This window comes from Streptomyces sp. NPDC093089, from assembly GCF_044754405.1.
Classification (GTDB): Bacteria; Actinomycetota; Actinomycetes; order Streptomycetales; family Streptomycetaceae; genus Streptomyces.
The window spans coordinates 170,448-395,898 of the sequence record NZ_JBIVPA010000007.1; the positions used below are offsets into that span (position 1 = coordinate 170,448).

Annotated in this window: 203 protein-coding genes, 7 tRNA genes and 4 pseudogenes (1 of these 214 running past the window's edge); 84 read left to right on the forward strand and 130 right to left on the reverse strand. The window is 73.0% G+C overall.

Translation table 11 applies throughout. The features are described 5' to 3' along the window. The first annotated feature begins 104 nt into the window (after positions 1-104). A complete protein-coding gene (locus ACIQFX_RS17990) occupies positions 105-518 on the forward strand; it encodes an SsgA family sporulation/cell division regulator (protein WP_015032345.1) in 414 nt (137 codons plus the stop codon). 191 nt (positions 519-709) lie between these two features. Further along, the gene (locus ACIQFX_RS17995; RefSeq protein ID WP_376488816.1) at positions 710-1,267 is read left to right on the forward strand and encodes a CGNR zinc finger domain-containing protein; all 558 of its coding nucleotides are present in this window, start codon (positions 710-712) and stop codon (positions 1,265-1,267) included. A 22-nt stretch (positions 1,268-1,289) separates the two neighbouring features. On the opposite strand, the gene ACIQFX_RS18000 is transcribed toward ACIQFX_RS17995, so the two are convergent. Further along, a complete protein-coding gene (locus ACIQFX_RS18000; RefSeq protein WP_402464129.1) occupies positions 1,290-1,454 on the reverse strand; it encodes a hypothetical protein in 165 nt (54 codons plus the stop codon). A 111-nt stretch (positions 1,455-1,565) separates the two neighbouring features. Next, positions 1,566-1,982 (reverse strand): hypothetical protein, encoded by a 417-nt coding sequence (locus ACIQFX_RS18005; RefSeq protein ID WP_402464131.1) that lies wholly within the window; start codon positions 1,980-1,982, stop codon positions 1,566-1,568. 148 nt (positions 1,983-2,130) lie between these two features. Here ACIQFX_RS18005 and ACIQFX_RS18010 point away from each other — a divergent pair, with 148 nt between their 5' ends. After that, a complete protein-coding gene (locus ACIQFX_RS18010; protein ID WP_402464133.1) occupies positions 2,131-2,646 on the forward strand; it encodes a DsbA family protein in 516 nt (171 codons plus the stop codon). 180 nt (positions 2,647-2,826) lie between these two features. Here ACIQFX_RS18010 and ACIQFX_RS18015 read toward each other — a convergent pair whose 3' ends face one another. The 3 genes from ACIQFX_RS18015 to ACIQFX_RS18025 all read right to left on the reverse strand — a co-directional run bounded on the left by ACIQFX_RS18015 (position 2,827) and on the right by ACIQFX_RS18025 (position 5,661). Then, the gene (locus ACIQFX_RS18015; protein ID WP_402464135.1) at positions 2,827-3,666 is read right to left on the reverse strand and encodes a GNAT family N-acetyltransferase; all 840 of its coding nucleotides are present in this window, start codon (positions 3,664-3,666) and stop codon (positions 2,827-2,829) included. Positions 3,667-3,766: 100 nt separating this feature from the next. Further along, entirely contained in the window at positions 3,767-4,597 is an 831-nt protein-coding gene (locus ACIQFX_RS18020) for an aminotransferase class IV (RefSeq protein WP_402464137.1), read from the reverse strand. Continuing rightward, on the reverse strand, positions 4,594-5,661 hold the full coding sequence (locus tag ACIQFX_RS18025) for a chorismate-binding protein (RefSeq protein ID WP_402464139.1): 1,068 nt from the start codon (positions 5,659-5,661) through the stop codon (positions 4,594-4,596). The genes ACIQFX_RS18020 and ACIQFX_RS18025 overlap by 4 nt, the downstream gene beginning before the upstream one ends. 233 nt (positions 5,662-5,894) lie before the next feature. Here ACIQFX_RS18025 and ACIQFX_RS18030 point away from each other — a divergent pair. The 6 genes from ACIQFX_RS18030 (at position 5,895) to ACIQFX_RS18055 (ending at position 6,464) form a co-directional block, all read left to right on the forward strand. Beyond that, a tRNA-Gly gene (locus ACIQFX_RS18030) sits at positions 5,895-5,967 on the forward strand. A gap of 39 nt (positions 5,968-6,006) precedes the next feature. Further along, positions 6,007-6,080, forward strand: a tRNA-Cys gene (locus ACIQFX_RS18035). 1 nt (position 6,081) lies between these two features. Beyond that, a tRNA-Val gene (locus tag ACIQFX_RS18040) sits at positions 6,082-6,153 on the forward strand. A 34-nt stretch (positions 6,154-6,187) separates the two neighbouring features. After that, positions 6,188-6,259: transfer RNA gene (locus tag ACIQFX_RS18045), tRNA-Val, on the forward strand. Between the two features lie 29 nt (positions 6,260-6,288). Next, a tRNA-Val gene (locus ACIQFX_RS18050) sits at positions 6,289-6,360 on the forward strand. Positions 6,361-6,389: 29 nt separating this feature from the next. Continuing rightward, positions 6,390-6,464, forward strand: a tRNA-Val gene (locus ACIQFX_RS18055). Between the two features lie 111 nt (positions 6,465-6,575). On the opposite strand, the gene ACIQFX_RS18060 is transcribed toward ACIQFX_RS18055, so the two are convergent. The 3 genes from ACIQFX_RS18060 to ACIQFX_RS18070 all read right to left on the reverse strand — a co-directional run bounded on the left by ACIQFX_RS18060 (position 6,576) and on the right by ACIQFX_RS18070 (position 8,428). After that, on the reverse strand, positions 6,576-6,860 hold the full coding sequence (locus ACIQFX_RS18060; protein ID WP_376488809.1) for a zf-TFIIB domain-containing protein: 285 nt from the start codon (positions 6,858-6,860) through the stop codon (positions 6,576-6,578). A 46-nt stretch (positions 6,861-6,906) separates the two neighbouring features. Further along, complete coding sequence (locus ACIQFX_RS18065; RefSeq protein WP_402464627.1) at positions 6,907-7,932, reverse strand: phosphotransferase; 1,026 nt, start codon at positions 7,930-7,932, stop codon at positions 6,907-6,909. A gap of 328 nt (positions 7,933-8,260) precedes the next feature. Next, on the reverse strand, positions 8,261-8,428 hold the full coding sequence (locus tag ACIQFX_RS18070; protein ID WP_362564892.1) for a hypothetical protein: 168 nt from the start codon (positions 8,426-8,428) through the stop codon (positions 8,261-8,263). Positions 8,429-8,921: 493 nt separating this feature from the next. Between ACIQFX_RS18070 and ACIQFX_RS18075 the strand changes: the two genes are divergently transcribed. Next, positions 8,922-10,154, forward strand: coding sequence for a protein kinase (locus ACIQFX_RS18075; protein ID WP_402464142.1), 1,233 nt, complete (start codon positions 8,922-8,924; stop codon positions 10,152-10,154). A gap of 155 nt (positions 10,155-10,309) precedes the next feature. On the opposite strand, the gene ACIQFX_RS18080 is transcribed toward ACIQFX_RS18075, so the two are convergent. The 8 genes from ACIQFX_RS18080 to ACIQFX_RS18115 all read right to left on the reverse strand — a co-directional run bounded on the left by ACIQFX_RS18080 (position 10,310) and on the right by ACIQFX_RS18115 (position 21,584). After that, positions 10,310-11,128, reverse strand: coding sequence for a TrmH family RNA methyltransferase (locus ACIQFX_RS18080; protein ID WP_376488807.1), 819 nt, complete (start codon positions 11,126-11,128; stop codon positions 10,310-10,312). 88 nt (positions 11,129-11,216) lie between these two features. Beyond that, positions 11,217-12,458, reverse strand: coding sequence for a uroporphyrinogen-III C-methyltransferase (cobA, locus tag ACIQFX_RS18085; RefSeq protein ID WP_402464144.1), 1,242 nt, complete (start codon positions 12,456-12,458; stop codon positions 11,217-11,219). Between the two features lie 302 nt (positions 12,459-12,760). After that, positions 12,761-16,360, reverse strand: coding sequence for a nicotinate-nucleotide--dimethylbenzimidazole phosphoribosyltransferase (gene cobT, locus ACIQFX_RS18090; RefSeq protein WP_402464146.1), 3,600 nt, complete (start codon positions 16,358-16,360; stop codon positions 12,761-12,763). Between the two features lie 331 nt (positions 16,361-16,691). Next, positions 16,692-17,960, reverse strand: a complete 1,269-nt coding sequence (cbiE, locus tag ACIQFX_RS18095) for a precorrin-6y C5,15-methyltransferase (decarboxylating) subunit CbiE (RefSeq protein ID WP_402464148.1) — start codon at positions 17,958-17,960, stop codon at positions 16,692-16,694. Between the two features lie 72 nt (positions 17,961-18,032). Then, the gene (locus ACIQFX_RS18100) at positions 18,033-18,668 is read right to left on the reverse strand and encodes a GNAT family N-acetyltransferase (RefSeq protein ID WP_402464150.1); all 636 of its coding nucleotides are present in this window, start codon (positions 18,666-18,668) and stop codon (positions 18,033-18,035) included. A 196-nt stretch (positions 18,669-18,864) separates the two neighbouring features. Next, positions 18,865-19,725: a MetQ/NlpA family ABC transporter substrate-binding protein gene (locus tag ACIQFX_RS18105; protein ID WP_402464152.1), complete on the reverse strand. Its 861-nt coding sequence runs from the start codon at positions 19,723-19,725 to the stop codon at positions 18,865-18,867. 93 nt (positions 19,726-19,818) lie between these two features. Next, positions 19,819-20,487 carry a methionine ABC transporter permease gene (locus tag ACIQFX_RS18110; RefSeq protein WP_402464154.1) on the reverse strand — a complete coding sequence of 223 codons (669 nt, stop codon included), beginning with the start codon at positions 20,485-20,487 and terminating at the stop codon, positions 19,819-19,821. After that, entirely contained in the window at positions 20,484-21,584 is a 1,101-nt protein-coding gene (locus tag ACIQFX_RS18115) for a methionine ABC transporter ATP-binding protein (protein WP_402464156.1), read from the reverse strand. Before ACIQFX_RS18115 ends, ACIQFX_RS18110 begins: the two co-directional genes overlap by 4 nt. 518 nt (positions 21,585-22,102) lie before the next feature. Here ACIQFX_RS18115 and ACIQFX_RS18120 point away from each other — a divergent pair. Then, complete coding sequence (locus ACIQFX_RS18120) at positions 22,103-22,465, forward strand: hypothetical protein (RefSeq protein ID WP_402464158.1); 363 nt, start codon at positions 22,103-22,105, stop codon at positions 22,463-22,465. Between the two features lie 2 nt (positions 22,466-22,467). Continuing rightward, complete coding sequence (locus ACIQFX_RS18125; RefSeq protein WP_402464160.1) at positions 22,468-22,902, forward strand: hypothetical protein; 435 nt, start codon at positions 22,468-22,470, stop codon at positions 22,900-22,902. A gap of 1 nt (position 22,903) precedes the next feature. On the opposite strand, the gene ACIQFX_RS18130 is transcribed toward ACIQFX_RS18125, so the two are convergent. The 3 genes from ACIQFX_RS18130 to ACIQFX_RS18140 form a co-directional block, all read right to left on the reverse strand. Further along, the gene (locus tag ACIQFX_RS18130) at positions 22,904-23,398 is read right to left on the reverse strand and encodes a GNAT family N-acetyltransferase (RefSeq protein ID WP_402464162.1); all 495 of its coding nucleotides are present in this window, start codon (positions 23,396-23,398) and stop codon (positions 22,904-22,906) included. A 36-nt stretch (positions 23,399-23,434) separates the two neighbouring features. Continuing rightward, a complete protein-coding gene (locus ACIQFX_RS18135) occupies positions 23,435-24,025 on the reverse strand; it encodes a sigma-70 family RNA polymerase sigma factor (RefSeq protein WP_402464164.1) in 591 nt (196 codons plus the stop codon). A 139-nt stretch (positions 24,026-24,164) separates the two neighbouring features. Further along, positions 24,165-25,343: a glycerophosphodiester phosphodiesterase gene (locus tag ACIQFX_RS18140; RefSeq protein ID WP_402464166.1), complete on the reverse strand. Its 1,179-nt coding sequence runs from the start codon at positions 25,341-25,343 to the stop codon at positions 24,165-24,167. Positions 25,344-25,588: 245 nt separating this feature from the next. On the opposite strand from ACIQFX_RS18140, the gene ACIQFX_RS18145 reads away from it, so the two are divergent. Then, entirely contained in the window at positions 25,589-26,260 is a 672-nt protein-coding gene (locus ACIQFX_RS18145) for a lysophospholipid acyltransferase family protein (RefSeq protein ID WP_402464168.1), read from the forward strand. Between the two features lie 71 nt (positions 26,261-26,331). Here the strand turns inward: ACIQFX_RS18145 and ACIQFX_RS18150 are convergent, their stop codons facing one another. The 3 genes from ACIQFX_RS18150 to argH all read right to left on the reverse strand — a co-directional run bounded on the left by ACIQFX_RS18150 (position 26,332) and on the right by argH (position 30,126). Then, on the reverse strand, positions 26,332-27,876 hold the full coding sequence (locus tag ACIQFX_RS18150; protein WP_402464170.1) for an MFS transporter: 1,545 nt from the start codon (positions 27,874-27,876) through the stop codon (positions 26,332-26,334). After that, on the reverse strand, positions 27,873-28,424 hold the full coding sequence (locus ACIQFX_RS18155; RefSeq protein ID WP_402464172.1) for a TetR/AcrR family transcriptional regulator: 552 nt from the start codon (positions 28,422-28,424) through the stop codon (positions 27,873-27,875). The genes ACIQFX_RS18150 and ACIQFX_RS18155 overlap by 4 nt, the downstream gene beginning before the upstream one ends. Positions 28,425-28,695: 271 nt before the next feature. After that, positions 28,696-30,126: an argininosuccinate lyase gene (gene argH, locus ACIQFX_RS18160; protein WP_402464174.1), complete on the reverse strand. Its 1,431-nt coding sequence runs from the start codon at positions 30,124-30,126 to the stop codon at positions 28,696-28,698. Between the two features lie 225 nt (positions 30,127-30,351). Here argH and ACIQFX_RS18165 point away from each other — a divergent pair, with 225 nt between their 5' ends. Together ACIQFX_RS18165 and ACIQFX_RS18170 are read left to right on the forward strand one after the other, a co-directional pair. Continuing rightward, positions 30,352-31,674, forward strand: coding sequence for a hypothetical protein (locus ACIQFX_RS18165; protein ID WP_402464176.1), 1,323 nt, complete (start codon positions 30,352-30,354; stop codon positions 31,672-31,674). Between the two features lie 10 nt (positions 31,675-31,684). After that, on the forward strand, positions 31,685-32,377 hold the full coding sequence (locus tag ACIQFX_RS18170; protein ID WP_402464178.1) for a L,D-transpeptidase: 693 nt from the start codon (positions 31,685-31,687) through the stop codon (positions 32,375-32,377). A gap of 19 nt (positions 32,378-32,396) precedes the next feature. Here ACIQFX_RS18170 and ACIQFX_RS18175 read toward each other — a convergent pair whose 3' ends face one another. From ACIQFX_RS18175 to ACIQFX_RS18200, 6 genes are all read right to left on the reverse strand, one after another. Further along, positions 32,397-32,927 carry an arginine repressor gene (locus ACIQFX_RS18175; protein ID WP_402464180.1) on the reverse strand — a complete coding sequence of 177 codons (531 nt, stop codon included), beginning with the start codon at positions 32,925-32,927 and terminating at the stop codon, positions 32,397-32,399. Between the two features lie 7 nt (positions 32,928-32,934). Further along, positions 32,935-34,134 carry an acetylornithine transaminase gene (locus ACIQFX_RS18180; protein WP_402464182.1) on the reverse strand — a complete coding sequence of 400 codons (1,200 nt, stop codon included), beginning with the start codon at positions 34,132-34,134 and terminating at the stop codon, positions 32,935-32,937. Continuing rightward, the gene (gene argB, locus ACIQFX_RS18185) at positions 34,131-35,036 is read right to left on the reverse strand and encodes an acetylglutamate kinase (RefSeq protein ID WP_402464184.1); all 906 of its coding nucleotides are present in this window, start codon (positions 35,034-35,036) and stop codon (positions 34,131-34,133) included. Before argB ends, ACIQFX_RS18180 begins: the two co-directional genes overlap by 4 nt. Next, on the reverse strand, positions 35,033-36,199 hold the full coding sequence (gene argJ, locus ACIQFX_RS18190; protein WP_402464186.1) for a bifunctional glutamate N-acetyltransferase/amino-acid acetyltransferase ArgJ: 1,167 nt from the start codon (positions 36,197-36,199) through the stop codon (positions 35,033-35,035). Before argJ ends, argB begins: the two co-directional genes overlap by 4 nt. Beyond that, entirely contained in the window at positions 36,196-37,224 is a 1,029-nt protein-coding gene (argC, locus tag ACIQFX_RS18195) for an N-acetyl-gamma-glutamyl-phosphate reductase (protein ID WP_402464188.1), read from the reverse strand. Before argC ends, argJ begins: the two co-directional genes overlap by 4 nt. A gap of 130 nt (positions 37,225-37,354) precedes the next feature. After that, positions 37,355-38,920 (reverse strand): FAD-dependent monooxygenase, encoded by a 1,566-nt coding sequence (locus tag ACIQFX_RS18200; protein WP_402464190.1) that lies wholly within the window; start codon positions 38,918-38,920, stop codon positions 37,355-37,357. A 290-nt stretch (positions 38,921-39,210) separates the two neighbouring features. On the opposite strand from ACIQFX_RS18200, the gene argG reads away from it, so the two are divergent. The 4 genes from argG to ACIQFX_RS18220 all read left to right on the forward strand — a co-directional run bounded on the left by argG (position 39,211) and on the right by ACIQFX_RS18220 (position 44,098). Further along, positions 39,211-40,656 carry an argininosuccinate synthase gene (gene argG / locus ACIQFX_RS18205; RefSeq protein WP_376490471.1) on the forward strand — a complete coding sequence of 482 codons (1,446 nt, stop codon included), beginning with the start codon at positions 39,211-39,213 and terminating at the stop codon, positions 40,654-40,656. A gap of 262 nt (positions 40,657-40,918) precedes the next feature. Continuing rightward, positions 40,919-42,322 carry a M48 family metalloprotease gene (locus tag ACIQFX_RS18210; protein ID WP_402464192.1) on the forward strand — a complete coding sequence of 468 codons (1,404 nt, stop codon included), beginning with the start codon at positions 40,919-40,921 and terminating at the stop codon, positions 42,320-42,322. A 99-nt stretch (positions 42,323-42,421) separates the two neighbouring features. After that, positions 42,422-43,426: a sigma factor-like helix-turn-helix DNA-binding protein gene (locus ACIQFX_RS18215; protein ID WP_402464194.1), complete on the forward strand. Its 1,005-nt coding sequence runs from the start codon at positions 42,422-42,424 to the stop codon at positions 43,424-43,426. A 267-nt stretch (positions 43,427-43,693) separates the two neighbouring features. After that, complete coding sequence (locus tag ACIQFX_RS18220; RefSeq protein WP_402464196.1) at positions 43,694-44,098, forward strand: VOC family protein; 405 nt, start codon at positions 43,694-43,696, stop codon at positions 44,096-44,098. Positions 44,099-44,161: 63 nt separating this feature from the next. Here ACIQFX_RS18220 and ACIQFX_RS18225 read toward each other — a convergent pair whose 3' ends face one another. The 4 genes from ACIQFX_RS18225 to ACIQFX_RS18240 form a co-directional block, all read right to left on the reverse strand. After that, positions 44,162-45,325, reverse strand: a complete 1,164-nt coding sequence (locus ACIQFX_RS18225) for a methyltransferase (protein WP_402464199.1) — start codon at positions 45,323-45,325, stop codon at positions 44,162-44,164. A gap of 54 nt (positions 45,326-45,379) precedes the next feature. Next, positions 45,380-45,955 (reverse strand): histidine phosphatase family protein, encoded by a 576-nt coding sequence (locus ACIQFX_RS18230; RefSeq protein WP_376490117.1) that lies wholly within the window; start codon positions 45,953-45,955, stop codon positions 45,380-45,382. A 69-nt stretch (positions 45,956-46,024) separates the two neighbouring features. Further along, positions 46,025-46,486: a GNAT family N-acetyltransferase gene (locus ACIQFX_RS18235; protein ID WP_402464201.1), complete on the reverse strand. Its 462-nt coding sequence runs from the start codon at positions 46,484-46,486 to the stop codon at positions 46,025-46,027. Positions 46,487-46,589: 103 nt separating this feature from the next. Further along, positions 46,590-48,191 (reverse strand): PLP-dependent aminotransferase family protein, encoded by a 1,602-nt coding sequence (locus ACIQFX_RS18240; RefSeq protein WP_402464629.1) that lies wholly within the window; start codon positions 48,189-48,191, stop codon positions 46,590-46,592. A 22-nt stretch (positions 48,192-48,213) separates the two neighbouring features. Here ACIQFX_RS18240 and ACIQFX_RS18245 point away from each other — a divergent pair, with 22 nt between their 5' ends. Together ACIQFX_RS18245 and ACIQFX_RS18250 are read left to right on the forward strand one after the other, a co-directional pair. After that, the gene (locus tag ACIQFX_RS18245) at positions 48,214-49,032 is read left to right on the forward strand and encodes a DMT family transporter (protein WP_402464631.1); all 819 of its coding nucleotides are present in this window, start codon (positions 48,214-48,216) and stop codon (positions 49,030-49,032) included. Positions 49,033-49,115: 83 nt separating this feature from the next. Then, positions 49,116-49,319 carry a DUF1918 domain-containing protein gene (locus tag ACIQFX_RS18250; protein ID WP_402464633.1) on the forward strand — a complete coding sequence of 68 codons (204 nt, stop codon included), beginning with the start codon at positions 49,116-49,118 and terminating at the stop codon, positions 49,317-49,319. Between the two features lie 4 nt (positions 49,320-49,323). Here ACIQFX_RS18250 and ACIQFX_RS18255 read toward each other — a convergent pair whose 3' ends face one another. Beyond that, positions 49,324-50,580: a glycoside hydrolase family 10 protein gene (locus tag ACIQFX_RS18255; RefSeq protein ID WP_402464203.1), complete on the reverse strand. Its 1,257-nt coding sequence runs from the start codon at positions 50,578-50,580 to the stop codon at positions 49,324-49,326. A 198-nt stretch (positions 50,581-50,778) separates the two neighbouring features. Between ACIQFX_RS18255 and ACIQFX_RS18260 the strand changes: the two genes are divergently transcribed. After that, positions 50,779-51,639, forward strand: a complete 861-nt coding sequence (locus ACIQFX_RS18260; RefSeq protein WP_402464205.1) for a 3-hydroxybutyryl-CoA dehydrogenase — start codon at positions 50,779-50,781, stop codon at positions 51,637-51,639. Positions 51,640-51,721: 82 nt separating this feature from the next. Here ACIQFX_RS18260 and ACIQFX_RS18265 read toward each other — a convergent pair whose 3' ends face one another. The 10 genes from ACIQFX_RS18265 to infC all read right to left on the reverse strand — a co-directional run bounded on the left by ACIQFX_RS18265 (position 51,722) and on the right by infC (position 63,053). Continuing rightward, complete coding sequence (locus ACIQFX_RS18265) at positions 51,722-52,252, reverse strand: NUDIX hydrolase (RefSeq protein ID WP_376490123.1); 531 nt, start codon at positions 52,250-52,252, stop codon at positions 51,722-51,724. Positions 52,253-52,314: 62 nt separating this feature from the next. Next, a complete protein-coding gene (locus ACIQFX_RS18270; protein WP_402464207.1) occupies positions 52,315-53,658 on the reverse strand; it encodes a transcriptional regulator in 1,344 nt (447 codons plus the stop codon). A 472-nt stretch (positions 53,659-54,130) separates the two neighbouring features. After that, positions 54,131-55,198: a PP2C family protein-serine/threonine phosphatase gene (locus ACIQFX_RS18275; protein ID WP_402464209.1), complete on the reverse strand. Its 1,068-nt coding sequence runs from the start codon at positions 55,196-55,198 to the stop codon at positions 54,131-54,133. Between the two features lie 290 nt (positions 55,199-55,488). Continuing rightward, a complete protein-coding gene (gene pheT / locus ACIQFX_RS18280) occupies positions 55,489-58,017 on the reverse strand; it encodes a phenylalanine--tRNA ligase subunit beta (protein WP_402464211.1) in 2,529 nt (842 codons plus the stop codon). Continuing rightward, on the reverse strand, positions 58,017-59,159 hold the full coding sequence (gene pheS / locus ACIQFX_RS18285; RefSeq protein ID WP_402464213.1) for a phenylalanine--tRNA ligase subunit alpha: 1,143 nt from the start codon (positions 59,157-59,159) through the stop codon (positions 58,017-58,019). The genes pheT and pheS overlap by 1 nt, the downstream gene beginning before the upstream one ends. A gap of 156 nt (positions 59,160-59,315) precedes the next feature. Then, positions 59,316-60,509, reverse strand: coding sequence for an ATP-binding protein (locus tag ACIQFX_RS18290; protein WP_402464215.1), 1,194 nt, complete (start codon positions 60,507-60,509; stop codon positions 59,316-59,318). 79 nt (positions 60,510-60,588) lie between these two features. Next, positions 60,589-61,428 (reverse strand): TrmH family RNA methyltransferase, encoded by an 840-nt coding sequence (locus tag ACIQFX_RS18295; protein WP_402464217.1) that lies wholly within the window; start codon positions 61,426-61,428, stop codon positions 60,589-60,591. Positions 61,429-61,582: 154 nt separating this feature from the next. Further along, positions 61,583-61,969 (reverse strand): 50S ribosomal protein L20, encoded by a 387-nt coding sequence (gene rplT, locus ACIQFX_RS18300; protein ID WP_017241732.1) that lies wholly within the window; start codon positions 61,967-61,969, stop codon positions 61,583-61,585. Positions 61,970-62,074: 105 nt separating this feature from the next. Beyond that, the gene (gene rpmI / locus ACIQFX_RS18305) at positions 62,075-62,269 is read right to left on the reverse strand and encodes a 50S ribosomal protein L35 (protein ID WP_015032399.1); all 195 of its coding nucleotides are present in this window, start codon (positions 62,267-62,269) and stop codon (positions 62,075-62,077) included. A 124-nt stretch (positions 62,270-62,393) separates the two neighbouring features. Beyond that, on the reverse strand, positions 62,394-63,053 hold the full coding sequence (infC, locus tag ACIQFX_RS18310; RefSeq protein ID WP_402464635.1) for a translation initiation factor IF-3: 660 nt from the start codon (positions 63,051-63,053) through the stop codon (positions 62,394-62,396). A 378-nt stretch (positions 63,054-63,431) separates the two neighbouring features. Here infC and ACIQFX_RS18315 point away from each other — a divergent pair, with 378 nt between their 5' ends. Beyond that, the gene (locus ACIQFX_RS18315; RefSeq protein WP_367820516.1) at positions 63,432-63,809 is read left to right on the forward strand and encodes a DUF1844 domain-containing protein; all 378 of its coding nucleotides are present in this window, start codon (positions 63,432-63,434) and stop codon (positions 63,807-63,809) included. 10 nt (positions 63,810-63,819) lie between these two features. On the opposite strand, the gene ACIQFX_RS18320 is transcribed toward ACIQFX_RS18315, so the two are convergent. The 3 genes from ACIQFX_RS18320 to ACIQFX_RS18330 all read right to left on the reverse strand — a co-directional run bounded on the left by ACIQFX_RS18320 (position 63,820) and on the right by ACIQFX_RS18330 (position 66,653). Then, positions 63,820-64,551: an SseB family protein gene (locus ACIQFX_RS18320; RefSeq protein WP_402464220.1), complete on the reverse strand. Its 732-nt coding sequence runs from the start codon at positions 64,549-64,551 to the stop codon at positions 63,820-63,822. A 138-nt stretch (positions 64,552-64,689) separates the two neighbouring features. Next, positions 64,690-65,871 (reverse strand): type VII secretion-associated serine protease mycosin, encoded by a 1,182-nt coding sequence (gene mycP, locus ACIQFX_RS18325; protein ID WP_402464222.1) that lies wholly within the window; start codon positions 65,869-65,871, stop codon positions 64,690-64,692. Next, on the reverse strand, positions 65,868-66,653 hold the full coding sequence (locus ACIQFX_RS18330; RefSeq protein WP_402464224.1) for a hypothetical protein: 786 nt from the start codon (positions 66,651-66,653) through the stop codon (positions 65,868-65,870). Before ACIQFX_RS18330 ends, mycP begins: the two co-directional genes overlap by 4 nt. A 1,032-nt stretch (positions 66,654-67,685) precedes the next feature. Between ACIQFX_RS18330 and ACIQFX_RS18335 the strand changes: the two genes are divergently transcribed. Beyond that, positions 67,686-68,888, forward strand: a complete 1,203-nt coding sequence (locus ACIQFX_RS18335) for an amino acid deaminase/aldolase (RefSeq protein ID WP_402464226.1) — start codon at positions 67,686-67,688, stop codon at positions 68,886-68,888. Positions 68,889-68,949: 61 nt separating this feature from the next. Here the strand turns inward: ACIQFX_RS18335 and ACIQFX_RS18340 are convergent, their stop codons facing one another. From ACIQFX_RS18340 to ACIQFX_RS18355, 4 genes are all read right to left on the reverse strand, one after another. Continuing rightward, entirely contained in the window at positions 68,950-70,209 is a 1,260-nt protein-coding gene (locus ACIQFX_RS18340; RefSeq protein ID WP_402464228.1) for a haloacid dehalogenase-like hydrolase, read from the reverse strand. A 161-nt stretch (positions 70,210-70,370) separates the two neighbouring features. Beyond that, entirely contained in the window at positions 70,371-71,156 is a 786-nt protein-coding gene (locus tag ACIQFX_RS18345; protein ID WP_402464230.1) for a 3-oxoacyl-ACP reductase, read from the reverse strand. Positions 71,157-71,161: 5 nt separating this feature from the next. Further along, on the reverse strand, positions 71,162-72,517 hold the full coding sequence (locus ACIQFX_RS18350) for an aldehyde dehydrogenase family protein (RefSeq protein ID WP_402464232.1): 1,356 nt from the start codon (positions 72,515-72,517) through the stop codon (positions 71,162-71,164). 125 nt (positions 72,518-72,642) lie between these two features. Beyond that, the gene (locus ACIQFX_RS18355) at positions 72,643-74,007 is read right to left on the reverse strand and encodes a glutamine synthetase family protein (RefSeq protein ID WP_402464234.1); all 1,365 of its coding nucleotides are present in this window, start codon (positions 74,005-74,007) and stop codon (positions 72,643-72,645) included. A gap of 89 nt (positions 74,008-74,096) precedes the next feature. On the opposite strand from ACIQFX_RS18355, the gene ACIQFX_RS18360 reads away from it, so the two are divergent. The 3 genes from ACIQFX_RS18360 (at position 74,097) to ACIQFX_RS18370 (ending at position 77,245) form a co-directional block, all read left to right on the forward strand. Then, entirely contained in the window at positions 74,097-74,825 is a 729-nt protein-coding gene (locus ACIQFX_RS18360) for a FadR/GntR family transcriptional regulator (RefSeq protein WP_402464236.1), read from the forward strand. 215 nt (positions 74,826-75,040) lie between these two features. Beyond that, on the forward strand, positions 75,041-76,510 hold the full coding sequence (eat, locus tag ACIQFX_RS18365; protein ID WP_402464238.1) for an ethanolamine permease: 1,470 nt from the start codon (positions 75,041-75,043) through the stop codon (positions 76,508-76,510). Between the two features lie 45 nt (positions 76,511-76,555). Next, positions 76,556-77,245, forward strand: coding sequence for a gamma-glutamyl-gamma-aminobutyrate hydrolase family protein (locus tag ACIQFX_RS18370; RefSeq protein ID WP_402464240.1), 690 nt, complete (start codon positions 76,556-76,558; stop codon positions 77,243-77,245). A 187-nt stretch (positions 77,246-77,432) separates the two neighbouring features. Here the strand turns inward: ACIQFX_RS18370 and ACIQFX_RS18375 are convergent. Beyond that, positions 77,433-77,690, reverse strand: a pseudogene (locus ACIQFX_RS18375) (hypothetical protein); the annotation flags it as partial. A gap of 101 nt (positions 77,691-77,791) precedes the next feature. On the opposite strand from ACIQFX_RS18375, the pseudogene ACIQFX_RS18380 reads away from it, so the two are divergent. Next, positions 77,792-78,184: pseudogene (locus ACIQFX_RS18380) on the forward strand (amidohydrolase family protein); the annotation flags it as partial. Between the two features lie 160 nt (positions 78,185-78,344). Here the strand turns inward: ACIQFX_RS18380 and ACIQFX_RS18385 are convergent. Next, the gene (locus ACIQFX_RS18385) at positions 78,345-79,340 is read right to left on the reverse strand and encodes a LysR family transcriptional regulator (protein WP_402464242.1); all 996 of its coding nucleotides are present in this window, start codon (positions 79,338-79,340) and stop codon (positions 78,345-78,347) included. 70 nt (positions 79,341-79,410) lie between these two features. On the opposite strand from ACIQFX_RS18385, the gene ACIQFX_RS18390 reads away from it, so the two are divergent. Further along, on the forward strand, positions 79,411-80,592 hold the full coding sequence (locus ACIQFX_RS18390; protein WP_402464244.1) for a TDT family transporter: 1,182 nt from the start codon (positions 79,411-79,413) through the stop codon (positions 80,590-80,592). On the opposite strand, the gene ACIQFX_RS18395 is transcribed toward ACIQFX_RS18390, so the two are convergent. From ACIQFX_RS18395 to ACIQFX_RS18410, 4 genes are all read right to left on the reverse strand, one after another. After that, positions 80,519-81,277, reverse strand: a complete 759-nt coding sequence (locus ACIQFX_RS18395; protein WP_402464246.1) for a helical backbone metal receptor — start codon at positions 81,275-81,277, stop codon at positions 80,519-80,521. The two genes, ACIQFX_RS18390 and ACIQFX_RS18395, sit on opposite strands and share 74 nt — an antisense overlap. Beyond that, on the reverse strand, positions 81,274-81,831 hold the full coding sequence (locus ACIQFX_RS18400) for a helix-turn-helix domain-containing protein (RefSeq protein WP_402464248.1): 558 nt from the start codon (positions 81,829-81,831) through the stop codon (positions 81,274-81,276). Before ACIQFX_RS18400 ends, ACIQFX_RS18395 begins: the two co-directional genes overlap by 4 nt. A gap of 184 nt (positions 81,832-82,015) precedes the next feature. Then, complete coding sequence (locus tag ACIQFX_RS18405; protein WP_402464250.1) at positions 82,016-83,830, reverse strand: ABC transporter permease/substrate binding protein; 1,815 nt, start codon at positions 83,828-83,830, stop codon at positions 82,016-82,018. Then, positions 83,823-84,899: a glycine betaine/L-proline ABC transporter ATP-binding protein gene (locus ACIQFX_RS18410; RefSeq protein WP_402464252.1), complete on the reverse strand. Its 1,077-nt coding sequence runs from the start codon at positions 84,897-84,899 to the stop codon at positions 83,823-83,825. Before ACIQFX_RS18410 ends, ACIQFX_RS18405 begins: the two co-directional genes overlap by 8 nt. A gap of 327 nt (positions 84,900-85,226) precedes the next feature. Here ACIQFX_RS18410 and ACIQFX_RS18415 point away from each other — a divergent pair, with 327 nt between their 5' ends. After that, positions 85,227-86,159, forward strand: coding sequence for a 5'-3' exonuclease H3TH domain-containing protein (locus tag ACIQFX_RS18415; protein WP_402464254.1), 933 nt, complete (start codon positions 85,227-85,229; stop codon positions 86,157-86,159). A gap of 89 nt (positions 86,160-86,248) precedes the next feature. After that, entirely contained in the window at positions 86,249-87,085 is an 837-nt protein-coding gene (locus tag ACIQFX_RS18420; protein WP_402464256.1) for a siderophore-interacting protein, read from the forward strand. A gap of 176 nt (positions 87,086-87,261) precedes the next feature. On the opposite strand, the gene ACIQFX_RS18425 is transcribed toward ACIQFX_RS18420, so the two are convergent. Continuing rightward, positions 87,262-87,894: a MerR family transcriptional regulator gene (locus ACIQFX_RS18425; RefSeq protein ID WP_402464258.1), complete on the reverse strand. Its 633-nt coding sequence runs from the start codon at positions 87,892-87,894 to the stop codon at positions 87,262-87,264. A 140-nt stretch (positions 87,895-88,034) separates the two neighbouring features. Here ACIQFX_RS18425 and ACIQFX_RS18430 point away from each other — a divergent pair, with 140 nt between their 5' ends. Together ACIQFX_RS18430 and ACIQFX_RS18435 are read left to right on the forward strand one after the other, a co-directional pair. Continuing rightward, positions 88,035-89,003: a hypothetical protein gene (locus ACIQFX_RS18430; protein WP_402464260.1), complete on the forward strand. Its 969-nt coding sequence runs from the start codon at positions 88,035-88,037 to the stop codon at positions 89,001-89,003. Continuing rightward, positions 89,000-89,449, forward strand: a complete 450-nt coding sequence (locus ACIQFX_RS18435; protein ID WP_402464262.1) for an ABA4-like family protein — start codon at positions 89,000-89,002, stop codon at positions 89,447-89,449. The genes ACIQFX_RS18430 and ACIQFX_RS18435 overlap by 4 nt, the downstream gene beginning before the upstream one ends. Positions 89,450-89,499: 50 nt before the next feature. Here ACIQFX_RS18435 and ACIQFX_RS18440 read toward each other — a convergent pair whose 3' ends face one another. The 14 genes from ACIQFX_RS18440 to ACIQFX_RS18505 form a co-directional block, all read right to left on the reverse strand. Beyond that, positions 89,500-90,303, reverse strand: coding sequence for a class I SAM-dependent methyltransferase (locus ACIQFX_RS18440; RefSeq protein WP_402464264.1), 804 nt, complete (start codon positions 90,301-90,303; stop codon positions 89,500-89,502). A gap of 31 nt (positions 90,304-90,334) precedes the next feature. After that, positions 90,335-91,723 (reverse strand): cytochrome P450, encoded by a 1,389-nt coding sequence (locus ACIQFX_RS18445; RefSeq protein ID WP_402464267.1) that lies wholly within the window; start codon positions 91,721-91,723, stop codon positions 90,335-90,337. A 191-nt stretch (positions 91,724-91,914) separates the two neighbouring features. Further along, a complete protein-coding gene (locus tag ACIQFX_RS18450) occupies positions 91,915-94,740 on the reverse strand; it encodes a DEAD/DEAH box helicase (protein ID WP_402464268.1) in 2,826 nt (941 codons plus the stop codon). Positions 94,741-94,784: 44 nt separating this feature from the next. Next, complete coding sequence (locus tag ACIQFX_RS18455) at positions 94,785-95,732, reverse strand: diacylglycerol kinase (RefSeq protein ID WP_402464270.1); 948 nt, start codon at positions 95,730-95,732, stop codon at positions 94,785-94,787. Between the two features lie 41 nt (positions 95,733-95,773). Beyond that, positions 95,774-96,676: a twin-arginine translocase subunit TatC gene (gene tatC / locus ACIQFX_RS18460; protein ID WP_402464637.1), complete on the reverse strand. Its 903-nt coding sequence runs from the start codon at positions 96,674-96,676 to the stop codon at positions 95,774-95,776. 104 nt (positions 96,677-96,780) lie between these two features. Continuing rightward, positions 96,781-97,068, reverse strand: coding sequence for a Sec-independent protein translocase subunit TatA (gene tatA, locus ACIQFX_RS18465; RefSeq protein ID WP_362560481.1), 288 nt, complete (start codon positions 97,066-97,068; stop codon positions 96,781-96,783). Positions 97,069-97,254: 186 nt separating this feature from the next. After that, entirely contained in the window at positions 97,255-97,452 is a 198-nt protein-coding gene (locus ACIQFX_RS18470) for a hypothetical protein (RefSeq protein WP_402464273.1), read from the reverse strand. A 14-nt stretch (positions 97,453-97,466) separates the two neighbouring features. Next, positions 97,467-97,730: a hypothetical protein gene (locus tag ACIQFX_RS18475; protein ID WP_367820572.1), complete on the reverse strand. Its 264-nt coding sequence runs from the start codon at positions 97,728-97,730 to the stop codon at positions 97,467-97,469. 52 nt (positions 97,731-97,782) lie between these two features. Further along, positions 97,783-98,736, reverse strand: a complete 954-nt coding sequence (locus ACIQFX_RS18480; protein WP_376490198.1) for a helix-turn-helix transcriptional regulator — start codon at positions 98,734-98,736, stop codon at positions 97,783-97,785. Positions 98,737-98,752: 16 nt separating this feature from the next. Next, positions 98,753-99,709, reverse strand: a complete 957-nt coding sequence (locus ACIQFX_RS18485) for a helix-turn-helix transcriptional regulator (RefSeq protein ID WP_376490199.1) — start codon at positions 99,707-99,709, stop codon at positions 98,753-98,755. A gap of 141 nt (positions 99,710-99,850) precedes the next feature. Next, entirely contained in the window at positions 99,851-100,231 is a 381-nt protein-coding gene (locus ACIQFX_RS18490) for an FKBP-type peptidyl-prolyl cis-trans isomerase (protein ID WP_402464276.1), read from the reverse strand. A gap of 43 nt (positions 100,232-100,274) precedes the next feature. Further along, entirely contained in the window at positions 100,275-101,213 is a 939-nt protein-coding gene (locus ACIQFX_RS18495; protein ID WP_402464278.1) for an FKBP-type peptidyl-prolyl cis-trans isomerase, read from the reverse strand. 117 nt (positions 101,214-101,330) lie between these two features. Next, a complete protein-coding gene (gene pafA, locus ACIQFX_RS18500) occupies positions 101,331-102,692 on the reverse strand; it encodes a Pup--protein ligase (RefSeq protein WP_017241694.1) in 1,362 nt (453 codons plus the stop codon). 69 nt (positions 102,693-102,761) lie between these two features. Continuing rightward, positions 102,762-104,033: an MFS transporter gene (locus ACIQFX_RS18505; protein WP_402464280.1), complete on the reverse strand. Its 1,272-nt coding sequence runs from the start codon at positions 104,031-104,033 to the stop codon at positions 102,762-102,764. Positions 104,034-104,157: 124 nt separating this feature from the next. On the opposite strand from ACIQFX_RS18505, the gene ACIQFX_RS18510 reads away from it, so the two are divergent. Continuing rightward, positions 104,158-105,177, forward strand: coding sequence for a LacI family DNA-binding transcriptional regulator (locus ACIQFX_RS18510; RefSeq protein ID WP_402464282.1), 1,020 nt, complete (start codon positions 104,158-104,160; stop codon positions 105,175-105,177). Between the two features lie 61 nt (positions 105,178-105,238). Here ACIQFX_RS18510 and prcA read toward each other — a convergent pair whose 3' ends face one another. The 5 genes from prcA to arc form a co-directional block, all read right to left on the reverse strand. Next, the gene (prcA, locus tag ACIQFX_RS18515) at positions 105,239-105,991 is read right to left on the reverse strand and encodes a proteasome subunit alpha (protein ID WP_402464285.1); all 753 of its coding nucleotides are present in this window, start codon (positions 105,989-105,991) and stop codon (positions 105,239-105,241) included. A gap of 52 nt (positions 105,992-106,043) precedes the next feature. After that, the gene (prcB, locus tag ACIQFX_RS18520) at positions 106,044-106,883 is read right to left on the reverse strand and encodes a proteasome subunit beta (RefSeq protein WP_402464287.1); all 840 of its coding nucleotides are present in this window, start codon (positions 106,881-106,883) and stop codon (positions 106,044-106,046) included. 161 nt (positions 106,884-107,044) lie between these two features. Further along, on the reverse strand, positions 107,045-107,257 hold the full coding sequence (locus tag ACIQFX_RS18525) for a ubiquitin-like protein Pup (protein ID WP_053194491.1): 213 nt from the start codon (positions 107,255-107,257) through the stop codon (positions 107,045-107,047). A 180-nt stretch (positions 107,258-107,437) separates the two neighbouring features. Beyond that, positions 107,438-108,949: a depupylase/deamidase Dop gene (gene dop / locus ACIQFX_RS18530; RefSeq protein ID WP_402464289.1), complete on the reverse strand. Its 1,512-nt coding sequence runs from the start codon at positions 108,947-108,949 to the stop codon at positions 107,438-107,440. A 181-nt stretch (positions 108,950-109,130) separates the two neighbouring features. Further along, entirely contained in the window at positions 109,131-110,897 is a 1,767-nt protein-coding gene (gene arc / locus ACIQFX_RS18535) for a proteasome ATPase (protein ID WP_402464291.1), read from the reverse strand. 241 nt (positions 110,898-111,138) lie between these two features. Between arc and ACIQFX_RS18540 the strand changes: the two genes are divergently transcribed. Further along, positions 111,139-111,450, forward strand: coding sequence for a ferredoxin (locus ACIQFX_RS18540; RefSeq protein ID WP_402464293.1), 312 nt, complete (start codon positions 111,139-111,141; stop codon positions 111,448-111,450). A gap of 4 nt (positions 111,451-111,454) precedes the next feature. On the opposite strand, the gene ACIQFX_RS18545 is transcribed toward ACIQFX_RS18540, so the two are convergent. From ACIQFX_RS18545 to ACIQFX_RS18555, 3 genes are all read right to left on the reverse strand, one after another. Then, positions 111,455-112,078, reverse strand: coding sequence for a hypothetical protein (locus ACIQFX_RS18545; protein ID WP_402464295.1), 624 nt, complete (start codon positions 112,076-112,078; stop codon positions 111,455-111,457). A gap of 203 nt (positions 112,079-112,281) precedes the next feature. Then, positions 112,282-113,169 carry a tRNA (adenine-N1)-methyltransferase gene (locus ACIQFX_RS18550; RefSeq protein ID WP_015032448.1) on the reverse strand — a complete coding sequence of 296 codons (888 nt, stop codon included), beginning with the start codon at positions 113,167-113,169 and terminating at the stop codon, positions 112,282-112,284. 19 nt (positions 113,170-113,188) lie between these two features. Further along, positions 113,189-114,322, reverse strand: coding sequence for a site-2 protease family protein (locus ACIQFX_RS18555; RefSeq protein WP_402464639.1), 1,134 nt, complete (start codon positions 114,320-114,322; stop codon positions 113,189-113,191). A 181-nt stretch (positions 114,323-114,503) separates the two neighbouring features. Between ACIQFX_RS18555 and ACIQFX_RS18560 the strand changes: the two genes are divergently transcribed. Both ACIQFX_RS18560 and ACIQFX_RS18565 read left to right on the forward strand, forming a co-directional pair. Beyond that, positions 114,504-115,406: a RecB family exonuclease gene (locus ACIQFX_RS18560; RefSeq protein ID WP_402464297.1), complete on the forward strand. Its 903-nt coding sequence runs from the start codon at positions 114,504-114,506 to the stop codon at positions 115,404-115,406. Positions 115,407-115,470: 64 nt separating this feature from the next. Next, positions 115,471-116,145 (forward strand): response regulator, encoded by a 675-nt coding sequence (locus ACIQFX_RS18565; protein ID WP_402464299.1) that lies wholly within the window; start codon positions 115,471-115,473, stop codon positions 116,143-116,145. A gap of 90 nt (positions 116,146-116,235) precedes the next feature. Here the strand turns inward: ACIQFX_RS18565 and ACIQFX_RS18570 are convergent, their stop codons facing one another. The 4 genes from ACIQFX_RS18570 to metH form a co-directional block, all read right to left on the reverse strand. Then, complete coding sequence (locus ACIQFX_RS18570) at positions 116,236-117,816, reverse strand: ABC transporter substrate-binding protein (protein WP_402464301.1); 1,581 nt, start codon at positions 117,814-117,816, stop codon at positions 116,236-116,238. A 77-nt stretch (positions 117,817-117,893) separates the two neighbouring features. Continuing rightward, on the reverse strand, positions 117,894-119,486 hold the full coding sequence (locus ACIQFX_RS18575; RefSeq protein WP_402464303.1) for an ABC transporter substrate-binding protein: 1,593 nt from the start codon (positions 119,484-119,486) through the stop codon (positions 117,894-117,896). 464 nt (positions 119,487-119,950) lie between these two features. Then, entirely contained in the window at positions 119,951-120,649 is a 699-nt protein-coding gene (locus ACIQFX_RS18580; protein WP_402464305.1) for an HAD family hydrolase, read from the reverse strand. Positions 120,650-120,810: 161 nt separating this feature from the next. Then, a complete protein-coding gene (metH, locus tag ACIQFX_RS18585) occupies positions 120,811-124,323 on the reverse strand; it encodes a methionine synthase (RefSeq protein WP_402464307.1) in 3,513 nt (1,170 codons plus the stop codon). Positions 124,324-124,567: 244 nt separating this feature from the next. Between metH and ACIQFX_RS18590 the strand changes: the two genes are divergently transcribed. The 6 genes from ACIQFX_RS18590 (at position 124,568) to ACIQFX_RS18615 (ending at position 131,975) form a co-directional block, all read left to right on the forward strand. Continuing rightward, positions 124,568-125,332 (forward strand): IclR family transcriptional regulator, encoded by a 765-nt coding sequence (locus ACIQFX_RS18590; protein ID WP_402464309.1) that lies wholly within the window; start codon positions 124,568-124,570, stop codon positions 125,330-125,332. Positions 125,333-125,610: 278 nt separating this feature from the next. Further along, a complete protein-coding gene (locus ACIQFX_RS18595; protein ID WP_402464311.1) occupies positions 125,611-126,369 on the forward strand; it encodes an MIP/aquaporin family protein in 759 nt (252 codons plus the stop codon). 34 nt (positions 126,370-126,403) lie between these two features. Further along, positions 126,404-127,930 carry a glycerol kinase GlpK gene (gene glpK, locus ACIQFX_RS18600; protein ID WP_402464314.1) on the forward strand — a complete coding sequence of 509 codons (1,527 nt, stop codon included), beginning with the start codon at positions 126,404-126,406 and terminating at the stop codon, positions 127,928-127,930. A 6-nt stretch (positions 127,931-127,936) separates the two neighbouring features. Next, positions 127,937-129,541 carry an FAD-dependent oxidoreductase gene (locus ACIQFX_RS18605; RefSeq protein ID WP_402464317.1) on the forward strand — a complete coding sequence of 535 codons (1,605 nt, stop codon included), beginning with the start codon at positions 127,937-127,939 and terminating at the stop codon, positions 129,539-129,541. A gap of 100 nt (positions 129,542-129,641) precedes the next feature. Further along, positions 129,642-130,703: an LLM class flavin-dependent oxidoreductase gene (locus ACIQFX_RS18610; RefSeq protein WP_402464319.1), complete on the forward strand. Its 1,062-nt coding sequence runs from the start codon at positions 129,642-129,644 to the stop codon at positions 130,701-130,703. 153 nt (positions 130,704-130,856) lie between these two features. Continuing rightward, positions 130,857-131,975 carry a PAC2 family protein gene (locus tag ACIQFX_RS18615; protein ID WP_402464321.1) on the forward strand — a complete coding sequence of 373 codons (1,119 nt, stop codon included), beginning with the start codon at positions 130,857-130,859 and terminating at the stop codon, positions 131,973-131,975. 71 nt (positions 131,976-132,046) lie between these two features. Here ACIQFX_RS18615 and ACIQFX_RS18620 read toward each other — a convergent pair whose 3' ends face one another. The 6 genes from ACIQFX_RS18620 to ACIQFX_RS18645 form a co-directional block, all read right to left on the reverse strand. Continuing rightward, positions 132,047-133,021: a superoxide dismutase gene (locus tag ACIQFX_RS18620; protein ID WP_402464323.1), complete on the reverse strand. Its 975-nt coding sequence runs from the start codon at positions 133,019-133,021 to the stop codon at positions 132,047-132,049. A gap of 102 nt (positions 133,022-133,123) precedes the next feature. Then, positions 133,124-136,180 (reverse strand): NPCBM/NEW2 domain-containing protein, encoded by a 3,057-nt coding sequence (locus ACIQFX_RS18625; protein WP_402464325.1) that lies wholly within the window; start codon positions 136,178-136,180, stop codon positions 133,124-133,126. 114 nt (positions 136,181-136,294) lie between these two features. Next, positions 136,295-137,524: a cysteine--1-D-myo-inosityl 2-amino-2-deoxy-alpha-D-glucopyranoside ligase gene (gene mshC / locus ACIQFX_RS18630; protein ID WP_402464327.1), complete on the reverse strand. Its 1,230-nt coding sequence runs from the start codon at positions 137,522-137,524 to the stop codon at positions 136,295-136,297. A gap of 151 nt (positions 137,525-137,675) precedes the next feature. Continuing rightward, the gene (locus tag ACIQFX_RS18635) at positions 137,676-138,482 is read right to left on the reverse strand and encodes an SCO1664 family protein (RefSeq protein ID WP_402464329.1); all 807 of its coding nucleotides are present in this window, start codon (positions 138,480-138,482) and stop codon (positions 137,676-137,678) included. After that, entirely contained in the window at positions 138,479-139,069 is a 591-nt protein-coding gene (locus tag ACIQFX_RS18640; protein WP_402464331.1) for a DUF3090 domain-containing protein, read from the reverse strand. The genes ACIQFX_RS18635 and ACIQFX_RS18640 overlap by 4 nt, the downstream gene beginning before the upstream one ends. A gap of 67 nt (positions 139,070-139,136) precedes the next feature. After that, on the reverse strand, positions 139,137-139,826 hold the full coding sequence (locus ACIQFX_RS18645; RefSeq protein ID WP_402464333.1) for a histidine phosphatase family protein: 690 nt from the start codon (positions 139,824-139,826) through the stop codon (positions 139,137-139,139). Between the two features lie 95 nt (positions 139,827-139,921). Here ACIQFX_RS18645 and ACIQFX_RS18650 point away from each other — a divergent pair, with 95 nt between their 5' ends. Next, entirely contained in the window at positions 139,922-140,914 is a 993-nt protein-coding gene (locus ACIQFX_RS18650) for a magnesium and cobalt transport protein CorA (protein ID WP_402464335.1), read from the forward strand. A gap of 12 nt (positions 140,915-140,926) precedes the next feature. Here ACIQFX_RS18650 and ACIQFX_RS18655 read toward each other — a convergent pair whose 3' ends face one another. Next, on the reverse strand, positions 140,927-141,712 hold the full coding sequence (locus ACIQFX_RS18655) for a ferritin-like domain-containing protein (protein ID WP_402464337.1): 786 nt from the start codon (positions 141,710-141,712) through the stop codon (positions 140,927-140,929). 362 nt (positions 141,713-142,074) lie between these two features. Beyond that, complete coding sequence (locus ACIQFX_RS18660; RefSeq protein WP_402464340.1) at positions 142,075-143,124, reverse strand: LLM class F420-dependent oxidoreductase; 1,050 nt, start codon at positions 143,122-143,124, stop codon at positions 142,075-142,077. Positions 143,125-143,253: 129 nt separating this feature from the next. Between ACIQFX_RS18660 and ACIQFX_RS18665 the strand changes: the two genes are divergently transcribed. Both ACIQFX_RS18665 and ACIQFX_RS18670 read left to right on the forward strand, forming a co-directional pair. Then, on the forward strand, positions 143,254-144,231 hold the full coding sequence (locus tag ACIQFX_RS18665) for an aldo/keto reductase (RefSeq protein WP_402464342.1): 978 nt from the start codon (positions 143,254-143,256) through the stop codon (positions 144,229-144,231). Next, the gene (locus ACIQFX_RS18670; RefSeq protein ID WP_402464344.1) at positions 144,228-146,492 is read left to right on the forward strand and encodes a helix-hairpin-helix domain-containing protein; all 2,265 of its coding nucleotides are present in this window, start codon (positions 144,228-144,230) and stop codon (positions 146,490-146,492) included. The genes ACIQFX_RS18665 and ACIQFX_RS18670 overlap by 4 nt, the downstream gene beginning before the upstream one ends. A gap of 126 nt (positions 146,493-146,618) precedes the next feature. Here the strand turns inward: ACIQFX_RS18670 and ACIQFX_RS18675 are convergent, their stop codons facing one another. Further along, entirely contained in the window at positions 146,619-147,338 is a 720-nt protein-coding gene (locus tag ACIQFX_RS18675; protein WP_402464346.1) for a hypothetical protein, read from the reverse strand. A 47-nt stretch (positions 147,339-147,385) separates the two neighbouring features. On the opposite strand from ACIQFX_RS18675, the gene ACIQFX_RS18680 reads away from it, so the two are divergent. Further along, positions 147,386-147,574: a DUF5703 family protein gene (locus ACIQFX_RS18680; protein ID WP_017241661.1), complete on the forward strand. Its 189-nt coding sequence runs from the start codon at positions 147,386-147,388 to the stop codon at positions 147,572-147,574. Between the two features lie 70 nt (positions 147,575-147,644). Here ACIQFX_RS18680 and ACIQFX_RS18685 read toward each other — a convergent pair whose 3' ends face one another. The 3 genes from ACIQFX_RS18685 to ACIQFX_RS18695 form a co-directional block, all read right to left on the reverse strand. Continuing rightward, positions 147,645-148,472: a chaplin gene (locus ACIQFX_RS18685; protein ID WP_402464349.1), complete on the reverse strand. Its 828-nt coding sequence runs from the start codon at positions 148,470-148,472 to the stop codon at positions 147,645-147,647. 138 nt (positions 148,473-148,610) lie between these two features. Then, positions 148,611-148,844: a chaplin ChpH gene (gene chpH, locus ACIQFX_RS18690; RefSeq protein ID WP_030218232.1), complete on the reverse strand. Its 234-nt coding sequence runs from the start codon at positions 148,842-148,844 to the stop codon at positions 148,611-148,613. Between the two features lie 140 nt (positions 148,845-148,984). Continuing rightward, positions 148,985-150,310 carry a M20/M25/M40 family metallo-hydrolase gene (locus ACIQFX_RS18695; protein ID WP_402464351.1) on the reverse strand — a complete coding sequence of 442 codons (1,326 nt, stop codon included), beginning with the start codon at positions 150,308-150,310 and terminating at the stop codon, positions 148,985-148,987. Between the two features lie 209 nt (positions 150,311-150,519). Here ACIQFX_RS18695 and ACIQFX_RS18700 point away from each other — a divergent pair. Continuing rightward, positions 150,520-150,607 (forward strand) — tRNA-Leu (locus ACIQFX_RS18700). A gap of 52 nt (positions 150,608-150,659) precedes the next feature. Next, a complete protein-coding gene (locus ACIQFX_RS18705) occupies positions 150,660-151,586 on the forward strand; it encodes a pseudouridine synthase (RefSeq protein ID WP_402464353.1) in 927 nt (308 codons plus the stop codon). On the opposite strand, the gene ACIQFX_RS18710 is transcribed toward ACIQFX_RS18705, so the two are convergent. The 4 genes from ACIQFX_RS18710 to ACIQFX_RS18725 all read right to left on the reverse strand — a co-directional run bounded on the left by ACIQFX_RS18710 (position 151,570) and on the right by ACIQFX_RS18725 (position 155,723). After that, complete coding sequence (locus ACIQFX_RS18710) at positions 151,570-152,199, reverse strand: MBL fold metallo-hydrolase (RefSeq protein WP_402464355.1); 630 nt, start codon at positions 152,197-152,199, stop codon at positions 151,570-151,572. The two genes, ACIQFX_RS18705 and ACIQFX_RS18710, sit on opposite strands and share 17 nt — an antisense overlap. Next, on the reverse strand, positions 152,199-153,284 hold the full coding sequence (locus ACIQFX_RS18715; RefSeq protein ID WP_402464357.1) for an S-(hydroxymethyl)mycothiol dehydrogenase: 1,086 nt from the start codon (positions 153,282-153,284) through the stop codon (positions 152,199-152,201). Before ACIQFX_RS18715 ends, ACIQFX_RS18710 begins: the two co-directional genes overlap by 1 nt. A gap of 121 nt (positions 153,285-153,405) precedes the next feature. Continuing rightward, positions 153,406-154,866 (reverse strand): amino acid permease, encoded by a 1,461-nt coding sequence (locus ACIQFX_RS18720; protein WP_402464359.1) that lies wholly within the window; start codon positions 154,864-154,866, stop codon positions 153,406-153,408. A 155-nt stretch (positions 154,867-155,021) separates the two neighbouring features. Next, positions 155,022-155,723 carry a FadR/GntR family transcriptional regulator gene (locus ACIQFX_RS18725; RefSeq protein WP_402464361.1) on the reverse strand — a complete coding sequence of 234 codons (702 nt, stop codon included), beginning with the start codon at positions 155,721-155,723 and terminating at the stop codon, positions 155,022-155,024. A 157-nt stretch (positions 155,724-155,880) separates the two neighbouring features. Here ACIQFX_RS18725 and ACIQFX_RS18730 point away from each other — a divergent pair, with 157 nt between their 5' ends. Genes ACIQFX_RS18730 through ACIQFX_RS18740 form a run of 3 tightly spaced genes read left to right on the forward strand, consistent with a single transcriptional unit; the run spans position 155,881 to position 158,339 of the window. Next, complete coding sequence (locus ACIQFX_RS18730) at positions 155,881-156,405, forward strand: gluconokinase (RefSeq protein WP_376484774.1); 525 nt, start codon at positions 155,881-155,883, stop codon at positions 156,403-156,405. A gap of 50 nt (positions 156,406-156,455) precedes the next feature. After that, positions 156,456-157,853 (forward strand): gluconate:H+ symporter, encoded by a 1,398-nt coding sequence (locus tag ACIQFX_RS18735; protein WP_402464363.1) that lies wholly within the window; start codon positions 156,456-156,458, stop codon positions 157,851-157,853. A gap of 54 nt (positions 157,854-157,907) precedes the next feature. Next, positions 157,908-158,339 (forward strand): ASCH domain-containing protein, encoded by a 432-nt coding sequence (locus tag ACIQFX_RS18740; protein WP_402464365.1) that lies wholly within the window; start codon positions 157,908-157,910, stop codon positions 158,337-158,339. On the opposite strand, the gene ACIQFX_RS18745 is transcribed toward ACIQFX_RS18740, so the two are convergent. From ACIQFX_RS18745 to ACIQFX_RS18755, 3 genes are read right to left on the reverse strand one after another with little or no spacing between them, the layout of a single operon-like run. Further along, complete coding sequence (locus ACIQFX_RS18745) at positions 158,327-161,686, reverse strand: HEAT repeat domain-containing protein (protein ID WP_402464367.1); 3,360 nt, start codon at positions 161,684-161,686, stop codon at positions 158,327-158,329. The two genes, ACIQFX_RS18740 and ACIQFX_RS18745, sit on opposite strands and share 13 nt — an antisense overlap. Continuing rightward, on the reverse strand, positions 161,683-162,102 hold the full coding sequence (locus tag ACIQFX_RS18750; protein ID WP_402464369.1) for a hypothetical protein: 420 nt from the start codon (positions 162,100-162,102) through the stop codon (positions 161,683-161,685). Before ACIQFX_RS18750 ends, ACIQFX_RS18745 begins: the two co-directional genes overlap by 4 nt. Before the next feature lie 32 nt (positions 162,103-162,134). Then, positions 162,135-163,790, reverse strand: coding sequence for an FAD-binding dehydrogenase (locus ACIQFX_RS18755; protein ID WP_402464371.1), 1,656 nt, complete (start codon positions 163,788-163,790; stop codon positions 162,135-162,137). A 94-nt stretch (positions 163,791-163,884) separates the two neighbouring features. Between ACIQFX_RS18755 and ACIQFX_RS18760 the strand changes: the two genes are divergently transcribed. The 7 genes and pseudogenes from ACIQFX_RS18760 to ACIQFX_RS18790 all read left to right on the forward strand — a co-directional run bounded on the left by ACIQFX_RS18760 (position 163,885) and on the right by ACIQFX_RS18790 (position 167,740). After that, on the forward strand, positions 163,885-164,514 hold the full coding sequence (locus ACIQFX_RS18760) for a TetR/AcrR family transcriptional regulator (RefSeq protein WP_402464373.1): 630 nt from the start codon (positions 163,885-163,887) through the stop codon (positions 164,512-164,514). 21 nt (positions 164,515-164,535) lie between these two features. Beyond that, positions 164,536-165,300 (forward strand): glucose 1-dehydrogenase, encoded by a 765-nt coding sequence (locus ACIQFX_RS18765; protein WP_402464375.1) that lies wholly within the window; start codon positions 164,536-164,538, stop codon positions 165,298-165,300. Positions 165,301-165,449: 149 nt separating this feature from the next. Further along, positions 165,450-165,983: an NUDIX hydrolase gene (locus ACIQFX_RS18770; protein WP_402464377.1), complete on the forward strand. Its 534-nt coding sequence runs from the start codon at positions 165,450-165,452 to the stop codon at positions 165,981-165,983. A 24-nt stretch (positions 165,984-166,007) separates the two neighbouring features. Then, positions 166,008-166,403 carry a YidH family protein gene (locus tag ACIQFX_RS18775; protein WP_402464379.1) on the forward strand — a complete coding sequence of 132 codons (396 nt, stop codon included), beginning with the start codon at positions 166,008-166,010 and terminating at the stop codon, positions 166,401-166,403. Then, positions 166,400-166,717 carry a DUF202 domain-containing protein gene (locus ACIQFX_RS18780; RefSeq protein ID WP_402464381.1) on the forward strand — a complete coding sequence of 106 codons (318 nt, stop codon included), beginning with the start codon at positions 166,400-166,402 and terminating at the stop codon, positions 166,715-166,717. Before ACIQFX_RS18775 ends, ACIQFX_RS18780 begins: the two co-directional genes overlap by 4 nt. A gap of 203 nt (positions 166,718-166,920) precedes the next feature. Further along, positions 166,921-167,388: pseudogene (locus ACIQFX_RS18785) on the forward strand (FAD-binding oxidoreductase); the annotation flags it as partial. A 241-nt stretch (positions 167,389-167,629) separates the two neighbouring features. Next, entirely contained in the window at positions 167,630-167,740 is a 111-nt protein-coding gene (locus ACIQFX_RS18790) for a BBE domain-containing protein (RefSeq protein ID WP_402464641.1), read from the forward strand. Between the two features lie 202 nt (positions 167,741-167,942). Here ACIQFX_RS18790 and ACIQFX_RS18795 read toward each other — a convergent pair whose 3' ends face one another. Further along, positions 167,943-168,872, reverse strand: a complete 930-nt coding sequence (locus ACIQFX_RS18795; protein WP_402464383.1) for an NADP-dependent oxidoreductase — start codon at positions 168,870-168,872, stop codon at positions 167,943-167,945. A gap of 248 nt (positions 168,873-169,120) precedes the next feature. Between ACIQFX_RS18795 and ACIQFX_RS18800 the strand changes: the two genes are divergently transcribed. Beyond that, positions 169,121-170,032, forward strand: coding sequence for an MBL fold metallo-hydrolase (locus ACIQFX_RS18800; RefSeq protein ID WP_402464385.1), 912 nt, complete (start codon positions 169,121-169,123; stop codon positions 170,030-170,032). 233 nt (positions 170,033-170,265) lie between these two features. On the opposite strand, the gene ACIQFX_RS18805 is transcribed toward ACIQFX_RS18800, so the two are convergent. Next, a complete protein-coding gene (locus ACIQFX_RS18805) occupies positions 170,266-171,825 on the reverse strand; it encodes an enolase C-terminal domain-like protein (RefSeq protein WP_402464387.1) in 1,560 nt (519 codons plus the stop codon). Between the two features lie 130 nt (positions 171,826-171,955). Here ACIQFX_RS18805 and ACIQFX_RS18810 point away from each other — a divergent pair, with 130 nt between their 5' ends. Beyond that, on the forward strand, positions 171,956-172,978 hold the full coding sequence (locus tag ACIQFX_RS18810) for a phosphotransferase family protein (protein WP_402464389.1): 1,023 nt from the start codon (positions 171,956-171,958) through the stop codon (positions 172,976-172,978). 6 nt (positions 172,979-172,984) lie between these two features. Continuing rightward, the gene (locus ACIQFX_RS18815; protein WP_402464392.1) at positions 172,985-174,199 is read left to right on the forward strand and encodes an acyl-CoA dehydrogenase family protein; all 1,215 of its coding nucleotides are present in this window, start codon (positions 172,985-172,987) and stop codon (positions 174,197-174,199) included. Between the two features lie 144 nt (positions 174,200-174,343). Here ACIQFX_RS18815 and ACIQFX_RS18820 read toward each other — a convergent pair whose 3' ends face one another. From ACIQFX_RS18820 to ACIQFX_RS18835, 4 genes are all read right to left on the reverse strand, one after another. Beyond that, positions 174,344-178,279: an NACHT and WD repeat domain-containing protein gene (locus tag ACIQFX_RS18820; RefSeq protein ID WP_402464394.1), complete on the reverse strand. Its 3,936-nt coding sequence runs from the start codon at positions 178,277-178,279 to the stop codon at positions 174,344-174,346. Positions 178,280-178,399: 120 nt separating this feature from the next. Then, positions 178,400-179,029 carry a hypothetical protein gene (locus ACIQFX_RS18825; RefSeq protein ID WP_402464396.1) on the reverse strand — a complete coding sequence of 210 codons (630 nt, stop codon included), beginning with the start codon at positions 179,027-179,029 and terminating at the stop codon, positions 178,400-178,402. Positions 179,030-179,054: 25 nt separating this feature from the next. Continuing rightward, positions 179,055-179,648 (reverse strand): TetR/AcrR family transcriptional regulator, encoded by a 594-nt coding sequence (locus ACIQFX_RS18830; RefSeq protein WP_402464398.1) that lies wholly within the window; start codon positions 179,646-179,648, stop codon positions 179,055-179,057. 125 nt (positions 179,649-179,773) lie between these two features. Next, positions 179,774-180,580 (reverse strand): SDR family oxidoreductase, encoded by an 807-nt coding sequence (locus ACIQFX_RS18835; RefSeq protein WP_402464400.1) that lies wholly within the window; start codon positions 180,578-180,580, stop codon positions 179,774-179,776. Between the two features lie 222 nt (positions 180,581-180,802). Here ACIQFX_RS18835 and ACIQFX_RS18840 point away from each other — a divergent pair, with 222 nt between their 5' ends. From ACIQFX_RS18840 to ACIQFX_RS18860, 5 genes are all read left to right on the forward strand, one after another. Continuing rightward, positions 180,803-182,050, forward strand: a complete 1,248-nt coding sequence (locus tag ACIQFX_RS18840) for an exo-beta-N-acetylmuramidase NamZ domain-containing protein (RefSeq protein ID WP_402464402.1) — start codon at positions 180,803-180,805, stop codon at positions 182,048-182,050. Positions 182,051-182,141: 91 nt separating this feature from the next. Further along, entirely contained in the window at positions 182,142-183,485 is a 1,344-nt protein-coding gene (locus ACIQFX_RS18845; protein ID WP_402464404.1) for an erythromycin esterase family protein, read from the forward strand. A gap of 128 nt (positions 183,486-183,613) precedes the next feature. Next, positions 183,614-185,050, forward strand: coding sequence for an alpha/beta hydrolase (locus ACIQFX_RS18850; protein WP_402464643.1), 1,437 nt, complete (start codon positions 183,614-183,616; stop codon positions 185,048-185,050). Positions 185,051-185,331: 281 nt separating this feature from the next. Further along, complete coding sequence (locus ACIQFX_RS18855) at positions 185,332-185,946, forward strand: hypothetical protein (protein WP_402464406.1); 615 nt, start codon at positions 185,332-185,334, stop codon at positions 185,944-185,946. After that, positions 185,943-186,761, forward strand: a complete 819-nt coding sequence (locus tag ACIQFX_RS18860; RefSeq protein WP_402464408.1) for a 3-keto-5-aminohexanoate cleavage protein — start codon at positions 185,943-185,945, stop codon at positions 186,759-186,761. The genes ACIQFX_RS18855 and ACIQFX_RS18860 overlap by 4 nt, the downstream gene beginning before the upstream one ends. 129 nt (positions 186,762-186,890) lie before the next feature. On the opposite strand, the gene soxR is transcribed toward ACIQFX_RS18860, so the two are convergent. Further along, positions 186,891-187,370: a redox-sensitive transcriptional activator SoxR gene (soxR, locus tag ACIQFX_RS18865; protein WP_402464410.1), complete on the reverse strand. Its 480-nt coding sequence runs from the start codon at positions 187,368-187,370 to the stop codon at positions 186,891-186,893. Between the two features lie 118 nt (positions 187,371-187,488). On the opposite strand from soxR, the gene ACIQFX_RS18870 reads away from it, so the two are divergent. Continuing rightward, positions 187,489-187,950, forward strand: a complete 462-nt coding sequence (locus tag ACIQFX_RS18870) for a MaoC family dehydratase (protein ID WP_402464412.1) — start codon at positions 187,489-187,491, stop codon at positions 187,948-187,950. A gap of 58 nt (positions 187,951-188,008) precedes the next feature. Here the strand turns inward: ACIQFX_RS18870 and ACIQFX_RS18875 are convergent, their stop codons facing one another. The 3 genes from ACIQFX_RS18875 to ACIQFX_RS18885 all read right to left on the reverse strand — a co-directional run bounded on the left by ACIQFX_RS18875 (position 188,009) and on the right by ACIQFX_RS18885 (position 190,342). Beyond that, complete coding sequence (locus tag ACIQFX_RS18875; protein ID WP_402464414.1) at positions 188,009-188,638, reverse strand: TetR/AcrR family transcriptional regulator; 630 nt, start codon at positions 188,636-188,638, stop codon at positions 188,009-188,011. Between the two features lie 76 nt (positions 188,639-188,714). Then, entirely contained in the window at positions 188,715-189,002 is a 288-nt protein-coding gene (locus ACIQFX_RS18880; RefSeq protein WP_402464416.1) for a YiaA/YiaB family inner membrane protein, read from the reverse strand. A gap of 182 nt (positions 189,003-189,184) precedes the next feature. Continuing rightward, positions 189,185-190,342: an acyl-CoA dehydrogenase family protein gene (locus ACIQFX_RS18885; protein ID WP_402464418.1), complete on the reverse strand. Its 1,158-nt coding sequence runs from the start codon at positions 190,340-190,342 to the stop codon at positions 189,185-189,187. Positions 190,343-190,411: 69 nt separating this feature from the next. Between ACIQFX_RS18885 and ACIQFX_RS18890 the strand changes: the two genes are divergently transcribed. The 3 genes from ACIQFX_RS18890 to ACIQFX_RS18900 are packed head-to-tail and all read left to right on the forward strand — an operon-like array spanning position 190,412 to position 192,856. Beyond that, positions 190,412-191,098 (forward strand): TetR/AcrR family transcriptional regulator, encoded by a 687-nt coding sequence (locus tag ACIQFX_RS18890; protein ID WP_402464420.1) that lies wholly within the window; start codon positions 190,412-190,414, stop codon positions 191,096-191,098. Positions 191,099-191,116: 18 nt separating this feature from the next. Further along, complete coding sequence (locus ACIQFX_RS18895; protein ID WP_402464422.1) at positions 191,117-191,818, forward strand: ArsR/SmtB family transcription factor; 702 nt, start codon at positions 191,117-191,119, stop codon at positions 191,816-191,818. A 60-nt stretch (positions 191,819-191,878) separates the two neighbouring features. Further along, positions 191,879-192,856 (forward strand): DMT family transporter, encoded by a 978-nt coding sequence (locus ACIQFX_RS18900; RefSeq protein WP_402464424.1) that lies wholly within the window; start codon positions 191,879-191,881, stop codon positions 192,854-192,856. Between the two features lie 293 nt (positions 192,857-193,149). On the opposite strand, the gene ACIQFX_RS18905 is transcribed toward ACIQFX_RS18900, so the two are convergent. Beyond that, entirely contained in the window at positions 193,150-193,866 is a 717-nt protein-coding gene (locus ACIQFX_RS18905) for a TetR/AcrR family transcriptional regulator (RefSeq protein WP_402464426.1), read from the reverse strand. A 122-nt stretch (positions 193,867-193,988) separates the two neighbouring features. Here ACIQFX_RS18905 and ACIQFX_RS18910 point away from each other — a divergent pair, with 122 nt between their 5' ends. The 3 genes and pseudogenes from ACIQFX_RS18910 to ACIQFX_RS18920 form a co-directional block, all read left to right on the forward strand. Then, entirely contained in the window at positions 193,989-194,927 is a 939-nt protein-coding gene (locus ACIQFX_RS18910) for a DMT family transporter (protein WP_402464429.1), read from the forward strand. A 57-nt stretch (positions 194,928-194,984) separates the two neighbouring features. After that, positions 194,985-195,686 (forward strand): DsbA family protein, encoded by a 702-nt coding sequence (locus ACIQFX_RS18915; protein ID WP_402464431.1) that lies wholly within the window; start codon positions 194,985-194,987, stop codon positions 195,684-195,686. After that, positions 195,617-195,910: pseudogene (locus tag ACIQFX_RS18920) on the forward strand (DUF6190 family protein); the annotation flags it as partial. The gene ACIQFX_RS18915 and the pseudogene ACIQFX_RS18920, both read left to right, overlap by 70 nt. Positions 195,911-196,018: 108 nt before the next feature. Here ACIQFX_RS18920 and ACIQFX_RS18925 read toward each other — a convergent pair. The 10 genes from ACIQFX_RS18925 to ACIQFX_RS18970 all read right to left on the reverse strand — a co-directional run bounded on the left by ACIQFX_RS18925 (position 196,019) and on the right by ACIQFX_RS18970 (position 209,924). Beyond that, on the reverse strand, positions 196,019-197,101 hold the full coding sequence (locus tag ACIQFX_RS18925) for a Zn-dependent alcohol dehydrogenase (protein WP_402464433.1): 1,083 nt from the start codon (positions 197,099-197,101) through the stop codon (positions 196,019-196,021). Positions 197,102-197,244: 143 nt separating this feature from the next. Beyond that, positions 197,245-198,636 carry an aldehyde dehydrogenase family protein gene (locus ACIQFX_RS18930; RefSeq protein ID WP_402464435.1) on the reverse strand — a complete coding sequence of 464 codons (1,392 nt, stop codon included), beginning with the start codon at positions 198,634-198,636 and terminating at the stop codon, positions 197,245-197,247. 345 nt (positions 198,637-198,981) lie between these two features. Then, positions 198,982-199,737 (reverse strand): class F sortase, encoded by a 756-nt coding sequence (locus tag ACIQFX_RS18935; RefSeq protein WP_402464437.1) that lies wholly within the window; start codon positions 199,735-199,737, stop codon positions 198,982-198,984. Continuing rightward, on the reverse strand, positions 199,724-200,374 hold the full coding sequence (locus ACIQFX_RS18940; RefSeq protein WP_402464439.1) for a hypothetical protein: 651 nt from the start codon (positions 200,372-200,374) through the stop codon (positions 199,724-199,726). Before ACIQFX_RS18940 ends, ACIQFX_RS18935 begins: the two co-directional genes overlap by 14 nt. Before the next feature lie 324 nt (positions 200,375-200,698). Beyond that, a complete protein-coding gene (locus ACIQFX_RS18945) occupies positions 200,699-202,087 on the reverse strand; it encodes a CitMHS family transporter (protein ID WP_402464441.1) in 1,389 nt (462 codons plus the stop codon). A 235-nt stretch (positions 202,088-202,322) separates the two neighbouring features. Next, positions 202,323-204,524, reverse strand: a complete 2,202-nt coding sequence (locus tag ACIQFX_RS18950; RefSeq protein ID WP_402464443.1) for a molybdopterin oxidoreductase family protein — start codon at positions 204,522-204,524, stop codon at positions 202,323-202,325. Between the two features lie 202 nt (positions 204,525-204,726). Further along, positions 204,727-205,452 carry a TetR family transcriptional regulator gene (locus ACIQFX_RS18955; protein WP_402464445.1) on the reverse strand — a complete coding sequence of 242 codons (726 nt, stop codon included), beginning with the start codon at positions 205,450-205,452 and terminating at the stop codon, positions 204,727-204,729. A gap of 37 nt (positions 205,453-205,489) precedes the next feature. After that, entirely contained in the window at positions 205,490-206,857 is a 1,368-nt protein-coding gene (locus ACIQFX_RS18960) for a hypothetical protein (protein ID WP_402464447.1), read from the reverse strand. Continuing rightward, positions 206,854-207,651, reverse strand: a complete 798-nt coding sequence (locus ACIQFX_RS18965) for a hypothetical protein (protein WP_402464449.1) — start codon at positions 207,649-207,651, stop codon at positions 206,854-206,856. Before ACIQFX_RS18965 ends, ACIQFX_RS18960 begins: the two co-directional genes overlap by 4 nt. Further along, entirely contained in the window at positions 207,648-209,924 is a 2,277-nt protein-coding gene (locus tag ACIQFX_RS18970) for a right-handed parallel beta-helix repeat-containing protein (protein WP_402464451.1), read from the reverse strand. Before ACIQFX_RS18970 ends, ACIQFX_RS18965 begins: the two co-directional genes overlap by 4 nt. Before the next feature lie 189 nt (positions 209,925-210,113). Here ACIQFX_RS18970 and hmgA point away from each other — a divergent pair, with 189 nt between their 5' ends. The 3 genes from hmgA (at position 210,114) to ACIQFX_RS18985 (ending at position 213,524) form a co-directional block, all read left to right on the forward strand. Next, positions 210,114-211,427, forward strand: coding sequence for a homogentisate 1,2-dioxygenase (gene hmgA, locus ACIQFX_RS18975; RefSeq protein WP_402464453.1), 1,314 nt, complete (start codon positions 210,114-210,116; stop codon positions 211,425-211,427). A gap of 40 nt (positions 211,428-211,467) precedes the next feature. Next, complete coding sequence (locus ACIQFX_RS18980) at positions 211,468-212,217, forward strand: GntR family transcriptional regulator (RefSeq protein ID WP_402464456.1); 750 nt, start codon at positions 211,468-211,470, stop codon at positions 212,215-212,217. A 98-nt stretch (positions 212,218-212,315) separates the two neighbouring features. Continuing rightward, complete coding sequence (locus ACIQFX_RS18985; protein ID WP_402464458.1) at positions 212,316-213,524, forward strand: type ISP restriction/modification enzyme; 1,209 nt, start codon at positions 212,316-212,318, stop codon at positions 213,522-213,524. Here ACIQFX_RS18985 and ACIQFX_RS18990 read toward each other — a convergent pair. After that, on the reverse strand, positions 213,511-214,254 hold the full coding sequence (locus ACIQFX_RS18990; protein WP_402464460.1) for a TetR/AcrR family transcriptional regulator: 744 nt from the start codon (positions 214,252-214,254) through the stop codon (positions 213,511-213,513). The genes ACIQFX_RS18985 and ACIQFX_RS18990 overlap by 14 nt on opposite strands. Before the next feature lie 63 nt (positions 214,255-214,317). Here ACIQFX_RS18990 and ACIQFX_RS18995 point away from each other — a divergent pair, with 63 nt between their 5' ends. From ACIQFX_RS18995 to ACIQFX_RS19005, 3 genes are all read left to right on the forward strand, one after another. Then, positions 214,318-215,256: an ATP-binding cassette domain-containing protein gene (locus ACIQFX_RS18995; protein ID WP_402464462.1), complete on the forward strand. Its 939-nt coding sequence runs from the start codon at positions 214,318-214,320 to the stop codon at positions 215,254-215,256. Continuing rightward, positions 215,253-216,029 (forward strand): ABC transporter permease, encoded by a 777-nt coding sequence (locus ACIQFX_RS19000; RefSeq protein WP_402464464.1) that lies wholly within the window; start codon positions 215,253-215,255, stop codon positions 216,027-216,029. The genes ACIQFX_RS18995 and ACIQFX_RS19000 overlap by 4 nt, the downstream gene beginning before the upstream one ends. 105 nt (positions 216,030-216,134) lie before the next feature. After that, positions 216,135-217,331, forward strand: a complete 1,197-nt coding sequence (locus ACIQFX_RS19005; RefSeq protein WP_402464466.1) for a CaiB/BaiF CoA transferase family protein — start codon at positions 216,135-216,137, stop codon at positions 217,329-217,331. A 111-nt stretch (positions 217,332-217,442) separates the two neighbouring features. Here ACIQFX_RS19005 and ACIQFX_RS19010 read toward each other — a convergent pair whose 3' ends face one another. Continuing rightward, the gene (locus ACIQFX_RS19010) at positions 217,443-217,715 is read right to left on the reverse strand and encodes a hypothetical protein (RefSeq protein WP_402464468.1); all 273 of its coding nucleotides are present in this window, start codon (positions 217,713-217,715) and stop codon (positions 217,443-217,445) included. Positions 217,716-218,026: 311 nt separating this feature from the next. On the opposite strand from ACIQFX_RS19010, the gene ACIQFX_RS19015 reads away from it, so the two are divergent. Next, entirely contained in the window at positions 218,027-219,160 is a 1,134-nt protein-coding gene (locus ACIQFX_RS19015; RefSeq protein ID WP_402464470.1) for a protein kinase, read from the forward strand. On the opposite strand, the gene ACIQFX_RS19020 is transcribed toward ACIQFX_RS19015, so the two are convergent. Continuing rightward, positions 219,144-219,950, reverse strand: a complete 807-nt coding sequence (locus tag ACIQFX_RS19020; RefSeq protein WP_402464472.1) for an SGNH/GDSL hydrolase family protein — start codon at positions 219,948-219,950, stop codon at positions 219,144-219,146. The two genes, ACIQFX_RS19015 and ACIQFX_RS19020, sit on opposite strands and share 17 nt — an antisense overlap. 199 nt (positions 219,951-220,149) lie before the next feature. Between ACIQFX_RS19020 and ACIQFX_RS19025 the strand changes: the two genes are divergently transcribed. After that, the gene (locus tag ACIQFX_RS19025) at positions 220,150-221,268 is read left to right on the forward strand and encodes a DUF5925 domain-containing protein (RefSeq protein WP_402464474.1); all 1,119 of its coding nucleotides are present in this window, start codon (positions 220,150-220,152) and stop codon (positions 221,266-221,268) included. Positions 221,269-221,286: 18 nt separating this feature from the next. On the opposite strand, the gene ACIQFX_RS19030 is transcribed toward ACIQFX_RS19025, so the two are convergent. After that, positions 221,287-221,661, reverse strand: a complete 375-nt coding sequence (locus tag ACIQFX_RS19030; RefSeq protein ID WP_367822738.1) for a GntR family transcriptional regulator — start codon at positions 221,659-221,661, stop codon at positions 221,287-221,289. Between the two features lie 74 nt (positions 221,662-221,735). On the opposite strand from ACIQFX_RS19030, the gene ACIQFX_RS19035 reads away from it, so the two are divergent. Beyond that, positions 221,736-222,659, forward strand: coding sequence for a GNAT family N-acetyltransferase (locus ACIQFX_RS19035; RefSeq protein ID WP_402464477.1), 924 nt, complete (start codon positions 221,736-221,738; stop codon positions 222,657-222,659). Next, positions 222,640-223,119: a DUF402 domain-containing protein gene (locus tag ACIQFX_RS19040; protein WP_402464479.1), complete on the forward strand. Its 480-nt coding sequence runs from the start codon at positions 222,640-222,642 to the stop codon at positions 223,117-223,119. The genes ACIQFX_RS19035 and ACIQFX_RS19040 overlap by 20 nt, the downstream gene beginning before the upstream one ends. 34 nt (positions 223,120-223,153) lie before the next feature. Here the strand turns inward: ACIQFX_RS19040 and ACIQFX_RS19045 are convergent, their stop codons facing one another. The 3 genes from ACIQFX_RS19045 to ACIQFX_RS19055 form a co-directional block, all read right to left on the reverse strand. Next, a complete protein-coding gene (locus tag ACIQFX_RS19045) occupies positions 223,154-223,570 on the reverse strand; it encodes a DUF6299 family protein (protein ID WP_402464481.1) in 417 nt (138 codons plus the stop codon). A 129-nt stretch (positions 223,571-223,699) separates the two neighbouring features. Further along, positions 223,700-225,190: a tripartite tricarboxylate transporter permease gene (locus tag ACIQFX_RS19050; RefSeq protein WP_402464483.1), complete on the reverse strand. Its 1,491-nt coding sequence runs from the start codon at positions 225,188-225,190 to the stop codon at positions 223,700-223,702. A gap of 3 nt (positions 225,191-225,193) precedes the next feature. After that, positions 225,194-225,451 carry the 3' portion of a tripartite tricarboxylate transporter TctB family protein gene (locus tag ACIQFX_RS19055; protein WP_402464485.1) on the reverse strand. Its footprint extends 249 nt past the window's final position, so only the last 258 of its 507 coding nucleotides appear in the window; its start codon lies beyond the right edge, outside the window — the gene reads right to left on this strand; the stop codon is at positions 225,194-225,196.

Below are 225,451 nucleotides of genomic sequence, written 5' to 3' on the forward strand. Positions count from 1 at the left end.
TCACAAAACCGACAGAGGGGTTTACAACGCCACCGGAGGTGGCATGTCGATTTCGCCGACGTGCGAATCCCCGAGCGCACACTGAGCGAAAGGCCCTGGCGCTTATGAACACCACGGTCAGCTGCGAGCTGCACCTGCGCCTCGTTGTGTCGAGCGAGTCCTCACTGCCTGTACCCGCGGGCCTGCGGTATGACACGGCCGATCCCTATGCCGTGCACGCCACCTTCCACACCGGAGCCGAGGAGACGGTCGAGTGGGTCTTCGCCCGCGACCTTCTCGCCGAGGGGCTGCACCGGCCCACCGGCACAGGCGACGTCCGCGTCTGGCCATCACGTAGTCACGGCCAGGGAGTCGTCTGCATCGCGCTGAGCTCACCCGAGGGAGAAGCCCTGCTCGAGGCCCCGGCGCGGGCCCTGGAGTCGTTCCTCAAGCGGACCGACGCCGCCGTGCCACCGGGCACCGAGCACCGGCACTTCGACCTCGACACCGAGCTCTCCCACATCCTGGCCGACAGCTGAGCCAGGCCGACAGCCGCACGGCGCCGTCCGACTCGGGGCGACGGCGCCGCGCGGACAGTCACACAGGCACGACATCCGGCGCTCCCACCGTGCAGCCGGCACGGTGGCGGGCGCCGCTGTCGTTTTCCGGGTCGCGCTAAAGTCAGCGCCATTCCGCGGGCGCCCGCCCGCGGCCGGCCAGGGAGCGAATCGTGCTGATCCCCCACGACACCCGGATCGCCCTCGACACCGTCGTCGATCTGATGAACACCGCGCCGCAGGGCGACCGCGCCGACGAGCTCGCGGACATCGCGGGACTGCACGCCTTCGTGCAGGCGCACAAGATCAGCGACGTGGGCGACCTCGGCCCCGACGACCTGCGGGCCGTGCGGGAGGTGCGCGAGAAGTTCGCGGCGGTCTTCTCCGCCCCCGAGGCCCGGATCGCGGCCCCCCTGATCAACCAGCTGGTGGCCGGCGCGGGCACCACCCCGCAGCTCACCGACCACGACGGCTACGACTGGCACGTGCACTACTTCGCGCCGGGCGCCTCGGTGGCGGACCACCTCGCGGCCGACTGCGGCATGGCCCTCGCCTTCATCGTCGTCGGCGGCGAACAGGAGCGACTGCGGCGCTGCGAGGCGCCGGACTGCGGCCGGGCCTTCGTCGACCTCTCCCGCAACCGCTCGCGCCGCTACTGCGACAGCCGCACCTGCGGCAACCGACTGCACGTGGCCGCGTACCGGGCGCGTCGCAAGGAAGCGGCCGGCTGACCTCCCGACGCGGCGCGGGCGGTCACAGCACGAAGAGATCGTGCAGGGCCGCCGTCAGCAGCAGACAGCCGATGACCGCCAGGAAGATCATCAGCGGTGGCTGGGAGAGCGCGAACAGGCAGCCGCGCGGCTCTTCGGCAGGGGCATCGGGGGAGGCGGGCAGGGGTTCCCGCGAGGTATCCAGCATCTCGGGGGGATGATGACGCACGGCGCGCCCGCGAAATCCCGCAACACGCCCCACGGTAGGGGCTGTTCACCCCTTCCCGTGGATCGCGGGAACGGGAACCGCCAGAAGCGATCAGATTCCGTGCTTCTTCAGAATCGCCTCGATGTCGCTGAAGTCCTCTCCCGACGCCTGTCCGGCCCGCGGCTTCGCCGCGGTCACCCCGCGCGAGGACGCCGAGGCGGCCGGCGCGACGGCCTTCGGCTCCGCTCCCCCGGTCGTCTCCCTGCGGCCGCCCCGGCGGCGCTCCACCGCCCTGGTCGACAGGAAGAGCAGGAAGGCGAGGCCCAGCACGCCGAACCCGGCCCACGCCACCGGACTGAACGCCGTGTCCACGATCCACTCGACGGCGCCCGTCATCACCAGGCCGAGCGGCACCAGCGAGTAGGCCGCGATTCGCGCCGCCGACAGGAACCGCTTCCGGTAGGCCGCTATCGCGGCGATGCCCAGGCCCGCCGCGGACACCGCGGAGCAAATGGTCTCGGCGAGCATGCGATCCTCCAGGTCCCGGGTGATACGTCCCTTCCATCCTGCACCGGAGGGACCGCCGCGGGCCACGCCCCGGGCCATGTCTCAGGGAGATCTCCGGGTCGCCCCGGCCGGATCTCCTCCCCAGGTCCCGGTGAGGGAGACTGCTGTCATGAGTGACTCCACCACCGCACCCGCCTCCCCCGTCGTCCTGGAGGCGTGGTTCGACCTCCAGTGCCCCGACTGCTTCGCGGCCCTCGACGACGTCCGCGCGCTCCGCGAGCGGTTCGGCGACCGGCTCGACGTACAGCTGCGCCACTTCCCGCTGGCGAAGCACAAGCACGCGTACGCCGCCGCGCAGGCCGCCGAGGAGGCCGTCGAGCAGGGCAAGGGCTGGCCGTACGTGGAGGCGCTGCTCGCCAGGACCGCGGAACTCGGCGACCGGGGCGAGCCGGTCCTGCTCGAAGTGGCGAAGGAACTCGGCCTGGACGCCGAGGAGTTCGACACCGCCCTGATCGACGGCCGCCACCTGCTGACCGTCGACGCGGACGAGGCCGAGGGCAAGGCCGTCAAGGTCACCGGCACCCCGACCTACGTCATCGACGGCGAGCGCCTGGACGGCGGGAAGAGCCAGGAGGGCCTGCGGGAACGCATCGCCGAGATCGCCGACCGCCTCCTGAACGGCTGAGCAACCGGACCGTCGCGACCTCGGGCGACCGAGCCGGGCCGCCGGGCACGCGGGCGACCGAGCCGGGCCGCCGAGCGCACGGGCGGGTGAGCCGCGCAGGCAGGCGCAACCCGGCCGCCGAACGGGCAGGCCGGCGAGCAGTCCGGGCGCCGGGCAGGCAGGGCGCCGGGCCCGCGGGGCCTAGCGCAGTTCCTTGGCGCTGTTGACGAGCGTCGTGCGGTAGCCGAGGGATTCGTAGAGGCGGATCGCCGGGGTGTTGCCCGCGAAGACGTGGAGTCCGAGCCGGGTGTCCCCGGCTTCCCGCGCGACCCGCTCGGCGAGCAGCATGAGTGCCCGGCCGTAGCCGCGGCCGCGGTGGCCCTCGTCGACCTCGATGTCGTACACGAAGGCGGCCCACTCACCCGGTTCGAGTTCGATGCGGCCGGTCCAGAGGAAGCCGGCGGGCAGGCCGTCCCGGACGACGACGTGGATCGCGACGCCGGGGGTGGCCAGGCCTTCGGGGAGGTACCGGCGGTGGCTGTCCTCGGCCTTGGTGCGGGCCTGGTCCTCGGGGACGCCCCGGTCGATCCAGCTCTGCGCGAAGCCCTCCTTGGCCCGCGCCTCCCACTCGGCGTACTCGCCGTCGTTCATCGGCCGGACCTCGACGCCCTCCGGCAGGGCCGGCGGCTCGGCGGCCAGTTCCTTGACCATGTTGCGGCTGCGCTCGGTGTAGCCGAGCGAGCGGGCCATGCTCAGCGCCGCCTCGGCGTCGGCGGGCACCGATATCTGCACCTCGACGCAACCCCAGCCCCGCAGCACCTCCTCGGAGGCGAGCGCGGCGACGGTGCCCCGGCCCCGCCGGCGGTCCGGCTCGTCGACCCGGATCTCCTCGATCACTCCGGAGGCCGCCCCGAAGCGGGGGTCGGTCGCGAGTCGGACGGAGCCGACCCGGCGGCTGTTCACGCACACGTCGTAGACACGGGAACGGCCGCCGTCGGGCGTCTGCTGAAGCGGCTCGGCCGGCCGCAGGGTGGTGGTCATCAGAGGAGTTCTACCCACCCCGGGGCCGTCCGTCATCCGGATTTACGGGGCCTTCTCCGCGACGCCCGGACCCGCGCACGCGGGTGTCCGGGCATCGGGCTCACGCGAGCCGCGGGTCGCGGTCGCGGGCCGCGCGCTCGTCGAAGATCCGCATCGCCTTGGCCGTGACCGGGCCGGGCGCGGGCGTGAACTCCCGCCCGTCGACGCGGTGGACGCCCTGGACGTCGCGGAGGGTCGAGGTCAGGAAGACCTCCTCGGCGGTCTCCAGGACGTCCATCGGCAGGTCGGTCTCCTCGGCGCCGGTCCACTCCACGGCGAGGGCGCGGGTGATGCCGGCGAGGCAGCCGGAGGAGACCGGCGGGGTGAGGATGCGGCCGTCGACCACGACGAAGACGTTGGAGCCGGTGCCCTCGCACAGCTGCCCGACGGTGTTGGCGAAGAGCGCCTCGGAGGCCCCCTGCTCGCGCGCCCTGGCGAGGGCGACGACGTTCTCGGCGTACGAGGTGGTCTTGAGCCCGGTCAGGGCGCCGCGCTCGTTGCGCGTCCAGGGCACGGTGATCACCGCGGTGGAGTCGGCGCGGCGGCCGGTCCCGCCGACGGCGACGACGAGGCTCGCGCCGGAGTCGCCGCGCTCCGAGCCGAGCGGGGAGAGTCCGCCGGTGTACGTGATGCGGAGCCGGCCGAGTTCCACCGGGTTGGCCTCGAGCACGGCGGCGACGGCCGCGCGGACCTCGTCGAGGTCCGGGTCGGGCAGGCCGAGGCCGCGGGCCGAGCGGGTGAGGCGCTCCAGGTGGAGCGTCAGAGCAAACGTTTCCCCACGCTCGGTCTTGACCGTCTCGAAGATGCCGTCGCCGACGGTCAGCCCGTGGTCCAGTACGGAGACCCGGGCGGTCTCCTCGTCGTGCAGCCCGCCGTTGACCCACAGTTTCATCGAGAAATGGCCTTTCCACTCGCCTCACGGGCGCCCGACTCGTCGCCGCCCGACGCTATCGCGACCAGCCGGGACGCCTTCAGCTCGGTCTCCTCCCACTCGCGCTCCGGGTCGGACCCCCAGGTGATCCCGGCGCCGGTGCCGAAGCGGAGGACGCCCTGGGGGCGGTCGATCCAGAAGGTGCGTATGCCGACGGCCAGCTCCGCGGTGCCCGCGTCGGCGTCGACCCAGCCGACGCCGCCGCAGTACGGGCCCCTGGGCGCGGTCTCCAGCGCCTCGATGATCCGCAGCGCGCTGGACTTGGGCGCCCCGGTGACGGAGCCGGGCGGGAAGGTCGCGCCGAGCAGCTCGGGCCAGCCGGCGTCCTCGCGCAGGACGCCGGTGACGGTGGATACGAGGTGGACGAGGCCGGGGTGCTCCTCGAGCGAGCAGAGCGCGGGGACGGCGACGGAGCCGGTCTCGCTGACGCGTCCGAGGTCGTTGCGGACCAGGTCGACGATCATCACGTTCTCCGCGTGGTCCTTGGGGAGCAGGTCGGCCGCGGTGCGTCCGGTGCCCTTGATGGGGCCGGAGGAGATCCGGGACCCCTCCCTGCGGAGGTAGAGCTCAGGGGACGCGGTCGCGATCTCCACGCCGTGGGCCGGCAGGCGGATCGTTCCGGCGTAGGGGGCGGGGTTGCCCCGGGCGAGCAGCGCGGTGAGGGCGTCCACGTCGGCGGCGGCCGGGTCGGGCAGCGGCGCGGTCAGCACCCTGCAGAGGTTCGCCTGGTAGACCTCGCCGCGCGCGATGTGCTCGCGCACCCGCCGCACGCCCGCGGTGTACGCGGCGCGGTCGAGGGAGGACGTCCAGTCACCGGCCGCGGGACCGCGCCAGGCGCCGGGGACGGGCGCGGGCACCGGGTCGGGCCGCACGTCTCCGAAGCGGGCGCACGTGAGGCGCCCTTCGAAGTCCGCGCAGACGGCCCAGAAGCCGGCGGAGTCCAGGGCCTCGGGGTCGTGGGTGACGTCCCGGAGATCGGTCGCGACGAGGCCGCCGAAGCGGGCCAGAGGAGCAAGGTCGTACACGCATCGAGTCTAGGTCCGCCGACGCCGGGCCACCGGTGGCGCACTTCACGGGGGCTGCGCGCCACCCGGGGAACACGGCGAGTGAACGCCACGGGAACCCTCCGGGGTGCCCGGCCGGGCACCCCGGTCGCCCCGCAGGTCAGCACGCTGCGGAAACGCGTTTTTGTGCTGGCCCAGGAATCCGCTAGAGTTCAACACGTCGCCGGGACGCGCAAGCGGAACGGAAACGACAAGCGGACGTGGCTCAGTTGGTAGAGCATCACCTTGCCAAGGTGAGGGTCGCGAGTTCGAATCTCGTCGTCCGCTCGATGTGGGGGATCTTCCCGAACCCCCGTATTCACTCCTGGTGGAGTGGCCGAGAGGCGAGGCAACGGCCTGCAAAGCCGTCTACACGGGTTCAAATCCCGTCTCCACCTCCAAGGACGATTAGCTCAGCGGGAGAGCGCTTCCCTGACACGGAAGAGGTCACTGGTTCAATCCCAGTATCGTCCACTGGACCTTCGGGTCCTGGGTCTTCGGATCCCCCGCGCGATTAGCTCAGCGGGAGAGCGCTTCCCTGACACGGAAGAGGTCACTGGTTCAATCCCAGTATCGCGCACTCACTTCCCGCACCTTCGGGTGCGTCCCGCGCGATTAGCTCAGCGGGAGAGCGCTTCCCTGACACGGAAGAGGTCACTGGTTCAATCCCAGTATCGCGCACTCACTTCCCGCGCCCTCGGGTGCGTCCCGCGCGATTAGCTCAGCGGGAGAGCGCTTCCCTGACACGGAAGAGGTCACTGGTTCAATCCCAGTATCGCGCACCATTCGACGAAGCCCCCGGCCGCAGCTCGCGGTCGGGGGCTTCGTCGTCTCGCCCGGCAGGCGTGAGCGGCGGTCGGTACCCGTGGGTGCCGACCGGTTCCGCCCGGGAGGGGTCAGGAGGAGAAGAGCATCCGCCCGAAGCCGCGCTGGCGGTAGTGACCGCCGCCGTGGTGGCCGCCGTGGTGCGGGGCGCCCCAGGCGGGGGCGGCGGGGGCGGGCTGCGCCGGGTAGGCCGGCGGGGCGGGCGGGGCCTGCTGGGCCCACTGGGACTCCAGGCGGGTCAGGGCCTCCAGCTCGCCGAAGTCCAGGAATATGCCCCGGCAGCCGCTGCACTGCTCGATCTGGACGCCGTTGCGGTTGTACGTGTGCATGGCCGCATGGCACTTGGGACACTGCATGCTCGGCTCAACTCCCTGACATTGCCGTTCGAATGGTGGCCTCACCTTACGTGGACGCCGGATCGGCCGATACGGTTCGATGTCCCGCGATACGCGCACACGTGTCGACCATCACGGCCTCGACCTCGTCGAGTTCACGGCGCCCGGCCGTCGCCTTGGCCACGGCCAGCGCGGCCGTCTGCACCGTCAGGGCCCGGGCCGGTACGTCGAGGCGCACCCACGGGTCGGCCCCCACCGCCGGACCTCCCGCCTCCTGGTACGCGCCGAGGAACCGCGACCAGACCTCCGGCGGCAGGATGCCCGCGGCGAACCACGCGGCGGGCCGGGCCAGGTCCCACGCGGGATCGCCCCACCCGACGTCGTCGATGTCGATCAGCCGCCACCGCCCCGGCGCCCGCCCCGCCTCGGGCCCTTCGTCGCGGACCAGTTGACCCAGGTGGAAGTCGCCGTGGCAGAGCGTCCGGTGAGCCGGAGCGGCGCCGTCGCCCTCCGCGCCCGGCGCTCCGTCGCGGTCCCGGCCGGGGAGCGTCCCCCAGGCGTCGAGGACGGTGGCGGTCGCCGGGTGGCCCGGCGCCGCCCGGACCATCCGGTCCACGGCGAGCGCGACCTTCACCCGGGCCCGCATCTCCGGCGGACCCGACGCCGATCCGCCCGGCGCCGATCCGCCCGGGGGTGGTGTCCGGTGGAGGGCGGCGAGCAGCCGGGCCGCCTCCTCCCAGGGCGCGGCGTCCGGGTCCGCCGGGTCGACGGGAGACCCGTACGGCCAGACCGTGACGGGTCGGCCGCCGAACCGCTCCGGCGCCTCGGGCCCGGGGTCCGCGAGCGGCGGCAGGAAGACGGCGGCGACGTCCGGGTGCCCGGCGAGCGCGAGCCGGGCCCGGTGCGCCTCCGGGTCGGTGTCCGGGGCGTGCGCCTTGACGACGAGGCCCCCGTGCCGCACGACGGTCCCGTCCTCCCGGTCGGCGAGCACCCCGACGGTTTCGCCCGGGCACCGGCACGGCGCACCCGCCCCGTGGGCGGCGTCCCGCGCGACGGCGGCGAGCCGGTCGAGCGGGACCCGCGGGCCGGGCAGGATCGGCGGGTTCGGGTTCGGGGCGACGGATTCCACGCGGGGAGCGTACGGGGTGGGGCCAGGAGCGCGCGGGGTGGGTCGGGAGCGCGCGGGGTGGGTCGGGAGCGCGCGGGAGGGGCAGGAACGTGCGGGGACGGCGGGAGAGCGCACGGAGGCGGGGGCGTGCGGAGAGGGTCGGGAGCGTGCGTGCCCGGCGCGGGGAAAGCGCGAGGGCCGGTCAGCTCCCCAGCTGACCGGCCCCACGCTGCCGTCCGCCGCACCCCCGTCCCCACGGGGTTGATGGCCGGATGTCCCGACCCGGGCCGCTCTCCCGGGTCCGGGGCGCCGCTCAGCGCCCCAGCATCACGCCCACGGACGACGCCTGTGTGACCACCGCGTCCCAGCCGCCGAAGACGACTACGAGCAGGGCCGCGAGAGGGAGGACCATGGCGGTGGCCACCAGGGGGTGGCGCTGGCCCGAAGGCCGGGTGCTCGTCCGCGGTGCCGTGAAAGCCATGGTTCCTCTCCTGTCGTGTGTCGGCGCGGCGGGTGCGTGACCTCGGGGGACGAGTGCTGCACCCGCCGCTTGACTTCAAGATTAGAGAGCGGGGGGCTCCCGGACGTCATGCCCGCGTACCGACTTGCGGGCCTCCCGGAGGATGAGGCCCGCCCGTGCGGCGTACTCCCCTGGGTGGAGACGGGGGCTCCGATCACGGGGTCTTCCCGGAGGGGACGGGGTGGGAAGCGTGACTTCGCTCACTTCGCGGGGCGGGGTCCGCGGGCTTGCGCCGGCCGGCCCGGCGGACGGGTCGGCGGGCCGTCGCGCCTGGTTCGCGACGTTCCGTCAAGTTGGTTCCGGGCAAGGGGGGTTGGAAAATGCCGCCGTCCCGTGCGGTGCCGTGGTGTTCCCGCCAGCACTGACAATCGATCCCGGCCGAGGGCGCGGCCTATGAGCGCGTGCGGGCGCCACTACGTAAGCTGTGCCACGTCGAACGGACGAGGGGACGGACATGGCGATGATGCGGCTCCGGCGCGAGGATCCGCGGATCGTCGGGTCGTTCCGGCTCCACCGCAGGCTGGGGGCCGGCGGGATGGGCGTCGTGTACCTGGGGTCCGACCGGCGCGGCCAGCGGGTGGCGCTGAAGGTGATCCGGCCGGATCTGGCCGAGGACCAGGAGTTCCGGTCGCGGTTCGCCCGCGAGGTGTCGGCGGCCCGGCGGATCCGCGGCGGTTGCACGGCCCGGCTCGTCGCCGCCGACCTGGAGGCCGAGCGCCCCTGGTTCGCCACGCAGTACGTGCCCGGCCCCTCGCTGCACGACCGGGTCGCCGAGGAGGGCGGGCTGCGCGCCGCCGACGTCGCCTCGATCGGGGCCGCGCTCTCGGAGGGCCTGGTCGCCGTCCACGAGGCCGGTGTGGTGCACCGGGACCTGAAGCCGTCGAACATCCTGCTCTCCCCCAAGGGCCCCCGCATCATCGACTTCGGCATCGCGTGGGCCACCGGGGCCAGCACCCTGACCCACGTGGGCACGGCGGTGGGTTCGCCCGGCTTCCTCGCCCCCGAGCAGGTGCGCGGCGCGGCGGTCACGCCGGCCACCGACGTGTTCTCGCTCGGTGCCACGCTCGCGTACGCGGCGATGGCGGACTCCCCCTTCGGGCACGGCAGTTCCGAGGTCATGCTGTACCGGGTGGTGCACGAGGAGCCGCAGCTGCACGGGGTGCCGGACGCGCTGGCGCCGCTGATCCGCGCCTGTCTCGCGAAGGACCCCGAGGACCGGCCCAGCACGCTCCAGCTGTCGATGCGGCTCAAGGAGATCGCGGCGCGCGAGGCGCAGGGCCTGCCGGTCTCGCGGCCGCCCGTGCAGCGCGAGCGGACCGAGGAGCGGAGCCCCGCGCGGCCGACGGAGCGGTACACCGAGCGTGACACCTACGGGCGGGACCCCGAGCGCGGTGCGGACCGCGACCGCGGTGCCGAGCGTGATCGGGGTGCCGAGCGTGATCGGGGTGCGGACCGCGAGCGGACGGCGGGGCGTGGTGCCGGGCCGTCCTCGCGGCCTTCCGGCGGGTCGCGGACCGGTGGTTCGCGCCCCCAGCCGCGTACGGGCACCCGGCCGGGCGCCCGCTCGACCTCGACGGGCCGCCGCCCCGCCAACCCGCGGCTGCTGCGCCAGCGGCTCTTCGTCTTCGTGGTCGTGACGCTGGTCGTGGCCCTGGGAATCGCCGCGGCCCAGGCCCTCCAGGGCTAGGACCGGCGGGCCGGGACGCACGTCGCCGGGACCGGCGGGCCGAGGCCTGCGGATACAGGCCTGTCAGGGGCCGACGAGGCCGGGGCCCGCAGGCCTGGAGGTCCGGCCGGTCGGCAGGTCGGGGAGATCCGGCGGGTCGGGGAGACCCGCCGGTGTCAGGACTCCGGGCGGCCCGTGGCGACCGCGTAGAAGGCGACCGCCGCCGCCGCGCCCACGTTGAGGGAGTCGACGCCGTGGGCCATGGGGATGCGGACCCATTCGTCGGCGGCGCGCAGGGCCTGGGTGGAGAGGCCGTCGCCTTCGGCGCCGAGCATCAGGGCCACCCGGTCGAGCTTGTGCGGGGCGGCCTCGTCGATGGAGGTCGCCTTCTCCGCCGGAGTGAGGGCGAGGAGCTTGAAGCCCGCCTCCCGTACGGTCTCCAGGCCCCGGGGCCAGGTGTCGAGGCGGGCGTACGGGACGGAGAAGACCGCGCCCATCGAGACCTTGACCGAGCGCCGGTAGAGCGGGTCGGCGCAGTCCGGGGAGAGCAGGACGGCGTCCATGCCGAGGGCCGCGGCGCTGCGGAAGATGGCGCCGATGTTGGTGTGGTCGTTGACCGACTCCATGACGACCACGCGCCGGGCGCCGACGAGCAGTTCGGCGGCGTCCGGGAGCGGCTTGCGCTGCATGGAGGCGAGCGCGCCCCGGTGCACGTGGTAGCCGGTGACGCGTTCCGCAAGGTCGGGCTGGATCGCGTACACCGGCGCGGGGACCTCGTCGATGACGTCCCGCATGACGTCGACCCACTTGGCGGAGAGCAGCATCGACCGCATCTCGTACCCCGCCTGCCTGGCCCGGCGGATGACCTTCTCGCCCTCCGCGATGAACAGGCCCTCGGCCGGCTCGCGTCTGCGGCGGAGTTCGACGTCGGTCAGGCCGGTGTAGTCGCGCAGGCGCGGGTCGTCGGGGTCGTCGATCGTGATGAGTTCGGCCACGAGGTGATACTGCCTTGTCCGGGGTGTGGTGCCAATGTGTACGCGGGGTTCGGTTACCCCTGGTTACGCCGTGCGGGCGCCTCCGCGGTCACTTCACCAGCTTGTCCGGGCCCTCGGTGACGACCTCGCCGATGACGATGACGGCCGGCGGACGGACCTCCTGCGCCGTGACGGTCTCGGCGACCGTCGCGAGCGTGGCGTCGACCCGGCGCTGGGTCGCGGTGGTGCCCTCCTGGACCAGGGCCAGCGGGGTGTCGGGGCTCTTGCCGTGCGCGATCAGCGCCTCGGCGATCTTCCCGATCTTGTCGACGCCCATGAGGATGACGAGGGTGCCGGTGAGCTTCGCGAGGGACGCCCAGTCGACGAGCGAGCGCGGGTCGTCGGGCGCGACGTGACCGCTGACCACCGTGAACTCGTGGGCCACGCCGCGGTGCGTGACCGGGATGCCGGCCGCGCCGGGCACCGAGATCGAGCTGGAGATGCCCGGGACCACCGTGCAGGGGATGCCCTCGACGGCGAGCGCCTGCGCCTCCTCCATGCCCCGGCCGAAGACGAACGGGTCGCCGCCCTTGAGGCGGACGACGGACTTGCCGGCCTTCGCGTACTCGACGAGCGCGTTGTTGATGGCCTCCTGGGCCATGAAGCGGCCGTACGGGATCTTCGCCGCGTCGATCACCTCGACGTGCGGGGGCAGTTCGTCCAGGAGGTCGCGAGGGCCGAGCCGGTCGGCGATGACCACGTCCGCCTCGGCGAGCAGCCGGCGGCCGCGCACCGTGATGAGGTCCGGGTCGCCGGGGCCGCCGCCGACCAGCGCGACGAAGGGCTCGCGGGTGCGGTGCGCGGGCGCGGCGATCGAACCGTCGCGGAGGCCCTCGACGATCGCGTCGCGCACGGCGGCGGAGCGGCGGGGGTCGTGGCCGGTGAGCACGGCGACGGTGACGCCCGCGTCGCGGCCGGTGGCCGGGGTCCAGGCGGTGGCCGCCTCGGCGTCGTCGGCGCGCACGCACCAGGTGCGGGTCCGCTCGGCCTCGGCGGAGGCGGCGGCGTTCGACTCCGGGTCCGTGGTGGCGACCAGCGCGTACCAGGTGTCGGCGAGGTCGCCGTCCTCGTACCGTCGCTTGGTCCAGCGGATCTCGCCCGCCTCGGCCATCGCCTCGACGGAGGGGGTGGCCGACGGGGAGATCAGCGTGATGTCGGCGCCCGCGGCGATCAGCGCGGGGAGCCGGCGCTGGGCGACCTGCCCGCCGCCGAGGACGACGACGCGGCGGCCGGCGAGGCGCAGTCCGACGGGGTAGGCGGGGTGCTCGGGGTGCGCGGCGGGCTCGGCCATGGGTGAGCGGCTCCTCGGAAGGACGTGTACGGGGCCGCTGCTGCGGTGAAGCGGCTGGTGGGGCGCGTTGTGTGACCACGATATCCGTGACCCGCGGGCGGCAGGGTGTGACGGATCTCCCGGTGGACGGGGTGACGGGTCGGCGTTCCGGGACCGCGCCGGGGGCGCGCATGGTCCACGGGCTCGGGGACCCGGGGCGGCGCCTCCCGTGGAGGACGCCGCGGATCACGCCGAGAGGTCCCGGGCGCGGTTCCCGGGCGTCCCCCGCTCGCCGGGGCGGGTGGGGGACGCGTCGGGTGGTGCTACTTCTCGGTGACGCCCGCCGAGTCGAACGTGGCGACCTCGTGCATCGCGCGGGCCGCGCTCTGCACGAGCGGGAGCGCGAGCAGCGCGCCCGTGCCCTCGCCGAGGCGGAGGTCCAGGTCGACAAGCGGGCGCAGGCCCAGCTTGTTGAGGGCCGCCACGTGGCCGGGCTCGGCGCTGCGGTGGCCGGCGATGCAGGCCGCGAGCGACTCGGGTGCGACGGCCCGGGCCACGAGCGCCGCCGCGCCGGTGGAGACGCCGTCGAGGATGACCGGGGTGCGCAGCGAGGCGGCGCCCAGGATCAGGCCGACGAGGGCCGCGTGCTCCAGGCCGCCGATCGCCGAGAGGACGCCGATCGGGTCCGCCGGGTCCGGCTTGTGCAGGTCGAGGGCGCGGCGCACCACGTCGACCTTGCGGGCGTGCGTCTCGTCGTTGATGCCGGTGCCGCGGCCGGTGACCTCGGCGGCGTCGACCCCGGTGTACACCGAGATGAGCGCGGCGGACGCGGTGGTGTTCGCGATGCCCATCTCGCCGGTGAGAATCGCCTTGTTGCCGGCCGCGACCAGGTCACGGGCGGTCTCGATGCCGACCTCGATCGCGGCCAGCACCTCCTCGCGGGTCATCGCGAGGCCGGTGGTGAAGTCGCCGGTGCCGGGGCGGACCTTGCGGGGCAGGAGTCCGGGGGTGGCCGGGAGTTCGGAGGCGACGCCGACGTCGATGACGCAGACCTCGGCACCGACCTGGTTCGCGAAGGCGTTGCAGACCGCTCCCCCGCCGAGGAAGTTGGCCACCATCTGGCCGGTGACCTCCTGCGGCCAGGGGGTCACGCCCTGGGCGTGGACGCCGTGGTCGCCGGCGAAGATCGCGACGGCCGCGGGCTCCGGGATCGGCGGCGGGCACATCCGGGAGAGTCCGGAGAGCTGGGCGGAGATGATCTCCAGCATGCCGAGCGCGCCGGCCGGCTTGGTCATCCGCTTCTGCCGCTCCCAGGCCTCGCCGAGCGCCTTGGCGTCCAGCGGGCGGATGTTGGCGACGGTCTCCTGGAGCAGGTCGTGCGGCTCCTCGCCGGGCAGGGCGCGGCGGCCGTACGTCTCCTCGTGGACGACCCAGGCCAGCGGGCGGCGCTTGGACCAGCCCGCCTGGGCCAGCTCGGGCTCGTCGGGGAACTCGTCGACGTAGCCCACGCAGAGGTACGCGACGACTTCGAGGTGCTCGGGAAGGCCGAGGGCGCGGACCATCTCGCGCTCGTCGAAGAAGCTGACCCAGCCGACGCCCAGGCCCTCGGCGCGGGCGGCGAGCCAGAGGTTCTCGACGGCGAGCGCCGAGGAGTACGGGGCCATCTGCGGCTGCGTGTAGCGGCCGAGGGTGTGGCGGCCGCCCCGGGTGGGGTCGGCGGTGACGACGATGTTGACCGGGGTGTCGAGGATGGCCTCGATCTTCAGTTCCTTGAACTGCTTGGCCCGGGCCTTCGGCAGCGACTTGGCGTAGGCCTCGCGCTGCTTCTGGGCCAGCTCGTGCATCGTCTGGCGGGTCTCCGCGGAGCGGATGACCACGAAGTCCCAGGGCTGCGAGTGGCCGACGCTGGGGGCCGTGTGGGCGGCCTCCAGGACGCGGAGCAGCACCTCGTGCGGGATCGGGTCGGAGCGGAAGCCGTTGCGGATGTCGCGGCGCTCGCGCATCACGCGCAGCACGGCCTCGCGCTCGGCGTCGCCGTACCCCGGGGCGGGCGCGCTCGGCGCGTCCTGCTCGGCGGGAGCGGCGGCCGCGTCGGTGACGGCCTCGACCTCGGCCTCCGGGCCGACGGCGGCCACGGGCTCCGTCTCGGTGTCCGCGGGGGCTTCCACCGGGGTCTGCTCGGTCTCGGCGGCCACGGCCTCGGCCACGGCCGGTGCGGCGGCCACGGGCTCGACGACCTCGACCTCGGGCAGGTCCGTCTCCTCGGCCGGCACGGCCTCGGCGACGACCTCGGCCGGCTCCTCGACCACGGCGGCGACGGCCTGCGGCTCGGGGGCCTGCTCGGGCAGCGTCTCCGGGGTCTCCTCGGGGGCCTGCTCCACCGGGGCCTCCGGCGCGGCGACGACCTCGGGGACAACCTCGACGGCGGGCTCGGCGACGGGCACGCCGACCGCCTCGGGCGCCTCCGCCGGTACGGCGACGGGCTCGGCCTGGGCCGCCGGCTCGGGAGCCTGCTCCGGGGCCTGCTCCGCCTCGGGCGCGGGAGTGGCGGCCTCGGGCTCCACGGCGTCGGCCGGCGCGGGCACGGGTGCCTCGGCGACGGGCTCGCCCTCGCGCGGCGCGGGCACGGCGGCCGGGGCCTCGACGACCGCGGGGGCCTCCACCGGCGTCTCCACCGGCGTCTCGGCCAGCATCTCGGTCTGGGTCTCGACGACCGCTTCGGCGGCGGGCTCCGCGAGGACGGCCTCGGCGACGACTTCGGCAGCGGGCTCCGCGGCGGCTTCGGCGGCGGGCTCCGCGACGACGGCCTCGGCGACGGCCTCGGCAGCGGGCTCCGCGACGGCTTCGGCGGCGGGCGCGACGGCCTCGGCCTGGATCTCGGCGGCCGGCTCGGCGGCCGGGGACGGCTCCTGCGCCTCGGCGACCGGCTCCGCGACCGCGTCGGCGGCCGGGGTCGGGGCGAGGTGCGGGGCGGTCGGGACCGTGCCCTCGACCTGCACGAACTGACCGTTCGGCGGGACGACCGTTTCTGCGGGGAAGACGGCCTGGGGCGCCGGCGCCTCCTGCGGCTGCGCGGCCCACGGCTCGGCGCCCTGCGGGGCGACCTGCTGGTCCTGCGGGACGTCGAAGTACTCGGGGCCGGTCGTCGGCGGTCCCGGGGTCCGTACGGGGACGGGCGCGGGCTCGGTGGCCACGACCGGAATCGGCTGCGGGGCCGGGGCGGGCGCGGCGGCCGGGCCGCGGTCGGCCAGCGAGAGCACGACGCCACCGGTGGCGTCGGGCACGGGCGGGCCCATGTGCAGCGGGCGGCGGGCCGGCGGCGGGACATGGGCCTGGGCGGGCGGCGGCACGCGGACGCCGCCGAGGTCGACGGAGCCGGTGTCGCGGCCCGCGGCCTCGTGGGCGCCGGTGTCGAGGATGCCGGGTTCGTAGCCGTGGTCGGTGACCACGGGCTCGTACGACGCCACGGGGACGCCGTGCGCCGGGGTGCCGACGGGGTGACCGAGCGGGACTCCCTGCGCCGGGGTCTGGCCCTGCGGGGCCGTCAGCACGTCGGCGAGGGCGACCGAGTCGGGCAGCGGACCGGTGAGCGGGTCCGGCAGGGGGCCGGTGAGCGGGTCGCCCGTCGGGGGCGCCAGGTGCACGGCCGGCTGGGGCACGCCCTGGTGCGGCGTCGCCTGGTTCGGGACCACGGGCGCCGCCTGCGGGGCCGGTACGGCGACCGGCGGCGCGGGCACGACGCCCGGCGGGTGCTCGCTCCAGGCGCCCTGCGCGCCCGGCATGAGAAGCAGGTCGTCGTCCTCGGCGGTGTGCTCGGAGGGGTCCAGGAAGGTGTACGCGCCCGGTGCGGGGATGCCCGGCTGCTCCACCATGCCTGCGTTCTCCGGCAGTCCCTCGCCCGGGACCTGGCCGGTGTCCGTCATGCGTACCCCTCGCCCATCGCTTGTGCTCCTTCAGACCTGCGCCCGTCGACTACAACGAGCGCGCGCGCCGCGCGGCACGAAGGACACGCGGACACCCACTCATTGTCGCGGTCCTGTGCCATCGTGGCAGGGAGATCCGCCACGGTGCGCTGTGGACTGCGCCACGTCGCGCGGTCCCCCCTTGTCCCGCACCGCATCAGCGGCACAAAACAGCCACCAATTCAGGACATTGAGGCACAGAGCGCCGAACGTCCGGGTGCGGTACAACAATCGGCCAGCCTACCCTGCCCCGGCGGGGCGGCCGGGTCGCGGGTGGAGAACCCTCCGGTAGCTAGGAGGCGGCCGATCTGCGGCCTGCCAGCAGGAAGACGACCGAGCGCTCGCGTTCGGACCAGTCGGACGGGTCGAGGTCGACGGTCTGGAGCAGGAGGCTCTCGACGGCGTAGCCGCCGTCGGCGAGGGCCGCGCCGACGGCCTCGGCCTCGTCGCGGGTGGAGGCGTGGGTGACGATCCGTTCCGGACGCCGGTCGGCACAGGCCCTGACGACGGGGACACCGCCGCCCGACACCCGTACGACGTCGGGTTCGGGAAGACGTTCGAGGACGTGCGGGGCGCGGCCCTGGACGGTCTGCAGGGGGACGCCGTGGCGGCGGGCGGCGGACTCGGTGCGGGCGCAGGCGACCGGGTCGGCGTCGACGGCGATGACGGCGGCGCCGAAGCGGGCGGCCTCGACGGCGAAGGCTCCGCCCGCGCAGCCGACGTCCCAGACGAGGTCGCCGGTCCGGGGGCCGAGGCGGGCCAGCTGGGCGGCGCGCAGGGCGGGGTCCTCGCCCGCGGTGGTGCGCGCCCCGCCCGGCGCGACGGCGCCGGGGCCGGTCGCGGGGCCGCGGCCCTCGGGGGCGTACTCCTCCGTGGGCAGGCCCCAGCCCCGTACGGGGCGGACGGCCGGGTCCTGGCCCGTCAGCCAGGCGGCGCCGGGGGCGACGGAGCCGGTGCTGCCGCCGCCGATGACGAGGACGACGTTCGGGTCGCGCCAGATGTGGTCGGCGGCCTTGTCGGAGGTGAGGACGGAGACCTGTTCGCGGTCGGTGCCGAGTTCCTCGCAGACGACGAAGGTGCGGTGGACGCCGTCGAGGAGGAGGGCGAGTTCGGCCGGCCCGGCGCCGGGCGAGGTGAGGACGGCGACCTTGGGGTGCGCGCGGCAGACGTTGACGGCGCGCCGGAGGGTGCGCTGGTGGGCGACGACGACGCGGGCGTCCTCCCAGGGCATGCCGGCCCGGGCGAAGGCGGCGGCGACGGCGGAGACGGCGGGCACGACCTCGATCTCCAGGCCGTACTCGGGGGCGCGCAGGGTGCGGACCACGCCGAAGAAGCCGGGGTCGCCGTCGGCGAGGACGACCGCGGTGCCGCGGTGGCCGGCGATGCGGCGGGCGGCGAGGTCGAGGCTGCCGAGGCGGATGCGCTCGGCGTCGCGGGGGATCTCGGGCAGCGCCAGGTGGTGGGCGGCGCCGGCCACGAGGGTGGCGGCGGAGAGTGCGGACCGGGCCGCCGTGGTGAGGGGCGAGCCGTCCCAGCCGATCACCGTGACGCGGTCGGCCATCGTCGTCGGTCTCCTGTGGTGTTGTCGCAGGTGGGGGGCTTGCCGAGCGTACCCCGGGAGGGTCCCGGGGGCTCAGCTCCAGTCGGTGTACGAGGAGTAGCCGGCCTCGGCCATCTGGTCGGCGACGCCGTCGAGGTCCTCGGGGAGGAGGCCCCAGACGATGAAGTCGGTACGCAGGTCGGTCCAGCTGCCGTCCTCGGTGCGGGTGCGCGCTATGCAGGCGTTGCGCAGGACGCCCTCGCTGATGCAGCCGATCTTCTGGGCGACCTGCTGGGAGGCGGTGTTGTCGGCCGCGGTGCGCAGCTCGATCCGTTCGAACCCCTGGTCGCCGAAGAGCCACTGGGCGGTGGCGAGCGCGGCTTCGGAGGCGTAGCCCTCGCCGCGGGCCCAGGGGGCGATGATGTAGGACATCTCGGTGGAGCGGACGCGCCAGTTGGTGCTGCCGAGTTGGACGATGCCCACCAGACGCTGGGTCAGGAACTCGGTGACGGCGAGGTCGAGGCCCCGGCCGGCGGCGCGTTGGGTGGGGGCGTACTCGGTGATCCAGCGGCGTGCGGCGGCCTCGGTGTAGGGCTGGGGCACGGCCGTCCAGGCGGCGACCATCTCGTCGTTCATCATCTCGGCGAGGGCGGGGACGTCCGCCTCTTCGAGCGCGCGCAGCACCAACCGGTCCGTGTTGATGGAGATGTCCGGAAAGGTGGTAGTCATGCGCAGCTCCATGCCGTGGACCGTCCGAATCGAGCGTGAACGCACAGCATGCAGCATGCGACCGTCGGTGCGCATGGCCGGGTGGGGTGTGGCGAAGGCCCCGCGCACCGGACGGGATGCGGGGGGCCTTCTGCACAAGGACTGTACGGGGGAACCGGTCTGACGGTCCCTCGGACTCCGGAGGTCGGGGCGGACCTTACTTCGCGGCGCCGAAGGCCGGGATGACGGAGCCCTTGTAGGTGTCCTCGATGTACTTCTTCACCTCGGGCGAGTTGAGGAGCTCGGCGAGCTTCTGCACGCGGGCGTCCTTCTCGTTGCCCTCCTTGACGGCGAGGAAGTTGGCGTACGGGTTGCCGTCCGCCTTCTCCAGGACGAGGGCGTCCTTCGCCGGCTGGAGCTTGGCCTCGATGGCGTAGTTGCCGTTGATGACGGCGGCGTCGACCTCGTTCAGGGCGCGGGGCACGGTGGCGGCCTCCAGCTCCTTGAACTCCAGGCCCTTCTTGTCGGTGATGTCGGAGATCTTGGCGTTGGTGCCGACGCCCGGCTTGATGGTGATCAGGCCGTTCTCGGCGAGCAGCTGGAGCGCGCGGCCGCCGTTGGTGGTGTCGTTGGGGACGGCGATGGTCTGGCCGGCCTTGATGTCCTTCACCGACGTGAGGTTCTTGGAGTAGAGGCCCAGCGGCTCCAGGTGGACGTTGACCACCGGGACGATGTGGGTGTTGTTCTTCTTGTTGAAGTCGTCGAGGTACGGCTTGTGCTGGAAGAAGTTGGCGTCGACCTGGCCGGACTCGGTGGCGGTGTTCGGCAGGACGTAGTCCGTGAACTCCCGCACCTCCAGCTTCAGGCCGGCCTTCTCGGCCAGGTTGTCCTTGACGTAGTCGAGGATGTCGGCGTGGGGCGTCGGGGACGCGGCGACGACGAGCGCCTTGGAGGTGTCACCGGAGCCGGCCGCGTCCTTGCCGGAGGACGGGTCCGACGAGGTGCCGCAGGCGGTGAGGCCGAGGGCGAGGGCGGCGGTGGCGGCGATACCGGCGGTGAGCTTGATGTTCTTACGCACGAAGAGTGCCTCTTTCCGGTGGTGCGGTGGACGCCTGGACAACAAGTCCGGGCTGTTTCTTCGAAGGACGAAGTCTGGGTGGCCGGGGGGCCGTTACGCGGTGCGGCCCCGGCGGGCGATGAGTCGGACGACACCGTCGCCGATGAGCTGGACGACGGTCACGATCAGGACCAGGACGACGACGGTGACCAGCATGAAGGTGGTGTCGAAGCGCTGGTATCCGTAGGTGACGGCCTTGGAGCCGAGGCCTTCGCCGCCGACCGCGCCGGCCATCGCCGAGTAGCCGATGAGCACGATCACGGTGGTGGTGACGCCCGAGACCAGCGAGGGCAGGGCCTGCGGGAGCAGCACCTTGCGGACGATGGTGGGGATGCCGCCGCCCATGGACTGGACGGCCTCGACGAGTCCGTGGTCGACCTCGCGGATGGAGGTCTCGACGAGCCGCGCGAAGAAGGGGATGGCGCCGATGGCGAGCGGCACGATCATCGCGGTCGGGCCGATGAAGGTGCCGACGACGAAGGTGGTGAAGGGGATCAGGGCAATCAGCAGGATGATGAAGGGCAGCGAACGCCCGACGTTCACGATCGCACCGACGATCTTGTTCACCGGCCGGTTCTGCAGCAGTCCGCCCTTGTCCGTGAGGACGAGGAGGATGCCGAGCGGCAGGCCGCCGAGCACGGTGACGACGGTGGCCCACAGGACCATGTAGAGCGTGTCGACGGTGCCCTGCTCCAGCAGCGGCTGCATCTCGGACCAGGTCACTTGGCACCTTCCTTGACGAGTACGGGCGCGTCGGCGACGTCCTGCGCGCCCTCGGCGATCTCCACCTGGAGGCCCTGCTCGCGCAGGAAGCCGACCGGGACGACGTTGTCCTCGTAGCGTCCGGGCAGCTCGATGCGCATCCGGCCGATCTGCTTCCCGCCGACGGTGTCCATCGCGGCCCCGAGGATCGAGATGTCGATGTTGTACGTGCGGGAGAGCTGGGAGATGACCGGCTGGGTGGCGGCCTCGCCGTGGAAGGTGACGTCGACGACGGTGCGCTCGGGGCCGGTGGCGGCGCCGGAGACCGGGAAGAGCTCGGCGGCCAGCTGGGAGCCGGGGGTGGCGAGCAGTTCGCCGACGGTGCCGGACTCCACGATCCGGCCGTGCTGCATGAGCGCGGCGGAGTCGCAGACCGTCTTGACGACGTCCATCTCGTGCGTGATGAGCAGGACGGTGAGGCCGAGCTGCCGGTTGAGGTCGCGCAGGAGCTGGAGGATGGAGCGGGTGGTCTCCGGGTCGAGGGCGCTGGTGGCCTCGTCGGAGAGGAGGACCTTGGGTTCGCCGGCGAGGGCGCGGGCGATGCCGACGCGCTGCTTCTGACCGCCGGAGAGCTGGCCCGGGTAGGACTTGGCCTTGTCGGCGAGGCCGACGAGGTCGAGGAGTTCGAGCGCGCGGCGGGAGCGTTCGGCGCCGGGGACGCCGAGGATCTCCAGGGGGAGCTCGATGTTGTCCTTGACCGTGCGGGAGGACAGCAGGTTGAAGTGCTGGAAGACCATGCCGATGCTGCTGCGCGCCCGGCGCAGGTCCTTGCCGGCGCGGCGGCCCTTGCCGGCGAGGGCGGTGAGGTCGACGCCGTCGACGGTCACGGTGCCGGAGGTGGGGCGCTCCAGGAGGTTCACGCAGCGGATGAGCGAGGACTTGCCGGCGCCGCTCTGGCCGATCACGCCGAACACCTCGCCCTCGCGGACGTGGAGGTCGACACCGTCGAGAGCGGTGACCTGCCGGCCGCGCGACTCGTAGACCTTGGTCAGGCCCGAAGTGGTGATCACAGGGGTTTCCGTCACTGTCGAGTGCGCGGCGCGGGGTCCGCCGGGCACGGGGCATTCATGATTCGGACAGTCAGGCGCACGGAGGCCGGCCCGGCGGGTGGCCGGGAGGCGGCGGAGTGCGCTGGGGCGGGCACGGTCCACCGCCGGAAGGCGGGAGGATCGGCACGGCCGTCGGGTCTCGCTTCGGGGCGCGAAACTCAGGCGGGGGCCCTCAGAAGGCGCACATTCGACACATACAACGAGCACCGGGCGTCGTGGTCGCCTCGGTCGCAAGGATGCGGCTGCTCGTCGTGGTCATGTCTGCAAGTAAAACATGCGCAGCTGCGAACACCAGGAGCGTGTCCGAATAGCGGACACCGCTGAGACGCCATGCGGACACCGGGGTCGGCGGCGTCCGTCCGCCGTTCCCTTGTGCGGCCTGCGGGGACGGCCCGGTCGGCCGGTGCCGGAAGCGGCGGCGCGGGACCCGGCTCGGGGCGCCGGTTGTGGCCAAGGCCACGCCGGGGCGCGCACGGCGGGGAGGGGCGAGCGCATCGGCCCATTCGGGCCGTAATACCCTCGGGCGCATGCTTGACGCCCTGACGGTCGCGGTCTCCGTGGCCGCGCTCGCCCTCGCCGCCTGGTGCGGCTTCGCCGCCTTCCGGGACCAGTCGACCAAGGACTGGCACTTCATCGGCATGGCCGTGGTGACGTTCCTCGTCCTGGTCCAGCTGGTCGTCGGCATCGTGCAGCTGGTGCGCGGCGAGAAGGCCGAGGAAGGGGCGACGATCTTCGTCGCCTATCTGCTCGGCGCGCTGTGCGCGGTGCCGATCGCCGGCTTCATGTCGCTCGCGGAGCGCAGCCGGTGGGGTTCGGCGACGGTGGCGGCCGGCGCGGTCGTCCTGGCCGTGCTCGAAGTGCGTCTCCACGACATCTGGACGGTGGGCTGACCATGACCGCGACACAGGAGAAGGCGGCGCAGGGCGCGAGGACCCGCCTCGTCTCGGGCCCGGGCATCCTGCTCGTCTGGCTGTACGGCGTGATGTCGGTCGGCGCGGTCTCCCGCTCGATCTACCAGATCGCGACCGAGTTCGACCGGGCGCCGCTCGCGTACGGCCTCTCGGCGGTGGCGGCCGTGGTGTACGCCTTCATCACGTACACGCTGGTGCGGGGCGGGGAGACGGCCCGCAGGGCGGCGCTGGTGTGCTGCGCCGCCGAGCTCACGGGCGTGCTGGTGGTGGGGACGTGGACGCTGGTCGAGCCGTCCGCCTTCCCGGACGCGACGGTCTGGTCGGACTACGGCTACGGCTACCTCTTCATCCCGGTGCTGCTGCCGCTGACCGGCATCTGGTGGCTGCGCAGGTCGCGCACGCCGGCGGCCGCCTGAGTCAGGCGGCCTTCTCCAGGGTCACCAGGGTGATCCTGGGGCCGATCTCGCGGGTGGCGACCTGCTCGTACCCCTTGCTGCGGTAGAGCCGCAGGTTGACCTCGCTGCGGTGGCCGGTGAAGAGCTGGAAGCGCTTGGCCGGCGGTTCGGGGAGCTGCTCGGCGCCGGAGGCGAAGTGGCGCTCGATGCCGTCGAGGAGCCGGCCGCCGAGGCCGTGCCGCCGCATGCGCGGGTGGACGATGAGCTTGGCGATCCGCACCGTGCCGTCCTCGTCGAGGCGGGCCCGCACGGAGGCGACGACCTCGTCGCCGAGCCGGGCCACCAGGCCGTACCCCTCGTGGAGTTCGGCGCGCAGGGCGTCGAGCGACTGGGTGAGCGGTTCGATGGACCAGTCCCCGTAGAGCTCCGCCTCGCTCTGGTAGCAGAGGTACTGCAGCTTCAGGATGTGCTCCGCGTCCCGCTCGTCCGCTGCTGAGATGGTCACACTCAGGCCCATGTGTGCACGCCTCCCGCTCATCTGTCGATCATCGGTTTACCGCACCCTTCCCCGTCGACCGGGGGCGGGAACCTCTGCAGCCAGCATTCTGCGCAGGCATCCCAGGCAACGGGAACGCATCGGCCCCAGACTGCCCTGTGAGATACCCAACTCTCCTGCGATTTCCCGGTAGGTGTGGTCCTCCGGGTCGAGCATCGCGGTGAGCACCCGCGGGCAGCGGCCGGGCGTCCGCGTGACGGCGGCCCGCAGGGTGCGGCGGCCTTCGGCGGCCATCAGGGAGTGCTCCGGGGAGCCGTGGGGCCCGGCGCCGCCCGGCTCGTCGACGGGCTCGTCCCGGTAGGGGCGCTCCCGGTCGGTGGTCCTGCGGGCGCGGCGGGCCTCCGCGCGGACGGCCCTGCGCAGCCATTCGGCGGGCCGCTCGGGGGCCGCGCCGGTCTCCTGGAGCCGCTCCAGGAGCCGCAGCCAGACGGCCTGCTCCAGGTCGCCCGGCTCGACGCCGGCGGCCGGCGCCTCGGCGTCCGACTCGGCGGCGAGCAGCGGGGCGAGGGCGGCGAGCAGGCCGGGCGCCGTGTCGGACGCGGGCGCGGGCGCCGGGGTGGGGAGCGCGTGCGTGGTGGGGGAGGTCATGACCGGCACGATGCCGGGGGGCCGGGCGGCGGTTGCGGCACGGGGCGAAAACCACCCGGGAGGGGGTCGTACGGGTGGGGTGACCACCCGCACGGCCCCCTGCGCGACCCGCGCGGCCGGCCGCGCGGGTCGGTCGCGGTCAGTCGCGGGCGGTGAGGTCCGCGGCGGCGAGCAGGGCGGTGTCCGCGTTGTCGGAGAAGATCCCGTCGATGCCCGTCTCCAGGTACCGCTTCAGGGCCCCGAAGGCGTCGCCGTAGGCGTTCGGGTCCGTGCCGCGGCGGAAGTCGGCGGGCAGGAAGGCGTTCTCGTTGCGGTGCGTGTACGGGTGGAGGATCAGGCCCTCGGCGTGCGCGTCGCGGACCAGGGTCGTCGGGGTGCCGAGCCGGCCGCCCGCGTCCTTGGGGATGACCAGGTCGAGGGTGGGGCCGATGCCCTGCGCGTACGAGGCGATCCAGTTCAGGCCGGCGGGCGTGACCAGGTCGGCGACGGTGCGCGGGTCCCCGGCCCGGACGAAGTCCCAGGGGCGGGTGGCGGCGCCGGAGAGCAGGACCACGCGCGGGGAGTCCACCAGCTTCGCGAGGCGCTGGATGCTGCTGGGCTCGAAGGACTGGAGGAAGACCGGGGAGTTCGCGCGGTGGCGTCCGTACCGGCGCAGGAGCCCGGCGAGCCGCTCCTCCAGGCCGAGGCCGAGGCCGCGGAAGTAGGTGGGGTGCTTGGTCTCGACGTGGAGCCAGATCTCGCGGCCCCGGCGGCGGCCCTCGTCCTCGGCCCAGCGCAGCACCTCCTCGAAGGTGGGGACCGTCCAGCGGCCGTCGTAGAGGGTGTTCTCCTGGCGGGTGCCGGGGATGCGCTCCTTGGCCCGCAGGGTCTTGAGCTCGGCGAGCGTGAAGTCCTCGGTGAACCAGCCGGTGTAGGAGGTTCCGTCGACGGTCTTGGTGGTCTTCCGGGAGGCGAACTCGGGGTGGTCGGCGACGTCGGTGGTGCCGGTGATGTCGTTCTCGTGGCGGCAGACGAGGTGGCCGTCCCGGGTGGGGACGAGGTCCTGTTCGATGACGTGGGCGCCGAGGTCGAGCGCGTGCCGGTAGGAGCCGAGGGTGTGCTCGGGGCGGTAGCCGCTGGCCCCGCGGTGGGCGATGACGGTGGGGACGGGGAGGGAGCGGTAGCCGCGGCCCCTGCCGCCGCGGTCCTCACCGCCCCGGGCCTCGTCGGCGTGGGCGGTGCCCGCGGGGAGGACCGTCGTGGCCCCCAGTACCGCCGCCGCTCCGGCCGCGCCGAGGACGGTCCGCCGCGCCGGGCTCGGATGCGCACCCTGTGTCATGAAGGCTCCTCCTGTGTGATGTCCCGTACCTGTCATCGGGGGGGTTCCGACGCTAGGCAAGAACGCCCTACGGGTGGCAGACCTCCGCCGAACATGGCGGAAACACACGTCAACACTGCGTATCCACTCCGTGAACCCGATGTGCGAACGGCGGTGACCCGCGAGTATCGTCGCCAGCTGCACCGTCAGCCCGACCGGCTCGCACGCCGACCGCTCGACCGAACCGCGTCACACCGGAGGAACCGTTGTCCCGTCTCGCGATCATCAAGGCAGTGCTCGGGCCGGTCATCCGCCTGATGTTCCGCCCCCGTGTCGAGGGCGCCGAGAACATCCCGGGCACCGGTCCGGTCATCCTCGCGGGCAACCACCTGACCTTCATCGACTCGATGATCATGCCGATCTGCCTGGACCGTCCGGTCTACTTCATCGGCAAGGACGAGTACGTGACGGGCAAGGGCGTCAAGGGCCGGGCCATGGCCTGGTTCTTCACCAGCGTCGGCATGATCCCGGTGGACCGGGACGGCGGCCGCGGCGGCGTGGCGGCCCTGATGACCGGCCGCCGGGTCCTGGAGGAGGGCAAGATCTTCTCGATCTACCCGGAGGGCACCCGCTCCCCCGACGGCCGGCTGTACCGGGGCCGTACGGGCATCGCGCGGCTCACCCTGATGACCGGCGCGCCCGTGGTCCCGTTCGCGATGATCGGCACCGACAAGATCCAGCCGAGCGGGGCGGGGCTCCCCCGGCCGGGCCGTGTGACGGTCCGCTTCGGCGAGCCGATGGAGTTCTCCCGGTACGACGGGATGGACCGCGACCGCTACGTGCTGCGGGCGGTGACGGACTCGGTGATGTCCGAGGTGATGCGGCTCTCCGGTCAGGAGTACGTGGACATGTACGCCACGAAGGCGAAGGCCGCGTAACCCCCGGACCACGCGAAGGTGCCCCGCACGGCCGACTGCCGTGCGGGGCACCTTCGCGTCTCCCCGGTGCGTCAGTGCTCGACGCCGTCCTCCAGCTTCTGGCCCTTCAGCAGGAACCAGGCCGCGACCGCCGTCGCGAGGAGGACCGCCGCGCCGACGCCGGACGCGATCCGCAGGCCGTCGACGAACGCCTCCTGGGCGGCGGAGACCAGGGCCGTCGCGGTGTCCGGGGCGAGGGCGCCGGAGGCCTCGACCGCGCCGCCGAGCGACTCGTGGGCGGCCGCCGCGACGTCGGCGGGCACCCCGGCCGGGGTGGCGAAGCCCTGGTAGATCCCGGTCACGATGGAGCCGAGGACGGCGATGCCGAGGGCGGCGCCGAGCTCGTACGCCGTCTCGGAGACGGCTGAGGCGGATCCGGCCTGCTCCTTCGGGACGCTGGAGAGGATCACGTCGGCGGTGACGGTGAACGAGAAGCCGGCGCCCACGCCGACGACGAGCAGGGCGGCACCGAGCAGCGGGTAGCCGGTGTGCTGGTCGAGCGTCGTCAGGACCGCGAGGGACAGGCCGATCGCCGCGAGGCCGCCGGCCACCACGGACCGCACGGAGTACCGGCGGGCCACGAGACCCGCGACCAGACCGGCCGTCACCGCACCGATCGCCGCCGGGAGTTCGGCGAGACCGGCCTCCAGCGGCTGGCGGCCCTGGACCAGCTGGAAGAACTGGGACAGGAAGAAGACCAGGCCGGAGAGGCCGAGGATGGTCAGCAGGTCGGCCAGGACGGCGGCGGAGAGGCCGCGGTGGCGGAAGAGGCGCATGTCGAGGAGCGGCACGGGCAGGGTCAGCTGCCTGCGGACGAACCAGGTCAGGCCGGCGACACCGACGAGGGCCGCGACACCGGCGTCGACGGACGGGCCGTGCGAGGCCAGCTCCTTGACCGCGTAGACGACACCGATCATGCCGACGAGGGAGAGAGCGACGCTGGGCAGGTCCCAGGGGCCCGGGGCGGGGTTCTTCGACTCGGGGATCAGCTTGATGCCGACGAGGACCAGGACCGCCATGACGGGCAGGTTGATGAGGAAGACCGAGCCCCACCAGAAGTGCTCCAGGAGGAATCCGCCGACAACCGGTCCGACGGCGGCGCCGGCCGACGCCATGGCGCCCCAGACGCCGATGGCGAGGCTGCGCTCGCGCGGGTCGTGGAAGAGGTTCCGGATGAGCGCCAGGGTGGACGGCATCAGGGTCGCGCCGGCGACGCCGAGGAGCGCGCGGGCCACGATCATCATCTCGGGGCTGGTCGCGTAGGCGTTCAGGACCGAGACGGCGCCGAAGGCGGTGGCGCCGATCAGCAGGAGCTTCTTGCGGCCGATGCGGTCGCCGAGGCTGCCCATGGAGACGAGGAGTCCGGCGATGACGAACGAGTAGACGTCGCCGATCCAGAGGAGCTGCGTGCCGGTCGGCTGCAGTTCCTCGGAGAGGAACGGGGTGGCGAGGCCGAGCACCGTGGCGTCGACCGCCACGAGCAGGACGGCCAGGACGAGCACGGAGAGGGCGAGCCACCGGCCGGGGCGGTGCACGCCCTCGATATGGCTCTTGGTGTCGACGGTGCTGGTGCTCACTTCTCCACGCTCCTGCGCGCTCCGCCGAGCAGCAGCTCGGCGATCATGTATTGGAAGTCCTTGGCGGCGACCCGGCCGTCGTGCACGGCCCAGGCGCCGGATCCGATGAGCCCGTAGAAGGCCTCGGACAGCCAGGCGGGGGTCAGGTCGATCCGGAACACGCCGCTCTCCTGGCCCCGTCGGAACAGGGCCACGATCCGGTCGTCGATGCGGGCCCAGCCCTCGTTCTGCTCGTCGGCCTCGAACAGCTGGTTCTCGGTGACGAGGAACGAGAGCAGCGGGGCGACGGGCTCCACCTCGGCGATGAGTCGCCGGAGGGCCTCGTCCTCGGGTCCCTCGTCGAGCCGGGCCCGGTCGTGCGCCTGCTCCAACTCCTCGAGTCCGAGCTCTTCGAGCGCCCGGACCAGCGCGTCCCGCCCGGCGAAGTGGCGGTGCAGCGTGGCCCGGCCGATCCCAGCCGCCCGGGCGACCTCGTCCATCGTGGCGGTCGCTTTACGGGAGAGAAGGGCGGCGGCGCTGCGGAGCACGTGGTTGCGATCGACTGACATGAGACGACCATACACCAAGTGAGACATTAATGTCTCAAGCTGGAGGGTGGTGTCCATGATCGGCCGATGGACCCCTCCGTCACCCTGCGGGCCGCCGCGCCACCCGCCCTCCCCGCCTTCCCCCTCGACGGCCACCTGCACGTCCGCCGCGCGGACGGCTGAGGACGCCCGTACGCCCCCGTACGCCTGCGGTCGCGCGGACCGAAACACGCCGAGCCGCCGCCCTCTTCAGGGCGGCGGCTCGGTGACGTGCGGGGTCCCCGTACGGGGGTTACTTCTGCTTGGCGGTGGCCCAGGCGTGCTGGATGACCAGGTCGGCCTTGACCTCGACGAGCTGGACGGCGACGGCGGAGGGGGCCGTGCCGCCGCGGCCGTCGCGGGAGGCGAGGGCGCCGGGGACGTCGAGGACGGTACGGACCTCGGGCGTGAGGTGCTCGGAGATCTTGGCGAACTGCTCGTCGGTGAGTTCGTCGAGCTCCTTGCCCTCGGACTCGGCGACCTTGACGCACTCGCCGGCGACCTCGTGCGCGACCCGGAACGGGACGCCCTGCTTGACCAGCCACTCCGCGATGTCCGTCGCGAGCGAGAAGCCCGCGGGGGCCAGCTCCTCCATGCGCTCCCGGTTGACGGTCAGGGTGGCCATCATGCCGGTGAAGGCGGGGAGCAGGACCTCCAGCTGGTCGCAGGAGTCGAAGACCGGCTCCTTGTCCTCCTGGAGGTCGCGGTTGTACGCGAGGGGAAGGGCCTTGAGGGTGGCGAGGAGGCCGGACAGGTTGCCGATGAGGCGGCCGGACTTGCCCCGGGCCAGCTCGGCGATGTCCGGGTTCTTCTTCTGCGGCATGATCGACGAGCCGGTGGAGAAGGCGTCGTGCAGGGTCACGAAGGAGAACTCCTTCGTGTTCCAGATGATGATCTCCTCCGCGATCCGCGAGAGGTTGATGCCGATCATCGCGGTGATGAAGGCGAACTCGGCGACGAAGTCGCGGGAGGCCGTACCGTCGATCGAGTTGCCGGCCGAGCCGCGCTCGAAGCCGAGGTCCTTCGCGACCGCCTCCGGGTCGAGCCCGAGCGACGAGCCGGCGAGGGCGCCGGAGCCGTACGGGGAGACCGCGGTACGGGTGTCCCACTGCCGCAGCCGCTCCGCGTCCCGGGAGAGGGACTGGACGTGGGCCAGGACGTGGTGGGCGAAGAGCACGGGCTGGGCGTGCTGGAGGTGCGTACGGCCGGGCATGGCGACGTCCGGGTGCGCCTCGGCGAGGCCGACGAGGGCGTCCTGGAGGTCGGCGACGAGGCCGCCGATGATCCGGGCGTGGTCCCGCAGGTACATCCGGAAGAGGGTGGCGACCTGGTCGTTCCGGGACCGGCCGGCGCGCAGCTTGCCGCCGAGGTCCGGGCCGAGGCGCTCCAGGAGGCCCCGCTCCAGGGCGGTGTGGACGTCCTCGTCGGCGATGGTGCCGACGAAGGAGCCGTCGGCCACGTCCGCTTCGAGGCGGTCGAGGCCGGCGAGCATCCGCGTCAGCTCGTCCTCGGTGAGCAGGCCGGCCTTGTGCAGCACGCGCGCGTGGGCACGGGAACCGGCGATGTCGTACGGCGCGAGACGCCAGTCGAAGTGGACCGACGCGGACAGCTTCGCGAGGGCCTCGGCGGGACCGTCGGCGAACCGGCCGCCCCAGAGCCGGACGTCACCGTTGTTGCTGCTCACAGCTGCTGCTCCTCAGGAGAGTGGATGGACCGCCGTCTCCCGCCCGGGCCTGGGGCGGGGAGACGGCCTGTTCAACGCGTGCGGGTCACGCCAGGTCGCGCCGGGCGGCGAACACGCGCCCTCCGGTAGGCATAACTATGCGATCCTCCGTATGTTTTGTCAATGTCGCCTCCGGAGGCCTGTAACTCGGCGGCGCTCCCCCGTACCCCCACCTAGGCTCCCGCCATGCAGACCAGCGCGCTCGCCGACGTCACCGACCTCCTCGCCCGGGCACTCCGGGGCTCCGACGCGGGCGCGTGGATCGACCTGGACGAGCGCGTCCGCGCGGCGCTCCGATGGGGCGGCCCCGCCCCGGCGGCCCTCGCCTGGTCCCCGACCGCCGCGGAGCGGGAGCCCGGCGCCCCCGAGCTCGCCGTCGCCCTCTGCGGCCCCGACGGCCGGCGCAGGGAGGCCGCCCTCCCCTGGGCGGGCCGCACCCCCGAACTCCTGCCGCTGGTCGTGGTCCGGTGCGCCGACTGGGCCGAGCCGGTACGGGTACGGGCCCGCGCCGAACTGGTCGCGGCGCTCCCGGGGCTCGCGCCCGAGGCCCTCGAACGCCTGACGGCCGTGGCCCTGCGCCTCGGGGGCCGACGGCACGGGGGCACCGCGCGCGAGGTGCTGACCGCGCGACTGCGCGAGGAGCCCGAAACCTGTGCGGCCGCCCTGCTCGACAGCGGGGACCGGGCCGTACGGCGGCTCGCGCACCGGGTCGCCGTCGAGCGCGGCCTGCTCTCCCCCGCCCGCCTCGCGCAGGTCGCCGCCACCGATCACGACGTGGTCGTCCAGGACCTGTGCGCGAACGCCGCGCTCGCCGCGGCGGGCGACGCGGTCGGCGCATCCGTCCTCGGCCCCTTGCTGGGCTCCCGACTCGGCCGGGTACGGGCGGCGGGCGTCACGGCGCTGCACCGGGCCGGGCGGGCCGGTGAGGCGGAGCCGTTCCTGTACGACCGGTCCGGACTCGTCCGCGCCTGCGCGCGCTGGGCCCTGCGGCAGGCGGGGACGGACCCCGTGCCGCTCTACCGGGCCGCCTGCGCGGCCGGGGACGCGGTGCTCTCCGACGCCCCGCTCGGCCTCGCCGAGTGCGGCGACCGGGCCACCGACTCCGAGACGCTGTGGGCCCTCACGGAGCACCCGCGGTCCCGGGTACGGGCGAGCGCCGTGGCGGGCCTGCGCCACCTCGGCGCCGCCCACCTCCGGCGGCTGGCGCCGCTGCTCCGCGACGACTCCCCGCGGGTCGTGCGCGAGACCGCGAAGGCCCTGGCCCCGTGGGCGGACCACTTCCCGGCCGGCGCGCTGCTCCCGCCGGCGAGGCCCGGGGTCGTATACGAAGCGACGGACGAGGAACCGGGCAAGGAGCCGGAGAGGAAGCCGGAGGCCGAACCGCAGCCGGAGCCGGCCGGTCGGGCGCGCCGGGCACTCCGCGCGCTCCGGCTGTTCCGCCTCCCCTTCGGGCGCCGTCCGCCCGCCGAACAGCCCAGCGGGGCGGCGGAGAGGGCCGTACGGGCCTAGCGTCGCCGTCATGCGCACTCTGCTCGTCCTCGGCGCCGCCCTGCTCTCGCTGGGCGGCGCGCCGGCGCCCGCGCCCGTACCGCTGCCCGAGCGGATGGCCGACACCGGCGGCGGTTCCCAGCTGATCACCGCGGAGGCCGCCGGTACGGGCGCCACCACGGGCACCGTCACGTGGTGGGACCTGCGGCGCGGGCGCTGGGTGGCGGCGGGGTCGGCGCCCGCCCGGTTCGGGGCCAACGGGCTCGCGGAGGGCGCCGGGCGGCGGCAGGGGACGAACACCACGCCCACCGGGCTCTACCGGCTGCCGTACGCCTTCGGGGTGCGGGCCAGGCCCGCCGGGACGCGCTTCCCGTACGCCCGGGTCACCGAGCGCTCCTGGTGGTGCCAGGACAACGACGCGCGCGCGTACAACCGTTGGGTCGAGGGCCTGCCCCGGGACTGCCGGGCGGCCGAGGCCGAGCACCTCGTCACGTACGGCACGCAGTACGCGCACGCGCTCGTCATCGGCTTCAACTACGACCGGCCCGTGCGGGGGCGCGGGGCCGGGATCTTCCTGCACGTCAACGGGCTCGGGGCGACCGCCGGTTGCGTCTCCGTGCCGGCCGACGCGATGCGCGCGGTCCTCACCTGGGCGGATCCCGCGCGCCGACCGCACATCGCCGTCGGAACGCGGGGCGGTCCGACGGCGATCACGCGCTACTGAGCCCCGGGGGCCACCGGGTCTACTTCTGCGCCAGCTTCAGCAGGTGGTCGGCGAGCGCCTGGCCGCCCGTCGGGTCGCGACTGATCAGCAGGAGGGTGTCGTCACCCGCGATCGTGCCGAGGATGGCGTGCAGTTCGGCCTGGTCGATGGCCGACGCGAGGAACTGGGCCGCCCCCGGCGGGGTCCGCAGGACCACCAGGTTCGCCGAGGCCTCGGCGGAGATCAGCAGTTCGCCGGAGAGGCGCCGCATGCGCTCCTCCTTGGCGGACTCGCCCAGCGGGGCCTGCGGGGTGCGGAAACCGCCCTCGCTGGGCACGGCGTAGATCAGCTCGCCGCCGGTGTTGCGGATCTTCACCGCGCCGAGCTCGTCGAGGTCCCGGGAGAGCGTCGCCTGGGTGACGCTCAGCCCGTCGTCCGCGAGGAGCTTGGCGAGCTGGCTCTGCGACCGCACCGGCTGCCGGTTGAGGATGTCGACGATCCTGCGGTGGCGTGCGGTACGGGTCTGCGGAACGGACGGCCCTCCGTGCTCGTTGTCCTGCGCGTCGGTCATCGTCGTCTCATTCTCCGCTTCGTCCTTGCCCGTTCGCCACGTCGAGGACTCCGGGCAGGGCCTGGAGGAAGACGTCCGCCTCGGCGTCGGTGAGGAGCAGCGAAGGCATGATCCGTACGACATCGGGGGCGGGCGCGTTCACCAGGAGGCCGGCGTCCTGGGCCGCCTGCTGCACCTGCGGTGCGAGGGACCCGGTGAGCACGATACCCAGCAGGAGGCCCGCACCACGGACGTGGGAGACCAACGGGTGGCCCAGACCCTCGATTCCCTGGCGCAACCGCTCCCCGACCGCCTTCACGTGGTCGAGGGCCGCGTCGGCGCCGAGGGTGTCCAGGACGGCCAGCCCGGCGGCGCAGGCGACCGGGTTCCCGCCGAAGGTGGTGCCGTGGTGGCCGGGCCCGAAGAGCTCCGCGGCCTCGCCGAAGGCGACGGTCGCGCCGAGCGGCAGGCCGCCGCCGAGGCCCTTGGCGAGGGTCACGACATCCGGCTCGACGCCCTCGTGGGCCTGGTACTCGAACCAGTGGCCGCACCGGCCGATGCCGGTCTGGACCTCGTCGAGGACGAGGAGGGTGCCGGTGGCGCGGGTGATCTCCCGGGCTGCCTTGAGGTAGCCGGCCGGCGGGACGACGACGCCGTTCTCGCCCTGGATCGGCTCGATGATCACGAGGGCGGTGTCCTCGGTGACCGCGGCCCGCAGCGCCTCGACGTCCCCGTACGGCACGTGGGTGACGTCGCCGGGCAGCGGCAGGAAGGGGGTCTGCTTGGCGGGCTGGCCGGTGAGCGCCAGCGCCCCCATGGTGCGGCCGTGGAAACCGCCCTGGGTGGCGACCATGTGGGACCGGCCGGTGAGCCGGCCGAGCTTGAACGCGCCTTCGACGGCCTCGGCGCCCGAGTTGCAGAAGAAGACCTTGCCGGGTCGGCCGAAGAGGCCGAGGAGCCGCTCGGCGAGCCTGACGGGCGGCTCGGCGACGAAGAGGTTCGAGACGTGGCCGAGGCTCTGGATCTGCCGGGTGACGGCCTCGACGACCGCCGGGTGGCCGTGGCCGAGGGCGTTGACGGCGATGCCGCCGACGAGGTCCAGGTACGCGTTGCCGTCGGCGTCCCAGACCGTGGCGCCCTCACCGCGGACCAGCGGCAGCCGCGGGGTGCCGTAGTTGTTCATGAGAGCGCCCTGCCACCGCTGGGTCAGCTCCGTGTTCCCGCTCATTTCGCCCCCTGCCCGTCCGGCACGACCATCGTGCCGATGCCCTCGTCGGTGAAGATCTCCAGCAGGATCGAGTGCTGGACCCGTCCGTCGATCACGCGGGCCGTGGTGACCCCGTTCCGGACGGCGTGCAGGCAGCCCTCCATCTTGGGGACCATGCCGCTGGAGAGGTCGGGGAGCAGCTTCTCCAGTTGGCTCGCGGTGAGCCGGCTGATGACCTCGTCGCTGTTCGGCCAGTCCTCGTAGAGGCCCTCGACGTCGGTCAGGACCATCAGGGTCTCGGCGCCCAGCGCCGCAGCGAGTGCCGCAGCCGCCGTATCAGCATTGACGTTGTAGACATGTCCGTCGTCCTCGGAGCGGGCGATCGAGGAGATGACCGGGATCCGGCCGTCCTCGAGGAGCGCCTCTATGGCGCCGGTGTCGATGGCGGTGATCTCGCCGACCCGGCCGATGTCGACGCGTTCGCCGTCGACGAGCGGCCGGTGCTTGACGGCGGTGATGGTGTGGGCGTCCTCGCCGGTGAGACCGACGGCGAGCGGGCCGTGTTGGTTGAGCAGCCCGACGAGCTCGCGCTGGACCTGTCCGGCCAGGACCATCCGTACGACGTCCATGGCCTCCTCGGTGGTGACCCGCAGGCCCGCCTTGAACTCGCTGACGATGCCGTTGCGGTCCAGGGCGGCGCTGATCTGGGGGCCGCCGCCGTGCACCACGACCGGCTTGAGGCCGGCGTGGCGCAGGAAGACGACGTCCTGGGCGAACGCGGCCTTGAGGTCGTCGTCGATCATGGCGTTGCCGCCGAACTTGATGACGACGGTCTTGCCGTGGTGGCGGGTGAGCCAGGGCAGCGCCTCGATGAGGATCTGGGCCTTCGGGAGGGCGGTGTGCTTCCGCGCGGTGTTGGTCATGACGAGTACGCGCTGTTCTCGTGGACGTAGTCGGCGGTGAGGTCGTTCGCCCAGATGACGGCGGACTCGGAGCCGGCGGCCAGGTCGGCGGTGATGGTGACCTCCCGGAAGCGCATGTCGACGAGGTCGCGGTCCTCGCCCACGGAGCCGTTCCTGCAGACCCACACGCCGTTGATCGCAACGTTGAGCAGGTCGGGCTCGAAGGCGGCCCGCGTGGTGCCGATGGCGGAGAGGACGCGGCCCCAGTTGGGGTCCTCGCCGTGGATGGCGCACTTGAGGAGGTTGTTGCGGGCGATGGACCGGCCCACCTCGACGGCGTCGTCCTCGGTCGCCGCGTTGACCACCTCGATGCGGATGTCCTTGCTGGCGCCCTCGGCGTCGCCGATGAGCTGGCGGGCGAGGTCGTCGCAGACCGCCCGCACGGCCTCGGTGAACTCGTCCGGCGCGGGGGTGGTGCCGGAGGCGCCGGAGGCGAGGAGGAGGACGGTGTCGTTGGTGGACATGCAGCCGTCGGAGTCGACCCGGTCGAAGGTGACGCGGGTGGCGCCCCGCAGCGCGCCGTCGAGGCCCGCCGCGTCGACGTCGGCGTCGGTGGTGAGGACGACGAGCATGGTCGCGAGGCCCGGGGCGAGCATGCCCGCGCCCTTGGCCATGCCGCCGACCGTCCAGCCGTCCTTCGTCACGACGGCCGTCTTGTGCACGGTGTCGGTGGTCTTGATGGCGACGGCGGCCTTCTCGCCGCCGTGCTCGGAGAGTTCGGCGGCGGCCACCTCGACACCGGAAAGGAGCTTGTCCATGGGGAGCAGGACGCCGATGAGGCCGGTGGAGGCCACGGCGACCTCGCCGGCGCCGACGTCCGTGCCCTGCTTGCTCAGGACCTCGGCCACCTTCTCGGCGGTGGCGTGGGTGTCCTGGAAGCCCTGGGGTCCGGTGCAGGCGTTGGCGCCGCCGGAGTTGAGGACGACCGCGGTCAGTTCGCCGTCGGCGAGGACCTGCTGCGACCAGAGGACGGGGGCGGCCTTGACGCGGTTGGAGGTGAAGACTCCCGCGGCGGCGCGGCGGGGGCCGGTGTTGACCACGAGGGCCAGGTCCGGTTTGCCGTTCGCCTTGATTCCGGCGGCGATGCCCGCCGCCGTGAATCCCTTCGCTGCGGTGACGCTCACGGAGCGACTCCAATCGTGGAAAGTCCGGTGGCCTCGGGGAGCCCGAGGGCGATGTTCATGCTCTGCACCGCACCGCCTGCGGTGCCCTTGGTGAGATTGTCGATGGCGCTGATGGCGATGATCCGGTTCGCGGCCGCGTCGTGCGTGACCTGTACCTGAACGGCGTTGGAACCGTAGACGGACGCCGTGGCCGGCCACTGCCCCTCGGGGAGCAGGTGTACGAAGGGCTCGTCCGCGAAGGCCTTCTCGTACGCGGCCCGTACGGCTTCGGCGGTGACGCCCGGCTTGGCGGCGGCCGTGCAGGTGGCGAGGATGCCGCGGGGCATCGGGGCCAGCGTGGGCGTGAAGGAGACGGTGACCCGCTCCCCGGCCGGACCGCTGAGGTTCTGGATCATCTCGGGGGTGTGGCGGTGTCCGCCGCCCACGCCGTACGGGGACATGCTGCCCATGACCTCGCTGCCGAGCAGGTGCGGCTTGGCCGCCTTGCCCGCGCCGGAGGTGCCGGACGCGGCGACGATCACGGCCTCCGGCTCGGCGAGGCCGTTCGCGTACGCCGGGAACAGCGCGAGCGAGACCGCGGTCGGGTAGCAGCCGGGCACCGCGATGCGCTTGGACCCCTCCAGCGCGGCGCGGGCGCCCGGCAGCTCGGGGAGGCCGTAGGGCCAGGTCCCGGCGTGCGGCGAGCCGTAGTACGTCTCCCAGTCGGCCGGGTCCACGAGCCGGAAGTCGGCGCCCATGTCGACGACGAGCACGTCCGGCCCGAGCTGCTCGGCCACGGCGGCGGACTGCCCGTGCGGCAGCGCGAGGAAGACCACGTCGTGGCCCGCCAGCTCCTCGGCGGTGGTCGGCACGAGCACCCGGTCGGCGAGCGGCAGCAGGTGCGGCTGCAGGCCGCCGAGCCGCTGGCCCGCGTTCGAGTGGCCGGTCAGGTTCCCGATCTCCACGTGCGGGTGTCCCAGGAGCAGGCGCAGGAGCTCTCCGCCCGCGTATCCGCTCGCGCCCGCCACTGCTACTCGTACCGTCATGGAAACCCTCCTCATGGATGGCATGACTATACGCACGCCCGCACTTTTATGCAACGACGCTATTCGGCCGTCCCTGACACCCAAATGGCGCCGGGACGGCATCGGGGCCGCGCGTCGCGACGGGCCGGTTTCAGCCCTTGGGGGCTCCGAACCACCGGGACAGCTCGGCGCGCAGCTCCCGCCGGCCGTCGCCGACCCAGGCCACGTGGCCGTCCGGGCGGAGGAGGAGGGCGGGGAGGTCGACGGCGTCGCCGGTGGCGATCTCCCGGGGGACGCCGACGACGTGGTCGACGCGGTCGGTCCAGCCGTCCGCCGAGAGGAGGCCGGCGGGGTCGAGGAGGAGGCCGCGGCCGGTGCGCAGGAGCTCGTAGAGACGGCCGTCCTTCAGCCGGAGGTCGCGGAGCCGACGGCCGAGGAGGTCGCGGGCCGGGCCGGGACCGCGACCCTCGCCGGGGCCGTGGACTTCCCCGGGGGCCCGGCCTTCGCCTTCGCCCTCCCTTTCACCTTCACCTCGGCCTTCACCTCGGCCTTCACCTCGGCCTTCGCCTTCGCCGAAGTCGTAGCGGACATCGACGGCGGTGATGAGGCCGGTGACGTAGCGGTTCACCTCCTCGAAGTCCATGAGTCGGGCGAAGAGCCCGCGGAGCGCGGTCGCGCCGGGGTCGGTGCCGAGGAGGGTGATCTGGGCCCGGGTGTTGTCGAGGACGGCGGCGCCGACCGGGTGGCGTTCGGAGTGGTAGGTGTCGAGGAGGCCTTCCGGCGCCCAGCCGTTGACCTCGGCGGCCAGCTTCCAGCCGAGGTTGAACGCGTCCTGGACGCCGAGGTTGAGCCCCTGTCCGCCGGTCGGCGGGTGGATGTGCGCCGCGTCGCCCGCCAGGAGCACGCGGCCGACGCGGTAGCGCTCGGCCTGCCGGGTGGCGTCGCCGAACCGGGAGAGCCAGCGGGGCGAGTGCGCGCCGAAGTCGGTGCCGGCGACGGCCCGCAGCTGTCGCTTGAACTCCTCCAGGGTCGGCGCGGCCGTACGGTCCCCGGACACGCCGTCGGCGGGCACCACGACGCGGTGCACGCCGTCGCCGACAGGGGCGACGCCGAACCGGAGCTGGGTCTTGCGGACCTCGGCGACCACGGCGGCGACCGTCTCGGCGTCCGCCGTCAGCCCCATCTCGCCCAGCAGCGTCTCGACCCGGGCGGGCTCGCCGGGGAACCCCACGCCGATCAGCTTGCGCACCACGCTGCGGCCGCCGTCGCAGCCGACGAGGTAGCGCGAGCGCAGCGACGTGCCGTCCGCGAGCTCGACGGTCACCCCTTCCCCGTCCTGGCTCAGCCCCACCACTTCCCGGCCGCGCCGGAGGTCGACGCCGACCTCGACGGCGTTCTCCTCCAGCAGCCGCTCGGTGACCGGCTGGGGTGTGGCGAGGCCGTAGGGGTGGGCGGTGTCCAGGCGGTCGGGCCACGGCTTGGCGATGCCACCGAAGAGACCGCCGACCCGGAACTTCTCGCTGACGGCGAGGAAGCGGTCGAGCAGGCCGCGCAGATCCATCAGTTCGACGCTGCGCGCGTGCAGCCCCTGTCCGCGGGACTGCCCGGTCGGCCCGGTCAGCTTCTCCAGGACGACCACGCCCACGCCGGCGAGCCGCAGTTCGGAAGCGAGCATGAGGCCGGTCGGTCCGCCGCCGACCACGATCACGTCAAACACTCGGAAACCCCGTTCGAAGAGAAGATCAGGAGTGGTGCCCGGGCCGCCGCGCACACCCGTGGCGTACGCGGCACGGACTTGCGTTTCCGCAGGTCCTGGCCTTGGCCGACCATTCTGGGACACCACCGGGGCCTTGCCGCAAGACCCCCTGTGCGCTATACCTTGAGAGTGGCGAGGGGTGCGGAACTCCTTGCCTTTTCTTGTATGTCGGCAGGGCCCGCGGGGCCCTCGCACCGGGGTGTCACGCACCCGGCGTTGCATGACCATGCAGAATGATGCATACTCTTCCCATGTCCAAGGTCCTCACCTCCCTGCCCGCCGGCGAGCGCGTCGGCATCGCCTTCTCCGGCGGACTCGACACCTCCGTCGCGGTCGCATGGATGCGCGACAAGGGCGCCATCCCCTGCACCTACACCGCCGACATCGGCCAGTACGACGAGCCCGACATCGCCTCGGTGCCCGGCCGCGCCAAGACCTACGGCGCCGAGATCGCGCGCCTGGTCGACTGCCGCGCGGCGCTGGTCGAGGAGGGCCTTGCCGCACTCACCTGCGGCGCGTTCCACATCCGCTCGGGCGGCCGCGCCTACTTCAACACCACCCCGCTCGGCCGCGCCGTCACCGGCACCCTCCTGGTGCGGGCGATGCTCGAGGACAACGTCCAGATCTGGGGCGACGGCTCGACCTTCAAGGGCAACGACATCGAGCGGTTCTACCGCTACGGCCTGCTCGCCAACCCGCACCTGCGGATCTACAAGCCCTGGCTGGACGCGGACTTCGTGACCGAGCTCGGCGGCCGCAAGGAGATGTCGGAGTGGCTGCTCGCCCACGAGCTGCCCTACCGCGACAGCACGGAGAAGGCCTACTCCACCGACGCCAACATCTGGGGCGCCACCCACGAGGCCAAGACCCTGGAGCACCTGGACACGGGCGTCGAGACCGTCGACCCGATCATGGGCGTGAAGTTCTGGGACCCGTCGGTCGAGATCGCCACCGAGGACGTCACCATCGGCTTCGAGCAGGGCCGCCCGGTGACGATCAACGGCAAGGAGTTCTCCTCCCCCGTCGACCTGGTCATGGAGGCCAACGCCATCGGCGGCCGCCACGGCATGGGCATGTCCGACCAGATCGAGAACCGGATCATCGAGGCCAAGAGCCGCGGCATCTACGAGGCCCCCGGCATGGCGCTGCTGCACGCCGCCTACGAGCGCCTCGTCAACGCGATCCACAACGAGGACACCCTCGCCCAGTACCACAACGAGGGCCGTCGCCTCGGCCGCCTCATGTACGAGGGCCGGTGGCTCGACCCGCAGGCCCTCATGGTCCGCGAGTCCCTCCAGCGCTGGGTCGGCGCCGCCGTCACCGGCGAGGTCACCCTCCGGCTGCGGCGCGGCGAGGACTACTCGATCCTCGACACCACGGGCCCGGCCTTCAGCTACCACCCGGACAAGCTCTCCATGGAGCGCACCGAGGACTCCGCGTTCGGCCCGGTCGACCGGATCGGCCAGCTCACCATGCGGAACCTCGACATCGCCGACTCCCGCGCCAAGCTGGAGCAGTACGCCGGCCTCGGCCTCATCGGCGCCGGCAGCCCCTCCATCGGCGCCGCCCAGGCGGCCGCCACCGGACTGATCGGCACCATGCCCGAGGGCGGCGCCGAGGCCATCGCCTCCCGCGGCGACGTCGCCGACGACGACGAGATGCTGGACCGCGCCGCCATGGAGTTCGGCACGGACTGACCGGCACCTCCGCCACCCCGAAGGGGCCGGCCCGACGCGACACGCGTCGGGCCGGCCCCTTCTGCGACTCCCCGCACGCACGGGCGCGCGAGGGAGGTACCAGAATCACGTGCGCGCACGTCGTGCACGTACCGAGTGCGGGCACGGCGTACGAGAACGACACACGTCGTGCCGAGTGCGGCCGTACCGGGTGCGGCACGACGCACGAGAGCGAATCAGGACGGGCGGAACCGGGAGAGGTCCGCCGAGGGGGCGGGGTGCCATGACGGAGACGGCACAGACGGTCGGCCGGGCGGCGGGGCAGGACTGCCCCGAGTGCGGGACGCGGGTGACGGGCGGCGGGGCGTACGTCACGTGGTGCGCCGCCTGCGACTGGAACGTCGACCCCGAGGTGCGGCAGGAGGAGGCACGCGGGCGCGTGGAGCGTCTGCGGCGGAGCCTGGCGCACCGGTACGGGGAGCAGCTCTTCGCGGAGCTCTCGGGCACGGCGGAGGCCTCGGCCCACGCGGGCACGGCGGACGGCGCGGAGCCGACCAACCGGGGCACGGGCACGGGCACAGGCGCGGGCACGGGCGCAGGCACGGGCACGGGCACGGTGGGCGCGCGGCGCGGGCCCGGGCGGGACGGCGTGCTCGCGGCGGCGCTCGCCGTGGCGGTGCACGGGGTGACGGTCGCCCTGCTCGCGGGCGGACTGTGGCTGCTCGTCGCCGAGTGGGGCCGCGGCCTGCTGCCCGCACTCGGGGGCCTGCTGATCGCGCTCGCCGTCGTGCTGCGGCCCCGGTTCGCCAAGCTCGCGCGGCTGTCGGGCGAGCTGCCCGTGCTGCGGCGGCAGGACGCACCGCGGCTCTTCGCGCTGCTCGACGAGATCGCGGAGCAGGTCGGCACGACCGGCTTACGCGAGGTGGTGATCGGGGCGGACGCCAACGCCTCGGTGACCACCTACGGCGTCCGCCGGCACCGCGTGCTCCGCCTCGGTCTCGGCCTGTGGCGGATCCTGTCCCCGCAGGAACGGGTCGCCGTCCTCGGCCACGAGTTCGGCCACTACGCGCACGGGGACACCCGCCGCGGCCTCCTCGTCGGCAGCGCCTTCCAGTCCCTGGCGACCTGGCGCTACACGCTGGCCCCGAAGCACCCCGACGGCCTGATGGACGACCTCGTCAATCTGCTCACCGCTCCGCCCCGGCTGCTCGTCGAAGGCGTGCTCGTCCTCCTGGAGCACCTCACCCTGCGCGACTCGCAGCGCGCCGAGTACCTCGCCGACGCGTCCGCCGCCCGCGCCGGGGGCACGGTGGCGGCGGCCGGTCTGATGGACCGCCTCCTCGTCTCCGGCAGCGTCGAGGGGGAGCTCGGCCGCGAGGTCGTCGCGGCGCGGACCCGGATCGGCGGCGCGCGCCGCGAGGATCCCGCCGAGGGGTTGTGGGAGCGCGTCGCCGCCCACGGCGCGTCGATTCCGGCGCACGAGTACGAACGCCTGCGCCGCGTCGCGGAGCGGCGCGGGCACCAGGTGGACTCCACGCATCCCCCGACCCACCTGCGCCACCGCCTGCTGACCGGGGGCGAGGAGGTCGCGGCCCGGATCGTGCTCGACCCCGCGAGGTCCGCGGGCGTCGAGGCGGAACTCGCCGGGCCGGCCCTGCGCGTGGCCCGGGCGGTCGTCCGGGGCTGACTCCGGACTCGGCGCCGCCGCTCCCGCTCCCGGGCCCTGTCACATCCGGCTCGCCCCTCGCGTCAACCGGGTGACGGAACCTACGAGGAGTGTGACGCCATGTCCGACGACACGTTTCTGGCCGCCCTGAACCTCCGCTTCGACGCGCACGAGGAACGGTTGCGGGGCGTGGCCCTCCGGATGATGGGGTCCCCGGCCGAAGCCGAGGAGATGCTCGCCGCGGCACGGGCGGGCCTCGACCGCGACGGCGGCGCCGCCGTACGGGCCTGGCTGACGGCCCTCGTCGGCCGGACCTGCGTGCGCGGCCTCCAGGACCGGGCCGCGTCGGGGCCGTGGCTCGGCGGCCGGGGAACGGCGGACGGCTCCGGAGCCACGGCGGGCACGACGGACGGGGCGTCCACCGCAGGCGCCACGGTGGGCACGACGGACACGACCGACCCGGACGCCGCCGCGGGAGTCACGGCGGACACGACCGCCCCGGGCCCCGCTCCAGGCGCCGGGCCCGGAAGACGGCCTCCCACCGGGGATCCGGCCTCCGTGCACGTGGCCGACGTCGATTCCGTATGGCTGGCCCTGCTCGTCGTCCTGGAGTCGCTGGGGGCCGAGGAGCGGATCGCGTACGTGCTGCACGACCTCTTCGGGCTGCCGCCGGCCGAGGCGGCGCGGATCACCGGGGACTCTCCGGTGGAGGTGGCGCGGCTGGCGCGACGGGCGCGGGAGCGGGTCCGGGGCGTGGGGACGGTCCGGGGCGCCGACGATCCCGGGCGGCAACGGGTGCTGGTGGACCGGTTCCTGGCGGCCGCACGCGCGCGGGACGCCCGCGCGCTGGCGGCCGTCCTGGATCCGGACGTCGTGGCGTACTCCGACCGGGGCCCGGTGCACGGCGCGCCCGCCGTCGCCGAGGGCGCCGCCGCGTTCGCGCGGTTCGCGGACGTGTCCCGGCCCGCTCTGGTCGACGGGGCGGTCGGCGCGGTCGCCTTCGTCGGGGGCCGTCCGGTCGCGGCGCTGATGTTCACCTTCCGCCGGGAGCGCATCGCCACGCTCTCGGTGACCGCCGGGGAGGACCGGGTCAAGGCCCTGGACCTGGCCTTCCCCGACTGGTGAGCGCCGTCCGGGGAGTCTGCCGGACCGGCCGCTCCCCGTTCCCGGCGGCACCGCCACCGCCTGGTGCTGTGGCCGGAAGGGTTCACCGCCTCACGACGCCCGGCGCGGCACCTCGCCGCGTTGTCGGACCGCGCACGTACGTCCGGTACGAGCCGCGGCCCTCCGCCTTGCGACGCGTCCCCTCGGCCCTGGCGGGCCCGGGAAGGCCCCGCGCACCGGACGCCGCGAACCGGCAGACCTTTCCGGCCACAGCACTAGCCTGGCGGCATGATGATCAACGCGCAGACCCGTGTCCGGGTCGCTCGTCCTTCTCGGGACCTCGCCGCCGCCGAGCGGTTCTACGTCGACGGGCTGGGGCTCCAGGTGCAGTGGCGGAGCACCGATCCGGAGCCGGGGAAGCACGAACTGCTGATGGTCGGGCCCGCGGACGGAAGCTGGCACTTCGAGCTGACCCGCGATCCCGGGAACCCGCTGGAGCCGGCCCCGACCGTCGACGACCTGTTCGTCGTCTACCTCGGCGCGCCGGTCCAGGACGAGCAGGTGGAGCGGCTGCTGGCCGCCGGCGGCACCCGCGTGTCCCCGCACAACCCGTACTGGGACGAGTGGGGCGTCACCGTCGCCGACCCGGACGGCTACCAGCTCGTCCTGTGCTCCCGTACCTGGGGCGGCTGAGCCGGAGCCGGTCCGGGCGGGCCCGGACCGCGTGAGGCGGGACCGGGCCGCCCGGGGCGGGTCCTAGGCCTGTCGTACGGCGCGCAGGACGACGAACTTCGCGTCGCTGGCGACGAGTTCGCTGTTGCCGAAGATGCGGCGGAGGGTGACGTGGTAGCCGAGGTGGCGGTTGCCGACGATCCACAGCTCGCCGCCGGGGCGGAGGGCGCGCCGGGCGTCGGCGAACATGCGCCGGGCGGTGCGGTCGGTGGTGGCCTGGTGGCTGTGGAACGGGGGGTTGTTGAGGACCAGGTCCACGGAGCCGGCGGGCAGGTCGGAGAGGCCGTCGCCGACGAGGAACTCGGCCGTGCGCCGATCGCCCACGTGGGTGCGGAAGTTCTCCTCGGCGGAGGCGACCGCCTGGTACGACTCGTCGGCGAAGACCAGTTCCGCCTCGGGTTCGTGGAGGGCGACGGCGAGGCCGACGACGCCGTTTCCGCAGCCGAGGTCGGCGACGCGGGCCCGGCCGAAGCCGCCCGGGAGGTTGGCGAGGAGGAAGCGGGTGCCGATGTCGAGGCGGTCGGCGCAGAACACACCGGCGTGGTTGGTGACGGTGAGTCCGGGGAGGCCGGGCGCCGGGGTGTCGGCCGGGAGGTCGTACCGGTACGGCCAGGGGTTCCGGCCCGGGGTGAGGGCCGGGTCGGGCGTGGTGTGGATCAGCCGGGCCTTCTTCACCGCGAGGGAGGTGCGGGTGGGGCCGAGGATCCGCTCGAAGAGCTTGAGGGTGGAGGTGTGGATGTCCTTGACCATGCCGGTGCCGACGACCACGGTGCCCTCGTGCACGGCGGGTGCGAGCCGGTGCAGCTGGTCCTCCAGGAGCGCGAGGCTCTTGGGGACGCGGACGAGGAGCACGTCGATCCGTGCGGGCGGCGGGTCCTGCGTGGTGAGCAGGCGGACGGCGTCCGGGGCGGCCCCGGCGCGCGCGAGGTTGGCCTCGGTGGCCCGGCGGCCGAGGTACGAGTCGGAGATCTGGACGAGCTCGCCGGGTCCGGCGGCCTGCAAGGCGGTGACGAGCGCTCCCCAGCGGTCGCCGAGGACGGCGACGGTGCCGGACAGGTCGGTACCTGCCTCGGCGAGGTGGCCGAGGAGGTACTCGTCGGACGCGTCCCAGGCGCGCAGCTGGTCGCGCGGGTCCTCGGGGAAGCGGGTCAGCGTGAAGGCGCCCCATGACGTGGTCAAACGGTTCATCGTGCTCTCAGGCTAGCCGGTCGCCCGCGCCCCGCTCGCCGGATGCTCGTCTGTTCAGCGCAAGGCCGTGTCGAGGTGGAGGTGCCAGAGGCCGGGCCGGCCGGTGAGGGTGACGGTGGAGAGGGGGCGGACGTCGACGTTCCAGTACGTGGCGGGCGGCGCCTTGAGGGCATAGACGAGGGCGGCCCGTACGACGGAGGGTTCGGCGACGGCGACGATGGCGCCGTCGTCGGCGGGGCGGGTGTCGAGCCAGTTCCCTATGCGGGTGATGAAGGCGAGGAGCGGTTCGCCGCCGTGCGGGGCGGTGCGGGCGTCGGTGAGCCAGGCGTCGACGGCGGCCGGTTCGAGGGCGGCGACCTCGGCGAGGGTCAGGCCGCGCCAGCGGCCCATGTCGCAGTCGCGCAGCGCGGGCTGGGCGAGCGGCGCGTATCCGAGGGCGGTGCCGGTGGCGCGGCTGCGCGGGGTCGGGGAGCAGTAGCGCAGTTCGGCGGAGCCGAGCGGGATGAGCGCGGGCGCGGCCTGCTGCACCTCGTACCAGCCGGCCTCGTCGAGCGGCCGGTCGTCGTCGAAGCGTTCGGCGAGCAGGGAGGAGCTGCGTGCCGCCGTGACGAGCGTCACCCGAAGACCCATGGCCGCGATCGTGAGGCCGGTGGCCCCGCAGGTCAAGGGGTTGATTCGCGGGGCGGGAGGGGGTGGGGTTCAGTGCTGCCCGAGAGCCATCCACTTGTCCGGATTCTGGAGTGGCGTGAAACCGACCTTCTCGTACACGCCGTGCGCGTCGGCGGTGGCGAGCATGATGCGGCGCAGTCCGTACGGCTCCAGGTGGTCGCGGACGGCGGCGACGAGCGCGGTGCCGAGACCGGTGCCGCGGGCGGGGCGGTCGACGTAGACGTCGCAGAGCCAGGCGAAGGTGGCGTAGTCGGTGACTACTCGCGCGTAGGCGCTCATCGCGCCGGTCTCGCGGTCGTAGGCCCCGAGGTTGAGCGAACCCGCGATGGCGCTGTCCTGCTTCTCCCGAGGTCGGCCGAGGGCCCAGTAGGAGTCCGTGGAGAGCCAGTGGTGGACGAGGGCGGCGTCGATCCGCGCCGGGTCGGCTGAGATCTCGTACGCCCCGTGCATGAGGGGGGCGGCGGGGGTGTCGGGGAGGGCGCTGTCGTCCATGGCCGCAGGCTTCCAGGAGCGGCGGCGGGTTGTCAGGTGAATTTGCCGGGGGCCGGGGCCGGTCCGGGCCCGGCCGGGACGTCCCCCCGGCCGGGCCCGCTGCTCACGCGGTGAGCTCGTCGACGGCCGTACGGAGGCGGCGCACCCCTTCCGCGATCTCGGCGGGGCCCGCGACACCCGCGAAACTCAGCCGGATGTGCCCGGCGGGGGGTTCGGCGCAGAAGTAGGGGCGGCCGGGGGCGGCGGCGACGCCGGCCCGCAGCGCGGCGCCGAGGAGGGAGGCCTCGGGCAGGGCGTCGGGGAGGCGGAGCCACAGGTGGTAGCCGCCGGAGGGGACGTGGGGCAGGGCCAGGCCGGGCAGGTCCTGGGCGACCGCGCCCGTCATCACCGCGCGGCGGCTCCTGAGCTCCTGGGAGACGGCGCGGAGGTGGCGGTGCCAGGCGGGTGCGCCGACGAGTTCGAGGGCGGCCTCCTGGAGGGGCCTGGGCACGAAGAAGCTGTCGACGACCTGGATGGCGCGCAGCCGCTCCAGGACGGGGCCGCGGGCGGCCAGGGCGCCGACGCGCAGGCTGGGCGAGGTGGCCTTGGTGAGCGAGCAGACGTGGATGACGACGCCGTCGGGGTCCTCGGCGGCGAGCGGGGCGGGCAGCGGCGGGGCGTCCTCGTGGACGAGCCGGCGGGCGAAGTCGTCCTCGACGACGAAGGCCCCGGCGGCGCGGGCGATCCGGACGACCTCCCGGCGCCGTTCGGGGGCGAGGACCGCTCCGGTGGGGTTCTGGAAGAGCGGCTGGCAGACGAACACGCGGGCGCCGGTGGCGCGGAAGGCGGCTTCGAGGAGTTCGGGGCGGACGCCGTCGGCGTCGGCGGGCACGGGGACGGGGCGGAGTCCCGCGGCGCGGGCGACGGCGAGCATGCCGGGGTAGGTGGGCGACTCGACGAGGACGGGGGTGCCGGGCGGGGCGAGGGCGCGCAGCGCGGTGGTGAGGGCGGACTGGCCGCCGGCGGTGATGAGGACCTCGGCCGCCGTGACGCTGCCGCCGATCTCGCGGGCGAACCACTCGCGCAGTTCGGGCAGGCCGTCGGTGGGCGGCCGGCCCCAGGCGCCGGGGCGCCGTCCGGCGCGGGCGAGGGCGGCGGCGAGGGCCTGCTCCGGCTGGAGGGAGGGGTGGAGGTAGCCGCCGTTGAACTCGATCACGCCGGGCGGGGGCACGGAGAGGGTGACGAGGACGCCGGAGGCGTCGACGGCGCGGGGCACGAGTTCGGTGGCGGTGTCGGCGCTGAGCGCGACCTCCTGCCAGGAGGTGTCTCCGGCGACGGGCGTGGGGGTGCGGGGCTCGGCGCGGAAGGCTCCGGCACCGGGGCGGGTGACCACGAGTCCTTCGGAGGCGAGCTGGGCGAGGGCGCGGGTGACGGTCACCGGGGAGACCCGGTACCGCTCGACGAGGGCACGACTCGATGGCAGTTTTCCACCGGGTGAGTAGCGGTCGAGTTCCGCTCGCAGGGATTTCGCCAGTTCCACCACACTGCTACGCTCATGCATGAGGACACAGAATAGCGCTACTGCCATCACGACGATAGCGGTCCCCGCCACCGGGCAGACCGCCACCGGCCCGATCGCCTCGACGGCCCCGCCCACGTCGGCCCGGGCCGCGTCGACCGGGGCCGCGTCCGCCCCGGCCGGCACCGATCCGGTCGGCCGCGGCACCCTGCTCGCCGTCCTCGGCGTGGTGTCGTTCTCGCTCACCTTCCCGTCGACCGTCTGGGGCCTGGAAAGTTTCGGCCCCTGGTCCCTGGTGGCCGTGCGCTCCACCCTCGCCGCCCTCGTCGCGGGCGCGTTCCTGCTCGCCGGCCGGGTGCCGCTGCCCGACCGGCGCCACTGGGCGGGCCTCGCCGTGGTCGCCGGCGGCGTCGTCGTCGGCTTCCCGCTCCTGACGACGCTGGCCCTGCAGACCTCCACCACCTCGCACGCCGCCGTCGTGGTGGGTCTGCTCCCCCTCACCACCGCGACCTTCGCCGCGCTGCGGACCGGCCGGCGCCCGTCCCGCACCTTCTGGTTCGCGGCCGTCTCCGGCGCGGTGGTGGTGATCGCGTTCACGCTCAAGGAGAGCGGCGGCGCCCTGTCGCGGGGCGACCTCTACCTCTTCGGCGCGCTCCTGGTCTGCGCGGCCGGCTACACCGAGGGCGGACGGCTCGCGCGGCTCATGCCGGGCTGGCAGGTCATCGGCTGGGCCCTGGTGCTCTGCCTGCCGCTGATGGTGGCGGCCTCCGCGGTCGCCCTGTCCGTCGAGCCCGTCCACCTGAACGCCCACGGCGTCATCGGCCTGGTCTGGGTCGCCGCCGGCTCCACCTTCTTCGGCCTCTACGTCTGGTACCGGGGCATGGCGTCGATCGGCATCCCGAAGGCCAGCCAGCTCCAGCTCGCCCAGCCGCTGCTCACCCTCTTCTGGTCGGTCTTCCTGCTCGGCGAGACGCTGCCGCCGGCCGCCCCGGTCGCCGCGGTGGCCGTCCTCGTCTGCATCGCGGTGACCCAGCGGGCCAAGAACTGACATGACGCATCGGGGTGAAGCGGGCCACAATGGCAGGTATACGGCCCAACCAGGTCAAGCCCGGTCGCGAGGAGGTCACCCCGATGCAGGCGAGCGTGGGCGACAAACTGCTGGTGCACGGCCGGACCGTCGGTCATCACGACCGTACGGCCGAGGTCCTTCAGGTACTGGGGGAGAACGGCACTCCCCCGTACCGCGTGAAGTTCGACGACGACGGTCACGAGGCCCTGATGTCCCCGGGCCCCGACACCGTCGTACGCCACCATCCGGAGGGAGGGGCCCGCTGAGCCCTCACGTCTTCGGCGGACGGACCCGGGTCGGGTAGTGGTCGGCCACCACGGCGGCCATCGCCCCGATCCGGTCCGTGGTGACCTCCTTCGCCGCGAAGAAGCAGTGGCCGCCGACCCCCGGATACGTGGCGGCGAGCGCGAGGTGGCGTGAGAGCTCCCCCGGGTCCTGCCACGCGGCGGGCTGGGCGGGATCGCCCGCCTTGTAGAGCGCCTCGCCGATGTACAGGCCGACGCCGGTCCCCCGTACCACCGCGTCCCACCAGGGCAGCAGCTCGGCGTAGTCGGCGGCGGGCAGGCCGATGTTCCAGTACAGCTGCGGCACGACGTGGTCCAGCCAGCCCTCCCGGACCCACTTCCGGGTGTCGGCGTACAGGTCGTCGTACGTCTGGACGCCGGCGCGGGTGTCCGAGCCCTCCGGGTCGGTGGCGGCGTTGCGCCAGACCCCGAAGGGGCTCACCCCGAAGGCCACGTGCCGCTTGGTCTCCTTGATCCGGCGGGACATCTCGGAGACCAGCAGATCGGTGTTGTTCCGCCGCCAGGACGCCTTGTCGGGGAAGTCCCCGCCGTACCGCGCGTACGCCTCGTCGTCGGCGAAGACCTGCCCGGCCACCGGGTACGGGTAGAAGTAGTCGTCCCAGTGCACGGCGTCGACGTCGTACCGCCGCACCGCGTCCAGCATCGCGTCCTGGACGAAGCTCCGGACCTCGGGCAGGCCCGGGTTGTAGTACAGCTTCCCGCCGTACGGCAGCACCCACTCCGGGTGGAGCCGGGCCGGATGGCCGGCGACGAGCCGGGCCGGGTCCGTGTGGTTCGCCACCCGGTACGGGTTGAACCAGGCGTGCAGTTCGAGGCCCCGCGCATGGGCCTCGTCGACGGCCGTGCCCAGCGGGTCCCAGCCCGGGTCGCGGCCCTGCGTACCGGTGAGGCACTGCGCCCACGGCTCGTACGGCGAGGGCCACAGCGCGTCGGCGGTCGGCCTGACCTGGAGGACGACCGTGTTGAGGCGGCGCGCCACCGCCGCGTCGAGATGGGCGAGGAGCTCGGCCCGCTGCACCTCCGCGGTCAGTCCGGCGCGCGAGGGCCAGTCGCGGTTGGCGACCGTCGCCAGCCACATGCCGCGGAACGCGCGCCGCCGGTGCGGTCTCCGCCTCCCCGGCGACGTGGCGTCCGACGGCGTCGCGGCCGCCGACGGGGCGCCGGTCGTCGCCGCCCCTGTCGCTCCCGTCACGGCGAGCGCCGCCCCGGTGGCACCGGTCACGAACCCTCTTCTGCCGATAGGCGGCACTTGTACCCCTCCTCTGTCGGATACGTCACACGCACCCGGACAGCATGCCCGCCCCGGACGATCGATCATCGGTTAATGAGCGGTAACGTCGTGGGGGTCGAGGCGGACGCACCGGAATCACACGGCGGCCCGCCGCCAGAGAAGAGCGAAAGGCACGAGGTGACGGACTCCATGGCCGACATTGAGCGCGTCGGAGTGGTGGGCTGCGGCCAGATGGGCGCGGGCATCGCAGAGGTGTGTGCCCGGAGCGGGCTCGAGGTGAAGGTCGCCGAGACCACCGGCGAGGCGCTGGAGATCGGCCGCACCCGGCTCTACAACTCGCTGAACAAGGCCGCCGAACGCGGCAAGATCAGCGAGGAGGAGCGGGACGCGACGCTCGCCCGTCTCAGCTTCACCACCGACCTGGGCGAGTTCGCCGACCGCGACCTCGTCATCGAGGCGGTCGTCGAGAACGAGCAGGTCAAGACCGAGATCTTCCAGGTTCTCGACCAGGTGATGACCCGGCCGGACGCCATCCTGGCCTCGAACACCTCCTCCATCCCGCTGGTGAAGCTGGCCGTGGCGACCTCCCGCCCCGACCAGGTCATCGGCATCCACTTCTTCAACCCGGCCCCGGTGCAGAAGCTCGTCGAGCTGATCCCGGCCCTCACCACCTCCGAGGGCACGATCAGCCGCGCCCAGGCCTTCGCGGAGAAGGCGCTCGGCAAGCACGCGATCCGCGCGCAGGACCGCTCCGGCTTCGTGGTCAACGCCCTCCTCGTGCCGTACCTGCTCTCCGCGATCCGGATGTTCGAGTCGGGCATCGCGAGCCGCGAGGACATCGACAACGGCATGGAGTTCGGCTGCGCCCACCCGATGGGCCCGCTGAAGCTCTCCGACCTGATCGGCCTGGACACGATCGCGTCGATCGCCGACTCCATGTACTCCGAGTTCAAGGAGCCGCTGTACGCCGCTCCCCCGCTGCTCCAGCGCATGGTGGACGCGGGCCGGCTCGGCCGGAAGACGGGCTCGGGCTTCTACCCGTACTCCTGACCGCTCCCCCGAACACCGGACGGCCCGTACACCCGCACAGGTACGGGCCGTCCGGCCTTTCGTCCGCGCTGCTCGGGAGGGCTCAGCCGAGGCGCAGGTGGTGGAGCATCAGCAGCCCGGCGGCCATGTTGGCGGCCGGGATCTCGCCCCGCGTGATCATGTCGGGGATCTGCTTCAGCGGGACCCAGGCCCGCCGCGAGGACTCGAAGGCGTCCTCGGGCGGTCCGGTGTAGGTGGCCCGCTCCGCCCAGTAGAGGTGGTGGCGGGCGTCGCTGAGGCCGTTGGAGGGCTCGACGGTGAGGAGATGGCGCAGCGGCCCCGGCCGCCAGCCGGTCTCCTCCTCCATCTCGCGGGCGGCGGCGGCCTCGATGTCCTCGCCGTCCTCGACGACGCCGGCGGCCAGCTCCCAGCCCCAGCTGTCGGTGATGAAGCGGTGGCGCCAGAGCATCAGGACTTCGTCCGCGTCGTTGACGGCGGTCGCGACGGCGACCGGACGGAGCCGGATCAGATAGTGGTCGAGGTGGCGGCCGTCCGGGAGTTCGACGTCCGCGAGGTTCACCCGGAACCAGCGATTCTCATACACAGAGCGTTCGCTCAGTTTCGTCCACTGCACGTTCTTGCCACCTTCCGACTGGTCGGTGCTCGTTTGGTGGCAATATCGCAGCAGTTGAAGGCTCACAGGGGAACGCGCAAAGCCCCTTCGATCAGCGCCGCCGCCTCCCGCGCGTCGTGCCCGCCGCTCGCGAGGAGGTGCTCCCGCACCTGGCGGAGCCGGTCCCGCAGCCGCCGCGACTCCATCCCCCGCGCCCGCTCCGTCATCTCGACCGCCGTGCGCGCCGCCCGGTCCGCCTCCCCCTGCCGCAGTTCGATCTGACACAGCATCGCGAGCCGGTGCACCCGGCCCCGGTCGTGCGAGGGCGTCCCGACCGCAGCCGAGGCGTGCTCGTACGCCGCCGGAAGGTCCCCCAGACGGAGCAGGGCTTCGGCGACCTGCACGTTGACGAACCCCGGCTGGACGTACCCCGTCTCGGCCGGCTCCTCCCCCGGGCTGATCCGCTCCGCCGCCGCCTCCGCGCGCCGGATGCAGGCCAGCACGGCCGTCCCGTCACCCAGGTGCGCATACGCCTTCGCCTGCATCGCCGTCAGGTCCGCGGCGAGCGCGGGTGTGACCTGCCGCCCCGCGGCCCGCAGCGCCGCCTCGGCGAACGCCACCGCCTGCCGGTACTCCGCCATGAACAGCGCCTGGTTGACGAGCAGCGCGATCACGTACGCGCCGAGCCCCCGGTCCCCACTGGCCTTCGCGAGCCGCAGCGCCTGGTGGAAGTAGCGCTGGGCGAGACCGTGCGCGTCCGCGTCGTACGCGCAGATTCCGGCCACCGCGACCAGTCCGCCGGTCGCCCGGTGCAGCTGCCGCCCGAGGGGGTCGCTGTACGCGCCCCGCAGCAGCGGCGCGGCCTCCGCCGTGAGGAAGCCGACGATCCGGGCCCGGGTCGCGATGCCCCCGGCCCTCCGGTACATCTGCTCGTAGTGCGAACGGGCCGCGCTCAGCACGGAGATGTCGGCCGCCGACACCCTCGCCCCCCGCACGGCGCGGGACACGTCCGCGTCCTCCGGCGGGTTCTCCCACTCCCACACCGGCATCACCGCGGGCGTGCCCGTCACGGCCTGCGCCCCCAGCGTGTGCGGGCGCCGCTGCTCGTCGGAGCGCCACAGCGCCGGCGCCCGCTCCACGAAACCGGACAGCGGAGCGCCCAGCGCCGGCGGCGGGCCGCCCGGCACCCCGAGCCCGATGTCGTCCAGCGTCACCTGCCGGTGCAGCCGCGCGGCCAGCACCTCGCAGAGCAGGTCGGGCACCTGGCCGCGCGGCCGCTGCCCCTTCAACCAGCGCGCCACCGCCGTGTGTTCGTAGCGCAGGGTGAGACCCCTGGCCCGGCCGGCCCGGTTCACCCGGGCGGCCAGACCGGCATGGGAGACGCCCGCCTCGTCCAGCAGGGCGTCGAGCAGGGTGTTGGGCTGCATGGCCCCTCCGGTGACTCGGTGCACACACCCTAGGGCCGCCCGGGCCGTCAGGTGGCCGAATTCATACGGGTCAACCGCGTACGGGTTGTTTTCGTATGAACCGACTTCACCCGGGCCGCCACCACCTGGTCCGCCACCGCACGTTCCGGTCCCGCACGTCCCGGTCCCGTACGGCCCGGTCTCACACATCCAGGTCTCGTACGCCCCGGTCCCGTACGCCCCGGCGCCGTGCAGCCCCGTCCTGCACGGACCGGTTTTCGCACGGGGTGTGAACGAAGTACCCGTTCCACGGGCCCGCGTGCTCTGCCGCGCCCGTCCCGCCCCCGGTTGACTGTGCTTCTCGCCGCAAGGCGAAGACCGGGCCGCCGGCTCCCCCTCGAACAGTGCGGCCGCCCGGTCCGCGTCGCCCGCCCCGCTGATCTGCCCGACACTCCGTGGCGGGGCGGGCGGCGCCGGCCCCGCGGCCTCCCGCTCAGCAGTGCGAGGAGGACGCGGGCCGGGACCGGCGCAGCCCGGGTTCGGCGGGCTGCGCCGGTACCCGGACACGGTCGTTGCGCACGACGAGCAGCGCGACGTCGTCGGCCGGCCGGCCACCCGTGTGGTCGAGGAGGGCCGCGTGGACCCGCCTGACCAGGGCAGCGGGCGTCTCGCCGGCGGGCCCCACCAGGGCTGATTCGAGCGCGAAGAAGCGCCCCCGGTGGTCGCGGGCCTCCTCGGCACCGTCGGTGTGCAGGACCAGCGTCTCGCCGGGCAGCAGCCGGGCCGCCGCGTACGGCACGAGGGCAGCGGGCAGCGGAAGCACCCCGAGCGGCGGCAGCGGATCGCCCACCGGAAGCCGCTCCGCCCTCCTGCCGAGGCGGAACGGGCCCGGGTGACCGCAGGTGAACACGGACAGCCGCCCGTCGGGCCCGATCTCCAGGAGCAGCAGCGTCACGAACTCCTCCGCCGCCGGGTGCCGCGGCTCCGACCCGGCCCGCGCCGGGTGCTCGTCCCGCGCCCGCTCCCCCAGGTGCCGTGCGAGCGCCCGCTCCAACCTCCGCAGCACGCCCCCGAGTTCCGGCTCGTCATGGGCGGCCTCGCGAAAACTCCCCAGGACGGCCACCACCGCGCCGAGCGCCGCGATCCCGTGCCCCCGCACGTCCCCGATGACGATCCGCACCCCGTACGGCGTGGCCACCGCCTCGTACAGGTCACCCCCGACGCACGCACCCCGCGTGGCCGACAACTGCCCCGCGGCCAGCGCGAATCCGCCCAGCCGCTCCGGTGGCGGGCGCAGCAGCACCCGCTGCGTCGCCGCCGCCACGGCCCGCACCCGCGCCAGCTCACGCGCGAGCCCCTTCCGCGCCCCCAGCACCAGCCCGGTGCCCACGGTGAGGAACACGACGCTCGTGGCGATCCTCATCGGCAGCCCCGGCTGTCGGGCCAGCGGACAAGCGAACTTCCACGCCACCGCCACCGCACCCCACGCGGACGGCACGGCGAGCGGGGCCAGCCGGCGGAGCCGGGAGCCATCGGCGAGCAACGACCTGGTACGGATCATGCACGGCCCTTCCCGAGCCCCGACAGCGCCCGAAGGCCCTGCGGCCCACAGGTCCGCCCCTGCGGCCGCGTCGATTGTGCCGACCGTACGGGCCGCCCGGGAACACGCCCCGGCCATCTCACCCGAAGGAGTGAGCGCCCCCGGCGCGCCGCCCTCCGCCAGGCCTCCGCCACGCGCACAGCAGGGCGAACTCCGCTCTCCAGTGCGTCGGTTGCCGGCGGAGGGGCGGGAACGGCGGAGGGCCGCCCCGGGTGTTCCCGGGACGGCCCTCCTGGTGTCGTGCTCGCGCGTCAGGCGCCGCGCAGGACGGCTCCCGTGCGCTCCGTCGCCAGGGCGACGGCCGCGTCGCGGGCCGCGCTGGCCTCGTCGACGGTGAGGGTGCGGTCCGTGGCGCGGAACTTCAGCGCGTACGCCAGGGACTTGGTGCCCTCGCCGAGCTGGTCGCCGGTGTAGACGTCGAAGAGGCGGAGGGACTCGAGGAGTTCACCCGCGCCTTCGCGGAGCGCGGCCTCGACGTCGTCGGCGGGGACGCCGGTGCCGACGACGAGGGCGACGTCCTGGGTGGCCACCGGGAAGGCGGAGATGCGGGGAGCCCGCAGGGGGCCCTCGTTCGCCTGCTCCAGGAGGTCCAGGTCGATCTCCATGGCGCAGCTGCGGGCCGGGAGGCCGTACGCCTTGACCACCCGGGGGTGGAGCTCGCCGGCGTGGCCGACGAGGACCTTCTCGCCGTCGATCTCGACGTGGAAGGCGGCGCAGCGGCCCGGGTGCCACGGGGCGTGCTGGTCGGCGCTGATGATCAGCTCGACACCGGCCTCGGCGGCCACGGTCCGGCCGGCCTCGACGGCGTCCGCCCAGTCGGACGGACGGCCCTTGCCCCACCAGCCGGCCTGCTCGCGCGCACCGGCGAGGACGACGGCGACACGACGCGGCTGCCGGGGCAGCGCGGCGTTGACGACGGCGATCTCCTCGTCGGTGGGGCGACGGTCGACGGGCAGCCGGACGGCGACGCCCGGTTCCCCGTCCGGCCGGAACACCAGACCGGTCTCGAAGAGCGCCAGGTCGTGGCTGCCGCGGCTGTCGTTGCGACGGAGCGCGCCGAGCAGGCCCGGGAGCAGCGTCGTGCGGAGCGCGGGCTCCTCGTCGGAGAGCGGGTTGACCAGGGTGACGACCCGACGGCGGGCGTCGTCCGCGTCCAGGCCGAGCTGGTCGAGCGCCTGCTCGCCGATGAACGGGTAGTTCAGCGCCTCGACGTAGCCGGCGCCGGCCAGGGCGCGGCCCACGCGGCGGTGGGTGCGCTGGCGCTCGGTGAGTCCGCGGCCGGCCGGGGGCTTGGGCAGCGTGGAGGGCAGGTTCTCGTAGCCCTCCAGCCGGATGACCTCTTCGGCGAGGTCGTTCGGCTCGCTGAGGTCGGGGCGCCACGACGGCACGGTGACGACGAGCTCGTCCTGGCCGTAGACGTCGCAGCCGACCTCCTGGAGGCGGCGGACGACGGTCTCGCGGCCGTAGTCGACGCCCGCGACCCGGTCCGGGTGGTTCGCCGGCATGGCGATCGTGCGCGGCGCGGACGGCGCGCTGATCTCGGTGACGCCGGCCTCGGCCGTGCCGCCCGCGAGCAGCACGAGCAGGTCGACGGTGCGCTGCGCGGCAGCGGCGGCGGCCTGCGGGTCGACGCCGCGCTCGAAGCGCTTGGACGCCTCGGAGGACAGCTTGTGGCGGCGGGCCGTGCGCGCGATCGAGATCGCGTCGAAGTGCGCCGCCTCGATGACGACCTCGGAGGTGCCGGTGACGAAACCGGTCTCGGGGTCGGTCTCCGGGTCGGCGATCTCCGTGTGGGCGCCGCCCATGACGCCGGCGATGCCGATGGGGCCGCGGTTGTCGGTGATGACCAGGTCCGCGGCGTCCAGGACGCGCACGGTGCCGTCGAGGGTGGTGATCTTCTCGCCGGCCTCGGCGCGGCGGACCCCGATGGGGCCGTCGAGCCGGCTGCGGTCGTAGGCGTGCAGCGGCTGACCGAGCTCCAGCATCACGTAGTTGGTGATGTCGACGGCCAGCGAGATCGGGCGCATGCCGGCCTTCTGGAGGCGGCGCTGCAGCCAGATCGGGGAGCGGGCCTCGGGCGCCAGACCGACGACGGTGCGCGCGGTGAAGCGGTCGCAGCCGATCGGGTCGGCGACCTGGACCGGGTAGCCGTACGAGTTCGGCGCGGGCACGTCGAGCAGCGCCGGGTCGCGCAGCGGCAGGCCGTAGGCGGTGGCGGCCTCGCGGGCGACGCCGCGCATCGACAGGCAGTAGCCCCGGTCCGGGGTGACGGCGATGTCGAGGACCTCGTCGAACAGCTCCAGGAGGACGGTCGCGTCGATGCCGACCTCGTGCTCCGGGGGCAGCACGATGATGCCGTGCGTGCCGTCGCTGCCCATGCCGAGCTCGTCGCCGGAGCAGATCATGCCCCGGGAGACCCGGCCGTACGTCTTGCGCTCGGCGATCCGGAAGTCACCGGGGAGCACGGCGCCGGGCAGGGCCACGACGACCTTGTCGCCGACGGCGAAGTTCCGCGCGCCGCAGATGATCTCCTGGGGCTCGCCGGTGCCGTTGGCCTGGCCGACGTCGACGGTGCAGAAGCGGATGGGCTTCTTGAACTCCGTCAGTTCCTCGATGGTGAGGACCTTGCCGACCACCAGCGGGCCGGTCAGGCCGGCGCCGAGCTGCTCGACGGCCTCGACCTCGAGGCCTGCCGAAATGAGCTTGGCCTGGACGTCGCGGCCGGTCTCCGTCGCCGGCAGGTCGACGTACTCCCGCAGCCAAGAAAGCGGGACCCGCATCAGATCTCCATCCCGAACGGCCGGGTGAACCGGACGTCACCCTCGACCATGTCTCGCATGTCTTCCACGTTGTGGCGGAACATCAGCATCCGCTCGATGCCGAACCCGAAGGCGAATCCGCTGTACTTCTCGGGGTCCACGCCGCAGGCGATCAGCACCTTCGGGTTGACCATGCCGCAGCCGCCGAGCTCGATCCAGCCCTCGCTGCCGCAGGTGCGGCAGGGACGGTCCGGGTTGCCGACGGACTCGCCGCGGCAGACGTAGCAGAGCATGTCCATCTCGGCGGACGGCTCGGTGAAGGGGAAGAAGTTCGGGCGGAGCCGGGTCTTCATGTCCGGGCCGAAGAGCGCCTGGACCATGTGGTCGAGGGTGCCCTTGAGGTCGGCCATGGTGAGGCCCTCGTCGACGGCGAGCAGCTCGATCTGGTGGAAGACCGGGGTGTGCGTGGCGTCGAGCTCGTCGGTGCGGTAGACGCGGCCGGGGCACACGACGTAGACCGGGGGCTCCCGGTCGATGAGCGTGCGGGCCTGCACCGGCGAGGTGTGGGTCCGGAGCACGACGCCGGACTCGTCGCCCGTGGTGACACCCGTTCCGTCCGGGGTGGTTCCCTGGACGAAGAAGGTGTCCTGCATCTGGCGCGCCGGGTGGTCCGGCACGAAGTTGAGGGCGTCGAAGTTGAACCACTCCGCCTCGACCTCGGGGCCCTCGGCGACCTCGTACCCCATGGAGACGAAGACGTCGGAGACGCGCTCCATGAGCGTGGTCAGCGGGTGGCGGGCGCCGGCCGGGACGCGGTCGTACGGCAGGGTGACGTCGACGGCCTCCTCGACGAGGACGCGGGCGTCGCGCTCGGCCTCGAGCTCCGCCTGGCGGGCGGCGAGCGCCTTGGAGACGGCGCCGCGGGCCTGGCCCACGACCTTTCCGGCGGCGGCCTTGGCCTGCGGGGGCAGGGCGCCGATCTCGCGGTTGGCGAGCGCCAGCGGCGAGGTGCCGCCGGTGTGCGCCGTCTTCGCGTGCGCGAGCGCGTCGAGGTCGCCCGCGGCGGCGAAGGCGGCGAGCGCCTCGTCCCGCATGCGCTCGATCTCTTCCGGTTTCAGTGCCTCGACCTCAACCGGGTCGTACGACTTATTGGGTGCGGACATCTCTTCCCGTGCTTCCGTTGGCTGGCTGGGCGGCCCCGCTCGACGTCAAGGGCGCAAACGTGCCAAAGGACGAGTCTAACGGGGCGCGGGGACGCGAATGAGCCCGTGGGCGACCCGGGCGGCCTCTGTTCTCGTACGGTCTCGCCTGCTGAGACGTCAGAGGAGGTGGGCCGGGGTGCCGACGGGCAGGATAAATCGGAATTCGGCGCCGCCCCGGGGGCCGCGCCCGACGGTGATGGTGCCGCCGTGGGCCTCGACGAGACCCTTGACGATGTAGAGGCCGAGTCCGGTGCCGCCGCGCTTGCTGCCCCGCCAGAAGCGGGTGAAGACGCGGTTCATCGACGCCTCGGGGATGCCGGGGCCCTCGTCGCTCACGGTGACCTCCGTCCCCTCTTCTCCGTCCTCGCCCGCCGTGGCGGGTGCCACCTCGATGGTGACGGTTCCGTCGCCGTGGCGCACCGCATTTTCGAGGAGGTTGCCGAGGATCTGGTCGATCTTGTCGGGGTCGGCCCAGAGCGCGGGCAGCTGGGGCCTGATCCGGACGAAGAAGCGGCCCGGGGGCTGGCCGCCGGTGGTGTGGACCTGGATGTGGCGGCCGATCGCGGCGGCCAGGTCGACGGGCTGGCGGCGCACTTCGAGCCGGCCGGAGTCGATCCGGGAGATGTCGAGGAGTTCGGCGATGAGCCGCTTGATGCGGCCGGCGTCGGCGTCGACGGTCTCCAGCATGAGGCGCTTCTGCTCGTCGGTGAACCGCTCCCACTTGTCGAGGAGGGTGGCGGTGAAGCCCTTCACCGAGGTGAGCGGGGAGCGCAGTTCGTGGGCGACGGTGGCGATGAGTTCGGCGTGGCTGCGCTCGGTGCGGCGTCGGGCGTCGGTGCCGCGGAGCGAGACCACGACCCGGCGGACCGGCCCGGTGGGGTGCTCCCGGACGTACCGGGCGGAGACGAGGACCTCGCGGCCGCCGGGGAGCAGCAGGTTGCGCTCGGGCTGGCCGCGGCGGATGGCGAGGCCGCCGTACGGGTCGGTCAGCGCCCACCAGCGGCGTCCCTTGAGGTCTTCGAGGGGCAGCGCCTCGTCGAGCGGCAGGCCGAGGGCGCGGCCGCCGGGGACGGCGGTGATGCGGCTCGCGGCGGCGTTGAAGCAGACGATCCGGCCGGTCTCGTCGGCGATGACGAGACCGTCGGGCAGGTCGTCGGGTGCGAGTCCGGCGAAACCGGCGGTCGCCGCGGGGTCGGCGGCGACACCTGCGGTGGCCGCGGGATCGGGCGCGTCCGGCGCGGGGCCGGACGGCTCCGGGGCGTGCGGCGCGGCGCTCCGTGCCTGTGCGGGACTGTCCGTGCCGACCGTCATCCCCGTACCCCACCCCTCCGTGCAGTGCAGTGGGCCCCGAGTGCGTCACTCTACTGGGCGAGAGGGGCGGAATGGACCCTCAGGCGGAGGTTCGGGTGCGCTGGGCGCGGGCGGAGGCGTACAGGCAGACCGCGGCGGCGGTGGCGAGGTTGAGGCTCTCGGCCTTGCCGTGGATCGGGACGCGGACGACGGCGTCGGCGAGGGCCCTGGTCTCCTCGGGCAGTCCCCAGGCCTCGTTGCCGAAGATCCAGGCGGTGGGGCCGCCCATGGTGCCGGCGTCCAGCTCGTCGTCGAGGTCGTCCTGGCCGGCTCCGTCGGCGGCGAGGATCCGCACGCCCGCGGCCTTGAGGCCGGCGACGGCCTGTTCGACGGGGACGCCGACGGCCACCGGCAGGTGGAAGAGGGAGCCGACGGAGGCGCGCACGGACTTGGGGTTGTAGAGGTCGACGGAGGCGTCGGTGAGGACGACGGCGTCGGCGCCGGCCGCGTCGGCGCAGCGCAGCACGGTGCCGGCGTTCCCGGGGTCGCGTACGTGGGCGAGGACGGCGACGAGCTTGGGCCGGGCCGCGACGATCTCCTCGAAGGGGGAGTCGAGGAACCGGCAGACGCCGACGAGGCCCTGCGGGGTGACGGTCTGGGAGACCTCGGCGAGGACGGCGTCGGAGGCGTGGTGCACGCGGGCGCCGGAGGCGAGGGCGGCCTCGACGATCGGGGCGTACCGCTCGGCGGCCTCGACGGTGGTGAAGAGCTCGACGAGGGTGGGCTCTCCGGTGGAGCCCCGGTGCTCGACGGCCTCGCGGACGGCCTGCGGGCCCTCGGCGATGAAGAGGCGGTCCTTGCCCCGGAAGTTGCGCTTGGCGAGCCGCCGGGCGGCGACGACGCGCGGGGAACGCGGGGAGATCAGCTCGGGGGTGACCATGGGGTGCGGCGGTTCTCTCTTCGGGGCCGGGCGGGCTTCGGGGGCCGGGAGCGGCGGGGACCGGGTGCGGCGGGTCCCCCGGGGGGTGAAGCACCCGGACCCGCAGGCGCGTGCGCGCCTGCGGGTCCGGGCAGAAGTACTGCGGCCTGGAAGATCAGGCGGCGGCCTTCGGGGCGTTGACGTCGGCCGGGAGGGCCTTCTGCGCGACCTCGACCAGCGCGGCGAACGCGTTGATGTCGTTGACGGCCAGCTCGGCGAGGATCTTGCGGTCCACCTCGATGTTGGCGGCCTTCAGACCCTGGATGAGGCGGTTGTACGTCATGCCGTTCTGGCGGGCAGCGGCGTTGATGCGCTGGATCCACAGCTGACGGAAGTCGCCCTTGCGCTTCTTGCGGTCGTTGTAGTTGTAGACCAGCGAGTGGGTGACCTGCTCCTTGGCCTTGCGGTACAGGCGCGAACGCTGACCGCGGTAGCCGGAGGCCGCCTCGAGAATCGCCCGGCGCTTCTTGTGGGCGTTGACTGCCCGCTTGACGCGTGCCACTTTTAACTCCTTGTAGCGGGGTCGTGGTGGTCCTCACACGACCCGAAAAACGAATGGATCCCGGTCTCTGCCGGATGCCCCCGTCGCCGAGGGCGGGAGATCAACTCAGATGCCCAGCATCTTCTTGATCTTGGCGGCGTCACCCGGGGCCATCTCGGCGTTGCCGGTGAGGCGACGCGTCAGCTTGGACGACTTGTGCTCGAGCAGGTGGCGCTTACCGGCGCGCTCGCGCAGGATCTTGCCGGAGCCGGTGACCTTGAAGCGCTTCTTGGCACCGGAGTGCGTCTTGTTCTTCGGCATCGCGCCGTATCTCCTCGTCAGTGGCGCTCCCGCCCGGTGCGGACACCGGACATCCGGGAGCGTCAGTTCTTCGTTTGGTGGTTCCGGGCGGGGCCCGGGGCTGCCTGGTTGGCAGCCCCTCGGGTCACGCCTCGGGGGTCTCGGCCGGAGCCTCGGCCTCGGCGACCGGAGCCTCGGCGGCCGGGGCCGCGGGCGCCTCGTCGGAAGCGGTGCCCTGGCGCTCGGCCTTGCGTGCGGCCTGGGCCTCACGCGCCTCGGCCATGGCCTCGGTCTTCTTCTTGTGCGGGCCGAGAACCATGATCATGTTCCGGCCGTCCTGCTTCGGGTTGGACTCGATGAAGCCAAGCTCCTCGACGTCCGACGCCAGCCGCTGAAGCAGCCGGAAACCGAGCTCGGGGCGGGACTGCTCACGACCACGGAACATGATCGTGATCTTGACCTTGTCGCCCTGCTTGAGGAACCGGACGACGTGACCCTTCTTGGTGTCATAGTCGTGCGGGTCGATCTTCGGCCGGAGCTTCATCTCCTTGATGACCGTGTGCGCCTGGTTCTTGCGCGCCTCACGGGCCTTCATGGCCGACTCGTACTTGAACTTCCCGTAGTCCATGAGCTTGCACACGGGCGGACGGGCGTTCGCCGCGACCTCGACCAGGTCAAGGTCGTACTCCTGTGCGAGCTCCAGGGCCTTGGCAAGCGGAACAATCCCGACCTGCTCGCCGCTGGGTCCGACAAGTCGCACCTCGGGAACGCGAATCCTGTCGTTGATGCGGGGCTCGGCGCTGATGGATCCTCCTCGGTAGCACTACACGACCGCCTGGCGGACGGACGCGCACTGTCTGTTTCTGAGACCAACCGCGCCGGCACGTGAAAAACGCCCCGGACGGGACACAGGCGGGGCTCCACGGAAATACCGGAGCACCGCCGCGGTCAACCGCGGGGCGCACATCGGGCGGCTCCATCGTCCGTACGGAACGATGGGCGCCACCTGACCGGTGACCCGCCACCCGTGAGGGCGGTCAGGTGGGAGTACGGAGCCTCCACTTGTGGGCCGGGCACACACGTGTCCGGCCGGTCGTTACACAAGGTTAGCAGGAGCCGTGCCCATACGCGAATGCGGACGGGGCGGCGGGGAGGCGCTCCGGGGCGGCTTATCGTGTGAGGCATGAGCGAGACGCCCCAGAACGAGTCCGCGGACTCCCCCGAAACCCCCGACTTCGACTCCATGACCCGCGACATCGCGGAGGTCCCGGCGGTCGAGGTGATCGTGACGGTCGCCGTCAACCTGATGAGCGCCGCCGCGGTGAAGCTCGGGCTCACCGAGGAGGGCGACAAGTACAAGGACCTCGACGAGGCGCGCAAGCTGGTGCACGCGCTCGCGGGCCTCCTCGACGCCGGCGCGACCGAGGTCTCCTCGTTCCACGCCGCTCCCCTGCGGGACGGCCTGAAGTCCCTCCAGCTCGCCTTCCGCGAGGCCTCCCTGATCCCGGACGAGCCGGGCCAGGGACCGGGCGAGAAGTACACGGGACCCGTGTACGGCTAGCCCGTACCCCCTACTTCTTCACGTAGAAGGGCTCGCCCGGAGGCGTGGCCGAGGCCGGCAGCAGCGCCAGGTCCAGGCCCCGCACCAGGCGGGCCCTCAGCGTTTCGTCGGCGGCCAGGGCACGGGCCACGCGCTGGGCCGACTCCGCCGCGGGGGCGTCCTCGGCGAGGACCAGGGCGAGGGTGCCGTCGGCGGCCCCCGGCCCCAGGTGGGCGCGGAGCACCGCGGGCTCGGCGGCGACCGCGGCCAGGACGGCCTCGCGTACCGCCGGGTCGTCCAGCGGGTCCGCGCTGGAGCGGCCCTCGGCGAGGGCGAGCAGCAGCGGACCCGTCAGCTGGTACGGCACCGGGCCGGCCAGGTCGAGGACGACCGTGTCCGCCTTCTCGTGCGCGGCCGCCTGGAGCGCCTGGTGGAGCGGCACGGCGACGGGCCGGGCCTCCGGGTCCCACAGCGCGAGCGAGGCGATCGACGTGAACGCGGGCAGGGCCCGCCGGTCGCCGGCCGTCAGCGTGGGCACCGCCATGTCGCTGGTCTTCTCGCGGCGCAGCCCGTTCTCGTCGGTCTCCACCTCGCCGAGCACGGCGACCACGGGGACGAGCAGCCGCGCGCCCTTGAGCGCTTCGAGCACCGGCCCGTGCGCGGTTCTGTCCTCCGCCCACGCCGCGAGGGCCGCGGCGAGCCGCGGGTCGGCGGTGCCGTCGTCGTCGGAGAAACCGGGGTCCGGGATGTTCTTGAGCGCCACGCACCGAGCCTAACCGGCGCGGCGCCCGGCCCGACCCGCCGGGTCCTCGGGGGCGGAGGCGGGCCGCCCCTGGGCGTCCCTGGCCCTCAGGGGTTCCGGCGGGTGCGAGTCCACAGGGAGTCCGGCGGGCGCGAGTCCTCAGGGGTTGCGGCGGGTGCGGGCGATGACGACCGCGGTCAGGAGGAGGAGGGCGCCGAGGCCGCCGGCGGCGGGGGCGAGGAGGCCGAAGGAGGGGGCCTCCTCCGGGGCGGGGACCGGGCCGGGGCCGAAGTACGGGCGCCGGTAGCCGGCGGTGGCGTTCTTGGGGTCGGCGCCCTTGAGACGGGCGCCGGCCTCGATGGCGGCGGCCGGGTCGACCGTGCCGTACCCCTTGGAGTCGCTGCGGCCGCCCTTCGGCCGGTTGCGGGCGGTGTCGACGAGCAGCTGCTTGATCTGGGCCGGGGTGAGGTCGGGGTGCGCGGACCTGACCAGGGCGACGGCGCCGGAGACGAACGCGGCGGCGGCGCTGGTGCCCCAGCCCTCGTAGTAGCGGCGGTCGGGGTCGGCGATGACGATGTCGACGCCGGGGGCGCTGACGGTCGCGTACCAGCGGCGGGTGGAGAAGGAGGCGCGCGTGCCGAAGCGGTCCACGGCGGTCACCGCGATCACTCCGGGGTAGGCGGCGGGGTACGAGATGTGGTCGCCCTTCTCGCCGCCGTTCCCGGCGGAGGCCACCACGGAGACCCCCTTGGCCAGGGCGTACTGCACCGCGGCGTCCTCGCCCGCGTCGGGGTGCGCGGACTTGGAGTCGTCGCCGAGCGAGAGGTTGATGACGTCCGCGCCGTGGTCGGCGGCCCAGCGGATGCCCTCGGCGAGCGCGGTCCCGCGGGTCTTGCGGGCCTTGTCCCTGGCCTTGTCGGTGCCTTCGAGGATGACCCGCACGGGCAGGATCTCGGCGTCCGGGGCGATGCCGAGGACGCCGTCCCCGTCGCCGGGGCCGTGGCCGTGCCCGGCGATGATGCCGGCCATCGCCGTGCCGTGCCGGGCCCACGCGCGGTCGCCCCGGCCGGCGCCGAAGCCGATGAGGTCGTGTCCGGGCAGTACGGAACCCTTCAGGTCCGGGTGCTCGGCGTCGACCCCGGTGTCGAGCACGGCGACGGTGATGCCCTCGCCCTTGGTGGTCCGCCAGGCCTCGGCCGTACGCAGGGCCTCGGGGCCCCACTGCCGGGCCCGGATGGTGTCGGCGTACGCGGGCGCCGTCGTCGCGGGCAGCACCGCGAAACCGGCGGCGAACAGCACCGCCGAGGCGGCGCGCGCCCGGCGGCGGGAGGGAGGGGTCACCGGGTCTTCTCCTTCGCCGCCGCGACGGCGGTCGTGCGCAGCAGGGCCTCGAACCGCTTCGCTATGCCCTTGGCCTCGTGGCCCAGGCCCGACTGCGCGACGGCGTCGGTACGGCCCGCGCCCGTCGCCTGGTCGGCGGGGAGCGGACGGTCGACGCTCCGGCCGTCGGCGAAGCCGGACACCGCGGTCACGACGACGGGGAGGTCGGCGGGTGCCGTCAGCCACCAGCTCGCACGCTGCCCGGCCCCGAAGCGGGCGGCGACGGTGCCGGGGCCGGCGAGCGCCGGCGGCACGTCCTGGCCCAGCCGGGTCGTCAGGTCCCGGCCGAGGGCGCCCTGCGCGGTGACGTCGGCGCGGGTGAAGACGAGGCCGACGGTGATCACACTGCTCGCGGTGGCGTCGGTGTACGTGGCCCGCAGGACGCGCTCGCAGCCCAGCGGCTGCACCGTGGCGAGCAGTCCCTTGGCCATCACCGCGGGCGAACAGGCAGCGTCCGGCGCGACGGCGACCCGCGTCCACGTCCGCGCCGCCGCCCCCGGTCCCGCGCCCGGCCCCGCCAGGGTCCTCGGGAACAGCGTGTCCACCGGCGCGTTGTGCCAGATCTCCTTCGCCTCCGCGTACCCCACCGGCTCCACCGGCGCGCCCGGCTCGGCCGCCGCCAGCCACACGCCCGCGAGCGCCCCTCCGATGAGCCCCATCCCGAGCACGGCACACGCCGCGACCGCCACCGTCCGCCCGGTCCGCTTCTCCCTCACCGGCCGCAGTCGCGTCGTCGTCTCCACCGCCGGCACCTCCGGCGGCAACGCCCCGGACCCACCGAAGCCGTACGCCCCCGCAGACGCCTGCGCCGTGGGTACGGCCCCCGCCGGCCGGGCCGGACCGAAAGGTGCGGCAGCGGCGGGCGCGGCCACGGGCCGGGGCGGACCGAGCGGCCCGACCGGCGGCTGGTTCGCGGCCGAGGCTGCAACCACTGCCGTTGTCGTTGTCGTTGCTGCCGGGTGCCCGACGGCGCCCCGGCCCGTGCCGGGCACCCGGCGCGGGTCGAGGTCCGTGGGACGGATCGCGCGAAGACGCGTGGTGGTCTCCACGGCGGGCGCGGCAGGCACGGAGGGCACGACAGGCCCGGCGGTGGAGGGGGCCGGAGCGGGCATCGGGGGTACGGCAGCGGGGGCCGCCGGGGCGGGGCGGTCAGGCGGAGCCGGGGCGCCCTGGGGACCTGCGGCGGGGGCGGCGGCAGCCCGTACGGGCGAAGCCGGGGCGGTGGCGGCGGGGGAAACCGCGGCGGGAGCCTGGGCGACGGCGGGGGAAACCGCCACGGGAGCCGGGGCACGGCCTGCGGGCGAAGCCGCAGGGGGCGGCGCGGGGGCCGAAGGCGGGGCGGCCGGAGGCGCGCTGGTCGGCGGAGCCGTCGTGGCGGGCGAGGCCGGTCGGGCAGGTGAAGCGAGAGCGGCCTGGGAACCCAGGGCGGGAGCCGGAGGCGGGCCGGGCGGCGCAGGCGCGGCGACCCGGGACGCGCCGGGTGAAGGGGCCGTCGCGGGGGCCGGAGGCATGGTGGTCGGCGGAGGCGTCGCGGGGGCCGGGAGCGCGCTGGGCGACTGCGGGGCGGGCGGCGGAGGCGTCGCGGGGGTCTGGGGCGGGGTGGGGAGGAGGGCGTCGGTGATGCGGGACGGGGTGGGGCGGCGTTCGGCGGTCATGCCCGTCCCCCTGATCGTGTCCTGCGCGTGTCGACAATGCCCGTCACTCTACGGGCTGTTCCCCGGGGGACGGGAACCCAGGGGCTACCCACCCGTAAACCTGTCTGGCAAGCTCGGGCCATGACTCCGCGTGCCGCCGACCGGGCCCGTTACGACCGGGCCACCGCTGATCTCGACGCGCCCGTGGCGATCGTCGACCTGGAGGCCTTCGACGCCAACGCGGCGGACCTGGTGCGCCGGGCCGGGGGCAAGCCGGTGCGGGTGGCGAGCAAGTCCGTGCGGTGCCGCGCGCTCCTGGAGCGGGTGCTGGCGCGGGAGGGCTTCGCGGGGATCATGTCGTTCACGCTGGGCGAGTCGCTGTGGCTGGCGCGGGCGGGGTTCGAAGACGTGCTGCTGGCATACCCGTCGGCCGACCGGGCGGGGTTCGGGGAGCTGGCGCGGGACCCGAAGCTGGCGGCGGCCGTGACGGTGATGGTCGACGACGTGACGCAGCTCGATCTGATCGACGCCTCCCGCGCGGGCGGGACGGAGGAGGTCCGGGTCTGCCTGGAGCTGGACACGGCGCTGAGTCTGCTGGGCGGCCGGATACGGATCGGCGCGCGCCGCTCGCCGCTGCGCGAGCCCGCCGAGTTGGCCGAGCTGGCCCGCTCGGTGGTGCGGCGCCCGGGGTTCCGGCTGGTCGGGATCATGGCGTACGAGGGGCATGTGGCGGGGGTCGGCGACGCGGTCGCGGGGCGGCCGCTGCGGTCGCGGGCGATCCGGCTGATGCAGGCGGCGGCCCGCAAGGAGCTGGCGGACCGCAGAGCGGCCGTGGTGCGGGGGGTCCGGGCGGTGGCGCCGGACCTGGAGTTCGTGAACGGCGGTGGCACCGGGAGCGTGCAGCACACGGCGGCCGAGGACGCGGTGACGGAGATCGCCGCCGGTTCGGGGCTGTTCGTGCCGCGCCTCTTCGACAACTACACGTCGTTCAGCGGCCGTCCGGCCGCGCTCTTCGCGCAGCCGGTGGTCCGGCGTCCCGGTGTGGGCGTGGTGACGGTGCTCGGCGGCGGGTATCCGGCGTCGGGGGCCCCGGGGCCGGACCGGCTGCCCGTCCCGTACCTGCCGGAGGGGCTGCGGTACGACTCCCAGGAGGGTCCCGGCGAGGTGCAGACGCCGCTGCTCGGCTTCCCCGCCGACGACCTGCGGATCGGTGACAAGGTCTGGTTCCGGCACGCGAAGGCCGGGGAGCTGTGCGAGCGGTTCGACAGCCTGCGGCTGGTCGAGGGCGATCGCGTCACGGCGACCGTGCCCACGTACCGGGGCGAGGGGATGACCTTCCTCTAGGGGCCCCCGAACAGGAGGGCCCCGAACAGGAGGCCCTCGGAGCGGGGCCGTCGGAGCGCCGTCAGAAGACGGTGTCCTGCTGGTCCTGGATGATGCTGCCGTCGGGGCGGCGGACGGGCTGCGGGGTGCCGTCGCCCGCCGTGTAGCCGGTGGTGGCGCAGGGATAGGGGGTGGCCTTCCGCTTCTTCGGCTCGATGAACATCGGGTTGACGATCCAGCGGCCGTCGCCGTTCTCGTACGCCCGGCACATGAGTTCGTTCTTGTTGCGGTTGAGGACGAGGCGGAGGCCGGTGGCGTCGCGCAGGAAGGAGATGTCGGTGTCGGAGTCTCCGGCGGCGAACACCTGGCGGTGGGCGGCGGGCCGGACGCGTTCGGCGGCGGGGCCGCGGACGCCGAAGACCTCCTGGTTGATCCAGCAGCGCTTGCCGTCGATGTAGGTGATCATCGCGTCCTCGCCGTCCCGTACCGTGCCGCAGCCCTTCAGGTGGCTGGTGAGGCGGCCGTGTTCGGTGGTGTTGCGGATGCCGAGGGTGTGGGAGGGGTCGACGCCGACGCCCTTCGCCCAGACGTCGACGACGGGTTCGGGCGAGGCGGAGACGATCCGGACGTCGAAGCCGGCGCGCTGGAGGGCTCCGATCAGGTCGCGCTGCTGCTCGTAGTAGCGGACCCAGCCGGTGACCCGGGCGGTGCCGACCTGCTGGGTGGCGCCCTGCGGGGCGGCGAGGTTCTCGGCGCGGGCGGCGGCCGCGAAGGATTCGACCTGACGGGTGGTCCAGCCGTGCAGGAGCTGGGCGAGCCAGGCGTACTGGGGCTCCATGCGGCGGTGGTCGTGGCCCGCGAAGGCGGCCTCGGCGCCGGTGGTGGCGCCCGTGCCGTAGACGGCGAGGAGTTCGTCGGCGCAGCGGGTGTCGGTGGACGTGGGGAGGGTGCGGACGCCGGCGGGACAGGCGTCGGCGAGGGCGGTGGCGGCCTCGGGGGTGAGGTACCGGCTGGTGGTGGACCAGTCGCCGGCGCGGGGCGGGCGGATGCGGTCGTTGCGGAGGAGCCAGTAGAAGGTGGCGTCGCCGACGTCGTTCTTGACCACGGTGTTGTCCCAGTCGAAGACCGCGACGGGCTTCCTCCCGCTCTTGTGCCGGTCCTGGCAGTGGTCGGCGATCAGGGCGTCGATGCGGGCCTTGTTGTCGCCGTACCAGCCGTCGGAGGCCTTCAGCGCGGGGCATCCGGCGGGGCGGGCCTCGGCCTGGGCGGCGGAGGCGAGGCCGGTCGACGCGAGGACGAGGGCGGCGGCAGCGGCGGCGGAGGTTCGGAGCCGGTGGTTCATGGTCACTCTCCTGTCTGTACGCGTGTCCGTACGCGTGTCTGCGCGTGCGTCTGTACGCGTGTCTGCGCGTGCGTCTGTACGTGCGTCGGTACGCGGAACAGCCGGGCGCCTTGCGACGCCCGGCTGTTCGGGTGGGGGATGTGCGCGGCGGCGGCGAGGGTCTAGAGGGGGGTCACGTACGCCCCGGAGATGCCGCCGTCGACGAGGAAGTCGCTGGCGTTGACGAAGGAGGAGTCGTCGCTGGCGAGGAAGGCGACGGCGGCGGCGATCTCCTCGGCCTCGGCGAAACGGCCGACGGGGATGTGGACGAGGCGGCGCGCGGCCCGCTCGGGGTCCTTGGCGAACAGCTCCTGGAGGAGCGGCGTGTTGACCGGCCCGGGGCAGAGGGCGTTGACGCGGATGCCCTCGCGGGCGAACTGGACGCCGAGTTCGCGGGACATCGCGAGCACGCCGCCCTTGGAGGCGGTGTACGAGATCTGGCTGGTGGCCGCGCCCATGACGGCGACGAAGGAGGCGGTGTTGATGATGGAGCCCTTGCCCTGGCGGCGCATGTAGGGCAGCGCGGCCTTGCAGCAGAGGTAGACGGAGGTGAGGTTGACGTCCTGGACGCGCTTCCAGGCCTCCAGGCCGGTCTCCAGGATGGAGTCGTCGTCGGGCGGGGAGATGCCGGCGTTGTTGAAGGCGATGTCGACGGAGCCGTACGTGTCGAAGGCGGTCTTGAACAGCGCCTCGACCTCCTCCGGGTCGGTGACGTCGACCTTGACGAAGGTCCCGCCGACCTCCTCGGCGGCGGCCTTGCCGGCCCGCTCGTCGATGTCGGCGCAGACGACGTTGGCGCCCTCGGAGGCGAGGCGGCGGGCGGTGGCGAGGCCGATGCCGCTGCCGGCTCCGGTGATGACGGCGGTGCGGCCGACCAGGCGGCGGCAGATGATCTCTTCGGTGCTCATGCGGGTCAGGCCTCCGTGCTGATGAAGACGTTCTTGGTTTCGGTGAAGGCGGTCAGTGCGTCGGGGCCGAGTTCGCGGCCGAGGCCGGACTGCCGGTAGCCGCCGAACGGGGTCCAGTAGCGGACGCTGGAGTGGGAGTTGACCGAGAGGTTGCCGGCCCGGACGGCGCGGGAGACGCGCAGGGCGCGGCCGACGTCCCGGGTCCAGAGGGAGCCGGAGAGGCCGTACTCGGTGGCGTTGGCGAGGCGGATCGCGTCGGCCTCGTCCTCGAAGGGGAGGACGACGGCGACGGGTCCGAAGATCTCCTCGACGGCGCAGGGGGCGTCCTCGGCGACGCCGGTGAGGACGGTCGGCGGGAACCAGAAGCCGGGGCCTTCGGGGGCCTTGCCCCGGATGCCCGCGAGGTCGTCGCCGACGTAGGAGCGGACGCGGTCGAGCTGGGCGCGGGAGATGAGCGGGCCCATCTGGGTGCGTTCGTCGGCGGGGTCGCCGACGACGATCTCCTCGATCGCGGGGGTGAGCAGCTCGAGGAAGCGGTCGTACGCGCTCCGCTGGACGAGGATGCGGGTGCGGGCGCAGCAGTCCTGGCCGCTGTTGTCGAGGAAGGACATCGGGGCGGCGGCCGCGGCCGCTTCGAGGTCGGCGTCGGCGAAGACGATGTTGGGGCTCTTGCCGCCGAGTTCGAGGGTGACGCGCTTCACCTGGTCGGCACACTTCGCCATGATCGACTTGCCGACCCGGGTGGAGCCGGTGAAGACGATCTTGGCGATGCCGGGGTGCTCGACGAGGGCGTTGCCCGCCACGGGGCCGGTGCCGGGGAGGACCTGGAAGAGGCCTTCGGGCAGGCCGGCCTCCAGGGCGAGCTCGGCGAGGCGGAGCGCGGTGAGGGGGGTCGTCTCGGCGGGCTTGAGGAGGACGGCGTTGCCGGCGGCGAGGGCGGGCGCGGTGGCCCAGGCGGCGATCGGCATGGGGAAGTTCCAGGGGGCGATGACGCCGACGACCCCGAGCGGTTCGAGGATCGTGATGTCGAGGCCGCCGGCGACCGGGATCTGGCGGCCGTTGAGGCGTTCCACTCCCCCGGCGGCGTAGTCGAGGAGGTCGCGGACGTTGCCGGCCTCCCAGCGGGCGTTGCCGATGGTGTGCCCGGCCTCGGTGACCTCCAGGCGGGCGAGCTCCTCGACGTGCCCGTCGACGACGGCGGCGAAGCGGCGGAGCAGCCGGGCCCGGTCGGCGGGCGCCGCGGCGGCCCAGCCGCGCTGGGCGGCGGTGGCGCGCGCGACGGCGGCGTCGACGTCGGCCGGGGTGGCGGCGGGGACGGTGGCGACCGGCTCCTCGGTCGCCGGGTTCAGTACCTGGAGCAACTCTGTCCTCTCGGTGGTGCGGACGGCGGGGTGCGTACGACGGCGTGCGGACGGCGGGGTGCGCAGGCGAGGTGCGCACGGCGGCGTCCGGGTCGGCGGCGTCCGGCTCGGCAGCGGCGTCCGGGTCAGTGGCGTTCGAAGGAGCGGCGCAGTTCCCAGTCGGTGACGGCGGCGTCGTAGGCGTCGAGTTCGACCCGGGCCATGTTGCGGTAGTGGGCGACGACCTCGGTGCCGAAGGCGGCCTTGGCGATCTCGCTGGTCTCCCAGAGTTCGGCGGCCTCGCGCAGGGTGGTGGGGACGTGCGCGTATTCGCCGGTGTACGCGTTGCCGGTGCAGGGCGGGGGCAGTTCGAGGCGCTGCTCGATGCCGTACAGGCCGGCGGCGACCAGGCCGGCGACGGCGAGGTAGGGGTTGACGTCGCCGCCGGGGAGGCGGTTCTCGAAGCGGGTGGAGCGGCCGTGGCCGACGGTCCGGAGCGAGCAGGTGCGGTTGTCGTGGCCCCAGGCGACGGCGGTGGGCGCGAAGGAGCCGGGCTGGAACCGCTTGTAGGAGTTGATGTTGGGGGCGTAGAGGAGGGAGAAGTCGCGGAGGGCGGCGAGCTGTCCGGCGAGGAAGTGCCGCATGGTCTCGGACATGCCGTGCGGGTCGTCCCCGGCCATCACGTTCTCCCCGTCGGCGTTCTGGAGGGAGAGGTGGATGTGGCAGGAGTTGCCCTCGCGCTCGTTGTACTTCGCCATGAAGGTGAGGGAGTAGCCCTCCTGGTCGGCGATCTCCTTGGCGCCGGTCTTGTAGACGGCGTGCTGGTCGCAGGTGACGAGGGCCTCGTCGTACTTGAAGGCGATCTCGTGCTGGCCGGGGTTGCACTCGCCCTTGGCGGACTCGACGGTGAGTCCGGCGCCGGCCATCTCGTTGCGGATGCGGCGCAGGAGGGGTTCGATGCGTCCGGTGCCGAGGACGGAGTAGTCGATGTTGTACTGGTTGGCGGGGGTGAGGCCGCGGTAGTTCGCGTCCCAGGCCTGCTCGTAGCTGTCGCGGAAGACGATGAACTCGAGTTCCGTGCCGACGTGGGCGGTGAGGCCGAGTTCGGCGAGGCGCTCCAGCTGGCGGCGGAGGATCTGGCGGGGTGCGGCGACGACCGGGGTGCCGTCGCCCCAGGCGAGGTCGGCCGTCACCATCGCGGTGGCCTCGTTCCAGGGGAGGCGGCGGAGGGTGGTGAGGTCGGGGTGCATCGCGAAGTCGCCGTAGCCGCGGTCCCAGGAGGACATCTCGTAGCCGTCGACGGTGTTCATCTCGGTGTCGACTGCCAGAAGATAGTTGCAGCCCTCGGTGCCGTGGCCGAGGACCTCGTCCAGGAAGAACGGTGCGGCGAACCGCTTGCCCTGGAGCCGTCCCTGCATGTCGGGGAAGGCCAGGACGACGGTGTCGATCTCGCCGCTCGCCACCAGGGCGCGGAGCTCCTCGACGGTGAGCGGGGGTGTGCGGACTGCCACGGGATTGCTCCTCCTTCGGCCTGCCGGAAGCCATAAGGTATTACCGAAGACCATTGCTTGGGAAGTGTCGGAGAAGGGGAAACGAGAACGTGGCCAGTACGAGTGAATCGGCGGACCGGCTGACGCCCGTGCTGCGGCCGGTGCGGGCGGGCAACGGCTTCGAGGAGGCCCTGGAGCAGATCCTCCAGGTGGTGCGGCTCGGGCTCGTGCCCGGCGGCGAGCGGCTGCCCGCCGAGCGGGAGCTGGCCGACCGGATGGGGATCAGCCGGGTGACCCTGCGCGAGGTCCTCAAGGTCCTCCAGGAGCAGGGGCTCGTGGAGAGCCGGCGCGGCCGGTACGGCGGAACGTTCGTGCTGCCCCGCGTCCAGACCGCCGACGAGGACGAGCTGCGCCGCCGGATCGCCTCGGTCGACATGGAGGACACCCTCCGCTTCCGCGAGGTCCTCGACGTGGGGGCCGCCGGGCTCTGCGCGGCGCACGGCCTGGACGCGGCGGGCGCCGAGCGGCTGCGGACCGCCGTGGCGGCGACCCGGGACGCCCCGCTGGCCGATTACCGCCGCCAGGACACCCTGTTCCACCTCACCCTCGCCGAGCTCTCCGGCTCGCCGACGCTGACCGCGCGGTACGCCGCCGTCCGGGCGACGGTGAACGACCTCCTGGACTGCATCCCCCTGCTCGTGCGCAACCTGGAGCACTCCCAGCACCAGCACACCGCGCTGGTGGAGGCGGTCCTCGACGGGGACGCGGACGCGGCGCGCGAGGTGATGCGGGAGCACTGCTCGGGCACGGCGGCGCTGCTGCGGGGGTTCCTCACCTGAGGACGCCGGCCCGGACGGGGTCCTCAGGTGAGGACGCCGAGCCGTACGGAGGTTGCTCGCCCGAGGGCGCCGAGCCGTACGGAGGTTGCTCGCCCGAGGACGGCGGCCCGGGCCGCGTAACCCGAAAGTAACGCACGGGGGTTGCGCTCCCCCGTCGACCACCGCAAAGGTATGGCACCAATCCATTGGGCCCGTTGCGGGGAGCTGACGCTGCCATGACGCTGGAAGACACGACCGGGAGCACCCCCGGAGGCACTCCCGGGGACAACGCCCCGCCGAAGGACGACTACCTGGAACGGCGGGCCCTGCGCCGCGGCAGTGCGGGCTGGCTGCTGCTCACCGGCCTCGGCGTCGCGTACGTGGTCTCCGGGGACTTCTCCGGCTGGAACATCGGCCTGTCGAAGGGCGGCTTCGGCGGGCTCGCCGTCGCCACCGTCCTGATGGGCGCGATGTACGCCTGCCTGGTCTTCGCGCTCGCCGAACTCTCCGCCATCCTGCCCACCGCGGGCGGCGGCTACGGCTTCGCCCGCCGGGCGCTCGGCACCTGGGGCGGGTTCCTCACCGGCACGGCGATCCTCATCGAGTACGTCCTCGCGCCCGCCGCCATCTCGATCTTCATCGGCGACTACGTCGAGTCCCTGGGGTTCTTCGGCCTGGAGTCCGGCTGGCCGGTCTACCTCGTCTGCTTCGCGCTCTTCATCGGGATCCACCTGTGGGGCGTGGGGGAGGCGCTGCGCTTCAGCCTGATCGTGACGGCCGTCGCGGTCGCGGCGCTCGTCGTCTTCGCGCTCGGCGCGTTCACCGACTTCCACGTCGACGGCCTGAACGACATCCCGGTCGACGGCGAGGCCTTCGGGTCGAACTCCTGGCTGCCCTTCGGACTGCTCGGCATCTGGGCCGCGTTCCCCTTCGGCATGTGGTTCTTCCTCGGCGTGGAGGGCGTGCCGCTCGCCGCCGAGGAGGCCAAGGACCCGGTCAGGTCGATGCCGAGGGCGCTCGCGATCTCCATGGGGATCCTGGTGCTGCTCGCCGTCGTCACGTTCCTGGCCGCCACCGGGGCACGGGGCTCGGCCGCCGTCCAGGAGGCCGGCAACCCGCTGGTCGTGGCGCTCCAGGGCGACGGGGAGCCGACCGCGCTCAGCCGGTTCGTGAACTACGCGGGCCTCGCCGGCCTGGTGGCCTCCTTCTTCTCCCTCATCTACGCCGGCTCGCGCCAGCTGTTCGCCCTCTCCCGGGCCGGCTACCTGCCCCGCTTCCTCTCCCTGACCAGCCGCCGCAAGTCGCCGTACCTGGGCCTCCTCATCCCGGGCGCGATCGGCTTCGCGCTCGCCGCGGGGACCGGGAACGGGGCGCGGATGCTGAACATCGCGGTGTTCGGCGCCACCATCTCGTACGCGCTGATGGCGCTCTCCCACATCGTGCTGCGGCGCCGGGAGCCGGGCCTGCACCGGCCGTACCGCACGCCCGGCGGGGTCGCCACCTCGTCCGCGGCCTTCGTCCTGGCCCTGTCGGCGCTGGTCGCGACCTTCCTGGTGGACCGGACGGCGGCGTTCATGGCACTCGGGGTGTACGTCGTCGCCCTCGCCTACTTCGCGTTCTACAGTCGGCACCACCTGGTGGCCGGCGCGCCCGAGGAGGAGTTCGCGGCGCTCGCCGCGGCGGAGGCCGAGCTCGAACGCGACTGACCCGCCGCCGCCCCGCCCCTCTGCCCGCACCCCTGGAGGAAGCACGTGTCCAAGCCGCTCATCGGCGTGACCACCTATCTGGACCAGGCCCGCTGGGGGGTGTGGGACATGGAGGCCGCGCTGCTCCCCGCCCGCTACCCGTGGCTGGTCCGGGAGAGCGGGGGGCTCGCCGTGATGCTGCCACCGGACGGGCCCGAGGCCGCCGCGGCGGTCGTGGCCCGGCTCGACGGGCTGGTCGTCGCGGGCGGGGCGGACGTCGAGCCGGTACGGTACGGGGCCGAGCCCCACCCCCGTACCGGCCCGCCCGCCCGCGCCCGGGACGCCTGGGAACTGGCCCTGATCGACGCGGCCCTGGCGTCCGGCACCCCGCTCCTCGGCATCTGCCGCGGGATGCAGCTGCTGAACGTCGCGCTCGGCGGCACGCTCGTCCAGCACCTCGACGGGCACGTCGAGGCGGTCGGCGTGATCGGCCGGCACCCGGTCAAGCCCGTGCCGGGCACCCTCTACGCCTCCCTCGTACCCGAGCTCACCGAGGTCCCGACCTACCACCACCAGGCCGTCGACCGACTCGCCGCGGGACTCGCCGTCTCCGCCCACGCGGAGGACGGCACGATCGAGGCGGTCGAACTCGCCGCCCCGTCCTGGACCCTCGGCGTGCAGTGGCACCCCGAGATGGGCGAGGACCTCCGGGTGATGCGGGGCCTCGTCGAAGCGGCCGCCGCCCGCCGGGGCTGAACTCGGCGCCGTCCTCGCGGTGGGCGGAGAGCAGTCGCACCGGCGCGTCGGGGTCGAGCGGACCGGTGTGGGCCCCGACGCGACGGCCGAGCAGCCGGTGGCGGTCGTACGTCTCCGGTTCCCGGCGGCCGCGCAGTTCGCCGGCGGCGAGCGACGGGTCGAGGAAGTGGTTCGTGCGGGTCAGCCAGCCCCGGTCGTCGGGGACGACCACCGCCGAACCGGCGGGGGCGAGCTCCACGGAGGCGGCCCGGTCGGCGGTCACCACGGTGATGACCGTGGAGGCCGAGACCGGGGCGCCCGTGAGCATCCCGACCGCCTCCGCGAACGACCCGGCGGTGCCGAGCACCTGACGGGCGACCAGGTGGACGGGGACCCCGGTGGCCGCGTCGTCGGTGTGGCGCCTCGGGGTGCCCCTGGTGATCCGGAGGACCGTACGACCGCTCACGCGCGGGCCCGGGCGGCGAGGGCGGTGCGGTCGTTCCGCATGAGGAGCGCGTAGACGAGCGCGGCGACGGCCATGCCGACAACTGGTCGCGCCGCCTCGGCGAGGAGCGCGCCTCGCGCGCCTGGCGCTGCCGCGACCTCGCCGACTCCGGCGCCACCGTCGCCCTCGGCTCCGACTGGCCGATCGCCCCCTTCCCCCCCGCTCGGCGTGATGGCCGGCGCCCGCCACCGCCGCCCCAGCCGCGACCTCGCCCAGGCGCCGCACGGCCCCGAGCAGGCCCTCACCCCCTGGAGGCGCTGCGCGGCATGACCACCGCGGCCGCGTACGCCGCCGGCGAGGAGCACGAGGCGGGGCGCCTCGCGCTCGGCTACCGCGCCGACCTCACCGCCCTCGCGGCCGACCCCCTGACCACGTCCTCCACCGACCTCCCCGACCTCCCGGTCCGCCTCACCGTGCTCGACGGCCGGGTGACGTTCCGCGCGACGGACCTCTGACGCGGGCACGCACCGGCTGGCGTCCCCGTGCGCCCGCACCGTTTGCGGGCAGGCGTCCCATCCGTCCGCACCGTTTGCGGGCAGGCGTTCCTCCCCCAGACTCCGTCCGGGGGGGAACGATTGCCCACAACGTGGGGCGAGGCCACCCGCAGGGCCCGCGTCAGCCTCTCGTCAGCGACAGCAGGTCCCGCGCCGGGCCCGTGGGGCGATGGCCCGCGGGCCACACGGCGCGGAGGTCGCGGCGGAGCCGGACCCCGTCCACCGGGACGGCGACGAGGCGGCGCGACGCCAGCTCCTCGGTGATCGCGAGCTCACTGAGGACCGCGGGCCCGGCCGCGCTGACGGCCGCGGCCTTCACCGCGGTCGTGGACGCGAGTTCGAGCAGCGGTTGGGCCAGCCCACCGTGGCCGGAGAGCGCCGCGTCGAGGACCTGCCGGGTGCCGGAGCCGCGTTCGCGCAGGACGAGGGGGGTCGCGGCGAGTTCCGCCGGGTCGATCGGGCCGCGGCGGCGGGCCCAGGGGTGGGAGGGGGCGACGACGACGACGAGCCGGTCGTGGGCGACGACGACGCCGTCGAGGCCGTCCGGTACGGCGAGCCCCTCCACGAAGCCGACGTCGGCGTCGCCGGCGAAGAGGCGTTCGGCGACGGCGGCCGAGTTGCCGGCCTGGAGGGAGACGGCGGTGTCGGGGCGCTGGGCGCGGAGCGCGATCAGCCAGCCGGGCAGCAGGTACTCGGCGATCGTCATGGACGCGGCCACCCGGAGCCGTGAGTCGCGGCGCCCGCGGAGCGCCTGCGCGCCCACGTCGAAGGCTTCGGCGGCCTCGACGATCCGCCGGGCCCAGTCGGTGACGAGCGCGCCCGCGTCGGTGAGCCGTGAGCCGCGGGGCGAGCGGTCGACCAGGGCCACCCCGAGCTGCCGCTCCATGGAGCGGATCCGGCTGCTCGCCGCGGGCTGGGTGACACCCACCTCGCGGGCGGCCGCGCCGAGGCTGCCGTGCCGGGCGACGGCGAGGAGCAGTTCGAGCGCGCCGAGGTCCGGAACCCGATGGGAGAGGGGGGCCCGAGGCTCACCGCCGTGCTCCCCCTCAACCCGCCGCGCAGCCTGCGCACCCTGCTCCCCGTCGGCCGACCACGGCCCGCGCGTCTCCCTGCTCATAAGGCCAGCTTATGACGTCATAGCCGCATGATCCCTGGTGGGGGCGGGGGAAGGGGGCGACGGTGGAGCCATGGCAAGCCTCGCAACACCCCGCTCGGCCCCTCGTCCGGCCTCCCGCGCCACCACCCCCGGCGCCCGTACGGTCCTTCCGGCCCGTTCCGTCCGTCATCTCGGGCCCAACTGGTACGCCTCGGTGATGGGGACGGCGATCGTGGCGTCGGCGGGCGCGGCGCTCCCGGTGGACGTCCCCGGTCTCCGTACGGCCTGCGCGGCGGTGTGGGCGCTGTCGCTCGTGATGCTGCTGGTGCTGCTGGGGGCCCGCGCGGTCCATTGGGCACGGCACCGGGACCAGGCCCGGGCGCATCTGCTCGACCCGGCGGTGGCGCCGTTCTACGGGTGCCTGTCGATGGCGCTGCTCGCGGTGGGCGGCGGGGCGGTGGTCGTGGGCCGGGACTGGATCGGGCTGCCGGCGGCCCTCGGTGTGGACGCGGTGCTGTTCACGGTCGGCACGCTGGTCGGTCTCGCGGCGGCGGTGGCGGTCCCGTACCTGATGGTGGTGCACCACCGGATCGAGGCCGCGTCCCCGGTGTGGCTGCTTCCGGTCGTCGCGCCGATGGTCTCGGCCGCGCTGGGGCCGCTGCTGGTGCCCCATCTGCCCGCCGGGCAGGCCCGGGAGACGCTGCTGATCGCCTGCTACGCGATGTTCGGCGTCAGTCTGCTGGCGACCCTGGTGATGCTGCCGCTGGTCTTCGGCCGGCTGGTCACGGGCGGTCCGCTGCCCCTGGCGCTGACCCCGACCCTGTTCCTCGTCCTCGGCCCGCTGGGGCAGTCGACGACCGCGGCGAACAAGTTCGCCGACGCCGCCCCGGGCGTGCTGCCCGAGCCGTACGCGCACGGTTTCGCCGCCTTCGCCGTCCTCTACGGGGTGCCCGTGATGGGCTTCGCTCTGCTGTGGCTGGCGCTGGCCGGGGCGATGGTGCTGCGGGCCCGGCGGCGTGGCATGGGGTTCGCGATGACCTTCTGGGCGTTCACCTTCCCGGTCGGCACCTGTGTGACCGGCGCCGAGGGTCTGGCCCAGCACACCGGGCTCGCCGCCTTCCGGTGGCTGGCGGTCGGGCTGTACGTGTTCCTCGTCGCGGCCTGGCTGGTGGCCGGGTTCCACACCGCGCGCGGGCTGCTCAGCGGTGCGCTGCTCGCAGGGCCCGGGCGAGTTCCCGCGGAGCCTCGGCCAGTGACGGCCCGTACCAGGTGAGCAGGCGTCCGTCGACGAGCGCCGCGGCGGTCCCGGGGAAGGCCTCGGGGCCGTCGTCGCGCGTGAAGCGGTAGGGCTCGTCGGGCAGGACGACGAGGTCGGGCGCTGCGGCCCTGAGGTCGTCGAGCGGGAGGCGCGGATAGCGCTCGGGGTGGTCGGCGTAGAGGTTGCGGACGCCGAGCCGGGCGAGCAGGTCGCCGGCGAAGGTGTCGCTGCCCAGGACCATCCAGGGGCGGCGCCAGATGGGCACGACGGCGGTGAGCGGGCGGCCGTCCGCCGCCGGCCCCACCGGTGTCACGGCCTGCCAGGCGGCCTCGGCGTCGTCGAGCCAGCGGGGCCGGCGGGGCGCGCCGCAGGCGGCGAGGACCCGTTCCAGCTCGCGCAGGCCCTGGTCGAGGGTGCGGATCCCGGTGACGAGGACGTCGGTGCCGGCGGCCCGCAGCGCTGCGAGGTCGGGGGCCCGGTTCTCCTCCTCGTTGGCGAGGACGAGGTCGGGCCGGAGCGCGGTGATCGCGGCGACGTCGGGGTTCTTGGTGCCGCCGATCCGTGCGACGGCGAGGTCGGCGGGGTGGCTGCACCAGTCCGTGGCGCCGACGAGGGCGCCGGGGAGGGTGACGGCGACCGCCTCCGTCAGGGACGGCACGAGGGAGACGACCCGCGGGAGGGACCGCGTACCGTCGCTCACTCCTCCTCGGCCTCGACGTGTTCGGCGACGGCGACGACGAGCAGCCGGGTGCCGGGCTCGGTGGCCCGCCAGCGGTGCCGTACGCCGCCGGAGAGGTACAGGGTGTCGCCGCGGCCGAGCCGGTACGCGCGGCCTTCGGCCTCGACCTCGGCGGCGCCGTCGGCCACGTACAGCAGTTCGTCGTTGCGGTGCTGGAACTCGCGTCCCGCGTCCTGCTCGCCGGTGAACTCCAGGGCGTGCAGCTGGTGGCGGCCCCGGACGAGCTGCCGGACGCCGGCGGGCAGGGCGGGGTCCGGGGGGTGCTCGCCGAACCGTACGACGTCGACGGTGCGGGAGGCCTCGGCGGCGGCGAGGAGTTCGCCGGCCGTCGTCTCCAGGGCCTGGGCGACGAGTTCGAGGGAGCGGCGGCTGGGCCGGGCGCGGTCGTTCTCGACCTGGCTGAGGAAGGGCACGGAGAGGCCGCTGCGGGAGGCGACGACGGCCAGGGTGAGCTGGAGCGCTCTGCGGCGCCTCTTGACGGCCGCGCCCACGCGGGGTGATTCCTTCTCGTCCATGTCGGCTCCCTCCCTGGTACTGTCGCGGCCCCTCGGACCGGTGTACCGGTCGGTTACCTGAACCTTACGCAGCTTTGGGGCGGGGTTTCTCGTCGTGTGGAAAAGGGGCGGTCGCCGAACACGCTCGGCGACCGCCCCTTTTCGGACAGGAGTCACGCACCGTCCGTCGGACGGGCTCCGGTCGCTACCTCGGGGTGAGCTTCTCCGCGAGGCCGGGGGTGCGGTCCAGCCAGGTCCGGACGGCCTGCTGCTCCTTGCCCTTCCCGGTCTCCTGGATGACGGCTTCGAGGTCCGTGAGCTGCTTCTCGGTCAGCTCGAAGTCCTTCAGCCAGTTGCCGATCTCGGGGTTCTCGGCGGCGAAACCCTTGCGGGCGAGGGTGTGGACTCCGTCGCCCTCGCCCCAGGAGCCCTTCGGGTCCGCGAGCTTCTTCAGCTCGTGCGCGGAGTAGGCCCAGTGCGGCGACCAGAGGGTGACGACGACCGGTTCCTTTCGGTCGTACGCGCGCTTCAACTCGGCGAGCATGCCGGGCGTGGAGCCGTCGACGACCTCGTACTCGCCCTCGAGGCCGTACTCCTCGAGCACCTTGTCCTCGAGGATGCCCATCATTCCGGCGCTGGGCTCGATGCCGACGATACGGCCCTTGAACTGCCCCGCCTTCCCCTTGAGGTCGGCGAGCGAGTCGACGCCCTTCACGTACGAGGGGACGGAGAGCTCCAGCGAGGTGGGGCCGTACCAGGAGCCGAGGTCCTCCAGCTTGCTCCGGTACTTCTCCCAGTACTGGGCGTGGGTGACGGGCAGCCAGGCGTCGGTCTGGAAGTCGAGCTGCCCGCCGGCCAGGCCGGTGTAGAGCGCGCCGGCCTCCAGCTGCTTGGTCTCGACCTCGTAGCCGCGCCGCTCCAGGAGCTCCTTCCAGAGGTACGTGGAGGCGATGCCCTCGTCCCAGGGGATGTAGCCGATGCTGATCTTCTTGCCGTGGCCGCCGTTCGCTCCGGAGGCGCTCGGGGAGGTCGTGCCGCCGGAGCGGCCGAGGAACCCCGTGCCGCCGGCGACGAGGGCGAGGACGACGACGCCGACGAGGGCCGTGACGGGCTGCGGGCGGTGGGCCCAGAGCTTCGCCCCGGGGCGCTTCGAGGCCAGCGCGGCGCGCGCCTTGGCGGCGGCGCGGCGGCCCAGCGGGGAGACCTGGCGGCCGAGCGCGCCGGTCATCCGGTCCAGGTACATGGCGAGGACGACGATGGAGGTTCCGGCCTCGAAGCCGAGGCCGATGTCGACGTTGCCGATGGCCCGGTAGACCGCGCCGCCGAGCCCGCCGCCGCCGACCATGCCCGCGATGACGACCATGGACAGGCCGAGCATGATGACCTGGTTGACGCCCGCCATGATCGTCGGCAGGGCGAGCGGCAGCTGCACGCGCAGCAGGGTGTCGCGCGGCGTGGTGCCGAAGGCCTGGGCGGCCTCGACGAGTTCGCCGTCGACCTGGCGGATGCCGAGCTCGGTCATCCGGACGCCGGGGGGCAGCGCGAACACGATGGTGGCGATGATGCCGGGGACCACTCCCACGCCGAAGAAGATGATGCCGGGGATGAGGTAGACCATCGCCGGCATGGTCTGCATGAAGTCGAGCACGGGGCGCAGCACCGCGCTGACCGTCTTCGAGCGGGCCGCCCAGATGCCGAGCGGGACGGCGATCACCAGGGTCACGAGCGTCGACACGAGGACGAGCGAGAGCGTCGCCATGGCCTCGTCCCACAGCTGGACGGAGTCCACGAGGGCGAATCCGGCGAACGCCAGGACGGCGGCGGCGAGGCCGCGCAGCCACCAGGCGACGACGGCGAGGATGCCCGCGAAGAGCAGCGGCTGGGGTGCCGACAGGGCGGCGTCGATGCCGTCGTAGAGGCCGGTGACGCCGGCGCTGACCGCGTCGAAGAGCCAGGAGAACTGCGCCTGGAGCCAGTCGACGGAGCTGTCGACCCACTGGCCGAGGGGAAGCCTAGGCACCGGCGGTCACCTCCCGGGCCCCGGCGTACGGGGCATCCGTCGCGCCGAGACCGCCCATCGCGGCGAGGAGGCGTTCGGGCGGTACGACTCCGAGGACGGTGCCGTCGGAGTCCTCGACGGTCACGGGGTGCGGGGCGAGGGCGGCGACGGCGCACAGGTCCGCGACGAGCGTGTCGGGGCCGACGGCCCGGCAGGCGCAGTCGGCGGGGCAGTCGGCCGCGGGGGCGCCGGCCTTCATGACCGCGGAGGCGGTGAGCACCCGGGAGCGGTCGACGTCCTGGGTGAAGGAGGCGACGTAGTCGTCGGCGGGGCGGACGAGGATGTCCTCCGCCGTGCCGAGCTGGACGATCCGGCCGTTGCGCATGACGGCGATCCGGTCGCCGAGGCGCATGGCCTCGTTGAGGTCGTGGGTGATGAAGACGATGGTCTTCTTCAGGCGCTGCTGGAGGACGAGGAGCTGGTCCTGCATGTCGCGGCGGATGAGCGGGTCGAGCGCGCTGAACGACTCGTCCATGAGCAGCAGGTCCGCGTCCGTGGCGAGCGCGCGGGCCAGGCCGACGCGCTGCTGCATGCCGCCGGACAGCTCGTCGGGCCAGGACTTCTCCCAGCCGCCGAGCCCGCACAGTTCGAGCGCCTCGGTGGCGCGGGTCTCGCGCTCGGTGCGCGGGACGCCCTGCACCTCCAGGCCGTAGGCGGCGTTCTCCAGGACGTTTCGGTGCGGGAACAGCGCGAAGTGCTGGAAGACCATGCTGATCTTCTCGGCGCGGACCGTGCGCAGCTCGCGGGGAGAGAGAGCGGTGAGGTCGCGGCCGTCGAAGAGGACCCGGCCCGCGGTGGGTTCGAGCAGACCGTTGAGCATGCGCAGGAGCGTCGACTTCCCGGATCCCGACAGGCCCATCACGACGAAGATCTGACCGGGTTCGACGGTGAAGCCGGCGTCGACGACGGCGGCCGTCGCCCCCTCGACCCGCAGTTCCTCGCGGTCGGCGCCGTCGGCCAGCCTGCGGACGGCTTCGTCGGGTCGTCTGCCGAACACCTTGTACAGATGGTCGGCCTGGAGCCTGGGCACATACACCTCACGGGTAGCAATGAAGAACGGCCCCACCACCCCCGCGCGGCCGGGCCGTGGAGCGGGCGGGATCGGCCCGCGGCCCGTCGCGTACGGGGACTTCTCCGTCTCGTCCCGTACCGGGTCCGCTCCGGGCTCCCGCCTCCCCGGCTTCACCGGGTGCAAACGCAAAGGTGACACGCGTCACGCCGGGGCTCGCGGTGCGGCCCGCCGAGGCCGGGCCTGTCGGTCCCCGGGGTGCCGCCCGGGCCGGGTCCGCCGGTCCCGGCGGGAGGTGCCGCCCGGGCCGGGTCCGTCGGTCCCCGAGGTCTGTCGGTGGCGTGCGGCATGATCGGGCGGGTGACCCGACGTTTGATGCTCCTCGACACCGCCAGCCTGTACTTCCGCGCCTACTTCGGCGTCCCGGACTCGGTCCGCGCACCGGACGGCACCCCGGTGAACGCCGTTCGCGGGCTGCTCGACTTCATCACCCGGCTCGTCCAGGACCACCGCCCCGACGACCTCGTGGCCTGCTGGGACGAGGACTGGCGGCCGCAGTGGCGGGTCGACCTCATCCCCTCGTACAAGGCGCACCGGGTGGCGGTCGAGACGGAGACCGGCCCGGACGAGGAGGAGATCCCCGACACCCTCTCCCCGCAGGTGCCGGTCATCGAGGAGGTCCTCGCCGCGCTCGGCATCGCCCGCGTCGGCGCCGCCGGTTACGAGGCCGACGACGTCATCGGGACGCTGGCGGGCCGCGCGACGGGCCCGGTCGACATCGTCACGGGCGACCGCGACCTCTTCCAGCTGGTGGACGACGCCCGCGAGGTGCGCGTGCTGTACCCGCGCAAGGGCGTCGGCGACTGCGACCTGGTGGACGCGGAGCTCATCCGGACCAAGTACGGGGTGCGCCCCGACCAGTACGCGGACTTCGCCGCGCTGCGCGGGGACGCGAGCGACGGGCTGCCAGGCGTCAAGGGCATCGGCGAGAAGACGGCCGCCCAGCTCGTCACCGAGTACGGCGACCTCGCCGGGGTCCGGGCGGCCGCCGAGGACCGGGCCTCGAAGCTCACGCCCGCCAAGCGGCGCGGGATCGTCGAGGCCGCCGCGTACCTCGACGTGGCCCCCACGGTCGTCCGCGTCGCCGGGGACGCCCCCCTGCCCGCCTTCGACCCGGCACTCCCCTCGGCCCCCCACGACCCGGCGGCCCTCGACGCCCTGGTGAAGCGCTGGGGCCTGGGCGGCGCCGTCGGACGCCTGCTTCCGGTACTGGAGCGCTGACGGGGCGGGGCCGTACGGGGGCTTAGGGTGTGCCGCTCCGAGGTGCTAGCTTAGGCATACCTAAGTACGCAGAGTCAGGAGAGCCCCTCGTGGCAGAGCAGCCGGCCCGCAAGGCACCGAAGGCCACCGAAGCGCACGTGGTGCGCACCGAGCGGATCACGCCGCACATGGTGCGGGTGGTCCTGGGCGGCCCCGGGCTCGACGGCTTCGACGCCGGCGAGTACACCGACCACTACGTGAAGCTGCTCTTCGCCCCGGAGGGGGTCGCCTACCCGGAGCCGTTCGACATGGAGAGGATCCGGGCGGAGTTCCCCCGGGAGCAGTGGCCGACGACCCGGACGTACACCGTACGGGCGTGGGACGTGCTGCACCGCGAGCTCACGGTCGACTTCGTGGTGCACGGCGACGAGGGCCTGGCCGGCCCGTGGGCGGCGCGCGCGCAGGTGGGCGAGACCGTGCGCTTCCTCGGCCCGGGCGGCGGCTACACGCCGGACCCGGCCGCGGACTGGCACCTGCTCGTGGGTGACGAGAGCGCGCTGCCGGCGATCGCGGTCGCCCTGGAGCGGCTGCCCGCCGGCGCGCGGGTGCACGCGTTCGTCGAGGTGTCGGACGCGGCGGAGGAGCAGAAGTTCTCGACGGCCGACGGGGTGGACGTCACCTGGCTGCACCGGGGCGACCGCCCGGCCGGCGAGGCGCTCGTCGAGGCCGTCCGCGCCCTGGACTTCCCGGCCGGTGACGTCCACGCCTTCGTCCACGGCGAGGCCGGCTTCGTGAAGGAGCTGCGCAGCCACCTCCGCCTCGACCGCGGAGTGGCCCGCGAGCGCCTCTCGATCTCGGGCTACTGGCGCCTGGGCAAGTCGGACGAGGCCTGGCGCGCGATCAAGCGCGAATGGAACGAGCAGGTGGAGCGCGAGCAGGAGAACTGACGCTCTCCCTCAGGGGGTGTCGTGCGTGCCGGGCCCCGCGAGCCCGGCGTGATCGACAGGACACCCCTCAGGGGCGGGGCGGGTGCCGACGGCATCCACCGCACCACGTGGGGCGGGGCGGGTGCCCTCGGTGCCCGCCCCGCCCCTTTCGCGTTCCGGAGCCGGACCCCGCCGCCCTACGTCGCCTCCCCGAAGACGCGCTCCGAGGCGTCGACGTGGGCCATCCGGCGAAGGGCCGAGAAGATCGCGTCGCCGAGGATCGTGCCGACGACGGTGCTCTCCACCAGCTCCTCGCGGGCCACGTTGCGCGCGACGTAGTCGAGGTCCGCCCGCGCCACCTGCTCAGCGGCGTCCGCGTAGACGTTCAGGACGTCGACGAACGCGCCGTGGCCGACCTCGTCGAGGGCCGCGAGCGCCGTCGCCAGCGACTGCGAGGCGGGGTTGTCGGGGACCGTGTTCCAGCCGCGCGCGGCGATCAGATCGTCGACCTTCCGCCGCGCCTCCTCCATTCCGGCGCCGGGCTCGCGGTCGTAGCGCGGCACCATGCGGCTGGCCGCCGCGCCGAGGACCTTGTGCACCGGCCGGTCCGGGTCGTCGACCGCCTCGATGACGCTGCGGATCCCCGCGACCGACAGTCCACCCACGTCGAGGAGCGCCCGGATCAGGCGGAGGCGCCGTACGTGCGTCTCTCCGTACGAGGCCTGGTTCGGGCTCGTCAACTCCCCGGCCGGCAGCAGGCCTTCCCGTACGTAGAACTTGATCGTCGGCACGGACACCCCGGCCCTGCGACTCAACTCTCCGATGCGCACCGCGTGTTCATCCTTCCGGTCTTTCCACGGCCTTGCCGACCGAGGCCTCCATCATAGATAGTGGCGCTATCAGATAGTGGCTAGTGCCACTATCCATACCTCAACTGTCCTTCCTGTCACGGTTTTCCACGGGGGATCACATGTCCTTACTGCACCCGCTCGCCCGCCTGCACCGACCGCTCGTCTGGTTCACCGCGTCGATGGCGGTCCTCGCGGTCGTCTCCGGCATCGGCCTGGTCGTCGACGACCGGATCCTGGTCGGCGTACCGATCTGGAGCAAGCCGCTCAAGTTCTCGCTCTCGTTCATCGCGTACGGACTCTCGCTCGCCTGGATGCTGTCGCTGCTCGCCCCGCTGCCGCGCGCCCACCGCATCGGCTGGTGGGCCGGCACGGTGGTCGCCGTCGCCAGCGCCGTCGAGATGGTGCTCATCACCCTCCAGGTGGTCCGGGGCACCCAGAGCCACTTCAACCAGGCAACGCCCTTCGACAACGCCGTCTTCCAGGTCATGGGCGGCACGATCGTCGTGCTGTGGCTGGGCGCCCTGGCCATCGTGGTCCTGCTGCTCCGCGCCCGGATCCTCGACCGGTCCACCGCCTGGGCCGTCCGCCTCTCCTCGCTGATCGCCCTGGCGGGCGCCGCCGTCGGCTTCCTGATGGTCCCTCCGACCCCGGAGCAGCTCGCGGTCGACGAATCGCCGATCAGCGGCGCCCACAGCGTCGGCGTCCCGGACGGCGGTCCGTCGATGCCCCTGACGGGCTGGTCCACCACCGGCGGCGACCTGCGCATCCCGCACTTCTTCGGCATGCACGCGCTGCAGCTGCTCCCGCTCCTGCTGCTCGTCCTCGCCGCGCTCACCCCGCGCTTCGTCCGCCTCGCCGACGACCGCGTCCGCCTGCGGCTGACCCTCACCGCCGCCGGCGCCTACACCGCGACCTTCCTCCTCCTGACCTGGCAGGCCCTCCGCGGCCAGGCCCTCTTCTCACCGGACGGCGCGACGCTGACCGCGGCGGCCGCGATCGTCCTGCTCACCGCGCTCGCCACCGCCCTGTCCCTGCGGGCCGCGGCCCCCTCCCCCGCACCGGCACCCTCCGAGGAGGTCCCGGCATGACCGGCTTCCTGTTCGAGCTGACCTTCCTCCTCGCGGCCCCGGTCTGGCTGCTCATGATCTTCGCCCCGCACTGGCGGACCACCGAGCGCATCGCCGCCTCCCCGCTGACCGTCCTCCCCCTCCTGGTCGTCTGGGCGGTGTTCGCCGCTCCCGTCTTCCCGGAGCTCTGGACCGCCGTCACCAGCCCCGACATCGACACCTTCCGCGACCTCACCACACTGGCCAACGGCGCCAGCGCCCTCTGGGCCCAGGTCATCGCCTGGGACCTCCTCCTCGGCCAGTGGATCTACCGCGAGGCCCGCCGCCTCGCCGTCCCTCCCCTCCTGATGGCCCCTCTCCTCCTCCTCACCATCCTCCTCTCCCCCCTCGGCCTCCCCCTCTTCCTCCTCGTCCGCGCCCGTTGGACGGCCCTCGCCGAGCAGCGACCGGCCCCCGTCCCGGCCTGACCGGCGCGGCCCCCGCCATGCGAGGGCCGCGCCCCCGCCACCCCGGCCCGTCAGGCCGGGGTCTTCTTGCGGGCGGTGAGCTGGAAGAGGCGGGCGGTGCGGGCGTACGGGGGCAGGGCGGTCGTGGCGAGTTCGAGGCGTTCGAGGTCGGCGTAGTAGGTCGGGTCGTACTTGCGGGCGTCGTCGGTGAGGTAGTCGCAGAAGGTGCGGATGCCGTAGTGGTGCACGTCCTGGCAGCCGAGGGCTTCGAGGAGGGAGGTGACCTCCTCGGCGGTGTGGAGGGTGAGGTCGGTGTCGAACATGTCGTTGCGGAGTCGGTCGGAGTCGAGGGCGGCCAGGGCGGCGGCGGGGTCGAGTCGTCGGACGGCGATGTTCAGGGGCTCGGAGTGCCGGTTGATGGCCATGACGGAGAAGAGTCCGCCGTGCTTCAGGGGAGCGAGTGCCGTGGTGAGGGTGCCGGGGACGTCGTCGACGTGGGCGAGGAGGTTGTGGCAGAGGACCACGTCGAACGCGCCGGCGGTGATGTCCGGCGGCAGGGTGCGCACGTCGGCCCGGACGCAGGTGATCCGGTCCGACAGGCCGCTCGCCTCGGCGCGGGCCTCGGCGGCGGTCAGCATGGCGGGGGCGAGGTCGACGACGGTGACGTGGTGGCCGCGGGCGGCCAGCCGTATCGCGTCTCCGCCGTCGCCGCCGGCGAGGTCGAGGATCCGGAGCGGGCCGCCCGCGGTGCCGTCGTCGAGGTGGCGCACGAGGTTCACCTCGGCGAGCGTGTAGCGGAGACGGCCCCAGGGGGCGTCCTGCCATTCCTGCCAGGTGGCCATCGCGGTGTCGAACGTGTCGTGATCTTGAGCCATCGCCCGACGATAGCCACCCGGCTCCGGTGGGTCAGCCCCGGGCTCGGACCGTGGCGTGGACGTCGCGGTCCGGTTGGAGGGTGAGGCTGGGGACGGGGCGGATGTCGTCGGTGGTGAGGTCGAGGTGGAAGCGGCGGGCGAGGACGGCGAGGACGAGGACGGCCTCGACGAGGGCGAAGCGGGTGCCGAGGCAGACGCGTGGGCCGCCGCCGAAGGGGAACCAGGCGTACTCGGGTATCTGCTCGGCGGGTTCGCCGTCTCCTGTGGTGAGCCAGCGCTCGGGGCGGAAGGCGTCGGCGTCGCCGTACCAGCGGGGGTCGCGGTGGGTGGCCCACTGGCTGGACCAGACGCGGGTCCCGGTGGGGACGGGGGTGCCGCCGAGGGTGGCGCCCTCCTTGGCGATGCCGGTGATGAGCCAGATCGTCGGGTAGAGGCGGAGGGTCTCCTTGACCACGGCCTGGGTGTACGTCAGGGAGGCGTAGTCGTCGTAGCCGGGTTCGTGGTCGGCGAGGACCCGGTCGAGTTCCTCGGCGAGGGCGTCGCGGACCCGGGGGTTGCGGGAAAGCAGGTACCAGGCCCAGACGAGGGTGGAGCTGGTGGTCTCGTGGCCGCCGATGTAGAGGGTGACGGTCTCGTCGCGGATCTCCCGGTCGGAGAGGCGGGCGCCGGTCTCGTCCCGGGCCGCGAGGAGGCGGCTGAGGAGGTCGGGGCGCTCCGTGTCGCCGTCGCGGTGGCGGGAGACGACGCGGGAGACCTCGGCGTCGATGACGGCGGTGGCGCGCTTGATGCGGGCGCGTCCGGGGGTGGGGATCCAGTCGGGGAGCACGGCTCCGATGCCGCTGAACTCGGCGCCGATCTCCTTCTGCGCGATGTCCATGGCCCGGCCGATGGACTCGGCGTCCGCCGCGGTGTCGACGCCGAAGATGGTGCGGACGGCGATGAGTTGGGTGAGGGCGGCCATCTCCTTCTTGATGTCGACGTGCTGCCCGTCGGTCCACCGGTCGGCGAGGGCGACGGCGCACTCGGCCATCGTCGCGGCGTAGGAGCGGACCTGCTTGGGGCGGACGGAGGGCTGGACCAGGGAGCGCTTGCGCCGCCAGTCGGCGCCCTTGGCGACGACCACGCCGTTTCCGAGGAGGGTGCGGAAGGCGATGCCGAGGTCGGGCTGGTCGAAGGTGCGCTCGACCTCGGTGAGGAGTTCGCCGACGGCGTCCGGGTGGGCGATGAAGAGGGCGGGGCCGCGGCCGAAGCGCCAGCGGACGAAGTCCCCGCGCTCCCTGAGCTGTTCGAAGAAGGCGAGCGGGTCCTTGCCGAAGGCGGGCAGGTTGCCGAGGAGCGGCACTCCCCGGGGGCCCTCGGCGATGGTCGCGGTCGGCTGCGTCGCGCGTGTCCCGGCGTCGGGACCGGCTTGCCTGGTCACGTACGTCCCCTCCCCAACTCACTGTCCGTGTGTACGAGTCCATGCAAGCGGAAGGGTCCTCCCCCGCGCCAGCCCTGTGGACGACGACCTGTGGACAACCGGCCGCGGGTGGTGCGCCGAGGGGTGCGACGGATACGCCGAAGGGGCCCGTGGCGTGCGCGCCACGGGCCCCTTCGGGAACGGTCGGACCGTCAGCCCACCGAGCTGTAGGCCACGACACCGCGCAGCAGCGCGTCCACGGCCTTGCGGGCGTTCTTCGCGACGGTGCTGTTCTCCTTGGGAGCGGCCGCGGCGATCTGTCCGAGGACGTCGATGACCTGCTTGCACCAGCGGACGAAGTCGCCGGCGGGCATCTCGGCCTCGCGGAGGACCTCGTCGAGGCTCTTGTCGGAGGCCCACTGGTAGGCGGCCCAGGCGAAGCCGAGGTCGGGTTCGCGCTGGCCGACCCCCTCGGCCTGGTTGATCTTGAATTCCTCTTCGAGGGCGTCGAGGCGGCCCCAGATGCGGACCATCTCGCCGAGCGCCGCCTTGGCGTTGCCGGTCGGCAGCTTGGGCGCGACGGCGTCGTCGGCCTGACGCGACTCGAACACCAACGCGGAGACGCAGGCGGCGAGTTCGGGCGGGGTGAGGCCCTCCCAGACGCGGTCGCGCAGGCACTCGCTGGCGAGCAGGTCGAGTTCGCCGTAGAGCCGGGCGAGCCGCTTGCCGTTGTCGGTGACGTCGTCGCCGCGCAGGTAGTCGAGTTCGGTGAGGAGCGCGACGATCCGGTCGAAGGTGCGGGCGATGGTGTTGGTGCGGCCCTCGATGCGCCGCTCCAGCTGCTGGGTGTCGCGCTGGAGGCGGTAATAGCGCTCGGCCCAGCGGGCGTGGTCCTCGCGCTCGTCGCAGCCGTGGCAGGGGTGGGCGCGGATCTCGGTGCGCAGCCGGGCGATCTCCCGGTCGTCGGCGGCGGCGGAGCGCTGCTTGTGGTGGCGCTCGGGGTTGATGTGTCCGGCCTTGCTGCGCAGGGCGGAGGCGAGGTCGCGGCGGGACTGCGGGGAGCGGGGGTTGAAGGTCTTGGGGATCCTCATCCGCTCCAGCGCCTCGACGGGCACGGGGAAGTCGATGGAGGCGAGCCTCTTGACCTGCCGCTCGGCGGTGAGGACGAGGGGGCGCGGGCCGTCGTGGTACTCGAAGCCGCGGTGGCCGTTGGTGCGGCCCGCCGGGATGCCGGGGTCGAGGACGAGGGCGAGGCCGGCGAACTTGCCGGTCGGCACGTGGATGATGTCGCCGGGCTTCAGCTTCTCCAGCGAGCCGGCGGCCTGGGCGCGGCGCTGGGCGGCGCCCTGCCGGGCCAGTTCGGTCTCGCGGTCCTTGAGGTCGCGGCGGAGCCGCGCGTACTCCTCGAAGTCGCCGAGGTGGCAGGTCATGCCCTCGCGGTAGCCCTCGAGTCCCTCTTCGTTCTTCTGCACCTGCCGGGAGATGCCGACGACGGAGCGGTCGGCCTGGAACTGGGCGAAGGAGGTTTCGAGGAGTTCGCGGGAGCGGTGCCGACCGAACTGGTCGACGAGGTTGACCGCCATGTTGTACGAGGGCCGGAAGCTGGAGCGCAGGGGGTAGGTGCGCGTGCCGGCGAGTCCGGCGAGGTGGCCGGGGTCGAGGCCGCGCTGCCAGAGGACGACGGCGTGGCCCTCGACGTCGATGCCGCGGCGGCCGGCGCGGCCGGTGAGCTGGGTGTACTCGCCGGGGGTGATGTCGGCGTGCTGCTCGCCGTTCCACTTGACGAGCTTCTCGAGGACGACGGACCGCGCGGGCATGTTGATGCCGAGGGCCAGGGTCTCGGTCGCGAAGACGGCCTTGACGAGCCCGCGGACGAAGAGCTCCTCGACGACTTCCTTGAAGGTGGGGAGCATGCCGGCGTGGTGGGCGGCGATGCCCCGCTCCAGGGCTTCGAGCCACTCGTAGTAGCCGAGGACGTGGAGGTCCTCGGCGGGGATGGCGGCGGTGCGCTCCTCGACGATCTCGCGGACGCGCAGGCGTCCCTCGTCGTTGTTGAGGCGCAGTCCGGCGTACAGGCACTGCTGGACGGCGGCCTCGCAGCCGGCGCGGCTGAAGATGAAGGTGATGGCGGGGAGGAGTCCCTCGGCGTCGAGGCGCTCGATGACCTCGGGGCGGCCGGGGGTCCAGATGCGGGAGCGCTGGCGGCGCTCGCGCTCGCGGTCGGCCTCGCGGACCATCTTGCCGCGGCGCCGGTCGCGCGGGTTGTAGGCCGTGTTCTCGGTGCGGGCGAGGCGCATGAGGTCGGGGTTGACCTCGCGGCGGGCGGAGCCGCGGCCGCCGTGGTCGGTCTCCTCCTCGAAGAGGTCGTACATCCGGCGTCCGGCGAGGACGTGCTGCCAGAGCGGCACGGGGCGGCTCTCGGAGACGATGACCTCGGTGTCGCCGCGGACGGTGTCGAGCCAGTCGCCGAACTCCTCGGCGTTGGAGACGGTCGCGGAGAGCGAGACGAGGGTGACGGATTCGGGGAGGTGGATGATCACTTCCTCCCAGACCGCGCCGCGGAAGCGGTCGGAGAGGTAGTGGACCTCGTCCATGACGACGTATCCGAGGCCGGAGAGGGCCTGGGATCCGGCGTAGAGCATGTTGCGGAGGACTTCGGTGGTCATGACGACGATCGGTGCGTCGCCGTTGACACTGTTGTCGCCGGTGAGGAGGCCGACCTTGTCGGCGCCGTACCGCTTGACGAGGTCGGCGTACTTCTGGTTCGACAGCGCCTTGATGGGCGTCGTGTAGAAGCACTTGCGGCCCTGGGTGAGGGCGAGGTGGACGGCGAACTCGCCGACGATGGTCTTGCCGGAGCCCGTGGGCGCGGCGACGAGCACGCCCTTGCCCGCTTCGAGTGCCTGGCACGCCTCGATCTGGAAGGGGTCCAGACCGAAGTCGTACAGCTCGCGGAAGGGTGCCAGTGCGGTGCGCTGCTCGGCGTTGCGGGCGCGGGCGGCCGCGTACGCCTCGGCTGGTGTGAGGTCCTCTGTCATCTTGTTGTCGAGCCTACCCGCCACCTGTGACAGTGACGCGATCTTTATCGAGGGGATGCGGAGGGGTCGGTTCCAGGGGGTGCGGGGTCGGCGGGCGCGAGGACCCGCAGGGCGCCGGGGACGCACTCCGCGGCGAGCGGCAGCGGGCCGAGCGGCTCGCCGTCGGCGTAACCGGTGGTGTCCGGGGCGTCGAGGGTGAGGGAGCGGACGCGGTGGGTGGTGACCTCGGGGTGGTCGAGGTGCGTGCCCTTGTAGACCCGGGGGAAGACCTTGAGGAGGGTGGTGCGGTCGCAGTCGCCGACGACGGTGACGTCGAGGAGTCCGTCGTCGGTGCGGGCGTCGGCGCAGATCCGCATGCCTCCGCCGTAGGAGCTGCCGTTGCCGACGGCGACGAGGGTCGCGTCGGTCTCCAGGACGCGCCCGTCGTCGAAGGCGAGGCGGTACGGGACGGGCCGGAAGGCGGCGAGCTCGGCGAGGATCGCGAGGTCGTACTTGAAGCGGCCGACGGGGAGGCGCATCCGGTTGCCGCGGTCGTTGACCCGGGAGTCGAATCCGGAGGCGAGCACGGTGCCGTACCAGCGGGTGCGGTTCCCGCTCGTCACGCGTCCGAGGTCCATCGCGCGGGCTCCCGTGCCCTTGAGGATCCCGGCGGCGAGGCGGGCCGCGGCGGCCGGGTCGCGGACGGGCAGGCCGAGGGTGCGGGCGAAGTCGTTGCCGGTGCCGGCGGCGATGACGCCGAGCGGGGTGCGGGTTCCCGCGACGGCCTGGAGGGCGAGGGAGATCATGCCGTCGCCGCCGACGGCGACGAGGGCTCCGGTGCCCTCGTCGACGGCCTCGCGCGCGCGTGCCAGGGCGTCGGCGGCGTCGAGCCCGAGGACGGTGCGGACGGAGAATCCCGCGTCCCTGAGCACCCGCGCGGCGGGCTGGGCGGCGCGGGCCCCGCGGCCGCGGCCCGCGGTGGGATTGACGAAGAGGGTGATGTCGCTGGTCATTGGGGGTCCCCCCGGACGGAGTCTGGGGGGACCCTACAAGATCAGGTGATGTCGTCGTAACCGTTGAGCCGCTGCACGGTGGTTCCGCCGTGCTCGCCGGTGGCCTGCTCGGGCAGGGCGCGGGCGGCGGCGACGGGTTCGACGGCGCCGACGGCCTGGGGCGTCAGGTCGAGCGAGGAGGCCTCGTCGTCGTCGAGCTCGGCGTCGGGGTTGCCGCGCCTGCGCCGTCGGTCGTTGAGGAGGGAGAAGCCGACGGCCCCGAAGTACAGGATCGTGATCGGCCCGGCGAGGGCGATCATGCCGATCGGGTCGGTGGTCGGGGTGATGACGGCGCCGAAGACGAAGACGCCCATGATCACGCCGCGCCACCAGCCGGCCATGCGGCGACCGGTGAGGACACCGGTGAGGTTCAGCATCACCAGGACGAGGGGGAGCTCGAAGGCGAGGCCGAAGACGAGCACCATGCGCAGCGTGAAGTCGAGGACGTCGTTGAGCGACAGGATGTTCGCGGAGCCGCTGGGCGTGAGGCTGATGAGGACCTTCACGCTGATGGGCAGGATGAGGTACGCGAGGTACGCGCCCGCGGCGAAGAGCGGCACGGCCGCGCCGACGAAGGCGTACGTGTACTTCTTCTCGTTCTTGTGCAGTCCGGGCGCGACGAACGCCCACAGCTGGTAGAGCCAGACCGGGCTCGCGACGACGAGGCCCGCGGTCAGCGACAGCTGGATCGTCGTGCTGAAGGGAGCCATCAGCGTGTTGAAGGAGACGATCGCGCAGTTGCCGCCGTCGCTGGTGACACCCGGAGAGCAGGTGGGCACCGACTTCGTCAGAAACTGCATCAGCTCCTCGCTGTAGGCGAGGGCGACGATCGTCACCGCCGCGATGGCGAGGAGGCCCTTCGCCAGGCGGTTGCGGAGTTCACGCAGGTGCTCCACGAGGGGCATCCGGCCCTCGGGATCCTTCTCCTGCTTGGGGGCAGACTTGGGCAACCCAGGTCCTCATCTCGTGCGGCAGCCGCCGCCCGGTGCGGCGGCTGCGGCGGACCGGGTCAGCGCTTGGTGGTGTCCGAGGGCTCGGCCACGGGGCGCGAGCTGGTCACGTCGCCGGGAGCGGCCTGGATGGTGCGCGGCGCGGGCTCCTGCGTCCCGGTGCCCGCGTGCGGCGGGTCGGCGGGGGCGCTCTGCTGGTCGTCCGACTTCATCGCCTTCGCCTCGCTCTTGAGGATGCGAGCCGACTTGCCCAGCGAGCGGGCCATGTCCGGGAGCTTCTTGGCGCCGAACAGGAGGATGATCACGACGAGGATCAGAATGATCTCGGTGGGGCCGAGCCTACCCATAGCGTTTACCTTCTTCACCGAGGCGACATGGAGTGCGGGCGCCCGGCGGGTCGGACACCTGTCCGGCCACCGCGCTGCCTGCGATCGTAACCCGCAGGAGTAAACGCAGGGCAATGCCCTTGCATACTCCCGATTTCGTGCCACGAGCCCGGGTGAGGGCCCTTTCACGCAGGGTACGTCACGGTCTCAGCGCAGTGTCTCGCCGGTTCGGGCCAGTCCCACGGCGGCCGTTTCCAGCTCCCCGGCCGCCCGGTTGATCTGCTCCGTGGTGTGCGCCACTTGTCGGCCGAAGCGCTGCACTTCGAGGAACACCTTGATGGCGAGGACCCCGAGGACGGCGATGCCGAGGAAGCCGAGGGCGATGGCGAGCATGGGCCAGAACATGTACGTGAGCCTACTCAGACGGTCGTGTGGAGCCTCAGGGTGCGCACGCCGCCGCCGGTGAGGAGTTCGACGATGCGCTCGCCCGCGGGCTTGCGGACGGCACTGCCGCACTCGGGGCAGGTGAACGAGTAGAAGGTCGTGCGGCGGCTTGCGCCGATGGCCAGGCGCAGGGCGCTCGCGGAGAGTTCGAAGCGGGAGCGGCAGTCGGGGCAGGCGGCCTTGAAGAGGACCGGGGCGATCGTCGCCGTGAGACCGTGCATCGCGGACACTTCCCTCATCTCTCTCTGGACCTTCGGTACGTCAGTAACAGCGTCGCGGGTACGAGGACCGTCACACTCCCTCGTACGCGGCGAGCGCCGCGGCCGCCGCGGTCCTGGCGCTGTCGGCGAGTTCGGCCGGTGCGACGATCCGGCCGTCGCTGCCCAGCCGGAGCGCGAGCCTGCGCAGCGAGGCGGGGTCGGGCGTCCGCAGCGTGATCCGCAGTCCGCCGTCGGGCAGCTCGTCGGCCCGGTCGTGCGGGTAGTACTCGGCGACCCAGCGGCCGCCCGGGCCCACCTCGACCACGACCTCCGGGTCGTCGGCGGACGGGTGCACGAGGCCCTCGGAGAGGTCGCGCAGTTCCAGTTCCGGCGGCGCGGCGTGCTCGTCGAGGATGCGGATCTCCACGACGCGGTCGAGCCGGAAGGTGCGGCGCGCCTCGGAGAGCCGGCACCACGCCTCCATGTACGTGTGGCCGACGGCGAAGAGCCGGATCGGGTCGACCTCGCGCTCGGTGAGCTCGTCGCGCGCGGGCGAGTAGTAGCGCACCCAGAGGCGCCGGCGCTCGGAGATGGCCCGGTCGACCTCGGCGAACACGCCGCCCTCGGACTCGAAGGTGACCGAGAGCCGGGAGCTGGCCCCGGCGGCCTCGCCCGCCGCGGCCTCCAGCTTGGCGGTGGCGCGCAGCAGCGCTTCCCGGTCGCTCTCGCGGAGCCCGGGCAGGGTGGCGACGGCGCGGGCGGCGACGAGGAGGGCGGTCGCCTCATCGGCGGCGAGCCGCAGCGGCGCCGCCACGTCGTCGGGGTTGTGCCACCAGATCCGGTCGCCGTCGGTGTCGATGTCGAGGAGGTCTCCGCCGCGGAAGCTGGTGCCGCACATGGGCAGCACGTCCAGGTCGGAGATCAGCTCGTCCTCGGTGATCCCGAAAGCGCGCGCGACGTCGGCGACGTGCGCGCCGGGGCGCTCGCGGAGGTAGGTGACCAGGGAGAGCATCCGCCTCGTCTGGTCGATCGCGTTGGCAGCCATGCGGTTCGTCTCCCCCTCAGCCCTTGGCCACGGCGCGCAGCCGGTCCATCACATCGGCCCGCAGATCGGCGGGTTCCCGTACGACGACGTCGGGGCCGAACTCGACCAGCCAGGCGTCGAGCCCGTGGCCGTACGGGATCTCCAGCTCGTCCCACCCGTCGGCGCCCTCCTGTACGGACAGGGCGCGGGCGCGCAGCGGGTAGCCGCAGCCGGCGCGGAGCCGGATGCGGGCGGTGCGGGTCGCGGTCTCGCCCGCCCAGCTCTCGACGGTCTCCCGGACGGTGACGACGTCGGGCACGGGCGCGGTGAAGGCGCCGGCCCGGGAGCGGACCTTGCCGGTGATCCGGGAGAGGCGGAAGACGCGCTCGGCGCCGCGGTCGCGGTCCCAGCCCGCGAGGTACCAGTGGCCGCGCCAGCATTCGAGGGTCCAGGGCTCGACCTGGCGGGTCTCGGGACGGGCGGCGTTGGCCTTGCGGTAGTCGAAGACGACGGGGCGGCGGTCGCGGCAGGCCAGCATGAGCGGCTCGAAGGCGGCCTCGTGGACCGGAATGCGGGGTTCGAGGGCGCTGGGCTGGGTCTCGTACGAGTCCTCCGCCTCCGGCATGCCGGCGGCGCGGAGCTTCTGGAGGGCGCCGCTGGCGGCCCCGGCGAGGCGGGCCTGCTGCCAGACCTTGGCGGCGAGGCCGAGCGCGGCGGCCTCCTCGGCGTCCAGGGTGATGGGCGGCAGCCGGTTGGAGTCGCGGCGGGCCAGGTATCCGGTCTCGCCCTCCAGGTTCTCGACGGTCTCGATGACGAGGCCGAGCTCGCGGAGGTCGTCCTTGTCGCGCTCGAACATGCGGTTGAAGGCGTCGTCACCGGAGGCTTCGAGGTAGGCCTCGATGGAGCCCCGGAGTTCACGCTTGCTCAGCGGGCGGCGCGTCCCGAGCAGGCACAGCGCGAGATTCATCAGCCGCTCGGACTTGGCAATCGCCATCGACGCCCTGCACCTCTTCCGCGGGTTCGCTTCTCGGACGTCCGACCGTACCGCCCCGGAGTGTCGCGGCCAAAGCCGAGGGCCCCCGCCACGGATGGCGGGGGCCCCTGGGCGACCTGCGGCGGTCGCGGTGCGCGCGGGTCAGCGCTTCTTCACGGCCACGAGGTCGCAGACGAAGATCAGCGTCTCGCCCGGGGCGATCGCGCTGCCGGCGCCGCGGTCGCCGTAGGCGAGGTGCGCGGGGATGACCAGCTGGCGGCGGCCGCCGACCTTCATGCCCTGGATGCCCTGGTCCCAGCCCTGGATGACCTGACCGGCGCCCAGGTTGAAGTCGAGCGCGCTGCCGCGGTTCCAGGAGGCGTCGAACTCCTCACCGGTGGAGAAGGCCACGCCCACGTAGTGGACCTTGACGAAGTCACCGGCGGCGGCGACCTCGCCGTCGCCCTCCCAGATCTCCTTGATCTCCAGGTCCTTCGGCGGCTCGCCGCCCGGGAAGTCGATCTCGGGCTTCTCGATGCTCACTGAACTGCTCCTCATACTGATGAACTGCGCGATCGGGACAGTCTTACATCTTCGTCAGGATGTCCACGGCGAAGACCAGCGTGGAGTTCTTCGGGATGCCCTGCTTCTCCTCGTTGCCGAACGCCTCGGACGGCGGGGCGACGATGAGGACGCGGCTGCCGATCTTCTTGCCGACGAGGCCGTTCTTGAGGCCCTTCAGCGTGAGCTGCTCGAGCGGGAAGTTCGCGGGCTTGCCGGTGGTGTAGGTCGAGTCGAAGACCTTGCCGTCCTTCCAGAGGGCGGCGACGTAGTTCACGACGACCGTGTCGGTGGCCTTGACGGCCTCGCCGTTGGACTCCAGCACGTAGTTCGACACGAGCTTGGTCGGCGGGTCGACCTTGGGGACCGTCAGCGAGGGGGCCTTGCCGTCGGTGTTGGTGCCGACCTTCGGCAGGTCCTTGTCGTCCTGGGCGACCGGGGTGCCCGTGGCGGACTTCGGGATGGTGACGGCCTTCAGGATGTCCACGACGAAGACGAGGGTGGCGTTGGGCTTGATGTCGCCCTGGCCCTGCGCGCCGTAGCCGAGCTCCGGCGGGATGCCGATCTCGATGCGGCTGCCGACCTTCTGACCCTCCAGGCCCTGGTCCCAGCCCTTGATGACCTGGCCGGCACCCAGCGTGAGGTCGAACGGCTGGCCGCGGTCGAAGCTGTTGTCGAAGGGGGTGGTGGAGTCCCAGGCCTGGCCCAGGTAGTTCACCTGGAGCGCGTCGCCCTTCTTCGTCACCGGGCCCGTGCCCTCGCTGATGACGTTGACCTTCAGTTCCTTGGGCGGGTCACCCTCGCCCTTGGCGAGGGTCGGCTTCTCGCCGAACTTCTCCCCCGCGGTGATGGCGGGCAGCCCGTTCTTCATCGAGGCGGAATCGGAGCCCTTGTCGTCGCTGCCGCACGCCGCTGTCGAGAGCAGCAGCAGCGGGACGACGAGAAGGCCGGCAAGTCGGCGCACGTGTTCCTCAGATCTCAGACGGCACAGTAGTTGTGCCGACACTCTAGGGGACCCTCCTCTCGGCGTGAGGGCCCCGCACGTGAATCGTGCGGGGCCCCGGGCGCGTACGACCTGGTCTTACATACCGGCGATCAGCTTTTCCACCCGGTCGTCGACGGAGCGGAACGGGTCCTTGCACAGCACGGTGCGCTGTGCCTGGTCGTTCAGCTTGAGGTGCACCCAGTCGACGGTGAAGTCCCGGCGCTGCTCCTGGGCGCGGCGGATGAAGTCGCCGCGGAGCCGGGCCCGAGTGGTCTGCGGGGGCACCGACTTGCCCTCGAAGATCTTCAGGTCGTTGCAGATCCGCGCCGCCTGCCCGTTCTTCTGGAGCAGGTAGTAGAGCCCACGACGGCGGTGGATGTCGTGGTAGGCGAGGTCTATCTGCGCGACCCTCGGGTTCGACATGGTCATGTTGTGCTTGGCCCGGTAGCGCTCGATGAGCCGGTGCTTCATGACCCAGTCGATCTCGGTCTCGATGCGGTCGAGCTGCTCGCTCTCGATCGCGTCGAGCGTGCGGCCCCACAGCTCCAGGACCTGGGCGACGGTGCCGGAGCGGATGCCGCGGCGGTCGACGAAGTCCACGGCCTTCTCGTAGTACTCGCGCTGGACCTCCAGGGCGGAGGCCTCGCGGCCGCTGGCGAGGCGGACCTTGCGCTGGCCCGTGATGTCGTGGCTGACCTCGCGGATCGCCCTGATGGGGTTCTCCAGGGTCAGGTCGCGCATCACGGTGCCGGCCTCGATCATGCGGAGCACCAGGTCGGTGGCGCCGACCTTGAGCAGCATGGTCGTCTCCGACATGTTCGAGTCGCCGACGATGACGTGGAGCCGGCGGTAGCGCTCGGCGTCGGCGTGCGGCTCGTCCCGGGTGTTGATGATGGGCCGCGAGCGGGTGGTCGCGGAGCTGACGCCCTCCCAGATGTGCTCGGCGCGCTGGGAGACGCAGAAGACCGCGCCCCGCGGGGTCTGGAGGACCTTTCCCGCGCCGCAGATCAGCTGCCGCGTGACGAGGAAGGGAATGAGGATGTCCGCCAGCCGGGAGAACTCGCCGTGGCGGGCGACGAGATAGTTCTCGTGGCAGCCGTAGGAGTTTCCCGCCGAGTCGGTGTTGTTCTTGAAGAGGTAGACGTCGCCGGCGATTCCCTCCTCGTGCAGGCGGCGTTCGGCGTCGACGAGAAGGCCTTCGAGAATGCGCTCGCCGGCCTTGTCGTGGGTGACCAGTTCGGTCACGTTGTCGCATTCCGGTGTGGCGTATTCCGGATGCGATCCCACGTCGAGGTACAGGCGGGCGCCGTTCCGCAGGAAGACATTGCTGCTGCGGCCCCATGACACGACACGGCGGAAGAGGTAGCGCGCCACTTCGTCAGGAGACAGTCGGCGCTGTCCCCTGAACGTGCACGTGACGCCGTACTCGTTCTCCAGCCCGAAAATGCGGCGGTCCATGTCTGAACATTACGCCTGACGGCCTGTGCTGAAACCGGGTTGGCCGTTCCCGTTTCGATCATTTTCCGATCAGCACGCGTTCTTTTCGGTGTGTACGGCGGTGGGGACCGTCTCGCCGACGGCGTGTCGCGCGGTGTCGCCGGGCATGTCGGGCGCGGCGAGGACGCGGCCGGTGGCGAGGAGGACGAGGAGGGCGACGAGGCCGCCCGCGCCGGCGACGGCGAACCCGGCGACGGTCCCGGCCAGTTCGACCGCGGGTCCGGCGACGGCGGAACCGAGGGCCGCGCCGACGCCGAAGGTGGTGACGAGCCAGGAGAAGGCCTCGGTGACGGTGCCGCGCGGGGCGTGCCGGTCGACCACGATGAAGGCGCAGGCGAGGACGGGTGCGAGGAAGACCCCGGAGAGGACCGAGAGGGCGGTCATGGCGACGGGTCCGGGAGTGAGCATGAGCGGCAGGTAGCAGACCGCGAGCAGCAGGACGAGGACCCGCAGCCGCCGTTCGGGGGTGCCCGCCCACGGCCGGGCGCCGTAGACGGTGCCGCCGATCAGGGCGCCGAGACCGAGGGCGGCCATCAGCCAGCCGTAGACGGACGGGGTGCCGCGGTCGTCGGCGTAGGCGACGGCGGCGACGGTGATGGAGCCGAGGGCGAGGCCGACGAAGAAGAACGAGCCGAGGAGGGCGAGCAGCCCGGGCGAGCGCAGGGCGCCCAGCCAGTGGGCCTCCCGGGTGGCCGAGCGCCAGGCGCGGGACGGCTCGGAGAGCACGACGGCGAGGGCGCCGAGGATACCGAGGACGTTGATGACGAGGAGGGCGGCGGCGGGCGACCGGACGGCGACGAGGAGCGTCACGAGCAGCGGGCCGACGGTGAACATGACCTCCTGGGCGACGGCGTCGAGGGCGTACGCCCGGTGCACCCGGTCCTCGCGGCCCAGGACGCTCGGCCACAGGGCCCGCAGTCCGCCCTCCAGGGGCGGGGTGAAGAGTCCGGCGACGACGACGGCCGCGTAGGCGAGGGCGAGGTGGCCGATGCCGGTGAAGGCGAAGAGGACCATGCCGAGCGCCGAGAGGACGGCGGCGGGCAGCTGGACGCGGGGCTGGCCCTTGAGGTCGACGGCCCGGCCCAGGAGCGGCTGCCCGACGGCGTTGGCGAGGCCGTAGGCGGCGATCAGGCCGCCGGCCAGGGTGTAGCTGCCGCCCTGGTCCCGGACGAACAGGGTCATGGCGATGGGGCCGGTGCCGTTGGGCAGCCGTCCGACGAGGGTCCCGGTCAGCAGGCGGGCGGCGTGCGGTGCCCGGAGTATGTCGAGATAGCCGCCGTGCGCGGGGGCCTCGGTGGCCATGTCGGTCTCCCCTCACCTCGGATCCCGACCGAGGTTTTACGTATAACGTCAGGCGTCATACGTACCATGTCGGCAGTACGCGGGTCCAGCCCGCGCCCAGGGACCGTCCGACGCGGAGGCTTGTGTGCAGACCCCGGAGCCGCTCGGCGGCACGCGCCCGACCAGCCGGGACGTCGCCCGCACCGCGGGCGTCTCGCAGGCCACCGTCTCCCTCGTGCTCGGCGAGAAGTGGCGCGGCCGCGTCTCCGAGCGCACCGCGGAGGCCGTGCGGGCGGCCGCCCGGGACCTCGGCTACCGGCCGAACCTCGCCGCCCGCAACCTCCGGCTCGGCCGCACCCGCACCGCCATGCTCGTCGTGCCGGCCCTCACCAACGAGTTCTTCGCCCACGTCCACACGGGCGCGGCCCGAGCCGCGGCGCGGCACGGCTTCGGCGTGGTGCTCTACCCCTCCCCCGACGGCGTCGGGCCCGCCCGCGACCCCTTCGCCTCGGCCCAGGCCGCCCTGGACGGCGTCATCGCCTCCTCCATGGCCGCCGACGCCCTGAAGGCCTTCCGGGGCAGCGACCTGCCCCTCGTCATGCTCGACAGCGACCCGTCCGACCCCGGGGCCTCGGCGCACCTGAACCTCGACGTCGCCGACGGCATGCGGCGGGTGACCGACCACCTGCTCGGCCTCGGCCACCGCCGGTTCCTGCACCTGGCGTCCGCCGTCCCGTCCTGGACCTTCGACGTCCGCGCCGCGGCCCTCGCCGACGCCCTGCGCGGCGCGGAGCTGCGCACCGTGCGCTCCGCGCTGAACGTGGCCGACGCGCGGTCGGCCGCCCACAGCGCACTCGGCGACCCCGGCTTCCGGCCCACCGCGGTGGTCTGCGACGACGACATCCTCGCGGTCGGCGTCCTCAAGGCCGCCCGCCGGCTCGGACTGCGCGTCCCCGAGGACCTGTCGATCACCGGCTTCGACGACATGGCCCTCGCCGCCGCGGTGGAACCCGAGCTCACCACGGTCCGGCTCCCCGCCGAGGAGTTCGGCAGCCGGGGCATGGAGGCGCTCCTCGCCGTTCTCGCGGGCGAGGCGCCGCCACCGGTCACCCTGCCCGTGAGCCTCGTCCGGCGCGGCTCCACCGGCCCCGTACCGGCCCTCTGAGGCCGGAAACGCCGGAGGGGCCCCGGTCCGTGCGGACCGGGGCCCCTCCGGGCCGAGCCGACTACTCCTCGGGGGCCTCGTCCGAGGGCTCGTCCGTCTTGGCCACGGCCGCGTTCTCCGCCTCCAGGAGACGGGACAGCTGACGGCCGACGATCCGCTTGAACTTGCGCTGCTGCGGACGCGTGCGGTCGAGGACCGCCACCTCCAGGCGCTCCGCGGGGATCTCCCGCTCGGTGCCGTTGGTGTCCCGCGACAGCGCCTGGACGGCCAGCTTCAGGGCCTCGGCCAGGGACATGCCGTCCCGGTGCCGCTGGTCGAGGAAGGAGCTGATCTGCTCCGCGTTGCCGCCGACCGCGACCGAGCCGTGCTCGTCGACGATCGAGCCGTCGTGGGGCAGCCGGTAGATCTGGTCGCCCTCCGGCTCGGAGCCGACCTCGGCGACGACCAGCTCCACCTCGTACGGCTTCTCCCCCGCGCTGGAGAAGATCGTGCCCAGGGTCTGGGCGTAGACGTTGGCCAGGCCGCGAGCGGTGACGTCGTCCCGGTCGTAGGTGTAGCCCCGCAGGTCGGCGTAACGCACGCCGCCGATGCGGAGGTTCTCGTACTCGTTGTACTTGCCGGCGGCCGCGAAGCCGATCCGGTCGTAGATCTCGCTGAACTTGTGGAGGGCGCGCGACGGGTTCTCGCCGACGAAGACGATGCCGTCGGTGTACTGGAGGACGACGAGGCTGCGGCCCCGGGCGATGCCCTTGCGGGCGTACTCGGCCCGGTCGGCCATGGCCTGCTGGGGTGAGACATAGAACGGCGTGGACACCGGCTACCGTCCCTTTCTTCCGGTCTGAAGGGCTTCTACGGGCGACGAACGGTCAGAGCAGGGCGGCGCGCGGCCCGTCGGGCTGCTCGAGACGCCGCTCGGTGACCGACCGGGCCAGCCGGGAGGACTCGGCCTCGCTGAGCCTGCGGAAGCCCTCGTCGGTGATGACGGTGACGATCGGGAAGATCCTGCGCGCCATGTCCGGCCCGCCGGTCGCCGAGTCGTCGTCCGCCGCGTCGTACAGCGCCTGCACGACCAGCGTCGTGGCCTGCTCCTCGGTGAGGTCGGCTCGGTACAGCTTCTTCATCGACCCGCGCGCGAAGATCGAGCCGGAGCCCGTGGCGGCGAAGCCGTGCTCCTCGGAGCGGCCGCCGGTCACGTCGTAGGAGAAGATCCGGCCCTTCTCCTTGCTCTCGTCCCAGCCCGCGAAGAGCGGAACGACGGCGAGTCCCTGCATGGCCATGCCGAGGTTGCCTCGGATCATGGTGGAGAGGCGGTTCGCCTTGCCCTCCAGGGAGAGCGTCGCGCCCTCCACCTTCTCGAAGTGCTCCAGCTCCAGCTGGAACAGCTTGACCATCTCCACGGCGAGACCGGCGGTGCCGGCGATGCCGACGGCCGAGTACTCGTCCGCCGGGAACACCTTCTCGATGTCCCGCTGCGCGATCATGTTGCCCATGGTGGCCCGCCGGTCACCGGCGAGGACGACCCCGCCGGGGAAGGTGGCCGCCACGATGGTCGTGCCGTGCGGGGCCTCGACGATGCCCTCCGGGAGCTTCCGGTTGCCCGGGAGCATCTCCGGCGAGTGGTCGGCCAGGAAGTCCATGAAGGAGGACGAGCCCGGCGTCAGGAAGGCCGCCGGCAGACGCCCGGTGCTACGAGGGTTGGCTTCCACGCGATTCCTTCCGGGTGGGAGAGTCGGCCCGCCGTGCGAAGCGCGGGGCGATCTTGGTTGCTGTGCACGGACCATACCCGTGCCACCGCCTGTCATCCGTCCCCGGGCCCACGGCTTTCTCCGGGGCTCCGGGGACGGAGGACGACAGACGCGAGGGGCGGCTACTGGCCACCCTTTTGCACAAATGACCGCACGAAGTCCTCGGCGTTCTCCTCCAGGACGTCGTCGATCTCGTCCAGTACGGAGTCCACGTCCTCGCTCAGCTTCTCCTGGCGCTCCTGGAGGTCGGAGCTCGCCTCCGTGGTGGTCTCCTCGACCTCCTCCGTGGAACGCGTCGCCTTCTGCTGTCCGCCGCCGGTGTCCTTGGTCGCCATATCCCTCACCCCGCTCGATTCGACCCGCTCGGTTGAGTCCGTACGGACCCGGTCGAGTCCGTACAAGATCAGACCCTATAGGGCGGGTCCGACTTCGGCCCCGCAGTTTCCACAACGTCCGGGCACTGATTCCATGATTCCCAGTGCCGCGGCATTTCAGGCCCGTGTCGGGCCCCCGGTTCAGCCGCCGGAAAGCACGCGGACGAGTTCCTCCGCCGTCCGGCAGCGGTCCAGGAGCGATTTCACGTGGGCCTTGGTCCCGCGCAGCGGTTCCATGGTCGGGACGCGCTGGAGCGAGTCCCGGCCGGGCAGGTCGAAGATCACCGAGTCCCAGGAGGCCGCGGCGACGTCGTCGGCGTACTGCTCCAGGCAGCGGCCCCGGAAGTAGGCCCTGGTGTCCTCGGGCGGCGCCGTCTCGGCCCGCAGCACCTCGGCGTCGTCCAGGAGCCGCTTCATGCGCCCGCGGGCCACCAGGCGGTTGTAGAGGCCCTTCTCGGGGCGCACGTCCGCGTACTGGAGGTCCACCAGGTGCAGGCGGGCCGCGTCCCAGTCCAGGCCGTCCCGGCGCCGGTAGCCCTCCATGAGCTCCCGCTTGGCGATCCAGTCGAGCTCGCCGGCCAGGCTCATGGGGTCGTGCTCGAGCCGGTTGAGGGTGTCCTCCCAGCGGGTGAGCACGTCCATGGTCTGCTCGTCCGCGTCCGAGCCGTACCGCTCCTCGACGTACTTCCTGGCCAGCTCGAAGTACTCCATCTGGAGCTGGACCGCGGTGAGCGTCCGGCCGCTGCGGAGGGTGACCAGGTACTGGAGGGTCGGGTCGTGCGAGACCTGGTGGAGGGTCCGCACCGGCTGGTCGACGGCGAGGTCGACGGTGATGAAGCCGTCCTCGATCATCGACAGGACGAGCGCGGTGGTGCCCAGCTTCAGGTAGGTCGAGATCTCCGACAGGTTCGCGTCGCCGATGATCACGTGCAGCCGCCGGTACCGCTCGGCGTCCGCGTGCGGCTCGTCCCTGGTGTTGATGATGGGCCGCTTGAGGGTGGTCTCCAGGCCGACCTCGACCTCGAAGTAGTCGGCCCGCTGGCTGATCTGGAAGCCGTTCTCCCGGCCGTCCTGCCCGATGCCGACCCGTCCCGCGCCGGTCACGACCTGACGGGAGACGAAGAACGGGGTCAGGTGGCGCACGATGTCCGAGAAGGGGGTCTCCCGCTTCATCAGATAGTTCTCGTGCGTGCCGTAGGAGGCGCCCTTGTTGTCGGTGTTGTTCTTGTAGAGGTGGATCGGCTGGGCCCCGGGGAGCTGGGCGGCGCGCACGGCCGCCTCCGCCATGATCCGCTCGCCGGCCTTGTCCCAGAGGACGGCGTCGCGGGGGTTGGTGACCTCGGGCGAGCTGTACTCGGGGTGGGCGTGGTCCACGTAGAGCCGCGCACCGTTGGTGAGGATCACGTTGGCCAGGCCGATGTCCTCGTCGGTGAGCTGGCTGGAGTCGGCGACCTCGCGGGCGAGGTCGAAGCCGCGGGCGTCCCGCAGCGGGTTCTCCTCCTCGAAGTCCCAGCGGGCACGGCGGGCCCGGTGCATCGCCGCCGCGTAGGCGTTGACGATCTGGGACGAGGTGAGCATGGCATTGGCGTTCGGGTGTCCCGGGACGGAGATCCCGTATTCCGTCTCGATGCCCATTACTCGCCGTACGGTCATGCGGCCCTCCTTGCCCGGCGTCGCTCACAGTGCGCGACTCGGCGTTACCGAAGAGCCTAGAACGGCTCCGCGCTGGTGGGGAGATCACTTGAGGTATTCACCGGGCTGCCCGGCGGAATACCGACGGAATGCGACGGCTGCGGATGCCCGGATCCCGGACATCCGCAGCCGGTTCGCGCTTTTACAGGTACTGACCGGTGTTCGCCACCGTGTCGATGGAGCGTCCGGTGTCCGCGCCCTGCTTTCCGGTGACGAGGGTGCGGATGAACACGATCCGCTCGCCCTTCTTTCCGGAGATACGGGCCCAGTCGTCGGGGTTGGTGGTGTTGGGCAGGTCCTCGTTCTCCTTGAACTCGTCCACGCACGCCTGGAGGAGGTGGGAGACCCGGATGCCCTTCTGGTTGTGGTCGAGGAAGGCCTTGATGGCCATCTTCTTGGCCCGGTCGACGATGTTCTGGATCATCGCGCCGGAGTTGAAGTCCTTGAAGTAGAGGACTTCCTTGTCGCCGTTCGCGTACGTGACTTCGAGGAAGCGGTTCTCCTCGGATTCCGCGTACATCTGCTCGACCACGGACTGGATCATTCCGTGGGCGGCGGCGGCCTTCGATCCGCTGTGCTCGGAGATGTCGTCCGAGTGCAGCGGCAGGTTCGCCGTGAGGTACTTCGCGAAGATGTCCTTCGCAGCCTCCGCGTCCGGACGCTCGATCTTGATCTTGACGTCGAGTCGGCCGGGCCGCAGGATCGCGGGGTCGATCATGTCCTCGCGGTTGGAGGCACCGATGACGATGACGTTCTCCAGGCCCTCCACACCGTCGATCTCGGCGAGCAGCTGCGGGACGATGGTGTTCTCCACGTCCGAGCTGACACCGGATCCGCGGGTGCGGAAGAGGGATTCCATCTCGTCGAAGAAGACGATGACGGGGGTGCCCTCGCTCGCCTTCTCCCGAGCACGCTGGAAGACGAGGCGGATGTGCCGCTCGGTCTCGCCGACGTACTTGTTGAGGAGCTCGGGGCCCTTGATGTTGAGGAAGTAGGACTTCCCCGCGGGCTGGCCGGTCACCTCGGCCACCTTCTTGGCCAGGGAGTTGGCCACGGCCTTCGCGATCAGCGTCTTGCCGCAGCCCGGCGGGCCGTAGAGCAGGATGCCCTTGGGCGGCCGCAGCTCGTGCTCCTTGAAGAGGTCCGGGTAGAGGTACGGGAGCTCGACCGCGTCGCGGATCAGCTCGATCTGGTTGCCCAGACCGCCGATCTTCTCGTAGTCGACGTCCGGGACCTCTTCCAGGACGAGCTCTTCGACCTCGCTCTTGGGGACGACCTCGTAGACGTAGCCGGACCGGGAGTCGAGCAGCAGGGCGTCGCCGGCGCGGATGGTGACGTCCATCAGAGGCTCGGCGAGCCTCACCACCCGCTCCTCGTCCGTGTGCCCGACCACCAGGGCGCGCTCGCCGTCCTCGAGGATCTCCTTGAGGGTGACGATCTCCCCGGCGCGCTCGAACTCCATGGCCTCGACCACGTTGAGCGCCTCGTTGAGCATGACCTCCTGGCCGCGCTTGAGCTCTTCGAGCTCGATGCTGGGGCTCACGTTCACCCGGAGCTTGCGGCCCCCGGTGAAGATGTCGCACGTGCCGTCCTCGTTGGCCTGCAGGAAGACACCGAAGCCGGCCGGCGGCTGTGCGAGCCGGTCGACCTCCTCCTTGAGGGCCACGATCTGGTCGCGGGCTTCACGGAGTGTGTTCGCAAGTCGTTCGTTCTGCGCGGACACGCCGGCCAGGCTGGTCTGCAGCTCGACGATCCGCTCTTCGAGAATCCTCGTGTGGCGCGGAGAGTCGGCGAGCTTGCGGCGCAGGACGGCGATTTCCTGCTCGAGATAGGCAACCTGTCCGGCGGGGTCCTCAGACCCTCGCCCGGGCCGGATGCCGCGGTTGATGTCGTCGTCGTGGGCTGCCACGGTCCTCACCTCCTCCAGGGGGAGCTGGACGCTTCCTGACCCTACCTGCGTGGGTGATGATTGAAACCCCTAGATCAAAAAGACTCCGGAGGTGTGTCCGATCTTCACCCTTGCGCTTCCCCTCTCGCCAGGGGAATACCCACCCTTCACCGCTTGAAAGCGGGCGGTTGTATCGTCGTCTTTGGCCAACACCCGTCAGGGGTGGCCCGACTTACCGCGCGAAGCAGAAACGGCAGGAGATATGACCGTGCAGCACGAGGCCCCGGCGACGGGCGCCGAGGAGGCGCTGGAAGTCTGGATCGACCAGGACCTGTGCACCGGCGACGGGATCTGCGCGCAGTACGCCCCGGAGGTCTTCGAGCTCGACATCGACGGGCTCGCTTATGTGAAGAGTGCCGACGACGAGCTCCTCCAGGACGTGGGGGCGACGACGCCGGTGCCGCTGACGCTGCTCCAGGACGTGGTGGACTCGGCGAAGGAGTGCCCGGGCGACTGCATCCACGTGCGCAGGGTCGCGGACCGGGTCGAGGTGTACGGACCCGACGCGGAGTGACGGGTCAGGCGCCGTGCGCGTCGGCACGGCCGGCGCGCACGAAGGCGCCGCCCTGCCACTGCCAGCTGACCTGCTCGTTCTCGTCGGGGCAGCAGCGCGGCACGTCGGGCGTCGAGTAGCCGACCAGCGTGGCGTGCACCGCTCCGCCGCGGACGGAGAGCTCGGTGACGTTCTGGTGCAGCCCGGGATCGACGAGCGTGGCCACCACGCGCGCGGGTGCTTCCTTCTCCTTGCCCCGGGTGAGGACGTAGAGGCCGTGCGGCGGGTTGCCCGATCCGGCTTCGCAGTGCACGACCGCAACGGTCTCCGGGTTTCCGTCCCCGTCGAGGTCACCGGTGGCGCGCTGGGCGACCGTACGGCTTCCTCCCCCGCAGTCCAGCGGATAGTCGGCCCCGGCGGCCTCGGGAGCGGGCGCGGGGCGCGGGGCGGCGGGGGCCGCGCCGGTCGCTCCGGCCGGGCCGGGCTGGAGCAGGCCCGCGAGGGCGACGACCGCGGCCGTCGCGGTGGCGGTGGCCAGCCAGTGGGACGGCCGGGCGTGGGTGTGCGCGAGGTCCGCGAGGTCCGGGGCGGCGGAGTGCTGCACGCGAGACGTCTCCTGTGGGGGTGGTGCGGCGTGGTTTCCGGGCATCGTGCCACACGTCACAGGGCGACGGAACAGGTGGGGTCGACGGCGTCCGGTTCCGGCCGGTGCGAGCCGGTGAGCGTCGGGATCCGGGCGGCGGGACCCGGAGCTCGGGCGCCGGGACCTGGGCGCGAACATGAGGACGCCGCCGTCCAGTTCCCTGCCGTGGGCGGGGAACTGGACGGCGGCGCTGTGTGGATGTCGGGACGTCAGCCCTTGTTGGGGCCTTCGTAGTCCTCGCCGTACGCGCCCTTGGCGGGACGGCGGCGGCGCATCGGGGGCTCGACGCCGTCCGCGAGGCGGCGGGCGGTGACGAGGAAGCCGGTGTGGCCGATCATGCGGTGATCGGGGCGGACGGCCAGGCCCTCGACGTGCCAGTTGCGGATCATGGATTCCCAGGGCTGCGGCTCGGCGTAGCAGCCGAACTCGCGGATGGACTCCACGGTGCGGGCGAGCTGGGTGGTGGTCGCCACGTAGCAGCAGAGGATGCCGCCGGGGACGAGCGCCTTGGAGACGGCCTCCAGGCACTCCCAGGGAGCCAGCATGTCCAGGATGACGCGGTCGACGTCGGTGTCGGACAGGTTGTCCTGGAGGTCGCCGACGGTCAGCTGCCACGCGGGGTGCGGGCCGCCGAAGTAGCGCTCGACGTTGCCCTTCGCGATCTCGGCGAAGTCCTCACGGCGCTCGTAGGAGTGCAGCATGCCGCTGTCGCCGATGGCGCGGAGCAGGAAGCTGCTGAGCGAGCCGGAGCCCACACCCGCCTCGACGACGCGCGCGCCGGGGAAGATGTCGGCGAAGGCGAGGATCTGACCCGCGTCCTTCGGGTAGACCACGGCGGCGCCGCGGGGCATGGACAGGACGTAGTCGGGGAGCAGGGGGCGCAGCGCGAGGTAGGCGACGTTTCCGGTGGTACGGACAACGCTGCCCTCGGGGGCGCCGATCAGTTCGTCGTGCGGGAAGGAACCCTTGTGGGTGTGGAAGTTCTTTCCCTCTTCGAGCGTGAACGTGTAGTGACGGCCCTTGGGGTCGGTCAGCTGAACCTGGTCCCCGACCTTGAAGGGCCCGCGTCGGCGGGCGGCACCGGTCGGTTCGGACATGTGAACAAGAGTACCGGGGTTACGAGGACGGTCGTGCCATGGCCTTGACGAAGGCGCGCTCGACGTCGGTGGTGGCCAGGACGCCGTAGATCTCGCCGGTGTCCTCGACGACGAGGTACTCGGTGGCCGGGCTGGCGCGGAGGTGGTCGAGGAGGGGCTGGCCGGTGAGTTCGGCGGGGACCCGCATGCCCTCGGTGATGTCCTGGGCGAGGGTGCTGACGGCGACCCACGGGCGACGGTGCTGGGGCACTGCGGCGATGGCGGCCTCGCGGACGATGCCGGTGGGCTCGCCGCCGCCGTCGACGACGACGAGGGCGCGGGCGCCGGCCTCGTTGGCGCGGCGGAGGGCCTCGGAGAGCGGGGTGGTGTGCTCGACGGGGATGGCGCGGCGGGTGAGGACGCGGGCGCGGAGCTCGGGAAGGTGCTCGCGGAGCCGGGCCATGCGGAGGCTGTTGCCGGCGCCGGTCCAGATGATGGCGGCGAGGATCGCGGCGAGCAGGGCGTCGGTGACGGTGGTGAAGCCGCTGATGTCGTCGGTGGAGTTGCCGAGGAGGCCGGTGCGGGTGAGCAGGGGCAGGCCGACGAGGACGAGGACGGCGAGGGCGCGGCCGACCCAGGCGGCGGCGACGGTGCCGCTCATGGGCTTGCCGGTGATCTTCCAGACGACGGCGCGGAGCATCCGGCCGCCGTCGAGCGGGAGGCCGGGGAGCAGGTTGAAGGCGGCGACGATGAGGTTGGAGATCATCAGGCCGGCGAGGAGGACGCCGGGGACGGTGCCGGGCTCGACGGCGTACAGGGAGAGGTAGAACACGCCGGAGAGGACGAGGGAGAGGAGGGGGCCGACGAAGGCGAGGACGAACTCGCGGCCGGGGGTCTCGGTCTCCTTCTCGATCTCGGAGACGCCGCCGAAGAACTGGAGCTGGATGCGGCGCACCGGGAGCTTGAAGCGGAGCGCGGCGACGGTGTGCGCCAGTTCGTGGACGAGCACGGAGGCGTAGAAGGCGACCGCGAAGAAGAGGGAGACGAGGTAGCGTGCGGCGCCGAGTTCGGGCAGGACGCGTTCGATCTGGTCGCCGAAGACCCAGGTGATGAGGGCGGCGACCAGGAACCAGCTGGGGGCGACGTAGACGGGCACGCCGAAGGGGCGGCCCATGAGGATGCCGCCGCCGGGCTCCTCGGTCCGCTGCGGCTTGGGCTCGTCCTGGTTCACGGGTTCCTCTCGTCGCGTGGTGTGACCCCGCGTCGGTGCGTCACGGTTCGATCATGCAGTGCGACGGGGTCCCGGGTCGATGGTATTCCGCGCGATGTCGGTGGCGGGTCGTAGGGTCTTCGTCATGAGTACGAGCGAGCAGGTGCCGACGGAGCCCCGGGCGCCCATGTCGTTGTCGCCGTCCCGGGCGAGCGATTTCATGCAGTGTCCGCTGCTGTACCGGTTCCGGGTGATCGACCGGCTGCCGGAGAAGCCGAGCGCGGCGGCGACGCGGGGCACGCTGGTGCACGCGGTGCTCGAGCGGCTCTTCGACGATCCGGCGGCGGACCGGACGGCGCCGCGGGCGAAGGCGATGGTGCCGGGGCAGTGGGAGCGGCTGCTCGAGTCGAAGCCGGAGCTGGGCGAGCTGTTCGCGGAGGATCCCGACGGGGAGCGGCTCGCGGGCTGGCTGGGCGAGGCGGAGCGGCTGGTCGAGCGGTGGTTCACGCTGGAGGACCCGTCGCGGCTCGAGCCGGCCGAGCGCGAGCTGTTCGTGGAGACGGAGCTGGACTCGGGGCTGCGGCTGCGCGGTGTGATCGACCGGATCGACGTGGCGCCCTCGGGTGACGTGCGGATCGTGGACTACAAGACGGGGAAGGCTCCCCGGCCCGAGTACCGCGACGGCGCGCTGTTCCAGATGACGTTCTACGCTCTGGTGGTCTGGCGGCTGCGGCGGGTGCTGCCGCGCCGGCTCCAGCTGGTCTACCTGGGCAGTGGGGACGTGCTGACGTACGACCCGGTGGAGGCGGACCTGCTGCGGGTGGAGCGGAAGCTCCTCGCGCTGTGGGACGCGATCCGGCTGGCGACGGAGACGGGTGACTGGCGGCCGCGTCCGACGAAGCTGTGCGGCTGGTGCGACCACCAGGCGGTCTGTCCGGAGTTCGGGGGCACTCCCCCGGTCTATCCGCTGAAGATCGTCTCCGCGCGCCCGCCGGAGTCGGGCGAACCGGGTCAGGGCAGAATGGACCCGGCCCCGCCCGCGCCGTGAGCCCCGCCCGCGCCGTGAGCCGGGTCGCCGTCGTGTGCCCGGCCCGCCCCGTGAAGGAGCCCTTGTGACGATCCGCGTCCTCTTGGTCGACGATCAGCCGCTGCTGCGCACCGGCTTCCGGATGATTCTGGAGGCGGAGCAGGACATCGCGGTGGTGGGTGAGGCCGGGGACGGCCTCCAGGCGCAGGACCAGGTGCGCGCGCTCCAGCCGGACGTGGTGCTGATGGACATCCGGATGCCGCGGATGGACGGGGTCGAGGCGACCCGGCAGATCACGGGTCCGGGCCGGGACGGTCCGGCGAAGGTGCTCGTGCTGACCACGTTCGACCTGGACGAGTACGTGGTGGAGGCGTTGCGGGCGGGGGCCAGCGGCTTCCTGCTCAAGGACGCTCCGGCGAACGAGCTGGTGCAGGCGATCCGGGTGGTGGCGGCGGGCGAGGCGATGCTGGCGCCGTCGATCACGCGCCGGCTGCTCGACAAGTACTCGGCGCACCTGCCGACGGGCGAGGAGCGGATGCCGGACACGCTGAGCACCCTGACCGACCGTGAGGTGGAGGTGCTGAAGCTGGTGGCGCGGGGTCTGTCGAACGCGGAGATCGCGGCGGACCTGTTCGTCAGCGAGACGACGGTGAAGACGCACGTGGGCCATGTGCTGACGAAGCTGGGGCTGCGCGACCGGGTGCAGGCCGCGGTGTACGCGTACGAGAGCGGTCTGGTGCGGCCGGGCGCCGGCCAGTAGCCGGTGCGCCCCGCCAGGGGCACGGGAGGGGCCCGGCACGCGGTGCGTGCCGGGCCCCTCCCGTGTGCCGTGCGGCGCCGGCGGGGGCCGTCAGCCCTTCCGGATCTCCCAGAAGCGGAAGACGGTGGAGGCGTCGAGGGTCCATTCGAGGCCGGTGATGTCGTCGCGGGCGACGGCGTACTGCTTGCCCTGCCACAGCGGGAGCATCGGGAGCTCCTCGGCGACGAGGTTCTGGAGCTGCTCGTACTCGTCGCCGGTCCCGGCGCGGTCGGTGATGGCGGCGGTCTTCGGGAGGAGGCGGCCGGTGATGGTGGCGTTCTCGTAGTGGTTGCCGAGGACGTTGCCCTCGCCGAAGAACGGGGAGGTGAAGTTGTCGGCGTCGGGGTAGTCGGGGACCCAGCCCTTGACGTAGACGCCGTACTTGCCGGCCTCGATGTCCTTCTCGTACTGGTCGTAGGCGACGGACTTGACGTCGGCGTCGAAGAGGCCGCTGTCGTTGAGCTGGCCGGCGATGGCCTTCAGCTCCTGGTCGGTGGCCGGGCCGTAGCGGCTGGGGGTGGACCAGAGGGTGAGCTTGACCTTCTCGGTGATCCCGGCGGAGCGCAGGGCCTTCTTGGCCTTCGCCGCGTCGGGGGTGCCGTAGGTGTCGTAGAAGGCGGTGTTGTGGCCGGCGATGCCGGCCGGGACGATCGAGTAGAGCGGGGTGGCCGTCGACTTGTAGACGTGCTCGACGAGGGCCTCGCGGTCGACGAGGTGGGCGATGGCCTTGCGGACGCCGAGCTTGCCGACGACCGGGTCCTTCATGTTGAAGACGAGGTGCTGGACCTCGGCGCTGCTGCCCTGGATGACCTCGATGCCCTTGTCGTCCGTGGTGTCGGAGGTCTCGAGGGCGGCGATGTCGTCGGCGGAGAGGCCTCGGTAGGCGATGTCCACGTCGCCGTCGGCGAGGGCCTTGGCGAGGGCGGCGCGGTCACCGCGGTACAGCTTGAGGGTGATCCCGTTGTTCTTGGGCCGGGCGAGGCCGTGGTAGCCGGAGTTGGCGGAGAAGGTGGCCGCGGTGTCGCTGATGGACTCCAGCTTGTACGGGCCGGAGCCGATGGCCTTGCCGTCGGTGCGCAGGGCGTCGGCGGGATACTCGCGGTGGTCGACGATGGAGCCGGCGCCGGAGGCTATCTTGCTGGGGAAGGTGGCGTCGGGGACCTTGAGGTGGAAGACGACGGTCCGCTCGTCCGGGGTCTCGATCTTGTCGATGGTGGAGAGCAGCGGCGCCGGACCGGAGGGGTCGTCGATCTTGAGGGCCCGCTCGAAGGAGAACTTGACGTCCTCCGAGGTGAGCTTGTTGCCGTTGGAGAAGGTGAGGCCGTCCCGCAGGGTGCAGGTGTAGACCTTGCTGCCGGTGGCGAAGCCGCACTTGTCGGCGGCCTCGGGCTCGGGCTCGAAGCCGCCCTTGGGGAAGGCGAGCAGCGACTGGAAGACGTTGTTGAACAGCAGCCAGGAGCCGGGGTCGTAGCCCGCGGCCGGGTCGGTGGCCAGGATCTCGTCGGACATGCCGACGCGCACGCCGTCACCGGAGGCGCCGGAGCCGCCCTGTTCGGTGCCGCAGCCGCTGAGGAGCGCGGCGGACAGGCCCGCGGCCAGCGGGGCCGTCAGCCACTTGTTGTGTGCCTTCACAGAACGTGCCTCTTGATCTCTATGTCAGACCGGCCGCGCCCTGGTGCGCGGCCGGTACCACCGATCGGGACAAGGGGTTATGCGGTCCCGCGGCCCAGCTCCCAGAGGAGCAGGTCGGAGGAGGTGTTGAGGGCGTACTCGACGCCGTTGAGGTCGTCGCGCGCGGCGACGTACTGCTTGCCCTGCCACAGGGGCAGGACGGGCACGTCCTGGGCGACGATCTTCTGGATCTGCGCGTAGACGGGGGCCGCCGCGGTGCGGTCGGCGAGGCGGCGCGAGCGCGGGATGAGCTGGTCGCGGACGACCTTGTTCACGTAGGGCGTGTTGAGGAAGTTGTCGCTGTCGAGGAAGGGCGCGACGTAGTTGTCGGGGTCCGGGAAGTCCGGGAACCAGCCGAGGCCGTAGACGGCGTAGTCGCCGCGCTTCTGGGCGGTGCGGAACTTCGACCACTCGGAGCCCTTGACGGTGGCGTCGAAGAGTTCGGAGGCGACCAGCTGCTTCTTGATCGCCTCGAACTCCTGGGCGGTCTCGGCGCCGTAGTGGTCGGTGGTGTAGTTCAGGGTCACCTTGACCGGGGTCTTGACGCCCGCGTCCTTGAGGATCTTGGCGGCGCGCGCGGGGTCGGGCTCGCCGTACTCGTCGAAGAACGGGGTGGCGTGGCCGGTGATGCTGGAGGGGATCAGCGAGTACAGCGGCTCGGCGGTGGGGCCGTAGACGAGGTTGACCAGGGCGCCGCGGTCGACGACGGAGGCCATCGCCTGGCGGACGGCCTTCTCCTCCACGGAGGGGGCCTTGGTGTTGAAGCCGAGGTAGCGGATCTCGAGACCGGGGACCTCGGTGATCTCGATGCCGTCCTTGGGCGTCTCGGTGAGGTCCTTGATCTGCTTCTGCGACAGGGAGCGGGCCATCATGTCGATGTCGTCGCTCTCCAGGGCCGCGCCCATGGCGCCGGCGTCGGCGTAGGGACGGAGCTCGACCTTGTCGTTGCGCAGCGTGATGTCGCCCTTGTAGGACGGGTTCTTGGTGAAGACGAACCGGGTGGCCTTCTCGCCGTCGCGCTCGACCTTCAGGGTGTACGGCCCCGAGCCGTCGACGTCGAAGCCGTCGCGGAGCCGGTCGGCGGCGTACTTGTCCTTGCTGAGGATGCCGGCGACGGGGGTGGAGAGCTTGTACGGGAAGGTGGCGTCGGGGCTCTTGAGGTGGAAGACGACGCCGTCGGTGCCCTGGGTCTCGACGGTGTCGATGTTCGCCAGGAGCGCGGCCGTGCCGTTGTCCGACTTGATCTTCAGGACGCGCTCGATGGAGTACTTGACGTCCTCGGCGGTGACGGGGGTGCCGTCGGCGAAGGTGAGGTCGGGGCGGAGCTTGCAGCGGTAGCTCTCGCTGGCCTTGTCGGAGAAGCCGCAGCTCTGGGCGGCCTCGGGGACGGGCTCGCCGCCGCCGCGGGGCGTGTGCATCAGGGTCTGGACGGTCTGCCGGAGGATGTTCCAGGCGCCGGTGTCGTAGGCGAAGGCCGGGTCGAGCGGGGCGGGCGCGTCCTCGGTGGCGATGAACTGGTCCGTGGTGCCGACGACGATGGTCGCGGCGCCGTCCTCCGCTCCTCCACAGGCGGCGAGCAGCGGGGCGAGCAGTCCGGCCACGGCCGGCAGCACCAGGGTCTTGCGGTTCATCAGGGACGATCTCCTCATCCGGCACTGGGATACAGCGGTAGGGGAACTCCGCCGCCGGCCGCCCGGTCGGGGCGGGAGCGATCGGGCCGGGTGTTGCGATCGGTCCTGTGCGAACGGCGGCTCGGGTGTGCGCCGGTGCACGCGGTTATACGGCGAAGTACTCGCGAAAGATTAGTGGGCGGAGCCGCTATTGCCGGACCGCCGCCGGCGCCGGGGGCTGGCGCACGGTGAGCATGAATGCGCGACTCCCGATAGTCATGCGTTGTCGCGACAGGGACGCGCGTGAGCGAATCGGGACACATGAGGGCAACAGAACGGGCCCATTTCGGACAGGAAACGCCATCGGGCCACCCACCGCCGGGCACTCTGCGTGACGAAGGTCACGAGAATGCCGTCTCGGTGAATGGCCCGCGGGATTCTCTCCCGGGAAAGCGCATTAGGCCCCGGGAAAGCTCAGATACAGCTCAGATTCCGGAGATCAGAGTACGCAGGAAAGGCACGTCGACCTCTTCGAGGGAGCGCACGACGACCCGGCCCGCGGAGGCCGCGATCGGGGCGACCGAAGGGACCGCGACGACCCGGCAGCCGGCGGCCTCCGCGGCCGCCACGCCGGTCGCCGTGTCCTCGATGACCGCGCACAGCGCGGGGTCGGCCCCGACGCCGCGGGCGGCCGTCAGGTACGGCTCGGGGTGCGGCTTGGTCCGCACGACCTCGTCGCCGGCGACGGTCAGGGTGAAGTGGTCGCGGCCGAGCGAGGCGAGGACCCGGTCGATGATCCGCCGGTGCGAGGCGGAGACCAGGGCGGTCGGGACGGAGTGCCGGGCCAGCTCGGCGAGCAGTCGCTCGGCGCCCGGCATGAGCGGGACGCCCCGGTCGATGCGCTGCTCGAACTTCTCGTTGAGCAGCACGGTCAGTTCTTCGAGGGTGATGTCGGCGCCGGTGGACTCGATGAGGTAGCCCGCGCTGCGGGTCATCGGACCGCCGACGACGATGTCGCGCCACGCCTCGTCGAGCCGGTGTCCGAGGTCGGCGAAGACCTCGACCTCCGCGTCCCACCAGAACCCCTCCGTGTCGACGAGGGTCCCGTCCATGTCGAGGAAGACCGCCTGCAGGGCGGAGCTGCCGTTCGTACGGAACAGGGACGCGGGGACCGTACTGGTCATCCGGCACACCTCCATGGAGGGACGAGAAGGCCGGTCCCCCTCCCCGGTACGGGGAGGAAGACCGGCCTGCACTGGACCGACAAGTGTACGTCCGGATCACCGCGGACGCGCGGATTGGATCCACGCGTCCGTCACATCGGTCGCCGGGCGCCGCGCGGCGGTCACCGTGCGTTGAAGTACTTCGCCTCGGGGTGGTGGATCACGATGGCGTCGGTGGACTGCTCGGGGTGGAGCTGGAACTCCTCCGAGAGGTGGACGCCGATCCGCTCCGGGCGGAGGAGTTCGGCGATCTTCGCGCGGTCCTCCAGGTCGGGGCAGGCGCCGTAGCCGAGGGAGAAGCGCGCGCCGCGGTACTTGAGGTCGAACATGGACTGGACGTCCGCCGGGTCCTCGCCCGCGAAGCCGAGCTCGGCGCGGACGCGGGCGTGCCAGTACTCGGCGAGGGCCTCGGCGAGCTGGACGGAGAGGCCGTGCAGCTCCAGGTAGTCGCGGTAGGAGTCCGACGCGAAGAGCTTGGCCGTGGCCTCGCCGATCTTCGAGCCGACGGTGACGACCTGGAGGCCGACGACGTCGGTCTCGCCGGACTCCTCCGGGCGGAAGAAGTCCGCGAGGCAGAGGCGACGGCCCCGGCGCTGGCGCGGGAAGGAGAAGCGGGTCCGCTCGTTGCCGGACTCGTCCAGGACGATCAGGTCGTCGCCCTTGGAGACGCACGGGAAGTAGCCGTGGACGACGGCCGCCTCCAGGAGGTTCTCCGTGTGGAGGCGCTCCAGCCAGCCGCGCAGCCGCGGCCGTCCCTCGGACTCGACGAGCTCCTCGTACGAGGGGCCGTCGCCGGCGCGGTTCTGCTTGAGGCCCCACTGGCCCTTGAAGAGGGCTCCCTCGTCGAGCCAGGAGGCGTAGTCCTTCAGCGGGATGCCCTTGACGACGCGGGTGCCCCAGAACGGCGGGGTCGGCACCGGGTTGTCGGTGGCCACGTCGGAGCGCCCGCCGGGCTCCGGCTCGTCGACCTGGAGGGCGGCGGTGTCGCGCTTGACGACCCGGCGCTGCTTCAGCTCGGGGAGCGCGGCGCCGGGGACGCCCCGCTTGACGGAGATGAGGGCGTCCATGAGGCGCAGGCCCTCGAAGGCGTCACGGGCGTAGCGGACCTCGCCCTGGTAGATCTCGTGGAGGTCCTGCTCCACGTACGCGCGGGTGAGGGCGGCGCCGCCGAGGATGACGGGGTACTTGGCGGCCAGCTCGCGCTGGTTCAGCTCCTGCAGGTTCTCCTTCATGATCACGGTGGACTTCACGAGGAGGCCGGACATGCCGATGACGTCGGCGGAGTGCTCCTCGGCGGCTTCCAGGATCGCGGAGACGGGCTGCTTGATGCCGATGTTGACGACGTTGTAGCCGTTGTTGGAGAGGATGATGTCGACGAGGTTCTTGCCGATGTCGTGGACGTCGCCGCGGACGGTGGCGAGGACGATCGTGCCCTTGCCCTCCGCGTCGGACTTCTCCATGTGCGGCTCCAGGTGGGCCACCGCGGTCTTCATGACCTCGGCGGACTGGAGCACGAACGGCAGCTGCATCTGGCCGGAGCCGAACAGCTCGCCGACCACCTTCATGCCGTCGAGGAGGGTCTCGTTGACGATGTCGAGGGCCGCCCGGGTCGTCAGGGCCTCGTCGAGGTCCGCCTCCAGGCCGTTCTTCTCGCCGTCGACGATGCGGCGCTTGAGGCGCTCGTCGAGGGGCAGGGCGAGGAGCTCCTCGGTCTTGCCGGCCTTCAGCGACTTGGTGTTGACGCCCTCGAAGAGCGCCATCAGCTTCTGCAGCGGGTCGTAGCCCTCGGCGCGCCGGTCGTAGATCAGGTCGAGGGCGGTGGTGACCTGCTCGTCGTCGAAGCGGGCGATCGGCAGGATCTTCGAGGCGTGCACGATCGCCGAGTCGAGGCCGGCCTTGACGCACTCGTCGAGGAAGACGGAGTTCAGGAGGATGCGGGCGGCCGGGTTGAGGCCGAAGGAGATGTTGGACAGGCCCAGGGTCGTCTGGACGTCGGGGTGGCGGCGCTTCAGCTCGCGGATCGACTCGATCGTCGCGATGCCGTCCTTGCGGGACTCCTCCTGGCCGGTGCAGATGGTGAAGGTGAGCGTGTCGATCAGGATGTCCGACTCGCGGATGCCCCAGTTGCCGGTGAGGTCGTCGATGAGCCGCTCGGCGATGGCGACCTTGTGCTCGACGGTGCGGGCCTGGCCCTCCTCGTCGATGGTCAGGGCGATCAGCGCGGCGCCGTGCTCCTGGGCCAGGCGCGTCACCTTGGCGAAGCGGGAGTCGGGGCCGTCGCCGTCCTCGTAGTTGACGGAGTTGATGACGGCGCGGCCGCCGAGCTTCTCCAGGCCGGCGCGCAGGACGTCGACCTCGGTGGAGTCGAGGACGATCGGGAGGGTGGAGGCGGTCGCGAAGCGGCCGGCCAGCTCCTGCATGTCGGCGACGCCGTCCCGGCCGACGTAGTCGACGCACAGGTCGAGCATGTGCGCGCCTTCGCGGATCTGGTCGCGGGCCATCTCGACGCAGTCGTCCCAGCGGCCTTCGAGCATGGCCTCGCGGAACTTCTTGGAGCCGTTCGCGTTGGTGCGCTCGCCGATCGCCATGTACGAGGTGTCCTGGCGGAACGGCACGGTCTGGTAGAGCGAGGCGGCGCCGGGCTCGGGCTGCGGGGAGCGCTCCGGGGGCGTGAGGCCCTGGACGCGCTCGACGACCTGGCGCAGGTGCTCGGGCGTCGAGCCGCAGCAGCCGCCGACCAGCGAGAGGCCGTAGTCGCGGACGAAGTTCTCCTGCGCGTCGGCCATCTCCGGCGGCGTCAGCGGGAAGTAGGCGCCGTCCTTGGTGAGGATGGGCAGGCCGGCGTTCGGCATGCACATGAGCGGCGTGCGCGAGTGGCGGGCGAGGTAGCGGAGGTGCTCGTTCATCTCGGCCGGGCCCGTCGAGCAGTTCAGGCCGATCATGTCGATGCCGAGCGGCTCCAGGGCGGTGAGCGCGGCACCGATCTCGGAGCCGAGCAGCATGACGCCGGTGGTCTCGAAGGCGAGCGAGCAGATCAGGGGCACGTCCAGGCCCAGGGCGTCCATCGCGCGGCGGGCGCCGATCAGGCTCGCCTTGGTCTGCAGCAGGTCCTGCGTGGTCTCCACGATGAGGGCGTCCGAGCCGCCGGCCAGCAGGCCCTCGGCGTTCTGCTGGTAGCCGTCGCGCAGGACGTCGTACGTGGTGTGGCCGAGCGACGGCAGCTTGGTGCCGGGGCCGATGGAGCCGAGGACCCAACGCTGGCGGCCGTCGCGGGCGCCGAACGCGTCGGCGACCTCGCGGGCGATCCGGGCGCCCGCCTCGGAGAGCTCGAAGATGCGGTCCGCGATCTCGTACTCGCCGGCAGCCGAGTGGTTGGAGCCGAAGGTGTTCGTCTCGACGCAGTCGACGCCGGCCTCGAAGTACGCCTCGTGGACCGAGCGCACGATGTCGGGGCGGGTGACGTTCAGGATCTCGTTGCATCCTTCGAGGTTCTGGAAGTCCTCGAGGGTGGGGTCCTGGGCCTGGAGCATGGTGCCCATGGCTCCGTCGGCGACGACGACCCGGCTCGCGAGCGCCTCGCGAAGGGCGGCGGCACGGGTCCGGCTGTCAGCGGAAGGGGTCGGCAACGAGGCCATGGATGAGCTCCCTGGGATGCGACGGCTGTCGGCTTTGCACCCTCGGTGGAGGGTGCACGTGGCCAGCGTAACCGTGCTCGGCCCGGGGTGGACACGGCGTCCCACGGGGCGGACGGCATCCTGTGTGCGGGGACTCCCGGTCCGACCCGTTCTTGTCCGACACTGTCAGGTGTAACGCAAGGTCGGCATCGACCGATAGTGTTCAGCATTGTCGAACAGCGTGAGAGGGATAAGGGGCCGGGCGATGGCGAAGAACATCCAGTCGCTTGAACGGGCGGCGGCCATGCTGCGACTGCTCGCGGGCGGCGAGCGCCGGCTCGGACTGTCCGACATCGCGTCCTCACTGGGGCTGGCCAAGGGAACGGCGCACGGCATCCTGCGCACCCTCCAGGCGGAGGGCTTCGTGGAGCAGGAGCCGGCCTCCGGCCGCTACCAGCTGGGCGCCGAGCTGCTGCGGCTCGGCAACAGCTATCTGGACGTGCACGAACTGCGGGCGCGAGCCCTGGTCTGGACGGACGACCTGGCACGGTCCAGCGGCGAGAGCGTCCACCTGGGGGTGCTGCACCAGCGCGGCGTCCTGATCGTGCACCACGTCTTCCGGCCGGACGACAGCCGCCAGGTCCTGGAGGTGGGGGCCATGCAGCCGCTGCACTCCACGGCGCTCGGCAAGGTCCTCTCGGCGTACGACCCGGTGGCGCACAGCGAGGTGCTGGAGGTCGAGCGGGAGGCGTTCACGCCGCGGACGACCACGGAGACCGGGGAGTTCGAGGAGCTGCTCGACCTGGTGCGGGCCCGCGGCTGGGCCGCGGACGCCGAGGAGACCTGGGAGGGCGTGGCCTCGGTGGCGGCGCCGATCCACGACCGCCGGCGGATGCCGGTGGGCGCGGTGGCCGTGACGGGCGCCGTGGAGCGGCTCTGCCCGGGCGGGGAGCTGCGCCCCGAGCTGGTGGCGGCGGTGCGGGACTGCGCCCGTGCGGTGTCGCGGGACCTGGGGGCCGGCCGCTTCTGACGCGCCCGGGAGGCACGCGCTCCCACCACACCCGAACACGACTGAACCCGTCGGTAACGATCGCGTTATCGGCGGGTTTTTCGTTCCCCGGACCCTTGACGCGCTGTTAACCCGGGGGCAAAACTTCCGTTCATCGGTCGGCAATGCCGAACACCTAACGGCAATACGCGCTAGAGTGTGGCAGCGCCAAGGGCCGTAACGCCCTCAACACGAGGGCGCGGACCACCGGAGGGACCCGGGGTTCGCCTTCCCCTGGACGAAGGACAAAGGAGTCGCGGGTGTCCAGCTCCGACATCTTCCTCGGCGAGACCATCGGTACCGCCGTACTCATTCTGCTCGGCGGCGGCGTGTGCGCCGCCGTGACGCTCAAGGGCTCCAAGGCCCGCAACGCGGGCTGGCTCGCGATCACCTTCGGGTGGGGCTTCGCCGTCATGACGGCCGTCTACATGACGGCTTCCCTCTCGGGCGCCCATCTGAACCCCGCCGTCACGGTCGGAATCGCGATCAAGGACGGCGAGTGGGGCAACGTCCCCGTCTACATCGCGGGCCAGATGCTCGGCGCCATGATCGGTGCGGCGCTCGTCTGGGTGGCCTACTACGGCCAGTTCCAGGCGCACCTCGCCGACCCCGAGGCCTCCGGCAGGAAGCCGATCGAGGGCCCCGGCCCGGTGCTCGGCATCTTCTCCACCGGCCCCGAGATCCGGAACACCTGGCAGAACCTGGCCACCGAGATCATCGGCACCGTCGTGCTCGTCCTGGCCGTGCTCACCCAGGGCCTCAACGACAGCGGCAAGGGCCTCGGCGTCATAGGCGCCCTGATCACCTCGTTCGTCGTGGTCTCCATCGGCCTCTCGCTCGGCGGCCCGACCGGTTACGCGATCAACCCGGCCCGTGACCTCGGCCCGCGCATCGTGCACGCCCTGCTCCCGCTGCCGCACAAGGGCACCTCCGACTGGGGCTACTCCTGGATCCCGGTCGTCGGTCCGCTGATCGGTGGCGCCATCGCCGCGGGTATCTACAACATCGCGTTCGCCTGAGCCGTCCTTCTTCCAGACCCCCTTGGAGCACACCGTGACCGACGCACACACCTCCGGCCCGTTCATCGCGGCCATCGACCAGGGCACCACCTCCTCCCGCTGCATCGTCTTCGACAAGGACGGCCGGATCGTCTCGGTCGACCAGAAGGAGCACGAGCAGATCTTCCCGAAGCCGGGCTGGGTGGAGCACGACGCCGCCGAGATCTGGACCAACGTCCAGGAGGTCGTCGCCGGCGCCCTGACGAAGGGCGGCATCGCCGCCTCCGACGTCAAGGCCATCGGCATCACCAACCAGCGCGAGACCACGCTGCTCTGGGACAGGAACACCGGCGAGCCCGTCCACAACGCCCTCGTCTGGCAGGACACCCGCACCGACGCGCTCTGCAAGGAACTCGGCCGCAACGTCGGCCAGGACCGCTTCCGCCGCGAGACCGGCCTCCCGCTCGCCTCGTACTTCTCCGGCCCGAAGGTCCGCTGGCTGCTCGACAACGTCGAGGGGCTCCGCGAGCGCGCCGAGCGCGGCGAGATCCTCTTCGGCACCATGGACTCCTGGGTCATCTGGAACCTGACCGGCGGCGTCGACGGCGGCGTCCACGTCACGGACGTCACCAACGCCTCGCGCACCATGCTGATGAACCTGCACACCATGGAGTGGGACGACAAGATCCTCCAGTCCATGGAGATCCCGGCGGCCGTGCTGCCCGAGATCCGCTCGTCCGCCGAGGTCTACGGCCAGGTCAAGGGCGGCGTCCTGGACGGCATCCCGGTCGCCTCCGCGCTGGGCGACCAGCAGGCGGCCCTGTTCGGCCAGACCTGTTTCGCCGAGGGCGAGGCCAAGTCCACGTACGGCACCGGCACGTTCATGCTGATGAACACCGGCGACAAGATCATCAACTCCTACAGCGGCCTGCTGACCACGGTCGGCTACCAGATCGGCGACGCCAAGCCGGTCTACGCCCTGGAGGGCTCGATCGCCGTCACCGGTTCGCTGGTGCAGTGGATGCGCGACCAGATGGGCCTCATCAAGTCCGCCGCCGAGATCGAGACCCTCGCGTCCTCGGTCGAGGACAACGGCGGCGCCTACTTCGTGCCGGCCTTCTCCGGCCTGTTCGCCCCGTACTGGCGCTCCGACGCCCGCGGTGTGATCGCCGGCCTCACCCGGTACGTCACCAAGGCGCACATCGCCCGCGCCGTCCTGGAGGCCACCGCCTGGCAGACCCGCGAGATCACCGACGCCATGACGAAGGACTCCGGCGTCGAGCTGACCGCGCTCAAGGTCGACGGCGGCATGACCTCCAACAACCTGCTGATGCAGACCCTCTCGGACTTCCTGGACGCGCCCGTCGTGCGTCCGATGGTCGCCGAGACCACCTGCCTCGGTGCCGCCTACGCCGCCGGTCTGGCCGTCGGCTTCTGGCCGGACACCGACGCGCTGCGCGCCAACTGGCGCCGTGCCGCGGAATGGACCCCTCGCATGGACGCCGACAAGCGTGACCGCGAGTACAAGAGCTGGCTCAAGGCCGTCGAGCGGACCATGGGCTGGATCGAGGACGAGGAGTAATACGACATGACCACCCTGCAGAGCGTCCCTGCCCTCGGGACGCACCCGGCGTCCGGCTCCCTGCCGAGCCGCGCCGAGACCCGGGACCAGCTTTCCAAGGCGACGTACGACCTCCTGGTGATCGGCGGTGGCATCCTGGGCATCTCCACCGCCTGGCACGCCGCGCAGTCGGGCCTGCGGGTGGCCCTGGTGGACGCCGGCGACTTCGCCGGCGCCACCTCCTCCGCCTCCTCGAAGCTCCTCCACGGCGGCCTGCGCTACCTGCAGACCGGCGCGGTGAAGCTGGTCGCGGAGAACCACTTCGAGCGGCGTGCGGTCTCCCGCCAGGTGGCACCGCACCTCGCCAACCCCCTGACCTTCTACCTGCCCGTCTACAAGGGCGGCCCGCACGGCGCGGCCAAGCTCGGCGCCGGCGTCTTCGCCTACAGCGCCCTCTCGGCCTTCGGCGACGGCGTCGGGCACCTGCTCTCCCCCGCCAAGGCCGCGCAGGACGTGCCGGAGCTGCGGACGGACAACCTGAAGGCCGTGGCCGTCTACGGCGACGACCAGATGAACGACGCCCGGATGGCCCTGATGACCGTCCGCGCGGCGGTCGACGCCGGCGCCACCGTCCTCAACCACGCCGAGGTGACCGGACTGCGCTTCACCCGGGGCCGGGTCACCGGCGCCGAGCTCAAGGACCGCACCAGCGGCGACGAGTTCGGCGTCACCGCCCGCCTCGTGCTCAACGCGACCGGCCCGTGGGTCGACCACCTGCGCAGGATGGAGGACCCGAACGCGGCCCCCTCCATCCGCCTCTCCAAGGGCGCGCACCTGGTCCTCAAGCGGACCTCGCCGTGGAAGGCCGCGCTGGCCACCCCGATCGACAAGTACCGCATCACCTTCGCCCTCCCCTGGGAGGACATGCTGCTCCTCGGCACCACCGACGAGGAGTACGAGGGCGACCCGGGCCAGGTCGAGGTCACCGAGAAGGACACCGCCCAGATCCTGGACGAGGCCGCCTTCTCCATCCGCGACCAGCAGCTGTCGCGCGACCTCATCACCTACTCCTTCGCCGGTCTGCGGGTGCTCCCGGGCGGTCCCGGCGACACCTCCAAGGCGAAGCGCGAGACGGTCGTCACCGAGGGCCGCGGCGGCATGCTGTCGGTCGCCGGCGGCAAGTGGACGACCTTCCGCCACATCGGCCGCACGGTCATGAAGAAGCTGGAGCAGCTCCCCGGCCACCCGCTGGGCGAGGACTACGAGCCGGTGTCCGCGCTGCCGAAGCGGCTGCCGCTGCCCGGCATAGCCAACCCGAACGCGGTCGCGCACCGGCTGCTCGTCGACGGCCCGGCGCCCGGCCCCCGGATGGCCGCCGACACCGCCAAGCACCTGGCGACGCACTACGGCTCGCTGTCCTTCGAGATCGCCCGCATGGCGAACGAGAACCCGGACCTGGCCCGCCGGATCCACCCGGACGCGCCGGAGATCTGGGCGCAGGTCGCCTACGCCCGCGACCACGAGTGGGCCGAGACGGCGGACGACGTCCTGCGCCGCCGTACGACGCTGACGATCCGGGGCCTGGCCACGGACGAGGTCCGCGCCGGCGTCGAGTCGATGCTGGGCAAGTAACACCCGTACACCCGGGGGCGGTTCCTCTTCGAGGGGTCGCCCCCGCGGCGTGCCACGCGCCGTCCGCACGGCCGCAACACTCGGCGCGCAGAGTGGGGGCATGAAGTTTCAGGTGCTCTCGATCGTCCCCCACTCACCCCACCCGCTCACCGGCGAACTGACCACCGCCGCAGACCGGTTGGAGCAGGTCGTCGCGCTCGGCGAGACCGCCGAGCGCCTCGGCTTCGACGCGTACGCGGTCGGGGAGCGGCACGCGGGCCCGTTCCTCTCCTCGGCCCCGACCGTCCTGCTCGCCGCGCTCGCCGCGCGCACCACCCGGATCAGGCTGCTCACCGGCGTCACGGTGGTCGCGGTCCTCGACCCCGTCCGGGTCGCCGAGGACTTCGCCACGCTCGACCAGTTGTCCCGCGGCCGGCTCGAACTGGTCGTCGGCAAGGGCGCGGAGGCCGGGCACTTCGACCTCTTCGGCCTGGACGAGGAGCGGCAGTGGGACCTCCAGAAGGAGAAGTACGAGCTCCTCCGCCGGCTCTGGACGGAGGAGGGCGTCGACTGGGAGGGCGAGTTCCGTCCCCCGCTGAAGAACGTCACCACGATCCCCCGCCCGTACGACGGCGCGCCCCGGATCTGGCACGGCTCGGCCACCAGCCTGAACTCCCCCGAGCTCGCGGCGAAGCACGGCGATCCGCTCTTCACCGCCAACGCGATCCAGCCGCGCGAGGCGTACGCGAAGCTCATCGCCCACTACCGCGAGAAGTTCGAGGAGTACGGCCACGACCCGGCGCACGCGCGCGTGGCGGCCGGTTCCGGCGGCCTGCTCATCGCGGACACCCCCGAGCAGGCGGTCTCCCGCCACAAGGACCTGTACGAGGCGAAGGTCCGGCAGAGCTTCCGGCCGCACCTGGAGGGGAGGGCCGGGTACAACACGCCGTTCCGCACGATCGAGGACGCCGTCGCGGGCGGTCCCCAGCTGATCGGCTCGCCGCAGCAGATCATCGACAAGATCCTCGGCTTCCACGCGCACTACCGGCACGACCTGCAGTCGGTGACGGTCGACGCCTTCGGCCAGTCGACGGCCGAGCAGGCCGAGACGCTCCAGCGCTTCGCGGAGGAGATCGCGCCGGTGGTGCGGAGGGAGGCTCCGAGCCCCCTCTGGGAGGAGTGAGGGGAGGTGCGGGACCGCCGTGTGCGGAGGGGAGTTCCTGGGTAGTCGATCAAGGCCGCACGGGTTTTCGGGGATGTCCGGGGGCTGCGGACGGGTCGCCGGAAAGCCGTAAGGTTGGTCCGTACGACAGGAACTTCGAAAAGGAGGCGCTGGGTGATCGAGCTCGAGGGGGTACCCGAGCTGATCGACCCGGTCATGGTGGCCGCGTTCGAAGGCTGGAACGACGCCGGCGACGCCGCCTCCACCGCGGTCGCCCACCTGGACCGGGAATGGAAGGGCGAGGTCTTCGCGGCGCTCGACGCCGAGGACTACTACGACTTCCAGGTCAACCGGCCCACGGTCTTCCTGGACAACGGTGTCCGGAAGATCACCTGGCCGACGACCCGGCTCTCCGTGGTCCGGGTCGGCGGCGACAAGCCCCGCGACCTGGTGCTGGTCCGCGGGATCGAGCCCTCGATGCGCTGGCGCTCCTTCTGCAACGAGCTGCTCGCCTTCGCCCACGAGCTGGGCGTGGAGATGGTGGTGATCCTGGGCGCGCTGCTCGGCGACACCCCGCACACCCGGCCGGTCCCGGTCAGCGGGGTCACCTCCGACCCGGACCTGGCGCGGACGATGGACCTGGAGGAGACCCGGTACGAGGGCCCGACGGGCATCGTCGGCATCCTCCAGGAGGCGTGCACGCACGCGGGCGTGCCGGCGGTGAGCCTGTGGGCGGCGGTGCCGCACTACGTGTCGCAGCCGCCGAACCCGAAGGCGACCCTGGCGCTCCTCAACCGCCTGGAGGACCTGATCGGGCTGCGCATCCCGCTGGGCGAGCTGCCCGAGGACGCGCGGGCCTGGCAGCTGGGCGTGGACCAGCTGGCGGCCGAGGACAGCGAGGTCGCCGAGTACGTGCAGACCCTGGAGGAGGCGCGGGACACGGCGGAGCTGCCGGAGGCCTCGGGCGAGGCCATCGCCCGCGAGTTCGAGCGGTACCTGCGGCGGCGCGAGCCCGGCACCGGTCCGGGTCCCGGCGTGGCGACGGACGGCGGCGACTCGCCGTTCCTGCGGGACGCCGGCAGCGGCCGGACGCGGCCGCCGAAGCCGGAGCAGCCGGGGCCGGAGGCCGTACCGGGCGCGGAGCAGCCGGATCCCGCGCCGCGGCCGGACGCCGAGCCGCCCGCGGAGGCGGCCGGCGGGCCGGGCGGGGAGTCCGGCGCCGAGCCGGCGAAGGGCCCGGGGGCCGAGCCCGAGCCGCCCGTCGAGGGCGCGGGCGGCGACGCCGAGGAGTGACCGGAACGGGAGGGGTGGCGCGGCCGCCCCTCCCGTCCGGCTTTCCGGGCCCGTTCGGTCCCGACCGCGGATCAGACGCGCGGCACGGACACCGCGTCGTAGGCGACGGTGGTGGGGTCCGGGTCCAGGCCGAACCGGGCGTTGGGCAGGTAGATCCGGTCGCCCCAGGCCGCGGCGGTGGTGGGGACGCGGAACCGCTCCGGGTCGGTGATCCGGGCGATGGCGGTGCCGCGCGAGCCGGTCGCGTCGAGCCGGACCACGTCGATCTGGTTGATCGCCTGCTGGACGACGTACAGGTCGCGGCCGAGGAGCAGCAGGCCGTCCCCGTGCGGGATCCGCAGGTCGCCGAGGTCGACGGCGCGGGCGGTGCCGGTGCGCGGGTCGACGCGCAGGAGCGTGCCGCCGTCACGGAAGACGTTGACCACGAGCAGGGCCCGGCCGTCGGGGGTGCGCTCGATGCCGTTGGCGGTGAAGTCGGCGCCCTGCGTCCAGTCGCCGCCGAGCGGGACGGTGGTCACCTCGCGGCCGGGTTCGCCGGTGCGGTCGAGGTCGAGGCGGTAGAGCTGGGGCTGGAAGGAGTCGGTGAACCAGGCGGCGCCGGGGGTGAGGACGACGTCGTTGACCATGGTGGTGTCGGCGCCGAGGCCGGTGAAGTTGCGCAGGAGCGCACCGGAGCGGGCGTCGACGACCCGGATCTCCCGGCTCCAGCCGCCGGAGAGGAAGAGCCGCCGTTCGGCCCGGTCGATCTTGAGGCCGACGGTGGAGTGCCCGTCGCCGAGGCCCTGGTGGACGATCCTGCCCTCGCCGGTGGCCAGTGAGGCCCGGTGGACGGCGCCGTTGCCGAGCGAGCCGAAGTAGGCGTACGGGCTGTGGCCGATGGCGATGCCCTCCGGCTGGAAGCCCAGCGGGAGCGGTATCCCGGTGGGCCACCGCCCACCGGGTGCGGCCGCCTGTGCCGTGCCCGCGGCGAGCGGGCCGGTGAGAGCCGCCGCGCCGAGGGCGGCGGCGGCTCCCAGGAATCCTCTGCGTGCGAGGCGATGCTGCACTGAGTGCCCTTTCGTACAAACGGTCTATTGGCACCCACAGCCCATCACAACACGCTTGTTCCGCACGGGACTTGGCCGGATCTCGCGGGTACGAGGCGAAGATCAGCCACAGTGGAGACGGGCCGCCGCCCAGTCCCCGTGGTCGCCGCTCTTGGACCCGTTGGTGTCCGTGATCCGCAGCCGGAGGTGGCGCGCCCCGGTCACGTCGACGTTCACGGGCAGGGTCGCGGAGGCTCCGGTCAGCCGGGGCGAGGTCCACAGGACCCGGCCGTCGGCCTCGACGGAGAAGGCCACCTCCCCGTAGCCGTCGATCTCGTCGTCGATGCCGACGTCGGCCGTCAGGGCGGTGCAGCGGCCGCCCAGGTAGAGCTCGATGTCGGAGTCGGCGTGGGCGCCGATCCCCTTCTCGTAGGCCGTGCCCGCGAGGGTGAGGGTCCGCCCGTCGGCGGCGCCGGACTCGCCGTTGGAACGGTCGCGTTCGGGCGGTCCCCAGCCGTTCGTGGAGCGCAGCCACACCAGGTCGCTCGCCCAGGCGTCGCCGGTGGGCGGCGCGGGCATCACGCCGACCGCGAGCCGCTGGGTGGCGGTCCGGTCGGTGCCGGCGGCGCGGTGGCGGGCGGTCGCCGTCAGGGTGGCCTCGCCGGGCTTCGCGTCCGCCGCGGGCGTGACGGCGACCTCGACCCGGCGGGTGGTGCCGGCCGGGACGCGGGCGAGCGGCGCGGCCGGGGTGACCTGCCAGCCGGCCGGGACGTCCAGGGAGACCCGGACGTCGGTGGCGTCCCGGGAGCCGGCCGTGACGTCGACGGCGACCGTGCCCGGGGTGCCCGCGCCGAGTTCCTGCCCGGTGGGTGCGGCCAGGACGGCGGAGGCGCCCGGTACGGGGCCGCCGACGGCGCTGGTGGCGGTCAGCCGCAGTTCGAAGCCGCGGCCGGTGGACAGGGCCTTGGTCTTGACCCGGACCACTCCCCCGCGCTCGTCGCGGTCGTACCACCAGCCCTCGGCGGCGGCGGCGAGGGCGGCGCGGGAGGTGAGGCCGGGCAGCTTGCGCCCGTCGAGCCGGACGCCGTCGGGGGCGTCGCCGGTGTGGACGGTGAAGGCGTACGGCCGGGCGGCCGGCTTGCCGGTGTAGCTGCCGTTGCTGGGGCCGACGCGGACGGTGACGTCCCCGGGGCCGGCGTTCGGGGCGCTGACCTCGGCGCGCTGGGTGGCGTACCGGCCGGTGCGGTGCTCGCGGGTGACGCCGTCGTCCTCGTACAGCTCGAAGGAGGAGCTGCCCTTGGGGTAGACGTCCCAGGCGAGCGGGTCTCCGGGGGCGCGGTCGGTGTACGAGCGGATGCCGCCGGGCCACATCGGGACGGTCGCCCCGGCCCGTACGAAGAGGGGCAGGGTGTCGAGCGGCGCGCTGTAGTCGTCGATCGTGACCGGGCCCTCGTAGGTGCGCCCGTTCCAGTAGTCGATCCAGGTGCCCCGGGGGAGGTAGATGCCGTCGCGTTCGACGGCGTCCTGGTAGACGGGGGCGACGAGGAAGTCCTCGCCGCTGAGGAACTCGTACTTCGCGGCGTCGCCCGCGGCCTTGGGGTCGTCCGGGTATTCGAGGGCCAGCGGCCTGGCGAGGCCGACGCCGGTCTTCGTGGCCCGGTGGGCGTGGCTGTAGACGTACGGGAGCAGGGCCTCGTGGAGCTTGAGGGAGGCGCGGTTGATCGTGGTGTACGGCTCGCCGTAGCGGAAGGGCTGCTTGTCGGTGGGCGCCCAGCCGTCCATGGTCATGGTGACGGGCAGGAAGGTCTTCCACTGGAGGTCGCGGGTGTACGTCTTGGCGCTGCCGCCGAAGATGCCGTCGACGTCTCCGGTGGTGTACGCGAGGCCGGACATGGACGCGCCGGCGTAGGTGGGTATCTGCCAGCGGATGTACTCCCAGCTGCCGGACTGGTCCCCGGACCACTGGACGCCGCAGCGCTGGGCTCCGGACCAGCTCTCGGGGGCCCAGGTGAAGCCGCGGGCGTCGCTGTTGGCCTCGATGCCGGCGTGGGCGTCCTTGCAGCCGTCGAGGGCGAACTTGTAGCCCGCGCCGACCCAGGCGACGTCGAGCTTGGCGACCCGCTGGCCGGCCTTGACCTGGTCGGCGAGCTTGTCGAGGCCGTCCTCGGTCCACAGGCCGAGCTTCATGCCCCGCTCGCCGAGTCCGGTGGAGGCCTCGGCGAGGTTCTCGTAGCCGCAGCCGTAGCCGTCGTTGACGAGCATCCAGCCGTTGGGCATGTCGTTCTCGACGTAGCCGTCGGCGACCTTCAGGGCGTCGAGGGTGTGGCGCTCGCCGCGGTTGGCGTTGTGGAGGTAGCAGTCGGCGTCGCCGATCTCCAGGCCGTACACGGGCGGCATGAAGGGCTTGCCGGTGAGCCGGGTGTACTGGCCGATGACGTCCTTGGCGGCGTCGGCGCCGGTGCCGGTGAAGTAGTAGGCGTCGAAGCGCCGTTCCTTCGCGGTGGTGGTGACGGGCTCGGTGAAGGCGTAGGTGTTGGGGGCGTAGGTGTTGCGGTAGACGCCGTAGCCGGCGGAGGAGAGGTAGAACGGGACGGAGTTGGGGTGGCCGCCGTCGTTCCAGTTGTAGTCGACGCCGACCTCGACCGTCTTGCCGCGGTGGGAGGTGTTGCCCCGGCCGTTCTGCATGCCGGCGCCGTAGAACTGCTCCGCGGCGCCGCGGGCGAGGGTCTGGACGGTGCGGTCCTGGTTCCAGGTGAGGCCCTGGGTCTCGGACCAGAGGGGGGTGCCGTCGGCGCGTACGGCCGCGAAGCGGAGCGGCGCCTTGTAGGCGCGCAGGGTCACGTCGGCGGTGCCGAGTTCGTACCGGTCGCCGAGGTCGCGCCAGGTGGTGGCCGGCGCCGGGCCCTGGGGCAGGGTGATGTCGGTGCCGGTGGGGTCGGTGAACTTGCCGTCGGGGGCGAGTTCGATGCGGAAGGTGTCGGCGGTGACGAAGGACACGCGGGCCTCGGCGTGGCCGGCGGTCAGCCGGTAGACGGGCCCGTCGGCGGCGAAGCCGGTGACGTCGCCGACGGTGGTGTCGGACGGATCGGCCGTGGCGGTGGCACCGGGTCCCGCGAGGGTGGCGACGAACCCGAGGAGTGCACCGACGACTGCAGCTCTCATGCGCATTGATGATTGCATGGAGCCTATTTAGCGCAGATTCGAGCATCGCGACAGGACAAAAAGGAACCGCCCCCGAACTTCCTGAAGAAGTCCAAGGGCGGTTCCGGACAAGCGAGTTGGAACGGGCGGCTGCTACAGGGCGACACCCAGGAGCGCGTCGACCGCGCGGGAGACGAGCCCGGGGGCGGATTCGTCGTCGCCGCCCTCGGCCGTCTGGAGCGCGGCCCAGCGGTCCACCGCGGCGAGCGCCGTGGGGGTGTCGAGGTCGTCCGAGAGCGCCTCGCGGAGCTCCTCGACCAGGGCGTCGGCGGGCGTGCCGTCGGGCCGGGACACGGCGGCGCGCCAGCGGCCGAGGCGCTCCACGGCGTCCTGGAGGACCTGGTCGGTCCACTCCCAGTCGTCGCGGTAGCGGTGGGAGAGGAGCGCGAGCCGGATCGCGGCCGGGTCGACGCCGTCCCTGCGCAGCTTGGAGACGAAGACCAGGTTGCCCTTGGACTTGGACATCTTCTCGCCGTCGAGCGCGACCATCCCGGCGTGGACGTACGCCTTGGCCATCGGGTACTCGCCGGTGAGGGTCTGGGCGTGCGAGGCGCCCATCTCGTGGTGCGGGAAGATCAGGTCGGAGCCGCCGCCCTGCACGTCGAAGCCCATGCCGAGGTGGTCGAGGGCGATGGCGACGCACTCGATGTGCCAGCCCGGACGCCCGGCGCCGAGGCTGCCGCCGTCCCAGCTCGGCTCGCCCTCGCGGGCGGCCATCCACAGCATCGGGTCGAGCGGGTTCTTCTTGCCGGGGCGCTCCGGGTCGCCGCCGCGCTCGGCGGAGAGGTGGCGCATGAGCTCGGCGCTGTAGTGCGAGACCTCGCCGAAGTGCGGGTCGGCGTCGACGGAGAAGTAGACGTCGCCGTCCAGCTCGTACGCGGCGCCCGCGTCCCGGAGGCGCTCGACGAGCGGCACGATGCCCGGTATGGCCTCGACGGCGCCGATGTAGTGCTGCGGGGGCAGCATCCGCAGGGCGGTCATGTCCTCGCGGAACAGGGCGGTCTCGCGCTCGGCGAGGCCGACCCAGTCGATGCCGTCGCGGATCGCGCGCTCCAGGAGCGGGTCGTCCACGTCCGTCACGTTCTGGACGTAGTGCACCTGCCGCTTGGTGTCGAGCCACACGCGCTGAACGAGGTCGAACGCGTTGTAGGTCGCCGCGTGACCCATGTGGGTCGCGTCGTACGGCGTGATGCCGCAGACGTAGATACGGGCGACGGGGCCGGGGGCGAGGGTGACTCGTCCGCCGGTCGCGGTGTCGTGGATCCGGAGGTCGCGGCCCTTGCCGGGAAGGGCGGGGACCTCAGAAGCGGGCCAGGCATGCATGACCCGAGCGTAACCGGACAGGTGTTCCGGATACGAACCGGATCCGGGATCTTGACCGATTAGGCGGTCTTGCGGGTCGGGGGCTTGCGTGCATACCCCCCAGGGGTGCACGTCCGCTCCGGCACCATGGCCGAAACCGTTCGGCCCGGGCTCAGACCGGCGGCCAGGGGATCGCCGGCCACTGCCCCGAGGGCTCCGGGTGGCGTCCGGTCGCCCGCAGCGCCCCCACGCGGGCGCGTACCGCCGCCACCTCGGGGCCGGTCAGCAGTTCCGCCAGACGGGCGGCGAGCGGCGCTCCCGGGGCCAGGGAGCGGTCGAGGCCGTCGAGCACCCCGGCCGCCTCCTCGGGCAGTTCCTCGCCCGCCCAGCCCCACAGCAGGGTCCGCAGCTTGTCGTCGACGTGGAACGTGACGCCGTGGTCGATCCCGTACAGACGCCCGTCCGGCGCCGGCAGCAGGTGCCCGCCCTTCCGGTCGCCGTTGTTGATGACGGCGTCCAGGACGGCCAGCCGCCGCAGCTCGGGGGTGTCCGCGTGCACGAGCAGCGCGGTGCGGTCCTCGTCCACCTGCGCGGGCCCCACGGCCTTCCAGCCCTCGCCGGCCTCGTCGTCGTCCGTGAGGGCGAGCAGCCGCGCCCCGGGGTCCGCCTCGATCCACAGCTGGACCATGCCCTCCCCGTACGGCCCGTCGCGGAGCACCGTCGGCGGGATCAGCCCCCAGCCGGTGGCCTCGGAGAGCTCGTACGCGGCGACCTCGCGCTGGGCGAGGGTCCCGTCGGGGAAGTCCCACAGGGGCTGCTCCCCCGCGACGGGCTTGTACACGCAGGCCGCCTCGCGGCCCCCGTACGCGACGGAGCAGTACAGCACGGCGTTGGACGCCTCGCGGACCCGGCCGCGCACGGTCAGCTCACCCTGGGCGAGCAGCTCCGCGTCCGTCGGGGTCGAAGGGCTGCTGCTCATGCTCCGCGGCGGTATCCGTTCTGGCGCGGGCAGACGTGCCCCTCGGGGTCGAGCGGCAGACTGCACAGCGGGCACGGCGGCCGGCCGGCGTTGACGACGTCCAGGGCCCGCTTGGCGAAGGCCCGGGCCTGGGCCCCGCTGAGGCGGACCCGGAGCATCGGCGGGCCGTTCTCCTCGTCCTGGAGCAGCCGCTCCTCGGCCGCCGCGAGGTCCTCCTCGGAGTCCGCGTCGAGCTCCACGAGCGCCTGCGCCTCGACGATCATCCGCTGCTCCTCGCCGTCCCAGGCGAGCGCCATGGTGCCGACCCGGAACTCCTCCTCGACGGGGGCGTCGAGCGGCGCGGTGTCGGCGATCTCGGCCGGGGCGACCGCGGGGACCGGGGCGTTGCCCCCGGTGCGGCGCACGACCTCGTCGAGGAGCTCGTCGATGCGCTCGGCCAGCGCGGCGACCTGGGTCTTCTCCAGGGCGACGCTGGTGACGCGGCCGGCCGCGGACGCCTGGAGGAAGAAGGTACGGCGGCCAGGCAGCCCGACCGTGCCGGCCACGAAACGCTCCGGTGGGTCGTAGAGGAACACCTGACGGGACACGTTCCCGACTCCCTTGCGTCTCGACGGTCGTACTACAGCGGCGCGTCCACCCTACTGCGCAAGGGGATCACGCCGCGCCCGCACCACCCCCGACCTCCGCCGTCCCACTGCTGTCGGGGTGCTCGCGGGGGGCGAGTCCGGCGAAGTCCCCGGTGTCGCCGAGGCGGAGGAGGAAGGGACGCAGGCGCGTGTAGCGGATGACGGTGACCGAGCAGGGGTCGACGTGGACGCGCTGGAAGAGGTCGAGGTGGAGGCCGAGGGCGTCGGCCACGACCGACTTCACGATGTCCCCGTGGGAGCACATGAGGTACGTGGCGTCCTCGCCGTGCTCGGCCTCGATCCGGGCGTTCCAGTCGCGTACGGCCTCGACGGCCCGGTTCTGCATGGCGCGCATCGACTCGCCGCCGGGGAAGGCCGCGGCGGAGGCGTGCCCCTGGACGACGTCCATCAGGGGCTCGTCGTTGAGCTCGGCCAGCTTGCGGCCCGACCAGTCGCCGTAGTCGCACTCGTTGATCCGGTCCTCGACGTGGAGGGGGAGCTCAGGGCGGGCGTCCAGGAGCGGCCGCAGGGTCTCCCGGCAGCGCTGGAGGGGGCTGGAGACGGCGGCGGCGAGCGGGACGCCCGCGAGGCGCCCCGGCAGGGCGGCGGCCTGCGCGGCCCCCCGCTCGTCGAGCGCGATCCCGGGCGTGCGCCCGGCGAGGACCCCGGAGGTGTTGGCGGTGGAGCGTCCGTGCCGGACGAGGATCAGCGTGGCCATGCGGGCCAGCCTACGGGGGCGCCCCGCCGCTCCGGCCGGGCTCCGGCCCACCGGGAGCCGCCGCACGCGTGCGTGCCGGGGCCGTTCGGGGGAGAATGCGCCGCGTGATCGTGGACTCTGCCATCTACCGCGACGGGCGCCGCACGGACGGACCCGCCGACCTCTCCGACGCCCTGGACCTGGCCCGGGCGACCGGGGACGCCTTCCTGTGGGTGGGTCTGCACGAGCCCACGGAGGCCGAGTTCGACCACGTGGCCTCGGAGTTCGCGCTGCATCCACTGGCCGTCGAGGACGCGCTGAAGGCCCACCAGCGACCCAAGCTGGAGGTCTACGACGACTCGCTGTTCGTGGTGCTCAAGCCGGTCGTGTACGAGCCGGAGAGCGACCGGGTCTCGTCCGGCGAGCTGATGATCTTCATGGGCGACTCGTTCGTGGTCACGGTCCGGCACGGCGAGGGCGCGCCCCTGATGGCGGTGCGCAAGCGCCTGGAGGCCGACCCGGAGGTCCTGAAGCACGGGCCCACGGCCGTGCTGTACGCGGTGAGCGACGCGATCGTGGACCACTACCTGGACGTGACGGGCGAGCTCCAGGTGGACCTGGAGGAGCTGGAGGCCGACGTCTTCGCACCTTCCGGGGGCAATCCGTCGAACACCGCCGAGCGGATCTACACGGCCAAGCGGCAGGTCCTCGAGTTCCGCCGGGCCAGCGGTCCGCTGGCCGGGCCGATGTCCCGGCTGACGGCCGGCGCGGTGCCCTTCGTGAACGAGGAGGCGCAGCCCTTCTTCCGTGACGTCAACGACCACCTGCTGCGCTCCAACGAACAGGTGGAAGGCCTCGACCGGCTGCTCTCCGACGTGCTGTCGGCCCATCTCGCGCAGATGGGCGTGCGGCAGAACGACGACATGCGGAAGATCTCCGCGTGGGCCGCCATGGCCGCGGTCCCGACGATGGTCGCCGGGATCTACGGGATGAACTTCGACCACATGCCCGAGCTGCGGTGGGTGGGGTCCTACCCGGTCGTGATCGTCGTGATGACAGGCATCGTCGTCACGCTGTACCGGCTCTTCAAGCGCCGCGGCTGGATGTGACGCGCGGCGGGCTCAGAAGGCGGGCGCGGGGACCGGGGGGCCGCCGAGGGCGTCCAGCCGCTCCGGCATCCGCAGGCCGACCATCCGGTGCCAGCCGGCCGCCCGGTCGTACGCGTACACGCCGTGGATCCCGGCGGCGAGGACGGCCGACTTCGCCCTGGGCCACTCCAGGATCCGGCCCATGTGCCGCATCACCGCGAGGCTGACGTCCCGGTAGACCCGGATCTCGGCCAGCGCCGACTCGCGCAGGGTCCGCTGGATGAGCCGGCCGTGGCCCGCGCGGGCGAGCCGGAGCAGCTCCTCGTGGCAGTAGGCGAGGTGGTTGTCCTCGTCGTTGCAGATCATCCGGATCGCCTTGCCGAGTTCCGGATGGTCCCCGAAGTGCTTCACCAGGAGCTGCATCTGCTCGGCGGCGCGCTCCTCGGTGACCCTGCTGTGCGCGAGGTAGACGACCACGTCCTCCTCGGTCAGCGGCTCGTCGCGGCGGAGCTTGTCGTGCGCGAGGCCGATGCCGCGCTCTTCGAGCAGCATCGTGTAGTCGGTGTCGGGAGGCACCGGGACGGGTTCGAGGCCGCGCTTCCTCATCAACGCGTTGAAGATCCGGCCGTGCTTTTCCTCGTCGGCGCCGTGTCGGGTGATCTTGGGTGTGAGGTCCCGCATCCCGGGCGCGACGAGGGCCGCGATCCGGGCGTTCTCCCAGCCGCCCTGGGCCTCGCCGCTCGCGGCGATGGAACAGAAGAGCCGGAACGACTCGTCGTTGTCGATGATTTCCTGGAACAGGCCCTTGGCCGTGAGCATCGCCGCCACCTCCGTGCGGACGCCCGCACTCCGGTACGTCCGGGAAGAACGAGTCAAGTCCGGTCCCGCACGACGGGCAACAGCAGGGGCCGACGGCTCGGCCGAAAGAGTGAGCCCCGGAGGCGTAACCGGGGGCCCCGCGAAGGCGTTGTGCTGCATGACGGCCGTGGCGGGGAAGACCCCCCGAGCCCCCACCACGGCCGCAGACTTCTCCTCCTTGACGGCGCTCTCGCACCCTGAGGCCCTGGGGCCTCGCGGGCTTCGAGCGCCTGCGCCGGACTCCGTCCGCCGGAGTCCCGGACCGGGGAGCCGTACCTGGTCCGGGTGCGGCCCCGGCTCGCGGTCCGGGCGCGGCCCCGGCGTTACGCCAGGCCCGCGTGCTCCATCGCCTCGACGCCCGCCCGCAGGGCCGCGAGCCGCTCGTCGAGGGTGAAACCGGCCGGGGCGAGGGTGAGGGTGGTGACGCCCGCCTCGGCGTACGCCGTCATCCGCTCGGCGATCCGCTCGACGGAACCGAGCAGGGCGGTCTGGTCGATCAGCGAGTGCGGCACGGCGGCCGCGGCCCCGGTCTTGTCGCCGGCCAGGTACTTGTCCTGGATCTCGGCGGCCTCCTTCTCGTACCCCATCCGCTGCGCGAGCTGGTTGTAGAAGTTCTGCTTGCGGCTGCCCATACCGCCGACGTACAGCGCGGTGTACGGGCGGAACACGTCGGCGAGGGCGTTCACGTCCTCCCCGAGCGCCAGCGGCAGGGTGGGGCAGACGTCGAAGCCGTCCATGGTCAGGCCGGCCTTCTCGCGGCCCGCCCGCAGGTGGCGGAGCGCGGTCTCCTCCAGGTGGTCGGCGGAGGGGAAGATCAGCAGCGCGCCGTCGGCGATCTCGCCGGTCTGCTCCAGGTTCTTCGGCCCGATCGCCGCGATGTAGAGCGGGATGTGCTCGCGCTGCGGGTGGACGGTCAGCTTGATGGGCTTGCCGGGGCCGCCGGGGAGCGGCAGGGTCCAGTGCTCGCCGTCGTAGCTGAGGCGCTCGCGGGTCATGGCCTTGCGGACGATCTCGACGTACTCGCGGGTCCGGGCGAGCGGCTTGTCGAACTTCACGCCGTACCAGCCCTCGGAGACCTGCGGTCCCGAGACGCCGAGACCGAGGCGGAAGCGGCCGCCGGTCAGCGAGTCGAGGGTGGCGGCGGTCATCGCCGTCATGGCGGGCTGCCGGGCCGGGATCTGCATGATCGCGGAGCCGACGTCGATCCGCTCGGTCTTCGCCGCGACCCAGGCGAGGACGGTGGGCGCGTCGGAGCCGTACGCCTCCGCGGCCCAGCAGACGTCGTAGCCGAGGCGGTCCGCCTCCTGGGCGACGGCGAGGTTGTCGCCGTCCATGCCGGCGCCCCAGTAGCCGAGGTTGATGCCGAGCCGCATTCCACGCACCCCTTACCCATCGGTAACGTCTCTGTGGGCGGGACTCTAGCGCGCGGCCGGGGCATCCGTCAGGGCACGGTTGTCCACAGGCTCTCTCCGCGTGGTGCCCTGGCCAGTAATCTCGCGCCCATGGAGCAGAGGCATCTCGGACGCACCGGCCTGCGCGTGTCGCGCATCGGACTCGGCACCCTGACGTGGGGCCGGGACACCGACGAGCACGACGCCGCCGAGCAGTTGAAGGCGTTCTGGGACGCGGGCGGCACGCTCGTGGACACCGCCGACGTGTACGGCGGGGGCGAGGCGGAGTACCTGCTCGGCCGTCTGATGGACCGGCTCGTGCCCCGCCAGGACCTCGTCCTGTCCACCAAGGCGGGCAGCGTGCCGGACCCCGACCGGCGCACCGACGGCTCGCGCGGGCACCTGCTCGCCGCGCTCGACGCCTCCCTCGCCCGGCTCGGCACCGACCACGTGGACCTGTGGCAGCTGCACGCCTTCGACCCGTGCACGCCCCTGGAGGAGTCCCTCCAGGCCCTCGACATCGCCGTGCGTACCGGGCGCGCCCGGTACGCGGGCGTGGCGAACTTCTGCGGCTGGCAGCTGGCCAAGGCCGGCACCTGGCAGCTCGCCGGCGACCGCACCCGCCTCGCCGGGGCCCAGCTGGAGTACTCGCTCCTCCAGCGCGGCGTCGAGCGCGAGGTGCTGCCCGCCGCCCTCGACCTCGGCATAGGCCTGCTGCCCTCGTCACCGCTCGGCCGCGGGGTCCTCACCGGCAAGTACCGCGCCGGGACCCCGACCGACTCCCGGGCCGCCTCGGAGACCATGGCGCCGTTCGTGGAGCCGTACCTCGACGACGCCGCGAGCCGGATCGTCGACGCGGTCACGACCGCCGCCGACGGCCTCGCGACGACCCCCCTCCACGTGGCCCTCGCCTGGGTCCGCGACCGGCCCGGAGTGACCGCCCCGATCGTCGGCGCGCGCACGGCACGGCAGCTCACGGCCGCGTTGTCGGTGGAGACCCTTAGTCTTCCTGACGAGATCTGTCGGGCGCTGGACGATGTGTCGGCGCCCGTGCACCGCTATCCGGATCACGACTGGAGCACCTTGTGACCGAGCCTTCCGGGGAGACCGCGCCCGAGGCCGTGGAACCCACCGAGGACGCGCAGAAGGCCACCGCCGAAGCCCGCCCCCCGGCCCCTGCCGAGGCCCCCGCCACCCCCGAGGAGCCCACCGCGGCGGACACGGCCGAGGAGCCGGACGCGAGCGAGGAGACGGAGGCGGCCGAAGAGCCGGGCGCGGCCGAGGAGACGGAGGCGGCCGAGGAGACGGGCGCCGCTGGGGAGGCCGCGGGCGGGTCCGGGGGTGACGGGACAGCCGACGCGGCCGCCGCGCCCGAGTTGAGCGAAGCGCAGGCCGAACTCGCCGCGCAGCGGGAGCTGCGGGCGAAGATCGAGGCGCGGAAGGCGGAGAAGGAGGGCACGGTCGCGAGCGGTGCCAAGCTGAGCGGCACCGCGGCGGACCTGCTCGCGGCGGTACGGGCGGTCGAGGGCGGCGGCACCTCGGGCAGCACCTTCTACGAGGCCCCGGAGCCCGCCCCCCGGCGCCCCGCCCCCGAGGCGGCACCGGCCGCGACCGTACGGCCCCCCGCGCCCGAGCGGGCCTCCGCGCCGGCGCCCGGCACCACGGCCGCCGTGCGGGAGGTCCTTGCCAAGGGCGGCGCGCCCGAGGCGCTGGCCGGCCAGGTCGCCGCCGCCCTCGGCGAGAACGCGGCGGCGGCCCTGGCCGAGGACCCCTGGCAGCTGCTCGCGGTGCCCGGGGTGCGCCCGGAGCAGGCCGACGGTTTCGCGCGGGCGCTCCTCGGCCCCGCGTGCGGCCCCGGCGACCCGCGCCGGACGGTCGCGCTGACCGTGTGGCTGCTGGAGCGGGCCGCGCTCCAGGGGCACACGGCGCTTGAGGTCCAGGCCGTGCGCGCCGGACTGGCCGGGCACGGGGTGCCCGACCCGGAGGAGGCCGTCGAGACGGCCGTCTCCGAGGCGGCGGTCCTCGTCTTCCAGGAGGAGGAGACGGCGGAGCCCGAGCCCGACGAGGACGAGGAGCCGGCCGAGGAGCCGGAGCGGCCCGCCGCGGAGGAGCCGGCCTCGCCCGTGCTGCTCGGGCTCGACCGGTACGCCCTCGCGGAGGAGAGCCTCGCCGAAGGTCTCGCCCGGCTGGTCAGGACCGCCACGGCCCAGCCGTGGGAGGGCTCCGAACTCGAACGCGCCGCCGGTGCGCACGGGCTCGTCCTGCACACGGGCGGCGAGGCCTCCCGCGCCGAGCCGGTCGCACTCGCGGAGGCGGCCCGCGCGCGGGGCCTCCGCGCCCTGGTCGCCGTCCACAGCGACGCCGGCCGGTCCGCGCTCGGCGCCGCCGGGGCGACCGCGGTGACGGTCGGCGGCCTGCTCTCCGGGGCGGCCGGCCCGAACCGTGACGAGGACGGCGCCTTCGCCCTCGACCTGCTGGTGGTGCTCGACGCGCCGCAGCTGGACGTGGAGACGGCCGCGATGCTGGTGGAGTCCCTGCCGGACGGCTGCCGCCTGGTCCTCAGCGGCGACCCCGAGGTCCTGGGGGCACCGGGCGCCGGGCGGGTCTTCGCCGACGCGCTCGCGGCCCGGGTGTGCCCCCGGATCGCCTCGCGGCTCCCCGACCCGGGGCCGCTCGGCGAGCTGGTCTCGGGCATCGGCGTGGGCGAGCTGAACCAGGTGGAGGCCCCCGGCAAGGAGATCGTGATCGTCCCCGTGCGGGACGCCGGCGAGGCCGTGCACCGTACGGTCCAGCTGGTCGCCGACTCGGTGCCCCGGGCGATCGGGGTGCCGGCCGAGCAGACCCAGGTGGTCACGGTCGGCCACGGCGGCTCCGCGGGCACCCGCGCGCTGAACGCCGCCCTCAAGCAGCGGCTCAACCCCGGCCCCGGCCGGTTCGGCGGCTACGACCCCGGCGACCGGGTCGCGTACGCGCCGGCTCCGGGCCGGACGGTGACGGGGACCGTGCTGTCGGCCGACGCCGAGGGCCTGCGCCTGCGGTGCGGCGACGAGGGGGTCCTCGTACCGAAGGAGCGGGTGGAGGCCACGCTGCGGCACGGCTGGGCGCTCACCGCGCACCAGGCCGCCGGGACGCGGTGGCCCGCGGTGGTCGTGGTGCTGCCCGGCGACGCCGCCGGCGGCCTGAGCCGGCCCTGGGTGTACACGGCCTTCGGCCGCGCCGAGCGCCACCTGTCGGTCGTGCACGGCGTGGACCAGGCCCTGGCCCGCGCGGTGGCCGAGGGGGTGGCCCCGGAGCCCACGACGCGGCTGCGGCCGCTCCTGGAGGGGCTCCTCGCGACCCCCGAGGAGTAGCCCCGGGAACCCCACCGGGAACGGCCGGAGGGCCGGGTCACCGCTCAGTGCGGTGACCCAGCCCTCCGTCGTCCTCCTGGGAACCGGCCCTTGAGGCCGCCCGAGGAACCGCCTGGGAAGCAGCTCTCAGGAACCGGCTCCCGCGTGCTGGTCGGCGCCGGCGACGGCCCTGCGCCCGCCGGGCCCGGCGTCCACCCCGCCCTCGAAGTCCCCGTCCCCCTCCTCGTCCTCGTCCTCGTCGAAGACGGAGCTGACGTCGAAGCGGCAGACGATCCGCTCGGGGTCGGCGTGATCGAAGGGGGCGTTGAGCCACTCCCCCGGTTCCGGGAGTTCGTCGGAGGCGGTGACCCACAGCGTGGAGTCGCCCTCCTCCAGACCGAACTCCTTGTGCCGGGAGGCGATCTCGTCCGGCTCGTACTCGCCGAACAGCACACCGAGCGCGGCGAGCGGCGACGTGCCCGCCCTGGCGGCCGCCCCGACGGCCTGCCCGTCGGCGTCGAGCTCGGCGACGCGCCTGGCCTGGGCGAGCAGGCGCTGCGGTTCGGCCACCGCGTAGTCGCGGCGGATCAGCAGGCTGAGGGCATGGGGTTCGTCAGGTCCGGCGTACGGCGGCAGGGCACCGTCCGCCCCGGGGATCTCGAAGGGAGTGACCTCGTCGTAGCGGTCGTAGAGGAGTTCGTCGTACGCCTCGGCCGCCGCGGCCAGGGCGTTGAAGGCCTCGTAGACGGCCGTGTCGTCGTCTCCCGTGCGGAGTTCGACCGCCGCGAGGTGACGGTCCAGTGCGGTCTTGACCGCCTCGGCGGCGGCACGTACCTCGGCAGCGGTGGGCTGCGCAGCATCAGACATGGGACAGACGCTATCCGTACCGGGCCGGTGCCCGCACAATAGATGCGATGCCGGAATACGAATTTGTCGATGTGTACGTGCCGCGCGGTGTCTCCCGCAAGGAGGCGACGCGGCTGCTGACCGACCATGCCGAGTACGGACACTGGGAGTTGGACCGCCTCAGCCTGCACCGGGACGGAAGCCGCAGGGTGCGGCTCAAGCGGCGGATCATCCGCCAGATCCGGGCGACCTGGTAGGCGGACGGGAAGGGGCCCCGCGGTGTGCGGGGCCCCTGTGCGTGGTGCGCGGTGCGCGGAGAGCGACGGCTCAGGCCGCGCCGCGCGTCCGGCGGTAGATCAGCGAGCCCGCCAGCAGCAGGCCCGCACCGGCCGGGACGATCACACCGAGCGGCCCCGCACCGGTCTCGGCGAGCTCCTCGGTGGGCCGGGGCGGCGTGAGGCCGTGGGGACCGGGCGTGTTCGGACCGCCGTCGGTCCCGGGGGTACCAGGAGTCCCGGGGGTACCAGGAGTCCCGGGGGTACCAGGGGTGCCGGGAGTACCCGGGGTGCCGGGCGTCCCGGGAGTGCCGGGGGTCCCAGGCGTACCCGGGGTGCCGGGCGTACCCGGAGTTCCGGGAGTTCCCGGCGTACCGGGGGTCCCCGGCGTACCGGGGTTGCCCGGTTCCTCCTCGCCGTATCCCGTGTCCTCGTCCTCGCCGTCCCCGTATCCGTCGTCGCCGTATCCGTTGCCGCAGTCGTTGTCGGCGACGGCGTTGCCGAGGCCGACGCCGGTGAAGCTGTTGCCGCACACGTTGACCGGGATGTCGATCGGCACCTGGACGGTGTTGCCGGAGCCCACACCGGGAGAGCCGCTGGTGTGGCCGCCCGCGGAGGAGCCGCTGCCGGGGCGGGAGGTGTTGGTGCACTTGTTGCCCATCGCCGGATTCAGCAGTCCGACGACGTTGACGGTGTTTCCGCAGGCGTTCACCGGTGCGTGCACCGGGATCTGGACGGAATTGCCGGACGCGACGCCCGGGGAATTCGTGGCCGTACCGTTCGCTCCGGAATCGGCGTGCGCATAACCGCCGCCGACGGCGGCGAAAACGCCTCCGGCGGCTGCCACGGTGATAAGGCCCTTGCGCGTGACCTGTCGCATAGCTGTTCCCTGCTGCTCGGCTTCGAAAGAGTGCCACCGGGCGGAACGCCCGGGGCGGAAATGGCCACCGGCCCCGGAGTGCATGGCACGCACTCCGGGGCCGGACCGGCTCACACCCTCACGGGGCGAGGCTCAACGTCAGGCGTTGACGCAGGTGTTGCCGAAGGCGGGGTTCAGCAGCCCGATCACGGAGACCGTGTTGCCGCACAGGTTCACGGGGACGTGAACCGGCACCTGGACGACGTTGCCCGAGAGGACACCGGGGGAACCGATGGCGGCACCCTGGGCACCCGCGTCGGCAACGGCCATGCCCGCACCCGCGAGAACGAGACCGCCCGTGGCAGCCGCAGCGGCGACGACCTTCTTGATCATTATTCCTCCTAGTTGGAAATGCGGTCCCAGCCGCGGACCGCACACCTGTAACGAGGGGGAATGGTGAGGGCTACGAGCCCCTGTGTTCATTCACTCTTTCCGGTCACATGCAAACGCACGGACGAATTCGGCGGCCTTCCTCAGCAGGCGTCGATGAAGCGGTCCAGGACGCGGACGCCGAACTTCAGGCCGTCGACCGGCACCCGCTCGTCGACGCCGTGGAACATGCCGGCGAAGTCGAGCTCCGGCGGCAGCTGGAGCGGGGCGAAGCCGAAGCAGCGGATGCCGAGGTCGTCGAAGGACTTGGCGTCGGTGCCGCCGGAGAGCATGTACGGCACGGCGCGGGCGATCGGGTCCTCGGCGCGCAGCGCCAGCTGCATGGCGTCGACCAGGGCGCCGTCGAAGCTGGTCTCCAGGGCCTTGTCGCCGTGCACGTCCTCGCGCTTCACGCGGGGTCCGAGGATCCGGTCGAGGTCGGCCAGGAACTCCTGCTCGTACCCGGGCAGGAAGCGGCCGTCGACGTGCGCCGTGGCCTGGCCGGGGATCACGTTCACCTTGTAGCCGGCGCCGAGCATGGTCGGGGCGGCCGAGTTCCGCAGGGTGGCGCCGACCATCTTGGCGATGCCGCCGAGCTTGGCGAGGGTGCCGTCCATGTCCTCGGGGTCGAGCGGGGTGCCCAGCGCGTCCGAGAGCTCGTCCAGGAAGGACCGCACGGTCTTGGTGACCCGCACGGGCCACTGGTGGCGTCCGAGGCGGCCCACGGCCTCGCAGAGCTCCGTGATGGCGTTGTCGTCGTTGGTCATCGAGCCGTGGCCCGCGGTGCCCTCGACGGTCAGCCGCATCCAGTGCATGCCCTTCTGTGCCGTCTCGACCAGGTAGAGGCGCAGGTTCTCGTTCACCGTGAAGGAGAAGCCGCCGACCTCGCCGATCGCCTCGGTGACCCCGTCGAACAGGTCCCGGTGCTTGTCGACCAGGTGCCGGGCGCCGTACGTGCCGCCGGCCTCCTCGTCGGCGAGGAAGGCGAGGACGATGTCGCGCGGGGGCTTGCGGCCGCTGCGCAGCCGGTCCCGTACGACCGCGAGGGTCATCGCGTCCATGTCCTTCATGTCGACGGCCCCGCGGCCCCACACGCACCCGTCGGCGACCTCGCCGGAGAAGGGGTGGTGGGTCCAGTCCTCGGCGTTGGCCGGAACGACGTCGGTGTGGCCGTGGATGAGCAGGGCCGGCCGCGACGGGTCCTCGCCCTCGATGCGGGCGACGGTCGACGCCCGCCCCTTGTGCGACTCGATGATCTTCGGCTCGAGTCCGACCTCCGCGAGCTTCTCCGCGACGTACTCCGCCGCCGCCCGCTCACCCGGGCCCGAGTGGTCGCCGTAGTTGCTGGTGTCGATGCGGATGAGGTCGCGACAGAGGTCGACGACCTCGTCCTCGCCCCTGACGCCCTGGGCCGTCTTCGACTCACTCACGCTGCTTCCTCCCACTACGTGCCCCACGTGCTTGCTGGTGGTCGCCCCCATCCTCCCGCGTGCCCCCCTCACCCCCCAAGGGCGCCCGTCGGCCGACATGCGGCTGTCACACGACAGCGGCCGAAAGGGGGTGGTGATCGACCCCCTCAGATCTTTGCTATTGTTCTGTTCGTCGGAAGGGCCGAGCGGCCAAGAAGACAAAACACCTAGTCCGGGTGGCGGAATGGCAGACGCGCTAGCTTGAGGTGCTAGTGCCCTTTATCGGGCGTGGGGGTTCAAGTCCCCCCTCGGACACCAACGAAAGACCCCACATCATGTGGGGTCTTTCTCGTTACGGCGGTAGGTCCCGGTGCGACGCAGATCCAAGGCCCCTTCTCCTCCCCTCCCCCAGCGGGACGGGATCGATCCCGTGCGGGTGCGGTTGCCGGAGGATCCCGAGGGGGCCTGGGGGACGGTCGGGGAGCATCTGGTCGACCGGTACGGCGGGGCGATCGGGGTCGGGCGGGTCGAGGAGATGCTGGCCGGGGGCCGGTTCGTCGGGGTGGACGGGCCGGTGGGCGGGGACGAGCCGTACGCGGCGGGGCGGTACGTGTGGTTCCACCGGGACTTCCCCGCGGAGCGGGCAGTGCCGTTCCCGGTCGGGGTGGTGCATCGCGACGAGCGGATCGTGGTGGTGGACAAGCCGCATTTCCTGGCGACGATGCCGCGGGGGCGGCATGTGACGGAGACGGCGCTGGCGCGGCTGCGGCGGGAGCTGGGGCTGCCGTTCCTGCAGCCGGCGCACCGGCTGGACCGGCTGACGGCGGGGTTGGTGCTGTTCGTGGTGCGGCCGGAGGACCGGGGGGCGTACCAGACGCTGTTCCGGGACCGGGTGGTGCGCAAGGAGTACGAGGCGGTCGCCGGGTACGTCCCGGGGGTGGAGCTGCCGGTGACCGTGCGGAGCAGGATCGAGAAGGAGCGCGGGGTGATGGCGGCCCGGGAGGTGGCGGGTGAGCCGAACGCGGAGAGCCGGATCGAGCTGGTGGAGCACGCGGGCGACCGGGGGCGGTACCGGCTGCTGCCGGTGACCGGGCGGACGCATCAGCTGCGGGTGCACATGAACCGGCTCGGGCTGCCGATCCTGCACGATCCGGTGTATCCGGTGGTGCGCGAGGACGGGCCGGAGGACTTCGAGCGGCCGCTGCAACTGCTGGCGCGGGTGCTGGAGTTCACCGACCCGTTCACGGGTGGGGCGATGCGTTTCGAGAGCCGGCTGGCTCTCAGTGGCCTCGGTTGATCCATTCCTGGAGGTGGGGGGCCTCGGCACCGACGGTGGTCGGGTCGCCGTGGCCGGTGCGGACGACGGTCTCCGGGGGCAGGGTGAGGAGCTTCTCGCGGATCGAGTCGACGATCGTCGGGAAGTCGGAGAAGGACCGGCCGGTGGCGCCGGGGCCGCCCTGGAAGAGGGTGTCGCCGGTGAAGACGGTGCCCAGGTCGGGGGCGTACAGGCAGACCGCTCCGGGGGCGTGACCCGGGGTGTGGAGGACCGTGAGGTCGGTGCCGGCGATGGTGAGGACCTGGCCGTCGGCGAGGTCGCCGTCGGGGCTGTGGTCGGGGTGGGTCTGCTTCCAGAGCGGCAGGTCGGCGGGGTGGAGCAGGATGCGGGCGCCGGTGGCGGCCGCGAGCGCCGGGGCCGCGTCGACGTGGTCGTTGTGGGCGTGGGTGCAGACGATCGCGCGGAGGGCGCGGCCGTCGAGGGCGGCGAGGATGGCGTCGGCGTCGTGGGCGGCGTCGATGACGACGGCCTCGGTGTCGTCGCCGACGATCCAGACGTTGTTGTCGACGTCCCAGGTGCCGCCGTCGAGGCTGAAGGTGCCGGAGGTGACGAGGTGGTCGATGCGCGCGGTCATCACAGCACCACCACCGAGCGGAGGACGTCGCCCTCGTGCATGCGGGCGAAGGCCTTCTCGACCTCGCCGAGGCCGATGGTCTCGGTGACGAAGGCGGCGAGGTCGATGCGGCCCTGCTGGTGCAGGTCGATGAGCATCGGGAAGTCGCGGGACGGCAGGCAGTCGCCGTACCAGGAGGACTTGAGGGCGCCGCCGCGGCCGAAGACGTCGAGGAGGGGCAGTTCGAGCTTCATCTCGGGGCTGGGGACGCCGACGAGGACGACGGTGCCGGCGAGGTCGCGGGCGTAGAAGGCCTGTTCGTACGTCTCGGGGCGGCCGACGGCCTCGATGACGACGTCGGCGCCGAAGCCTCCGGTGAGCTCGCGGATCGCCTCGACGGCGTCGGCGGAGCGGGAGTTGACCGTGTCGGTGGCGCCCATCTCGCGGGCCTTGTCCAGCTTGCGGTCGTCGATGTCGACGGCGATGATCTTCGCGGCTCCGGCGAGGCGGGAGCCGACGATCGCCGCGTCGCCGACGCCGCCGCAGCCGATGACGGCGACGGTGTCGCCGCGGCCGACGTTCCCGGTGTTGATGGCGGCGCCGATGCCGGCCATGACGCCGCAGCCGAGGAGGCCGGCGACCTCGGGGGCGACGGCGGGGTCGACCTTGGTGCACTGGCCGGCGGCGACGAGGGTCTTCTCGGCGAAGGCGCCGATGCCGAGGGCCGGGGAGAGCTCGGTGCCGTCGAGGAGGGTCATCTTCTGCTTCGCGTTGTGGGTGGCGAAGCAGTACCAGGGGCGGCCGCGCAGACAGGCACGGCAGGTGCCGCACACGGCGCGCCAGTTGAGGACGACGAAGTCGCCGGGGGTCACGTCGGTGACGCCCTCGCCGACCGACTCGACGATTCCGGCGGCCTCGTGGCCGAGCAGGAAGGGGAAGTCGTCGTTGATGGCGCCCTGCTTGTAGTGGAGATCGGTGTGGCAGACGCCGCAGGCCTGGATCTTCACGACGGCCTCGCCGGGGCCGGGGTCGGGGATGACGATGGTCTCGACCCGTACCGGTTCGTTCCTGCCGGGGGCGATGACTCCCTGGACGTGCTGCGGCATCGCGAACTTCCTTTTCTCCGAACGGATCTTGTAGGGCTCCTGCGTACCACTATCTCCTGACAAAAGGCGAGACCCCCGCAGGCCGTGCCCGCGGGGGTCCCGTCGTTCCCGTGGGGGACCGTCAGCCCTGCTGCGTCCCGGCGGTCGCGCGGACGCGGCCGCGGACCAGGAACCAGCCGCCGACGAGGGCCGCCGCGATGAGCGGCAGGCAGTTCACGGTGGTGCGGCTGATGCCGCCGTCCATCCACATGAGGACGAGGACGGAGCCGAGGAAGACGATGGTCACGATCTGGGTGTACGGGGCCCAGGGCAGGTTGTAGCCGGGGCGGGTCAGCTTGCCCTGCTTGGCGCTGCGCCAGAAGAGCAGCGAGCAGACCATGATCATGGCCCAGGTGCCGATGATGCCGATCGAGGCGAAGTTGAGGACGAGCTCGAAGGCCTCGCCGGGCATCACGTAGTTGAGGCCGACGCCCATGACGCCGAAGGCGGCGGTGAGGAGGATGCCGCCGTAGGGGACGCCGCCCTTGTTCATCACGCCGGTGAACTTCGGCGCGGAGCCGGAGAGCGACATGGAGCGCAGGATGCGGCCGGTGGAGTAGAGGCCCGAGTTGAGGCTGGAGAGGGCTGCGGTGAGGACGACGAGGTTCATCACGCCGGCGGCGCCGGGGATGCCCAGCTTGTCGAAGACGGTGACGAAGGGGCTCTGGTCGCCCGAGTACGCGGTGTACGGGAGGATCAGCGCGAGCAGGACGACGGAGCCGACGTAGAAGAGGCCCACGCGCCACATGATCGAGTTGATCGCCTTCGGCATGATCTTCTCGGGGTTCTCGGTCTCGCCGGCGGCGACGCCGCACAGCTCGACGGAGGCGTAGGCGAAGACGACGCCCTGGATGAGCAGCAGCATCGGCATCATGCCGTTGGGGAAGATGCCGCCGTTGTCGGTGATGTTGCCGAGGCCGGGGGTGTGGCCGCCGACGTCGTGCGAGGTCACGACGAGGAAGATGCCGATCAGCATGAAGGCGACGAGGGCGCCGACCTTGATGATCGCGAACCAGAACTCCATCTCGCCGAAGTACTTCACGGAGATGAGGTTGGCGGCGAGGACGACCGCGAGGGCGATCAGGGCGAGGATCCACTGGGGGACGTCGCTGAACATCGACCAGAAGTGGGCGTAGGTGGCGGCCGCGGTGATGTCGGCGACGGCGGTGGTCGACCAGTTGAGGAAGTAGAGCCAGCCGGCCGTGTAGGCGCCCTTCTCGCCCATGAACTCGCGGGCGTAGGAGACGAACGCGCCGGAGGAGGGGCGGTAGAGCACCAGCTCGCCGAGGGCGCGCACCACGAAGAAGGCGAAGACGCCGCAGACCGCGTAGGCGATGAAGAGGGAGGGACCGGCCTGGGACATCCGGCCGCCGGCGCCCAGGAAGAGGCCGGTGCCGATGGCGCCGCCGATGGCGATCATGTTGATGTGCCGGGACTTGAGGTCCTTGCGGTATCCGGCGTCGCCTGCGTCGACGTGGGGGGCGGCGGCCGGGTTCGCCGGCGCGGCGGACAGCGGCTCGGCCGCGGTGACGCGGTCAGTCATGGAGTTGTTCGCCTTCGTGAGGGGGAGCGGTGCGGTGCCCGGCCGTGCCCGGTGGGGGGTTTCCCCGGCACGGCCAGCGCACATCCTCACGGCAGGGAGTGACGATGACAGTGGCGCATGTCACTGAACGCCCTTATTTGAGCTAGTTCAGAGCTTTACGGAGCCAATACGTCCAGTTCCTGGAGGGCGCCGACCGCGATCTGCCGGGTGAGTTCCTCGGCGCGGACGGCGTCCCGCTCCCGCACGGCCTCGGCGACCTGGACGTGGAGGGTCACGGCCGCCGGGTCGGGGTCCTCGAACATCACGTGGTGGTGGGTGCGGCCGGTGAGGACCTCGGCGACGACGTCGCCGAGGCGGGCGAACATCTCGTTCCCGGAGGCGTTGAGCACGACCCGGTGGAAGGCGATGTCGTGGACGAGGTACTCCTCCAGGCGCCGACCGCGCGAGGTGGCGACCATCCCGAGGGCCTGCTCGGTGAGCTCGCGGCACTGCTCGGGGGTGGCGTGGAGGGCGGCCAGGCCGGCGGCGACGGGTTCGACGGCCGAGCGGAGCACCGTGAGCGAGCGGAGCTGACGGGGGCGGTCCGCGCCGGCCAGGCGCCAGCGGATGACCTGGGGGTCGTACACGTTCCAGCTGGCGGTGGGGAGCACGGTCACGCCCACGCGGCGGCGGGACTCGACGAGGTGCATGGACTCCAGGACGCGGACGACCTCGCGGACCACGGTCCGGGAGACGTCGAAGCGCTGGGCGAGCTCGTCGGTGCGCAGCACGGTGCCGGGCGGGTACTCCCCCGCGGTGATCGCGAGGCCCAGGGTGGCGAGGACGTGGGAGTGGAGCCCCTGGGCCGGTGTCGTCATGGTGGCAAGCCTATGCGCGCGGGTGCCGGCGATCACACCCGGGAATTAAAAGTACGACTTTTATGTCACAGACTCTTGAATACGTCGTACCCAATGGGTTTCATGAGCGCGACGGATTCACCGGATCGATGTCGAAGAAGACAGCGAGGCACCCCCCATGAGCACCACCCCCCTCACCGCACCCCCGGTCGTCGTCGTCATGGGCGTCGCCGGGACCGGCAAGACCACCATCGGTCCGCTGGTCGCGGAGGCCCTCGGCCTGCCGTACGCGGAGGGCGACGACTTCCACCCGGCGGCCAACGTCGCCAAGATGTCGGCCGGCGTCCCGCTGGACGACACGGACCGGGGGCCCTGGCTCGACGCCATCGGGGAGTGGGCGCACGGCCGGGCCGGGCTCGGCGGCGTCGTGAGCAGCTCCGCGCTGAAGCGGACCTACCGGGACCGGCTCCGTGCCGCCGCCCCCGGGGTCGTCTTCCTGCATCTGACCGGTGACCGGGACCTGATCGAGGGGCGGATGGCCGCACGCAAGGGCCATTTCATGCCCACGGCGCTCCTCGACTCCCAGTTCGCCACCCTGCAGCCGCTGCAGGACGACGAGGCCGGCGTCGCCGTCGACGTCTCCGGCACCCCGGAGGAGATCACCGTCCGCGCCGTCACCGCGCTGCGCGGCCTGCCCGGCTGACCTCTTCCGTCCCCCCGTCCCCCGCTCTCCTGCCCGTACGAAGGACCACCGTGACCAGTCTCAGTGTCGAGATCCTGGCAGCGGACGCCGCCGAACCGATCACCTCGGCAGGCAACGCCCAGCTCGGGATCGCCGTGCTCGCCGGCATCGCCGTCATCGTCCTGCTCATCACCAAGTTCAAGATGCACGCGTTCCTGGCGCTGACCATCGGGTCGCTCGCGCTCGGCGCGTTCGCCGGTGCGCCGCTCGCCGCCACCATCAAGTCGTTCAGCACGGGGCTCGGCAACACCGTCGCCGGCGTGGGCGTGCTCATCGCGCTCGGCGCGATCCTCGGCAAGCTGCTCGCCGACTCCGGCGGCGCCGACCAGATCGTCGACACGATCCTGGCGAGGACCGGCAAGCGGGGCATGCCGTGGGCGATGGTCCTGATCGCCTCCGTGATCGGCCTGCCGCTCTTCTTCGAGGTCGGCATCGTGCTGCTGATCCCGGTCGTACTCATGGTCGCCAAGCGCGGCAACTACTCGCTGATGCGGATCGGCATCCCGGCCCTGGCCGGCCTCTCCGTGATGCACGGCCTGATCCCGCCGCACCCCGGCCCGCTCGTCGCGATCGACGCGGTCGGCGCCAACCTGGGCGTGACGCTGGCACTCGGCCTGGTCGTCGCCGTCCCGACGGTGATCATCGCCGGTCCGGTCTTCTCCAAGTACGCCGCCCGCTGGGTGGACATCCAGCCCCCGGAGAACATGATCCCGGCGCGGCCCTCCGAGGACCTGGAGAAGCGCCCGAGCTTCGGCGCCACCGTCGCGACCATCCTGCTGCCCGTCGTCCTGATGCTGGTCAAGGCGCTCGTCGACATCGTGGTCGACGACCCCGAGAACGGCGTGCAGAAGGTCACCGACGTCATCGGCTCCCCGCTGATCGCCCTCCTCGCGGCCGTCATAGTCGGCATGTTCACGCTGGGTCGGGCGGCCGGCTTCTCCAAGGAGCGGCTGTCCTCCACCGTCGAGAAGTCCCTCGCCCCCATCGCCGGCATCCTGCTCATCGTCGGCGCGGGCGGCGGCTTCAAGCAGACCCTCATCGACATCGGCGTCGGCCAGATGATCCTCGACCTCTCGAAGAACTGGTCGATCCCGGCCCTGCTGCTCGCCTGGCTGATCGCGGTCGCGATCCGGCTCGCGACCGGCTCCGCCACCGTGGCGACGATCTCCGCGGCCGGCCTGGTGGCCCCGCTCGCCGAGGGCATGTCGACCGGTGAGGTGTCGCTGCTCGTCCTCGCGATCGGCGCCGGTTCGCTCTTCTTCAGCCACGTCAACGACGCCGGGTTCTGGCTGGTGAAGGAGTACTTCGGCATGAACGTCGGCCAGACCGTCAAGACCTGGTCGGTGATGGAGACGATCATCTCGGTCGTCGGCATCGTGTTCGTACTGCTGCTCTCGCTGGTGCTGTAGCCCGGCTCCCGCATACGGCTCCGAGGGCCGGTCGTGGCTGACAGACTGTCAACCATGACCGGCCCTCACGCGCTCAAGCCCTTCCTCCTCGCCTTCCCCGGCCCGCTCCGGGACCGGCTCGTCGCCGCCGTCCTCTCCGGCGAGAAGACCGCCACGACCGGGCTCCTCGTGGAGTACGAGGTCGAGAACGAGGACCTGCCCGAGCCCGGCGAGCGCTCGGCACTCATCGACTCCGACGGCCGCGAGGTGGCCGTCGTCGAGGTGACGGACGTCCGGGTCCTGCCGCTCGCCGAGGCCGACCTCCGACTCGCCCTCGACGAGGGCGAGGGCTACCTGTCGGTCCCCCAGTGGCGCGCCGCCCACGAGGACTTCTGGCACAGCGCCGAGATGCGCGAGGGCTTGGGGGACCCCGGGTTCGTGGTGGACGACTCGACGATGGTGGTGGTGGAGCGGTTCAGGGTGGTGGAGCGGCTTCAGGGGGACTGACGATCGAGGACGGTGAGAAGGGTCGCGGCGCAGTCGCGGATCACCCGGTCGTCGCGCTCGACGGTTCGGCGGAGGAGCGAGAGGAACTCGGGGTCGTCGCGACGCAGGTCGGCAAGGACGCGGAGGGCGGTGAGCCGGACCTCCGTGTCGGAGTCGTGGTCGAAGCGGTCCTGCACAGTGGCGGCGATGTCCGGATCCCGGGAACCCCCTCGGAGCGCGTCGACGAGACCCTGGAGGGCGGCGTGCCGGACCTCGGAGCTGTCGTCGTGCACAGCGCGGTCGAAAACCAAACCCACGGCGTCCGGATCAGCACCGTACTTCGTCATGAGCCAGAAGAACGTCCCGGCTCTGACAGCTCCGTCCGGATGGTTCGTTGCCCGGTCGATGAGCAGGTCCCGTGTACTGTCGGGCTCCACGTCCATCAACATGTACAGGGCATGGGTGCGGATCTCCTCGCTCGGATCGTGCAGGAACCTGTCGACGAGGACGTCCCGCTTGGTCGGGGGGTCATCCGCGAGCTGCACGGTGAGTGTCAGCGCGAATTCCCGGACGTCGTCATCCTCGTCTCGCGCCAGGCGGTCCGCCACCAGTTCGGCGAATCTCTCGTCGCGGTCACCCGCCGCGAGGCAGCGCAGCGCGGCGATCCTGACCTCGGGTGCCGCGTGTCCGACGAGTTCGCCCAGGAACGCGTGCGCGCCGGGGGCGTCCGACCCGATCGAAGCGACGGCATCGATGGCGGCGGCCACGACGTGAGGGCTCTCGTCGCTCACCAGCCGCTCCCACACGAGCGCCCGAGCGGCCGGAGCGTCGGCCACCCCCTGTTCCAGAGCGGACAGCGCCCTGGCGCGCGTGTCCGCGTCCTCGTCCCCGAGGTCGTCTCGCACCATCGCCATGGCCCGCGGCGAGCAGCCGAGAAGCCGACTGACGGCATACTGACGCACCGCGGGGTAGGGGTCGTCGAGGGCCCTCTCGATGACGGCACGTACGTCGGGAGTGAACAGCGTGTGGCGGGCCACGTACTGAAGGGCCGCGAGCCTCACCCGAGGGGAGGCGTCGTGGGCCAGGCGCTCGACTGCCAGGCGCAGCGTCCACTCGGGGTCGACTTCACGCTCGTACCCCAGCCGCGTCAGCAGGCTCGTCCGCACGGATGCGCTCGCGTCCTCGCGTACACAGCACGCGATCGCCTCCAGAGGTCCGCGTTCGCTGCCCTTCCGCAGGAGGAGCAGCCCGGCGGCGGCGATCCTTTCCAAGGGGTCGTCACTCGTACCCATCGTCTTGGCCAGGTGCACGGCGTGAGGCGTGCCTTCCGGCGCTCCCAGGTAGAGGGAGATCTCCATGGCCAAGTGGGTCGTGGAGTTGACCGACGGAGCCCTGCTCCCGCTCGACTCGGCGCCGCTCCGGCTCCCGAGCCACCGCAGGCACTCGTCCCTGCCGGCCCAGTTTCCGCCGATGGCCATCAGTACCGGGCCCAAGGCGCCCACTGAGTCGTACGGATAGAAGAAGGTGACCCCCAGTGCTCCGGCGAGGTCGAAGAGCCGGATCACCTCCCTCGCCATCGCCCTGCTCTGCGGGGCGAGCGCGCCGAGCCGTCGCACCTCCGCGAGGCAGCGCGCCACGAAGAGCACCTCGACGAACGCCCGGTCGCCGCGCCCCCCCAACGGCACGGCGATCGCGCGTGGTGCCAGTAGCCGGTCGATGATTCCGGCCACGAAACGCTCGTCGAGCAGGCCGACGAGGAGGAGCAGGATCTCCTGCCAGGTGGGGTCGTGGACCTTGGTCGCGAAGAGGTCCTGGAGGTCGGTCTCGGAGAGACTGCGTTCCTGGTTGAAGCGGTGGGCCAGGTCGGTGGCTGCCAGGTACTCCAGGAACGTGCGGTGGACGAAGCCGTAGATCTCGCCGCCGTAGCGGCTGAGGATGAAGTTGCGGTGGCGGAACTGGTCGAGCATCACGCGGGCGGCGGGGGCCGCGCGGTCCGGTGGGAGGGCGTAGCGGTCCTTCAGGTACTCCTCGAAGCTCTTCAACAGGTCCGGGCCCGCGATGTGGTTGCCGGCGACGCCGCCGTGGCCCTCCTGCATCTGGCGGGCGATGAGACGGAGGAGTTCGCGCTTGTCCTCGGGGCCGAGGTACGGGAGGTGCTCCTCCACCTGGCGGTCCTTGAGGTACTTGCTGGGGTCCCAGTGCTCCACGAGGACGTCGACGGCGTGCTCGTACACCGTGCGCCGGTCGCGCGGGAGTTCACGGCGGCGGCCGATGATGGCGAGGATCGTGAGGATCAGGGGGTTACCCGCCAGTTCACGGACCGAGGTCGACGCGTCGACGGCCGTGGTGACGCGTTCGACGAGTTTCAGGGCCTGGTCCGGCTCGTCCGGGCACGCGAGGGCGAACCACTGGTCCGCGAACGCGCCGATCTGTGCTCGGTCGAGGTCCTGGAGCATGAAGTTGTCGAAGCCCGCGCCGTCCAGGACGGCCCGCTGGTACCCGTAGCCGCGTGAGGTGACGACGATCCGGGCGCGGGGGTGGCGGGCCGCGAAGCCCGCGATGCGGCGGGTGACCGCGTCCCGGACGTCCTTCTCGAACAGTTCGTCCAGGCCGTCGAAGATCACGAGGGCGGTGTACGGGCCCTCCCCCGCCAGGAGCGTCGTCAGCGTCTCCGGCGGAAGCCCCAGGCCCTCCGTCGCGTGCTGGTGGACGAGGTAGTCCTCGAAGGTCCGCTCGCGCCAGGCGGGTTGCGCGTACTCCCGCAGTTCGACGATCAGCGGGAGACTGCCGCGCAGGGTGTCGAGGCCTTCGGGGGGTTCGGGGGAGGTGAGGACGAGTGCCAGGTAGCGGGCCAGGGTGGACTTGCCGGAGCCCGGGTGGCCGAGGAGGACGACACGGTCGTGCCCGGGCGTCGTCAGGACGTCGAGTACGGGGAGCGGCGGCCGCTCCTTGTAGGCGCGGCGGACGCGGTCGACCGTCGCGCGGTCGATGCCGGGCGGCAGGTCGTGGAGTTCGGCCTCGGCCGGGTCCATGAGGCGGCGCAGGAGTTCCTGGGGCAGTTCCACGGGCGGCGGGTCGGCCCGTACGGACTGGGGGACGAAGACGTCCCGCAGCTGGAGGACGGGGCGCTCGTCCTGCTCCCGGAGCGGGGTGAGGACTTCCAGGTCGAGGCGGCCGTAGCGCTGGCGGACGCGGGTGGCGTAGGCCTCGCGGGCCGACTCGATCTCCGGCGCGACGGGCTGGGGCGGGACGGATCCGATGGTGAGGTGGATGTCCCCCCGGACCTGGCTGATCTGGGTGAGGGGCCCCTGGACGGTTGCTTCGGACGCGGTCTGGAGTGCCTTCCGGCGCTTGAAGAAGCCCCTCACGGCGTGGAGGAGGTCGGCGGTTCGATGTGGACCGAGCCGCCCACCCCGTCGATCTGGTGGAGGTCCCCCGCCGTTCGGACGCCGTGGGCCGACTGCGTTCCGCCGCCTTGCCCCTCGGCGGGGGCGGCCGTCGGCGGGCTGCCCGTGCCGCCGCCTCCGGACGTGATGACCACGTCCCCCTTGACGTGGGTGATCTGATGCAGCGATCCCCCGGTGACGGCGTGGTCCGCCGACTGCGCGGGGCCCCGGTTGAGGAGGCCCACGAGGGTCAGCGCGAAGCCCGCCACCGTGAAGAACAGGCTGAGGACGCTACTCCACTTGTCCGCCGCGTCCAGGCCCTGCAGGACCAGGAAGACCGCCAGGCCGCCCAGAGCCAGGACCGCCCCGACGAGCGTGAGCACCACACGTTTTGTCACCTCGTCATTTTGCCTCGGCGCGGTGCTCCGCGTCAGCCCACCGCCTTCGCCGCCGCCCGGCCCGCGGCGCGGCCCGAGAAGATGCAGCCGCCGAGGAAGGTGCCTTCGAGAGCGCGGTAGCCGTGGACCCCGCCGCCTCCGAAGCCGGCCGCCTCGCCCGCCGCGTACACGCCCGGCAGCGGTTCGCCGGTCTCCGTGAGGACGCGGGAGGACAGGTCGGTCTCCAGGCCGCCCAGGGACTTGCGGGTGAGGATGTTGAGGCGGACGGCGATCAGCGGGCCCGCCTTCGGGTCGAGGATGCGGTGGGGGGCGGCCGTGCGGATGAGCTTGTCGCCGAGGTACTTGCGGGCGCCGCGGATGGCGGTGACCTGGAGGTCCTTGGTGAAGGGGTTGGCGATCTCGCGGTCGCGGGCGGTGATCTCGCGGCGGAGGGCCGTCTCGTCGACCAGGTCCTCGCCGGTGATCCGGTTCATGCCGCGGACGAGGGCGGAGAGGTCGTCCTCGACGACGAAGTCGACGCCCTTGTCCATGAACGCCTGGACGGGGCCGGGGACGTCGGCGCGGGCGCGGCCGATGACGTCGCGGACGGACTTGCCGGTGAGGTCGGGGTTCTGTTCGGAGCCGGAGAGGGCGAACTCCTTGCCGATGATCCGCTTGTCGAGGACGAACCAGGTGTGGTCGTGGCCGGTCCGCATGATGTGTTCGAGGGTGCCGAGGGTGTCGAAGCCGGGGAAGAGCGGGACGGGGAGCCGCTTGCCGGTGGCGTCGAGCCAGAGGCTGGACGGTCCGGGGAGGATGCGGATGCCGTGCCGGGCCCAGATGGGGTCCCAGTTCTCGATGCCCTCGGTGTAGTGCCACATCCGGTCGCGGTTGATGTGGTGGGCCCCGGCCTTCTCGGCGATGCCGAGCATGAGGCCGTCGACGTGGGCGGGGACGCCGGAGAGCATGCGGGCGGGCGGGGTGCCGAGCCGGGCGGGCCACTGGGAGCGGACGAGGTCGTGGTTGCCGCCGATGCCGCCGGAGGTGACGATCACGGCCTGGGCGCGGAGCTCGAAGGTGCCGCTGGGCGTGCGGGTGCTGGCCTCGCCGCGGGCGACGGAGGAGGGTTCCAGGATCTCGCCGGTGACGGTGTCGACGGTCCCGGCCGTGCGGCCGAGGCCGGTGACGCGGTGCCGGAAGCGGAGGTCGACGAGGCCGCGGGCGGCGCCTTCGCGGACCTTCCGCGCGAAGGGGGCGACGAGGCCGGGGCCGGTGCCCCAGGTGATGTGGAAGCGGGGTACGGAGTTGCCGTGGCCGTTGGCGTCGTAGCCGCCGCGCTCGGCCCAGCCGACGACGGGGAAGAAGCGCACCCCGCGCGCGTGGAGCCAGGAGCGCTTCTCGCCGGCGGCGAAGTCGACGTACGCCTCGGCCCACTCCCTCGGCCAGTGGTCCTCGGTCCGGTCGAAGCCGGCGGTGCCGTACCAGTCCTGGAGGGCGAGGGCGTGGCTGTCCTTGACGCGCATCCGGCGCTGCTCGGGCGAGTCGACGAGGAAGAGCCCGCCGAAGGACCAGTGGGCCTGGCCTCCGAGGGACTGCTCGGGCTCCTGGTCGAGGAGGATCACGGTGCGGCCGGCGTCGACCAGCTCGGCGGTGGCGACGAGTCCGGCGAGGCCGGCCCCGATCACGATCACATCAGCGTCGTAGGACATGGACCGCATCTTGGATACACGCATGTATCGAGTCAACCGTTTCGCCGCGTCCGGAGCCCTCCCGTTTTCTAATGCCCAGCATTAATATGGAGGTATGGCAAGGACGTCGGGACCCGAGACCCGGGACAAACTGATCCGCGCGGCGGAGGAGCTCTTCGCCTCCCGGGGCGTCGACGGCGCACAGCTGCGGGACGTCGTGGCCCTGGCCGGGCAGGCGAACCCCTCCGCGGTGCAGTACCACTTCGGCTCGCGCGCCGGGCTGCTCGACGCGGTGATGGCCGGCCGCCAGGCACGTACGGAAGAGGTGCTCACCCCCCTCTTCGAAGCTGCCGGCGACGAACTGAAGGGCCTGGTCGCCGCCCTCGTCACCGCCGAGGCGAGCGAACTGCGCACCGACCGCGGCCGCCGCTGCCTGCGGATCTCCGCCCAGCTCAGCCACGAGAGCGGCGTGCGGACCCGCACCCCGCATCCCACGCTCGCCGGCACCGTCTACTGGCGGCTGATCGAGCGCGTCGCCGACCGCCTCGCCGCCCTCGGACTGCCCGAGCCGCTCCTCCTGGAGCGCCTCGACCTGGCGCTCACCGTGGTGGGCGCGGCCATGGCGGACCGGGCCCGGCAGTACCTCGACGGCACCGAGCCCCTCACCGGCGAGCCGCTCTTCCTCGCCGACCTGGTCGAGACCACCACCGCGCTGCTCCGGGCCGCACAGCCCCGGAGCCTCTGAAACACCCCGAAGGGACCCTTCATGAACGACCTCACCGGCAAGACCGTGCTCATCACCGGCGGCGCCCGGGGCCTGGGCGCCGAGGCCGCCCGGCAGGCCGTGGCCGCCGGCGCGAACGTCGTCGTCACCGACGTCCTCGACGAGGACGGCAAGGCGACCGCCGACGCGCTCGGCGAGCGCGCGCGCTTCTTCCACCACGACGTCACCTCCGAGGAGGAGTGGGCGGCGGCCGTCGCCCACGCGGTGGCGGAGTTCGGCGGACTGCACGGCCTGGTGAACAACGCGGGCATCTCCACCGGCGCCTTCCTGGAGACCGAGTCCGTCGAGCACTTCCGCAAGGTCCTCGACATCAACCTGACCGGCGTCTTCATCGGCATGAAGGCCGCGATCCCCGCCATGAAGGAGGCCGGCGGCGGCTCGATCGTCAACATCTCCTCGGCCGCGGGCCTGATGGGCCTCGCCCTCACCGCCGGCTACGGCGCGTCCAAGTGGGGCGTGCGCGGACTGACGAAGATCGGGGCGGTGGAGCTCGGCACGGCCAAGATCCGCGTCAACTCCGTCCACCCCGGCATGACCTACACGCCGATGACGGCGTCCGTCGGCATCGAGCGCGGCGAGGGCAAGTACCCCAACACGCCCATGGGCCGGGTCGGCGAGGCCGACGAGATCGCCGGCGCGGTCGTCTTCCTGCTCTCGGACGCCGCCTCGTACGTGACCGGCGCCGAGCTCGCGGTCGACGGCGGCTGGACCACCGGCCCGACGGTCAAGTACGTCATGGGGCAGTGACGGACCCGCTACGTGATGGGCGGTGGCGGACCCGCTACAACATGGGGCGGTGGCGGACCCGCTCCCCCGGCCGGTCCGGCGCCCACTCCCCCGGCCGGTCCGCCGTCCGGCCCTGGTTGTCCGCCGTCCGGCCCTGGTTGGATGGCGGCATGAGTGCCGCTGAAGAGATCCTCGACGTCGTCGACGAGCACGACCGGGTGGTCGGACAGGCCCCGCGCGGTGAGGTGTACGCACAGGGCCTGATCCACCGCTGCGTCTTCATCCGCGTCCGCGACGCCGAGGGCCGGATGTTCGTCCACCGCCGGACGCCGACCAAGCTGGTCTTCCCCTCCCTGTACGACATGTTCGTCGGCGGCGTCGTCGGCGCGGGCGAGTCCTACGACGACGCGGCGCTCCGCGAGGCCGAGGAGGAGCTGGGCGTCTCCGGGCTGCCCCGGCCCGAGCCGGTGCTGAAGTTCCTGTACGACTCCGGGGGCGTCGCCGGCAAGTGGTGGTCGGCGGTGTACGAGGTGCGCTGCGGACTGCCGGTGAACCCTCAGGTGGAAGAGGTCGCCTGGCACGACTTCCTCACGGACGACGAGGTGGGCGAGCGGATCGGCACCTGGGAGTGGGTGCCGGACGGGCTCGCCGCGTACGAGGAACTGCGGGCCCGCGAGGCCGCCACGGGCGGCCGGGCGGGCTGATCACCCGGCCGTTAGGGTGCACGTGTGAGCGATTTCGTGCAGACCCTGCGGCTCTGGTTCGCGCCGCAGCGGGTCCGGGACGAGGGCGAGACCCCCGACTACCGCTTCTCCCTCGCCAACGAGCGGACCTTCCTGGCCTGGATCCGGACCGCGCTCGCGCTCGTCGGCGGCGGATTCGCCGTCGACCAGTTCCTGCCCGACCTCCGCTGGGGCGTGCGCGTCGGGCTCGCGCTCGCGCTCCTCGCCGGCGGCGTCCTCTGCGCCCTGCGCGCGGTGAACCACTGGGTGCTCTGCGAACGGGCGATGCGCCGCGGCGAGGACCTCCCCGGCTCCCGCTTCCCGGCGGTGCTGAGCCTCGCCGTGGCCGGAGTGGCGCTCGCCATGGTCGTCCTCGTCGTCTTCGGCTGGGCCGGACGGTGACCGCCTCCGGCGAGGTCCGGGATCCCGGACTCCAGCCGGAACGGACGCGGCTCGCGTGGCGGCGCACGACCCTGTCGTGCACGGTCGTCGCGGTCCTCGCCGTGAAGCTCACCGTCAGCGACGAGATCGGCGCCAAGGAGCTGACCGGCCTCGCCCTCTCCGCCCTCGTCTGGATCGCGTTCCTCGCCGTGGCCCATCGCAGGATCCGCGCCCTGGACGCGGCACGGCCGGGCCCCCTCTCCCACCGGGGCGCGCTGCTCGCGGTGGTGTGCACGATCGCGCTGGCCGTCTTCGGGGCGGCGCTGATCTGGTGAGGGGTTGGTCGGCCGAATCGCCTGCCGACGGGTCCGGCCGCATCGCCTACCGGTGGGTCCGGCCGCATCACCTACCGACGGGTCCGGTCGCATACTGACGGCGTACAGCAGGGCGGCCGGAGGCCGCGTCGGTCGAGCCGGGCCGTGCCCGCGCCCGAGGTCGTGCGGCCGCCGTCGTCGACGGCTCACCAGGGACCACGACCATGACCACCACCCGCCCCACCCCCACCGACCGCATCCCCGGCTTCCAGGGCGAACTCGTCGGGCCCGCCGACCCGGACTACGACACCGTCCGCCGGTGCTTCAACCGGGACCACGACCAGCACCCCACCCTGATCGCGCGCTGCACGGGCCCCGAGGACGTACGCGCCGCCCTCGGGTACGCCCAGGAGAACGGCCTCGGGATCGCGGTGCGCGGCGGCGGGCACGCCACCGCCGGCTTCGCCTCGTGCGAGGGCGGCCTCGTCGTCGACACCAGTCCGATCAAGCACGTCGAGATCGACGCCGAAGCCCGGACCGGCCGGTTCGGCGCCGGCCTCACCTGGGGCGAACTGGACGCGGCCGCGGCGGAGTCCGGACTGGCCGTGACCGGCGGGCGGGTGTCGGACACCGGGGTCGCGGGTCTGACACTCGGCAGCGGATCCGGCTGGCTGGAACGGATGTACGGGCCGTCCGCCTGGAACGTGGTCTCCGCGCAGGTCGTGACCGCCGACGGGCGGATCCTCCACGCCGACGCCGAGGAGAACGCCGACCTCTTCTGGGCACTGCGGGGCGGCGGCAACTTCGGCGTGGTCACCGAGTTCGGCTTCCGGCTCCACCCCGTCGGCCCCCTCATGTACGCCGGGATGACCCTGCACCCCCGCTCGGCCGCCGACGCCCTCGAACTTCATCCTCAGCGACGAGGGCACCCGCCTGCAGGCCTCGTACGGCCCGGAGAAGTACGCCCGCCTCGTCGCCCTCAAGGACCGGTACGACCCCCGGAACGTCTTCTCCCGCAACCAGAACATCCCGCCCAGCGGGTGAGCGCGCGGTCGGCGTGGGCGGGAGGACGGGGGCATCCGGGGCGGCTCCGGGGGCGCGTCCGGGGCGACTCCGGGGCGCGTTCGGGACGGCTTCGGGGGGGGTGTTCGGGCGGGGCGCTTGGCCTAGGGGGCGTCTTGGCGTGCCAGGCCTCGCGAGCCCGGCCTGACCGACCGCGAGCCCGGCCTGATCGACAAGGCACCCCTCAGGGGACCGTCACGACGACCTTGCCGTTGAGGCCGCCCTCGGCGTTGGCGCGCTGCGCGTCCGCCGCGCGTTCCAGGGGGAACGTCCTGGCCACCCGTACCGTCACGACGCCCTCGTCGACGAGGTCGGCGAGGACCGCGAGGTCCGTGGGGTCCGGCCGGACCCAGAAGTAGCGGCCGCCGAGCGCGAGGACCTCGCCGTCGGCGATCGAAGCCAGCCGCCCGCCCGGCGCGAGCAGCCCGGCGGACAGCCTCAGGTACGGGCCGCCGATGGTGTCGAGGACCGCGTCGAGGCCCAACGGGGCGAGGGCCCGGACCTGGTCGGCGAACGTCGCCTCGTCGTAGCGGACGGGCTCGGCGCCCAGCGCCGCCACCTGTTCGAGACCCGCCTCCCGCGCCGCGCCGATCACCCGGCAGCCCAGGTGCCGGGCGATCTGCACGGCCAGCGACCCGACCCCGCCGGCCGCCGCGTGCACGAGCACGGTGTCACCGCGACCGACGAGCAGCGCCTGGTGGAGCACCTGATAGGCCGTGAGACCCACCAGCGGCAGCGCGGCAGCCTCCTCGAAGCCCACCGTGCGGGGTTTGCGGGCGAGCGTACGGACGGGGGCCGCGACGTACTCGGCGAACGTGCCCCGGGACAGGAAGTCCTCCCGGACGTACCCCATCACCTCGTCGCCCTCCGCGAACTCCGTGACCGAGACGCCGGGCCGTACGACCACCCCCGAGACGTCCCAGCCGGGGACGACGGGGAAGACCGCGTCCATCATCCCGTCGAGGTACCCCGCCTGGCACTTCCAGTCGACCGGGTTCACCGACGCCGCCCGCACCTTGACCAGCACGGCGTCCGGCCCGACCTTGGGATCCGGCCGCTCGCCGTACTCCAGCACCTCGGGACCGCCGTACCGGCTGTAACTGATCGCCTTCATACCCCCGACCCTCGACGGGGCCTCGGATGTCCGCAACTCGGGGGAAGAGTCCTGGGGGGGCTGGGGCTGGGGCTTGGACTTGGGCTTGGGCTGGGGCTTGGGCTGGGGCTTGGACTTGGGCTGGGGCTTGGGCTGGGGCACTCGATCCCTCGGGCCCTTGCGGACCCGTCCGTTCCGACTTTCCCCCGGTCGGGGCCGACTGGCACGCTTCCCTCCTGTCCAATCGGGCTCTCAACCGGGGGAATGCCTTGTCTGCCACCGATCCCTATGTCGTCCCGCTCGCCCCGAACGTCCACGCCTACGTCCAGCCCGACGGCGGCTGGTGCCTCAACAACGCCGGATTCCTCGGCGACGCCGACGAATCACTCCTCGTCGACACCGCCGCCACCGAACGCCGGGCCCTACTCCTCCGCGACGCCGTCCTCGCGGAAGGCCTGCCCCTGCCGTCGACCATCGTCTCCACGCACCACCACGGCGACCACACCTACGGCAACGGGGTCTTCCACCCCCGAGCCCGGATCATCGGCCACGAGAACTGCCGCTCCGAGCAGCTCACCGCCGGCCACCAACTCCACCTCCTGTGGCCCCAGACCGACTTCGGGCGCGTCGACATCCTCCCCCCGTCCCTCACCTACCACGACCGCCTCACCCTCCACGTCGGGGACATCGAGGTACGCGTCATCCACCCCGGCGCCGCGCACACCACCGGCGACTCCATCGTCCACCTCCCCGACCACGGCGTCGTCTTCACCGGCGACCTCGTCTTCCACGGCGGCACCCCCTTCCTCCCCATGGGCTCCCTCGCCGGCTCCCTCCGCGCCCTCGACCTCCTCCGCTCGCTCGACGCGCCGACCGTCGTCCCCGGCCACGGCCCCGTCACCGACCCCTCCTCCTACGACTCCACCGAGCGCTACCTCCTCTGGGTACGCGACCTCGCCACCACCGGTCGCACCAAGGGCGCCACCCCCCTCGAAACCGCCCGCTCCGCCGACTTCGGAGAATTCGCCGCCTGGCGCGAGAACGAGCGCCTCGTCGCCAACCTCCACCGCGCCTACGCCGAACTCGACGGGCTCCCCGAAGGCGCCCCCCTCGACCCCGTCGCCGTCTTCGGCGACATGGCCGCGATGAACGGGGGCGTGCCGGTGGCTTGCCACGCGTAAACCGCGCCGAACGCTTGCGGGGGGCTGCGTCTGGAGCCGTTGCACGCGCCCTGCGGCGCAGTGCGTACGCCCCTCCGTCCCGCCCGGCCCGCCTCCGTCCCGCCCGGCCCGCCTTCGTGCGGGCCCACACGGAGGTGGGCCAGGGTGGCGGGCGCAGCCCACGCGGAAGTGGGGCGGGCCGGCGCGTGCCCACACGAGGGGTGGGCCGGGGCGGGGCGGAGGGGCGTGCGGGGTTACCAGTGGCCTTGGGTCCAGGTGGGGTCGGCGGAGCGCATGGCGGCGGTGTCGTCGCGGTTGTGGTGGGTGCCGTCGTCGGTGAGCCAGCGGTGGTGGAGGGCGGCGAGGGCGGGGCGGTCGAGGTCGATGCCGAGGCCCGGGGTGTCGGGGACGGGGAGGTGGCCGGAGTGGAAGGCGGGGCGGGGGGTGATGACGTCTTCGGTCTGCCAGGGGTAGTGGGTGTCGCAGGCGTGGTGGAGGTCGGGGAGGGTGGCGGCGACGTGGGTCATGGCGGCGAGGCTGATGCCGAGGTGGGTGTTGGAGTGCATGGAGAGGCCGATGCCGTAGGTGCGGCAGAGCGCGGCCAGTTCGCGGGTGCGCTGGAGGCCGCCCCAGTAGTGGTGGTCGGCGAGGACGATGTCCACCGCGCCCTTCGCGAAGGCTTCGGGGATCTCCTCGAACGTCGTGACGCACATGTTGGTGGCGAGCGGTACGTCCGTGCGGGCGGCGATGCGGGCCATCGCGTCGGTGCCGCTCGACGGGTCCTCCAGGTACTCCAGTACGTCCCCCAGTTCGCGCGCCACCGCGAGTGAGGTCTCGACGGACCAGGCTCCGTTGGGGTCGAGGCGGAGGGGGCGGCCGGGGAAGGCCTCGGCGAGGGCGCGGATCGCGGCGATCTCGCGTTCGGGTTCGAAGACCCCGCCCTTGAGCTTGAAGGAGCTGAAGCCGTGGAGGCGTTCGAAGCGGCGCGCCTGGGCGACGATGCCCGCCGGGTCGAGGGCCGCGCCCCAGTCGTCCATGGGCGCGGCGCCGGGGTGGGTTGCCCAGCGGTGGAAGAGGTAGGCGCTGTACTCGACGGAGTCGCGTACCTTGCCGCCGAGCAGGGCGTGGACGGGCAGGCCGAGGGTCTTGCCGAGGGCGTCGAGGCAGGCTGTCTCGAAGGCGGAGACGACGGAGAGGCGGAGTTTGGCGGCGGTCCGGACACCGCGCAGGCCTCCGGCGTCGACTCCCGCGTCCGTGGCGGGCGACGGCGCACTGGCGCCCCCCGACAGCGCACCGGTGGCGGGCGACGGGCCTCCTCCAGCCCCTGACAGCGCACCGGTGGCGGGCGAAGGAGCTCCGGCAACCCCTGCCGACGCACCCGTCGCAGGCGGTAGGCCGCCGGCGCCCCCTGCCGACGCGCCGGCCGCCGGTGACGGCCAGGCGGCGACGCCTGCCCACGTCCAGGCACCGCCCCCCGACGACGGCCCGCCCGCCCTCTCCACCGCCGTCGCCGTCGCTGCCCCATCCGCCTCCGCCTTCTCCGCCGCCGCGCAGACGGCTTCCGCCAGGGCGAACAGGTCGTTCACGTCCGTGATCGAACGGCCGGGGAGGGCCTCGGCGAGGGGTTGGGCGAGGTTCAGGTAGACGTGGTCGCCGTAGGTTTCGCCGAGGCCGGTGACGCCGGCGCGGGTGACGACTTCGACGACGAGGCGGGGGGTGTAGGGCTGGTGGACGCCCTGGAGGTTGAGGAGGGGTGGGTCGGAGATGAGGATCGGGGTGAGTCGGACGTGGTCGACGATCAGCTTCGAATCCATATGTGAACTGTATTCAGGGATGGGATCAGGGGCCAAGGGGAGAGGAGCTCTTTCATGACGCACCCTGGACGACATACCGACTGGTCGGTCATGATGAGCGCGATCGAAGCCGACCCGGAGGTACGCACTCATGAGTTCCGCCCCGCTGCCAGGACTCGACCCGGAGCAGCTGCGCCGGTTCCTCGACAGGGAGCGGCCCGGCCTGGTGGCCGGCCCTCTCGAAGCGCGGTTGATCGAGGGTGGCCGGTCGAATCTGACGTACGTGGTGAGCGACGGGAGCGGGCGCTGGGTCGTGCGCAGGCCGCCGCTCGGGCACGTGCTGGCGACGGCGCACGACATGCGGCGCGAGCACCGGGTGATCAGTGCGCTGGCCGGGACCGGGGTGCCGGTCCCCACGACGGTGGTGCTCTGCGAGGACGAGTCGGTGCTCGGGGCGCCGTTCTACGTGATGGAGTTCGCGGACGGGACGCCGTACCGATCGGCCCGCGAGCTCGCGCCGCTCGGCCCCGAGCGCACGCGCGCCGCCGTGCTCGGTCTCGTCGACACGCTCGTCGACCTGCACGCGGTGGACCCGGCGGCGGTCGGACTGGGCGACTTCGGCCGGCCGGAGGGCTTCCTCGACCGGCAGCTGCGCCGGTGGGGCAAGCAGCTGGACGCCTCGCGCGGGCGGGAGCTGCCCGGCATCGACGAGCTGCACGCAGCCCTGGGCCGCGCGCTGCCCGCCTCCCCGCCGCCCACCGTGATCCACGGCGACTACCGGCTCGACAACGTCCTGATCGGCGAGGACGACCGCATCCGGGCCGTCCTGGACTGGGAGATGTCCACGCTCGGCGACCCGCTGACCGACCTCGGCCTCCTCGTCATGTACAGCACGCCGCTCGACCTGCCGGGCTCCCCGCTCTCCACCACCGCGACGGCCGCCGGGCATCCGACCGCCGCCGAGCTGGTCGAGCGCTACGCGGCCCGCTCGGGCCGCGACACGTCCGCCCTCGCCTGGTACACGGCCTTCGCCTGGTTCAAGCTCGCCGTGATCCTCGAAGGCATCCACTACCGCTACACCCTCGGGCAGACCGTCGGCGCCGGCTTCGACCGCATCGGCGAACTCGTCCCCGTGTTCATCGAGCACGGCCTCACGACCCTTCAGGAAGGCTGATCCGCCATGGACTTCGCGTACGACGCCCGCACCGAGGAACTGCGGGCCCGGCTGCTCGCCTTCATGGACGAGCACGTGTACCCGGCCGAGGCCGTCGCCGAGGAGCAGCGCGCCCGGCTCGCCTCCCCCTGGGACACGCCGCAGGTCGTGGAGGAGCTGAAGGCCGAGGCGAAGCGGCAGGGGCTGTGGAACCTCTTCCTGCCGGACGCGGAGTACGGGGCCGGGCTGACGAACCTCCAGTACGCGCCGCTCGCCGAGATCACCGGCCGCAGCCCGCACCTCGCCCCGACGGCCCTGAACTGCGCCGCCCCCGACACCGGGAACATGGAGCTGCTCGCCCAGTTCGGCGACGAGGCGCAGAAGAAGCAGTGGCTGGAGCCGCTGCTGGCGGGCGAGATCCGCTCGGCGTTCGCGATGACCGAGCCGGAGGTCGCCTCGTCGGACGCCACGAACATCGAGACCCGGATCCGCCGGGACGGCGACGAGTACGTCGTCGACGGGCGCAAGTGGTACATCTCCGGGGCCATGAACCCCGACTGCAAGATCTTCATCGTCATGGGCAAGACCGACCCCGACGGCGCCGACCTCCGCCGGCAGCAGTCGATGATCCTCGTGCCCCGCGACACCCCCGGCGTCGAGGTACGGCGCGCGATGCAGGTGTACGGGTACGAGGACCACTCCCACGGCGGCCACGCCGAGGTGGTGTTCGACGGCGTCCGCGTCCCCGCCTCGCACATCGTCGGCGCGGAGGGCGACGGCTTCGCCATCGCCCAGGCCAGGCTCGGCCCCGGCCGCATCCACCACTGCATGCGCCTGATCGGCATGGCGGAACGCGCCGTCGAGCTGATGTGCCGCCGCGCCGTCTCCCGTACGGCCTTCGGCAAGGCCCTCGCCCAGCAGGGCGTCGTCCAGAACTGGATCGCCGACGCCCGGGTCACGATCGAGCAGCTGCGGCTCCTCGTCCTCAAGACGGCCTGGCTCATGGACACCGTCGGCAACCGGGGCGCGCACACCGAGATCCAGGCGATCAAGATCGCGACCCCGCGCGCGGTCGTCGACATCATCGACAAGGCCGTCCAGGCGCACGGGGCCGGCGGCGTCTCCCAGGACTTCCCGCTGGCCGAACTGTGGACGGCGGCGCGGACGCTGAAGCTCGCGGACGGGCCGGACGAGGTCCACCAGCGGTCGCTGGCACGCCGGGAACTGAAGCAGTACCTGTAGGGCGGGTCGGGCCTCTGAAGCAGTACCCGCGGGGCGGGTCAGGGCGTTCGAGGAAGTGCCTGCAGTACAGGTCGGGGTGTCCGAGGAAGTGCCTGTGGCGCGGGTCGGGGCGTCCGAAGCTGTGCCTGTGGCGCGAGTCGGGTGTCAGCCCAGCCGCAGGCAGAGGACGCCCGTCGCGGTGTGCACGCTGAGCCGTTCGTCGTCGATCCAGTCCAGGCCCAGGATCTCGCCGCCGAGGTGGACTCGGTGCAGGACCTCGGTGGTGTCGGCGGCGAACAGCGTCAGGGCTCCGTCGGCACCGGCGGCCAGGACCGTGGGGCGGCCGTTCCTGGTCTGCAGCCGGAACGCGGTGACGCGGACCCGGTCGGGGCGCGGGACGATGTCCGGCGGCAGCGGGTCCGCACGGAACGAGGCGGGGAAGCGGGTGCGGACGGCGATCTCGCCGTCGCTGTCGACGTACCCGAGGACCGGGCCCTCGGGCCACCGGCCCAGGTCGTGGACGATGTCCACCGATGACACCCGCAGCCTGAACCGGACCGTGTCGTCGGGCAGTGACCGCACCGTCAGGTGGGGCCGTGGCGGTGGCCCTTCCTCGGCCACGCCGTCGAAGTGCTGGTACCCGACGGCCGCGGCGAAGACCCGTGCACCGTCCGGCACGAGCCTCACCGCGCGGACGTCGTGGAGGTCGAGGTGGAGGAGCTCCCCCTTGCGGCCGTCGGCCCCGTACAGGCCGAGGCAGCGCTCGGACTTCTTGTAGTGCCCGATGCAGGCGACGAAGCGGGGGGCTCCGTCGCCCGGCACGGGGAGCACCGCGGTGAGTCCGCGGACCTCGGGGAAGTCGGAGGACGACCCGCCGTCCCAGGTGCTCACCCGGACCGGGTGCCGCGGTTTCCTCGGCCGCTTCCACCGCAGCACCGGACCGCCCGGGTGGGCTTCGACGACCGTGGCACCCGCCGCTTCCGCCCCGGCCGCCGCTTCCCCTCCGGCCGTCGTCCCCTCCACGTGGTCCAGCACGGCGCCGCTCCCGCCGTCCAGGAGGCGTACGCCGTCCGGGTCCCGCACGACCACGACGGGCAGGCCCGAGATCCGGCCCGCGAGGACGGTCGTCTCGGGATCGTCGCCGGTGTCGCCGTCCTCGGGCGGAGGACCCAGGTGCCAGCCCTTGGCGGACCAGGCGTCGGCGCCGAGGGAGACCAGCCGGAGCCCGTCCGGGCCGTGGCCGGCCGCGAGGAGGCGCCGCACGGGCGCGTCGGTGCGGGTCCTGCCGACGACCCTGCCGTCGGGGCTCCGCGCGGTCACGGCGTACGCGGTCGCGGAGAGGCAGATCGGCTCGGCCTCGGCTTCCGGTCCGGCTCCCGGGGTCAGCAGCAGGGCGGAGCCGTGGGGGTGCCCGGACCACTCGACGACCCTGATGCCGTCGGACCGGACGGTGGACCAGGTGCCCACCAACGGTCCGGAGAGGGTGAGATGGGTGGCCACGAGGACCGTGCCGCGGTGGAGCGCGAACGCCTCGACGTCCCGTCCGCGCAGGACGCGGTGCGCCTTCCGCTCGACGGTCAGGGCGCCGGCCGTCCCGCCGCCGAGGTCCCACACCGTCAGTCGGGCCCTGCGCAGCCTGTCCTTCCACCAGTGCACGCGGGTCACGGCCACGCGCAGCCGCCCCTCGTGGTGCTCGACCGCCAGCCGGTCGCCGTCGAAGGAACTCCACGGGAGCGCCCGCCGGGAGGTGGCCACCAGGGTGAGCGGCCGCGACTCGCCCGAGGCCGTCGCGAGAACGACCCTGCCGTCCGGGTCGAGCGCGGTGACCAGGCACTCTCCTCCGAGGTCCGTCACGGCGCAGTCCACGGTGTCGCGGGGCGCGGCCACGGCTCCGATGAGGTCGCGGCTCTCCACGTCCCACACCCAGATCCGCTCGGCGGTCCTGAGGGCCGCCCAGGGGCGGGTGGGACAGCCGTGGACGGCGGTGATCGGGCCGAGGTCGGTGGGGAGTTCGGCGAGGAGTTCACCGCCCTCGGTGTCCCAGACCCGTACGGGCCCGTCGCGCTCCGCGGTCACCAGGGCGGACCGGTCTCCGACGGGGACGACGGCGGCGCCCCGCACACCGCCCGCGAACCTGCCGAGCGTCGTGTACGGCACCGGGGCGACCTCCGCCCATTCGGTGTCCCAGGGCAGTCGCGGGTACCGGCGGCGTACGGACCCGGCCAGCTCCTCGGCGCCCGACTGGAACGCGGAGAGCCGCAGTTGGGCGGCGCGGGTTCCCTCGTCGATGGGCGCGTGCAGCAGGGCGGCGCAGTGCCCGACCGCCCGCGCGGCGGCGCGGCCCCGCTCCGTCCCCGCCCGGTTCAGGACCCGCTGGAGCGCGGAGACCGGGGCGGTGAGCAGGTACTCGGCATCCAGGGCCAGCACGTCGAGCAGCTCCGTCCCCTCCGCGTGCTCGGCGAGGTGGCGGCGGACGTACGGGGGTGCCGCCGCCCAGTCCCGTCCGTGCGGGGCCTCGGGGACGAGGGCGGCGAGTGCGTGCGCGACGCGGCTGCGCGCGCCGGGGTCGAGGGTGGTGCGGAGGGCGTCCGCGTACGCCTGGTGGTACAGCCGGTAGACGGAGCGCCCGTCGGCGTCGAGCTCCTCGACGAGGTGCTCGCCCACGGTGGCGAGGAGCCAGGCGATGTCGTCCCAGGTGAAGGCGGGGGTGGGTGCGGGGGTGCAGGTGGTCGCGGGGGTGGGTGCGGGGGTGGGCGTGCAGGTGGGTGCGGGTGCAGGCTCGGGGGGCGGAGGCGCTGCCGAGGGCGCCGTCCCGTGTGCCCACCCGTCCCGCCCCAGCGGGACGATTGCCCACACGGGGGTGGGCGGGGACGACGCGGCGGGAGCGGGGGCGAGCGGGCCGGCGGCGGACGCAGGGGCAGCAGGGGCGAGCGGGCCCGGCGCCGCGGGCGCGACCGCCTGCGCGCCGGGCCCCGTATCCGTCGCGGTGGGCCCCGTATCCGTCGTGCTGGTCGTGCAGGCGGTGGCGATGGTGCGCCAGACCTGGTCCGGGGGGAGGCCGGGGCCTTCGGCCAGGGCGAGGGCGGTGAGGAGGGGGAGGGCGCGGGGGTGGGTGGGGCCGAGTTGGTGGCGGAGGACGCGGAGGAAGGTGACGCCGGGGGTTTCACCGACTTCGGGGAGGCGGGCGTGCCAGCCGGGTTCGGTGGGGTCGACGGGGCGGGGGGCGCGGCCGAGGTGGCGGGCGGCGATGCGGGCCGAGAGGAAGCTGCCGCGGGCGCGGGCGGCGATCTCGCGGGCGACGGTCTCGGCGGCGTCGTCGTCGTACGGGCCGCGGCTGCCGGGTCCGTCGGGCGCCTGGAGGAGGCGGCGGGCGTAGTGGGCGATGTCCTCGCCGCTGGTCTCGCGGGAGTCGTCGAGGTCGAGGACGGCGGGTTCGCCGCCGAAGGCGTCGAGGACGTGGGGGCGGGTGCCGACGAGGAGCCGTACACAGGGGACGCGGAGCAGGGGGCACAGGAGCTCGGCCGCGATGCGGCGGGCCTCGGTGTCGTCGCCGTGGGCCTCGCCGGCCTCGTCGAGGGCGTCGACGATCAGGTGGAGGGGGGCGCGGCGGGCGGCGAGGGCGCCGAGGAGGGCCTGCGGGGTGCCGGCGGGGACTCCGGCGGCGTCGGCGACGGCGGCGACGAGGTCTTCGAGGAAGCGGTGCCGGGCGTGGACGGCGGTGGGGGCGGGGGCGTCGGCCGTACGGCCGCCGGAGCGGAGGAGCAGTTTGCCGAGGAGGGCGGACTTGCCGACGCCGGGGCCGCCGGTGACGAGGAGGCCCCGGCCCCAGGCGGGGTCGCCGTGGGCCAGCCAGTGGCCGATCCGGTCGAGTTCGGCGGTGCGGCCGACGAAGTACGAGCCGCCGCGTCCGGGGACGGCGTGTTCGAAGCCCTGCCCGCGCGGGGCGAAGTGGGTCTCCAGGTCGGCGCGGCGGCGCAGGCCTTCGGGGCCGGTCCGGGCGAGCCTGGCCGCCAGTTCGGCGACGTCGCCCTCGTCGTAGCGGGCCCCGGGGCGGTAGCCGGTGTTCTCGAAGGAGAAGAAGGCGTAGCCCTCGGTCTCCACGTGGGCGCGGGCGGTCTGGTGGATTCCGGCGCTCCGGTAGATGTCGTTGACGGTGTCGACGACCTGCTCGACGGAGAGGTAGCGCTGTTTGAGGGAGACGGAGAGCCGGGCGAGGGCGGTTTAGAGGGCGGCGGCGAAGACCATCGGCGAGGCGGGTTCCCCGGCGCGGGCGACGGCTATGACGGCGAAGTCGGTGAGTCGACGTCCGATGTCGGCTCGGCCGGTGTCGGCTCGGCCGGTGGCCCGGTGGTCGGCGGCCCCCTGGCGGAGTGCGGCGCGCAGCTGTTCGGCGGCGGTGGCCGCGTCGGCGCCGCCTTGTCCGGCCCAGCAGGTGTCGATGACGAGGAGGACGCGTTCGGCGCCGGATTCGAGGACGTAGCGGGTGAGGTCCTCGGCGGCGAGCGCCGTGCCGGCGAGCCGGTCGGGGTGGCTGTCGGCGCAGAGCAGGTAGTGGCGGCCCGAGCCGTCGACGCCGTGGCCCGTCCAGTAGACGACGACGGCGCTGCCGGTGCCGTCCGTCCGGTAGGCCCAGTCGAGGACGCGATCCCGGGTGGTGCCGAGGCCGGCGTCGGTGATCCGCTCGTCGACGCGGTAGCCGAGTCCGCCGAAGAGCCGGACGGCGGCGCGTAACTCCTCGGGCATCAGGGGCAGTTCGGGCGCGTGCCGGTAGCTGCCCGTGCCCACGACGACGAGTCTGCGGTCGATGCCCGCCCGCTCGCGCCTCCCGTCCGCCCCGCCCGCCCCGTCCACGGGCCAGTTATACCCCGCGGGGCCGTCAGGGGCGGAGGGCTCGGAGCAGGAGGTCGGCGAGGTGGCCGGCGACCTGCTCGGGGGTGAGCGGGCCGTCGGGGCGGTACCAGGTGGAGAGGTGGTGCACGGAGCCGAAGTGGTAGTCGACGACCAGGTCGGCGGGGGTCGCCGAGGAGAACACGCCGGAGCGCTGGCCCTCTTCGATCAGGGCGCGGAAACGCTCGTGGTAGCGGCGCCGCTCGGAGCGGACCTGCTTGTGCTTCTCCGGGCTGAGGTGGTGCATGGAGCGGAAGAAGATGGAGGCGTCGTCGAGGTTCTCGATGGTGGTGACGACGACGTCGGCGGCGGCGTCGCGCAGCCGGTCCTCGACGGGGGCGTCGGCGTCCGCGAAGGCGTCGAGCCGCTCCTGCTGGAGGCGCAGGACCCGGGAGTAGACCTCCTGGAGGAGGTCCTCCTTGGAGCCGAAGTAGTGGTAGAGGGCCCCCTTGGTGACACCGGCGGCCTCGACGATCTCCTGGACGGAGGTGCGGTCGTAGCCCTGCTCCGCGAAGAGCCGGGTGGCGGCGGCGAGGAGCCGCTGGGGCACGGGCGTGCCGCTCCCGTCCGTCGTCCTGGCCATACTTCCGCCGCCTTCCTTCGTGCTTGTCCGCGATCTTCTGCGATCTTCCGTGATCGCCCGTGATCGTCCTGGGCCGGGAAACAGCGTTCCCGTCCGTAGATCTTCCCATCCGCCGGGGACGGCTCCTAGCGGGTGCCCGCCTCCCACGCCTGCTGGACGTGGTTCATGGTGCCGAGCCAGCGCTCCGGGTCGGTGGCGCGGTTGCGGTAGTAGCCGGCGACCTCGGGGTGGGGCAGGACGAGGAAGCGGTCGGCCTCGATGGCGTCGACGAGGGCGTCGGCGACGTCCTCGGGCTCGATGGCGGTGGGGGCGAGGACCAGCTCGCCGGCCGTTCCCGCGGCCGTCAGCATGTCCGTACGGACGCCCTGCGGGCAGATGGCGTGGACCTTGAGGCCGCGGTGCCGGTAGGTGAGGGAGAGCCATTCGGCGAAGGCGTACGCGCCGTGCTTGGAGACGCTGTACGGCGCCGCGCCGATCATGGTGAGCAGCCCGGCGGCGGAGACGGTGGAGACGAACCGGCCACCGCCGCGCTCCAGCCACTCCGGGAGCAGGGCGCGGGCCGCGCGCACGTGTGCCATCACGTTGACGTCCCAGGCGGCGGCCCAGACGTCCTCGTCGGCGAAGGCGTCGCCGGGCGAGGAGAGCCCGGCGTTGGCGCACCAGACGTCGACGGTGCCGCCGAGGGCCTCCCGCGCCTCGTCGACCACGGCGGAGGCGTCGCCGGGGACGGCGACGGCGCCGATCTCCTCGGCGACGGCCTTGGCGCGGACGGGGTCGAGGTCGTTGACGACGACCCGGGCCCCCTCGGCGGCGAAGCGGCGGGCCAGGGCGGCACCGATGCCGCCGCCCGCCCCGGTGACGACGACCCCGGCACCCCGGAGCTCGTGCGCGTCCGCACCCGAATTCGTACCCGTACCCGTACCCGCGGTCATGGACCCACCTCTCGGCTGTGACGACCCACTGCGACGACCCTGTGTGAAGAACCTCTGTGAAGAACCGCTGTGGAGGACCGCAGCGGGCGTATGAACCGCTGCGGGGACCCGGACAGACTAACCAGTCGGTATGGAATGGCGGAAGACCCGTTCCGCACGCCTCGTTCCCCGGCGCGGTCAGGAGCGCTAGCGTGCGTGCCCATGTCACCCCGAGGAGGTTCCATGGGTCTGTCGCGACGGAGTCTGCTGGCCGCCGGAGGCGCCCTCGGCGCGGTCGCGGCGTCGGCGTCCGCCGCCCCGGCCACCGCGGCACCCGGTCACGGCCGGGTGCGGACCGGGTTCGAGCGGCTGGCGGCGGACGGGTACGCCCTGCTGGCCGGCGAGCGGGTCGGGATCGTCACCAACCCGACCGGGATCACCCGGGACGCGCGGCACGTCGTCGACGTCATGGCCGCCGACGAGCGGGTGGACCTCGTCGCCGTCTTCGGCCCCGAGCACGGCTTCCGGGGCACCGCTCAGGCGGGCGGCTCCGAGGGCCGGTACGACGACCCGGCGACCGGGCTGCCCGTCTACGACACGTACCTGAAGAGCGGGCAGCCGCTCGCGGACGTCTTCACCGCCTCCGGGGTGGACACCGTCGTCTTCGACATCCAGGACGTCGGCGCGCGGTTCTACACGTACATCTGGACGCTGTACGACTGCATGGCGGCCGCCGCGCTCGCCGGGAAGCGGTTCGTGGTCCTGGACCGGCCGAACCCGGTGACCGGGCGGGCGGCGCTCGGCCCCGTCCTGGACCGGGCGTTCGCGACGTTCGTCGGGCGCGAGCCGATCGCGCAGGCGCACGGCATGACGGTCGCCGAGCTGGCCCGGCTCTTCAACGGGGAGTTCCTGGCCGCGCCCGTCGCCCTGGAGACCGTACGGATGACGGGGTGGCGGCGCTCGGAGTTCTTCGACGCGACGGGGCTGCCCTGGGTGCCGCCGAGTCCGAACATGCCCACGCCGGACACCGCGCTCGTCTACTCCGGCACCTGCCTCTTCGAGGGGACGAACCTGTCCGAGGGCCGGGGCACCACCCGCCCCTTCGAACTCCTCGGCGCGGAAGGGATCGACCGGCGGTGGGCGGAGGCCGCGAACGCCCTCGGCCTGCCCGGCGTCCGCCTCCGGGAGGCGTACTTCGCGCCCACCTTCTCCAAGTTCCAGGGCAAGACCGTCGGCGGGGTCCAACTGCACGTCCACGACCGGCAGTCCTTCGACCCGGTACGGACCGGCATCGGCCTCCTGGTCACCGCCCGGAGCTCGTGGACCGGCTTCGCCTGGCGCCCGGACAACTGGATCGACAAGTTGACCGGCTCGACCCGCGTACGGACCCTGATCGACGCGGGCGCGGACGTCGACGAGGTCGTCGGGGCGTGGGCGGCGGACCTGGCGGCCTTCCGCGCGGTACGCGAGGAGTACCTGCTCTACCGCTGATCCGGTCCTCTACGGGCAGGGGGCTGACCCCCCGTCCGGTACGGGTGCGAGCGGGATGTCCCCCGGGCGTCCCGCAGACCACGCTTGCCTCATGAACCTCTCGTTACGACGAAGCCGCCGCCTGCCCCTCGTCGGGGTGCTGGTCGCCGCCTGCCTGGCCGCCCTGGCACCCGCCGCCGGGGCGGCCGGAGCACCGGCGGGCGCACCCGATCCGGCACGTGAACTGGCCCGCTCCGCACACGCCTTGACCGACCTGCGGCCGCTGGACCGGATGGTGGGCTCGGCCAAGGTCGTCGGGATCGGGGAGGCCACCCACAGCTCGGCGGAGTTCTTCACGGCCAAGCACCGGATCTTCGAACACCTCGTGGAGTCGCGGGGCTTCACGACCTTCGCCCTGGAGGCGAACTGGTCCACCGGACTGCGCGTCGACGAGTGGGTCCGCACCGGACGGGGCGACATCCGGGCGATCATGCGGGACGAGTTCCAGGAGTCGTACCGCCTCTGGAACACCGAGGAGTACCTCGACCTCTTCCGGTGGATGCGGCGGCACAACGTGGCCCACCCCCACCACCAGGTCCGCTTCATGGGCAACGACCTCGGCTACGCGGGCCCGAACCTCTTCGACGCCGTGACCTCGTACGTCGCCCGCGCCCACCCGGCGCTCCTCCCCCGCTTCCGGGAGCTGTACCGGGCCTCGCGGCCCACCGGCGGGGTGGAGACCTGGATGAAGGGGTACATGGAGCGGCCGCGCCCCGAACGGCAGCGGATGGCCGCCGACGTGAACCGGGCCCTCGCGCTCCTGGAAGGGCAGCGGCCCGGCAAGGGGGCCGGGGCGCGGGAGGCCCATGCCTGGGCCGTGCAGCACGCGCGGGCCGTCGCCCAGGTCGGGACGGAGTACGCCCACGACCTGACGACGGAGGCGGGCGTCGCGGCCGCGATGCTCTACCGGGACCGGGTCATGGCAGAGAACACCGTGTGGTGGCAGCGGCGGACCGGCGGCCGGATCGTGCTCTCCGCGCACAACGGGCACGTCGGCTACGAGACCACCCGGCCGGCCCAGTACCCGCGGCTCCAGGGCGCCTTCCTGCGGGACGCGCTCGGCCGGGACTACGTCAGCGTGGGCGCCTCCTTCGGGCAGGGCTCCTTCAACGCGCACGACACCGGGACCCCCGGCGAACCGCTCCGGGTCTTCACCGTCGCCCCGCTCGGCCCCGACAGCGGCTCCCACACCCTCGACCGGGTCTCCCCCGACGCCTTCTACCTGGACCTGCGCCGGACGACCCCGGCCGCGCGGGACTGGCTCGGCGCGCCCCGGCCGGCCCGGAGCATCGGAACCGCGTACCCCTGGCCGGGCGACACCCTGCCCGTGCGGCTCTCCGCCTCGTACGACCTCCTGATCCACTTCCCGCGGATCTCGGCGGCGCGGCTGCGCTGACCGCCCGCCCCAGGTCTGGACGGGGCCGTGCGCGGGCATGCTGGCCGTGGAGCCGCCGCCCGCGCACGCGCGCGCCCACGGCATGGCGGCCCGCCTCGACGGGGAGGGACGGTCGGGCCGTGACCGGGATGAGTGTGGAGCCGTACCGGGAAATAACCTTCGACAAGGACGGCGACGGGCCGGCGGGACAGTCCGCGTCCCTCGCCTCACTGGCCCGGCAGGGGGTCACCGACCTGGTGGTGCTCGCCCACGGGTGGAACAACTCCCCGTCCGGCGCCACCCGCCTCTGCTCGGACTTCTTCGCCCCCTTCCCCGACCTCCTCTCCCCCGGCGTGGAGGCCGGCTACGCGGGCCTGATCTGGCCCTCCATGATGTTCACCGGCGAGCCCGTCCCCGACTACCGGGCCCTGGTGACGGTCCTTCCGGAGAAGGAGCCGACCCTCGGCCGCATCACCGAGCTCCTCTCCTCCGCACCCGCCGACGAGCGCGCCTTCGCCGAGTTCGGCTCCCTGCTGCACGAGTTGACGGACGTCCCCGACCCGGACCTCCGCGCCGCCGCCGTCACCCGCGAGCCCGTTCCCGACTTCCTCCTCGCGGACCCTCTGGAGGTCTGCGCGCTGTTCACCGAGGCACTGGAGGCGGGGGCCGGGGCCGGGGCCGGGGAAGGCTTCGGGGAGGGGTTCGGGAACGGCTTCGGGAACGGGTTCGGGGAGGGGCTGAAGCGGTACTGGAGGGGGGGCCGGGAAGCCCTGCGGCAGGCCACCTACTACGTGATGAAGAAGCGGGCCGGGCACGTCGGCGAGCAGGGGCTCGGGCCGCTGCTCGGTGAAGTCGCCCGCCAGGCCCCCGGTCTCCGCGTCCACCTGGTCGGCCACAGCATGGGCGCCCGGCTCGTCGCGTACGCCCTGCGGAGCCTGCCCGCCGGGGCCCGGCCGGTCGCCTCCGTGACCCTCCTTCAAGGCGCCTTCTCGCACTACGCCTTCGCGCCCCGGCTGCCGCACGACCCCCGGCGGTCCGGTGCTCTGCGTGACGCGCAGTACCGCGTGCGCGGCCCCGTGGTCGCCTGCTACTCGCGGCACGACTCGGCGCTCGGGGTGATGTACCCGCTGGCCTCTCGTGTCGCGGGCGACTCGGCGTCGCTCCGCGAGGCTGGGGCGGGGACCGGGGTCGGGATCGAAGTCGGGGTCGGGAGCGGGGCCGAGGACAGGGCCGGGGCTGAGGCCGGAGTCGGGGTCGGGGTTGAGCCCGGGGCCGGAGTCGGGGTCGAAGTCGGGGTCGGGGTCGGGACCGAGGCCGACGGCGGGGTCGAACTCAGGGTTGGGGCCGGTTCCCGGGCCGGACTGCTCGGCTCGGACGACCCGAAGTGGGGTGCGATCGGGCACGACGGCGTGCAGGCGGTGCCGGGGACGCCCGACCTGACTCTGGACGCGGTGCTGCGCGAGGGGGTGCCGGCGGTGGGCTGCGTGAGCGTCGACGCGGCGGCCGTCGTCCGCTCGCACAGCGACATCCTCCGCCCCGAGCTGGCGAGGGTGGTGGTGTCGGCGGCCCGGATGGGGCGGGCGTAGGAGGGGCGCCCCGGGGTCGTGCCCGGCCGACCGTAAGGGACCCGGGTGAGCCGGCGTACACGCCCGGACCGGCCGTTCCGAGAGGTCGCGCCCCTCCTCCGACCTGCCGCGCGGCGGGGTCTCGCCGTGGTTCCGAACGCACCGGACGCGCTGGTTCCGGCGGGTTCCGGGAGTCCCTCGCGACCCACTGATGGATGCCATCCGCATTTCGATGGAACATCGGGGGCCGCTCGTTCGTCCCTCTGATATCGCGGAAGGACCAGCGGCGGAGGTGGCGAGAGATGGCCGGTTTCCGGAGTCTCGCGAGACAGGTGCGCGATCCGGGGCACGACATGGCACTGCGTAGGTACTCCCTGCGCAAGTGCTTGGAGAGGTTCGCGCCGTACGGGCACCGGGCGACCTGGGACCATCTGTGCCGCCGGCACAGGTTCGGGCCCGAGGACCGGGAACTCGACCCGGGGCGGCTGGTGGCCGCGCTCGACGAGCTGGAGGAGGCGCGGGCCGTGTGGCTCGCGTACGAGGAGGAGTTCGCCGCCCGGCGGCGGCGCGAGAAGCACGAGGGCCTGCGGCGGCTCGGCGCCCTCGACGACTGGCACCGGCGGGTCTGGGGCGGGAACGGGGTCGTCCGGTGCGGCGATCCGGCCGTGCACCCGTCGGACCCCCTGCCCGACGTACTGCGGCGGCTGATCACGGCCCTGGAGAGCGGACCGGGCGAGGAGTGCCCGGTGTGCGCGGGCCCCCGGATCGAGTGGGCCGACCCCGGCGACGCGTACGCACCCTCTCCCGGCCCCGTGTGCGCGGACTGCGGCGTCGGCGTCCCCCGGGCGGTCCTCACCTCGGGCGCGCTGGCCAGGGCGCGCACGGACCGGGACCGCCCGCTCGCCTCGGCGGCGTGACCCGGACGCCGTCCACCGTGCTCCAGGTCTGCCTCAACGGGTCCCGGGAGCCCGGGGATTCCGCGGCGGTGCCGACGTCACCGGAGTCCCTCGCCGCTTCCGCAGCCGCCGCGGTGGCCGCCGGAGCGGGCGAGGTGCGCGTCCATCCCCGTACGCCTTGCGGCCGCCCCTCGCTGTCGCCACGCGTACTCACACCGGTCCTCACGTCCCTCCGGGCGGCGCTCGGCCCGACAGGCGCCCCGACGGGCGACCCGTCCGGCACGGCGCCGGGCCCTCCGGTGCCCGTGACGACGGCCCTGTCGGCCGAGCCCGACACGGAACGCCGGGCGGAGCGCGTCCGCTCCTGGACCGCCCTCCCCGACCTCGTCTCGGTCGACTGGCACGAACCGGGCGCCGAGCGGATCGCCGCGGCGCTCCTGGACCGCGGCATCGGCGTCGAGGCCGCGCTGTGGCCGGACACGGACGGCCCGGCCCGGTTCGCCCGCTCCCCGCTGGCCCACCGGGTCGTACGGATCCTGGCGGCGGCGCGGAACCTGGCCGCGGATTCCGGCCCGGCCACGGGTTCCGGTGCCGCTGGGACTGGGACTGAGGCCGTAACCCTGGCGCTCGCCCTGCTCACGGAGGTCGGTGACCGCCGCCCGCCCGGCGTACCGGTGCTGCTCCACGGCGTGGAGGGCGGCGCGTGGCCGGTGCTGCGGTTGGCCCGCCGCCTGGGTCTCGTCGCCCGGATCGGCCTGGAGGACACCCTGTTCCTGCCGGACGGCGCCCGGGCACGCTCGAACGCCGAGCTGGTGGCGGCGGCCGTCCGGTACTGAGGGACGGCCGGTCCCGGTACCGAGGGACCGGTCCGGTACCGAGACGGCCGGTCGGGTCCACCGGAGACGGCCTACGGGGTGTCGTCCGCGGCGGGGCGGCCTACGGGTTGTCGTCCGCGGCGGGGCGGCCTACGGGTTGTCGTCCGCGGCGGGGCGGCGTACGGGGAGGAGGCGGGAGCCGGACATGCGCTCGCCGAAGACGTCGTCGGGGTTGGAGAGGACGCAGGTCTCCAGGGAGAGGCAGCCGCAGCCGATGCAGTCGGTCAGGTGGTCGCGGAGCCGGCCGAGCTGCTTGATGCGTTCGTCGAGTTCGGTGCGCCAGGCCGCCGAGAGGCGGGCCCAGTCCTCGTTCGTGGGCGTGCGTTCCTCGGGGAGTTGCGCGAGCGCCTGCCGGATCGTGGCGAGGGGGATGCCGACGCGTTGGGCGGCGCGGACGAAGGCGACGCGGCGGAGGGTGTCGCGGCCGTAGCGGCGCTGGTTGCCCGTGGTGCGGCGGCTGCTGATGAGCCCCTTCGCCTCGTAGAAGTGCAGGGCGGACACGGCGGCCCCGCTTCGGGCGGAGAGCTGGCCGACGGTGAGCTCGTGGATCTTCTCTGGAATCTGCGGCACTCGTCGAACCCTACTGCTGTGGCGCCGTGGGCCGTTGACAGTGGCCCCCTCACCCCACATGCTGAGCAAGCGCTTGGATACCGACCGTTGGGTATGCCGTACCAGAAGGGACACGAACATGGCCGAGCCTAGGATCTTCACCTCCGCCGAGGAGCTGCGCGCGGGGGTCGGGGAGCAGCTGGGGCACAGCGACTGGCTGGAGGTCGACCAGAAGCGGATCGACCTCTTCGCCGAGGCGACCGGCGACCACCAGTGGATCCACGTCGACCCCGAGCGCGCCGCCTCCGGCCCGTTCGGCACGACCATCGCGCACGGCTATCTGACGCTGTCGCTGCTGCCGCTGTTCGTCCCGCAGGTGATGTCGGTCCAGGGCATGAAGATGGGCCTCAACTACGGTACGGAGAAGGTCCGTTTCCCCGCTCCCGTGCCCGTCGGATCGCGACTGCGCGCCACGGCCGTCCTGACGAAGGTCGAGGACGCGGGCGAGGGAGTGCAGGTGACGGCGACGGTGACCGTGGAGCGCGAGGGCTCCGCCAAGCCGGTCTGCGTCGCCGAGTCGGTCTCCCGCTACTACTTCTGAACCGCTTCCGACCGCCGCCCGGAGGCCCCGGGCGGCGGACACGCCCCCGGGGCCGGCCCTACGGGGTGCGGACCCCCACCATCCTGAGGACGAGGTCGGCGTAGAGCGCGCCGACCTCGTCGGCCGTCCGGCGGCCCTCCGCGTTGAACCAGCGAGAGACGTCGATGCAGAGGGAGAGCACGGCGACGGTGGTGCCGGCCGCGTCCGGCACGTCGAACTCGCCGGCGGCCACGCCCTCGTCGATGATCCCGCGCACGGTCGCGTCGGACTGCCGGCGCAGCTCCACGATCTCGGCGCGGTGCTCCGGACCCAGGGCGTCGAGCTCGTACTGGACGACCCGCGCGGTGGTGTGCCGCTCGGCGTGCCAGCGGACGAACGAACGCACGGCGTCGGCGAGGCGCGCCGCGGCCGTGCCGTCGCCGGCGGCCGCGGCCCGGAGGATCTCCAGGGCCCTGTCGTGACCGATGCGGCTGATCCGGTGGAGCAGCTCTTCCTTGGTCTTGTAGTGGATGTAGAGCGCGGCCGGGCTCATCCCTGCGCGGCCGGCGATGTCCCGGGTCGTGGTGGCGTGGTAGCCGCGCTCGGCGAACGCCTCCACGGCGGCCACCAGCAGCCGCCGCGCCGCCTCGGGCGTGACCTCGCCCCAGGGCATGTCCTCGCCCCCGGGCGTCTCCTCCGCCACGCTCATCGCACACTCCTTCTCGGACCCCGTCAGGACGAACACCATACAACGAGGGTGAGCAAGCGCTTAGAGCGTCTCGGCATCAGAGCTTCTGGAAGGGGTCGTGCTCGGCGAGGAGCTTCTCCAGACGGGCCTGGTCGACCCGGCTGACGATCTGACCGGCCTCCTGCCGGTCGCGGACCACCTTGGCCAGCGTGAAGGCCGAGGTGGTGAGGTACAGGACGGAGACGGCGAGGAAGGCCCGCACCCAGGCGCTGGCTTCGAGCTGGTAGATCCCGATGGCCACGGCCAGGCCGGCGACCGCGAAGGAGATCACGGCCTGCATGTAGTAGGCGGCGGTGTTCTGCTGCTTGACCGGTGTGTCACTCATGGGATGAGCATCGGGCGGATGTGCGCCGCACCACATCCGCCCGCGTACTCATCCCACGTACTCATCTCGCGTAGTCATCCCGGGCGCGCATCTCGGGCGCGCATCTCGGGCGCCCATCCCGGGCGCTCACCTCGCGCACTCATCTCACGCGCGCATCCGACCCGTCCCGCGTACGCATCCGGTCAGAAGGCCGAGACCCCCGTCAGCGCCCGTCCGATGATGAGTTTCTGGATCTGGCTGGTGCCCTCGTAGAGGGTCATGACGCGCGCGTCGCGGAGGAGCTTGCCGACGGGGTACTCGTCGATGTAGCCGTAGCCGCCGAAGACCTGGAGGGCGTTGTTGGCGGCGCGGACGGCGGCCTCGGAGGCGTACAGCTTCGCCTTGGAGGCGGCGGTGGCGAAGTCCTGCCCGCGGTCGATCAGGTCGGCGACCCGCCAGGTCAGCAGGCGGGCGGCGTCCACGTCGACGGCGATGTCGCTGATCAGCTCCTGGACGAGCTGGTACGAGGCGATGGGCTTTCCGAACTGCTCGCGCTCCCCCGCGTACCGCACGGCGGCGTCGAGCGCGGCCTGCGCGATGCCGACGCAGCCCGCGGCGACCGACATCCGGCCCTTGGCCAGGGCGGACATGGCGACGGTGAAGCCCTTGCCCTCGGGGCCGAGCACCGCGGCGGCGGGGACGCGGACGTCCTCCAGGACCAGTTCGGCGGTGGCCTGGCCGCGCAGGCCGAGCTTGCCGTGGATGGCGCGGCGGGTGAGGCCGGGGGTGTCGGTGGGGACGAGGAAGGCGGAGACACCCCTGTGGCCCGGGGTGTCGTTGGTGCGGGCGAAGAGCAGGACGACGTCGGCCCAGGTGCCGTTGGTGATGAACGTCTTGCCGCCGTTGATCACGTAGTCGCCGGTGGCGCCGTCCAGGACCGCCCGGGTGGTCAGGTTCCCGGCGTCGGAGCCGGTGCCCGGCTCGGTGAGGCCGAAGCAGCCGAGCGCCTCGCCGGCGGCGAGGCGGGGCAGCCAGGCCTGCTTCTGCTCCTCGCTGCCCCAGGAGGCGATCGTCTTGGCGACCAGGCCGAGGGAGACGGAGACGATGCCGCGCACGGAGGAGTCGCCCCGACCGAGCTCCTCGGTGACGAGGCAGTACGCGAGGTGGTCGCCGCCGGAGCCTCCGTACTCCTCCGGGATCGTGAGCCCGAGGAATCCGACGGCGCCGAGCTTCTTCACGATCGCCCGGTCCACCTCCTCGGCGCGGTCCCACGCGACCACGTGCGGAGCGACCTCACGTGCGACGAAGTCCATGGCGAGCCGCCGCACGGCCTCCTGTTCCCCACTCAGCGCCAGATCCACCGTGCACCACCTCGCCCGTCCATTTAATTACCACTGCTAGTTTTAAAGCGCAGGCCTACTATGTGCGCCATGGCCCGACCGCGCAAGCCCCTCCTCAGCCGAGACCGCATCGTCGAGACGGCGGGCGCGCTGGTCGACGCGGAGGGCCTCGCCGCGCTCTCCACCCGCAGACTCGCCGCCGAGCTCGGGGTGAGCGGCCCCTCGCTCTACAACCACTTCCGCACGAAGGACGAGATCCTCGACGCGGTCGCCGACGCCGTGAGCGCGAAGATCGACCTGTCGATGTTCGAGGAGGACGACGTCCGGGACTGGCGCACCGCCCTCCACGACTGGGCCGTCTCCTACCGCGCCGCCCTCGCCGACCACCCCCACGTCGTCCCGGTCCTCGCCCAGGGCCCCGGCCGCCGCCCCGCCGGCCTCCGCGTCGCCGACGCCGTCTTCGGCGCCATGGTCCGCGCCGGCTGGCCCCCCGCCCAGGCCACCTCCATCGGCGCCCTCATGCGCTACTTCGTCACCGGCTCCGCCCTCGGCTCCTTCGCCCGCGGCTTCGTCGACGACGAGACCGCCTACGACCCCGCCGACTACCCCCACCTCGGCCAGGCCCACCTCCTCGCCGAGCACCGCCAGAAGGTCGACCAGCGCGCCTTCGACACGGGCCTGCGCGCCCTCCTCGACGGGCTCGGCACGCAGTACGAGGCCCTGCCGGCCCGCGGGGCGACGACACCCTCGGACGTTTCGGCCGCCACCGAAGGATGAGTGCGGCACGCTGGGTTCATGGCAGCCAGTGACCTCGCCGCGCTCGCGGCGCTCTTCGCGGACGAGAGCCGTGCCGCGTTCCTGCTCGCCCTGCTCGACGGACGGGCGTGGACGGCGGGCGAGCTCGCCCGGCACGCCGGGGTGGCGCCGTCGACGGCGAGCGAGCACCTCGGGAAGCTGGTCGCGGGCGGGCTGCTCGCGGAGGAACGACAGGGCAGACACCGGTACGTACGGCTCGCCGACCCCGGCATCGCACACCTCGTGGAGGACCTGGCAGCCCGGTCCGAACCTCGACCCGAAGCACGCGCGCGGCCGCGCTCCCTGCGGGAGGCGAGCGCCGGCGAGGCGATGGCCCGGGCCCGGACCTGCTACGACCACCTCGCCGGACGCCTCGGCATCGCGATCACGGAGGCGATGACCGCGCGCGGACTGCTGCGCCAGGACACCGGTTTCGCGCTCACGGACCGGGGCCTGGCCTGGTTCGACGAGCGGGGCATCGCCCTCGTGCACAAGGGCCGGCGACCCGTGGCGCGCGGCTGCCTCGACTGGACCGAGCGGCGACCGCACCTCGCCGGGATCGCCGGCGCCGCTCTGTGCCGGCACGCCCTCGACGCCGGGTGGTGCGTACGCATCGGCTCCGAACGGGCCGTAAAGGTGACCGGGGAGGGCGAGTCCGCCCTGTACGCGTCCCTGGGCATCGCCCCGGCCGCACTGCGGTGACCCGCGAGGGGGGGCGATATTGCGGTGAGCGCCGAAGGGTCCACGCCCTACGGTCGAGGCATGCAGAAGCAATCGTCGCGGCTCGCGCTCGGCGCCGCCGGTGTGACCGTGGTCCTGTGGGCCTCCGCGTTCGTCTCGATCCGCAGCGCCGGGACGGCCTACTCCCCCGGCGCGCTGGCACTCGGCCGACTGCTCGCCGGGGTGCTGGTCCTGGGCCTGGTGCTGGTGCTGCGGCGGGAGGGGCTGCCGCCGCGGGCGGCGTGGCCGGGGATCGTGACCTCGGGACTGCTGTGGTTCGGGGTGTACATGGTGGTGCTCAACTGGGGCGAGCAGGAGGTCGACGCGGGAACCGCGGCGATGGTGGTGAACATCGGGCCGATCCTGATCGCGCTGCTCGGCGCGCGTTTCCTCAAGGAGTCCCTGCCGCCCCGCCTGCTCGCCGGCATGGCCGTGTCGTTCGCGGGCGCGGTGGCCGTGGGGCTGTCCATGTCCGCCTCGTCGTCCGGCGGGCACGCCTCCGTCCTCGGCGTCGTACTGTGCCTGCTCGCGGCGATGGCGTACGCGGGCGGGGTCGTGGCGCAGAAGCCGGCGCTCGCGCACGGCAGCGCGCTCCAGGTGACGACGTTCGGGTGCCTGGTGGGCGCGGTGGCCTGCCTGCCCTTCGCCGGCCGGCTGGTCGAGGAGGCGGGCCGGGCCCCGCTGTCGGCGACGCTGAACATGGTCTACCTGGGGGTGTTCCCGACCGCGCTCGCCTTCACGACCTGGGCCTACGCCCTGGCCCGCACGACCGCGGGCCGCATGGGTGCGACGACGTACGCCGTCCCCGCCCTGGTGGTGCTCCTGGCCTGGGTGCTCCTCGGCGAGCTGCCGGGCCTGCTCACCCTCGCCGGTGGCGCGCTCTGCCTGGCCGGCGTGGCCGTTTCCCGCTCCCGTCCGAAGACCGTGGCCGCTGCCGAAACCGCCGGATCGAACGGAACCACCGGAACTGCCGGAACCACCGAAACCACCGAAACCACCGGAACTGCCGGAAGCGCCTGACCGCCTGACCGCCTGACCGCCTGACCGCCAACGCGAGCCGACATGGGCCGACACCGGCCCACACGGGCCGACGCGAGCCGCCACGGCCGCCGTCCCCGCACCGATCCGCTCGAACTCGCCCGGGCGATCAAGGTGCTTCAGGGCATGGCCGACAGACGATGCCGTGTGCCAGGGCGGCGGTATGGATGGGCAGTCCGAGAGCCCGGAACCCTGGTCCGCGCTCGGGTACGAGGGACCGAGCCCGGCGTCAGCCTCCGGACGGCCGTCGGCACCCGCACGTCAACGCACCACCCTCAGCCCCCGCCCCCACCACTGCCCACGTCCCCGTCCCGATCCCCGCTTCCGTCGCCAGGTGCCAGGAGTCGGCGGGCGAAGGTCGTCAGGGAGTGGCCGATGCGCTCGGTCGACAGGCCGAGTTCGTGCCGCTGGAAGCGGAAGAGTTCGGGGGACAGGGGGCTGAGGGCGATGTCGATCAGCGGGTCGGGGTCGCGGACGCCGTGGGCGACGAGCAGCGTGCGGACGTGGACGCGCCAGAAGCCGTAGGCGCCCGTGCGGAAGCGCGCGGGGCCGGTCTCCGCGCCGAGTGCCAGCGGGAGGTGACGCTCCAGCAGGTCGAGCATGGCCAGGTAGAAGGCGGCGAGGCGTTCGCCCGCGGGCGCGCCGGGGCCGAGCGGCGGGGGGCCGTAGATGAGCTGGCCCTGGAGGTGGCGCTCGTGCTCGTCGAGGAGTGCCACGGCGACCGACGAGGGGTCGGGGAAGCTCCGGTAGAGCGTGGCGCGGCCGACGCCCGCGGCCTTGGCGATCCGGTCCATGGTGACCGTCCGCGGGTCCTGTTCGGCTTCGGCGAAGAGCCGCTCGGCCGCGGCGAGGATCTGGGCGCGGTTGCGCTCCGCGTCCGCCCGTCGCCGCGGGGCGACCGGCTGCTCGTCCGCGGCCTGCAGATCTCCCAGGAGCCCGCCGACCCGGTGCACGGAGGCGGCTCCACGTCCACGCCGCTCGTCGTCGCTCATGGATCAGACCCTACTTCCCCTCAAGCCAAGTGGACACCTTGTCCGCTTTGCTTGCCGCATGGCATGCTAAACGGACGCAGCGTCCACTTACCTGATCGCCATCCCGCCCCAGGGAGATCCAGATGCACACCGCGCTTCTCGCCGCGGCCCTGCTGGTCGGCTGTCTCCTGGCCGTCCAGGCCTCGGTGAACCTCCAGCTCAACTCGGCCGTCGGCACCCCGTACGGCGCCTCGACCATCCAGCTCGGCGTCGCGACCGGCCTGCTCGCCGTGCTCGCGGTGGCCACCGGCGCGCTGGGCGCGCTGGGCGCGCTGCCCGACGTGGAGCCCTGGCAGCTGCTCGGCGGACTCGCCAGTCCGCTGTACATCACCAGCGGCATCCTGCTCTTCCCCCGGCTCGGCGCCCTCGCCGCCGTCGGGCTCTTCGTGACGGGCCAGATGTTCGCCTCGCTCGCCCTCGACCTCTTCGGCCTGCTCGGGCTCGAACAGAAGGACCTCGGCGCCGGGATCGTCATCGGCGCCCCGGCCGTGCTCGCCGGCATCGTCGTGATCATCCGGGGCATGAAGGCGGCGGCCCCTCCCGGAGCCCCCCGGATGTCGAGCGCCGGCCGCACGGGCTGGCTAACCCTCGGCGTGGTGGCCGGCGGCGTCCTGCCGGTGCAGGGCGCGGTCAACGCCCAGCTGCGCGCCCGGCTCGAGGAGCCCCTCAGCGTCGCCGTGATCAGCTTCGCCGTCGCGACCTTCACGATCGCGGTGGTCCTGCTCGTGCTGTACGCGACCCGGCGCACCCCGAAGCCCAGGATCGCCCCGCTGAAGCGGATGCCCTGGTGGGGCTGGCTGGGTGGCGCCTGCGCCGCCGCCTACGTCACCGGCACCTTCCTGCTCATCCCGTCGATCGGCGCGGCGGTGACGATCGCGCTCACGGTGACCGGGCAGCAGCTCACGTCGGCACTGATCGACCACAAGGGCCTGTTCAAGCTCCCCCGACGCTCCCTGACGAAGCCGCGCGCCCTGGGCCTCGCCCTGCTGGTCACCGGCTCCCTGACCATCCAGCTCGTCTGAGGACGCACCACCGGAACCGACACACGACCGGAACCGACACACGACCCGAGGAGAACCATGCCCGACCCGACCGCCGCCGACCTGACCCCGCCGCGCGGAGTCGTCACCGTCTTCTCCGACATCTGGTGTTCCTTCGCCCACATCGCCGTCCACCGGCTGCACGCCACCCGCGCCCGCCTCGGCCTGGAGGACCGGGTCTCCTTCGACCTGCGCGCCTTCCCGCTGGAACTGCTGAACGACGCCCCGAGCCCCCGCCCGGGCACGGACAGCGAGGTGGCGCGGATGGGGAGCCTCGAGCCGGCCGCCGGCTGGCAGTTGTGGCAGGCCAAGGACTGGCTGTACCCCTCGACGACGCTGCCCGCCCTGGAGGCGGTCCTCGCCGCGAAGGAGCAGGGGCTGCACGCGTCCGAGCAGCTCGACCTGGGGCTCCGCCGGGCGTTCTGGGCCGAGTCCCGCTGCATCAGCAACCGGAAGGTGATCCTGGACGTGGCAGCGGACACCGGCGTGGTCGACGTCGGCGCGCTGACCGAGGCGCTGGACGACGGGCGGGCCCGCCGAACGCTCGCCGACCACGCGGCCGTGTCCCGGACGGACCGGGTGAACTGCAGCCCGCACCTCTTCCTGCCCGACGGCTCCGACCACGCCAACCCGGGCATCGACGTGGGCTGGGAGGGCGCGTACGGCATCGGCTGGCCGGTGATCGCCTCGGACGACCCGAAGGTGTACGAGGACATCCTGACGCGGGCCGCCGCCGAGTAGCGGAGAAGCCGCCTCGGCGGCCGTACGGCGAGGGGGACGTCCGCCGGGCCTTGACCGCACCCGGGCTCGACGGACTGCCCTCCCATGAACGGATCGTCCTCGCGCAGGTCATCGGCAAGGGGGGCGTGCTCCGCACAGCGAGCCCCCGGCTGCTCCGTACACCCGGACTTCCCGTCGGACCGATCGTGCGGGAGGGCCCTCGACACCCGGTCGAGGAACCCTCGTTCCCCGCCCACCCGGAGGAGTACCCCCAGCGGCCGCCGGCCCCGGCGGTCGCGGGACGGGCGGTCGCGGGACGGGCGGTCGCGGGACGGGCGGTCGCGGGACGGGCGTCAGGGGAAGATCACCAGCGCCCGGCCGCCCTTGCCGGCGAGCATGTTCTCGAAGGCGCCCGGGATGCCGTCGAGGGTGATCCGCTCGGTGACGAGGGCGCCGAGGTCGAGGCGGCCGGCCCGGATGTGCCCGGCGAGGACCGGCAGGTCCTCGGCCGGGTTCGAGTTGCCGTAGACGCAGCCGGCCAGGGTGCGGCCCCAGTGGAAGATCTCCAGGGCGCTGAAGGTGACCTGCTGGTCCTTGCCTCCGATGCCGACGACCGTGGTGCGGCCGCCGCGCCGGGTGGACTCCCAGGCGGTACGGATGGTGACGGCGCGGCCGACGCACTCGACGGCCACGTCGACGCCCTGGCCGCCGGTCAGCTTCCTGATGTCCTTCGCCGTGGTCTCGGAGGCCACGACGTACTCGGTGGCTCCCGCCGCCCTGGCCAGCGCCTCCTTCTCCGGGGAGACGTCGACCGCCACGATCGTCGACGCGCCTGCGATCCGGGCGGCCTGGAGGGTGGCGAGGCCCACTCCGCCGACGCCGAACACGGCGACGGTCTCGCCCTCCCGGACCCGGGCGGAGTGGTGGACCGCGCCCCAGCCGGTGAGCACGGCGCAGCCGAGGAGGGCCGCGTCGGCGAGCGGCACGCTGTCGGGGACGGGCAGGACGCAGTTCGCGGCGACGACCGTCTCCTCGGCGAAGGCGGCGACGTTGAGCCCGGGGTGGAGCTCGGTGCCGTCCGCCGTGCGGGCGTGGATGTTCGCCGCGCCGGTCAGGGCGTTCACGCAGAGCCAGACCTCGCCGAGCGAGCAGGGGTGGCAGTTGCCGCAGGACGGCGCCCAGTTGAGGACGACGCCGTCGCCGGGGGCGACGTGGGTGACCCCGTCGCCGACGGAGACGACCGTGCCGGCGCCCTCGTGGCCGAGGACGGCCGGTACGGGCACGCGCATGGTGCCGTTCGAGAGCGACAGGTCGGAGTGGCAGACCCCGGCGGCGGCGAGCCGGACGCGGACCTGGCCGGGGCCGGGCTCGGGGAGTTCGATGCCGGTGATCTCCAGGGGAGAGCCGACGGCGGGCAGGACGGCGGCGCGGATCACGCTCGTTGCTCCTTCTGCGCTCGGGAGGTCAGGACTGTCGGGAGGCCGGGACTGACGGGAGGCCGGGACTGACGGGAGGCCGGGACTGCTGAAAGTCGGGACTGCTGGAGTCAGGACCGTCGGAAGCCAGGCCTCCCGGGAGGTCAGAACTGGAGGGACTTGGTCTGGAGGTACTCGGCGAGGCCGTGCGCGCCGAGCTCCCGGCCCACGCCGGACTGCTTGTAACCGCCGAAGGGGGCCAGCGGGTTGAAGCGGCCGCCGTTGATGTCGACCTGGCCGGTGTCCATGCGGCGGGCGAAGGCGACGGCCGCCTCGGGCTCGCCCCAGACGGCGCCGGCGAGGCCGTACTCGGTGCCGTTGGCGATGGCCAGGGCGTCGGCCTCGTCCTCGTACCGGAGGATGGAGACGACCGGTCCGAAGATCTCCTCCCGGGCGATGGTCATGTCCGGGGTGACGTCGGCGAAGACGGTCGGGGAGACGTAGTACCCGGTCTCGCGCGGTGCGTCGGGGCCGCCGGCGACGAGGCGGGCGCCCTCCTCGATGCCCTTCTCGATGTAGCCGCGGACGCGTTCGCGCTGCTTCGCGTTGACGAGGGGGCCGACGCGCTCGCCGGGGACGTACTTGGCGACGGCCTCGGCGGCGAGCGCCACCGCCTCCTCGTAGCGGTCGGCGGGGACGAGCATCCGGGTCCAGGCGCTGCACGTCTGGCCGGAGTTGGACATGACGTTGGCGATGCCGACGGCGACGGCCTTGGGGAGGTCGGCGCTCGGCAGGATCACGTTGGCGGACTTGCCGCCGAGTTCGAGGGCGACCCGCTTGACGGCCCCGCCCGCGAGCGCGCCGATGCGGCGGCCGACGGCGGTGGAGCCGGTGAAGGAGACGAGGTCCACGTCCGGGTGCTCGGCGAGCGCCTGGCCCGCGACGGGACCGAGGCCGGTCACCAGGTTGAAGACGCCGGCGGGCAGGCCCGCCTCGTGCGCGGCCTCGGCGAAGAGCTGGGCGGTGAGCGGGGTGTCCTCGGCGGGCTTGAGGACGGTGGTGCAGCCGGCGGCGAGGGCCGGGGCGACCTTGGCGACGATCTGGTGGAGCGGGTAGTTCCACGGGGTGATCGCGGCGACGACGCCGATCGGCTCGGCGTAGACGGTGGAGTTGCGGATCTTCTCCTCGAAGGAGTGAGTGGCGGCGAGTTCGGCGTACGAGCCGGCCACGGCGATCGGCAGGCCCGTGTGCACGGCGGCGGCGAGCTGCGGCGGGGCGCCGAGTTCGGCGGTGACGGTGGCGGCGATCTCCTCCGCACGGGCGGTGAGCGCGTCGCGCAGCGCGGCGATCCGGGCTCCGCGCTCGGCGGGCGGGGTGGCCGCCCAGCCGGGGAGCGCGGCGCGGGCGGCGCGTACGGCGGCGTCGACGTCTTCAGCGGTGCCGGCCGGAACGTGGCCGATGACCTGCTCGTCCGCCGGGTTGATCACCGGGATGGTGTCCGTGGACGACGCGGGCCGCCACTCCCCGCCGATGTACATCGCGTCGTGGGCCTTCATCCGCTGTCTCCTCACGTTGCCGGTTCCCCGTCCGCAACAAACTAGCGCCGTTAGTTTTTCGGCGCCAGGGTCCACCGGAGTGCCCCCGGTCTCACCCGGCGGCGCGCCACGGCACCGCTCGATCGTGCCGCCCCGCCCCACGGGCTGTCCACGTCCACCCGGCACAGCCGTGCACCCCCGGAACTGGCGGATCCCCCCTTGCCCGCCGGGACGGAGACTTGCCCGCCGGGGCGGAGACGGGGAACGGTCCGAGCCGGTCGCTTCCGGTACGGGCGGCGCCTTACGCACGACACGCCCCGCCCGACGGAGCGGCTGGATCCGTCGGGCGGGGCGTGGCCTCGGGGGTCAGATCTTCTGGGCGAGGTCCGTGAGGTGGGCGAAGACGACGATGTTCGCCTCGTAGCCGGTACGGCGGTCGAAGGCTCCGCCGCAGGTGAGCAGGCGCAGTTCGGGCCGCCCGGTGGGGCCGTACACCTCCTTGTCGGGAAAGTCGGCCTTGGCGTACGTGCGCACGCGGTCGACCGTGAAGACGGCGACCTTGCCGTCGGCGCGGGCGACCCGGATGGTGTTTCCGGCGCTGAGGGAGTCGAGGTTGAGGAAGACGGCGGGCCCGGTGTGGGTGTCGCGGTGGCCGACGACGACGGCCGTGCCGCGTTCGCCGGGGGTGACGCCCTTCGCGTACCAGCCGACGACCCGGGGGTTGTCGACGGGCGGCGTGGCGAGCCGCCCCTTGCCGTCGATGCCGAGTTCGATCACCGGGGCCTCGACGGTGATGGCGGGGACGGCCAGGAGGGTGGGGCGCGAACGGGACAGCGGCGCGGGCGGGGGCGCCGGCCGGGGCTGCGGCACGGCCTTCGGCCGGGCCTCGGGCTTCGCCTTGTGGTCCACGACGACGGGGGCTCCGGCCGTCGCGCCGGCCGCACCGGCCCGGCCCGCCCCGCCGGGCGCGGCCGGGCCGGCGGCGAGCGGCGGGTCGGCCGGCTCGCCGTCGTCGGCCCACCAGACGCCCCCGGCGACCAGGACCGCGACCACCGCCACGGTCCTGGTCAGCCGGAGGATCCGCCGCCTGCGTCGCGTGAGGCGGGACCTACGCGGCGCCATTGCCGCGGCGGCGCGAACGGCGGATCAGGACCAGTCCGGCCGTGCCGGCGAGGGCGGCGGCGACGGCTGCCCCGATGCCGAAGGCGGACGAGTCCTCGGCGGCGATCTCCGCGCTGCCGCCGCCGCCCGCGCCGACCGGGCCGTGCGGGGGCCTGCCGTGACCGGGGCCGCCGGGGCCGCCGTTCGGCGGGCTGGTCGGCGGGTTGCTCGGGTTGGTGATGACGTCACCGGGGCACTCGACCTTGAAGACCTTCTGCTTGCCCGCGCCGCTCTGCCCCTCGAAGGTCCAGACGAGCTTGTACTGACCGCCGGGCAGCGACAGCGTCCCGGTGTGGCCCGTGCCCGTGGCGAGGGTGATCTGACCACTGAGGGTGGGGTCGTCCGCCTTGGGTGGCTGGGGCGTGATCTCCCAGTCGACTTCCTGGAGCGTGTCGAAGTTGAAGGCCGCGAGGTAGAACCTGCAGACCTTCGGCTCGTTTCTCTGGTCGTCGACGGGCGTGCCGACCTTGTGGATCTTCACGTCGCCGTTGTCGCCGGGGGCGGCGTACGCCGCGGGCGCGCCCGCCAGGGCGAGGCTGCCGAACGCGAGTGCGGCTGCGGCGGTGGCGGCGAGGGGTCGGACGGTACGAGCGGGCATGCGGGTCCCTCCGGAGGGAGATCGTCAGACGGATTAGCCGATAATCGGACAATTTGTCACCGATTAACCACGGAAGGTGGCGACATGCGTGCACCCTCCCCCGAAGTCGCCCGTCCGGCGCACACCCGGGCGCGATGACGGACCCGGGGTCCGCTCGCCATCTTGGAGAGGGCGACGGGCCCGGGCACGAGTACGGACACGTCCGCGGGCGCGGGTCCGCTCGCCGGACCGGACACGGCGACGGGCCCGGACACCGTTGCCGGTCCGGACCCGTCCCCCGCATCGGAGGATGCCGCTCCTCGTCGGAGGGTTCCGCTCCTCGCGTCAGATGATCCCGAAGAGGATCCCGGCCGCCAGCACGACCAGCGAGGTCAGCGCGGCCCACTTCACCGTGAACCGGGTGTGGTCGCCGAACTCCACCTTCGCCATGCCGACGAGCACGTACACCGCCGGCACCAGCGGGCTCGACATGTGCAGGGCCTGCCCGACCAGCGAGGCGCGGGCGATCTCCAGCGGCGACACCCCGTGGGCCGCGCCCGCCTCGGCAAGGACCGGCACCACGCCGAAGTAGAAGCCGTCGTTCGACATGAAGTACGTCAGCGGGATGCTCAGCACACCGGTGACCAGGCCCATGTGCGGGCCCATGCCCTCGGGGATGGCGCCGACGAGCCAGTCGGCCATGTGCTTGACCATGCCCGTACCGGTGAGGACACCGGTGAAGACGGCGGCGGCGAAGACCATGCCGGCGACGTTGAGGACGTTGTCGGCGTGGGCGGCTATACGGGCCTTCTGCTCGGCCATGTTCGGGTAGTTCACGGTGAGCGCGAGGGCGGCGCCGAGCAGGAACAGGACCGGGATCGGCAGCAGTTCGAGGATCATCGCGGCGAGCAGCGCGACGGTCAGGCCGGCGTTGAACCAGTAGAACTTGGGCCGGAGCGTCGCACGGTTCGGGTCGAGCCCCTGGAAGCCGCCGGCCGCCGGGGCGCTGGTGGAGGTGCCGGGGGAGGCGCCAGTGGAGCCCGTACCGGTGGAGCCCGTACCGCCCGCCGCGACCAGGGCGGTCTCGGTCTCCGGCTCAAGGACCTCGTCGAGGGTGAGGTAGCCGATCCGCTTCCGCTCACGGCGGCCGAGGACGTACGCGAGGGCGAAGACGAAGAGCAGGCCCATGCCGAGCGCGGGGATCATCGGGACGAAGATGTCGGCGGCGTCGAGCTTGAGCGCGGTCGCGGCGCGGGCCGTGGGGCCGCCCCAGGGCAGGGTGTTCATGACGCCGTTGGCCGTGGCGGCGACACCCGTCATGACGACCAGGCTCATGCCGAGCCGCTTGTAGAGCGGATACATCGCCGAAACGGTGATCATGAAGGTGGTGGAGCCGTCGCCGTCCAGGGAGACGATCGCGGCGAGTACCGCGGTGCCCACGACGACGCGCACGGGGTCGGCCTTGCAGAAGCGCAGGATGCCCCGGACGATCGGGTCGAACAGGCCGACGTCGATCATGACGCCGAAGTAGACGATCGCGAACATCAGCATCGCGGCCGTCGGCGCCAGTTTGCCGACGCCTTCGATGACGTAGTCGCCGAGCTGGGCCCCCTGCCCGACCGCGACGCAGAAGAGCGCGGGGATCAGCACGAGCGCCGCGATCGGCGACATCTTTTTCATCATGATCAGAACCAGGAAGGTCGCGATCATGGCGAAACCGAGGACGGTCAGCATGGAGGACACCTCACGTTCACCCTTGAACTGCCGCCGAGCGGCGGTCCGGATGACGGTAGGTGTCCGCTTCTGCCGTTAACAAGACGTTGACGCGTGAGCAATACGAGCAAAACCCCAGGTCACAGCAAGGGTCGCGACACGGGCCAGGCCCAGCCCAGCCCGGTCGGGTCAGGTCAGGTCAGGTCAGGTCAGGTCAGGAGTCACGGCAGAAGCCACAGCGGGGTCACGGCAGGGGTCACGGCAGGGGCGACACCTCGACGGGGAAGCCGTTCAGGACGGCGGTGCCGGAGAGGGGGTCGATCCGGGAGCCGTCGAGCAGCTGGTTGACGTTGACACCGGGGCGCGCGGACGCGACGGCGAGCCGGGTGCCCGGCCGGTCGTGCCCCCAGCCGTGCGGAAGGCTCACCACCCCGGGCCGCACCCCGTCGGTGACCTCCACCGGCACCTCGACCTCCCCGCCCTCCCCCGTGACCCGGGCGAGACCGCCGTCGGTGAGCCGGAGCCGTTCCGCGTCCGCCGGATGCACCTGGAGGGTGCAGCGGTTCGATCCGCCGCCGAGCGCCGGGGTGTTGTGCAGCCAGCTGTTGTTCGAGCGCAGGTGCCTCCGGCCGACGAGCTGGAGGGTGCCCGGCTCCGGTACGGCGTGGAGCGCGGCCCGCAACCGCGGCAGGTCGGCGGCGAGGGGCGCGGGGAACAGTTCGATCCGTCCGCTGCGGGTCTTGAGGAGCTGCGGGACCCGCGGCTTCAGCGGCCCGAGGTCGATGCCGTGCGGGTGGGCCTTCAGCTCGTCGAGGGTGAGCCCGTACGGGCCGAGGCGCAGCATCAGGTCGAGCCGCCGCTCGGGGCCGGTGTCGCCGGAGAGTCCGGCCGCGAACTCCTTGGGGTCGGCGCCGTACGCGGGCGAGTGCTCCTGGGTCACGGCCCTGGCGAGCGTCATGTCGATCGCCAGCTCGTCGACGGCGGACGGCGGAGCCCCGTCCGGCCCGGTCACGGCGAGGATCAGCCGGGCGTGGATCTCGCACTCGTCCATGCGGTCCGCTTCGAGGGGGACGGCGGCCGGCGTGTAGCGGACCTGGTCGCGGACGGCGAAGCCGTTGAAGGCGAAGTCGAAGTGGGCGCTTCGGGAGGGCGGCGGCGGGGGCAGCAGGACGTCGGCGTGGCGGCTGGTCTCGTTGAGGTACGGGTCGACGGCGATCATGAGGTCGAGGGAGGCGAGGGCCTTGTCGAGACGGTCGCCGTCGGGCGCGGACAGGACCGGGTTGGCGGCAACGGTGATCACCGCCCTGATGCGCCCCTCCCCCGGCGTCTCGATCTCCTCGGCGAGCGCGACCAGCGGCAGTTCGCCCTTGGCCTCGGGGTGGTGCGAGACCCGGCTGTGCCGGCGGCCGAGGGCGAAGCCCTTCCCCGGTCCGGCGGGGCGCGGGGCGGGCGTGGTGGCGGAGAGCGGGAAGAGGGCGCCGCCGGGGCGGTCGAGGTTGCCGGTGAGGATGTTCAGGACGTCGACGAGCCAGTTGCCGAGGGTGCCGTAGGCGACGGTGGAGCTGCCCATCCGCCCGTACACGGCGGCGGTGGGTGCGGCGGCGAGTTCGCGGGCGAGGGTGCGGATCGTGGCCGCGTCCACGTCGCAGGCGGCGGCGACCGCCTCGGGGCTGAACTCCCGTGTCGCGGCCCGCACCTCGTCCACCCCTTCGACGTGGGCCGCGAGCGGGCCGAGGTCGGTGAGGTCCTCCTCGAAGAGGGTGTGGACGAGGGCGGCGAGGAGGAGCGCGTCGGCGCCGGGGCGGATCGCGACGTGCCGGTCGGCGAGGCGTGCGGTGCGGGTGCGCCGGGGGTCGACGACGGTGAGGGTGCCGCCGCGGCGGCGCAGTGCCTTGAGCCTGCCCGGGAAGTCGGGGGCGGTGCAGAGGCTTCCGTTGGAGTCCAGCGGGTTGGCCCCGAGGACGAGCAGGTGGTCGGTGCGGTCCAGGTCCGGCACGGGGATGGCGAAGGGGTCCCCGAAGAGCAGGCCGCTGGAGACGTGCTTGGGCATCTGGTCGAGCGTGGACGCGGTGAAGAGGTTCCGCGTCCGCAAGGCGCCGATCAGCAGGGGCGGGTAGAGGGCGCCGGCGAACGTGTGCACGTTGGGGTTGCCCAGGACGATACCCACGGCATCCGGCCCGTACTCCTCGATCAGCGGTCGGATTCGGGCGGCGATCGTGTCGAACGCCTCCGCCCAGGTGGCCTCCTGGAGTCTGCCGTCCTTCCGGACCAGCGGGCCGCGCAGCCGGTCCGGATCGCCGTCGACCTCGGGGAAGGCCGCGCCCTTGGGGCAGACGAACCCCTGGCTGAAGACGTCGTCGCGGTCGCCCCGCGCCCCCGTCACACGGTCCCCGTCGAGGGTCAGGACCAGTCCGCAGGTCGCTTCGCAGAGGGGGCAGATGCGCAGGGCGGTGGACATGGCGTCTCCCTGGGGCGGCGTCGGGCGGCGGGTGGCGCCGAGCATACCGACCGGTAGGGACGTACGGGAGGGGTGCGCGGGAGTGTTGTACGGGAAGGCCCCGAGCGGGCGGCGCACGCCCGGCCTGCCCCGTGGGGCCTGTGACGGCACGGGGCCCACGGGACCCATGGGGCTTATAGGACCTATGGGCGCACCATGAGGGCTAGGACGACAATGAGGGCGCCAAGTAGGCGTGAAGCAGGTGTCGCGTCTCGTCGACGAGCGCCGGATCACCCGCGGGGTCGACCCGGAAGGCGAGCCGGACGAGGGCGTCGGCGGTCTCGACGCCGACGAGGACCTTCCGCCGCAGGTCGTCGTCGGCGGTCCGGCCGAGGTGGGCGGCGAGGAGCGCGCAAATCCGCTCGGCGACCAGGCGGTTGGGGTCCTCGACGAAGCCGTCGGCCCCGTCCGCCCTCTCCCCCGCACCCTCGTCCGGCTCCGCACCCTCGTCCGGCTCCGGGGCGTCGTCGGGCGGCGTGGCGTCGTCGGGCGCCGTGACAGGCACCCCGAAGTCGACGAGCGCGAACCCCGGGACGGTCCGCTTCATCGCGATGAACTCGTCGAGGACGCCGTCGATCGCCCCGTGGGCGTCGAGGAGCGGTGTCGCCTCGAAGCGGGTGGAGATCCGCTCGGCGTACTCGTCGAGGTTTCGGTGGGCCAGGGCGGCGACCATCGCCCGCTTGTTGCCGAAGAAGCGGTAGACGGAGCCGATGGGGACGCCGGCGCGGACGGCGACGGCGCGGGTGCTCAGCTGCTCGTACCCGGTCTCGTCGAGGAGCGCGGCGCAGGCGTCGAGGATGCGGGCGAGCCGCTCGGCGCTGCGCTGCTGCACGGGGGTGCGGCGGAGCACCGGGGGCGTCTGGGGGCTGGTCTGGGGCACGGGGACCATGATGCCGCTCCGATCGGGGGTCGGGCGAAGCCGGGCCTCAGGCGATGAGCAGGCCGATGCCGCCGAGGGTGTACGCGATCATCAGCACGAAGAGCGGGAGTTGGCCGGCGACCGCCCGGTCGGGCGGGAAGAGGCGGACGGACCGGTCGTGCGCGGCGACGACGCCCAGGACGTGACCGGTGACGATCGCGGTGACCTGGAGGGTCGCCAGGCCCCCCGGACCCAGTGGTGGAGCGGGCGCGAGGGCGTTGTCAGTACCCGCTGCCATGATGACTGTACGTGCCCCTTCGGTGGCGAAGAGTGAGAAGTAGTGGGCGACGAGGTAGCCGAGGGCGATGGGCAGGAGCGAGTGGGCGAAGGAGGTGAGGGGGGTGGTGAGGTCACGGTTCATCAGCCGCAGGGCTCCCGCGCAGAGTCCGTAGCAGGCGGCGGCGAGGGCGACGGCGGCGAGGAGGCCGAGCGTGGCGGTGGCGGTGGGGCCGAGGGGTGAGGTCTGGAGGGTGGTGATCCAGCGGGGGTTGTCGGAGAGGCCGTCGTAGGCGGTGGAGCCGAGGAGGACGCAGACGGTGGCGACGAGACCGGGGGTCTGAGGGGTGGAGTCGAGGCTGTGGAAGGGGGAGCGCAGGACGAGCCGGCCGTCGGCGCGGCGGCCGAGGGGCGAGAGTCGGGCGAGGAGGGAGGAGTAGACCTCGAAGGGGTCGGCGTGGGCGAACCAGCGGTCGCCGTGGCGGGCGGCGCCGAGCAGTTGGACGGCGGTGTGGACGGCGAGGGCGGCGAGGAGGGTGGTGCGGGAGGTGTTGTCGGGCGCGACGAGTTCGAGCCAGGTGAAGAGGAGGAGCCCGGCGGCGGCGGGGCGGATGCCGAGTGCGGCGGGCAGCGGACGGGGGTGCCGCGGCGGGCGGAGGGCGTGGGCGGCGCGCAGGGGGTTGAGGAGGCGCCAGACGGGGCCGAGGAGGAGGGAGGCGGGCACGAGACCGACCCAGAGGAGGACGTAGAGCGCGCCGGGTGCCGGGTTGCGGTCCGGGTCGTCGGGGCCGAGGAGGAGGTGCAGGAGGAAGAGCAGCGCGACGGCGGTGCCGAGGAGTCGGAGGGCCGTGCGGGTGGCCGGCGCGTCGGCCACCCGCTGGAGAGGGGCGGGAATCGGGTGCCCTGCCAGGTCGCCGCGGAAGCGGGAGGAGGACCAGAGGAGCCCGAGGGCGAGGAAGGAGACGAGGAGCGCGGTGAAGGCGCCGGCGTAGGCGTAGAAGGGAGAGAGGGGGAGGTCGTGCCGGGAGCCCACGCCATGGGCGAGCGGGAGGCCTAGCGACTCGGCGTGGGCGAGCGGGAGGCCGAGCGACTCGGCGTGGGCGAGCGGGAGGCCTAGCGACTCGGCGTGGGCGTGGGCGGTGGCGGGAACGGCGTTCATCGGACGACGAGTTGGGTCAGCACGAGTCCGGACTCGTGCGTCTCGACCTCGAACAGACCGGTGCGGTCGGCGGTGAGGGTGAGGGTGGCGGGCGTGCCGGGCCTGAGCGGGAGCTCGCGGTCGTAGCCGTGCACGTGGACGGTGTCGGCGCGGTCGCCGGTGACACGGAGGGTGAGGCGTTCGCCCTTCTTCAACTCGACGCGGGAAGGAGGTGGTTCGACGGTCGTTCCCTTGATGGTGAGGGTGACGGTCCGGCCGGTGTCGGTCGGACGGGGGCTCGGCGGCGCGGAGGTGGCGGAGCCGCCGTCCAGGCGCACGGTGGCCTGGACGGGGGTTCCGGCGACGGCCCAGGCGGTGTGGTCGTCCGCGTGGAGCCGGACGGTCAGGGTGTGGGCGCCCGGCGGGACGTACCCCCAGGGGCCGTAGAGGCGGGCGGTCTCGCGGCCGTCGACCAGCAGGCGGGCGTGGCCGCGGCCCGGGAGGGCCGCGCCACCGGTGCTCTCGGGGGTGAAGCGGAACCTCTCCACGGTGAGGTGGACGTTCCAGCCGCCCTCCGGGTCGGGGCGGGCCTCGGCCCTGACGGCGGGCGCGTCCGCCGCGGGGAGCTCCCGGAGCCGGTGGCCGCCCTCGTCCTGGGTCGGGAGCAGGGTGCCGCTGCTCCCGGTGGCCTCCTGGTGGGTGGTGCCGGGCTTGTGATGGGTGGTGGCCCGGCCGCCGCAGCCCGTGAGGGCCAGCGCGGCGGCCAGGACGGCCGCGAGGGAGAGGAGCGGTGCCGCCCCGCGCGGCCGCGTCACGGCGTCCCCCCGGCGGGATCCGTGGCGGTCCCGGTCGCGGCGGAATCCGTGCCGCGCTCGGTCACGGCGGGACTCGCGGCGGCCCCGGTTCCGGTCGCGGCCGGATTCGCGGCGACCCCGGCCGTCGCGGTCCCGGCCGTCGCGGTCCCGGCCGTCGCGGTCCCGGCCGTCGCGGTCCCGGCCGTGGCAGCCCCGGTTCCGGTCGCGGCGGGATCCGTGGCGGGCTCGGGTGCGGAGGAGTCGGCGTCCGGCTCGGGCTCGGGGGTGGGGGTCGGGCGGGGGGCGGAGGCGATGACGGCCCAGAGGACCCAGACGACGCCGAGGAGGAGACGGAGCCAGGCGGGGCTGACGGGGATGCCCGGCACCATGAGGACCGCCTTGTCGAAGGCGTCGAGGAGGGTGAGGACGCCGAGGGCCAGGGTGGTCCAGGCGAGGACGGGGCGGGTGGGCCGGAGGGCGAGGCCGATGAGGGTCCACCAGATCCCGGTGAGGAGCAGCGCGAGGGCCGGGAGGGCGGTCGGGGTGAGGGCCAGGGTCGAGGCCACCACGTCGAGGGTCAGGCCCGCGAGGCCGATGAGGGTGGCCACGCCGGCGATTCGGCTGCCGCGCAGGCGCCGCCGCCACAGGGCGCAGCCGGCGAGGGCGAGGACGAGGGCGCTGCCGAGGGCGAGTTGGGTCTCGACGCGCTGGAGGCCGCGGGCGCCGTACCAGTCGCAGCCGGCCGGGAGGCGGCGTGCCTGGACGTTGTAGTCGGCGCAGACGAGGAGATGGGCGAGTTTGACGGGTTCGCCGACGAGCCGGTCGGTGTTCCCGGAGACGTCGCCGCGGCGGGTGCCGCAGCCGGGCAGGGCGCCGGGGGTGGTGGCTCCGGCGTCGGACTGCCAGCAGTTCCCGTCGCCCTGGCCGTCCCACCAGACCTCGGTGCGGTTGGGGCGGGCGTTGCCGGCCTTGTCGACGCCGAGGTGGTTGCCGGCGTAGCGGTTGTGGTGGGAGGTGTCGGTCTGCTTGCCCCAGGCGGACTCGCCGCGGATGAAGGCGGGGACGGCGCTGAGGAAGAAGGCGGCGCGCTGGTGGCCGTAGACCCAGTTGTCCTCGTAGAGGTTCCAGTTGCCGCCGGCGGTGATGATGCCGGTGCCGGGGGGCATGGAGATCTGGGGGCAGACGACGCCCTGTTCGTAGCCGCGGTCGACGGGCGGCTTGGCGCAGGTGCCGTCGGCGACGTACGGGTAGTAGTTCTGGTTGTTGTCGTGGATCAGGTTGCGTTCGAAGCGGGCGTGGTTCTGGGGCAGTCCGGGGTGGCCGGGGAAGGCGGAGTCCATGGAGGCGCCGCCCATGTTGTGGTCGAACTCGTTGTCGTGGACCCAGACGGAGTCCCCGGCGGTGCCGGAGTAGCCGACCATGTTGTGGTGGCTGCGGCAGCCGGTGATCTCGATGGAGTAGCGGGGGACGTCGTAGCCGTAGCCGTCGTTGATGTTCGAGGCCGAACCGGGGTAGATACCGGAGTCGCCGTTGCCGTACGACTCGCAGTTCTTGTAGAGGCCGTGGTCGGAGGCGAAGGTGAGGAAGCCGTACTCGTCGTTCCAGCGGGTGAGGACGTCGTCGATGACGAAGCCGTCGGCGGCGAGCACGTACAGCGAGTTGAAGGTGGTGCGCTGTGCGGTGAAGTTGCGGAAGTAGATGCCGTCGGAGCCGTCCGCCCTGAGGGCGTTGAGCTTCTGGTACTTGGCGTCGATGACGACGTCGAGGCGGGAGGCGCCGGTGCCCTCGATCTGGAGGTTCTTCTTGCCGAGGATGGCGACGAGGTTCTGGTTGTGGGGGCAGCTCAGCTGCTGTTCGTAGCTGAGGATCTGGTAGCCGAGCGAGGACTCGGGGGCCTTGAGCGTGGCGCAGGCCCCGGTGGGCTGGGGCAGGGACGGCTCCTCCTCGTACAGGCCGGGGAGGATCGCGATCGTCATGCCGGGCCGGTCGACGGCGTCGACGGCCTGTTGGAGGTGGCGGTATCCGTCGCGTGCGCAGCGCTCGTAGAGGGCGAGGTTGCGGGTCCTGAGGGCGTCCGGGAAGCCGGCGATCCGGCGGTCGAAGTCGGCCCGGTCGGTCTTGCAGACGAGGAGGTCGGGTTCGCCCGTGCGGAGTTTCGGCACGGTGCCGGAGCCGTCGGGCAGGGTGATGGGCCGCTCCTCGTGGGCCTGGGCCCCGGGTGCGGTGAGCAGGGCCGCGGCGAGTGCCGCGAGCACGACCGTGAGCGCGAGGACGAGTCTTCGGGTCCAGGACATGCGCGTGAGAGTAGAGCATTGTTCATCTTTTCTGACCCCCTCGTGCACGGACTCGTGCCGAGGTCCGCGAAACCGGGGAGGAATCACGCGGGGGCACGTGCCCCGTTGACGTGAGCCGCGCGGAATCCTACGGTCATCCATAGGATTCCCTTGCGGCCTCAGGCCAGGGGCTCAGGACAGGAGCGGGCGATGACCACGGAGCAGGCCAGGAAGACGGCCGAGGCGCTCACCTACAGCACCGGTTTCGGCAACGAGCACAGCTCGGAGGCGGTCCCCGGGGCCCTGCCGGACGGCCGCAACTCGCCGCAGCGCGCACCCCTCGGCCTGTACGCCGAGCAGCTCAGCGGCAGTGCCTTCACCGAGCCGCGGTCCCACAACCGCCGCTCCTGGCTCTACCGGATCCGCCCCTCGGCGGCGCACCCGCCGTTCACCCGGATCGACAACGGCGCGCTGCACGGCGCGCCCTTCACCGAGACCGTCCCGGACCCCAACCGGCTGCGCTGGAACCCGCTGCCCGACCCGGCGCCCGGCACCGACTGGCTGGCCGGCCTGTGGACCCTCGGCGGCAACGGCGACGCGGCCCAGCGGACCGGCATGGCCGTGCACCTCTACCACGCCAACGCGTCCATGGACCGGGTCTTCGGCGACGCGGACGGCGAGCTGCTGATCGTCCCGGAGCGCGGCGGCCTGCTGCTCCGCACCGAGCTCGGTCTGCTCGCCGCGCACCCGGGCGAGGTCGCGCTGATCCCGCGCGGGGTCCGCTTCCGCGTCGAGCTGCTCGACGAGACCGCCCGCGGCTACGTCTGCGAGAACTACGGCGCCCCCTTCCAGCTCCCCGACCTCGGCCCGATCGGCGCCAACGGCCTGGCCAACGCCCGCGACTTCCGGGCCCCGGTCGCCGCGTACGAGGACGTGGAGGGTCCGGTCGAGGTCGTCAACAAGTACTGCGGCAACCTCTGGTCCGCGACGTACGGCCACTCGCCGCTCGACGTCGTCGCCTGGCACGGCAACCACACGCCGTACGTCTACGACCTGCGCCGCTTCAACGTCATCGGGACGATCTCCTACGACCACCCCGACCCGTCGATCTTCACGGTCCTCACCTCGCCCACCGACACCCCGGGGCTCGCGGGCGTGGACTTCGTGGTCTTCGCGCCGCGCTGGCTGGTCGGCGAGGACACGTTCCGCCCGCCGTACTTCCACCGCAACGTGATGAGCGAGTACATGGGCCTGATCGAGGGCGCCTACGACGCCAAGGCGGAGGGCTTCGTGCCGGGCGGCGGCTCGCTGCACAACATGATGTCCGCGCACGGCCCCGACCGGGAGACCTTCGACAAGGCCAGCGCCGCCGAACTGAAGCCGCAGAAGATCGACGACGGGCTCGCCTTCATGTTCGAGACCCGCTGGCCGATGACCGCGACCCCGCAGGCCGCGGACGCCGACCACCTGCAGAAGGGATACGACGACGTATGGCAGGGTCTGGAGCGCCACTTCCGGCCGTAATGTCTCGGCCGTAAGCCCGTAGCCTTCGTACGGAGAACCCGTGACCGCCTTCGCACCCGACTCGCTGGTCCTGAACCGCAAGCTGCCGCTCTGGTATCAGGTCTCGCAGTCGCTGCGCGCCTCGATACTGGGCCGCACGCCCGACGCCTCGCTGCGGCTGCCCACCGAGGAGCAGCTCGCCGCCCACTACGGCGTGAGCGTGCTGACCATGCGCCAGGCCCTCAAGGAGCTGGAGGAGGAGGGGCTGATCAGCCGGCACCGGCGGCGCGGCACGTTCATCGAGCCGGCTGCCCGGCGGTCCACCCCGCGACGGCTGCTGGGCTCGATCGACACGATCGTGGCCCAGCAGTCGGGCGAGCGGACGACGGTCCTCGGGCACGGCCCCGAACCGGTGCCGGGCGAGCTCGCCGAGTACTTCCCGGACGTGGCAGAGGTCGTGGCGTACCGGCGGCTGCGCCGTGACGGGGAGAGCGACGAGCCGACCAACTGGGCGGAGAACGCGGTGCTCCCCGAGCTCGCCGCCTCGATCGACCCGGCCGACCTGGTCCGCTGGCCGATGACGAAGGTGCTGAGGGACGTCGTCGGGGTCCGGATCAGCCGCATCACGGACACCGTCGAGGCCCGGCTCGCCGACCCGGAGACGGCAGGCCTCCTCCAGGTCCCGCTGCTCTCCCCGATCCTCCACTACACCGGCGTGACCTACGACGAGGACGGCCGGGTCGTCGACGTGGCCCGCATCCGCTACCGCGGCGACCGCTTCTCCTTCACGGTGACCGTCGGAGCGCAGTGACGACGCAGGCGGAGCCCGGTGACGACGCAGGCGGAGCCCGCTGACGACGTAGGCGATGCGACCGCGGCGCTGGAAGCGCACGGACCGCCGTCGTTAGCATGCGGGGCGTGACGGAAGACGTACGTCCCGACGATCCGCCCCTCCTCGACGAGCTGATGCCGTGGTCCGTGGCCCCGCTGCGGTTCGGGCGGTCATGGATCGTCGCCCCCGACGCCCGCACCCTGCGGGCCCGCTGGGACCGGCTGGCGGCGGCCGAGGGGGCCGAGCGGGAGGCGCTGTTCCGGCCGAGCCGGGCGCGCACCCCGGTGAGCGCGGTGGCGGCGCTGCCCGGTCAGCGCACCGGGACCGCGCGGTTCGCGCGTGAGCCGGGACCGTGCCCGGTGCCGGTGCGGGTCGCGCACGGGCCGTTCGACGAGCAGTGGCTGCTCCCCGACCACCGTCTGATCGACACCGCGCGCCCGGAGCTGTGGCGGGTGGCCGGCGAGCCGCAGCTGTTCGCCGTCGAGCAGGGGTACGTGCCGGGGGCGCCGGGTCCGGCGCTCCTGGTGACCGCCGCGCTCCCCGAGGGCCGTTCCCCGGCGGGCCGCCCGGGCCGCATCCGGCCGCTGTTCCGGCGTCCCGGGGGCCTGGAGCCCAATCTCGCCCCCGGGCTGCTCGACTTCCTCGGCGAGCGGTACGGGCGCGAGGTCGACGCCCGGGACTGGCTGGCGTGGACCGTGGCGGCGGCGCTCCCCTCCCCCGCCGGGTGCCGGGTTCCGCTGCCCGGGGACCCGGAGGTGTGGGCGGCGGGCGTGGCGCTCGGCCGGGAGCTCGTCGACGTGCAGGCGCGGGGCGCGCTGAGCGGGACGAAGCCGCGGCTGCCGGGCGGGCGCCGGCCCTATGTGCGGGCGGCGGTTCCGGCGCGGCCGGCGGCGATCGCGTACGACGCCGGGGACGAGGTGCTCGATCTCGGCGGGGGCCGGATCTCGCCCGTGCCGGTGGAGGCGTGGGACTACCGGGTCGGCGGGGTGCGGGTGCTCGAACAGTGGTTCGCGCACCGGACGGCGCCGGCGGAGCCCGGGTCCCTGGAGGCGATGGGGCCGGGTGACTGGCCGCAGGAGTGGACCTCGGAGCTCCTCGACCTGATCACGGTGCTGGCGCTGCTCGGCGCGCGGGAGCCGGAGCGGGCCGCGTTCGCCGCCGGGGGCCTCGGGGGGTCGGACCTCCGGGCCGCCGGGGTGCTGCCGCCGCCGGACCGGGCGCGCCGCCCGGCGTCCGTCCTCGACCACCAGGAGGAGGGCCCGGAGGGGCAGTTCATGCTCCTGTGACGGGCGTTCCGGCGGCCGGGGGCGCGAACGAGTCGAGGAGGCGGGCGATGGTCATCGCGAAGATCTCGTCCGGGTCGACGGGCGCGGCGGGGGCCTCGGCGAGCAGTCCGGCGAGGTGCGGGTAGCGCCCGCTCGCCACCTGTCCCATGAGGTAGGCGCCGCGGACCGCCTGCTCCTCCGCCTCGGACCAGGGGAGTCCGCGGGCGCGTTCGGCGATGGCCTGCTCGTTGGCGACGGTCGCCATGACCGTGCCGTTGACCATGGCGATCAGCTGCATCTTGAGCCCGGCGGGGGCGTCCAGGGGCGTGAGGCAGCCCAGGCACCACTCCAGGAAGCGCAGGGCGTTGGGGCTGAAGCCGTAGGCGGTGGTCATCACGCGGGGCAGCCAGGGGTGCCGGTACATGATCGCGCGGCTCTGGTGGGCGATCGCGGTCATGTCGGCGCGCCAGTCGCCGCTGGGCTCCTCGGGGAGCTCGTACTCGCCGCTGACCGCGTCGACCATCAGCTCGTACAGGTCCTCCTTGCGGGGGACGTAGTTGTAGAGCGACATGGTGCCGCAGCCGAGTTCGGCGGCGACGCGGCGCATGGAGACCCCGTCGATGCCGTCGGCGTCGGCGATGCGGACGGCCGCGTCCACGACGTCCCGCCGGCTGTACGCCGGCTTCGGGCCGCGGCCCGTGCGCTCGGGGCGCGCCCAGATCACTTCCGGTTCGGCCGCTCGGCCCGCCATGGATCATCACCTCGCTCACCATCGTAGTTACGTACGCCGTACGTAGTGAGCTATGGTCACCCCATGACGACTACGTACGCTGTACTTAGTGAAGGCCTGCAGAAGCGGTACGGCGAGGTCCACGCCCTCCGCGGCCTCGACCTGGCCGTCCCCGAGGGCACCGTCCACGGGATCCTCGGCCCCAACGGCGCCGGCAAGACCACCGCCGTCCGCGTCCTCACCACCCTCGTCGCCCCCGACGCCGGCAGCGCCCGGGTCGCGGGACACGACGTGGTGCGCGACCCGGCCGGGGTGCGGAAGCGGATCGCGGTCACCGGGCAGTCCACCTCAGTCGACGGCGACCTCACCGGCGCCGAGAACCTCCGGCTCTTCGCCCGGCTCCTGCGCGCCCCCCGCTCCCGCGCCGACGAACTCCTGGAGCGGTTCGGCCTGGACGCCGCCGCCGACCGACCCGCCCGGACCTACTCCGGCGGCATGCGGCGCCGCCTCGACCTCGCCGCGAGCCTGCTCGTACCGCCGCGGGTCCTCTTCCTCGACGAACCCACGACCGGCCTCGACCCGCACAGCCGGAACGGGATCTGGGACGCCGTACGGGAGTTGGCGGCCGACGGAACGACCGTCCTGCTCACCACCCAGTACCTGGAGGAGGCCGACCGGCTCGCCGACGACATCGTGCTGATCGACGAGGGACGGGCCGCGCAGCGCGGCACCCCGGCCGAACTCAAGGCGCTCCTGGGCAACTACGCCGAGGTCGCCGTCGCCGACCCGTCGGCCCTCGAAGCGGCCGCGGCCGTCCTCGACCGGCTGACCGGCTCGGCGCCGGCCCTGGACGCCGAGCGGCACACGGTCGGCGCGGTGACCACGGACACCACGCTCACCCTCCCCCGCATCGTCCGCGCGCTCGACGCCGCCGGGGTCCACATCATCGACGCCTCCCTGCGCCCGCCCACCCTCGACGAGGTGTTCCTGCGCCTCACCGACCGGAAGGAGCTCGTCGCGTGAACGCCCTCGCCCACGACGGGACCGCCGTCCTCGGCCGCCACCTCCAGCGGATCCGGCACGCGCCCGCGATCACCGTCATGACGCAGACGATGCCGATCGTCTTCCTCCTCTTCTTCGGGTACGTCTTCGGCAGCGCCCTCGCCACGCCCGGCGCCGAGTACCGGGCCTTCCTGGTGCCCGGCATGCTGGTCGCGACGGCGGCCGGCGGCCTCATGACCGGCATGTTCCAAGCCGCGCAGGACTCCCACCGGGGCGTCATGGACCGCTTCCGGACCCTGCCCGTCAGCCGCTCCGCGGTCCCCCTCGGCCAGGCGCTGGCCGACCTGGTGGCGAGCGCGGTCGGCACGGTCCCGCTGGTCCTGGTCGGGCTCGCGATGGGCTGGCGCGTCGAGGGCACGCTCCCGCAGGCCCTGGGCGCCTTCGGCCTGCTGCTCCTCTTCCGCTTCGCGACGACCTGGGTGGGCATCCTCCTCGGACTGGCCTCGCGCAGCGAGGAGGCGGCCGGCCAGCTGGGCAGCGCCACCTTCATGCTGCCGCTCCTCTCGAACGCGTACCTCCCGACCGGCGGCATGCCCGACTGGCTGCGGACGGTCGCCGAGTGGAACCCGATCTCGGCGGTCACGACCGCGGTCCGCCACCTCTTCGGCAACGCGCCGATCCCCGCGGACGCGGCCTGGCCGGTGGCCCACCCCGTCGCCGGGGCGCTGCTCTGGTCGCTGGGCCTGCTCGCCGTCTTCGCCCCGCTCGCGGTCCACCGGTACGCCCGCCGCTGAGGGGCGCCCGCCCGACGCACCGAGGCCCGTGCCGGCCGCCCCACCGGCCCCGCGTGACGCATCCCCTGATGACAGGAGCCGTGGGGCACGGTAGGCAGGGCTGTCATGAGCACCCAGCCACTCCCCCTCGAAGGGGTCACGGTCGTCGCCGTCGAGCAGGCCGTCGCCGCGCCCTTCGCCACCCGGCAGCTCGCCGACCTCGGCGCCCGCGTCGTCAAGATCGAGCGCCCCGACGGCGGGGACTTCGCCCGCGGTTACGACACGGCCGCCCGCGGCCTCGCCTCCCACTTCGTGTGGTGCAACCGCGGCAAGGAGTCCGTGGCGGTCGACCTCAAGGACCCCCGGGGCCTCGCCCTCGTCCGGCGGCTGGTGGCCGGCGCCGACGTCTTCGTCCAGAACCTCGCGCAGGGGGCCGCGGCCCGCCTCGGCCTCGACGCCGCCGCGCTGTGCGCCGCGCACCCGCGGCTGATCGCCGTGGACGTCTCCGGGTACGGGGCGACGGGACCGTACGCGCACAAGCGGGCGTACGACATGCTCGTCCAGTGCGAGGCGGGCCTGGTGTCGGTCACCGGGACCCCGGAGCAGCCGGTCAAGTCCGGGATCCCGGCCGCCGACATCGCGGCCGGGATGTACGCCTTCTCGGGCGTCCTCGCCGCCCTCGTACGGCGCGGCACGACCGGCCGGGGCGGCCCGGTGGAGGTCTCCCTGCTCGACTCGCTGGCCGAGTGGATGGGGCACCCCCTGCACCACGGGGCGCACGGGGGCGCCGCCCCGGCGCGCACGGGGCTCGCACACGCGGTCATCGCCCCGTACGACGCCTACCCGACCGCCGACGGGGGCCTGGTGCTGCTGTCCGTGCAGAACGACCGGGAGTGGCGGCGGCTCGCCGGACAGGTCCTCGACCGGCCCGGTCTCGCCGACGACCCGGCCTTCGCGACCAACACGGCACGCGTCGCCGGGCGCGCGGCGACCGACGCGGTCGTCGCGGCGGCGCTGGCCCCGCTGACGACCGCCGAGGCGCTGGCCCGGCTCGACGCCGCGGGCATCGCCTGCGCCCGCCTCAACTCGGTGGCCGAACTCGCCGACCACCCCCAGCTGACGTCCCGCGACCGCTGGCGGGAGGTCGGGTCACCGGTCGGGCCGCTGCGCTCGCTGCTGCCGCCGATCGTCTTCCCGGACGCGCCGGAGCCGCGCATGGACCGGATCCCGGCCCTCGGGCAGGACACGGACGCCGTGCTCACCGAACTCGGGGTGACGGAGGAGGAGCTGAAGGAGCTGCGGAGCACCGGCGCCATCGCCTGACGGGGCACCGGCCGCGGGCCGCGCGGGCCCCGGACACGACTGAACGCCGGACGGGCGGGGACACGTCCGGCGGAGTCGCGGTCGGGGCCGTACGGGCGGCCCCGGGAGTCGCTAGCGGTGCGCGCCGAAGAGCGAGCGGCGCAGTCGGCGGAGCGGGGCGAAGAGCGAGACCCGCGCGCTGCGGCTGCGGTGGCTGTGCACCGGCGGCTCGTGCGTACGCGTCGTCAGTTCCCGCATCAGCAGCGTCGCCTCGGCCACCTCGCGCTGGGGCACGGCGGGGCCGCCGAGCACCGCGAGATGGCGGTCGAGTCGCGAACTCGTCGCGCTGCTCCCGCAGGTGATGGCAGGCACTCGCGGCCTGCTGCGCATTGCTATCTGTTCCATGTCACTCCCCACCCGTACAAGGGCACCCGGCCCGGGCAGGTTAACCCTATCGCCCCGCCACGACACGCGTGTATCCCGCCGACGGGATTCACCGCACCCGTACGAGGGTTGACGGTCACTGTCCGAATCCGTCTGATTCCAGGGCGAGTTGGACAGCACTCGAACACCTGCCGAACCGTCACGAACCATCCTGCACTCCGGCCCCTCGCGACCTGACCGGAAGACCGGTGTGATCTCCGACACCAAGATCGTCGGGATGCTCCGCCGACGCGCCGGGGCCAGGAGGGCGACCCTCGGGCTACCGTGGATCCATGACGGTGATCGCGGGTCGTTACCGGCTTCTGGACGTCCTCGCCGAGGGGGCGACGGGCACCGTCTGGCGCGCCCTGGACGAGTCGCGCATGCGCGAGGTGGCCCTCAAGGAGCTCCGGCTGCCCGACGGCGTCCCGGCGGACGACGTCCCCCTCCTGTACGCGCGCCGCGAGCGCGAGGCGCGCGCGGCCGCCCGGCTCTCCCACCCCGCGGTGGTGACGGTGCACGGCGTCGCCACCCAGGACGGTCGGCCCTGGGTCGTCATGGAACTGGTCCGCGGCCTCACCCTCGCCGAGACCCTCGACGCGGGCGGTCCCCTCCCCCCGCGCGAGGCGGCGCGCGTCGCCCTCGACGTCCTCGGCGCGCTGCGCGCGGCCGGGGAGGCGGGCGTCCTCCACCGGGGCGTGACACCGGGCCACGTCCTCCTCGGCAACGACGGGCGGGTCGTCGTCACGGGCTTCGGCACCGACCCGGGCGCCGCCCCGTCCGGCGACGGCCCCTCCGGCGACGGCCCCTCCGGCGGCGGCCCGGGCGCAACCCCCTCCACGGGTGGCCCCGACAACGGCTCCGCGACCACCGGCGGTTCGGCGGGGCCGGACCTGCGGTCGCTCGGGGCCCTGCTCGACGCGGCGGCGGGCGGCGGGCGGACCGGGCCCCTGGGCGCCCTGATCGAGGAGCTGCTGGGGCCCGAGCCGCCGGCCGCGGACCGGGTCGAGCGGGAGCTGCGGCAGTTGTCCGGCCGGACCTCCCGACCGACCCCGCCGCCCCCTCCCGGTGAACCGGCGCGCGGATCGGCGCACGGGTCCGGTCACGGGTCCGGTAGCCGGCCAGGGCGCCAGCCCGGTCGGGAGTCCGGTCGCGAGTCCGGCGGCGGTCCCGGAGAGGACCCCGGGGGCGGGCTCCGCCCCGCGGCGGGCCGGGCCGGGGGCGCTCGCGCAAGTGCGCCCCGGCGGGGACCCGTCCTGGTGGCCGGGGTCGTCGGGGCGCTGCTGATCGCGGGGGCGCTGACGTATCACGTGGTGCGGGAGGACGGTCCGGGCGCCGGGCCGGAGCGGAGCGGGGTGACGAGTACCGCTCCCGCCGGTCCCGGCGCCGCGGGTACGGGCGGCGGCCCGGTTACACCGCGCCCCTGAAGGAGGGCAGGTAGCCGCCCGACTGGCCGGCGGCGGTCGGGTGGTACGACTCGCCGATGTTGAGCCAGTTGAGGCTGTGGAGCCAGGCGGAGCCGGAGCAGATCTCGTGGCCGGTGAAGGGCGGGACGACGCTGGCGAAGGCGAAGCCGTGGTCGGCGGCGCGCTTGGCGACGGCGGCGTTGAGGTAGTCGGAGGCGCCGTTGATGGCGCTGCGCTCGCCCTCGCTGAGGCCGGCGATGCAGCTGCCGTTCAGCTGGTAGAAGCGCGGGTAGCCGAGGACGACGACGCGGGCGGCGGGCGCCTTGTTCCTGATGGCGTTGTAGACGGAGTCGAGCTTGCCGGGAAGCGTGGTGTCCACGTAGCTCTTGGCCTGATTCACGCGGCTGATGCAGGTGGCCTCGGACTGGAGCACACAGGTCGTCATGACGTCGGCGAATCCGGCGTCATTTCCCCCGATCGTGATCGACACCAGGTCGGTGGCGGCCGAGAGGGGTCCGAGCTGATTGGCGGTCACATCACCCGTTCGGGCGCCGGAACAAGCCGTGAAGGCGAACGACGAGGGGGCGTTCGCGTTCTTCCACAGCACCGGGTACGCCTTCGTGGAGCGCTTGCAGTCGCCGCTGGCGCTGTCGTAGCTGCCGGCACCGACGCCGGAGGAGTACGAGTCCCCCAGCGCCACGTAGTCCAGTGCGGCGGTCTCGGCGGCCTGTGCCGCGCTCGCCCCGGTCAGGGCGAGGACGGCACCGAGCAGGAGCGAGGACGAGAGCGCGGTGAATCGGGACAGTCTCATGGAACCTCCTGTAGCAGGGTCTCTGCGCTACCAGGTAGTAGCATCGGATCCGCCGCGCCGGAAGTGTTCATGTCAAAACTGGGGGTGAACAGCCTCCGATCCTCCGTCAGCGACCGTCGAGATCCGGCCACTCCACGCCGGGCGGCGCGGAGAACGTCCCCTTCAAAACCCGGTGCGCGGAATGCCCGGTTGCCGGATCATGGGCGCCATGGCTGACACCCCACCAGCACCGTCCGAGCCGCAGCGGTCGCTGCCGATCCGGCTCAACCTCGACGACAGCGACTCGCCGTCGGACGTCGTCGACGCGCTGTTCCTCGGCCGCTTCGCCACCGGCGAGCAGCCCCACTCGCACAGCACCACCGTGGACCGGGTCAAGCCCGAGGCGACGCTCCTCCCCGCGGGCGCGCGGGTGCTGCGGGCCGCGAAGGACGACGACCGCAGCGCCCTGCTCGCCGAGGGCGACGGCTGGACCCTGCTGGTCTCCCGCTGGAACCGGGGCGCGGACGTCACCGTGACGGCCGCCGACGCGGACCTGGCCGAACGGATCCTCAAGGAGGCCACCGACGGCGCCAAGGACGAGCCCGAGCCCCAGCCCGAGAACGTGACGATGGGGTTCTGGTACGTGTCCCCCCGGCGCGGCCCCCACCGGACCACCCGGCAGATCAGCGCCGGCACGTGGGACGAGGTGCGGCCCAACTACTCGGCACCGGTGGCCGACTCCATGGACCGCCTGATGAAGGTGACCCCCGAATCCATCGCCGGCCGGCTCCTGCTGCTGCACGGGCCGCCCGGCACGGGCAAGACGTCCGCACTGCGGACCCTGGCCCGGGCGTGGCGGGACTGGTGCCAGGTGGACTGCGTGCTCGACCCGGAGCGGCTCTTCAACGACGTCGGCTACCTGATGGACATCGCCATCGGGGAGGACGAGGGCACGGCGAAGGGGCGGTGGCGGCTGCTGCTCCTGGAGGACTGCGACGAGCTGATCCGGGGCGAGGCGAAGCACACGGCGGGGCAGGCCCTGTCCCGGCTGCTCAACCTGACGGACGGTCTCCTCGGCCAGGGGCGCAACGTCCTGGTCGGCGTCACCACCAACGAGGACCTGGAGCGGCTCCACCCCGCGGTGGTCCGCCCCGGGCGCTGCCTGGCCCGCATCGAGGTCGGACCGCTGACCCGGGCCGAGTCGGTGCAGTGGCTGGGCCGCGAGGAGGACGTGCCGCGCGAGGGCGCGACGCTGGCGGAGCTGTTCGCGCTGCGCCGCGGCACGCCCCCCGCGGAACTCCCGGAACCCCGCACGGCGGGGGCGGGGCTGTACCTGTAGGGCCCGAGCCCCGTCGTATCAGCTGTCGTAGGCGGCGCGCAGCGCCTCGCTCAGCGCCGCCTCCGCCGCCTCGCGGCTGAGGCCGAGACGGCGGGCCTCCTCGGCGAACTGGGCGGCGGCCGTGGCGGCCCGGCGGGTCGCCGCGTCCCCGGCCGCCGCGACGAAGGTGCCGTGCCGCCCGCGCGTCTCGATCACCCCGTCCGCCTCCAGCGCCTTGTAGGCCTTGGCGACCGTGTTCGCTGCCAGGCCCAGCTGCTCCGCGAGCCCTCGTACCGTCGGCAGCTTGTATCCGACCGGCAGTCTGCCCGACCGGGCCCGCTCCGAGATCTGGGCACGCAGCTGTTCGTACGGAGCGGTGGTGGATTCGTGGTCCACGGCGATGGTGAGTGTCACCCCGCCGATTCTGCCCCCACCCCGCAGGAAAATGGGAGGCGGCGGCGCACCCCCGGCCCGTAGCGTGCGACCACATGACTGTGATCGTCCGTGATGTGACGGCCGGGGACGCCGAGGGCTTCGCCCGGGTCCGCCGTGCCGCCCTCCCGTTCATGCTCGCGACCGCCGAGCAGTTCGCGTTCGACTGGGCGCACGCCCATCCCGCGGGCCACGAGCGTCCGCTCGTCGCGGTGGCCGAGGACGGCCGGATCATCGGGACCGCCCAGGTGCGGATCGCCCACGACGCCCCGGAACCCGGCATCGGATCCGTCAACGTGTACATGGACCCCGCCCACCTGGGGCGGGGTGCGGGGACGCTGCTGCTGCGCACCGCCGAGGAGCACCTCGCCGAGCACGGCGCGCGGACCCTGTACAGCTGGGTCCTCGACACGCCGGAGAACCTCGCCTGGGCCGGGCGCCGGGGGTACTCCCCCCGCAGGTCCGCCCACTTCCTCCGGCTCGACCTCACCACCGCCGAACTGCCGCCGCTCCAGGCTCCGCCGGCCGGTGTCGAGCTGCTCACGGCCGAGGACTTCGCGGCCGATCCCCGGCCGGTCTTCGAGCTGGACGCGCTGACGACGGCCGACGAGCCGGGCGACGTGGGCATGGAGCTCGACGACTACGCGCACTGGCGGACGACCACCTGGGACCACCCCCTCCTCGACCGGGCGCTCACGACGATCGCGGTGGTGGACGGCGTCCCGGCCGCGTTCAGTGCGGCGCAGACGGACGGTCTCGGCCGGTACAGCTCGGGCATGACGGGCACCTCGCCCGCCTTCCGGGGCCGCGGCCTCGCCAAGCTCGCCAAGAACGCCTCGCTGCACCGGGCCCGCGCGGCCGGCTGCACGGAGGCGTTCACCGGGAACGACGCCGGCAACGAGCCGATGCTGGCGATCAACAAGTGGTTCGGCTACGAGATCGCGGTACGGGAGGTACGGCATGTCCGGACGATCGGTTGAGGTCACCCTGACGAAGGCGGGCCGGACGAAGATCCGCTACCCGGCCGAGGTGCTCACGGAGGACGGCGCCCGACTCTCGGTGCGCGCCCCGTGGGCGGCCGAGGGCGTACGGGACTTCGGCTTCGTGCGGTTCGAGCCCGGCGACGTCTTCGTGGAGCACTACTGGAGCGACCGCTGGTTCACGGTCAAGGAGGTGTGGTCCGCCGACGGCGCCCTCAAGGGCTGGTACTGCGACATCACCCGTCCGGCCGTGATCGACGGCTCCGCGGTGGTCGTCGAGGACCTGGACCTGGACCTGTGGGTGTCGGCGGACGGCAGCGAGGTGCTGCGGCTCGACGAGGACGAGTTCGCCGCGAGCGGCCTCGCCGCCTCCGACCCGGAGGCGGCGGCCCGCGCGGTCGTGGCCCTCGACGAGCTCGAAGTCCTCGGCCGCGAGGGCCTGATGGACCTGCTGCGCTGACCCGGCCCGGACGCCGGGCCGGGGCTCGTACGGCTCAGCTCTCGTGCAGTTCCACGTCCGACGCCCGCGTGGCGAGGAAGCCGGGAGTGGGCAGGCCCAACTCGCCGGTGGTGAGCTGCATGAGGGTGGCCTCGACCCGGGCGGCTCCGGCCCCGTAGGCGGGGTCCTTCACCACGGAGGTGTTGACCCATGGGTGGACACGGCCGTCGCAGATCGCCCGCGTGCCGCCGATCCCGGCGGAGCGGTCGCCCTGGACGAGGGTGGAACTGACGAAGACGGGGCCGGCGCTGTCGTCGACGCAGAGGTACGTGCCGGACAGGGTCACCGTGCTGTCGGCGGCGACCGTGCCCCGCCCGTCGACGGAGAGTGTGTCGGCCCCTTCCGCGTGGGCGAGCGGGGCGACGGCGGCGGCGAGCAGGGCGGCTGCGGCCAGGGCGATGCGGACGCGCATGAGGGGGGTCCCTTCGGGATGTGGGGGGGATGGTGCTGCCCGCCAGGGATACCGGATCAAGCCGCCCACTGTCCGAAACTCACCCCATCGGGGGCGAGTTGGACAGCGGGCGCGCATACCGTCGTACGGTCAGTGCGGAGCCCGGCGACCGACCGCCTTCCGCAGCAGCGGCCAGGCCAGCAGGAGCACGACGACCGTGTACACGGCGATCGAGAACGGCGTGTTCACCAGGCCCGCCGGCGATCCGTCACTGATCTGGAGCGCACGGCGCAGCTGCTGTTCCGCGGCCGGGCCGAGGATCACCCCGATGACCGCCGGGAGCACCGGCAGGCCGTAGCGCCGCATCCCGAGGCCGAGCAGGCCGATGACGAGCAGGATCACCAGGTCCAGGGCCTCGCCGCCCACCGCGTACGCTCCGACGGCGGCGAAGAAGAGGATGCCGGCGTAGAGGTACGGGCGCGGGATGCGCAGCAGCTTGGCCCAGACGGGCGCGAGCGGCAGGTTGAGCGCGAGCAGCAGCACCATGCCGACGAACAGCGAGGCGATCAGGCCCCACACCAGCTCAGGTTCCCGCTCGAAGAGCAGCGGGCCCGGCTGGATGCCGTACTGCTGGAACGCGGCCAGCATCACGGCGGCGACGGCCGTCGTGGGCAGGCCCAGGGTCAGCATGGAGACGAGCGTGCCGGCCGCGGAGGCCGACGCCGCCGACTCGGGTCCGGCGACGCCCTCGATGGCACCCTTGCCGAACTGCTCCTTGTGCTTCGAGAGCCGCTTCTCCGTGACGTACGACAGGAAGGTCGGGATCTCCGCGCCGCCCGCCGGGATCGCGCCGAACGGGAAGCCGATCAGGGGCCCGCGCAGCCACGACTTCCACGTCCGTCGCACATCGTCCCCGCCCAGCCAGGGGCGGCCGACGGGAATGGCCTCCGCCGACGTGCGGCGCAGGTGCGCGGCGACCCACAGCGCCTCGCCGATGGCGAAGAGACCGACCGCGACGATCACGACGTCGACGCCGTCGGCGAGCTGGAGCGAACCGAAGGTGAGGCGCTGCTGCCCCGTCATCTGGTCGAGGCCGACCAGGCCGATCGTCAGACCGATGAGGAGGGACGCGAGGCCCCGGACACGCGACGAGCCGAGGACCGAGGTCACCGCGATGAACGCGAGGACCATCAGCGCCAGGTAGTCGGGGGCGCCGATGTCGACGGCCAGCGCCGCGACGGTCGGGGCGAGGACGACGAGCAGGATCGTGCCGATCATGCCGCCGGCGAAGTGGCCCACGGCGGCCGCGGCGAGCGCCTGCGCGCCCCGACCCGCCTTCGCCATCGGATTCCCCTCGATCGCCGCGACGACCGCGGCGCTCTCGCCCGGGGTGTTGAGCAGGATCGACGTGGTGGAACCGCCGAACATGGCGCCGTAGTAGATGCCGGCGAACATGATGAACGCGCCGGTCGGATCGAGTCCGTACGTCACCGGCAGGAGCAGGGCGACGGCCATCGCCGGGCCGATGCCCGGCAGCACGCCGATGGCGGTGCCGAGGAGCACTCCGATCGCGGCCCACAGCAGGTTCATCGGGGTGAGGGCGGTCCCGAAGCCGTCGATGAGGGAGTTCAGGGAATCCACGGGTCAGATCACTCCCATCAGCGGGCCGCCGGGCAGCGGGACGCCGAGCAGCCGGTCGAAGACGACGTAGGTCAGGAGCGACAGGCCGGCCGCGATCAGCGGATCGCGGTGGAGGTGGCGGCTGCCGAGGGCGTACGCCGCGCCCCAGAAGAGGAGGGCGCCCGCGACGGGGAAGCCGACCGGGCCGATGAGGACCGCGAAGGACAGGAAGACACCGGCGAGGAGCACGACCGTGCGCCAGTCCGCGGGCTCCGTCAGGTC

Coding starts and splice junctions, on each gene's coding strand:
- ACIQFX_RS17990 (WP_015032345.1), top strand. CDS start 105: ATGAACACCACGGTCAGCTGCGAGCTGCACCTGCGCCTCGTTGTGTCG.
- ACIQFX_RS18000 (WP_402464129.1), bottom strand. CDS start 1,454: ATGCTGGATACCTCGCGGGAACCCCTGCCCGCCTCCCCCGATGCCCCT.
- ACIQFX_RS18005 (WP_402464131.1), bottom strand. CDS start 1,982: ATGCTCGCCGAGACCATTTGCTCCGCGGTGTCCGCGGCGGGCCTGGGC.
- ACIQFX_RS18010 (WP_402464133.1), top strand. CDS start 2,131: ATGAGTGACTCCACCACCGCACCCGCCTCCCCCGTCGTCCTGGAGGCG.
- ACIQFX_RS18015 (WP_402464135.1), bottom strand. CDS start 3,666: ATGACCACCACCCTGCGGCCGGCCGAGCCGCTTCAGCAGACGCCCGAC.
- ACIQFX_RS18020 (WP_402464137.1), bottom strand. CDS start 4,597: ATGAAACTGTGGGTCAACGGCGGGCTGCACGACGAGGAGACCGCCCGG.
- ACIQFX_RS18060 (WP_376488809.1), bottom strand. CDS start 6,860: ATGCAGTGTCCCAAGTGCCATGCGGCCATGCACACGTACAACCGCAAC.
- ACIQFX_RS18070 (WP_362564892.1), bottom strand. CDS start 8,428: ATGGCTTTCACGGCACCGCGGACGAGCACCCGGCCTTCGGGCCAGCGC.
- ACIQFX_RS18075 (WP_402464142.1), top strand. CDS start 8,922: ATGGCGATGATGCGGCTCCGGCGCGAGGATCCGCGGATCGTCGGGTCG.
- cobA (WP_402464144.1), bottom strand. CDS start 12,458: ATGGCCGAGCCCGCCGCGCACCCCGAGCACCCCGCCTACCCCGTCGGA.
- cobT (WP_402464146.1), bottom strand. CDS start 16,360: ATGACGGACACCGGCCAGGTCCCGGGCGAGGGACTGCCGGAGAACGCA.
- cbiE (WP_402464148.1), bottom strand. CDS start 17,960: ATGGCCGACCGCGTCACGGTGATCGGCTGGGACGGCTCGCCCCTCACC.
- ACIQFX_RS18100 (WP_402464150.1), bottom strand. CDS start 18,668: ATGACTACCACCTTTCCGGACATCTCCATCAACACGGACCGGTTGGTG.
- ACIQFX_RS18120 (WP_402464158.1), top strand. CDS start 22,103: ATGCTTGACGCCCTGACGGTCGCGGTCTCCGTGGCCGCGCTCGCCCTC.
- ACIQFX_RS18125 (WP_402464160.1), top strand. CDS start 22,468: ATGACCGCGACACAGGAGAAGGCGGCGCAGGGCGCGAGGACCCGCCTC.
- ACIQFX_RS18130 (WP_402464162.1), bottom strand. CDS start 23,398: ATGGGCCTGAGTGTGACCATCTCAGCAGCGGACGAGCGGGACGCGGAG.
- ACIQFX_RS18135 (WP_402464164.1), bottom strand. CDS start 24,025: ATGACCTCCCCCACCACGCACGCGCTCCCCACCCCGGCGCCCGCGCCC.
- ACIQFX_RS18140 (WP_402464166.1), bottom strand. CDS start 25,343: ATGACACAGGGTGCGCATCCGAGCCCGGCGCGGCGGACCGTCCTCGGC.
- ACIQFX_RS18155 (WP_402464172.1), bottom strand. CDS start 28,424: ATGTCAGTCGATCGCAACCACGTGCTCCGCAGCGCCGCCGCCCTTCTC.
- ACIQFX_RS18165 (WP_402464176.1), top strand. CDS start 30,352: ATGCAGACCAGCGCGCTCGCCGACGTCACCGACCTCCTCGCCCGGGCA.
- ACIQFX_RS18170 (WP_402464178.1), top strand. CDS start 31,685: ATGCGCACTCTGCTCGTCCTCGGCGCCGCCCTGCTCTCGCTGGGCGGC.
- ACIQFX_RS18175 (WP_402464180.1), bottom strand. CDS start 32,927: ATGACCGACGCGCAGGACAACGAGCACGGAGGGCCGTCCGTTCCGCAG.
- ACIQFX_RS18180 (WP_402464182.1), bottom strand. CDS start 34,134: ATGAGCGGGAACACGGAGCTGACCCAGCGGTGGCAGGGCGCTCTCATG.
- argB (WP_402464184.1), bottom strand. CDS start 35,036: ATGACCAACACCGCGCGGAAGCACACCGCCCTCCCGAAGGCCCAGATC.
- argC (WP_402464188.1), bottom strand. CDS start 37,224: ATGACGGTACGAGTAGCAGTGGCGGGCGCGAGCGGATACGCGGGCGGA.
- argG (WP_376490471.1), top strand. CDS start 39,211: ATGTCCAAGGTCCTCACCTCCCTGCCCGCCGGCGAGCGCGTCGGCATC.
- ACIQFX_RS18210 (WP_402464192.1), top strand. CDS start 40,919: ATGACGGAGACGGCACAGACGGTCGGCCGGGCGGCGGGGCAGGACTGC.
- ACIQFX_RS18215 (WP_402464194.1), top strand. CDS start 42,422: ATGTCCGACGACACGTTTCTGGCCGCCCTGAACCTCCGCTTCGACGCG.
- ACIQFX_RS18220 (WP_402464196.1), top strand. CDS start 43,694: ATGATGATCAACGCGCAGACCCGTGTCCGGGTCGCTCGTCCTTCTCGG.
- ACIQFX_RS18225 (WP_402464199.1), bottom strand. CDS start 45,325: ATGAACCGTTTGACCACGTCATGGGGCGCCTTCACGCTGACCCGCTTC.
- ACIQFX_RS18230 (WP_376490117.1), bottom strand. CDS start 45,955: ATGGGTCTTCGGGTGACGCTCGTCACGGCGGCACGCAGCTCCTCCCTG.
- ACIQFX_RS18235 (WP_402464201.1), bottom strand. CDS start 46,486: ATGGACGACAGCGCCCTCCCCGACACCCCCGCCGCCCCCCTCATGCAC.
- ACIQFX_RS18250 (WP_402464633.1), top strand. CDS start 49,116: ATGCAGGCGAGCGTGGGCGACAAACTGCTGGTGCACGGCCGGACCGTC.
- ACIQFX_RS18260 (WP_402464205.1), top strand. CDS start 50,779: ATGGCCGACATTGAGCGCGTCGGAGTGGTGGGCTGCGGCCAGATGGGC.
- ACIQFX_RS18270 (WP_402464207.1), bottom strand. CDS start 53,658: ATGCAGCCCAACACCCTGCTCGACGCCCTGCTGGACGAGGCGGGCGTC.
- ACIQFX_RS18275 (WP_402464209.1), bottom strand. CDS start 55,198: ATGATCCGTACCAGGTCGTTGCTCGCCGATGGCTCCCGGCTCCGCCGG.
- pheT (WP_402464211.1), bottom strand. CDS start 58,017: ATGCGGGTCCCGCTTTCTTGGCTGCGGGAGTACGTCGACCTGCCGGCG.
- pheS (WP_402464213.1), bottom strand. CDS start 59,159: ATGTCCGCACCCAATAAGTCGTACGACCCGGTTGAGGTCGAGGCACTG.
- ACIQFX_RS18290 (WP_402464215.1), bottom strand. CDS start 60,509: ATGACGGTCGGCACGGACAGTCCCGCACAGGCACGGAGCGCCGCGCCG.
- ACIQFX_RS18295 (WP_402464217.1), bottom strand. CDS start 61,428: ATGGTCACCCCCGAGCTGATCTCCCCGCGTTCCCCGCGCGTCGTCGCC.
- rpmI (WP_015032399.1), bottom strand. CDS start 62,269: ATGCCGAAGAACAAGACGCACTCCGGTGCCAAGAAGCGCTTCAAGGTC.
- ACIQFX_RS18315 (WP_367820516.1), top strand. CDS start 63,432: ATGAGCGAGACGCCCCAGAACGAGTCCGCGGACTCCCCCGAAACCCCC.
- ACIQFX_RS18335 (WP_402464226.1), top strand. CDS start 67,686: ATGACTCCGCGTGCCGCCGACCGGGCCCGTTACGACCGGGCCACCGCT.
- ACIQFX_RS18340 (WP_402464228.1), bottom strand. CDS start 70,209: ATGAACCACCGGCTCCGAACCTCCGCCGCCGCTGCCGCCGCCCTCGTC.
- ACIQFX_RS18345 (WP_402464230.1), bottom strand. CDS start 71,156: ATGAGCACCGAAGAGATCATCTGCCGCCGCCTGGTCGGCCGCACCGCC.
- eat (WP_402464238.1), top strand. CDS start 75,041: ATGACGCTGGAAGACACGACCGGGAGCACCCCCGGAGGCACTCCCGGG.
- ACIQFX_RS18385 (WP_402464242.1), bottom strand. CDS start 79,340: ATGAGCAGGGAGACGCGCGGGCCGTGGTCGGCCGACGGGGAGCAGGGT.
- ACIQFX_RS18390 (WP_402464244.1), top strand. CDS start 79,411: ATGGCAAGCCTCGCAACACCCCGCTCGGCCCCTCGTCCGGCCTCCCGC.
- ACIQFX_RS18400 (WP_402464248.1), bottom strand. CDS start 81,831: ATGGACGAGAAGGAATCACCCCGCGTGGGCGCGGCCGTCAAGAGGCGC.
- ACIQFX_RS18415 (WP_402464254.1), top strand. CDS start 85,227: ATGATCGGGCGGGTGACCCGACGTTTGATGCTCCTCGACACCGCCAGC.
- ACIQFX_RS18430 (WP_402464260.1), top strand. CDS start 88,035: ATGTCCTTACTGCACCCGCTCGCCCGCCTGCACCGACCGCTCGTCTGG.
- ACIQFX_RS18435 (WP_402464262.1), top strand. CDS start 89,000: ATGACCGGCTTCCTGTTCGAGCTGACCTTCCTCCTCGCGGCCCCGGTC.
- ACIQFX_RS18440 (WP_402464264.1), bottom strand. CDS start 90,303: ATGGCTCAAGATCACGACACGTTCGACACCGCGATGGCCACCTGGCAG.
- ACIQFX_RS18450 (WP_402464268.1), bottom strand. CDS start 94,740: ATGACAGAGGACCTCACACCAGCCGAGGCGTACGCGGCCGCCCGCGCC.
- ACIQFX_RS18455 (WP_402464270.1), bottom strand. CDS start 95,732: ATGACCAGCGACATCACCCTCTTCGTCAATCCCACCGCGGGCCGCGGC.
- tatC (WP_402464637.1), bottom strand. CDS start 96,676: ATGCCCCTCGTGGAGCACCTGCGTGAACTCCGCAACCGCCTGGCGAAG.
- tatA (WP_362560481.1), bottom strand. CDS start 97,068: ATGGGTAGGCTCGGCCCCACCGAGATCATTCTGATCCTCGTCGTGATC.
- ACIQFX_RS18470 (WP_402464273.1), bottom strand. CDS start 97,452: ATGTTCTGGCCCATGCTCGCCATCGCCCTCGGCTTCCTCGGCATCGCC.
- ACIQFX_RS18475 (WP_367820572.1), bottom strand. CDS start 97,730: ATGAGGGAAGTGTCCGCGATGCACGGTCTCACGGCGACGATCGCCCCG.
- ACIQFX_RS18480 (WP_376490198.1), bottom strand. CDS start 98,736: ATGGCTGCCAACGCGATCGACCAGACGAGGCGGATGCTCTCCCTGGTC.
- ACIQFX_RS18485 (WP_376490199.1), bottom strand. CDS start 99,709: ATGGCGATTGCCAAGTCCGAGCGGCTGATGAATCTCGCGCTGTGCCTG.
- pafA (WP_017241694.1), bottom strand. CDS start 102,692: ATGGACCGCCGCATTTTCGGGCTGGAGAACGAGTACGGCGTCACGTGC.
- ACIQFX_RS18505 (WP_402464280.1), bottom strand. CDS start 104,033: ATGGCCACCGAGGCCCCCGCGCACGGCGGCTATCTCGACATACTCCGG.
- ACIQFX_RS18525 (WP_053194491.1), bottom strand. CDS start 107,257: ATGGCGACCAAGGACACCGGCGGCGGACAGCAGAAGGCGACGCGTTCC.
- dop (WP_402464289.1), bottom strand. CDS start 108,949: ATGACCGTACGGCGAGTAATGGGCATCGAGACGGAATACGGGATCTCC.
- ACIQFX_RS18540 (WP_402464293.1), top strand. CDS start 111,139: ATGACCGTGCAGCACGAGGCCCCGGCGACGGGCGCCGAGGAGGCGCTG.
- ACIQFX_RS18545 (WP_402464295.1), bottom strand. CDS start 112,078: ATGCCCGGAAACCACGCCGCACCACCCCCACAGGAGACGTCTCGCGTG.
- ACIQFX_RS18550 (WP_015032448.1), bottom strand. CDS start 113,169: ATGTCCGAACCGACCGGTGCCGCCCGCCGACGCGGGCCCTTCAAGGTC.
- ACIQFX_RS18555 (WP_402464639.1), bottom strand. CDS start 114,322: ATGGGCCGCCCCTTCGGCGTGCCCGTCTACGTCGCCCCCAGCTGGTTC.
- ACIQFX_RS18560 (WP_402464297.1), top strand. CDS start 114,504: ATGAGTACGAGCGAGCAGGTGCCGACGGAGCCCCGGGCGCCCATGTCG.
- ACIQFX_RS18575 (WP_402464303.1), bottom strand. CDS start 119,486: ATGAACCGCAAGACCCTGGTGCTGCCGGCCGTGGCCGGACTGCTCGCC.
- ACIQFX_RS18580 (WP_402464305.1), bottom strand. CDS start 120,649: ATGACCAGTACGGTCCCCGCGTCCCTGTTCCGTACGAACGGCAGCTCC.
- metH (WP_402464307.1), bottom strand. CDS start 124,323: ATGGCCTCGTTGCCGACCCCTTCCGCTGACAGCCGGACCCGTGCCGCC.
- ACIQFX_RS18590 (WP_402464309.1), top strand. CDS start 124,568: ATGGCGAAGAACATCCAGTCGCTTGAACGGGCGGCGGCCATGCTGCGA.
- ACIQFX_RS18605 (WP_402464317.1), top strand. CDS start 127,937: ATGACCACCCTGCAGAGCGTCCCTGCCCTCGGGACGCACCCGGCGTCC.
- ACIQFX_RS18610 (WP_402464319.1), top strand. CDS start 129,642: ATGAAGTTTCAGGTGCTCTCGATCGTCCCCCACTCACCCCACCCGCTC.
- ACIQFX_RS18625 (WP_402464325.1), bottom strand. CDS start 136,180: ATGCAATCATCAATGCGCATGAGAGCTGCAGTCGTCGGTGCACTCCTC.
- mshC (WP_402464327.1), bottom strand. CDS start 137,524: ATGCATGCCTGGCCCGCTTCTGAGGTCCCCGCCCTTCCCGGCAAGGGC.
- ACIQFX_RS18635 (WP_402464329.1), bottom strand. CDS start 138,482: ATGAGCAGCAGCCCTTCGACCCCGACGGACGCGGAGCTGCTCGCCCAG.
- ACIQFX_RS18645 (WP_402464333.1), bottom strand. CDS start 139,826: ATGGCCACGCTGATCCTCGTCCGGCACGGACGCTCCACCGCCAACACC.
- ACIQFX_RS18650 (WP_402464335.1), top strand. CDS start 139,922: ATGCGCCGCGTGATCGTGGACTCTGCCATCTACCGCGACGGGCGCCGC.
- ACIQFX_RS18655 (WP_402464337.1), bottom strand. CDS start 141,712: ATGCTCACGGCCAAGGGCCTGTTCCAGGAAATCATCGACAACGACGAG.
- ACIQFX_RS18660 (WP_402464340.1), bottom strand. CDS start 143,124: ATGCGGCTCGGCATCAACCTCGGCTACTGGGGCGCCGGCATGGACGGC.
- ACIQFX_RS18665 (WP_402464342.1), top strand. CDS start 143,254: ATGGAGCAGAGGCATCTCGGACGCACCGGCCTGCGCGTGTCGCGCATC.
- ACIQFX_RS18675 (WP_402464346.1), bottom strand. CDS start 147,338: ATGTCTGATGCTGCGCAGCCCACCGCTGCCGAGGTACGTGCCGCCGCC.
- ACIQFX_RS18680 (WP_017241661.1), top strand. CDS start 147,386: ATGCCGGAATACGAATTTGTCGATGTGTACGTGCCGCGCGGTGTCTCC.
- ACIQFX_RS18685 (WP_402464349.1), bottom strand. CDS start 148,472: ATGCGACAGGTCACGCGCAAGGGCCTTATCACCGTGGCAGCCGCCGGA.
- chpH (WP_030218232.1), bottom strand. CDS start 148,844: ATGATCAAGAAGGTCGTCGCCGCTGCGGCTGCCACGGGCGGTCTCGTT.
- ACIQFX_RS18710 (WP_402464355.1), bottom strand. CDS start 152,199: ATGACCGCGCGCATCGACCACCTCGTCACCTCCGGCACCTTCAGCCTC.
- ACIQFX_RS18715 (WP_402464357.1), bottom strand. CDS start 153,284: ATGCCGCAGCACGTCCAGGGAGTCATCGCCCCCGGCAGGAACGAACCG.
- ACIQFX_RS18720 (WP_402464359.1), bottom strand. CDS start 154,866: ATGACTGACCGCGTCACCGCGGCCGAGCCGCTGTCCGCCGCGCCGGCG.
- ACIQFX_RS18725 (WP_402464361.1), bottom strand. CDS start 155,723: ATGACGACACCGGCCCAGGGGCTCCACTCCCACGTCCTCGCCACCCTG.
- ACIQFX_RS18730 (WP_376484774.1), top strand. CDS start 155,881: ATGAGCACCACCCCCCTCACCGCACCCCCGGTCGTCGTCGTCATGGGC.
- ACIQFX_RS18740 (WP_402464365.1), top strand. CDS start 157,908: ATGACCGGCCCTCACGCGCTCAAGCCCTTCCTCCTCGCCTTCCCCGGC.
- ACIQFX_RS18755 (WP_402464371.1), bottom strand. CDS start 163,790: ATGTCCTACGACGCTGATGTGATCGTGATCGGGGCCGGCCTCGCCGGA.
- ACIQFX_RS18760 (WP_402464373.1), top strand. CDS start 163,885: ATGGCAAGGACGTCGGGACCCGAGACCCGGGACAAACTGATCCGCGCG.
- ACIQFX_RS18765 (WP_402464375.1), top strand. CDS start 164,536: ATGAACGACCTCACCGGCAAGACCGTGCTCATCACCGGCGGCGCCCGG.
- ACIQFX_RS18770 (WP_402464377.1), top strand. CDS start 165,450: ATGAGTGCCGCTGAAGAGATCCTCGACGTCGTCGACGAGCACGACCGG.
- ACIQFX_RS18795 (WP_402464383.1), bottom strand. CDS start 168,872: ATGAAGGCGATCAGTTACAGCCGGTACGGCGGTCCCGAGGTGCTGGAG.
- ACIQFX_RS18805 (WP_402464387.1), bottom strand. CDS start 171,825: ATGGATTCGAAGCTGATCGTCGACCACGTCCGACTCACCCCGATCCTC.
- ACIQFX_RS18810 (WP_402464389.1), top strand. CDS start 171,956: ATGAGTTCCGCCCCGCTGCCAGGACTCGACCCGGAGCAGCTGCGCCGG.
- ACIQFX_RS18815 (WP_402464392.1), top strand. CDS start 172,985: ATGGACTTCGCGTACGACGCCCGCACCGAGGAACTGCGGGCCCGGCTG.
- ACIQFX_RS18830 (WP_402464398.1), bottom strand. CDS start 179,648: ATGGCCAGGACGACGGACGGGAGCGGCACGCCCGTGCCCCAGCGGCTC.
- ACIQFX_RS18835 (WP_402464400.1), bottom strand. CDS start 180,580: ATGACCGCGGGTACGGGTACGGGTACGAATTCGGGTGCGGACGCGCAC.
- ACIQFX_RS18840 (WP_402464402.1), top strand. CDS start 180,803: ATGGGTCTGTCGCGACGGAGTCTGCTGGCCGCCGGAGGCGCCCTCGGC.
- ACIQFX_RS18845 (WP_402464404.1), top strand. CDS start 182,142: ATGAACCTCTCGTTACGACGAAGCCGCCGCCTGCCCCTCGTCGGGGTG.
- ACIQFX_RS18850 (WP_402464643.1), top strand. CDS start 183,614: ATGAGTGTGGAGCCGTACCGGGAAATAACCTTCGACAAGGACGGCGAC.
- ACIQFX_RS18855 (WP_402464406.1), top strand. CDS start 185,332: ATGGCCGGTTTCCGGAGTCTCGCGAGACAGGTGCGCGATCCGGGGCAC.
- ACIQFX_RS18870 (WP_402464412.1), top strand. CDS start 187,489: ATGGCCGAGCCTAGGATCTTCACCTCCGCCGAGGAGCTGCGCGCGGGG.
- ACIQFX_RS18875 (WP_402464414.1), bottom strand. CDS start 188,638: ATGAGCGTGGCGGAGGAGACGCCCGGGGGCGAGGACATGCCCTGGGGC.
- ACIQFX_RS18880 (WP_402464416.1), bottom strand. CDS start 189,002: ATGAGTGACACACCGGTCAAGCAGCAGAACACCGCCGCCTACTACATG.
- ACIQFX_RS18890 (WP_402464420.1), top strand. CDS start 190,412: ATGGCCCGACCGCGCAAGCCCCTCCTCAGCCGAGACCGCATCGTCGAG.
- ACIQFX_RS18895 (WP_402464422.1), top strand. CDS start 191,117: ATGGCAGCCAGTGACCTCGCCGCGCTCGCGGCGCTCTTCGCGGACGAG.
- ACIQFX_RS18900 (WP_402464424.1), top strand. CDS start 191,879: ATGCAGAAGCAATCGTCGCGGCTCGCGCTCGGCGCCGCCGGTGTGACC.
- ACIQFX_RS18905 (WP_402464426.1), bottom strand. CDS start 193,866: ATGAGCGACGACGAGCGGCGTGGACGTGGAGCCGCCTCCGTGCACCGG.
- ACIQFX_RS18910 (WP_402464429.1), top strand. CDS start 193,989: ATGCACACCGCGCTTCTCGCCGCGGCCCTGCTGGTCGGCTGTCTCCTG.
- ACIQFX_RS18915 (WP_402464431.1), top strand. CDS start 194,985: ATGCCCGACCCGACCGCCGCCGACCTGACCCCGCCGCGCGGAGTCGTC.
- ACIQFX_RS18930 (WP_402464435.1), bottom strand. CDS start 198,636: ATGAAGGCCCACGACGCGATGTACATCGGCGGGGAGTGGCGGCCCGCG.
- ACIQFX_RS18935 (WP_402464437.1), bottom strand. CDS start 199,737: ATGGCGCCGCGTAGGTCCCGCCTCACGCGACGCAGGCGGCGGATCCTC.
- ACIQFX_RS18940 (WP_402464439.1), bottom strand. CDS start 200,374: ATGCCCGCTCGTACCGTCCGACCCCTCGCCGCCACCGCCGCAGCCGCA.
- ACIQFX_RS18945 (WP_402464441.1), bottom strand. CDS start 202,087: ATGCTGACCGTCCTCGGTTTCGCCATGATCGCGACCTTCCTGGTTCTG.
- ACIQFX_RS18950 (WP_402464443.1), bottom strand. CDS start 204,524: ATGTCCACCGCCCTGCGCATCTGCCCCCTCTGCGAAGCGACCTGCGGA.
- ACIQFX_RS18955 (WP_402464445.1), bottom strand. CDS start 205,452: ATGGTCCCCGTGCCCCAGACCAGCCCCCAGACGCCCCCGGTGCTCCGC.
- ACIQFX_RS18960 (WP_402464447.1), bottom strand. CDS start 206,857: ATGAACGCCGTTCCCGCCACCGCCCACGCCCACGCCGAGTCGCTAGGC.
- ACIQFX_RS18970 (WP_402464451.1), bottom strand. CDS start 209,924: ATGTCCTGGACCCGAAGACTCGTCCTCGCGCTCACGGTCGTGCTCGCG.
- hmgA (WP_402464453.1), top strand. CDS start 210,114: ATGACCACGGAGCAGGCCAGGAAGACGGCCGAGGCGCTCACCTACAGC.
- ACIQFX_RS18985 (WP_402464458.1), top strand. CDS start 212,316: ATGCGGGGCGTGACGGAAGACGTACGTCCCGACGATCCGCCCCTCCTC.
- ACIQFX_RS18990 (WP_402464460.1), bottom strand. CDS start 214,254: ATGGCGGGCCGAGCGGCCGAACCGGAAGTGATCTGGGCGCGCCCCGAG.
- ACIQFX_RS18995 (WP_402464462.1), top strand. CDS start 214,318: ATGACGACTACGTACGCTGTACTTAGTGAAGGCCTGCAGAAGCGGTAC.
- ACIQFX_RS19005 (WP_402464466.1), top strand. CDS start 216,135: ATGAGCACCCAGCCACTCCCCCTCGAAGGGGTCACGGTCGTCGCCGTC.
- ACIQFX_RS19010 (WP_402464468.1), bottom strand. CDS start 217,715: ATGGAACAGATAGCAATGCGCAGCAGGCCGCGAGTGCCTGCCATCACC.
- ACIQFX_RS19015 (WP_402464470.1), top strand. CDS start 218,027: ATGACGGTGATCGCGGGTCGTTACCGGCTTCTGGACGTCCTCGCCGAG.
- ACIQFX_RS19020 (WP_402464472.1), bottom strand. CDS start 219,950: ATGAGACTGTCCCGATTCACCGCGCTCTCGTCCTCGCTCCTGCTCGGT.
- ACIQFX_RS19025 (WP_402464474.1), top strand. CDS start 220,150: ATGGGCGCCATGGCTGACACCCCACCAGCACCGTCCGAGCCGCAGCGG.
- ACIQFX_RS19035 (WP_402464477.1), top strand. CDS start 221,736: ATGACTGTGATCGTCCGTGATGTGACGGCCGGGGACGCCGAGGGCTTC.
- ACIQFX_RS19040 (WP_402464479.1), top strand. CDS start 222,640: ATGTCCGGACGATCGGTTGAGGTCACCCTGACGAAGGCGGGCCGGACG.
- ACIQFX_RS19045 (WP_402464481.1), bottom strand. CDS start 223,570: ATGCGCGTCCGCATCGCCCTGGCCGCAGCCGCCCTGCTCGCCGCCGCC.